Source organism: Ensifer sp. R-19, from assembly GCF_049905105.1.
Taxonomy (GTDB): domain Bacteria; phylum Pseudomonadota; class Alphaproteobacteria; order Rhizobiales; family Rhizobiaceae; genus Ensifer.
The window spans coordinates 1,854,087-2,075,053 of record NZ_CP184569.1 but is presented as its reverse complement, the minus strand read 5'-3'; the positions used below and the strand labels follow the sequence as shown (position 1 = coordinate 2,075,053).

Genomic DNA, 220,967 nt, shown 5'->3' with positions numbered 1-220,967 from the left:
ATATCTCTCGCCAAAGGTCCGTGCCTTCGTCGACTTCATGGCCGCGAACCTGTTTGCCGAGTAACGGCCGGGCCGTACGGCAGGCGCCTTGTATTATTCCAGCCGTTGCTAAAGCGCGACAAATGGCAGAAGCTCCGTCTACGCCACTTTGGCCATGTGAGCCGGAGACGCAGACCATGACCGAAGCCTCTACCATGCAGCCGGCCAATCGCGGCGACGCCAGGATCTGCCGCGGATGCTGGGACCAGATGCACATGCCGATCCCCATTCGCGGGCCGCTGGCGCTGCCGTTTCGTGCCTTCGGCATCACCCGCAGCAAGATGAACCCCAACATCTGCACGATCTGCGAGCGCTCCTTCCGTTACGTCAAGAAGCAGAGTCACGTTGCGGCAAGCGCGACCATTCTTTTTGCCGACATCCGCGGCTTCACCCATTTGTCCGAGCGCATCGAGCGTGTCCGGCTCAGCGAAATCGTCAGCCTGTTTCAGGACCGCTGCGCCCAGGCGATCTGGGCGCATGACGGCATCGTCAACAAGCAGATGGGCGACGGGCTGATGGCGATCTTCAATTTTCCCATTATCAGGAAAGATCACGCGGAAGCCGCGATCCTGGCCGGGAGGGACATCCAGCGGCTCTGCGCGGCGGCACTTGGCAGCCTGCAGTTCGACGACCTCAAGGGAGAGACGCTCGGCGTCGGTGTCGGCATTCACTCGGGCGAGGTCGAGATCGGCGAGTTCTCGAGCTTCCGCAGCGATTTCACCGCGATCGGCGGCACGGTCAACCTGGCCTCAAGGCTCGAATCCCAGGCTGAGGCGGGCGAGATCCTGATCTCACCCGAGACCGCCGCTGAGGCGGCAGCGCTCACGACGGGCGCCGGAACCCGGCTGCTTGTCCTGAAGGGCATCGACCAACCGGTAGAGGCGAGGGTGCTGGCTGTGCACTGATCCGGCGCACCGTTGCAACTGGAGGGAGCCCACTCGCCGAAATGGTGTATAGAGGGAGATTGCACTGAGGCGATAGGGGTAGGCCCGGAGCAAGCTGCCAGCAGTTGGCGCGGATTTGCGCGACAACGTCCTTTGCACGGCTGCCGCTGCGCCCTTGGGTGTCTCGTCGGGAAGGGAGCGCCTCGATGACCATCGCGCACGATCAAAGCCGGGAACAGATGAAGGCCGAGCTGGAAGACAGCGAGCGGCTGCAGGCCATCAGCCTCGAACTGATCAAGGACGGGCGACCGCAGGCCGTCTACGAGACCATTTTGGATGGTGCGGCCGCCATCATGCGCTCGCAATTCGCCAGCCTGCAGATGCTGGATGCCGACCGGGGCGCCGCTGGAGAGCTACGCCTGCTTTCCCATCGCGGCTTCAGCGACGAGGCCGCGCAATTCTGGCATTGGGTCAGCATGGACCGGGCTTCCACCTGCGCGCTCGCCCTGCGCACCGGGCGGCGCGTCGTCGTTTCGGATGTCGAAACCGCTGCGTTCATGCAGGGGACGGCGGATCTGGCCCATTACCGGCAGAGCGGGATCCGCGCCGTGCAGACCACGCCGCTCCATTCCCGCGTCGGAACGCTCATCGGGATGTTGTCGACCCATTGGGCGCATGTGCACCGACCGAAGGAGCGGGAACTGCGTCTCCTCGACGTGCTGGCACGACAGGCGGCCGACCTGATCGAGCGCGAGAAGACGGAGACGGCGCTTCGGGCGAGCGAGGAACGGTTGCGGACGGCGGTGGAGGTCGGCGGTCTGGGGCTCTGGGACTGGAATGTCCTAACCGGAGAGGTGCATTGGAGCGACGAGTATTTTCGCATGCTGGGTTACGGGGTGGACGAGGTGACGCCCAGCTATGAAAACTGGTCCGCGCGCATCCACCCGGATGACCGGGCGGAGACCGAGGCCTTGCTGCAGCACGCGCGGGAGGCCCGCACAGAGTTCGTCACGGAGTTTCGCACCCTGCATCCGAATGGCGCCGTTCGCTGGCTGCACGGCCGCGGCCGTTTCTTCTACGATCAAGGCGGGCAGGCGATCCGCATGGTGGGCGCGATGACCGACACCACCGAGCGGCGGCAATGGGAAGACCGCCAGAAGGCGCTGGTTGCCGAGCTGCAGCATCGCACCCGAAACCTCATGGCGGTTGTCCGGGCCGTTGCCGAAACCACCGCCCGCAGAGCCAAGGACCTGCCGGATTTCAGCGCGCATTTTCGCAGCCGCCTGTCGGCGCTGGCCAGGGTCCAGGGCCTGTTGTCGCGCCTGGCCAACCAGCAGCGGGTCACCTTCGATGAGCTGCTCCGGGCAGAACTGGCGGCGGTGGATGCGGATATGGGGCGTGTGCGGCTGGACGGTCCCAGCGGCGTGAAGCTGCGTTCGTCGACGGTGCAAACGCTGACCATGGCCCTTCATGAACTGGCCAACAATGCCGTCAAGTACGGTGCCTTGGGTCAGGCCGGTGCAGCACTTTCCGTTCGCTGGCATGTCGAGGCCGGGCAGGATCAAAAGCTCTGGCTTCACATCGACTGGCACGAAAGCGGCGTGCGCATGCCGCCGGCAACCGGTGCCGGCGAGGGCATCGGGCACGGGCGCGAACTGATCGAGCGGGCGCTGCCCTACCAGCTTGAGGCGAGAACGAGCTTCGCCCTTGGGCCGGATGGCCTGCGCTGCACCATCTCCATGCCGGTCTCCGAGCTCAACATGGCTCGATGAGGCAGGCTTCGACACTGTTCTGCAACCTTGCTCTGCCACTGCGAAGACACATCGCGAGGGGGGACGCGACTACCCGGCCAGAGGGGCTTCCATGAAGATGAGATGGTTGCGCAGTTCGGGAGGTGCTTTGTAGTAGGGTGCGATCTCCTGGAATCCCAGGGAGCGGTAGAGGCTCAACGCCTCATCGTGGTTGCGGCCGGTATCCAGCCGCATGGCGGCATAGCCCCGCTCGGCAGCCACGCGCACGAGGGCCTCGGCGAGACGGCGGCCCAGCCCCAAGCCTCGGCCCTCCGGGCTGATGAACATTCGCTTCATCTCGCATGTACGTTCGTCGATCCGCTGCATCATCACACAGCCGACCACCTTTCCGTTCAGGCGGGCAACAAGAATCTCCCCATCTGGAGCCGAATGGATTTTCGGCAGGCTGTCCAGGAGTGCGGCCCATTGTTCCGGCGTGTAGTACCGGTCGACGAACCAGGCGTTTTCGCCATAGCGCGATCGGCACCAGTCGAGGAAGCCGTTGCACAAGGATCGAATGGCAGGAAAGTCGTCAGCTTCGGCCGGGCCGATCTCGGAGTTCTGTTCCATCGCTGCGCTCCACTCACGAATTCTGCATCGGAAAGCGGGCGCTCCGTCCCGAGTTCCGCGGCCACCGAAAGGGAGGCCACAGTCGGGCCGGGCTCAAGGACTTGTCCGCTCTGACGAATGTCGTGGTTTCTGCCGCAACTGTAGTCGAAAAAGGCCCTGTTGACCATTTGCCGGTGCTGAGCGCGGCGCGCTTCTGCTTCCGCAAAAACGTGGGGCTTGCCGCGTCCCGCCATCCGGTGTTAATTGCATGCCATCGCGAAAAGCGACTGCTTCCCTTGATCCGCTCAGTGGCGGAGTAAACAGGTGGACGAATCCACGTCCAGGCAGTCAAGCACACGCCATCCCTGCCGTTTGAGCACGGATCGGCCAGCGTTTCCCAAAACCTATCGCCTGCATCGTCAGGTCACCCAATCGCAAGGCATCGGCGCCTCTTGGCGTGGGCGTGCTTGCGTTGATCGGAACGCATCATGAAGAAATCCCTCATCGTCATTTTTACTGCCATTGTGCTCGATGCCGTGGGCATCGGCCTCATCTTTCCCATCCTGCCTTGGCTGCTGAAGGACGTGATCCATGCCGACAACGTGGCGCCCTATATCGGCACGATGACCGCGCTCTATGCGGTCATGCAGTTCATCTGCGCGCCGGTGCTGGGTGCGCTCAGCGATCGGCTGGGCCGCCGGCCCGTGCTCTTGATCTCGCTCGCGGGTGCTGCGGTCAACTATCTGTTCCTCGCCTTTGCGCCCAATCTCTGGATGCTCTTTGCGGGCCGTGCGATCGCCGGGCTGACGAGCGCCAACATGTCGGTCGCAACCGCCTACCTCACCGACATCACGCCCGAGGACAAGCGTGCGCAGCGCTTCGGCCTGTTCAACGCCATGTTCGGCATCGGCTTCATCATCGGCCCGGTTCTCGGCGGGGTGCTCGGCGACCACTGGCTGCGTTTGCCCTTCGTCGCCGCGGCGGTCCTGAACGGCTGCAATTTGGCTCTGGCGTACTTCGTGCTGCCGGAGTCGCGCGCACCGAGCCGCGAGAGGATCGACCTTGCCGCGCTCAACCCGCTTCGGCCGCTGCGCTGGGTGTTCTCGGTGAAGAGCGTGCTGCCGATCGTCTTTCTCTTCCTGATCTTCAGCGCCACGGGCGAGGCCTATGGCACCTGCTGGGCGCTCTGGGGCAGCGAGACGTTCCAGTGGAACGGGTTCTGGATCGGCCTGTCGCTCGGCGCCTTTGGCGTCTGCCAGACGTTTGCGCAGGCGTTTCTCCCGGGACCGGCGGTAAAACTCTTCGGCGATCGCGGCGCCATTCTGGTGGGCGTCGCCGGCGTCTGCCTTGCCCTGACCGTCATGGCCTTCGCGACCGAGGGCTGGATGATCTTCGCGATCATGCCGGTCTTTGCGCTCGGCGGCATCGGCGTGCCGGCGCTGCAATCGCTCGCGACCCGGCAGGTCGATGAGAGCCAGCAGGGCCAGTTCCAGGGCGTGCTGGCCTCGGCCGTGAGCCTGGCATCGATCATCAGTCCGCTCGCGTTCTCGAGCATCTACTTCGTCGTTCGCGCGCAATGGCCGGGCGCGATCTGGCTTTCGGTCGTCGTCGTTTATGCGCTGGGCGGGCTGCTGGTTCTCGGCCTGCGCCTGACGAAACCGGTGGCGGCCTCAGTCGCGTCATAACGCCCCGCGGGGCATGTGGATGGGATCGCAATGATCCCATCCGCTGCCGAGCGGGACGATGCTCCGAGGGGCTATTTCGATGGGCGATCCAGCCGCATCACCTTCTCCTCGCCGAGCATCATGCCGGTCTCGCGGAAACCGAAGCGGTGATAAAGGGCGTGGGCGCGGGTGTTTTCCGGGTAGACGCCGAGATAGATGTCGCCGCATTCGGGGATGCCGGCCATATGTTCCAGCAGGGCGGCAAGCGCCTTGGCACCGTAGCCCTTGCCCTGGTGGCGGGCGTCGATCATCAGACGATAGATCCAGTGATTGCCGTCATCCGGATCGAGCGCATACATGGCGAAGCCGACGGGCGCGCCTTCGACCATCACGGCAAAGCCCACGCATTCGGGGCGTTCGGCGAGTTCTTCCAGCGACTCCGCGTTGCTGGCGATGAAATCCATCTGGTTTTCATGCACGTCCAATTTTCGGATGGTGTCGGGATCGACGGCATCGACTGGCAAAAGTGTGATCGTCATTCGTTTCCTCGTGTTTGACGCTCGGTGCCGGTATCCGGCGCGGCGCTTGCAGCACACCCCTCATCCGCACGGTGAGGATTGCTCCTCATCCGCCTGCCGGCAGCTTCTCCCTACGGGTGGGGAGAAGGGACGCTGTGGCGCCTGCCTGTGTCCATCTCTAGCGATTGCAGGTCGGGCCAATCCGGTCTGGTCGCAGCCTTCAACGGGCTACGGCGAGGCGGGACGCTTACCGTTTTCCCTCTCCCCGCCTGCGGGGAGAGGGGGAGGGTGAGGGGCAGTTCTTGACGGATGCGTGGCGCGTGTTCCGCCGGGCAAAGGCGTCAATAACAATTTGATTTATAAGTTGTTTCTGTTCAGGCCGAATCCGGCCCCGGCAAGTCTAGCGCCGGAATCCGGAAAGGCGAGTCCTTGTCGTTAGGCTGCATTGCGGGAACATTGCGGGGCCGCTCTCGGCACTTCCGCCGGCTCCTGAGGATCAGTCTTCGTCCAGGATGCGCGGCTCGGGCGCGCCCGACCATTGAAAGGTGATGGTGCGGCCCTGGCGGATGTTCTGGATGACGGCGGGGCGGAAGACGGCGAGGCATTCGCCCTCGGGGTCGCGGGCGGAAGGGTAGATCAGGCCGTTGCCGCCTTCCGCGAGGATGGTGGCGGCGAGCGCCTGGCCGGCGGGGTAGGCGACCGTGGTATCGGGATCGAGATAGGCGGCTCCCTTTTCTGCGCGCGCATCATGAAAGCGGCAGGTGAAGCCGGCGATCAGCTCGCGGTAGCGGCCGATGTCGTGAAAGCTGCCGGCTTCGCTGAGCGCCCGGGTGCGGTGATAGACGATTTCCGCCTGACAGGTTTGAAGCGCGCGCGGGCCGAAGGCGCAATACCAGGCGCCGCGCTCCTCGCCGTTGAAGCGGTTGCCCGGCGGGCGCGCATGGCAGAAGGCGGCATTGATCAGCGACCAGCCGTAGCCGAAGGTCTCGTTCAGCAGTTCGGCCGGATCGACGCCGACAGGCAGGGCGAGGGGGCTGAGGCGCGCCGAGGTGATCGCCTCCAGCCGGTTGAGGATATCGATCTCGTCGTCATCGTCGGCCAGCGGCTTGACGGCGGGCTCGTCAATATAGGCGGTCGAGATCAGCCGGACGGTCGCCGGCTCGTTGAAGTCGATCTCTGATATCATAGGCCGCCGCGCAGGCCATCGAGATAGCGTCGCACCTTCAGCATCACCGGAATGCCGCCCTCGATCATGAGATCGACGGGCGAGTGGCCATTGAACAGCGGACCGGTATTGACCGCCTTCGGCCATTGATAGGTGAGCGGGCCGTTGAAGAAGAGCCGCAGCCCCTTGAAGATGCCGACGATCAGGCTCGCGCGCATGCGCTTGTCCTGGTCGAGCCTGCCCTTGAAGTCACCGGCCTTCATGCGGTTCCAGGTGGCGATCGGCACGTCGAAGAGCTGGGCGGCCTCCCTGTTGGTGAGGTTCCAGAAGTCGCAGGCTTTGACCACGGCCTTGACGATAACCGCCTCTTCCTGCCGGGCCGCTTGCCGATCGGGGGCGAAAGCCGGTTGAGCGCTGGCCATTTTTGTCTCCTATGCCGCGACTTCGTGTATCATATGATATGAAATGGCGATGCTGGGCGAGAAGTCAAGGGGCGATGGCGACGTTTGCTGTGCGGGGTGCTGCCGGAGAGACATCACCGCCGTGGCTCCGGCTGGATCGGAATTTTCCTGCGTGCGTGCCTCTGATGGGGAGCGATCGGTTCTCGAGGTCGATCCAACCCGTCAATTCAGGCCGGCACGGGCAAGTCCCTCGATGAGACGCGCCCGATCCTCGGCGCGAACGAAAGAAGATGTTGCTGCGACGGCGTCCCGTGAGATGTCAGGGACTAGCGACTTGAGCCGTCCGAGCAAGTCCGTGGCAGCCTCCTGGTTGTCCAGAAGTCCGGCACAGGCCGTGCCGATGATCAGCGGAACCGCGTGGCCGGACCGCAAGCGATGCGCCTCCCGTGCGTAACTCAATCCAAGTTCGTAATTCGCGCCCTGGAAATAAGCCATGGCGTAGTAAAACTGAAAGTCGCCGAGAAAAGCCTCGCGGGGGCTCAGTCTGAGGGCGTAGTCGATGCAAGGAATGGCGTCCGCCGCGCGGCCCCCGTTGGCATGCGCAAGCCCCAACTGGCCGTGCGCAAACGCGGAGTTGGGGTTGATCGCGACAGCCTGGCTGATCGCTGCCATCGCCAGGACATTGTCACGCGTCGCAAAGGCTATCATCGCCTGCGCAAGGTAAGTCCACTGTTCCTTATCGTCCGCGGCAATGGCTTGTTGGACGAAATCCCTGGCAAGGGCCAGGGCGTGTCCCATGTCCTCCCACCCCTGGAACGCGCGCCACACGGTAATCCAACCTTTCATCGCGAGCGCCTGGGCATAACCGGGAGCCAGTCCGATTGCCCGATCGAGCAGGGGGAGCATCTTGCCGCTGCTCTCCTCAGACAACTGGGAACACAGGAACACCGCCCGCACGACACATTCCCAAGCATCAAGGCCATGATGCGGCTTGGGGCTTTCGCGGGCATGCTCTGCCGCCAGGAGTTCCGGCCCGATGCGGCCGACGACGCTTGCAGTGATTTCGTCCTGAATGACGAAGATGTCGCCGAGGTCGCCGTCGTACCTCTCGGCCCAGAGTTGGACTTCGGAGGCCGCATCGATGAGCTGCGCGGTCACCCTTACCCGGTTGCCGGACTTGCGCACACTCCCCTCGAGAATATAGCGGATCCCGAGTTCGCGCCCGATGGCGCGCACATCCACGGGCTTTCCCTTGTAGGTGAACATCGTGTTGCGGGCGATCACGAAGAAGCCCTTGAGCTTGGATAGCGCGGTGGTGATGTCCTCGGTGAGTCCATCGCTGAAGAAGTCCTGCTCCGGGTCGGCGCTCATGACGTTGAACGGCAGCACGGCAATGGATGGTCGATCCGGAAGTGCGGGCCTGGGCGATACCGTTCCTGCGGTCGTCCTTTCCAGAAGGGGGCGGTACAGTCGCACCGGCCGCTCCATGTTCTTGAGCGCGCGTTCGCCGAGGTACTCATAGCCGCAGTCAAGCTTGCCCGGGAGGTGATCGTACGCCGTGCCGGAAATGCAAATGCCGCCTGGATCCGCCAAGGTCTGGAGGCGGGCCGCGATGTTGACGCCATCGCCGTAGAGATCCCCATCAACCTCATGGATCACATCACCGAGATTGACGCCGATCCGGAAGATGATGCGTCGCTCCGTCGGGATATCGGCCTGGTTCTCGGCAACCCCCTTCTGGATGGCGACCGCGCACGCGACGGCATCGACGACCGAGCCGAACTCCACGAGCGCACCGTCGCCCATCAGCTTGACAATACGGCCCTGATGGTCGGCCAGCAGCGGATCGATCACCTCCCGGCGCAGAACCTTGAGGGCCGACACCGTCCCAGCCTCGTCATGTTCGACGAGGTGGGAATAGCCGACGACATCAGCGGCCAGGATCGCGGCCAGCCGCCGCTCTGCTCTTGCAGTTGCCATGGCTGTCTCCCCCTCAGGAGATCCGCCGGATGAAGCCAGGCAATTGACGCGACATGCACCATCCGGCTGCCCGACACCGCGACCGTGCTGGTTCATGATACCACTGAGACGGTCGTATAGCGACGCTTCACGAGAGTACCGCCTTCAACAGGAACAGGATCCGCGAAGCGGTCACTGCAAAGGTCTGTTGCGGTCCAATGGAGAAGGGAGGTCGGTTTTCCTCACGAGATCGCGTCGGCCTTCATCGGAATCTTGTGGCACTTGCTCCATGATGCTGAAGAGGCGTTGGCGAGCCGGATAGGGCACCTTCCTCTACAAATGCGGCCCCAGCAGCGACAGATCCGCTTCGCCGAGCCGGTCCTTAGCGCTCCGGAGCTGGTGCCAGTAGGGGTAGATCACCGGCGGCAGGCTGACGGCGTCGAGCAGTTCCTTTTCCTCGTCGGAAAGCTTCAGGCCGGCGGCGGCGAGGTTGTCGCTGAACTGTGCTTCCGTGCGGCCGCCGATGATGACGGACGTGACGCCCTTGCGGCCGATCAGCCAGGCGAGCGCCACCTGCGCCGGGGAGACGCCGCGCTCGCCTGATATCGCCACCAGCATGTCGACGATCTTCCACAGCCGCGCCTCGTCGCGGATCGGCGGCTCGTTCCAGCCGGCGAGCTGGCGCGTTCCCTCTGATGTCTCGCCCGGCCGATGCTTGCCCGAGAGCAGGCCGCCTGCAAGCGGGCTCCAGACGAGCACGCCGAGCCCCTGATCGATCGAGATCGGCATCAGTTCGTATTCGGCCTCGCGGGCTTCCAGCGTATAGTGGATCTGCTGGCTGACGAAGCGCTGCCGGCCCTCGAGCGCGCTGATGCCGAGCGCCTTCATGATGTGCCAGCCGGAATAGTTGGAGCAGCCGATGTAGCGGACCTTGCCGCTTCGGACGAGGCTGTCGAGCGCTTCCATCGTTTCTTCGAGCGGCGTCTGGCCATCCCATTCATGCACCTGGTAGAGATCGATGACGTCGGTCTTCAGCCGCTTCAGGCTCGCCTCGCAGGCGGCGATCAGATGGTGGCGCGAGAGCCCGCCGTCGTTCGGTCCGGGCCCCATGGAGAAGCGTGCCTTGGTGGCGACCAGCACGCCGTTCTTGCGCTTGCCGCCAAGCACCTCGCCGATGATCTGCTCTGAGTAGCCGGTCGAATAGATATCGGCGGTGTCGATCAGGTTGACGCCGGCGTCGAGGCAGAGATCGACGTAGCGGCGGGCGTCCTTGAGGCCGACATTGCCGACCTCGGCGAACTTGCCGCGGCCGCCAATCGTCATCGTGCCCATGGTGATAACAGAGATTTTCAGGCCGGAGCGGCCGAGCAGCCGGTATTCCATGGTCTCGGATCCTTTGCTGATGCGCTGGGAAAGCAACGAAAACGCAAGCCTCCGTTGTGGAACAAACCGAAGGCGACAGGCGGTAAGGTAGCGGCCTGTGCCGGGCGGGCAAGATGTGTATGCCTGCACCGTCCTGCAATCGGATGTTGCGGTTCTTGAGGCTCCTGTTTCTTAGGGCTGGCTTGAAGATGGCGGAATGCTATCGTCTCTGCCGAGAGATGAGGGGGGTCACTCGATGAGCGTTGCCAAGAGTTTGCTGTCCGCATAGGCAATCGCTGCCGGCCTGTGTTGCGTGGTCGCGCCTTCGACGGCGAACGCGGCTGAAAACGGTGCCGGCTTCTATCTGCTCGGTGCCCGTGGCCCGATGGCCGGCCTTCTCGCACCGCCCGGAACCTACTTTCAGAACGACACCTATTTCTATGTCGGTGAGCTCAAGGGCAACAAGCAGCTTCCGCTCGGCGGCCAGATCGTCGGCGAAGTCGACGCGACCCTGATCGGCGTCTTCGGCACCGGCCTCTGGGTCATGCCCGAGGAGGTGCAAGGCGGCAATCTCGGCTTTACCGCGATCGTGCCTTTCGGCGGCCCCGACATCGATGCAACGCTGTCAGCGCCGAGGGCCGGCCGTTCGGCCTCCGCAAGCGACTCGATCTTCACCATCGGCGACCCGGTGGTTGGCGTCGTGCTCGGCTGGCACGAAGGCGATTTCCACTGGACGGCGAACGCCAGCCTCAACGTGCCGATCGGCGACTACCAGAAAGGCGAGCTCGCCAATCTCTCCTTCAATCGCTGGGCAGGCGACTTCACCCTTGCCGGCACCTGGTTCAACCCGGAACCCGGTTTCGACCTTTCGGGTGCCGCGGGCTTCGCCTTCAACGGCGAGAACCCGGCGACGGACTATCGCACGGGTACGGAATTCCACGCGGAATGGGCGGTTACCAGGCACTTCGGCCAGGAATTCTCCGCCGGCGTGGCGGGCTACTTCTACCAGCAGGTGACGGGCGACAGCGGTCCCGGTGCAAGCCTCGGCGACTTCAAGGGCCGTATCGCCGCAATCGGCGGCACCATGGGCTACAATTTCAAGATGGCCGAGACGCCGGTCTCTCTGACGCTGAAGATTTTCCAGGAATTCGGCGCCAAGAACCGGCCGGAGGGTTCCGCCGGCTTCGTCACCATCGCCTTCCCCATCGGCACGCCGCCGGCGCAGGTGAAGTAGCATCGACTATAGAGGGAAGCCCCTCATCCGCCTGCCGGCACCTTCTCCCCGCGGGCGGGGAGAAGGGACATGTGGCAACCGCTCGTCTCAACAGCAAGCATCTTCGATTTTTCTCTGACGGCGGCTCCGCTCGACAACGCTGCGAAGGGGCACGTTCCCTCCCCCCGCAGACGGGGAGAGGGTTAGTCCTCGGGTTAACCCCGAGGAGAGGGGCAAGCTTCGCTCATGCTGGCGCTTTCAGGAGCGGACGGGGCGGTGGAAGGCGTCACCGCGTCTTTCCCATATCGATTCACGAAGGCGCTCTATCTCCCTGTATCCCCTTGTGTTTCTAGCGCTTGGCTCACATCTCGAAAAACCGCTCGGGCATCAGGTTCCGGTAGGGAAACATATGGAAATAAGGCCGCGCTTCGGTGAGCACGCGGCGCACGGAGGCGCGCTCAAGCAGGCGCTCGAAATAGGCTGCGAGATGCGGGTATTTCTCATCGAAGGGCTCGACGATGCCGCCATAGAAGAGCGCAGGCGTGGCCGCGCAATCGGCAAGGCTGAAGGCATCGCCGGCGGCGAAGGTGTTCTCAGTGAAATGCTTGTCGGCCATGCCATAGGCAACGGCAAGGGAAGCGCGGGCGTCGGTGACGCCGCGATGGTCGTTTTCGCCTGATGCACGCAGCGTATCGGTGACGATCTTCTGCATCGGCACATGGATGTAGAGATCGAAGAAGCGATCCCAGAGGCGCGCCTTGAGGGCCGTATCCTGATCGTCGGGGATCAGCCGCTGGCGGCCGGGATAGTGGCGGTCGAGATATTCGATGATGATGGAGGTTTCGGGCATCACGACATTACGGGCGCTGTCGGTCAGAACCGGCATCTTGCCGACCGGCCAGAGTGCTGCAAAGCGGGCCGCTTCCTCAGGATCGAGCAGATCGACAAGGCTGCTCTTGAAGGGGGTATCGTTCTCGTAAAGCGCGATCAGCACCTTATGGCAGAAGGACGCAAGCGGATGCTGGTAAAGCGTGAGGGACATGCGGACGGTCTCCGGCTCGGACGGTTCCAATGAATGGATGGCGCTTCGATAGAACTAGCGCCGCGCTTTCGATTGTCGATCTCGACAATGATATAATTTCACAACCGGTTTAAATTGACAATCAGATTATGGGCATCCGGCGACGCCGATTGTCGACGCAGCGGGCACCGGATCTGTGCCGAATTTGCGCATAGCCATTGAAAGCGCAAAAGCTGCCCTAGAATTAATAGAGTAAGGGCGTCGCAACGCTCGGCGCCTTCTGGCAATCGCGACAGGGGAGGATCGCCGATGCGCTGCTTCACGGTACTTGGGCCCTCACAGACCGGAAAAACCACGCTGGCAGAAAAGCTGGCCGGTCTGGAGGGGGCCTCCAGAAAAGCTGTTTCGCCCTATGGACTGAACCTCACGGAATTCGAGTTTGGCGGCGAACCCTGGTGCGCGCTCGATGCGCCCGGCGGAACCGAGGCGCTCGGTCACGCGCAGCATGCGCTGATCGCCAGCGATGCCTGCGTGCTCTGCGTCTCGCCGGCGCCGGAGGAGGCGGTGCTGGCCGCGCCCTATCTCAAGGTGATCGAGGCCTCGGGCACGCCCTGCATTCTCTTCATCAACCGCATGGACGAGCCGCGGGCGCGGCTGCGCGACGTGATCGCCGCCCTCCAGGACTATTCCGGCCACACGCTGCTCTTGCGCCAGGTGCCGATCCGCGAAGGCGACAAGATCGTCGGCACCTGCGACCTGATCTCCGAGCGCGCCTGGCGCTACCGCGAAGGCCAGACCTCGGCGCTGATCGAGATCCCCGATACGGTGATGGAGCGCGAGAAGGAGGCGCGCACCGAACTGCTGGAACATTTCTCCGAGTTCGACGACTGGCTGCTCGAGGAGCTGATCGAAGATCGGGCGCCGGCAAGCGACACGATCTACGCGATCTCCACGCGGCTCTTGAAGGAAAACCGGATCATCCCGGTGCTGGTCGGCTCGGCAAGCCATGCCAATGGCATCATGCGGCTGATGAAGGCGCTGCGCCATGAGGCGCCCGCTGTGGATGCGCTTCGAAACCGTCTGGCGGCGGCCGGCTCGATTGCCGAAACCGCCCTTTCGGCTGTCAGCTTCCATGCCTACCACCGCGCCAATGTCGGCAAGACCGTGCTGGTGCGGGCGCTGACATCGGGGATCAAGCAGGGCGCAACGCTCGGCGGCGGCAGCCTCGGCTCGCTGCAGGACCCGGCGACCGGAAAACCGCTGCCAAACGCCACGCCGGAGGCGGGCGCGATCATCGCGGCGGTCAAATCCGAGCATCTGCCGGTGCCGGCGCTGCTTGCCGGCAATAGCACGGCCGAGGCGCCGGACTGGACGGTGCCGCCGACGCCGATGCTGGAGCGCATCCTGGTGCCGGACAGCGAGCGCGACGAGACCAAGCTTTCCGGCACGCTCGCCAAACTCGCCGAGACCGACCGCGGGCTTGCGGTCATGCAGGAGGAGGGAACCGGCGCCCAGCTCGTCTGCGTGCAAGGGCCGATGCACCTGCGCGATCTCTGCAAGACGCTCGCCGACGTCTTCCACGTCGGCGTCACCGACAAGCCACCGAGCCCGACCTATCGCGAGACGGTGCTGAAACCCTCCGACGTGCATTATCGCCACCGCAAGCAGACGGGTGGCGCCGGGCAATTTGCCGACGTCAAGCTCAGCGTGCACCCGAACGAGCGCGGCACCGGCTTCTCCTTTGCCGAGACGGTGAAGGGCGGGGCGGTGCCGCGCAACTTCATCCCGGCGATCGAGGCCGGGGCGCGGGAGGCGATGGAGAAAGGCCCGCTCGGCTTTCAGGTGATCGATGTCGGCGTGACCTTGACCGACGGCCAGCACCATTCGGTCGACAGCAACGACTTCGCCTTTCGGGCGGCGGCCAAGATGGGCGTGCGCCAGGCGCTGTCGCAGGCCTCCGCCGTGCTGATGCAGCCGGTTATCCGCATCGAGATCCACATCCCCTCGATCTATTCCGGCAGCCTGGTGCCGATTGTCTCCACCTACAAGGGCCAGGTGCTCGGCTTCGACCGCGACGAGACCGCCAAGGGCTGGGACATCTTTCGCGCACTGGTGCCCGGATCGGCGCTCGACGATCTCGCCCGGGCACTGCGGGCGGCCACGCAGGGGATCGGCTACTTTTCCAAGAGCTTCGACCATTTCGAGGAGCTCTACGGCAAGGAGGCCGATGCGGTGATCCACGCGCATGGGGCGCAGCAGGCGGGGTGAGGCGAGCGGCCCTTCGGGCAGATGTCGGTGTTCATGGGGTGGTGCGGACGGCTCAACTCGATTGCCGGGCTCTAGGGCGCCGCGCGTCTTATCAGACGCGCAAAGGTCGCTGTAGAACTTTGCTTGGCTGCATGTCGCGCAAGAGCGCCGCGCTTCAGGCTGCCAGGCTGGCGATCCTGGGAATGAACCAGAGCATCGCGCTGGTGCCGATGCCGTAGGCGATTGCCCGGCGCGCGAAGGCGGCGTGGTAACCAACCACCGCGGGCCCCGCCCAGGCAACCGCCAGAGCCGCGGCAACGAAGATGATCTGTCCCGCCTCGACGCCGAGGTTGAAGGTCAAGAGGCTCAGCGGCACATCCGATTGCGGTAATCCGATCTCCTTCAGCGCGCCGGAGAAGCCGAAACCGTGCAGCAGGCCGAAGGCGAAGGCGACGACCCAGGGATAGGTTTCCGACAGGCGCGCTTCGTTCGGTCTGGCCTTGAGCAGTTCGCTCGCGACGAAGGCAATGCTGAGGGCGATCGTTGCTTCGACCGGCTTCTGGGGAAGGCTGAAATAGCCGAGCGACGCTCCGGCAAGCGTGATGCTGTGGGCGACGGTGAAGGCCGTGATCGTCTTGAACAGCATCCAGCGGTCATGGATCAGCAACATGAGCGCGAGCACGAAGATCAGATGATCGAAACCCAGGAGTATGTGCTCGACGCCGAGCAGGAAATAGGTCCGGGCCACTTCAAGACTGGGCTGGGTGCCGGCCGCAGTGAAGGTGGGCGCCTCGGGCATGAGGCGCCCAACCTCGGTGCCGCCATTCTCGTATTCGATGCGCACCAGTGCTTCGGTCAGCGTGGCCTTGAGCCCGTCGATGACGATCGTGCCATTCCGCAATCCCCCCGCGCAGTCGACGGTCCACCGCTCCAGATAGGCGCTGCCTTCGAACCACCGGATCGGCGTGGCCCTTTCGATGCACTGTTTTGGCAGATGCGCGTCGAGCGCCAGCCGCATCCTGCCCTGCGCCGGCACCTTCCAGAGAACGGCGAAGGTGTCGTGCGCGGTTTCGCGTATGTCGAGATAGGCCGGCCGAACCTCATGAGCGATAGCGGAAGCGCCGAGCAGCAGGAGGATCGGCAAGGCGAGAAGGGCACAAGGCGGTCTCATCTGCCGTCCCCCGCGGCAGTGGGGGCTTCGACGCTGACCTGGTAGCGAGCGAGCAATTCGCCGAAGCGTTGCTGCTCAAGTTCGGCACGCTTGGCGTTTTCCCACTCCCTTGCCACGTCGTCGCGGACGTCCTTGAGTTTTGGCACCTGGCCTGGCGCATGCTCCGACACCCGGACCAGATGGAGACCGAAGCTGCTGGCGATCGGTCCCGTCCACTGACCGAGCGGAGCCTTTTCGAGCGCGTCCGCAAGGTCTCCGCCGAAGGTCTGGTCGATCGCCGCCTTGCTTGTGTGCAGAACTGCCGCGGGAAGCAGGGAGACATCGCCAAGCGAAGCGGGGTCGGCCGTGTCGTTGCTGCGGAGCTCCGCGAGCAAGGCGGCGGCGTCCTCAGCAATCGTGTCGCCGTGCCGGGCGGGATTGAGAAACACCTGCTCGAATGCCAGCTTCGCATCGGTGGCGAAGGTTGCCGGATTGGCCTCGAGATAGGCTTCCAGTTCCGGATCGGTGACCGTCACGGGGACGGCGTCGGCGGCGTTCAGGAACTCCATTTTCTGCCGCAGGCGGCGGCGCACGACCGTGTCGTCCCGGTCGAGCCCGAGTTCCAGCGCCTGGCGGACCAGAATTTCTTCCTTCACATAGTCGTCGATCATGCCTTTCAGCTCGTCCGCCGTCGGCGAGCGCTGCCAGGTCTTGGTGAAGACCTTTGCCATCTGCTCGATCTTCGACGCACTGACGACGATTTTTTCCGGCGCATCGGCGCCGGTGCGCAGAAGGCCGTGCGCGGCGAAAATCAAAAGTGCGAGTGCCAGGAAATGGACCAGCGGCTCTCGTAAGATGCGTTTCAGCATGGCCGTGCTCGCTCGCTTGACGAAGGGCGGCGGGCGCATGGTCTTCGTGCGTCCGCCCGCATGCGGTCATCCATCTCCCGGATTATGGCGTGTACCAGATCGGAGAGGTGTAGGCGCGCTCGGTCACGGTCATGCGCGTGCCTTCCAGCGGCTTCGTCCCGAAACGCTTGGCGTCATAGGCCGTCCACCGGGGCGTCGGGATCTCGATGACGCGGCCGTAGTAGAAGGCCTTCTGCTTCGGGTCGAACTCCGGGTCCTTCCAGACCGCGATCAGCTCGGGCGCGCCGATGGTGTTGGTCCATGTGGCGTTCTCGATGTCGACCGTATCGCCGACAGACGGCACTTTGCCGTCCGGGCCCGGCTTGCGGTCTCCGCCCCAGGCGACATCGTAGACCTGTTCGTGCGTCTCGCCCTTGTCGTCAAGCCAGCCCTTGACGACCTGGTAACGATCGAGATTGGCGCCGATCGGGTCCCTGAGCGCGGCAACGAGAAATGTCGGTGCCTTGCCCTCAGGCGCCGCCGTCAGATCGCCACCCATGGGCACGCCCTTGGCATAGCCGATGGCGCCGGGATTGCGGCCTTCGGCATCGGCCGGTTCGAAGTCCCAGCCGCCGAAGAAGCGCACGAGCATGCGCGGCCCTGTTGTCGCATAGGTCTCCTTGCGCTGCATGGCGTCCCAGATTGACTCGCGGGTGTTTTCCACCGCCCAGACGGCTGCGTAGCCAGACGCCCCGACCTCCCAGTCCATCACCGTTATGTTGGTCTTAGGGTTCTTGACGAAGGTTGCAGTCAGTCGTTCCGGGCTCGGTTCCTGGGGGGTCGTCTTGCCGAAGAAGTTCTCTTCCTCCATGGCCGACAGACCGGTATGCGAGTCCGAGCTGCCCACCAGCCCGAACTTGTAGGGATTGGTGCCGAGTTGAGCCTCGAGCTTGAGGCCGTTCTTGAACGCCGAGCGCGCATATTCGAATTCGAGCATGTCCGGCGTCTTGCGCTCGCTGGCATCGAGGTTGCCGAAGTCCCAGATCTCGAAGTTTGCGAACTCGTCATTGGGCGCGAGCGCCGGGTGCGCCTCGCCGGTGCCCTTGGTCTGGGTTGTCTCATAGAGCCGTTCCCAGCGGGCGCGTTGCTCGACATAGTCCTTGTCCACCGGCTTGCCGGTGAAGGATTCGATCATCGGGAACATGCGCCCGTTGGACAGGTTGCCGTTGTGGGCGATCGCCAGCACACTGCCACCGGTCTTGTCCTCGTAGGCCTGCATCCACTTCCACAGGTCGCGCGGATTGTCGCTGCCGAGCGGCTTCAGCGTCGTGTAGGGCAAGACCTCGTTCGCCTTGTCGGCATTGTCGCGGAAGATGACGTTGCGGTGCAGGTTGTTGCCCGCTGTGTTCGATGTCCATTCGTAGCCGATGAAGGCGGTGAAGCGGCCGGGCTCGTTATATTCCTCGGCCGCCTTGATCGTGTCCTGCCAGGCGTTCTTGTAGGGGCGGGTGTCGGGCCCGTAGATCATCGACTGCGGCAGGGTGCCCTCGCTGAACCCGACGATGATTTCCATCGCCGCCTTGCCGCCCTGGCCCGACTTGATCATGTCGTACCAGGTCTTGGCCTGCGGATCGGAGATAACCTCCGGCTTGCCGGCGAAGAGGTCCGGAAACATGCCCATGTTGTCGGAGTGGTCGGAGACCACCAGGAAGTCGAGCGGGCGCGACAGCTTGGCGGGCTGGCCGCTCGACGCCATGACCTCTTCGCCGCGGGCGAAGCGATAGGCGTCGCGCGGCGTCAGCCGCGCCCCGAACGCGCCGGCGTCGAATGAGGCTCCGGTGTGAAGATGCGTGTCGCCGAACAGGGGGCGGGTCGGAAAATTGCGGCCCGCATAGGGTGAATAGAGCGGCTTGGCGGCAAAAGCCATTTCGGCCTTGGCCGTGTCCAGCGTGCCGGTGTCGTTATGTTCCTGCGCGGCTGCCGGGAGCGCCGGACCAAAGCTCAGAATGCTTGCGAGGATCAATTTAGCAGACTTGTTTCTCATCGCTTTCCCCTCCGTGCGGCACGGCCGCTTCGCGAAAGACTGAGCTACTGCGCAGAAACAATCGCACGGCGCAGTCGGGATTTCCTTGACTTTGATCAAGACCGCCAGGGCGATGAGGGTAGCCTGTCCCAAATCCGGTCAGAGACAAGCGGGCAAAAGCTCGCCCGCCGCCATCCGACGCCAGCTAACGGTCAGTCGGCAAACTCGGCGTTGCGACTTTCCCGTTCCTCTGACTGCAGGCGATCGCCTCCGGGCAGGCGCGCGTCTCCGGCACGGCGGTGGCGCCGGAGGCGGTATCGGCCGCACCCTTCATCGTGCGGATCAGGCTGGATGACGAGGCCTTCGCCGCAAGGCTGCCCGCGGGCGCGGCAGGGGTTGCCGCTGTATTCACCGACCGGGTAAAGGCGGCGCATGTGATCCGCCGGGTGCTTTTGCGCCAGATCGCGATCACCAACTATATCAACCCGTTCTGATGGAGCAACGGAAGCCTGATCTGGCAGCGGAAGCAAAGGTGGCGATCAACTGCGCGCCCGCCGTTGTTAAGCCGCCTGTTGCGACGTAGCATGGCCACCCCATGCCGAGGTCCAGGTCGCAGCAGGTCATGACACTTTCTTCCATTCAACCATCGCCACAGATCCTGCTCACCAGTGCCGGGCGGGCATGGAACGTGCTTTCGGCCGACTTCATCCATATTCCGCGCGGCCGGGTGCATGTGCCGGGCAGTGACACCCATAGGCTCGGCATGCATTTCGGCCCGCCGGTTAACGCCGATTGCCAATGCGGTGGCCGGCGCATGCGGCGGGTGCAGAAGCCGGGCGATATCGACATCATCCCGGCCGGGGTCGAGGGTTCCTGGGAGGATGATGCCGACTGCCGGATCCTGCGGCTCAGTTTCTCGCGATCGCTGCTCGACCGGGTCGCGGCCGACCTCGGGCGGCATGGCGACAGGGTGGAGTTGCTGCCGCAATTGCAGCTGCGCGACATCAGGCTCGAAGCGATCGGTTGGGCGATCAAGGCGGATCTGGAGGCCGACACGCCATCCGATCCACTTTATATCGACCTGCTTGCCAATGCGCTTGCGGTGCGGCTGATCGAGACGGCGACCGGCGGGCCGCAACGGCCGGAAGGGCGGAGCGAACCGAAACTCTCGGCGCGGCAATTGCGGGTTCTGACCGAGTTCATCGAGACCCATCTGGACAAGCGGCTTCATCTTGTCGACCTCGCCGCGGTCGCGGGTTTGAGCGCCACGCGGTTGAAGACCCTGTTTCGCAACAGCACCGGCCTGCCGGTGCACCAATATGTGATCCGCCGCCGCGTCGAGCATGCCCGTGCGCTGATGACCACGACGATGATGCCGGCGAGCGAGATTGCGGTCGCCGCCGGCTTCGCCCATCAAAGCCATATGGCTTCGACGATGCGCCGGCTTCTGGGCGAGACGCCTGGCGAGATCATGCGGCGCGCGGCGGAAATCTGACCGAAGCTGCAAAATCCTGACCGAATCTGTGCGACGCTGGCCCTCGCGGTCCCTAGTCCTTGCCTGTCTTCAGCAAGGAAAGAGGTCATGTTTGTTATCCTCGGAGCCGCCGGAAAGGTGGGGTTCTCAACGGCAACGGCACTGCGCGAGGCGGGCCTGCCGGTCAGGGCGGTGCTGCGCGACGCGGCCAAGGCGGAGAAGTTGCGGGCGATCGGTTGCGACATCGCGCTCGCCGATCTGCAGGACCCGGCGGCACTCCGTCAGGCATTCGCGGGTGCGCAAGCCGTGCAGATCATCCTGCCGCCGCCGTTGCGCGCCGAGGACGCGAAGGGAGAGATGCGCCAGATGACGGCGAACATGGCCGAGGCGATTGCGCGCGCAGGGCCGGAACGCGTGCTGGCGATCTCCGACTATGGCGCCCATGTCGACGAAGATATCGGCATGCCCACCGTGTTCCGTCACTTCGAGGAACGCCTTCGCGCGCTCGCCATGCCCAAGGTGTTCCTGCGCTCGGCGGAGCATATGGAGGGCTGGGCCCGCAGTATCCCCACCGCGATTGCGACGGGCATTCTGCCGAGCCTGCACCACCCGGTCGAGCGGGTGTTTGCTGCGGTTTCGACGGGGGATGTGGGGCGCATCGCCGCCGATTTCCTGCGCCGACCGAGCGCGGCAGACGTCGAGCGCATCGTCCACGCCGAAGGACCGCGCCGCTATAGCGCTGCGGATGTCGCCAGCGCCCTGAGCCAGTTGCTGGGCCGCACGATCACCGCTCAGGCCGTGCCGCGCGAACATTGGCAGGAGGCGCTTGAGCGGGCTGTGAGCGCGAGCACTGCCGGGCTCCTGGTCGATCTCTACGATGCGCACAACAAGGGCGGGTTGATCGACATCGAACCGCAGGGCGAGGTTTGCTACGGCACCACCGAACTGGTCGAGGCTCTCCGGCCGTTCGTGCCGGCATGACGGGGCAGGGGCGACAGGTCGAGGCTTCCGCGATAGCCTGACGGCGGGTTTTCGAATTCGAACCGGGTGGCGTCATGGATAACCGCGCAGGCGAGATGATGGTCTTTGTCCAGGTGGTCGAGGCCGGCAGTTTTTCCGAGGCGGCGCGGCAGCTCATGATGACGCCGTCGACCGTATCCAAGCTCATTCAACGGCTGGAAGCTCGGCTCGGCATCCGCCTGGTCGAGCGTTCGACGCGGCGGCTGCTTTTGACGGATGAAGGCGCGTTCTATTACGAGCGGAGCCAGAGGCTGCTTGCCGATCTCGACGAGACCGAGCAGCAGATCGCCCAAGGAGGTGCAGCACCCGAGGGGCTGATCCGGGTGAGTTCGTCCGTCAGCTTCGGCACGGCGGCGCTGGAGCCGATCCTGCCCGCTTTCTTTGAAGCCTATCCGAAGATCGTCATCGACCTCTCGCTGTCCGACGAGGTGGTCGACCTCTATCTCGAACGGACCGATGTCGCGATCCGGGTCGGGCGCCTGCCGGATTCCAATCTGGTGGCGCGCAAGATCGGCACGACAAAAAGGCGCATCGTCGCTTCACCCGCCTATCTCGCCAGGTGGGGCGTGCCGAAAACGCCGGAGGATCTGCTGAGGCATAATTGCCTGGGGTTCAATTTTCGCCGGGCAAACCCCGTCTGGCCGATGCGCGAGGGCGGGCGGATCGTCGAGCGGATGCTGAGCGGCTCGCTTCTGACCAATAACGGCGAAACCATCCGCCGCATGGCGATGGCAGGCGTCGGGATCGGGCGGATCGCCGACTATCACGTCCGCGGCCCGATCGCCCGCGGAGAGCTCGTCGAGGTGCTTGCCGACAGCGCCATTGCCGAGGCTGATGAAATTCATGCGCTCTATCGCGGTGCCCAGCATCTGCCGGCGCGCGTGCCCGCGTTCCTCGATTTTGCCGTGCCGCGCCTGCAGCGCTTTCTGGCGGAGGATCCGGTAGCGGCTGCCCCGCCCGCAAGATAGCGGGCGGGCACAGTTCACGCTCTCGCTCAGGCTATCGGCAGGGGAGCGGCGGGATTGACCAGGCCGGCTGCCCTGAGTTCGCGCCAGAAATCGGCGGGAATGACCTCGTTCAGCGCCGCGCGGTCTTCCGCAATGCGGCTCGGCTGGCTGGCGCCGGGGATGACGGCGGCGACCGCCGGGTTGGCGAGCGCGAATTGCAGACCCGCGGCCTTCATGCTGATGCCGTGGCGGTCGGCGATCGCCTTGATGCGCGCGACCTTTGCAAGGATTGCGGGCGTGGCCGGGGCATATTCGAAGTTCGGTCCGCCAACCAGGGCACCCGAGCTATAGGGGCCGCCGACGATGATGCCGAGGCCGCGTTCGGCGACAACAGGCATGACGCGCTGCAGGGCGCGGTCGTGATCGAGCAGGGTATAGCGGCCGGCAAGCAGGAAGCCGTCGGGGCGGGGGCCTTCGAGCGCGAGCAGCAGTTCGATCGGCTCGACACGGTTGACGCCGAGGCCCCAGGCCTTGATCACGCCCTCGTCGCGCAGCCGGTCAAGCGCCTTGAACGCCCCCTTGCGGGCGGTCTCGAACACATCCAGCCATTCGTCGCCGTAGAAATCCTGGGCGACGTCGTGGACGAAGGCGATCTCGATCCGGTCGGTCTTCAGGCGCTTCAGGCTGTCTTCGATCGAGCGCAGCGTCGCGTCATAGGAATAGTCGTTGACGATCTTGTTGGGCCGGCCATAGCGGAAGACGTCGCCCTTTTCCCCGAGATCGCGGGCGCTGACATCCTCGATCTCGTCGAGGATGACCCGGCCGACCTTGGTGCTGATGACGTATTCGTCACGCGGACGGCCGGCCAGCGATTCGCCCATGCGGATTTCGGCGAGGCCGGCGCCATAGAAGGGGGCGTTGTCGAAATAGCGGATGCCGTCGTCCCAGGCGGCCTCCACGGTGCCGAGCGCCTCCTGTTCCGGGATATCGCGGAACATGTTGCCGAGCGGTGCGGCGCCGAAGCCGAGCGTGCCGGGAAGAATGTCCTTGAGTGCCATTTCACTGTCCTTTGCTGATCAATGGGGCAGGCCCTGCCTGCGTCGAGGGTGGACAGAGAAATAGGTCAGCCCGTGGATCGCCGGTAGGCAGACCGGGTTCGCAGGTATTAGGAAGCAAATTCACAGATGCCGAGACGGTCGATCTGTTGGGGGCGGCATGGCGCTCGCAATCTTGCGCCGCAGGGTCGATGCCGAATGGGACCGCCCGGCCAACGCTCCAGGCGCAGGGTGGGGGCGATCCGTTTGGCCGCGCAGGGTGCGCTCTCTCGTCAGCCTGATGCAGCGCGCCATCTCCATGAGACGAACGGCTGTAAGCCGGCCGGGCAAAGCTCCGGCGGGAAATAGGGCAAAAAAACTGCTTGGGAGGTTCACAGGGGGAGAGGCCGAAACCTCGTGAGGGAGCACAGACCTTCACGCTGTCACGGTGCTTGAAAAGCGCCAGTATCGTCCGTCCATGAACGCCTGACGAGGTTCACCGTCCGGGCCGGCCCCCCGTTCTCAGCCGGGGGCGGGGCCTGAGATAGCGGGCCGCCGGGGTGGGGGCGAAGATCGCCCCAACCGTCGACGGAAAGCCCCGCAATGCATTTTACCAGTTGTTGTAGCCGCGAACCGGGCAGTTGGGCTGAAGGCCGAAGACGATCGTGCGACGGTGCGACCCTCTAATTTCGATCCACTGATTGGTGGTTCGACCGACTCTGGCGCCCTGCAAGCCCTCGGCCCGCGCTATCGCCAAAGCGCGTTGCGGGGTACAAATGCGGCGCTGGGCGCGGCGATCGCGATACTGGCGGTCGCGATAGTAGCGGTCGCGATAATAGTCGTCGCCGTAGTCCTCGTCGTCGTAATAGCGTCGGCCATCGTCATATCTTGGCCCACCGCCATCGAGATAGAGCTCTACGCCTTGGGCCAGTGCTGTGCCCGGCGTCAGTGCTGCGCCCGGTATCAGCGACGCGAGCAGCAGGCTGATTGAAATGATCTTCTTCATGTATGTTACCTCCTAAACGTCGGTCCCATTTAGCGCTCGTAATTATGAACGCAGCCAGAACGGAATTGTTCAGGCAACGAAAGACGCGACGCCCGCGTCGATCGCTGGGATGCTTGCATCGCTATACGTGAGTCCCGCTCAAACGAGCATGTTTTTGCGTGATTCATGTTTGCCTGTGGCGGCATCAGCCGCCTTGGGACATTGAACCTAACGCGCGCGAGTTTTACGACCGGTCTTTTACCTTTCCCACACGCAGTGATATGCGTATATTAGACCGTTCTAATTCGGAGAGAATTCAACGATCTGCAGTAGAGGTGTTCGCCATGACCATTGGCCAGAGCATGCTTGCGGGTGCAGCCTTCTTCGCGCTTGGTTTTACGTCCGCATGGGCACAGCAGGTTTCAGGGACGCTCGGCGCACCCGGAGCGACCACGACAATTACGGGTAAGCAGCTTCCGTCGCCAAGTCCGGCTTTTGGCGGCGTGATCAAGGAAAAAGCCTCGGAATCGACGCCCTGGTGGACGCCGCGTGTCGTGCCTCCGAAAGGCGCTCCCAATGTGCTGCTCATCATGACGGACGACCAAGGCTTCGGCGCGCCGAGCACCTTCGGCGGGGTCATTCCGACACCGGCGATGGACCGCATCGCCAAAGAGGGGTTGCGCTTCACGAACTTCCACTCGACATCGCTTTGCTCGCCGTCCCGTGCGGCGCTGATCACCGGGCGCAATCACCATTCCGTCGGTTTCGGCGTGGTCGGCGAAATCGCTACCGGGTATCCCGGTTACGATTCGATCATTCCCATCGAGAAAGGAACGATCGGCACGATCCTCAAGGAAAATGGCTACGCCACCGCGTGGTTCGGCAAGAACCACAACACGCCGTCCTATCAATCGAGCCAGGCGGGGCCCTTCAACCAGTGGCCGACGGGCATGGGCTTCGACTATTTCTACGGCTTCGTCGGCGGCGATGCCAGCCAGTGGCAACCGAACCTGTTCCGCAACACGACTGCCATCTATCCGTTTGAAGGCAATCCCAAATGGAACCTGGAAACGGCCATGGCCGACGACGCGATCCAGCACATCAAGCAACTGAGCGAGATCGCCCCCGGCAAGCCCTGGCTCGTATATTACGTGCCTGGCGCCACCCATGCGCCGCACCACCCGACGCCCGAATGGATCAAGAAGATCAGCGACATGCACCTCTTCGACGAGGGCTGGAACAAGGTTCGCGAGACGATCTTCGCCAATCAGAAGCGGCTCGGCATCATGCCTGAGAACGCGAAGCTCACGCCTTGGCCCGACAGTTTACCGCAATGGGATTCGCTCAGTTTCGAGCAGAAGAAACTGTTCATCAGGCAGGCCGATGTGTACGGCGCCTACCTTGCCTATGCTGACAACGAGATCGGGCGGGTCATCCAGGCGGTGGAAGACCTCGGAGAGCTCGACAACACCCTGATCATCTACATCGGCGGCGACAACGGAGCGAGCGCCGAGGGCATGCTCAACGGCACACCGAATGAGTTCACCACATTCAACGGTGTCGAAGTTCCGGTTAAGGACCAGTTTCTCTGGTATCCATTCTGGGGTTCGGAGCGGACATTCCCGCATTTCGCAGCCGGCTGGGCCTGGGCAATGGGGACACCGTTCAAGTGGGTAAAGCAGGTGCCGTCGCATTTCGGCGGGACGGCGCAGGGCATGGTCATGTCCTGGCCCGGCCATATCAACGACGCGGGCGGCATCCGCGCGCAGTTCCACCATTTCATCGACATCGTGCCGACGATCCTGGAGGCGGCCGGCATCCCGCAACCGGAGACGATCAACGGCATCAAGCAGGAGCCGATCGAAGGCGTCAGCTTGGCCTACACATGGGACAAGGCGAATGCCACTGCCCCGACGCAACACCAGACGCAGTACTTCGAGATGCTTGGAAACCGCGCGATCTACCACGAGGGATGGGTCGCCGCGACGACGCCCGCAACACTGCCGTGGGAACTCAGCACCAAGACGCCTCCCGACGTGATCACCGGCTACAATTGGGAACTCTACAACGTCGACGAAGACCCGACGCAGTTCACCGATCTTGCCGCCAAAATGCCTGACAAGCTCAAGGAATTGCAGGACCTCTTCTATGCCGAAGCGAAGAAGTACAACGTGCTGCCGCTCGACAATTCGACGCTCGCACGCTGGAACGCCCCTCGACCCAACCTGACGGCCGGACGGACGGAATTCACCTATCAGGGAGAATTGAGCGGTGTGCCGGGCAGTGCTGCGCCCAGCACCTTGAACAAGTCCTATACGATTACTGCCGACGTCGAGATACCGGACGGCGGTGCGCAAGGCATGATCGTCACCGAAGGCGGCCGCTTTGGCGGTTACGGCCTCTTCCTCAGCCAGGGAGACTTCGGTGTCGGCAGTGGGAAGGTCGTGTTCCTCTACAATCTCCTCGACCTCAAGCGCACCATGTGGGAGGGACCGGAACTCGAACCCGGCAAACACACGATCGTCTTCGACTTCAAGTCGGATGGAAAGGGACTTGGCGCCGGCGGCACGGGCGTTCTGTCGGTCGACGGCCAGGAGGTCGCCACGAACAGCATCGACCACGGCATCCCGGTTACCTTCCCCGAGGATGAGACCTTTGACGTCGGTCTCGACACACGCACCGGCGTCGCCTTGCTGGAATACCGCTACGACACGCCCTTCCGCTTCACGGGCAAGATCGACAAGCTGACTTTTGAGCTGAAGCCAAACGCAACGCCCTAGAGCGCCGTGCGTTCAAGCGAACGCACAAAGGACGCTCTAGTACTTTGAATCTAGGCCATCTTTCCGCTTCCAGTGATTCCACTTGAGAGCGGGATGCTCTAGCGCCGGTGCATCGCAAGGCTTGGACATAAACGGCTAGCAGAGGTGCGTTCCTATGATACGCGTGCTTGATCTCGCCGCCTTCGCGGAGATGGCAACAGGCCTCGCGCTGGTGGTGGTGCCTTCGTTCGTGGGGCAGGTATTGCTTGGCGAGGCACTGACCGGGCCCGCTATCCCGACGGCCCGGGTGGCCGGTATTGCCCTGATCGCACTCGGCGTTGCCTGCTGGAGGAACTCAGGTCTCCTCGGCATGCTGATCTACAGTGCGGCAGTCACACTCTATCTGGCCTATTTCGGACTAACTGGCTCCGCGGGCGTCCTTCTGTGGCCCGCGGTCGCAGTTCATGCGGTGCTGTCGGTCTTGCTCTGGCGCAGTCGCAACTAACCCAACGTCACCTAGAGTGCCGTGCGTTCGACTGAACGCACAAAGGACGCCCTAGCACTTTGATTCTAGAGCATCTTTCGCCTCCAGTGCTTCCACTTGAGAGCGGGATGCGCTAGGCCGTGAACCCATAAATCAGCCGGGCGGACGACTTGCCGGTGTCCGCTATTCACCGAAAGCGACCAACGTTTGCAGCGCAGCTAAAAGAAGCAATGGGCCACAAGTAGAAGTTAACTCAACTTGCTCGTAAGGGGCGCACATACTGCTCCGGCAGCCCCGCCTTCCGCAGGGCATCAATCAAGTGTTGCTGAGCTTCAGGGCGTGCGTAGTGCAGTACCTGGATCACATTTCGAAGCGATAAATCCGGTTTCACCAGCTTCACCTTGGCGATCACCTCACTTGCACCAGTTAAGTCGCCTAATTGCGCGCGCGCGGCGGCTAGGTACAAGAGGCCACTGGAGCGTTGTACAGGGACACTCTCGAGCGCTTCGACTGCGTCAGCATATCGAGCGAGGTCAAAGAGCGTCAGGCCGCGAACCGCTGCAAACCAATCGGGCACGAAGGGACCCAAGCCTATGGCGGCATCGATTGTGGCCAACGCATCGGCCGGCCTGCCACTGGCGCGCTGCCAGTTCGCGTAGTCGCCCTTAATCTGTATATCGGCCGGATTGAGTGTCAGCGCCCTGTCAAAATGGAAGCGTGAACGGTCATGGTCTCCTGTCCAAAGGTAGTAGAGCGCTCTTGCCCAATGAGACGTGGCGTCGTTGGCATCTAGTTCCAGCGCTTGTTTCGAAGCGCTCTCGGCCTTGGCCATCTGATCGTCATCGAGCACAATGATATTGCTGATGGTAAGAGCTATCGCCAGCCAGGCATGCGCAAGTGCAAAATGCGGATCGACGGCAATTGCCCGCTCAAGTAGGGGTACGGCTTCGGCATCACGCTGATGGTCACATAGATTGCGGCCTTGTAACAGACAGTCATAAGCCGACCAGCTAGTAGTTGGTTTTGCACGGGCTTTTGCTGCTTCTGCAGCGTACATGCGGCCCTCCAGCATTGTTACTATTGCGGCCACAACAAGGTCCTGGACAGCGAAGATATCCTGCGCATCGCGATCGTAGCGGTCGGCCCAGACGTGAGTGCCGGTTATGGCATCGACCAACTGGGCTGTGATGCGTATTCGGTCGCCCAATTTGCGTAGACTACCCTCAACTACATAGGCAACGCCCAGTTCCCGCGCTACTTCGCTATGACTTTTTCCTTTGTTGGCAAAATGAAACGATGCGTGGCGAGCTACTACGGATAGGCCGTGAAAGCGGGCGAGTTCGGTAATGATATCCTCGGTGATCCCATCGGAAATGTACTGTTGCCCGGGATCACCACTCATGTTGGTAAATGGCAGTACTGCTATGGACGGTTTGATTCGTTCTACCGCTGTTGGTCGCACCGATGTTCCTGAGGGAGCTCCCAGACTATAGACCCGGACCGGCTGGGCGATATTCTTGAGTTGCTGCTCACCCATGTCTTCAAACGAGAGATCAAGGCGACTTCCTACGTTGTCGTGAACCATGCCGGTGACTGCATGCCGCCCGCCGGGGCAAGTCCCTCGATCCGCGCAGCGACGTTCACGCCTTCACCGAAAACATCGCCATCCTCAGCAATCACATCCCCCAAGTTGACGCCAATGCGGAGTTGGATGGCTCGGTCCTCTGACAGCTCTGCGTTCCGTGCTGCCATATCCTTCTGTAATGCGACTGCGCAGGCCACGGCCTTCACGACGCTGGGGAATTCCGCGAGAAAGCCATCCCCCATAGACTTAAACAGCCGACCTTGGTGCTCGGCGATCCTGGTTTCGATCACTTCGGCGCGGAGGTTCCGCACGACCGCCAAGGTGCCGTCCTCGTCCACGCCCATGAGGCGACTGTAACCGACTACATCGGCGGCAAGGATGGCAGCCAGACGGCGCTGAACGGACTTGTCCACCACTCGATAGTGTCCCTGTTGGTCACCTGGGCTCCCTTGCAGAGCCTGGTTGATGACAGGATAGCATACATAGCCGCGCCTGGCCGCAACCAGTTGTCCCAGAGCGAAGTCAGGCTGCTACGCGTCAGGTCTGCTAGGAGTCATTCGCGACGAAGCGGCGGTCGATTTTTCTTTCGTACCTGTCGGCGCGCGGCGCCTTCGTTCGTCTTCATGACGTGCACCAACGGAGAGCCACCGCATGAAGCTCTACTTCAGCCGCAATCCTAATCCTCGCCTGGCGGTTGCCGTCGCGCGGTATCTGCAGGCCGGGGTCGCGTTCGAATTTGCCGAACCCATGGCGCCGGGCCAGGCCGAACGTTTCCGGTCACTCAATCCGAACCTGCTGCTGCCGATCCTGGAGCGCACCGGCCGGTCGCTCTGGGAGGCGGATGCGATCGCCTGCTATCTTTCCCGCCAGACCGGTTCCAATTTCTGGCGGACGGATGACGACGAGCCGGAGATGATCCGCTGGATCAGCTGGGGGAAGGAGAACTTCGTGAAAGCCTGCGACATGGTGCATTGGGAGCGCGGCACCAAGCTGCGCTACGGCATCGGCCCCTGCGAGGAAGCGATGGTGGAGGAGGGGCTGCGGGAGTTTCATAGGGCGGCGAGGATACTCGAGGCTGAGCTCTCCGGTCGCGCGTGGCTGGTCGGCGACACGGTGTCCTTCGCCGATTTCCGCATGGCGACATTCCTGCCCTTTAACGACGCGGCGCGGCTACCGATCGGTGATTATCCGGCGCTCATGCGCTGGTCGCGGCGGCTTGAAGAGATCGAGACGTGGCGTGATCCTTTCCATGGTCTGGTCGCGCCTGAACTGCCGCCGCTGCCGGGGTGAAGGGTACAGATTTTGCCTTTGGTTCGGACGGCGCTGGCAGCGGCCCGCGTGGTGATGCCGGCGGTCGCCGCTGCCGAGCTTCATACCCTCGGCGCCTATTCGACAGGTGTCGCTTTGTGGACGACAACGCCCGCGACCAGTCCTGCGGTTTCTTCGCGCCACTGTTTGATCGAGGGGCCGTCGAGATGCAGGTCGAAAGCGGCTGCATCCTGATAGACCTCGTGGATGTGGATTTTCGCCTCGTCATCGTTCGACGTCATGATGTCGAAGCGGAGCGTTCCTTTCTCATCACGCAGGCAGCGAGCCCGATGGGCTTGCAACAGGGGGATGAGCTGTTCTCGATGGCCGGCAACGGCTTCGATTGTTCCAAGTACTACGAATTTTGACATGGTCATTTCCCTGGTCACTGGGGACGGCGCGACAAACCGGCGTGCCGTCCGTGTCTCTTCGTTTCAGAGCAGCGGGCCCGAGGCTCTCGCCGGCGCCTTTCGTCACGAAGCCGGCAGGGCCTCGAGCAGTTCGCCCGTTGTCAGGATCGCGTGCGCGAAAGTGGGGCCGTTCAGATCGTGGGCGGCATGCATCATTTCATGCGTGAAGGCGGCCGTCGCATCGCGCACAAGGGTCACGTGATAACCGAGCTCCATGCCGTAGCGGGCCGTGGATTCGATGCAGGTATTGGCGAGCAGGCCGACGATGATGAGATGCGTGATGCCGCGTTGCCGCAGCTGCTGGTCCAGGTCGGTATTGGCAAAGCCGCTCTGGCCCCAATGCTCCTTGGCCACCACGTCCCCGGCTTCGGCGCAAAATCCGGATGCCATTCCCCGCCCCATTCGCCGCGGGCGAACGAGTGGCGGTGCATGATGGCCTGCTGGGTCGGACTGGGATGCGCCCAGTCTTCGTAGTCGCCCGGTTCCCAGCGGCGATGCGGGGCGATGAAGACGCGTATTCCGGCGGCGCGGATTGCGGCATCGATCGACTTCAGGTTCTCGATCAGCCCGACGTCCTCGGCGATCGGCTTGATCCGGTCCCAGATCTTGCCGCCTTCCGAAAGGAAGTCGTTATAGGGGTCGACAAAGAGCAGGGCTGTCGTCTCTTTGCTGTAATTCGGCTTTGACATGGTCGTCTCCATTTTTATTGGTTCATAGAGACCTAGTTTCGAAGCGCCGCACGCTCGATGCTGGCAGCAAACAGCGGTGTCTCGCCCTTGTTGTGCGCAATCGACATCGGCTGTCGCTGCGCGCGGAACACGTCGAAGGGGATGCCTTGCCGGTCGAGCGAGGCCTTGAATTCCTCCGTCGCCCTGGAGCGAACGTGGTTGGTGAATTCGCACGTGTGCTCGTCAATGCGCCTGACGCTCAGTTCCCAAAGCACATGGATCGTGGTCCGGCCCGAAGGCGGGAAGAGATCCGAGACCGACTCCAGCACCAGGTGATGCTTCTCGCTCAGCGTCTCCACATAGTGCTGCACCATCAGGGTGCCGCCAATCGTTTCGACGTTGATCGACATGCGTCTGCCGTCGGGCGCTGTGGTAACGCCGGCGGCAATATGGGCCGGGGAGCAAAGCCGGTATTCCTCCTCGGCAAGCGTAAAGCACCAGCTCGGTATGTCGACCTTCTCGAAGGGGGCGTTGATGATGGCGCTGAAGCTGGAATCGACGATCTCGAGATCGCCGGTCTCGTGGCTGTTCATGGCAGACTCCTTTTCATGTCTGGCCTTTTCATGCTTGGCCTTTGAATGCCTGGCCGCATCGCGGGGGCCCTCATGGCCCGTTGCATTCCGTGCGACATCGCTTATATTAGATATGAAAATCATAGTGACAAGTGCCTATGAAAAAGAAAGTGACAAAGTGGAAAAGAATTCTGCCGAACGCACCTTGTGCCCGGTGGCGCGCTCCGAGGCCGTCGTGGGGGACCGCTGGACCGTGCTGATCCTGCGCGAGCTGTTCATGCGCGGACATCGCTTCGAGGAGATCCAGGCGCAGACGGGGGGCACGCCTCAGATGATCACCGCGCGCCTGAAGGCGCTGGAAACGGAAGGCATGGTGGAACGCCGCCAGTACAACCAGCGCCCGCCGCGCTTTGAGTATCACCTGACGGAAAAGGGAAACGCCTTCTACCCGGTCATCCTGGCGCTGCGCGCCTGGGGCGAAGCCTGGGTGAAGGCACCCGAAGAGGGGCGGGCGGTCAACTACACCCATCTGACCTGCGGCAAACCGGCAGGGCTGGGTCCGCTCTGCGAGAGCTGCGGCGAGCCCTTGAAGCGGGCGGATCTCAGCGCCGAGCTCAATCCGGCCTATGCCCAGGAAAGGGAAGAGCGGTGGGAACGGTTCAAGGAGAGCCGGTAGTCCGCATTCCGCTGCCGGGCGGGCGGCACGCCTGAGACACCACTGCCAGGCCATTGCGGAATGCGATCATCTCTGCTCTCCTCTGGACGTGCCGGGTGACGGCGCCAGACCGCCCGGGCGGTCGGACGCTTGCGGCTGCAATCGCCGGAAATGGCCGAGAAGCGGCCTGTCTCGCCGACTTTCCCGCCCAACCATTCCCGCCCAAAATCCGAAAGGTGTTTCGCGTTTTTTAGGCAAGCGCGATTTGCCCTCCTTCAGTAGCCTTTGCCTTGTCCCGCTGGAGACGGGACGCGTCGCAAAGGGATGGAGGAGAGACCCTTGGCAAGCATTTCAGAGGACACTACGCGTACCCAGAATCTGGCCCAGAATCCGGCCCAGAATCCCGAAGACGAACGGCTGAGCATCGGCGCCAACCTCGCCTATGGTCTGCAGCACGTTTTGACCATGTATGGCGGCATCGTTGCCGTCCCCTTGATCCTTGGCCAGGCGGCGGGCTTGAATTCCGCCGATGTCGGCCTGCTCGTCACCGCATCGCTCTTTGCTGGCGGTCTCGCAACTATCCTGCAGACGATCGGCTTGCCTTTCTTCGGCAGCCGCCTGCCGTTGGTGCAGGGCGTTTCGTTCTCGGGCGTCGCGACGATGATCGCGATTTCAGGCAATGGCGGCATTCCGGCCATTCTCGGCGCCGTCATCGCGGCCTCGCTGATCGGTCTTCTGATCACGCCGATATTCTCGCGCGTCACGCGCTTCTTTCCGCCGCTCGTTACCGGCATCGTCATCACCACCATCGGCCTTACGCTGATGCCGGTGGCAGCGTTCTGGGCCATGGGCGGCAACAAGGCGGCGCCGGACTTTGGCAGCACCGCCAACATTCAGCTTGCGGCGGTGACGCTCGTCATCGTCTTGCTGCTCAGCAAGCTCGGCAGTGCTTCGATTTCCAGGCTTTCGATCCTGCTTTCGATCGTGATCGGCACGGGCATCGCCTACGTCGCCGGCATGACCGACTTTTCGCAGGTGGCAAACGGCCCGGTCTTCGCGCTGCCGAAGATTTTCCACTTCGGTTATCCGACCTTCGAACTGGCGGCGATCATCTCCATGCTGATCGTCATCATCGTGACGCTGGTCGAAACTTCGGCGGATATTCTCGCCGTCGGCGAGATCGTCGAGACCAAGGTGGATTCGCGCCGGCTCGGCGACGGCCTGCGCGCCGACATGCTGTCGAGCATCCTGGCACCTGTCGTCGGCTCCTTCACCCAGAGCGCTTTTGCCCAGAATGTCGGCCTCGTGGCGGTCACCGGCGTCAAGAGCCGCTATGTGGTGGCAACGGGCGGAATGTTCCTGGTGACGCTCGGCCTTTTGCCGATCATGGGGCGCGTCGTTGCTTCCGTCCCGACCTCCGTTCTCGGCGGCGCCGGCCTCGTGCTCTTCGGCACGGTCGCGGCTAGCGGCATCCGTACGCTGTCCAAGGTCGAGTACAACAACAACATGAACCTGGTGATCGTCGCCACCTCGATCGGCTTCGGCATGATCCCGATTGCGGCCCCCGGCTTCTACGAGCATTTCCCGGCCTGGGTCGCGACGATCTTCCATTCGGGCATCTCGTCGGCCGCCGTGATGGCGATCCTGCTCAACCTCTTGTTCAACCACTTCACGGCAGGCAATTCCGATCAGCAGTCGGTCTTCGCCGCGGCAACGGAGCGCACGATCCGCTACCAGGACATCGCCCGTCTGCATGACGGCGACTACTTCCTCAACGGCAAGCTCTACGATGCCAAGGGCGCGGAAGTGCCGCTGATTGCGGCGGAGGCGCACTGAGCCGGCCCGATCTTTGGAACACGCAATCCCGGGCGGAAGTCGCTTCAGACTTTTCCTGGGATTGTTTTGAAACACGCAATCCCGGACGGAAAACCGCTTCGCACTTTTCCTGGGATTGCTCTGAAATACGCAACTCCGGACGAAAAACCGCTTCGCACTTTTTCTGAAGTTGCTCTGAGACCCGCAATCCCGGACGGAAAACCGCTTCGCACTTTTCTTGGGATTGCTCGGAAATACGCAACTCCGGACGAAAAACCGCTTCGCACTTTTTCTGGAGTTGCTTTGAAACCCGCCATTCCGGGCAGGAAGCCGTTTCCTGTTTTTCCTGGCGTTGCTCTCAAAACCCAACAAAAGGACACTGGGAATGACACAGCAGACCGATAACTACCAACTCCTCGATGCACTGCTTGGCACGATGGAGCGCGGCATCATCCCGGCAACGGAAGCCGGTGTTGCTGCCGGCAACAAGATCTTCGGCGCGGCACTGATGCGCAAGTCCGATCTTTCGACCGTGCTCGTCGAGACCAACAACGAAACGGAAAACCCGCTCTGGCACGGCGAAGTGCACACGCTGAAGCGCTTCTACGAGATCGAGGGTACTGAGCGCCCGGACTCCCGCGATCTCATCTTCCTCTCCACGCATGAGCCCTGCTCGATGTGTCTGTCGGCGATCACCTGGGCGGGCTTCGACAATTTCTACTACTTCTTCAGCCACGAGGATTCCCGGGACAGCTTCTCCATTCCGCACGACCTGAAAATCCTGAAGGAGGTCTTCACGCTGGAGCCCGGCGGCTACAACCGCACGAACGCGTTTTGGAAGGGCCAGTCGATCCACGCGCTGATCGACGGCCTGCCCGAGCCGCAGCGCAAGGATTTGAAGGCTCGCGCAGACGCGATCCGCGCGAAGTACGACGAACTCTCCTCCACCTACCAGGACAGCAAGGACGGCAACGCCATCCCGCTGAACTGAGGCCTGAAAGACGGCCTGCGCATCGGACCATTTCATTGTCTCCTGCAGCGCCGCGCGTCCTATCAGACGCGCGGCGCTGTAGCGCTTTGAAGTGCTGCATGTTTGTGTCCTTCAATCGGCTACGATCGAAGGAAACATGCAGTTGATTCAATGAAATGGTCTATTTGTTTGAAAGATTGCGCATTCCTGCCGGCCCGAGCAGGTGATAGTTTCGCCGAAATAAAGTCACGTTTCGGGGGAGTTGCGTGAACTGGTCCAGGCCTCTCAGGGTGCACCTCAGCGTTCTGGTCGTCGCCTTGCTCATCTGCACGGCGACGCCGATCATCTGGATGGCGTTCAGCCAGGGCAGGGCGGCGGCCGTTCTCGGCGGCGCCAAGCACATGCGCGAGATGAGCTTTCGGCTGATCGAAGGCTACAGGAATGCGTTGGAAGGCGGACATGAGGCCGTCGGACTGGCGTCCGCGGTACCTCAACTCATACCCACGCCGCCTGCGGAACTTGAGGCAAAACAGCAGTTCTTCCTGGAGGTGCTTCGAAGCGTGTCCAACGCGACGAGCATCTATGCCGGTTATCCTGACGGTTCCTACGTGCAGGTGATCAACACCGAGAGGGACTATGTCCGCCAGAGCCTTTCGGCGCCGGCGGAGGCGAACTTCGCCATCCGGACGATCACGCCCAGGCAGGGTTCGCAGGCTCAGTCGACCCTTCAGTTTCTCGACCGCGAGACAAGGCCGATCGGAGAGCCGAGGTTTGAGCCGACATCCTTCGATCCACGGCAACGTCCGTGGTATCAGGCCGCCGTTTCAAGCGGTGCGCCGGTGTCCGTCGGGCCCTTCGTCGCGGGAACGCTCCGGGTTCCGACGCTCGCTTTGGCCGCGCCGATGAAGGGCGACCACCGGGTCGTGGTTGGCGTCAACATTCACCTGCAGACCGTCAGCCGGCTGCTCGATCCGCGGGAGATTTCGCCGCGCGCCCGGTCCTTCATCATCGGCGACGGCGACACGATCGTCGCCCATTCCGACCCGGCGATCATGGGCAGGATCTTGGGAACCTGGTCGGGCGGGCGCGCCGTCGACATGGGCAGCCTCGACATGAGCGTGGAGGCCGTGGCGCGACTGCGCAAGGATCCGCGCTATGCCAATGGTGGCCTTGCCGAGATTGATCTTGAGGGCGAAAGCTATCTGGCGCAGGTCGCGCCGGTCAGCGTTGACGGCCTGTTCAAGGGGAGCTCGGTCGCAATCGTCGTGCCGCTCGACGATCTCGTGGCGCAGGCCAACCGGTTGCTGGTGCGCAACCTGTTGATTGCCGCCGGCCTTCTGGTGGCCGGCGTGTTCGGATCGCTGATGCTGTCGCGGGTGATCAGCCAGAAGCTTTACCGGCTTGCCGACGAGGCGCGCCGGATCGGCGATCTGAATTTCACCGGCAAGGGCGTGGCGCATTCGTGGATCACCGAGATCAACACGCTCGGGGGCGCGCTTGCTGCCAGCCGCCGTGCCATCGTGCAATTTGCGCTCTACGTGCCGCGCGAGGTGGTGCGGCGGATCATAGACCCTCAGGGCGGGGCGGTGGTCAAGGGCAGGCGGCAGGAGGTGACGGCACTCTTCACCGACATTCGCGACTTCACCACCATTTCCGAGCAGCATTCGCCGGAGGATGTGGTCGACATTCTCTCTGCCTATTTCGAGCTCCTGAACGGCATCGCCGAAGAGCATGGCGGGACCGTGGTGCAATATCTCGGCGATTCCATCTTCGTCGTGTGGAATGCGCCCGTCGAGGATATCAGGCACGCCGAACACGGCTGTCGTTGCGCGCTGGCGATGAAGGCGGCGGTCGAGGGCCTGAATGCTGCCAACCGCCAGGCGGGCCGGCCCGAATTGTTCACACGCTTCGGTCTGCACACCGGTCCGGCCGTCGTCGGCAGCATCGGGGCGGCCTCGCGCCAGCAATACACGGCCATGGGCGACACCATCAACGTCGCCTCCAGGCTCGAAGGGTTGAACAAGGAGTTCAATACGTCGATCCTGGTGAGCGTCGCCGTGCACGACGCGGTCGCCCGCAGCTTTGTTTTCCGCGAAATCGGGCTAGTGCAGGTCAAGGGACGCGCTGCGAAGATCGACCTTTGGGAACTGGTGGGGGAACGCGGCGGGTAGGGCCGGCGGATCGCGCCGCCTGCCTCATCGATCCGCCAGAAAGCCCGAGACCAGTGCGCGGAAAGCATCAATCGCCTTCGGCAGCACGGCCTGCGGATCATCACTGGCGGCGACCCATAGGGCGGCGTTGAGCGCGGCACCGCTCAAGAGCCTTGCGGCGGCTTCCGGATCAACCGGCTTCAGCACGCCTTTCTCCAGCAGCTGCTCCACCGACCGCTTCGTCGCCACCAGGCAGCTGTTCTGGCTCGGCCATTTCGAGGGGTCGCCGAGCACGGCGGGGCCGTCGAGCAGCACGATGCGCTGGACCTCCGGGTCGAGCGCCATCTCGATATAGGCGGCACCTTCCGCAAGCATGGACTGCCAGGCGTCGTCGTTTGCGCCGCCGATCTCCTTGGCGCGCGCGGCCATTTCGCCGTCGATCTCATTGACGACGGCGGCGAGCAGCCCGCGTTTGTCGCCGAAATTATGGTAGAGCGCGCCGCGCGTCAGGCCGACATCGGCGGTGAGCTCATCCATGGAAGCGGCGGCGTAACCCTTTTCGGCGAAGGCCTTTCGGCCCGCCGCTATCAGCTTCACGCGGTTTTCTTCCATCGTTTCCTGGCGCGTTCTGGCCATGTTGTCCTCAAATTCATATACGATGCGTATATGAATTTGACATACGCGCCGTATTTGGTTAGTTCATATACGTGGCGTATATCAAATGAAGCAGGTTTTGTGAAGTTCTGCCGGATCGGGCAGCGCTCGCCCGTTTCTGCGCCCTGGATTTAGCAAAGGACCAGACAGATGACTTCACGCGACGCAATCTTTCCCGCAAACAGGCACGCGCTTTACGAGGCCCACGGCTATTCGGCCGCGATCCGCTCTCAGGATCTGCTGTTCGTGTCCGGGCAGGTGGGGAGCCGCGAGGACGGCTCGCCCGAACCGGATTTCGCCCGCCAGGTCGAGCGCGCCTTCGACAATCTCAAGGCAACGCTCGCCGCGGCCGGCTGCAGCTTTGACGACATCGTCGATGTCACCACCTTCCACACCGACCCGGAAAACCAGTTCGAGACGATCATGACAATCAAGAACCGGATCTTCCCGGAAAAGCCCTATCCGAATTGGACCGCCATCGGCGTCAACTGGCTTGCCGGCTTTGATTTCGAGATCAAGGTGATTGCGCGGATTCCGGAGAGTGCTGGAGTTGGGCGCGAGCGGGCGGCCTGACACCGCCGGTAGACCGCTGACAAAGCCGAAATGCTTTTTGGCGAGGGTTGTCCCATTCTCCCTCATCCTCGCCCCTGTTGTTCAGTCCGGGGAGATACCTGACAGGTGTTCGGGGAGATAGCTGACACATCATCGGCTGGATTTGGTCTTGAGGAGATCGGTCCATGCCCTGGCGAGAGGTGTCGGCGATGGAAGAACGTCGCGAGTTCGTTCGTCTGGCGATGATGGAAGGAGCGAACCGGCGGGAGCTTTGCCGTCAGTTCGGCATCAGCGCGGATGTTGGCTACAAGTGGCTGGCGCGATGGGCGGCAGGCGATGGCGATCTGGGGACCGGTCGCGTCGTCCTCATGCCAGTCCCGGCCGCTGCAGCGAGAGGATCGAAGCTGCGGCGCTTTCGGTGCGCGACGCTCATCCGGCCCGGGGCGCCCGCAAGATCGCCGCCTGCCTGCGGCGCGACGGGCTGGAGCCGCCGGCGGTCTCGACCGTCCACGCGATATTGCGCCGTCACGGCCGGATCGATGGCTTCCCGACTTGTCCCGGCAAGGCCTGGCAACGCTTCGAAAAAGCCGAACCCAATCAGCTCTGGCAGATGGACTTCAAGGGCTGGGTCAAGCTGACGGGAGGCGAGCGTTGCCATCCCCTGACCATCGTCGACGATCATTCCCGCTTCTCGCCCTGCCTGAGGGCGTGTGCCGACCAGCAGGGCGTGACGGTCAAGGCTGAGCTGACGCGGACCTTCCGGCGCTATGGCCTGCCCCAGGCCTTCTTCGTCGATAACGGCCAGCCCTGGGGCGAACCGGGCGGCGAGCGGTGGACCCGCCTGTGCGTCTGGCTGCTCAAGCTCGGCGTCGAGGTGTGGCACAGCCGGCCCTACCATCCCCAGAGCCGCGGCAAGATCGAACGCTTCCACCGAACTCTGGAGGCCGAAGTCCTCGATCTGCGCGGCTTCAGCGATCTGGGCCAGGCCCAGATCGCCTTCGATCGCTGGCGTGAGATCTACAATCACCAACGGCCCCACGAAGCCCTGGGCCAGAACCCGCCAGCCAGCCGTTACCGACCGAGCGCACGGGCCATGCCCGGCTGCCTCCTCGACCCGCATTACGACAGCGGCGAGATCGTCCGCGTCGTCTCCACCACCAAGGCCTATGTCAGCTTCAAGGGCAGGCTATGGCGTGTGCCAAGAGCCTTCTGCGGAGAACGCCTCGCTATCCGCCCCCTGACCCGGGACGGCACCTATGGCGTCTTCTTCGCCTCACACAAGGTCGCAACCATCGACTTGACCAAACCCAAAACTGTCAGTCATCTCTCCGAACAGGTGTCCGCTATCTCCCCGGACTGAACACTTGTGGCGGGGATCCAGCGGCCCGGCGTCTGCCGGGTCAAAAGTCCTTTCAGCCCAAGGACTTGGGCTGGTCCGCAGTTCCATTGGAACTGCTAGAGATTCCTGTGACGAGCACAGGAATGACGGAGATTTTGGCTGACGCACCGGCTTCTCCCGCAAGCTTACAATGATCAAACATAGTTTTGTCAGCAGTCTGTCGGGTGGCTTAGTGCCGCCCGGAACAGTAACGCCGGATAATGCCCACGCCTAATGCAGATGCACCAGCTTGTCCGGGTTGCGCACCACATAGATCGCCACCACCTTGCCGTCCTCGATCTCAAGCGCGGTCGTCTGCAACTCGCCGTCGGCTTCCCTCGTTACGAAGCCGGGGAGACCGTTGATGAAGCCGGTGCGCACCAGGGTTGAGCCGTGTTTGGCAAAGAGGGCGGCCAGTTGCTGGTGCACCTTCATGACGGCATCGAAGCCGAGGATTGGCCGCATCGCCGCCGGGCGTTTGCCGCCGCCGTCGGAATGGACGCTGACATCGGCCGCCAGCATCGCGCCGAGCGTCTTCATGTCGCCGTTTCTGGAGGCCGCGAAGAAGGCATTGGCCAGTTCGAGCCCACGCTGTTGTTCGATCTGGAAGCGCGGTCGTTCCTCGCGCACATGGGTACGGGCACGGGCCGCGAGCTGGCGGCAGGCGGCGGCATCGCGGTCGATCGTCGTTGCGACTTCGTCGAAACTCAGGCCGAAGACGTCGTGCAACAGGAAGGCGGCGCGCTCCAGCGGGGAGAGCCGTTCAAGCGCAAGCATCAGGGGCAGGGTGACGTCATCCTCCGGCTCCTCCTCGACCACGGGGTCGGGCAGCCAGGGGCCGACATAGGTTTCGCGCTTGAGCCGCGCGGATTTCAATTGGTCGAGGCAGAGCCTGGTCACGGTACGGCGCAGGAAGGCTTCGGGTTCGCGCACAGCCGCACGGTCGGCCCCCATCCAGCGGATGAAGGCCTCCTGAACCATGTCCTCGGCATCGGCGACCGAGCCGAGCATGCGGTAGGCGACGCGGATCAGCTTCGGACGCAGCGGGTCGAAAACCGCCGCTGCGTCCTCTTGGGGGGTGCCCGTCATCAGGCGGCCTTCTCGGCTGCGGCCTTTGCCTCTGCCGGATCGACCCAGAGGCCAAAGCCGACGGCCAGGCGGTTCCAGCCATTGATGACGTTGATCATCAGCGTGAGCTTCACCTGTTCCTCCTCGGTGAAATGGTCCTTCAGCGCTTCGTAGGCCTGTTCATGGGTGTGGCCTTCCGAAAGCCGCGTCAGCGCTTCGGTCCAGCCTAGCGCGGCGCGCTCGCGATCGGAATAGCACGGCGCCTCGCGCCAGGCCGAAAGCAGGTAGATGCGCTGCTCGGTCTCGCCCTTGGCGCGCGCTTCCTGGGTGTGCATGTTGATGCAGTTGGCGCAGCCATTGATCTGCGAGGCGCGGATCTTGACGAGTTCGATGATGGTCGGGTCCAGGCTCGCGGCAACGGCGACGGAGGTGCCCATCCAGTTTTTCATCAGCTGGGGGGCGGCAGCGAAAAGGTCGATCTTGGCAGTCATGGTTCCGTTTCCTTTCGTTGGTTCCGATACCATGACGAGCGAGCTACGGCCGGTGTGACATCGGCGCGAAATTTTTTACGGAATCTTTTGCGGCGGGCTCGTCGGTAGCTTGGTTGATGCAACATTTGAAGGCGCATCTGGCGGCATCCTTCCCCGTCCGATCACGCCCTTTCCACCCGCGATCCACACGGTCGGCAGCGCCTATTCGGCGGAAGGTTGGCTGCGGCGTTCCAATATGGACTGAAACAGATCGGCCTGGCGCTCGGCGGCGAGGCGAATTTTCTTGAGCTGTCCGAGCAACGAGCCGAAGGCCGCAAGCGCGATGCCTGCGCCGACGGTCGGCAATGCCGACTGCACGGCAAGAATAATGCCCAGCCAGCCGAAAGACGGCACGATTGCGTGCAGCGCATCCGCCAGCGATACGACGATAAGCACCGCTCCGGCAATTTTCAGAAAAGTGTCCATGGCAGTTTCTCCACTCGCATTCCGTGCAAACTTTCTCCGTCTGCACGTCTTGTCAAGGGAGCGTGCGTTCTCTCGCTAAGGGAGCGCGACAGGGGGCTTGCGGTTCTGGTCTGTCATACCCCTGTAAAACGTCCTCTCTATCCCTCGGCGCCAGTTTCAACACGAGGGTATATCCATGAAATCCTTTGTTTCCGTCCTTGCCGGCGCTCTCGTCGCGGGCCTGCTTTCGACCGCGGCCTACGCCGAAAGCCTGGTGCTCTATACCAGCCAGCCGAACGAGGACGCGCAGGCGACCGTCGATGCGTTCCAGGCGGCCAATCCGGGCATCGAGGTCGAATGGGTGCGCGAGGGCACGACGAAGATCATGGCGAAGCTGATGGCCGAGATCGAAGCCGGCAATCCGGTCGCCGACGTGCTCTTGATCGCCGACACCGTGACGATGCAGCGGCTGAAGGAAGCCGGGCATCTGGCCGACTACAAGTCGCCGGAAGCGGGCAACTACGATGCTTCGCTCTATGATGCCGACGGCGCCTATTACTCCACCAAGATGATCACGACCGGCATCGTCTACAACACCGCGGCCGCGATGAAGCCTGCCGGCTGGCAGGATCTCACAAAGCCGGAAGCCAAGGGCCTCGTGACCATGCCGAGCCCGCTGACCTCGGGCGCGGCGCTGATCCATGCGCAGACGCTGACCAACATCGATGGTCTCGGCTGGGACTATTACAAGGCGCTCGCGGCAAATGGTGCCACGGCCGCTGGCGGCAACGGCGGCGTGCTGAAGGCGGTTGCGACCGGCGAGAAGGCCTATGGCATGCTCGTCGATTTCATGGCGATCCGCGAAAAGGCCAAGGGCGCGCCGGTGGAATTCGTCTTCCCGGCCGAGGGCGTTTCGGCTGTGACCGAACCAGTCGGCATCCTGAAGACTGCCAAGAACGTCGACGCCGCCAAGAAGTTCGTCGACTTCCTGCTTTCCGAGGAGGGCCAGAAGACGGCGGTGAAGATGGGCTACATCCCGGCCCGCAACGGCGTGGCGCTGCCCGAGGGCTATCCGGCCCGCGAGACGATCAAGGTGTTGCCGGTCAACGCCGCCGACGCGGTGAAGAACTCCGACGCCGACCTCAAGACTTTCTCCGGCATCTTCGGCACGAACTGATATCGGGAATGCTTGAACGCAATGACCTGCGCAGCCGGCCCCGCTGGCTGCGCTTTCCCTTTCAAAGCCGGACGCAGGACGTGCCGCAGGCGAGGGTGGGTGCCAGACCCGCCGCCGAGCCGCGCTGGCTGGTGCCCTTCGTTTTCGCCTGCCTGTTTCTGCTGTGCCTGCTGCCGCTCATCAGCCTGGCCAAGGCCGGCTTTGCCGGGCTCGTCTCCGGGCAGTCGATCGGCGTGCTCACCGAACCCGCGACCTTTGCAGCGATCCGCAACACGCTGATAACGGCGACCGGCGGCATGATCGTCTCCGTCGTTATCGGCGCTATCTTCGCCTTCGCCGTGGCGCTGACGGATGTGCGCGGCAAGCAGAGCTTAAGCTTCGCCTTCATGCTGCCGATGATGATCCCGCCGCAGGTGACCGCACTCGCCTGGGTGGAGATGACCGGGCCGGCGAGCCCGCTTCTGAAGACGCTGGGGATCGCGCCGCCGCTCGGCAGCCCGCAGCCGCTCTATTCGCTCGCGGGCATCTCGCTGCTTCTCGGCGTACAGCACGCACCACTGGTCTTCTTGGCGCTGAAAGCCGGGCTTTCAGCTTCCCCGCGGGATGGAGTGGAGGCGGCACGGCTTGCCGGTGCCACGCCGTTCCGCGTTTTCCGCGATATCGTCGCGCCGCTGTCGCTGCCGGGGCTGATTGCCGGGGCGGCGATCGCCTTCGTTTCGGGTGTGGGCAATTTCGGCATTCCGGCGATCCTCGGCATTCCCGCTGGGATCGAGGTGCTGCCGACCTTGATCTACACGAGGCTGGCAAGCTTCGGTGCCGGCACCTTCGGCGAGATCGCGCTGCTTTCGAGCCTCATCGCCGTGATCGCCGCGGCCGGGCTGATCCTGCAGCAGCGGGCGCTCTCAGGGAAGGACTACCGCATCATCGGCCTCTCCGGCGCCAATGCCGCTTTCGCGCTCGGGCGTTATCGCCTGGTCGTGGAGATGGCGCTGGTCGCGATCCTGTTCTTCGTGCTGGTGGCGCCGCTGGCTGCGCTTGTCGCAAGCTCGATGGTGCCGGCCTATGGCGTGCCGCTCAACCTTCAGACCGTGTCATTGCGCGCTTACGAAGAAATCCTCTTTCGCCAGTCGATGACGCTGAAGGCGCTTGGCAATTCGACGTTCCTTGCGACCACCGCAGCACTTGGCCTGCTCGCGGTCTCCGTACCCGCGGCCTACCTGATGACCCGGCGCAAGGGCTTGCTTGCCAATACGCTCGGCATCCTTATCGAGATCCCCTATGCGCTGCCCGGCATCGTGCTGGCTGTCGCCTTCATTCTCACCTTTGCGGCTCCGTTGCCTCTCCTCAGCGTCTCGCTCTACGGCACCATCTGGATCATCCTGATCGCCTATTTCTCCTCGTTCCTGGCCGTCAGCCTGAAACCCGTCATGAGCGCCTTTCTGCAGATGGATCCGTCGCTCGAGGAGGCCGCGCGTCTCTCGGGTGCCGGCTTCCTCAGGCGCATGCGTGACGTGATCCTGCCGCTGGTGGCGCCCGCCGCCGGGGCTGCGATCATCCTCGTCTTCCTCATCGCTGCCAACGAACTGACGGTCTCCGCACTGCTCTGGTCGGCCGGCACCCAGACGCTCGGTGTCGCCATCTTCAATCTCGACGACAGCGGTTCGTCCGATCTTGCCGCAGCGCTCTCGGTGCTTGTCGTGGTGATGGTCGTGCTGTTGATGGCGGCGCTCGAGGCGCTTGCGAAATATCTTCCCGAGGGCGTGCTGCCGTGGCGCAACTGATCCTCAATCACCTCACGAAACATTTCGGCGGCGGGCGGCCGGCGGTATCGGATGTTTCGCTGACCGTGCGGGAAGGCGGCTTCCTGGCGCTGCTCGGTCCCTCGGGCTGCGGCAAGACCACGGTGCTGCGCATGATCGCCGGCTTCGAGCAACCAACCGACGGCTCGATCGATTTCGGCGAAAGGCGGCTTTCCGACGCATCGCGGGCGCTGCCGCCGGAACGGCGCAACATGGCGATGGTGTTTCAGTCCTATGCGCTGTGGCCGCATATGACGGTGGCCGAGAATGTCGGCTATCCGCTGAAGGTGCGCGGCATTTCCGGTGAAGCCTGGCGACGAAGTGTCGGCGAGGCGCTGGCGCTGGTGAAGCTCACCGATTATGCTGATCGCCGGCCCGCGGCCCTCTCCGGCGGCCAGCGCCAGCGCGTGGCGCTTGCCCGCTGCCTGGTGACCTCGCCGGATGTGGTGCTGCTCGACGAGCCGCTCGCCAATCTCGACCAGCATCTGCGCAAGTCGATGGAGGAGACCTTCCGCATCTTCCACGAGCGCTCGGGCGCGACGATGATCTACGTGACCCACGACCAGGCCGAGGCGATGGCGCTCGCGACCGATGTCGCCGTCATGTCCGAGGGGCGGCTGATGCAGATGGCGTCGCCGGCGGAGATTTACGCGAGGCCTGAGGGTGCCGTCGTCGGCGGTCTGATTGGCCGCGGCTCGGTGCTCAGGCTGCCGCTGTCCGAGGGGGCGCCCAGGGCGCTGGAGTGGCCGGCGCTGCGGACCGCACTTGGCGGCATGCGCGAGGCGGGTGCGAGCAATGGGGCGATCCGTGACGTGCCAATGCGCGATGTGCTTGTGCGGCCGGAGCATGTGCGCCGCGACGGCGAGGGGGTGGCGCTTCGGGTCATCGCCTGCTCCTTCGAGGGCGAGCGTTTTGCGCTGACGCTTTCGCTGCCCGACGGGCAGGCGTTGAAGGCCTATGGCGACCAGGCGATGAAGCCCGGAGAGACCGGGCGCTTCGTTGTTGGCAGGGGCTGGCGGCTTTAGGGAAGGAGGTTGCGCCTTCTTGGGAACGCCACTTCCAAATGCTATATCGTAGCTATGGTCAAGAATGTCAGGAAGACAACGGGAAGAGTTGCGGATGCCGCGATAAGGCGTGAGCTTTACCGCGACAAGGACGGCATTTTTCACGAACGGCTGAAGTACAATAGCGAAGTTATTTCTCAATCCGTAGTCGGATCTTCGCGGTCCACTTCGAACCTACGACCGCAGACGGTTGTCGTCAAACAGGAGCAAGCGCCTGCGGCAGACAGTAGCGACGAAACCTACGACATCTCAAAGGAGGCGGCAGAAGACGTGTTCGCCCGCTTTGATTGGACGCTCTCCGAACTCGCCAAATGAAGCCAATATCCTTCGACGCCTTGGTGCAGGCCCATGACCTGACCATCAAGCGGCACGGCGGTGTTTCGGGCATCCGGGATGAAGGGGCCATTCGAGGCGCGATCGCGCGTCCCGTCAACATTGCGCTCTATGAAGGTGAGGTCACCGTCGGGAGGCTGGCGGCGGCCGTATGCGTTGGTATCGCCAAGGCGCACGGCTTTACCGACGGCAACAAGCGTGCAGCGCTATTCGCACTCGCCATGCAATTGCTCATCCTCGGCTACCGGCTTGACGCCACCCAGAAGGATATGCGCGATGTCATCTGGTCTGTCGCCGATGCCGATTGCCCGCTTTTTAGAGTGCTGTTCAATCACAATCCGGCTTGTCGAGCCGGACCTCGAATTGGCGCGGGCCGACCAGTCCGGGTTTCGACGGCAGGCCGATGATCCTTGCGATGACGGTGCATTTGCCCGCAATCACCGCAAAGCGGTCGCGGCCCTGGCTGATGATCTTGTCGATCGGATATCTGGGAACCGCGGCGGCAACCGCGTCGATGACGGCGGTGAGTTCGCGGGCGCGCTGATAGTTCGGCGCAAGGGCTGCAGCCGCCTGACTGGCGGCAAGAAGGAGGGCGAGGCAGCAGACGGTCGATCGGGCGAACATGGCAAGGCTCCTGTTTGGGAGAGGCAAGCAAGATGGCTGAGCAAGTTCAAGCATATCCGGTTGATCGGCACGCCGAGGGACGCGATCCGTTGACAGTTGCTACAGCGCCGCGCGTCTTATCAGACGCGCAAAGGTCGCTGTAGCACTTTGAATTGCTGCATGTTTTTTGTCCTTTAATCGGGTACGATTAAAGGAAACATGCAGTAGCCTGAAGCCGATCCTCGGCCCGACTTCGTCTCCAGCCTCCCGAACGGTCCGATGACATCCGAAACCTCGGCACAAGAAACGCCGCTTGCCGGCGGCAACGTCAACGCAAGCGTCGTGCGTGTGAGCGATACGGTGCGTCGCGCAACCGCGCCGCAGAGCGCAAGCGTCCACCGGCTGCTCCTTCATCTGGAGGCAAGGGGCTTTCAGGCGTCGCCGCGCTTCCTGGGCCTCGATGATCGTGGGCGCGAGGTCCTGAGCTTCCTTGATGGCGAGGCCGGCGTGTCTTCCGAGATCTGGCTTTCCGAGCGTGCCTTGACCGCCGCTGCCGCGCTGCTCAGGGCCTATCATGACGCGACTGCCGATTTCGAATTCACGGCGGCCGATCTCTGGGCCTTCCGGGATCCGGATCAAAGCCGCTCGGAGGTCGTCTGCCACAATGATTTTGCGCCGTACAATCTCATTTTCCGCGGCGGCGAACCGGCGGGGATCATCGACTTCGATCTCGCTGGGCCCGGGCCTCGCCTGCGCGATCTGGCCTATCTCGCCTACTGGATGGTGCCGCTTTCCTTCCATGCCGAGGAATTGAAGGCGGCGGCGCTCGCGGATCTCGGCGACGGCAGCCGGCGGCTGAAGCGCCTGTGTGCGGTCTATGGTCGTGCCTGCGACGACGCGCTGCTCACAATGGTGGTCGAGGTGCTTCGACATATGGGCGACGAGGCGGCAATGCTGGCGATGATCGGCGCGGCCGCGACCGAGCGCCTGAAGCGGGACGGGCATCTCGATCACTGGCAGCGGGAACGGGAAGCCTTCGAGCGCCATAGGGCATTGCTGTCGCTAAACATTGCGTAGCGGCCTTTGACGCACCGAGGACAGGCCGATGGCTCAGTGAAAAGATTTGCTGTCCTTTGAAATAAACCATTGAGTTAAATGAAACCGGTTGCTATATACAACCAGTATCCCGCGTAGATGCGTTGGGGAAACGAGGCGGGTGGCCTCATCGACAGGAGGATAAGATGAAGCTTTATCAGGGCATGGGGCCGAATTCGTATCGCGTACGCATCTTCATGGCGGAGAAGGAGATTTCGGTGCCGATGGTGGATGTCGATTTCGCCAAGGGCGAACACCGGGCGCCGGAGTTCCTGGCGGTCAATTCGCTCGGGCAGATCCCAGTGCTGGAGCTCGACGACGGAACCATCATCACCGAGAGCGTTGCGATCTGCCGCTATCTCGAGGAGACGAATCCCGAGCACCCGCTCTTCGGCCGCGATGCCGTCAGCCGTGCCAAGGTGGAGATGTGGAACCGTCGCGCCGAACTGGTGATCCTCGGCACCGTCGGCAATGTGGCGCTGCATTCGGACGCCTTCTTCGCCGAACGGCTGACGCAGTTTCCGGCTTTTGCCGAGACCGAGCGGGAGGCGGTGCCGAAGAAATGGGGCTGGCTCGACGACGAACTTTCGGATGGCCGGCCGTTCCTCGCCGGTGATGAGTTCTCGATCGCCGACATCACTGCAGGTGTGACGGCCTGGCTCTGCGATGTCTTCGGCATGGAGATCCCGGCTTCGGCCCGTCATGTTCAAAGCTGGCTGGAGCGGGTGCGCTCGCGGCCGAGTTTTGAGGCTTAGGGCTCAACAAAGGGCAGGGCGGTTGCCTGTACTGCGGATCTGCCCCTCATCCGGCCTGCCGGCCACCTTCTCCCCGCCACGCGGGGAGAAGGAGACTCGCGGCGGCCGCTCGTTCCATCTCGGCCAGTCTCCGTTGCCGCTTCTTGCACGGACAATGTCAGATCGTGAGGCGGCGTTGGTTCTCGTCCCCTCTCCCCGCAGGCGGGGAGAGGGGTAGGGTGAGGGGCAATTGCCTAGGCCCGGGCCTAGGCAAGATACTGATCCGAATATCATTTTTTGGTCTGGCGCGGCGCGGGGCAGTGCGCCAAGTTGCCACCGAAAGGACCCGCTAAAATTCATATGTGGATAGGCGTTCTGTCCTTTTTCCTTGCCTTCTCCATGGCTTTTTTCAATTCCTAAAATAACAGCTGCCCGATTCGCCCGCCGTCGGCGCCTGCAGGGCGTCGGCTCTAGGAGACAAGCCATGAACGATTTCAAGAAGCCCACGATCACCGAAATGCGCCCGAAGATCACCGTCATCGGGGTCGGCGGCGGTGGCGGCAACGCCATCAACAACATGATCAACGAAGGGCTGCAGGGCGTGGAATTCGTGGTGGCGAATACGGACGCGCAGGCGCTCGCCATGTCGAAGTCGTCGCGCATCATCCAGCTCGGCGCTGCCGTGACCGAGGGCCTCGGCGCCGGCTCGCTGCCGGATGTCGGCCGGGCGGCGGCGGAAGAATCGATCGACGAGATCATGGATCACCTCGGCGGCACGCATATGTGCTTCGTCACCGCCGGCATGGGCGGCGGCACGGGCACGGGGGCGGCACCGGTCATTGCGGCTGCGGCGCGCAAGGCCGGTATCCTCACGGTCGGCGTCGTCACCAAGCCCTTCAGCTTCGAGGGCAAGCGCCGCATGGAGACGGCGGAGCAGGGTATCGAGCGGCTGCGCGAGGCTGCTGACACCGTGATCGTCATCCCCAACCAGAACCTCTTCCGCATCGCTGACGCCAAGACCACCTTTGCCGATGCCTTCGTGATCGCCGACCGGGTGCTTTATTCCGGCGTTGGCTGCATCACCGACCTGATCGTCAAGGAAGGTCTGATCAACCTCGACTTCGCCGACGTAAAGTCGGTCATGAAGGGCATGGGCCGGGCGATGATGGGCACCGGCGAGGCAACCGGCGAGGGCCGGGCGCTGAAGGCTGCCGAAGCGGCGATCGCCAACCCGCTGCTCGACGAAGTGTCGATGCGCGGCGCCAGGGGCGTGCTGATCTCGATCTCCGGCGGCATGGACATGACGCTGTTCGAAGTGGACGAAGCCGCGACCCGCATCCGCGAAGAGGTCTATGACGAGGCCGATATCGTCGTCGGCTCGATCTTCGACCGCACGCTCGACGGCACCTTCCGCGTCTCCGTCGTCGCGACCGGCCTCGATTCCGCGCGTTCGGCCAACAATGCCGCCGGCGCTGCCGCTGGCCAGCCCGCACCGGCCCCGACCCGCACGCTGCAGTAGGGCTCACACGCCCCAAGCGGGCGCTGCTTCAAGACAACAGGACGCCATGCGCTCATCCGGGTGCATGGCGTTTCCTGTATGAGCCCCTCATCCGCCTGCCGGCACCTTCTCCCCGCAGGCGGGGAGAAGGGACGTTGCGGCATGCTCACCGTTTCCTCTGCTCGCTTGCAGCCGCAGGATACCTTGAGGGAGCACAGCCGGCTTCTTGTTTCCGTATGCCAGAGGTGGCGGAAAGGAGACGTGGGAGCTGCGCGCGGTTCCCTCTCCCCGCAGGCGGGGAGAGGGTCAGGGTGAGGGGCGGGGCCAACCGGAAAGGCTTCGTCACGGCTTTATGAAAACCCATGTCGCGCGCCCATGAGAGCCGCAAACGCGCCGCGACGGGTGAAGCCGAGCGGTTCAATTCGAAGCCGCCGCATCCGCCCGAGGCGCCAGCCGGTAGATCAGCATCGTATCGTCGTCGACGACGCGCTCGGCTGTCCGGTCGAGATGCGCGATCAGGCCCTTATTGTATTCGAGGAGCTTGCGCCGCTGCATGTCGCGGGCGTTCTTGGTGATGCCGAACCAGGTGGCGTTCCGGGCGCGCAGCTCCTCCAGCGCCTCGATCGCATCGTTGTCCTCCATCAGCATCGACCATTCGGTTTCGCCGCCGCCGGGCGGGAAGACCCAGCCGCGGCGGCGGCTGTAATAGATCGCCACGGGATCGCCGATCGTCGGCGTTGCGGTGATGACGAGATCGCCGGGCTGGCTGAGTTCGCTCAGCTTCGTGCCGAGCTTTTCACCATGATCGGCATAGGGCGCCTTCATCAGCGAGAGGCCGGGGATGCTGCCGCCGATGACGACGACGGCGGCGATCGCCGCGAGGCGCAGAGCGCGCGTGCGAAATCCCTGTTCGCGGCCGATGCCGACCAGCAGGATCAGGCCGCGCCCGGCAAGTGCCGCCATCGGCACATTGAAGATATGGAAGTTCCAGGGGTTGGTCTTGATCTCGCGCGCGGCAAAGACATAGACGATCGCCGCCCCCAGGAACCAGACATGGAAGAACCAGGGCGCGCCGGCGGGGGAAGCGTCGTCTGGCGCCGCTTCGTTTGCCGCCGGCGGCGCGGTCAGGAGCGCGATGCCGGTGAGGATCACCACCGGCAGGGTGAAAAGCCAGCTGCTGGCGATCCTCCACGTGGCGGGAATGTAGAAGGCTTCGTCGAGGAACCGGGAAAGCCCGTCGCTCCAGAGATAGCCGCTGCCGGCGACATGGTATGGCGGATAGTTGGCGCCGAGATAATGCGCCCACCAGTAATAGCCGAGAATGAGCGCACCGGCGGCGAGTGCGACGGGCAGGATTGCCAAGAGCCGGCCGACGCTGAGCCTGCCGCGCTGGTGCAGAACGACGAAGGTCGCGTAGGTCATCGGCACGACCACGGCGATGCCCGGGAGCTTGGCAAGCACGCCTGTCGTGGTGAGGAGGCCGGCCGCGATGAGAACGGGCAGGCGATCGTTCTGCAGATAGGCGACATAGGTCCAGGCGCCCGTCGTCACCAGCGCCAGCATGGCCGGATCCGGCAGAAACGAGCGGTCGATCATGACAGCGCCCGGCATGATCGCCAGCAGGAAGGCGCCGGCATGGGCGTGGGCCTCGTCCCAGAGCCGCGCAATCAGCCGATGCAGCGCGAAGACGCCAAGGACGCCGAAGGCGATGGCGACGAGCCGGCCCCAGGTGTCGTCCCAGCCGAAGACGGCATAGAGAAGGGCGGTGATGTAGGAGACGACCTGCAGTTCGCGGCCCTGATAGGAGGGGTCGGGACCGGTCCAGCTCACCTCTGGAAAGAAGATGTTCCAGCTGCGCAGGAAGAAATTGTCGGCCATCATCGCCGTGCTCGCCTCGCGCCAGCTGAAGGCATCGACCAACGGCTGCTGAACGTCATGCAGGCGGAACAGGGCGGCGAGCACCAGGATCGCGGCGAGTATCGCGCCATTCATGTGCCTGTGATCGAACCCCGACATATGCCTCCCCAGGCGCGCCGAACGACCCTGACGACGACCGCGAGCGAGATGGGTGCCCTGCGGTAGGCTTCCGCCCGCCGTCGCCTGTATCCCTTAGTCTAGGACGAATATAATTAAGTAATCGCTGATTGTCTTGGCGGGAAAAGCTGGAAAACGGCCCCGTTTTCGGGCCTCGATGCGTCGCCAAGACTAATCCCTGGCGTGTGCCGTAGCCCAAAGGGACAGCTTGTCCAGAAACGCGCCCGGTCCTATAAAATTAGTACAAGCAAACTGTTGAGCACGACGCTCGCAGTTGCGCGTTGCTTTCGACCTTGACCACGGATGTACTGGCACGCGTTTTGAGAGCGAAAGAACAGAAGGGCCGGAGCCGCGCGCTCCGGCCTTTTTTTGTTGGGACGGGCCGATCGCCCTCCTGAAGTCCGCCGGCTCGGGTAACAGCGCGACGGCCAGGCCGCCGGCAACAAAACGAAGGTTCAAGATGGTGATCGGTTAAGTTGTCTCTTGTGATCTTCTATCGCAACTTTGCCGTTTGGCAAGGCGCCTGAGGATCGTGACACCAAGTGGAGGCGTGAACGCCGAACGGCCGACGCGCAAGTCTCGCGCGGTCGCTTTCACGAATTGTTCCTCACCCAATTGGGGGAAATGGTTAGAGCGAGACCGCTTTCGTGCTTGGAGCGTTCTCTCATCGTTCGTCGCGTATTAGTCATTGCGCAATTGGGCGCGACCAATTTCCGGGTGGCGGAACGATAGACAGGCCGCGGCTGGGGCAGGCGCGGCCACCCTGTGACGGCCGCCCGCGTCGCGGGCAAGGGGAAAGGTTTACAGGCCCAGCAACCAGAACAGCGCGCCGAACACGAGGATGAAGGCGACGACGGCGCCGATGAATCGCAGCATGCCGGTGTTGGTGTCGCCCGTGCCGACAAGACAGTACCAAAGATTGTCATTGTTCATGTTGCAGCGCTCCGTTTTGCACGTTCCGGTCTTACCAGAACCACCCGGGGATGCTCTTACCAGAACACCCCGGGGATATTCCTACTAGAATACCCCGGGGATGGAAGCGCAAGCCGGGCGCGCGGCAGTCGGGGTGCGCCCCGGCTGGCCATGTTTGCGGGATCCAGGGAGAGTTCCCGCCGGCGGCACGAAACCGCGCGCCCAGGGGCGCGGTCGTCTGCCGCGGTCGCGGCTATGCGGACGGAGCCTCCTTCACCTTCGGCAGTGCGCAGAGGATGGCGACCGAAAGCAGGTGAATTGCGCTAACGACGAGGGCGAGGGCCGGCAGTCCTTTGGTGATGACAGGCGCTGCCGCCATCGTGCCCAATGTGGTCGTCATGAAGATGAAAAAGACGATCAGCGCCGAGCCGCGAGCATCATTGCCGCCGGAAGCGACGATGCCGCGGTAGAAGCCGATGGGGCCACGCAGGCCGAGGCCAATGCCCATGGGCAGGAAGAGAACGGGCACGAGCAACGGATTGATTCCGCCTGAGAGGCCATAGGCGAGGAGAGCGAACGCGCTTGCGGCGGCCATCGCGCTGCCGGCCATGATGACTTCTTCCGTGCCGAAGCGCTCGGCGATCTTCGCGGTCAGATTGGCGGCGACGATGAAGCCCGCGACGCTGACGATCTGCACGATGATGAAATCGTTGAGCGTGCCGCCCATCGTCTCGACGATCACCATGGGAATGCCGAACACGAAGGTCAAAACGCCACCGAGCGTCATGGCCTGGCTCAGTGCGTAGCGCATGAAGACGGGATCCGTCAGCAGCTGCAGATAGGTTCCTTGGGTGCCGCTTCTTCGTTGTTCGCGCGGAAGGCCGATCGCCAGCATCAGGACGAAGACGATCGCTCCGGCGGCGTCGAGAAGCTCGAACGACGATTGCCAGCCGAAATGCGCAAGAAGTGCCACGCCGGCGATGGGCACAAGCGCCGGAACCAGCGACTCGACGCTTCCGAGAAAGCCGATGGCGCGCACGGCCGTCTTCTCGCTGAACAATTGCCGGATGACGCCCGGCGCAAACACGGGCGCAGCGCTGGCGGCGATACCCTGCAGGAAGCGCAGGCCGATGAGGACGGCGATATCAGGCGCAAAGGCGCCGGCAAGGGAGGTGGCGGCAAAGGCGGCAAGGGCTGCGACCATCAGCGTCTTGCGATCGAAGTGATCGGCGAGGTGGCCGAAGAGCAGGAGGCCGAGTGCACTGCCGCCGACATAGGCGGCAAGCACCATCTGCGCGGTCGCTTCGCTGGCGGAAAACACGCCCGGCAGGATCAGGTCGGTGCCGGCAAGGGAAAGCGCGGTGCAGTATGAGCAGGATGAAGGTGAAGGAAGCGCTGGATGATCCTGTCATAGCAGGATCACCAGGCTGCGGGAGAGCGCATGTCGCATCGTCAACGTCTCGATATCAGTTGGAAGGATCGGCCTGATCTCCCGCCCCTAGAGCGAGAAGGTCGGCCAATCCGTTCCCGCTGCTATCCAGAGACGCACATAGGGAGTGGGGCCGCCGGGGCGGTCAGACGTTTGGCAGCAATGATGAGCCGATACGATCGCATGCGATGAGGATTGCAGAAGACGGAGATCGCTGCAAGACGGAATGAAACCTATGCGGGAGGGGCTGAACGACTTCTGCGAGCATCGCCCGAGCCGGTCCGGTGGTCAGGACCCGCTGGGAGCGGGAGGGGGCGACCGGTCTATTTGCAAAGACCGCTCAGAGGGCGGCAAGTTCCTCGGCCGTCGCAACGATGTGCGTGTTGCCGATGGAATGATCGGCATATTTGAACGCCAGAATGCTCATGACTGACGCGACGAGGGCTACCAGGATGATACGCATTGGGGCGCTCCGAGCTCTTGCTGCCTGACCATGATCTTTCGTTGGGCCAGGCGTTGACCGAACCGGAACCGATGCCCCGATTGAAAGGCCACCGGCCTTTGTGCATTTGTTTTAGCAACGGAACCGGGTGGGTGTTGTTCCCGCGGGGACAGGGGGCAAGGGACCGCGACGGCGGCCACGCCTTGCCGCCGGATGCGCCTGTGATCTGCCGTGATGGAGCGAGGAGGACTGGTCGCGCCTCACCCCAAGGGGCGCGTGAGAACTCAGGGCGGCCAGGCAACGCCAGCCTGGAAGCGTGGTTACGGTGTCTGGTAGCGCAACAGCAGAGTGCCGAGCCGCGGGTACCTGCGCAGCACCAACTCGATTGCGCCGCCGCCATAGTCGCGCCCCTCGAAGATGTCGACTTTCTCGCAGGTGCCGCAATATGTTCGGCGTTCGCCATAGCCAAGCGAGCATTCACGCTCGGGGCAGGTGATCTCAATTTCGTTTTGCCGCCTGCTCAACTTGAAGGTCATCTTGCTGGCGGGGGACGGCGTGAACTCGCACGGTTCCCCGACGACACAGGCGACCTCGCCTGCCACGGGCTCCTCACCGTCCAGCATCAGCGCATAGTGCATCGCGTAGGTGGGCGGTTCGGCGTGGACGGTGGCCACGGGCAGAAGCGAAAGGACAAGGGCAGACAGGGCTAGAGCAGACGGGGCGAGGCGCATGGATCGCATCAGGCAACATCCTCGGTGGCAGCGGCAACATGGCAGCGTCGGCAGGGTGCTGCAGCGCCTAAGCCTCGTCTGTGCGTTTGAGGTAATGCAACAATGATGTCAAAACTGTAGCGGGTGTTGGCCGTCGGTCGCGCTTTTTAATTGCGCGGTCTTGCTTGGCCTGATCGGGCCTACTTGGTTGGCCCTACTTGGTTGGCTTGACGAGCGAGATGAACCGCGGCTTTGCGGGGGCGTCCAGCCAGTCGATCCATTTGTCGCGTTCCATCGGCAGCAAGCCGGATGACCTGGCCGGTGCCGTAGGTTCCATCGGGATCGTCGACCGTGAAAATGCATGCCGGTCAAGCTGTCGAAGGCTTTGTCGTTGATAGGGTTCAGGCGTTGCCCGATGGCAAGGCCATGCTGACACCAGCCGCGACGAACGCAGGAAGTCTGTCGCCGCGTCGCGCCGGATTGACCGTTACCCTTCCGCGTCTGCTGCTTCCGGTGCCACCGGCTTCTTCGCCAGCGCCAGGTTTGCCGCCGCAGCCTCCGCTTCCGCCGCACCGGCCGCGCCGGAGCGTACGGTGACGGCGTTGGAGGCGAGGTCGAGGCCGGCTTCGCGCAGCGCCGGAAGCAGGCGCTTCATCGCCTCGCGCTGGAGGATGCTGGGGTTGCCGGGGCGGGCGGTGAACTTAAGGCGGACGACGAGGGAGTTTTCGGTGACGTCCTGGATGCCCTGCATCTTCAAGGGCACCAGGAATTCGCTGCCGATCTCCGGGTCCTCCAGCATGGCGAGGCCAACCTTCTTGATGGCCTTGCGGATCTTTTCAGGATCGGCGTCGCGCTCGAATTTCAGCTCGAACTTCACCGTGCTCCAGTCGCGGCTGAAATTGGTCACCGCCTGAAGCTGGCCGTAAGGGACGGTGTGGATCTGGCCGTTCTGGTGACGCAGCCTCAGCGAGCGCAGCGAGATGCGCTCGACCGCGCCCTTGAGCTTGCCGGTATCGACATATTCGCCGACGCGGAAGGCGTCGTCGGCGATGAAGAAGATGCCGGAGACGACATCCTTCACCAGCGTCTGCGAGCCGAAGGAAAGCGCCAGACCCAGCACGCCGAAGCCCGCCAGCAGCGGCGCGATGTTGATGCCGAGTGCTGAGAGGACGACGAGGCTGGTGACAGCGAAGATGGCGCCGAAGATGAGGTTGCGGACGAGCGGAAGGATGGTCGACAGCCGGCTTGTCTGATGAACCATCGTCTCGTCCTCGCTGTCGCCGGGCATGGCGACGCGGGCAGACGGCGAGAAGGCTTCGAAGCTCCGCCAGAGGAAGCTGCAGATCACCCAGGCGGCCACGACCGCAAGGCTGATGCGCTCGAGAACGACGATCCAGCCGACGGCGGCGGCGGTGTCGTCCTGGACCATGATCGGGCGCCAGAGCTCGATGATGATGTGCAGGCCGATCAGCCAGGTGGCGCCGGCAAGCGCCGTCTGGATGCTGCCTGATATCGCCGCATGCAGGGCGTGCGAGGCCGGCGTGCGCCGACGCGCGGCGGCCGCACCGGCCAGCGAATGGATGCCGAAGGCAAGGATCGGCAGCGCAAGCAGGATGATCTGCGTGGTGCCGCCGGCAAAGCTCCAGGCCGCGCTATTAGGGCTGCCGGCAACGATGACGCTCATCAGCCAGAGCACGATGGCGCTCAGTGCGTAGAACTCCGGCACGCCGAAGGCGATGGCGCGGCGCACGGGGCCGGGGTTCTCGCCGGTAAAGAGCGCGCGGATATCACCCGCGCCACCGATGAACCAGTGGAGCTTCACCACCGTGAGGATGCTGACGCCGATCAGCAGCCAGCCATCGGTGGCGGAAAGGTCCAGCCCGCGCTGATGGGCGAAACGCATGCTGGCGCCGACGACGGCGCTGGCCGCGCCATAGGTGGCAAGCATGTTGGCGTGGAAGCGCGGATGGGCGATATCGAGCAGGCGGATTTCGGGTCGCGTCGGCGCGAAGAGGAAGCGGGCGCCGACGCCATAGAAGGCGGCGACGACGGCGATGGTGATCAGGGCATGGGCAAGCTCGGCCGAGCCCGTGCCGCGCGTCAGGAGCAGCTGGGCGATCGTGTGGGCGACGGCGGCGAAGATCACCAGATAGGCGATGTCGAAGCCGAGCCGGATCACCGAGGCGCGCACGCGGTGCAAGAGGTCGACCACCTCGAAGGAAGCGCCGAAGAGCCGATGAATAAGGGAGCGACTGGCGAAGGCGGCGGCGAGCCCCGCGGCAATGGCCAGCACGGAAATGGCGGCAACCGAGACGACCGACCAGCCTTCGGCGCGGATGCCTGCCGCGACGTCAGCCATCACCCCGGCGATGCCGGAGATGCCCGCAAAGCCCATCTGCAAGCCATTGAGAAAACGGGCGGAAAGGGTGTCGAAGGAATCCTCGGGGTCAGCGACCGGAGCGGCTTGCTGTGGCGTACCCGCCGGGTTCGCGGCGACGGCTGGTGTGGCGGCGTGGGCGTTGTCAGGTGTCGCCGCGCTGGCCGGCGCTGCGGCCTGATTTGCCGCGTCGCGCCATTCGACCGTGACCGGCCCGCCTGCCTTCGCCGCGGCGCGCAAGGTTTCCTCGATCTCGGCAGGGCTTTGGCCGGGCGTGAGAATGACGGTGATCGGCGCTGGTGCCGTCTGGGCAAGGGCGGGCAGGGCGAGCGCGAGAAGCAGCGCCAGGCTCGCCAGTAGGTGACGGCAGAAAAAGCAGTTATATGCCATGAATTTCACTCATCGAGCCCCGTCGCGCGCCATGCGCTCATCCGCATCACATTACACAACGTCCTAAAATTCCAATCCTATTTTGAATGGAAGGGGCGTCAGCAGCACGCACGCTCTGCCCGATCGCTTCGGGTTGGAAGCGAGCTCGGCCGGAATGCCCGATGGGTAAAGCCGACCAAGAGGTGGGTCGCCTGGCCGAGCCGCGCAATTCCCCACAAGCATATGTGCATGAGCACTTTAACGGACCCGGCTGCTCCAGCCTTCCGCGCACCCCATCAACCAAGCAACTTCCTTGCCCAGTCCGAAACATCATCGCCGCTGCTGACGTCCGGTTGCACGATTCCGTCGATCATGAAGGTCGGGGAGACGTGGATGCCGTTCTGTCGCGCATATTTGCAATGCCACTTGATTTCCCGGTCGAGATCCGGGATCGCGAATGCGGCCTTGAGCTTGACGCCGCTATAGCCTTCCAAGCGCTCGATGATCTGGTTGGGTGTAGCGATGGACGAATTCGAACTCTTCCCGATGCGCAGCGACTGCAGCGATGACTTTCTTCGCGGTATTCTTGCCGCCCTCAAGTGTCGAGGCCGCGATGATGCAGCGAACGATGACACCGGAATACATATGCCAGGGCTGCGACTGCAGGCGGATCTTAATGGTGACGTTGTCTTCGCCGGCCTGGTCGAGCAGGGCGTCGAGCTTGCTAAATGCCTTGGCGGAGTAGGGATCGGTCGGCTCCAGAAAGACCTCGAAGAGATGTGGACCGGTGCCCCAGGTGAGTGGATCGGCGTGCCAAGCTGAGTTGGTCATGGGACTTCCTCTCTTTTCAAGGTCGACGGGTTGGGATCGTTGAACTTTCAGAGTTTTCCAGTTTCGATTGTCGCTGAACCGTCCATGGGCCGAGCATGCATCAGGCTTGTGTGCCAGGCTAGGTGATATCATTGGGGCGGGGCATCCCTGACAGCCGCTGCCCCTCTCCTCGGGTTTAACCCGAGGACTAGCCCTCTCCCCACAGGCGGGGAGAGGGGACGGCGCCGCGTGTGCTGCACTCTCGTCTTCTTGCCTTGGCCGCGAATACAGCCACACGCGGACGTCCTGGTTCCCGCGGTATGCCGTGGCACGACGCCTCGCGGTGCGCCGAAGTAGAGCGCGGAGAGAGCCACGTGTCCCTTCTCCCCGTGATTACGGGGAGAAGGTGCCGGCAGGCGGATGAGGGGCGTTTCACTCACCGCGCGGATGAGGGGCCAGTCACTTACTTCGTCGTGTAGCCGCCATTGACCAGGATCGTCTGGCCGGTCATCCACCAGCCGTCGGAGACGAGGAAGCGGATATAGGGGACGATGTCCTCGATGTCGGTAAGGCCGGTCTTCGAAAAGCCCGAGAGGGCGGAAGCGGTCTTGTGGTAGGCGACGGCGTCGGCTCCCTCGGCCGGGTAGAAGAAGGGCGTATCCATCGGGCCGGGGCCGATGGCGGTAACCGAGATGCCGCGTGCGCCGAACTCCTTGGCGGCTGCGCGGGTGAAATGCTCGACCGGGGCCTTGGTGCCGGCGTAGGCGGCGTAGAAGGGCGTGAAGGCGCCAAGCAGCGAGGTGACGAGCGTGCAGACCTTGCCGTTGTCGTTCACATGTTTGCCCGCTTCGCGCAGGAAGAAGAAGGCGGACTTGGCGTTGACCGCGCTCATCTCGTCATATTCGGCCTCGGTGATCTCGACGAAGGGCTTCTTCAGCACCTTGCCGACGGTGTTGACGGCGATATCGATGCCGCCGAGCGCCGCCTTGGCATCGGCGAAGAGCTTTTCGACATTGGCCGCGCTGGTGAGATCGCCGGCATAGGCGTGGGCTGCAGCACCGGCTGCCTTGATTGCCGCCACGGTTTCTTCGGCTGCCGCCCTGGTGGCGGCGCTGTTGTAGTGGATCGCGACGCCGCGGGCGCCATGTTCGGCGAGATCGCGCGCCAACAGGCCGCCGAGGTTCTTTGCGCCGCCGGCGATGAGAACGGATTTACCATTGATGCTGTGGTCTGCCATGGGTTTCTCCTGTTATCGGCCGCTTGCTGCGGCCGGTTTGCGGCGAGCGGGAACGCCGGCGCGAAAGGTGCGCAGGTCCCCGGTCTGCTCTGGCGCTGACGGCCTGTCCCGAACACGTTGTCTGTCCTGAACGCCGCACGCCGCGTTTCAAATAGCGCGGGCCTTGCCGCCGCCAACGCGAGAGGTCAGCGGTGCGACAGGCATCGCAGGGTTGAGAATACCGTCCGCGCCGCTGGTATAAAGCGCCAGTTCGTGACATGACTTGTCAGAATTGACGAACAATTGGCGTGGCCCGGCATGGACAGGATCGAGCTTTTCCGCATCTTCACGCGCGTCGTCGAAAGCGCGAGTTTTACCCGCGCGGCCGACACATTGGGGCTGCCGCGCTCTTCCGTTTCGGCCGCGGTGCAGACGCTCGAAACCCGGCTCGGCACACGGCTGCTGCACCGCACGACCCGTAAGGTGGCGCCGACGCAGGACGGGGCCGCCTTCTACGAGCGCTGCCTGCGGCTGATTGAGGACATGGACGAGGCGGAGAACCTGTTCCGCCGCAGCGCTTCCGACCCGACCGGGCGGCTGCGCGTCGACCTGCCGAGCCGCATCGGCCGGCTGATCGTGGCGCCGGCGCTGCCGGAGTTCCTGACGCGCTACCCCGGCATCGACATCGATCTCGGCATGACCGACCGGGCGGTGCACCTGATAGAGGAAAGCGTCGACTGTGCGCTGCGGGTCGGGCCGCTCAGCGATTCCGGCCTGATCGCCCGGCCGTTCGGCACGCTTCGCCTGATCAATGTCGCAAGCCCCGACTATCTCGAGCGGTATGGTATTCCGCTAATGCCCAGCGATCTCGCCAGTCATTTCGCCGTCAACTATGCCTCGCCCTCAAGCGGCCGGGTGGAGGACTGGGAGTGGATCGAAGGCGGCGAGGCGCGCACGGTTGCCGTTCCCGGCCGCATCAGCGTCAACAGCGCCGAGGGCAGCATCGCCTGCTGCCTCGCCGGCCTCGGCCTCATCCAGATCCCGGCCTTCGACGTGGTCGACCATCTGAAAGAGGGGCGCCTGGTGGAGGTCATGCCAGGCCATTCAGCCGCACCCATGCCGATGGCGCTGCTCTACCCGCACCGCCAGCACCTGTCGCGCCGATTGCAGGTGTTTGCCAATTGGCTGGAAGGGCTGATGCGGGAGGTGATTGCGGCGTGAGGGAGCGGATATGGATGCGGCCGTCAAGCGTGCCGCATCCTGTGGCTCAACTTCGCCTGCGCATTCTAGACCGCCATGCGTTCAGGTGAATGCATAAGGGACGCTAGCTGATCGTCTGATAACACCGCCGGCCGTTCCACGGCAGGAAGTCCGATCCGCCGGCGTTCCATTTGCCTTCGAACTCGGAGAAGTCCGGCGTGAAGGTCACGACCAGCTGGCCGTAGCCGTATTTGTCGCGCCACATGAAGGTACGGGTCAGATCGCTGCCGTCGCCATCGTCACCGGTTTCGGCAAGCTCTCCGTGAACGGGCTGGCCCTGATCGGAGAACATATATTTCCCAATGATCGTGCCGCTCGCATCGGTCTCGAAGTGCGTTTGCGCATCCGACAGGACGCCGGCGGAAGAGAGCTGGCCGCAATAGGTTCCCGAGGGGGCTCTCTCGCCGGCCATCGCGGCAAATGCGACCGAGGCCGCGAGCAGGCTTGCAGCCGTCCATGAAATGCTTGCTGTCAACGCGGCACCTTTGGCGTGTCAGGCGTGTTGCGATTTCTTCCTGCCGTGAGGCGGCAACGAGTCGCGACGGCTGTTGCCATGGGCGATGATTGCGGACGCAAAATCAAGAGCCTCAGCCGTCCATTGCCGGCGCGCTCCTCACGCCGTCGGCGAAGGGTGACCTTTCTTGGCGACGGGGTAACGGGCGAACACGCAAGCGCCGAAGAGGCGGAGGTTCACGTTGAAGAGTTCCTAGCGATGCGCGCTCGCGGCAATTGGCGGGGTTCGGCTTTGCGCTGAGTTCATCCTCATCGTCCAGGCGTGGTGCCTGCCCCTAGTTTTCCTGAACCGAAATGCCGTCCTGGCCGATCTTGATCTCGACGCCCGGCTTCGTCTCTTCCTGGTAGATATAGAGGCCCAGGCCGACGACGGCGACGGCGAGCAAGGCGATGACGAGATAGAGGCCGTTTCGGTTCATGCCGAGCTCCTTTATGCGGTTTCGACAGGGAAGTAGGCGCTTCTGCAAGAAAGACAACAGGATAGCGGCGGAACCCACGCAGGGACGCCAGTCCAGCCGATCTTTGCGGCTGCGTCGAAGTGCATGGCGTGGCACGTCACTGGTGTTGACGAACTATTGGCCTCAAGCTTTGCAACCGCCGGCGGACATCGGCAGGCGCGAAATCGAAACCGATTGCCGTGGCGCTGCTCCAATTTATGCCGACCACCAAATTGTCCTTCTCAAGGCCCGGTAGCCAGCGATCGACAAAGACGTCCAGTTCTGGAGAGCGACGACCAGAACGGCATCGCGGTTTCATTCGACTGGTTCGTCGAGGTCGGGAAACCTGTTGCGTCACGAATCGTCCAGACGAAGCCGGCCTCCAGGACTTCTTCGAAGAAAGCATGTGTGTGGAGGGGCGCGACGCTCATCGCGCGACGTAAGCAGTGATATCAGGTGTTTGCAACCCTGTGAGGGTCACGGATCAGAGCGGGATGTCTCTCCTCATCCCGCTCCGACGCGTTGCCGCAACGTCATGTGACGCCGCGGCAAGGCCGTCCGATGGCGTCCGGTCGTCTCAGCGTCCGGGATGGCGAGCGCAGCGGCCGGGCGCCGGGTTGCTTTAGAGAAAATGCAAGTTCCCGAATCGGCAAGGGTGACGTAACCTGCGGCCATTCGGTCGAGGCGTGGTCCGGTGCAACTGAGACTGGCGACGCCGCCGCGGAAGCTGCAAGGGGGAATTGCGCGTGGGGCAGATAGGAGCCAGGCTTTGGGCGGCGATGCTTGTCGCCGCCGCCATGCAGGGGCAGCAGGCGCTGGCCCAGGATGCGGACGATCTCGCAAAGAAGCTCTCGAACCCGGTCGCCGACCTGATCAGCGTGCCGTTCCAGAGCAATTTCGAATTTCGCGCCGGCGCCGAGGAGGATGGCTTCTCCTATACGCTCAACGTCCAGCCGGTCATTCCCATCACGCTGAACGCGGACTGGAACCTGATCTCGCGCACGATCCTGCCGATCGCCTATCGCGACTACCTGCCGCCGCCCGACGGCAATACGTTCGGGCTCGGTGACATCACCCAGAGCCTCTTCCTGTCGCCGGCCAATCCCGGCCCTTCGGGCATCGTTTGGGGTGTCGGTCCGGCCTTTTTGATCCCGACCGCCACCGACGATTTCCTCGGCACCGGCAAGTTCGGCATCGGCCCGACGGCGGTCGTGCTGAAGCAGGAGGGACCGTGGACCGTCGGCGCGCTAGGAAACCACATCTGGAGCGTTGCCGGCGAGGGTGACCGGGCGGATGTGAGCCAGACCTTCCTGCAACCCTTTCTGTCCTACGGCCTCGGCCATGGTGCGACCCTGACACTCAACACGGAGTCGACCTACGACTGGGAGGCCGATCAATGGACCGTGCCGATCAACCTCAGCGTTTCGCAGGTCTTCAAGGTGGGCGACCAGATGCTTCAGGCCCAGATCGGTGGGAAATATTATGCCGAGGCGCCGCAGGGCGCGCCGAGCTGGGGCGTGCGCGCGACGCTGACCTTCCTGTTTCCGAAGTAAGTCGTTCGCGCCGACGCTATGTTTCAGCGGCGCCGCGGCTTTTGCCGCCGCGCCGCTCTCCGGCGTCTTCCGCCCTCACACCGAGCGCGTCAGGCCGCCGTCCACCTTCAGGTTCTGGCCGGTGATGTAGCCCGCACCTTCAGAGGCGAGGAAGGCGACGGTTGCGGCAATTTCGGCGCTGGTGCCGTAGCGCTTCATTGGCACGGCGTCGCGGCGCTCTTCGGTCGCCGGCAGGCTGTCGATCCAGCCGGGCAGCACGTTGTTCATGCGCACATTGTCGCCCGCATAGGTGTCGGCGAAGATCTTGGTGTAGGAGGCAAGGCCGGCGCGGAAGACGGCGGAGGTCGGGAACATCGGCGAGGGCTCGAAGGCCCAGGCAGTGGAGATGTTGACGATCGAGCCGGACTTCTGCTTCTGCATGATCGGGGCGACGAGGCGGACCGGGCGGATGACGTTCATCAGGTAGACGTCGAGGCCGGTGTGCCACTGTTCGTCCGTGATTTCGAGGATCTGGGCGCGCGGGCCGTGGCCGGCGCTGTTGACCAGCACGTCGATCCGGCCCCACTTCTCCACGGTCAGGTCGACCAGGCGCTTGAGGTCGTCATTCGACTGGTTGGAGCCGGTGACGCCGATGCCGCCGAGCTCAGCGGCCAATGCCTCGCCCTTGCCGGAGGAGGAGAGGATCGCGACCTTGAAGCCGTCGGCGGCAAGACGCTTCGCGCTCTCGGCGCCCATGCCGCTGCCGCCGGCGGTGATAACGGCTACTTTTTCTACTGCCATGTGTCCATTCTCCTCGTCGCATTCAGGATGAAGCCGGATTTTGCGGCTCTCGCGATTGAAATACCATCTCCTTCATGCGACGACGAGAAAGTTTCGCTTTCAAATGGCAGTAGAAAAACTATTCAATGAGTGACGCACCGGGAAAGCTTCCTTCGCTGAATGGGCTGAAAGTGTTCGAGGTGGCGGCGCGGCATCTGAACTTTCGGCTGGCCGCCGAGGAGCTTGGCGTCACGCAAGGGGCGGTCGCCCAGCAGATCCGCGGGCTGGAGGCCGAGCTCGGGGTGAAACTCTTCGAGCGGCTGCCGCGCATGCTGGCGCTGACCGGCGAGGGGCGGGCCTATATCGCCGATGTCAGGCGCGCGCTCGACATCATCGCCCGGGCGACGGATGAGCTGAAGCCGCAGCCGGTGCGGCTGACGATCAGCACCACGCCATCCTTCGCCTCGAAATGGCTGATCCCGCGCCTGCCGGATTTCACCGCGCGCCATCCGGACCTCGACCTGCATATTCTCGCGACCGATCGCATGTCGAATTTCCAGGCCGATGGCGTGGACCTGGCGGTGCGCTACGGGCGGCCGCCCTTCGGGCCGGGGCTGGCGGTCGAGCTGCTGTTCGAGCAGGAGATCGTCGCTGTCTGCAGCCAGATGCTGATGGCCGGCCGACGCGTGCCTGAGACTGCGGACGCGCTTGCCGGCTATACGCTGCTGCACGATGCGCATAATTTCTGGCCGGAGTTCATCGAACGGCATTTCGGCGGGAGCCGGCAGGCCTCGTTCAAGGGCATCAGCTTCAACCAGACCTCGCACGCAATCGAGGCGGCGATCGCCGGCCAGGGCATCGTGCTCGCCAATGGCGATTTCGTGGCGCAGGATATAGCCGAAGGTCGGCTGATCCGCATTTTCGCGGGGTCGATGTCCGGACCTTCGGATTTCTACCTCGTCTGGCCGCGCTATCGCAAATCACCGGCGCTGCAGACGGTGATCGCCTGGATCGGCGAGGAGGCGGGCAAGGCACGGGAGCGCGCCCTGGCGTGATCTGCGCTTGGCCGCGGGCGCCGTCAGAGGCGCAGAGCGGTATCGAGCCGGTAGAGCAGGGCGTGAAACGCGCCCTTGCTGGGCTTGCGCTCCGGCATCTTCGCGACAATGCGCCGGATCTCTTCCGATGCGGAGGCGATCACCCAGCGCAGTTCGGTTTCCATGGTGCCGGCTTCGTCGTCCGCACCGAACGAGAGCGCCTGGACGGCATAGGCGGCAGGCCCGAGGATATGATTGATCTGATGCGGCGTTTCGATCGGGTGGGTGTAGGGCGCACCGGCTGCGGCAATGGCTGCGCGGGCGGCAGCCTTGGCCGAGGGATCGTCGACCGCGCGCGCCGCCGCTTGAGCGCCCCACGCGGTCTTGCGCAGATGCGCGGTGCGCGGCCCCCCTTGCGCAAAGGCGCGGGCCGCCGCGATCGCCTCGCGCGGGCGGTCGTCGCCCGGCATGGCCGCCTCGAAGACCGGGAGCGCCCGCTCGGCTGTGAGCACCGCCCATCCGGTAATGTGGCGTAGGTCGTCTTCGGTGAGGAGCGGTGGCAGTGGGTCGTTGGTCATTGGAGGCGACATCGGTGTTTTGAGCGAGCCTGCGGCGGCAGATCCAGCGGAAAGCCGGCGGCTTTGTTGACGGGCTTCAGGGATCCGAAGCGGAGAGGACTAGCGCTCCCAGCCGGGCGTGAAGGGGAAGCGTTCGGCCCACAGGGTCGCCAGCCGGGGATCGGCGTCGACGCGGCGCACGGTTTCCGCGAGCCCCGCTGCAACCTCGTAGAAGCGCCGCCGACCGGGAGACCAGCGCGACGCCGTTGCCACATAGAGGTCGAGCACCGACACGTCGTCGCCGAGAAGGTATCTGCCCGGGCGCAGCTCCGCTCCCATCCGCGCCCAGCAATGGGCGATGCGCTCGAACAGGCGCGCCTTGACGGCAGCGTGGTCCTCTTCCCGTTCGACGATGCGGGATGGGTCGTCGGCAATCCAGTAGAGGGCGTAGATGGCCGCGGATACGAAGGTCATCCATCGCAGGAAGGCCGGTCGTGCCGGGTCAGTCACTCCCGGCGCAAGCCGCCCATCGGGGTAGGCATCGGCCAGCCAGATCAGGATCGCGGCGCTTTCGGTCATCAGTTCGCCCGTCGGCAGCGCGAGGGCCGGAACCTGGCGTAGCGGATTGATGCGCGCGAGCCTGTTTGCTTCCTGCTTGCCCTCCCAGGGCGCGTGTTCCTCGACGCGATAGGGCAGGTTGAGAAGGGTCAGCGTTGCCTCGATCGGAACGGATCCCGAGGCTGACGCGCCATAGACGATAAACGGTTCGGCCAACGATCTTTCTCCTTCGCATGACGCAGCAGGGCTTCGGGCTCAAGCCTGCCCAGGTCCGTTCGAGACCCACCTGCACGTTCCCTCAAACGCTATGCGATTCAAGGGAAAACATGCAGTAATACCAAAGCGGTGCGGCGGTATTCGCGCCGCTGACACGTCGCGCGGGCGAAGCTCTCCATCGCATCGCTGTCGCATAGATCCCGGCTTTCGCGATACAATCAAGGCCTTGAGGTGCAAAGGCATGATCGCTTGCAAACCCCGGTTGCGAAAGGGCGCGCGCCGGGTCCTGTCCACGGGCTGCCAGCCTGGTCGCCTGTCGAGGCCGCGCCGGGCGAGGCGAGCGCTCGTGCGGCCGCGCCGCAGAAGCAAGACACGAGGACCAATTCGATGCCACCAGTGACCGCATCTGCCACCCTCGATCCCGATCTTTTGCTCAGGCAATCGCAGGCGCGTCTTTTGCGCGCGGAATGGTCGAGGGAGCGATTACTGGCCTTTCAGCGCAGCGAGTTGCAGTCCGCCTTGCGGCACGCTGTCGGGGCATCGACCTATTACCGCGAGAGCATTGGCGAGCTGGTGGCTAGCGGTGCGCCGTTTCATGCCTTTCCGGTGCTGACGAAGCGGGCGCTGATGGAGAATTTCGACCGGGTCGTCACCGATCCGAGGCTGAGTCGCGGCCTGATCGAGCAGCACCTGGATGGAGACGATCCCGGGTCGCTTCTTCTCGGACAATACCGTGTGGTGGCAACCGGCGGCACGACGGGCGAGCGGGGTATCGCAGCCTTCGACGATGCCGCCTGGCTTGCGGCAATCGCCAACATGGTGCGCTTCCAGGCGATCGTCGGCATTGACGACACCACGCGCAGCGTTGCCATCTTTGCCTCGTCGCCGGTGCATATTTCCTACCATATCGGCGTGGAGCTTCGCGCGATCCGGCCGGCTGCGCCACGCTTCAACGTGCTCATGCCGATCGAGGAGATCGTCGAGGGCCTCAACCTGCACCAGCCGGAGGTGATTTCGACCTATCCTTCCTTCGTGCGGGTGCTGGCGACGGAGCAGCAGGCCGGTCGCCTGCGGATCAGGCCCCGGCTGTTTCGCACCAGCGCCGAAACGCTGACGCCGGAGGTGCGCGACCTCGCCGCCGAGACGTGGCAGGCGGCTATCGCCAACAGCTATGTGTGCACCGAGGCGGGGCCCATGGGCCACGAGTGCATCTTTGGCGATGGGCTGCATCTGGCCGAGGATTCCTTCGTCTTCGAGGTGGTGGACGAGAATGATCGCCCGGTGCCGGATGGGACCGAGGGCGCAAAGCTTCTGGTGACGACGCTCACCAATCGCGTGCTGCCGCTGGTGCGCTACGAAATCTCCGACATCGTTGCGATGGCGACGGAACCCTGTCCGTGCGGCCTGCCGTTCTGGCGGATCGGATCGATCGCCGGACGCAGGGAAGAGACACTGCATCTGCCCGGGCGAGGCGGCGGCGTCGTGCGCGTGCACGCGCACCGGCTGCGCTCGCCCCTGACCGGCACCGCCGGGGTGCGACAATTCCAGTTCGTGCAATTGCCCGATGGGCTGGAGATCACCATCGCCGTGTTTGGAGGCGTGGATGCTGCCGCCGTCAGCGCTAAGGTCGATGAGGCCGCCAAGGCGGCGCTCGATGCGGTGGGCGCCGAGGCGGGCGGCGTGCGGGTGAGGGTGGTGGATGCCATCGAGCGCTCGGGGTCCGGCGCCAAGCAGAAACTGGTTGTCGCCTCGCCAGCCATCGAGTAGCCAGGACCGGTGACGGGAGCGTGAGAGGCGGCGACGGTCGGCTTTCTCGAAGACTTGCAGAATGGACATTTGCACCGCGGGACGCATCCTGAGGCGTTTCGCCCATGGCTGCGGCCGGAGACCCTTCGATGGTGGGGCAAGGTCGATGAATTCTGGGCGAGTGGAAAGCCGATCGTCTGAGATCCTTCGCGAGGCGGCGCCGTTGTTCTTCCACCCAGCGACCGCAAGTGCGTATAGTGTTGATTGGCAGGCAGCCGGCCGATAAGGACGCTGCGTGCCATACTGCCACACGGAGTTCTGAAGATTGAGCGTTGCCTTCACCAAGGAAGAAAGTGCCGAAACCGCCGCCGAGACGCTGTTGCCGGATCGTCCGATTTCGCCGCATCCGAACCTGGTGACGGAAGCCGGGTTGAAGGCGCTGGAGGCGCAGGTGCAGGAGGCGCGTGCGGCCTATGAGGCGGCGGCCGCAGTCGACGACGTGAACGAAAAGCGCCGCCAGCAGGCGGGGCCCTTGCGCGACCTGCGCTATCTCGCCGAGCGGTTGCGCACGGCGCAACTGATGCCGGAGCCAGCGTCCAACGATACCGTCGCCTTCGGCAGCACGGTCACTTTCAGCCGCGACGACGGGCGGGTGCAGACCTACCGGATCGTCGGCGAGGACGAGGCCGATCCCAAGGTAGGATCGATCTCCTATGTCTCGCCGGTGGCGCGGATGCTCCTGGGCAAGGTGGTCGGCGACGTCATGAGCGTCGGCGACCAGGAGCTGGAAATCACCGCGATCGCGTGAGCGCGCTCTTGCAACTATCGGGCGGAACCTCAGCCCCGCGGCAATCCCTCAGGATACCCACGCTTTGGTATAGCTATCTTCGCCGTGATTATTATCGTATGCGATTAAATCGCATTGTATTGACATTATGACACGCTTCAGTATTTATATCGCATCCGATTTAATGTGAGGCGGCAAGCCCATGGATGCCGGTGCGCCTCAAAGCGCTCGGGCATTCCCTGGAAAATCCCCGTCCACAGCGATCAGTCCGTCGACTGGAGGAAGCTGATGCAGTTTGAGCCCCAACGCGTGCAGGCCTATAGCGAGTTTTCGCTGGTGCTGGACCCAAATGCCTATGAGCCATTGCCCGACGACTGGCTGGTGGGGATCACCGATGTCGTCGATTCGACCGGGGCGATCAGGTCCGGGCGCTACGAGGACGTCAACTACACGGGCGCCTCGGCCATCGCCGCGATCGGCAATGCCTGGGGCAATTTCGATTTCCCCTTCGTCTTTCGCGGCGATGGCGCCGCCTTTGCGCTTCCGCCGGAAGGGGAAATGACGGCGACCGCGGCGCTCAGGCAGATCGCGGCCTTCGTGAAGGATCGATTTCGCCTCGACCTGCGCGTCGGCCTGCTGAGCGTCAGGGAAATCCGCGCCAACGGGCAGGACGTGACGATCGCGCGCTACGCCGCTTCGAAAGACGCCACTTACGCAATGTTTGCCGGCGGCGGGCTCAAATGGGCGGAGCAGCAGCTGAAGAGGGGGCGCTACCAGCTTGAGCCGGACAAGGATGGCACCGAACCTGATCTGACGGGGCTTGCCTGCGAGTGGCGACCGTTTCCGAGCCGGCGCGGGCAGATTCTTTCGCTGCTGGTCGAGCCGACGGACGATGTGGCGCCGGCGCGTTTCGCGGCGCTCGCCAGAGACGTGATTGCCGTCTTCGACGAGGCGGCGCGGCAGTCGCATCCGTTGCCCGCGGAAATGGGCGTGCCGAAGGATGAGCGGGTCTATATCGCGCCAGAGCGCTGGCTGGGCGTTGCCGCCAATTCGGACTTTCGCAAATACGACGATGGTCTTCGCCTGACGGTGGACGCCGCAGTCGGGCAGATCGATCGGGTCGAAGCGATCCTCCTTGCGGCAAGGGCAAGGGGTGAGGTCAAATTCGGGCTGCACCGGCAATCACATGCGCTGATGACCTGCCTGGTACCGTCAGCCCGGCCGGATGCGCATCTGCATTTTCTCGACGGCATGGATGGCGGCTACGCGCGAGCGGCCGAAATGATGGAGTCGCGCAGGCGCGTCGAGGCGTAAGTGCGATCGAAACGGGCCGCTTCAAAGCAGCCCCGAGCCGGCGACACGACAAAGGGCGGCCAGCGGCCGCCCTCAGACTGCTGACAAGGACATCTCTGATCATCCCAGGCATGCTGAAAAAGCCCGTCGCCAGCCAGCGGCGCCGCGTCGGTGGCGCGGGAAATCATCCTGATGTCGAGCGTCGGCATTCCGGCTCTGCATCTCCTGCCGTGCCGACGCACGGCTGCTGGATCTCTGTGACAAGCACAGAGATGAGGGTGGAGAGGACGGGCGGTCTCATGCCGCCCGTCGTCGTTGGTTGCCGGCCATAGGGATCGAAGCGACGGCTATTCCTTCTGGGATCCGCGTTGTATCGAGTGCAGCAGGTTGTCGCGCAGGCTTGCCACCGATTGCTGCACGACCGGAAAGTCGTCGCCGAGGCCGGTGGCTTCGAGGAGCGCCGAACCCGGCTCCGCGTCCACCAGTTCGCGACCGGCCGGCGTCAAGGTGAGGCGCACCTGCCGCTCGTCCGAAGGGTCGCGACGGCGCTGCAGATAGCCGTCTGCTTCGAGCTTCTTGAGGATCGGCGTTAGCGTGTTCGATTCCAGGAAGAGCTTTTCGCCAAGCATGCTGACGGTCTGGTTGTCTTCCTCCGATAGCGCCACCAGGGTCACGTATTGGGTGTAGGTCAGGCCCAGCTTGTCGAGCAGGGGTTTATAGGCGCGGCCAAAGGCGAGGTTTGCGGAATAGATTGCAAAGCAAAGGAAGTTGGAGAGTTTCTTGCCGCCCTTTGCAGGCGTGGTCTCAGGGCTCGCTGTTTTGGAGGCGGGCATGGGGGTGTCCTTTTTTCTCTTTCCGTATCTGCACTTAATATAAATCGTATCCGATTAAATCGCAATGGTGTTGACGTCGCCTTCAGCTTCATCTATATAAATCGCATCCGATTGAAGCGGATACGCTTAATAAATCAAACAGAGAGGAAATGACATGACCACGAAGCTCGTATTCACTGGCAAGACCCACAACACCGGCGGCCGCAACGGCGGCACCCGCAGCCAAGACGGCATGCTGGAACTGAAGCTGTCGCAGCCGCATCCGGCCGCGGAAAACCTGTTCGGTGCCGCCTGGTCGGCCTGTTACATCGGCGCGATCGAGCTTGCTGCGCAACAGCGCAAGGTGAAGCTGCCGGCCGGCCCCGAGGTTGAGACCGACATCAATCTCAACGTCGACGACGGTTCATACTTCCTCAGCGCTCGGCTGAATGTCAGCCTGCCGGGCCTCGATCGCGACCTCGCCCATGAAATTATTCACGCCGCCCACGAGATCTGCCCGTACTCCAAGGCGACCCGTGGCAACATCGAAGTCGAGACCAATCTCGTCTGATCTCGCCCTCCGAAAATCCTATTGATATCATCGGGATGTGCCGGACCTGGATCTCCAGCCGCGGCGCATCCCGATACCGTTTCAGGGGCTTCGTCCTTGCGCGCCGATCGCGGGCGGAGGCGGTCTTCCGGTCCGACCTCAGGGGAATGTAATTGGGCTGATCGGCAGAACTCCCGTTGTATGGAACGTGTCGCCTCCCGGGCCGATGCCCTCCGTCGCCGCTTGACAAAGATGGAGGACTGTTCGAGTTTCGCCTCATGATCTGCCGTCTCGCCAAACTGACGACCTCGAAAAAAGCCCCGTACCCGGGGCTGTCGGTCGTTGCGCGCAGAGCATAGCAAGCACAAGGATCAGATCGACCCCGCCGGTTCGGACGGGGTTTTCGCTTGCGCTCCGTCTCCGGTTTCTTGAAGGAGATGGAATTTCATGGAAACCACATATTCAATGCCGAGCGGCCTCTGGCTGCCGCTGATCACGCCGTTTCGTGATGGCGAACTCGATGAGCGCTCGCTGCGTCGGCTGGTGACGCACTATGCCGCAGAGCCGATCGACGGCTTCATCCTGGGTGCTACCACCGGGGAGGGCATGGCGCTCGGCGAGGCGGAAGGCGAGCGGCTGGTTGGGATCACCAACGAGACCCTGGCTGCGGCGGGCAAGTCCATACCGGTCTATTTCGGCCTTTCGGGCAGCGACACGCTGAAGACGGTAAAGGCGCTGGAGCGGACGGCGCCTTGGGATATCACCGGCTATCTGATCGCCTGCCCCTATTACACAAGGCCGTCGCAACGCGGGCTCTTCGCCCATTTCTCGGCACTTGCCGATGCCACCGCACGGCCGATCCTGATCTACAACATTCCCTACAGAACCGGGGTGAACCTCGGCAACGAGACGATGTTGCAACTGGCGGAGCGGGAAAACATCGTCGGCGTCAAGGATTGTTCGGCGGATGCGACGCAATCCTTCGATCTGCTGCGCCACAAGCCCCAAGGTTTTTCGGTGCTGACCGGCGAAGACCCGCTGTTCTACACGGCGCTGACTCAAGGGGCGGAAGGCGGGATCACGGCTTCGGCGCATGTTCAAACGGCAGCCTTCGCCGCCATTCGCAACAGGCTGATATCCGGCGATCAACCGGGGGCTTTGGCCGACTGGCAGCGTCTTGCCGATCTGCCGAGGCTGCTGTTTGCCGAGCCGAGCCCGGCTCCGATCAAGCACTGGCTCTGGCGCTCAGGGCTCATCGACAGCCCGGAAATGCGCCTGCCGATGGTGCCGGTCAGCCACGAGCTGGCAGCACGGATCGACCGGGCGATCGCCAGCCAGGACCGCGAAGGCTGACGGGCTTGCTGGAGCCCGGCCATTGTCGCTCGGCTAGAGCATCCGCTCTCAAGTGGAATCACTGGAGGCGGATAGATGCTCTAGAATCAAAGTGCTACAGCGACCTTTGCGCGCCTGATAAGGCGCGCGGCGCTGTAGTGCGTCTTTCCGCTTCAAGCGATTACGCTAGAAAGCGGGATGTTCTAGCCAGGGCCTTCAGCGCGCTGCAGTCACGAACGCCGCTTTGGTAGATCGCAACAAGCCGCTTTGCGATCCGCTCTGCGGCTTCGCAGCGTCGCGTCAGCCCGCGATCACGCAGGATGTCGTCGAAGATGCGCTCGATCTCCTGCATGTCATGGGGGTGTATCGCCTGTTGGCGGGTCGTGGAATGCATCGCGCGACCTCCAGAACTGGGGCGAAAGCGCGAATGAACTTTCAGCCGTTGGAGCCCGTATAAACAGTCCAACGATGGGCGTGAGTATGCGCCGTTTCCCGGCGAATACAATGAAGCCTTGCGGTTGTGTGCGATGGCCGGGTCGGCGCGACCGTGGCTCAGCGCCAGAAGCGCTTGGCGTCGATCACGTCGTCAAGTGCGCTCTGCGCGTGGTCGATCAGCTTGTCCTTGTCGGCGTGCACAACGAGCGTTTCGGCGTCCGGATGATCCTCAAGGCCGATCTCGCCGAGCACGAGGGGACCGGACACGAGATCGTTCAGCGTGCCGAGCCTGTCTTGCAGTCCGGCCATCGCATCGATGAACCGCTTATGGCGCCGCGTGCCCCGCTTGTCGTCAAACAGCGCGGCAAAGAACTCGGCGGCATAACGCAGCTTCTTGGCATCCTTGCGGGCCTCGTGCCGCTCCTCGTCGCTGACCTTGGCGAGTGCGCGGCCATGTTTCTTGAGCTTGCGGCGCGCGCGGTCGAGAACGGCTTCGGCGAAATCGGCCACCGGCCGGTCGCGAAGCTCGGCGGGCGGCGTCGACAGATAGTCGCCGCAGTGCAGCCATTGCTGGATATCGAGAAGAAGGGCGCGGCCGCGTGCGCCGTCGAGGGCCTCGAAGACTTCGACGTAGCGGGCGGCGCGCGCCGTCTTCAGGCGGTCGCGCAACTCCGGCTCCGGATCACGCGTCAGGAGAACGTCAACATCGCGGGCCTTGCCGAAAACACCGGCCAGCCATTTCAGCTCGCCGTTGAGGCGCGCGCTCTCCTCATCGCCAAGCACATCCTTGTAGAGCGAGATGGCCGAGCGCAGTCGGCGAAGGGCGACGCGGACCTGGTGGAGCGCCTCCGGGTTCTTTCGTTCACGCAGCACGTCCTCGTTCAGGCGGTAGTGCCTGAGACAGGCAAGCGCGATGGTGCGGAAACTCTTCGTCACCCGCATCTCGCGGTCGAGCACGACCGGCTCCGCCTTGAAGACGATCGGCCTGGCGTCGATCAGACGGAAGCCGCGCTCGGCCTTGGAAAGAACGCCCAAGCGGAAGGGAACGATCGCCTCGATGCGGCGGGCGAGGGTGAAAAGCGCCTTCGGGTCGCCATCCTTGAGCTCGAGTTCGATTTCGCCGACGGCGGTCTGGCGATTGCCTGAGGCGATCATTCCACGGTCGAGGGCCACTTCGATCTGCGTGCCGTCCTGGTCAACCTCCCAGGTCCTGCGCTCGACCTCGACGGTAAAGTGCGGCTCCAGATCGTCGGGCTCAAGGTCAAACGCGGCGGCAAGCGGGGTGGTGTGATCGACGACCGGCTCATCGGCGGAAAGCGGCTGCTCCCATTCCGGACGGGCAAAGACCGATGCGCCGGGGCCGGTCGCCTTGATCGTCTGGGTGCGTGCCGCGCCGACCGTGCGGATGCGCAGCGTGAAGCCTGACTGATAGAGATCACGGCCGCGCGTATCGAAATAGACGGACCGTTGCTGCTCCGTGCGCGCCGGCTCACCAAGGAGGCCGGATGCGGCAAAGCGGTCAAGATCTTCGGGAGAGAGCTCGAGCTTGAGTTCGATTTCGGTGTTCAAACCATCCTCCATGAGCGCGAGGTCATACACTAACGCCATTTGAGCACATTGGTTCGCGTTCTGGATGACATGGATCATATTGCGGGCGCAGAGACGGAAAGCCGATCGGCCGGGAAGTCGCGCTCGCCGAGACGTGACTGGCCGACAAGGAAATCAGGCTCGACATTTGCCGCTCGATGCCTGGATCATTTGCGCAATTCCGGACGGAAAACCGCTTCGCACTTTTCCTGGAATTGCTCTTTGTATTGGACGCAATTCCAGGCGGAAAACCGCTTCACACTTTTCCTGGAATTGCTTTAAGCTCCCGGCATTTCATGCCACGGAATTGATAAATGTCGCTTCGCCTTGCCACCTTCAATATCGAGAACCTTTTGAGCCGCTTCGATTTTTCCGGCTTTCGCAACCAACTCAAGCAGGACCGGGTCCTCAGGCTCTTCGACGTGAAGACGGAAGCCGAATACCAGCGGCTGGAGGAGGCGCGCACCATCGCGCACACCGATGATACGCGGCAGATGTCGGCGCTCGCGATCGCCGATTGCGATGCGGATATCCTTTGCCTGCAGGAGGCCGACAACATGGCCTCGCTGCAGGCCTTCGAATACAACTATCTCTTCCGCATGGTGGGTAACGGCTATCGCCAGAAATACCTGATCGAGGGCAATGATTCGCGTGGGATCGACGTGGCCGTGCTGATGCGCGAGGAGACGCGCGACGGACAGCCGATCGAGTGCCTGGATGTGAAGAGCCATGCGGGGCTGACCTTTGAAGATCTCGACCTCTTCAACGACCAGCTCGCGCTCACCAACCGGCCGGCCGACCGGATCTTCAAGCGCGATTGCCTGGAGCTCGACCTGCGCATCGGCGGGCGGCCGCTGACGCTTTATGTCGTGCACTTCAAGTCGATGGGGCCGGCGCGCGAAGGGCTCGACGGCCGGCAGGCGACGATGCCGCTGCGCGTGGCGGAGGCGAGCGCCGTGCGCCATATCATCGAGAGCCGCTTCGGCCGCGGGAAGACCGCCGACAAGATGTTTGCGATCTGCGGCGACATGAACGACTACCAGGAGAAGGTGAACATCCTCGGCGACCGGCGCAACGGCTACCAGTTCGTGCCGCACGAGGAGGAAACGAGCTCGCTCGACGTGTTCAGCCATGACGGCTTCGTGGAAAACCCGATGCTGCGCCGGCCGGTGATGGACCGCTGGACGCTGTTTCACAGCCGCGGACCGCAGGAGCGGCACCTCTGCCAGCTCGACTATATCTGGCTGTCGCCGGCGCTTGCCAAGCGCAACCACTCCCAGGTGCCCGAGGTCATCCGCGGCGGCCAGCCGTTCCGCACGATTTTTCCGCCGGGGCTCGACGTGGAGCGCTACCCGCGCACCGGCTGGGACCGGCCGAAGGCGTCGGACCATTGCCCCGTGGCCATAACGCTGGATGTGTGACCATGGGCGCTCTTGAAAGCAATAGGGCAGCGTGGCCGGCCGAAGGCGTCATCATCCCGATCGACGACGTCGATATCCGCGTCAACGGCGCGGCGCATCCGTTTCACCTCGGCGAGGTCGAGCGGGCGCAGGAGAACTGGCACCGCGAAATCGCGGCCAACCCGCATCTCTTCGATGGCCGGATGGTGCTGCAGCGCGCGCTTCGCATCGAGGACGGGCGGATTCGGGGCGAGGGGCATGTCGTGCCCTATTCGACCTTTCTCTGGTGGCGGAAGACGCGGGCCGAAGGCGCCTTTCATCTCTTCGCCATGCCGGCGATCCTGTCCTCCGACGGCGCGTTGATCCTGGTGCGCATGGGGTCGCACACCGCCAATCCGGCCCGCGTCTACAGCCCCTCCGGCTCGCTGGAGCCAGAGGATATCGTCGACGGCCGCTGCGACATCGCCGGCAACATTCGCCGCGAGGCGCTGGAAGAAACCGGCATCGATCTCGCGCTTGCGACGGCCGAGCCCGGCTATCACCTCCTGCATATGGACCGCGCCGTGACCGTGCTTCGCGTCTACCGCTATCCGGAAACGGCGGCGGCGCTGGTTGCCCGCGTGGCGGCGCATGTCGCTGGTGATCCCGAGCCGGAGATCGACGAGGCGATTGCCGTTTTCGGGCCGGATCCGGACGCGAACAACTATCCGCCCTTCATCCTGCCTATCCTGAAGTGGCTGTTTCGGTAACATCCGCTCGCCACGGCCTTGAATCAATAAATCGCGCTATCTTTTTGTATTTGTAGTGCTTATGCCGCGCGCGTCTGCTTGCGCCTTAGGCCCTGTTGATGCGCAGGAAGAACTGCCACGCCTTCACACATGCCCGCGCCCCTCGGTCCTCACATCCCAACAATCAGGAAGGACCGCGCAGGGTGGAAAGCGGACTTCCGCCGGACCAGCCACCGACACTGCAGTCTCACAACGTGAAAGCAATATCGTCGGCAGATAAGTCCGCAAGCGAAACGCCTTCGATGAGGATACCTTCGGTTTCACCATGAAAGGCTACATAGAGACCCTCCTCTGTGTCATGCGAGGCAGCCACAAAGGAATCGAAATTATAGATGTTGGTGTCGCCAGGATAGAAGCCCCCCAACTCGATCACGTCGCCACTTTGGGTGTCAAAATCGACGATATGGTCGATGCTGCTATGGCGAACCTCAAATCCACTCCAGTGGAATGTGTCAGCGCCCTCACCGCCGATCAGACGATCCGCACCGTCGCCTCCAGAGAGGTGGTCATCGCCTTCACCCCCACTAAGTGAGTCGACTCCGGCACCGCCTTCAAGGCGGTCATCATCGCCTTCGCCATAGAGATAGTCATTATTTTCGCCGCCAAACAGGCGGTCGGCCCCATTGCCGCCGAAGAGGTTGTCGCGACTGAGGCCACCGAGCAAAGTATCATTGCCGCTGCCGGTATGTGCGTAAACCCGCTCAAAATTGTGAAAGGCCGTACCGGTCGATGTAACGCCATTGACCACATCGACCGTGACATCATCGGTCCGATCCGCATCCTCGAACCGTAACGTGTCGTCACCGTCGCCGCCGTCGAGTTCGGCAGATGAAAGTGTCGTTGTGATGCTGTCGTCGCCACTGCCGCCAGAAAGATGATTGGCCCCGAACCGATCGATTATCGTGTCGTTGCCCGCACCGGCGTCGATAACATCAGCACCCAGGGAACTCATTTGATTATGGGTGTTCGGCAATGACTGGCCGCCGATGATGTCCGCGCCGTCTCCGGTCGAGATCACGTCGTCACCCGTGCCACCCTCAACAATGTCCTTGCCGCTACCGGTCGTCAGCTCCAGCCGCTCAATACCGCGGTAGAAGATGTGATTGTCGGTCTCAGCCGGGTCACCGAAGGTTACGTGGCGGTTCATGCCGTTAAACGTGACTCGGTTGCCCGTCCCTGAAAGATTGATGACCAGCGTATCGATGCCGGCACCTCCCCGCGCCACGCCGCCCGTTCCGTTGAGTTCCAGCCGGTCATCGCCATCGCCGCCATCGAGCTCGTCATAGCCGCTGAAACTCACCAAGCCGTCGTTACCGGCCCCGCCATAGAGAAAATCGTTCCCAAGCCCGCCGTCCAGCGTGTCATTGGCGCCGAGACCCCAGATATTGTCGTTTTCGTCTGTCCCGAACAGGGTGTCGTTCGCATCAGTGCCGACTATCTTTGCCATTGTTTTCATCCTCCTGAAAGCAATCTATAAGCAAACAACAATTGCAAACAAGTATTATATTTATCAAGTGCAGTCATTTATTGTACTTCAATTATAATTCAAAACTTAAATTAATATCCATCACTGTCATTCAAATAACTGAAAGCCGGCGCGATCCTGGAACAACTGGCGTTGAGATCGATTACGCTTGCCCGAAGCGCCCGAGCCAGGCGCGGGACGGCTGGCAAGACTCGGATCTACGATTGTTAGTAGTTGCTGATGTTTCCTTCAAGTTTTGCTACTGATCTCGAGATGATGGAAGGTAGCGCGGTAACTGTGTGCCGCAGGCTGTTGAGCAAGATGGGAGAGCGCTCATGGCAACGGGGACAGGTTTCATGCCCGGGGAATGGGGGCAGGTACACTGCGTCCAAAACGTGGGTTGGTACCGTTTCCGACTGGGGGTATTCGAGGGGATGGTTATATCCATCACAGCTACGAGGGCTTCTACCCAGATGCTGATCCGGCCGAAATCGCCCGCCTGAAATCCGTCCATCGGTTGCCCATCGACCACATTCCAATGGATATCAACCCAGTCGTGATGAACACGGGCGACAGATTGTTTCTCATCGATGCGGGCGCGGGGCGGACACTTACATGGCGTGGCGACATGGGTCGTCTGATAGACAATCTCGGCGCGGCCGGTACTGATCCGAAAGACATCGACGCGGTCCTGATGACCCACCTGCATCCGGATCACGCCTTTGGCCTCATCCATCCCGACGGTAGCGCGACCTTCCCCAACGCGAAGCTTTTCTGCACCGATCGGGAATGGGCTGAATGGACCGATCCGGAAAACTTGAATCGGAATGACTTCCGATCGGAGTGGACGGGAGGAGCACTTGAAGCAGTGGCTCCTTATCGCGACAGGCTGAGGCTTTTCTCAGTCGGCGAGACCCTGTTCCCGGGAGTGTCCACGTTTTCCGTCGCGGGTCATACCGCCGGGATGTGCGCCTACATCTTCGAGAGCGAAGGGCAAAAAATTGTCTTCACCGGTGACGTCTGCCACCATCAGGTATACGACCCGGCTCATCCGGAATGGTATTTCCATATGGACTACGATACCAACCCGCAGCAGGCCGCGGATGCGAAGACCGCGATTTTCGCCAAGGTCGTGACCGAGGGTATTCGCTATCATGGCTACCATTTCCCTTTCCCGGGAATTGGGGACGTCGTGCCATTGGGCGACGGCACGTATCACTTTCATCCGGAGGCTGTTGCACCGCGCCATTAAGAGCCAAGTTCAGCCGTCGGTGGCTCGCAACCGGCGAACGATTGGTATTGGATTTTCCCGAGGAAGTCCGACGAGGGCTTACGCGGAAGACAGCAAATAAGCTCGGTCAATGTCTGCAGGTATTGCGACATAATCCCGGAAGTTTGGACGGCTCTCGTGAGCCTTTAATAGAGGTGCGTAGCGCTACGAACCCATGACACCTGCTCCGAGTTGTGCACGGGTGCTTTTTAACACTTGCCGCCCGCGCCCCGACGCTGCAAAGTTCGGGGCATCTTCGCAAGGGGACATGAATGGCGCTGAGTTACGCGATCTACGACGTCTTTACCGACAGGCAACTCGAAGGCAATCCACTGGCTGTGGTCTTCGGCGCCGACCGGCTGGACGACGAGACGATGCAGGCGATCGCGCAGGAATTCAACCTGTCGGAGACGGTGTTCATCCGCAGGCCCGGGGGTGCTGCGCATACGGCGAAGCTCCGGATCTTCACCCCCAGCCAGGAACTGCCCTTTGCCGGACATCCGACCGTTGGCGCGGCGATCGCTATCGCCGAGGCGCAGCATGGCGCGATCGAGGAGGGGATCGACCTTGTGCAGGTGCTGGAGGAGAAGGTGGGTCCGGTGCGCTGCGCCGTCCGCCTCAAGTCGAGGGCTGCGAGCTTTGCCGAGTTCGACCTGCCGCGCAAATCGGTACGGCTCGATGCCCGCTTCGACCGGCAGGCGATCGCCGATGCGTTGAGCCTGAAACAATCACAGATCGGCTTCGAGAACCACGTGCCTTCGTTCTGGAGTGCCGGCGCGCCCTTCGTCATGGTGCCGGTGCACGATATTGCGGCGGTTTCTTCGATCGAGTTCGATTCGCAACGCTGGGAGCAACTGACGCCGATGGCCGAGGGGCGGCTGGCCCCGGCCTATGTCTATTGCCGCGGCGGCGTGAACCACACGGCGCGCTTCCACGCGCGCAAGTTCGGCCCCGGTGCCGGCAACCTCGAGGACCCGGCGACCGGCTCGGCCGTGGCCGCTCTCTCCGGTGCCATCCATTTTTTCGACCAGTTCGTCGACGGTCATCACCCGGTGCTGGTCGAGCAGGGGGTGGAAATGGGACGGCCGTCCTTCATCCACCTGCATCTGGATATCGCCGGCGGCGAGATCAGCAATGCCCGCATCGGCGGCCACGCGGTGAAGATCGGCGCAGGCGAACTTTTCGTCTGAAGCGGGAGCCAAGCGTTTTGGAAAAGAGAAATTCAATCAGCGTTTTAGGAGAATTTGGTGGGTGATCACGGGCTCGAACCGTGGACCCGCTGATTAAGAGTCAGCTGCTCTACCAACTGAGCTAATCACCCATCCGCGACCGCGTCGGTCAAGTCCCGTCGCTGTCGTGAGGGGGCGTATAAAGGCGTTCGATTGGCTTGTCCAGCGCCTTTGTGAAAATCTTTTGAAAAACTTCATGGGGCCAAGGCGCGCCCTGTGGAGAACGCCCCGCACACCGCCGTGGTTGTAGGGAACACGGGAGTCACGACGAAAGACGCGTTTGACAACTGCCGCTTTGACCTGGGCGGCCGCTTCATCGGCGTGCGCTGATGGCGCGGCCAGGCGAGAGCAAACGCAATCAACTCGGAGCCGGATGGAAACGCTGTGGGTTTATCGTCGCGTGACGCAAATACCCTCTTGAGTGTCATCGGCCCGTGCGCTAAAGCGACGCCACGGATGGGTGATTAGCTCAGTTGGTAGAGCAGCTGACTCTTAATCAGCGGGTCCACGGTTCGAGCCCGTGATCACCCACCAAAACTTCTCCTAAGACGCTGATTAAATTCCAATTTTTCCGGCAGGCATATTGGTGCGCTTTCCAGGTTCTGGGAGGTATCCACGGCCCGTTCCTAAGCATCCGGCGTGACCGCGTGCCGTCCTGTCCGCCGACACTTGTTGCGATGGCCTACGAGGCGCATCAGCGGCGCCATAATCCCGACCGGCGATATGTGCAGCGCTCGACCAGCGCGATTGGTCGCCTGGTCGAGCCGGTCGCGGGCGACGCCAACGGCACCGACCACGCCCTCATCAAACGGTGCGCCGAACATTCATAACGGCGTGACCAATATCGTCGTCAGACGCTGCTGCCGTTCATTTGGCGGGAAAGTATCGGAGCGTTCCGGCGAGCCGCGGGCCGGTCGATCCCTGGGCGTCCATCGGGTGATTGATGCCGTCGTTCACGGGCAATTCTTCAAAATCAAAGGGGCTCACGCCTTCGAGACACGCTGCATTGACGCCGTAGAAATCGGGGTTCGCGCGCGGCCTGTGGAAGGTGTAGATGCCGCATTTTGAGCAAAAGAAATGCTCGGCCGCCTTTGTGTTGAACTGATACCTGGTCAGCGCCTCACCGCCTGAAAGCACAGTGACGCCGTCCTTTGCGGCGGAGACGGCAACCGCGCCCTTCAACTGGCAGTAAGAGCAGGTGCAGCGGCGGGCCGTATGAAGACCGTTCTTCAATCGAACATTGAAACGAACTGTTTTGCAGTGACAGGCGCCGTTGAGGTCCTGAACGTCGAGATTCATGGAAGCATCCATCTGATTTTGAAGCGCAATTGACGTCCTTTTCTTAGGGGCTGGATTGCGGATGCTCAAGTGCGGGCAAAGCGAATGGCATGCCGGGCGGAAGGTGAGGACAGCCGTGACGACCCTTGGAGGCCTCTCCGCCTCATCGCGGCAGCGCCTCGACGTCGTGGCGTGAGGGGCGTGGCTCTGTGGTCGCGATGTCAACGATGCTGCCGATGCAGATCAGTGCGAAGAAGACGGAGAACGAGACAATGACAATCAATCGCTCCGTTTTGAACTCTTCGCCGCGGTGGAAAAGCCGCGTCTGTTGGCGATAAAGGCCGGATCGACCCCTGCGGCACGCTCGCACCCGTCACCTGTTGCTCCCGTGCAACAGGCACTTCGTCATTCCGACAGTTTGCGATTGTGCTCTTGCCGCAGAAGTAAACTCGTGTAATTTTCACCAAATCGGAGCTCAAACTAGAGGAGGCATACGATGAATCATAATTTTGTTCAGATGCTCGCCTCTGGTGGAATGGCTTGCTCGTCACGACGAGTGTGCCACAATTCTGTGAATTACTTCGGCGCATAAACGCGACCCGAGTTCCGCCTTTTCGTATTTTCCATTTTGACTTGATGTGTTCGGTTCCCGGAACGCGTTTCCGTGTCCGCGCGCATCCATAATCTAGAGGACCCGGCCGCTCGCGGCGGCGGGAATAATCATGCGCGAATTACAACTCACCTCCGCCGGCACCCTGCCGGCGATCATGGACGACCTGTTTCGAACGTTCGGCTTCCGGCAGACCGTCGGTGCCTTCCTTGTTGCTGCCTGGAGGCGTCGTCGGACGCTCAACCAGCTCAGCCATCTCTCCGATCACTTGCTCCGCGATATCGGCGCGGAGGAAGGCGTGAAGAAGCCCGAGATAGCCGACATATCCCTCTGGCAAATGCCGGTCGGCTATCCGGTTACGAGACACAACTGAGGCCCGCGTCAGCGGGCCTCAGGCTGCTGGCAAACCTAAAGATGGCTTTCTGCCGCGAAGGGTGTCCCATTCTCCGTCATCCTCGCCCTTGTGGCGGGGATGTGAGCGACCCGACGTCCGTCGGGTCGAAAGACCTTTCAGCTCAAGGACTTGGGCTGGTCTCGCAGTTCCAGCGCGCAATTCGGTGGCGGCGCCGGTTGTGTGTGGACGCGGCTGATCCTGCAACGCCGCGCATCAACTCAGGCGCGCAAAGGTCGCCGTAGCACTTTGAATTGCTGCATGTTTTTGCCCTTTAACCGGCTACGAACAAAGGAAACATGCAGTCGGCAAGTCATCTCTCGTCACCAGCGTGTTGCAGTCGGATCGGAGATCAGGGTGCCAGCGCGGTCGCCGCTGCGGCGCAGTCGTGTTTTATCATCGCCGCTGCGAGGTTCGCTCGCCCGGTACCGGTGGCCTTCGCCTTTGCTGCCGCCATGTCCCTGCACCAGTTTGCGTCGAGAACCTCTTCCGGGATGTGCGGCATGCAGGACGAGAGAAGCAGCAGCAAACATAGCAACGCGACGCGCATTCAAGGCTCCTTTGCGGGTGCCGGATTCTTATCATCAGCGAACCGAAAGGAAACACGTGCTTGTGCTTGGGTGGCTGCCTGATAGCCCTTGTTTCATGCGACCACCCGCTGGCCGGCGGTGCGGCAGGGGTGGTCGCGTTTCGTGGCCGTTACGGTGTCGTTGCCGGCTGCGTCGTTGACGGTTCGGTCGTGGACGGCTGAGTGGTCGAGGGCTGCGTCGTCGACTGGTCAGTCGTTGCCGGCTGCTGCGTCGTTGCTGGCTTCTGCTCGGTCGTCGCGGGCTCCGTCGTCGTCGTCGCCGGTGCCGTCTCGGTGGCTTGCTTGGCCCCCGGTTTCAGGTACACGACGCCAAGAATGATGAGCACGATCACAACCACGATGCCGATGACTGTGTTTCGATTCATGCAGGCTTCTCCTCAGGTTAAGTGCCTCAGAGGTGTAAATGGAGCGGTCGGTCGAATAATCAACGGCCAAACTCGCGGATCGGTTGAAAAACGATCCATCCGGTCGCGCAGCGACCGGCCGTGCCGTTGATCTTCGGCCTGGAGACATAGCCGGGAGCGGCGCGGTGATGAGTTCTCGAGCGTGCCTGTGCCGGGAGAGCCGGTGCTTTTCCGGTGTGTGAAGGCTGACTGGTAAGGGCCGCGGACCGCGAGCCTAGCGCTCGCCGCCGGCGGTGGATTTGGGCACGGGGGTGATGAAGCCGAGCCGCAGCAATTGCTTCGAACCGCCGAATTTCACCGAGGGATGGGAAAAGAGCTGCAGCGCGCCGGTGCCGGCGAGGGCTTCCGTCATCTTCGCATAGGCCGCCGAACCGTCGAAGTATTGGCCGTCGGCGACGGCATCCTCGATGACCTTTTCGTAGTCGGCGAAGAACTTGAAATGCAGCAGCGCGCCGAGCACCGAGGAGAAGTTGCGTTGATAGGGCAGCGGCTGATGGATGCTGGCGCCGAAGCGACAGTCCTCGTCCCAGAAGATCAACGGATACTTGATCAGTTCCAGGTCGGATTCAAACTCGCGGTGGCGCGCGCCGCCCTTGACCGTGATCGCGCGCGCGGTCGTTGCCAGCGAATAGCCACGGCTATCGAAATGATCGGCGACCTCCCACGGGGCTCGGGTTTTCAGCTGATTGACGTCTGCCGTGCGCAGATTGACCGGATACATATCCAGCATCGGTGCGGGCAGCCGTGAAATCTTCAGATTCTCGAGCGTATGGATCACCGACCACAGCGTGCGGTTCTCGCAATCGTCGTAGATCAGGAACTCATCGGAATCGACGTTGACGTACCAGCGGTCGCCGCCATAGCGCGCAAACAGCGCCTCCCTCCAGAGGCGGCCGCGCCGGGCTTCCGCGTAGCGAAGCGCAGACGCCCACAGGTCGACATCGGGCTGGCCCAGCAGATATTCACGCGTCCCATCGGTCGAGGCATCATCCACACAGATGAAACGGGTAACGCCCAACGACCGGTAATGCGCCAGAAAGCCGGGCATCAGCTTCGCGTCATTGCGGCTGAGGAAAACCAGCGGGAGATCATCAGGGTAGAGCGACGTTTGCCCCTGCGGGCTGACGCAGCGCAGGTCGACTTCGCGGCCCTCCGTCCGTTCGCGACGCTCGACCTTGGCGGATTCGTACCAGGTGATGAGGCGATCGAAGAGGTTTCGGTCCGAGATCATCTCGGCGTCGGATTGATCCCTGAAGGGATAGGTAATGTCTTTCATTCCCATTCCGATATGTATTCTTCATACATAATATGGGGCGACTTAGATCAAAAACACCGGTGAGGCAATTGCCTGATGGCATCGACCCGGCGATGCCGCGAGTGGCGCATTGCCTGTCTCTGGAGCGCGAAATCGCACTAACTGGCGGGGAAAAGATCCTTGAGGCAAGGCATGAAGCGTCTTCTTCGTTCGATCCGAAAGAGAATTCGCTACTTCACCAATGCGCGCACGGTGACGATCGACGGCATCCGGCTGGTGTCCGACGCGGCGCGCGTTCCGGCCGTCGTGCGCGACCTGATGTATCGCGAAGTCTACGAGGATACGGAGCGCAACATCCTGCTTCGGCTGCTGAAGCCCGGCTCGAAGGTGCTGGAAGTCGGCACCGGCGTCGGCTTCATCGCGCTGCTTGCGGCAAGGATCTGCGGCGCTTCGAACGTGCTGACCTATGAGGCCAATGCGTCGCTGGAGCCGCTGATCCGCGAGAACTTCCGGCTGAACGGCATCGAGCCCGCCTTGCGGCTCAGAGCGATGACGGCCGAAGGGCGCAGGATCTCCTTCTTCCGGAGCGACAACATCATTTCGTCGAGCGCCTACGACCGTCAGCTGCCGGGCGCGAAAGTGGAGCGACGTCTTCTCCGAGGTACTCCAGACCTATCGCCCCGATGTGCTGATCATGGATGTGGAAGGCAGCGAGGATGAATTGCTGCGCGTTGCCGATTTCGGCTCGTTCAGGGATATCCTGGTGGAACTGCACCCGCATGTCATCGGCGAGGCGAAGGTCGAGGAATTGAAGGCGATCCTGGCGGACAAGGGGTTCCGGCAAGGCGAGACCGACCGCAAGACCTTCCATTTCCACCGGAACCGCGCTTGAACGCAGCCGATTTCGCTCGCCATGACGCGACCATCGCAACTTTTTGGCGGGTCGTTGGTTACTCCTGCATTCACGTTCACTGGGCTAGCCTTGAGGTCCTCTCAATGGGTAGCGGGTGGAGGAGACTGATATGACACACAAGATGAGCAAACTTCTGGCCGTGCTCCTGGTCGCCGCAGGCGCCGTAGGCGCCGTCACGGCGCTGCCTTCGGTATCTCCGGCGCAGTCCCTTGATCTCTACATCGGACCTCGCGGCGACGATGGCGACTGGGATCGGGACTATCGGCGCGAACGCCGCTATGACGACGATTACTACAGCCCGCGGCGCGGCTGCAGCGCCCGCCAGGCCATTCGCCGCGCCTATGGCTATGGCATGCGTGATCCCGAGATCGCCGGAATGAGCCGCAACCGAATCGTCGTCGAGGGCATCGGACGGCGTGGACAATACGCCAGGATCTATCTCGCCAACCGCAGCGGTTGCCCGCGCATCCGCTAGATCACTTCATTGTTTCATCGAAACACTGAAGTGATCTAAGTCTTTGAAATTACGCAATTCTGGACGGAAAACCGTTTCGCACTTTTCCTGGAATTGCTCTAACGTGTCTCCCTGTCTCGACCGCGCGCTTGGTGCGGTCAGGGGGCGCGGTCGAGGGCGCAGTCGGGAATTGCCTGCGCCGCGCAAAGGACACGCGGCAAATGCTCCTCGTTCCGTATTCCGCAGTGCGAGGCGGCGGCGTGATGCTCGTGCCTGGCTCGCCGCAATGGGGTGAACGCCGCTGGTCCGTTCCCTTGAGGAAGGGCAATGTGATATAGCGTCCGCCGATGATCATTCCGACCTCTTCGACATCCACACCGCTCGGCGAGCGTGCCTGCGGCACCTGCACCCTTTGCTGCCGGCTGCCGGATATCGACGCGTTGGAAAAACCGGCAAACGACTGGTGCCGGCATTGCATCGACGGTGAGGGGTGCCGGATCTATGAGCAGCGGCCGCAGCTCTGTCGCGACTTCCTCTGTCTTTGGCGCACGGATGAGGGCCTGGACGACACCTGGGATCCGGCGCGCTCGCGCATGATGATTTATCGGCAGGGGCCGCAGGTCACCGTTCTCGTCGATCCCGATTATCCGGAAATCTGGAAGCAGACGCCCTATGCCGAGACGCTGCAGCGCTGGGCGCGCGCGGGCGAAGGCGGGCAATATGTGATCGTCTTTGTCGGCGACGCCGTATTCAAGGTCGTCTGACGCGCGCGACAAAGCGCGAAAAAGAAAGAGCCCCGCACGAGGGCGGGGCAAGCGAGCACCCAAAATGGCTCGGGGTGCGGGGAAGCGCAGTCAGAAAGAACGTACTGCGCGGTACGGAAGCTAACGCGCATCCGCCAGCCGGGGGAAGGCCTGATTCGGCGATTCCGGTACGCTCGCCAAAATAAATCCTGAGAAGAGCCGAGCGGCGGGCCATGGCCGCCGCGCCCGTCTTTCGCGGTCCCGGTCTTGAGCAGCGCCGATTGACTTTGCCGCGTTCCGCCTCATTTCCGAAAGGAGAAACTGACGGAGACGATGATGTCAAAGACGATGCTCATGGTCCTCTGCCTACTGCATGTGTCCTTTAATCGTACCCGATTAAAGGACAAGAACATGCAGCAATTCAAAGTGCTACAGCGACCTTTGCGCGTCTGATAAGACGCGCGGCGCTGTAGCGCTTCTTGCCCTTTCGGCCTGTGGCAACACGGCGCGCGGCTTTCGGCAGGATGGAGCCGAGACCGGCCACGCACTCGACGACGCGACGCACCGGGTACTGAAGTCGACCTCGAAATAGAGCAAATCCAGGAAAAGTGCGAAACGGTTTTCCGTTCGGAATTGCGTAATTTCAAAGACTTAGATCACTTCAGTGTTTCGATGAAACAATGAAATGATCTAGGGCGCAAGAACCCGATGCAGGAAAGGCACTTCGGCCTTTCCTGTGTTCGCGCTCGATGGTGGTGCGGTCGGTGCCCGGACGAGCGTTATCGCGGCCGCAAGGCGTTCGGCTGAGCGACCGTTTCGCTGCTCGAAAAGATGACGACTGCAAACAGCAGCACGCCGACGAAGGCGACGATCGAGGCCGCGGCGACGATGGGCTCGATCTCGGGCCTGCCGGTGACCATCAGATAGAGCGACGGCACCAGCACGGCGACGCCTGAGGTGTAGACGTAATATTGGATCATGGCGAGCCGGCGCTCGGCCTTGGCGGGATTGAGCGCATAATAGATGCCGAAGATTGCCATCGTGACCCAGCCGAGCAGGTTTGTATGGGCATGCGCCGGCGTGGCGGCATGATCCTGACTGATAGCCATGTGCAGGCCGATACAGAGGCCGATGATCAGGAATATGATTGCGGTCTTGAAATACAATTGAGCAAGGCGCGGCATCGATTCTCTCCTCTTGATGCTCCCCGCTTACTTTATTAGCATTTTTGCAAATTAATAATGATTGCCAATATTGGGCACTTTGCGCCGTCGTCATGCCCGCGAGCGGATCCATGCGACCGGGCGGTTGCCGCGGCCAATGCGGCGCGCTTGCGCGTGGCCATGTCGTTGAAAGCGGTGAGGTTCTGGCGCTGCAGATAGGCGGATATCGCGGCTTCCACGCCGCGCTCATTGCCGCCTTCGGCTTCCCAGAAGGCTTCCATGGCGGCGAAGAGGGCGGACTTGTCGAGCGTCATGGTCATCTGAGATCGGCACCGAACTGCTGGCGGTGGTTGAGGGTGCCGTGGACGGCCTGGCTGTAGGGGGAGCGTTCCGCGTCGAAATCCGCGCACCAGCGCTCCCAGGCGTCGGAGGTGCGGACAAAGGCCGGCAGCTTGTGCTCCTCTTGCGGGCTCTGGTCGTAGCCTTCGAGCCAGGCGTCGGCGACCGTCTCGGTCACGTCTTCGCCGTGGAGGACGTCGAGATCGAAGCGGATCAGCTTTGCGACATGCTCGCCATCGTGGACCCGAAGCCAATCGGCAGCGGTGCGGTAGGTGGTGCCGACCGTGTCTGTCTCCTCGCAAAAATAGCCGGTGCCGAGCGTCATGACGGCGAGAATGACCTCGCGCCCGTGAAGGAACGGGGCGGGGCCTGTCACAGCATCCGCGATCAACACGTCGGGCATCGTTCACCTCGGCCTGTTCGAGGTGCGCGCTGGCGCGCCCTTGCGGGTGCCATCGGTCCCTCCGGTTTCGTTCTGTGGCAATATAGGAAAATTCCTATTTATACTTCAATAGGAAAGGCACTGCCGGCAGGAATTTTCTTCGCGCGGCCGCTTTGAGTTGTCGATAGGCGATTATTTGTTCTTGTTTTGTTCGATCGATTGCGCCACCTTGGAGCCGCCATTCCAGGTGGCGGAAAAGGAGCATGGGATGATCACCTATTTCGTGGTTCAGAGCTTCACGCTGGGGAGCCGCGGGGCGCTGCTTGCCGACAATCCGGTGCAGGCGACCGGGGCCGAACATGCGGTGCGGCTGGCCGAAAGGCTGGCAGCGACCAAGGTGGGCGTCGTGGCCTTCAGCCGCTCAGGCGATCTCGCGACCGGGGAGTTCGAGGACGCCACGCTGCTCTTCATGTCGGGCGACCTGCCGATGGAGATCGAGGAGGGGATGGCGGCCTGAGTGTCAAGTGGCAGGAGGCAGCGGACCGAACGCTTTGTGACGGCATGCGGAACGGCGGCGATTGCATGGCGAAGTGTTGAGGACTGCCCCGAGGCGATGCCTTGCCCGCGGCATCCTCGCCTGGCGGTGAGGGGCGAACCAGCCAGTGCCTGTGGCGTGCGGGATTTGTCCCTGGATCGGCTGGCACTTGGTGCAGAATTGACGTGCCTGTGGTCGGGACTCGCTACCCCACTGCCAGTCGTCGAGACAAGCTGGCGCCCATCGCGGCCCTGTTCAGGGGGTGAGCAGCTATGTGGTCGGCATGCTGCTTTGAATCAGGTAAGCGATATAGCACGTTGAATATGCAAGGATATCGTCGCTTGGCCCTGCAGGCTCTAGCGGGCGCTGTATTTGCCGACCACCCGGTGGCAGAAGGACCACTCGACCCGGCTCTCGGTGAATTCCAGGAAAGGGTTGTACTGCCGGAGCGTCCATTCGCGGTCGTTGAAGGAGACCAGCCGCTTGATGATCGCTTCGGCGTCGTTGGCGGGCGGCACGTGATAGAGCACCACGTCCTTGTCGCGCGCCGGCGGCAGATGCGGGTGGACGAGCGCCATGTCGCCGGGCTCGTATGCCGGGATCATCGAGCTGCCGGTGAGGTAGATGCCGTAGGCGCCCTTGACGCCCTCAAGCACCGAGGGGCGCTTGACATATTCGACCGCATCGAAGGTGACGATCACGTGGCCGTCGCCGCCTTGCGCGGCGGCGAAGATCGGTAGGTCGCGATGGCCGACGAGCTGTTCGCCGGGCACGATCTGCGGTGCGAAGCCGGGCGCACGTCTCGGTGCCGCTTCGGCGGCGGGGGCGCCCTGAATCAGATCGACGATCGTGCGCGCGTCGCGCTCGCGCAGTTCCCGCGGTGTCTCGCGCTCGACGAATTGCTGGATATAGGCGTGGTTCTTCGCGATCGCGATCGACAGATCCTTGTAGGTCGTCTTCTTCGCGTCGACTGCTTCCCGGATAAGGCGGCGCAATTCGTCCATGGCACTGGCATCCCAGATTCCGTTTCTTACGTCCAATAGGAAATTTCCTCTTGATGAGTGTAGGAAATCCTACTATGAATAGGATGTCAACGGAAATGAGCGGTGCAAATCGCCTGAGTTTCCGGCGGCGGCCGGCATCGCCAGCGTTTTTAAAAGACGCGCGGCGCTGTCAATGGCCCCACAGATCGGTCTCCGCAGCAATTGCGGTGAGCATTTTGAGAAAAGCTGCTGTCTTCCCGATCGGCAACGATTTCGGGGTGCGCAGCGGGCGAGAGGTTCCGCTTCCTCCCCGGAGCCTCTCGCTCTTCGATTACGATGATCTTGGGTCGGCTCGGCCCGGCAACATGAGCGCGATCGAAATTGGCGCGAGCGGAACGCGGGCGGGAAACCGTCAGCACTTTTCCTCCTCTCGCTGCGATTCGTCGCCGGCAAGCCGTCACCGGCGCATGCCTCCGGAACTGGCAATGGTTGCGGCTGGCGGCGTGCGCGGTCCGGGCGCCGGGAGCAGGCGGCTGCGCTCCTTGGGGGTGCGGTGCCGGCTCACGAGCCCGAAGTGGCGCCCGTCGTCCCGCCTGCATTCCTTTGGGATGCGCGGCGCAAGGGACCGAAGGGCCTGACCGGTCCGCCCATCAGGGGCGGATGCTGGAAGCGGCTTGTCGGCGGGGTGGGGAGACAATCGGATTTGGCGCGCGATGAGCGCGATGGAATGGCCGTGCCAGACGGGGCGGCCAAAGGCGAAGGCATGGGAAAAGGCATGGCGCAGGACAGTCTGACAGGAAGGCCTGGAGCCTCCCGCTTTCAAGTGGAAACGCTGGAGGCGGAAAGATGCTCTGGAATCAAAGTGCTGGAGCGTCCTTTGTGCGTTCGGTCGAACGCACGGCGCTCTAGAGGACAGGCGGAAAGCAAGGGCGCGGGCGTCCTGCCGCCTTTGGTACGCGTCTGCGGCAGCGCTGTTGCCGCGGCGCCCGGCAAGGCCAGGGCCGGGGCCGCATCCCGGCCGAGCGGGGAGTAGCGGCCATGCGCATCACCGCGATCGTCGAGGCGCTGGTTCAATCCGGTGCGTCGCCGGAGATGATCCTTTGCGCCGTGCGCGCCGCCGAAGCCGGGCAGCAGTCGGAGATCGAGCGGCGCCGGGCAGGCGATCGCGAACGGCAGCAGCGTCACAGGGCGCGCGTGACGTCACGCGATGTCACGGCGACAGCGGCGGGTGTCCTCTAACTCTCCCGACACGACTCCGGCCGGGAGCGGCCCTCAGCTCGATCTCCACCTGGGGGCGGAAAATGCAGCGCGGTCGGGGCGCGGCCGCAGGGCCAGCCGGCTGCCCGCGACCTTCGAGCCCGACTGGGCGTTTGCCGCCGGGCTCGGCTTCGGGCCGGCCGAGGCAACAATCGAATTCGACAAGTTTCGCGACTACTGGACCGCCAAATCCGGCCGCAATGCCACCAAGCTCGACTGGGCGGCCACCTGGCGGAACTGGATGCGCAATGCCGGCCGACCAGCCAGGGCTGGCGGCCCCCAAGTCGCGAGCCGATCAACCGCGGCGGGCCGGGCCGGAGACGCCGGACCACCGCGACGCGGACATCGCCAGCAGGCGCCGCCGCACGAGACCGCCTTTGCCCGCCACCAGCGGGAATGCAGGCAAGCGATTGAAAGCGAAATCAAAGGAAACCGAAACAATGACCCTCTTGGAAATGATGAGTTTGCCGGCGCAGGCCCGGCTTTCGACCTTGAGCCGGGAGATTACCGCGCTCACTGAACGGCTGGCGCCGGCCAGCGAGGCGGCGGTGCTGCGCAGCCTCGACGCGATGCAGACGGCCGGCATGACGATGCCGCAGGGGATCGAGCCGAAAAAGATCCTCGCCGTCTACCACTATGCGCTCTCCGGCGTGCCGGGCTGTGGGCTAACGGCGGCGACGCAGAAGCTGATCCGCGGCGACTATGCGGCCAACGCCAATGTGCTGCTGGGCACGATCCCGAAGCCGCCGGTGCTGGCGGCACTGGCAAAGGCAGAGGCGCTGAGCATGCGGGCGGAGCTTGCCCGCAAGCGTGAGACGATCGCCGCCCTCAAGCCCCGGGATACCGGCCGTTCCGAAGCCAGTCGTGCCCGCGTTCGCGCCAGGCTCGAAGCGTTTCGGCGGACACACGCAGCGGCCAAGGCGGCCGCCCAGAACGTAAGCGCGCTTGCAACCCGGGAGATCCACCATGCAGCCTGAGGCAACGGAATTCATGACAGGGCAGACAGCTGCAGGCGGCAGGACAAGCGCCGTTGCGGCGCGGGCGAGGGCCGTGCCCGGGGCTGGCGGTGACGACGATACGGGAAAGCGCCACCGTGGACAGGCGCGCGCGGAAAGCGGCGCAGAGGCTATGGCAATGCGGATGACGGCAGGCGACGAGGTGAGGCAGAAGGCGGCCGCGCGTGGTCACGCGCAAGCCGAAGGTTCCGTGGGGATGGCCGCGGCTGACCGCGAGGCGGCGCCCGCCGCGACGCTGGAGGATCTGGCGGGCATGGTCGCGGTTCAGGTGCGCACGCAAACGCGGCGGATCGCGGAGCTGGAACTGGCGCTCGCCGATGCGGAGGCGCGGCTTCTGTCGCAGGCGCGGATGATTTGCGGCGCGGCGGATGCGGCAGGCGGCGATCTCTTCAGCCGGCGGCCGGTGCGCGAGATCATCGACGACGTGCTTGGCGCCTATCCCGGCATCACCTGGGAGGAGATCATCGGCGTTGGCCGCGAGCGCCGCCTGGTCGAGCCGCGCCATCGCTGCATGGCGGCAGTCTACGAGGAGCGCAAGGATCTGTCGCTGCCGGCGCTCGGCCGCATCTTCCACCGCGACCATACGTCGGTGCTGCATGCGGTGAACAGGCGCGGCGCCAGCCGATGACGGCAGCCTTTTGATTTTTGGATTGATTTTGCGTCAGCGCGAAGCCGGGGCCGGCGGTACGGCCAAGCAGCGATGACGAATGAATGAAACGAGGAAACGATACGATGACATCCAAGGCAGAACGCATCCGCATCAAGCGCGCCAACCGGGCCGGCCGGCCGCGCAAGGCCGACGTGGCACGCTATCCCGGTGGGCAGATCAAGCACGGCGAGACCGAACGGGAGGTGCGCTCCGTGGCGCTCGACGCGCGCAAGCGCATGCATTTTTCCGGCAAGCGCGACGTCGATGTTGCGAGCCCCTTTGCCGGCTACACACTCGGCCGCATGTTCCTCGACGGCAAGCTGACGGCGCATGAGCGCGAGGCGGGCGACGAGTACGCCCGGCAGATGGCGCGCTATTACAGCCTCACCGGCATTCCCTTTCCGAGTGTCAGGGCGCAGTCGCTCTTCAGCGTCAAGGGTTTTGCCGGCGAGACCTCCGCCGAGCGTGCCCGGAGCGCCCGCCAGGCGGCGAACCGGATGATGGAACTGGAAGGCGTGCTCCTGAAACTGCAGGACGGACCGCAGGTGAAGACGACGGTCTTCAACGTCTGCATCATGGATTACGAGATGCTGCGCACCATGCCGGAACGGCAGCTCGCCTGGCTGAAACGCGGGCTGACCGAGCTGCACTGGCACTTGGGGCTGTCGCGGGAGAAGGAGGGGTGAGGTAGATGGCGCCCATCTTCTGGACCGCTCGTCCGGCCTGCCGGCCACCGTCTCGCCGCAGGCGGGGAGAAGGGACATATGGCGACGCCCCACCTAAATCGCTTCGTCACACCCGGCCGCGGGATACTTTTGCAGTCTAACTCCATCGGGCGCGCCGCATCAGCGGCGCCAGAAGGTCCGGTGGGGGCTGAGTAGTTCGTCCTCGATCTCGGGGAAGGGGCCAAAAACCTCGATCGGCTTCTGGCCGGAGGCAAGCACCGTGCGCGAGGCGAGGTTCATGGTCGGGTTTTCGGGGTGGTCGCTGGTTTCGGCAAGGAGCTTTTCCTCCTCGAAGCCGTAGACCAGGCGACCGATATTCGCCCAATAGAGCGTGCCGGTGCACATGGCGCAGGGCTCGCCGGTTGAAACCAGCGTGCAGGACCATAGGAATTTCGCCGGATAGGCGGTCGCGGCACGCCGGCTAAGCTCGGTCTCGGCGTGGCGTACGGTGTCGATATTGCCCTGGCGCATCAGGATGCTGTCGTCGGGGCCGACCAGGACCGCGCCGAAAGGATGATGGCCGTGCGCGGCGGCCTCGCGCGCGACTTCGTCGGCGGCGCGAAGGTGGGCGAGCATCTGATCGCGGGTCATGGTCTGTCGCTCCCCAACGTCGTGGACGCCACCGATTGGACGGTGCCGTTCGGACGATCGTAGCTCGAAAATCGAATGTCCGATATCGCCGCTGCCCGCAATTTCGCAAGACATCCGCCATGCCAGCGGGTGCTGCGCTTGCAAAGGGGAGTGTGTCTCCGTTCTCCTTGCGACAGGTGAGGCGGTCGCATTGCCCGGTCTTTCCCCAACCGCCGCAGCCTGCGCTGGCGGCGGGTCAATCTTGATCCGACCAGTCGGCAAGCAGGGTGATGCCGAACTTCGGCGCGGCCCTCCGAAGCCGATCAAGCTCTTCCGATGTCGGTGGCTTGACCGCTTCGCCCGGCCCAAGTTCACGGCCGGCTTCCTCCAGAAACCGGTCGAAGATGGCTGGCGTGCCGATCAGGATGTAGCGCGCCGGCCGGCGGCTGACGTTGAGGAGCTGGTGGGGTACGCGGCGCGGGAGAAAGATGCTCTGGCCCACGGTCAACCGGTGCGCGGTCCCGCCGATTACCGCAGTCAGTTCGCCCTCGAGGATGTAGACGGTTTCGTCGTCGCTGGCGTGGACGTGAATTGGCGTCCTGGTGTCGCCGCCGCTGACGTTTTCGAAGAGGCAGAACTGGCCGTCGGTCTGGCTGCCGGACAACAGACGCTTCATGACGACGCCGGCGAGGGCGAATGCTTTCGGTTCTGTGCTGCTCATCGCAAATACCCCATCGAATTTCGCAGGAGCGGTCCTGTCCGCTGCGCTCCCGAGGAAGCGCGGCGGCATGGTTGCATGCGTCGGCGGCGACATCAGGACGAAGGGTGAGGTGCGGCACGGTCCGATCCGGCGCCGATGGAGCCGGGGCGGCGCCCTGTCTGGCCGGCTTACCGAGAGGATGGCGAAATATCCACCGCGCGCGAATGGCGATCGGTTCCGCATGCCGGGGATCGGTCTCGAACCCGGTAAACCGATCGACGCGGCAGTTTGCCAGCACCGATGTCTCGGCTTGCCCAGCCTGTGGTAGAGTTCGCCCGTTCAGCTGGCTGGAGTGTGCTGTGATGGCTGCATCGACGTTCAATGCCAACACTGGCGACGGATATGAGTTGCAGATGGGGCGCTGGAGCCGAAGGCTGGCCGTGCCCTTCCTGGCATTTGCCGGAGCCGCGGCGGGCGAACGGGTGCTGGATGTCGGCTGCGGCACCGGCAGCCTGACATTCCTGTTGGCCGCGCGGCCCGACCTTTCCGCCGTCTGCGGGGTGGATTGCGCAGCGCCCTACATCGAACACGCCAGCCGCAGCAATCCGGATCCGCGCGTCTCCTTCCAGATTGGCGACGCATGCGCTCTGCCCTTTGAGGATGCGGCGTTCGATCGGGTCCTGTCGCTGCTGATGCTGCATTTCGTTTCTGAGCCGGAACGGGCCGTGGCGGAGATGCGCCGCGTTGCGCGGCCTGGCGCAACGGTCGCTGCCACCGTGTGGGACGGTCGCGGCGGTTTCGTTGCCAGCCGCCTGTTCCTCGATACGGCGGCAGCCCTTGATCCCGCCGCCCGCCGGCTTCGCGAGCGCGCCTTCACCCGCCCGATGACCCGGCCTGGCGAACTGGAGGCGGCCTGGCATAGGGCCGGCCTTGTCGAGGTCGAGACGGCTGAGCTTGCGATCCGCATGGAGTACGCTTCCTTCGACGACTACTGGACGCCCTATCTCGGCAAGGATGGCCCAGGGGCCGAATATATCGCGACACTCAATGAGCCGGCGCGCACGCGGCTTCGCGATGCGGTCCGTTCTGCCTATCTCGATGGCGAGGTCGATGGTCCACGGTCCTATGTCGCGGTCGCCTGGGCCGTCAAAGGTGTGGTGCCAGGTTGAATTCAGGGCGGCGGCTCATACCCCTGGGATCGCTGGAGACTTGAAGAAAGAGGTCAACCGGGTGATGCGGCTCTGTCAGAGTGACGCAACTCGGTTGCCGCTTCCGGGTTAGCCTGCCGATGCGGAGGTGAAAACCGCCAACTGGGCCTCGAAGGCGCGCTTGTAGGCCGGCCGTGCTTCGCCGCGAGCGACATAGGCAGCAAGGTTCGGGTATTCCTCAAGAATCCCTGATCCATGCAGCCGGCGCAGCACCGTCACCATCAGGAGGTCGCCGGCGCTGAAGGCGCCATCGAGCCAGTCGGCATCGCCAAGGTGATTGGAAAGGCCGCCAAGCCGTCTGCGGATGGTTTCGTCGAGCGCACGCAGGCGGTGCTCGTACCAGGGCTCGTTGCGTTCGAGGATCTGGACGAGATTACGGTCGAAGACCGGCGGCTCGATGGTGTTGAGCGCGGCAAACATCCAGGCGATCGCGCGCGCCCGGGCATTGGCTTCGTCTGGCAACAGGCCGGCATGGCGCTCGGCGATATGGAGCACGATCGCTCCGGACTCGAAGAGGGCGAGATCGCCTTCCTCATAGGTCGGGATCTGGCCGAAGGGCTGAAGGGAGAGATGCGGCGGCTGCTTCATCGCCTTGAACGACAGAAGGCGAACCTCGTAGGGCAGGCCTACTTCCTCGAGCGCCCAGCGGACACGCATGTCGCGCGCGAGCCCCTTGCCGCGATCCGGTGACCGTTCGAAAGCGGTAATGGTGATCGTCATCGTTGTCCTCCATCGCTTGGTCTCCCTTGAAGACGGATGGCAGCCCGCGATCCCGACACGTCGTCGCGAAAGTCGCGCCTGGACGGGCCGCTCAGGCCGCTCCCGTCACCGTTCCCTGGTGGAACAGCATCTGCCACCTGGTTCCGTTTCGCTTCCAGACAGAGCTTCTGAGTGCGTGCCGCTCCGATCCATCGCTTTCTCTGCGATGGGTTCTGTAGGTCAAGAGCAATGCTTCCGGCGAAATGGCGGTCAGGCGGTAATCGCTCGCGCGCAGTTCGCCATCGTCTTGCTCTGGCTCCTGCACAAGCAGATCGATGATTTCCGCACGATGATAGATCGTACCGGAAGCCCCGAACTCGACGAAGCCTTCGGCGAGCAGCGCCTCGACGGCTGAACGCGACCGGCGAACCTCCGGGCGGTGCAGTGCTTCTTCAAGCGCACGGATTTCATCGAGAGGGGGCAGAGCGTGCATCATGATTGTTCCGCTGTGGGCGAGGGCTGCCGGTACACTACTGCATGTCTCCTTAATCGACCTCGATTTAAGGACAAAGGCATGCAGAAAATCAAAGTGCTACAGCGACCTTTGCGCGTCTGATAAGACGCGCGGCGCTGTAATCTGCTGAGACCTCGGACGGCAACTGCCAGAGCGCCGTGCGTTCAGATGAACGCAAAGGACGCTGTAGCCGTGGCGCACCAGTTCATCCGGGGCGGCGCGAGCCAGCCGTTCAAAGAGGAAGCGGCCGGTTCTGGAAGATGCTCTTCATCACAAGGGTAGAGGTCAGGCGCAGCACGCTCGGCAGCGCAAGCAGGCTCTCGTCATAGAGCGCCTGGAAAGCCTTCAGGTCCTCAGTCACCACGTGCAGCATGTAGTCGGGATCGCCAAACAGACGCTCGGCTTGCGTGATTTCCGGTATCGCCCAAAGAGCCTTTTCGAAGGCATGCACGTTCTCGCGGCTGCCTTCCCTGAGCGTCGCAAAGACGATCGCCGAGAAATTGAGGCCGACCTTGGCGGCATCGATATTGGCGCGATAGTCGCTGATCACGCCGGATTGCTCGAGCGCCCTGACCCGGCGATGGCAGGGGGAAAGGCTGAGCCCGATGCGGTCGCCGAGCTCGGTAACCGACAGTCTCCCGTCCTTCTGAAGCTCAGCAAGAATCTTGCGGTCCGTATCATCCATGAGGGAGATATTACCTCAAGATGCCACATCTCGGCAAGAGATAGGGAGCTAATCCCCGTGATGCAACGCTATTCTTCCTTTGATGGCGCGGGTATCCGAAGGAAGGTGGCGCGAGATGGAAATGGGTCTGTTGACGGCGTTTTGGGCGATATCGTTTTCGCTGGTGCTGACACCCGGCGCAGACTGGGCCTATGCGATCTCGGCGGGATTGCGAGACAGGGCGATCATGCCGGCCGTTTCCGGCATGCTGCTTGGCTATCTTGCGATCACTCTGGTGGTCGCGGCCGGCGTCGGCGCGCTCGTCGCCGGCGTTCCGGCGGTTCTGACGGTGCTTACCGTGCTGGGAGCGGGCTATCTCCTTTGGCTCGGCGTCGGGGTTCTGGCCCATCCGCCTGTTCCGGTGGCCGATGAAGATCAGGCGGCCAGGAGCTGGACCGGGTGGATCGTCCGCGGTTTCGCGGTGAGCGGCATCAACCCGAAGGCGCTACTTCTTTTCCTGGCGCTGCTGCCGCAGTTTACCAGCCGCGACGGGAGCTGGACGATCCCGAGCCAGATCGCGGCGCTCGGGGCCGTGCATATGCTCAACTGTGCGCTGATCTACTCGCTTGTCGGCACGGGTTCGAGCATGGTCCTCAGGACGCGCCCGCGCGTGGCCCGTCTGGTGAGCCAGTTCTCAGGCGCGGCGATGATTGCGATCGCGCTGTTCCTGCTCGCCGAGCAGCTTGTCATGGTCCGATGAGGCGTGGCGGCCGCCTCAGGACGCTTTAGCCAGCTTTTCTTCGCGACCGATGCGGGCGTCGAGGTCGCGCAGGCGAAGCGTGACGGCGGGGTGGCCGGGCAGGAGCGACAGGGCATTCGTCAGCATGTCGCGCGCCGTGACGAGGTTGCCGTCGCGGATATGGCGATTGGCGCGGTGGAAGAGGAAGTTGACCTGCTCTGTAGGGGCAAAGCGATCGCCGAAGCGGGCGTGCAGGCGATCGGCCCAGGCCGGGTGGCGGGCCATGGCGGCGACGGCGTTCTGGTAAGGCCGCATCGGCGCGTCGATCCGCGCGGAGCGGGCAAGGGCGCGCAGGGCAGCAAGGTCATTGGCGCGGCAGGCATCGATCAGCGAAAGCGCGCGCTGCGTTCCGGTGAAGACCCTGACCGTGCCATGACCGGTCATGTGTACGGGCACGAGATGCGTTTCCGCCTGCAGTTCCGCTATGCGCTCGGCATGCCTGCGATCGATCGCGTGGAACGGGTCGTAGAAGAGATAGGCGCGGCCGGCGGCATGGTCGGGGGCGATACTCATATTGGCGTGCAGGTCGGGCGAGAAATGCCTGAGAAAGCGATTGTCGTAGGGAACGGCTTTGGGATTGATCGAGATTTGCGGGCAGAAGGCGATGGCTGTCGTGGCGTTGAAACGCCGGCGGTAGCGAAGCGCTGCATAACCGCCCTGAGAATGGCCGTAGAGGATGCGCTCGGGTGCTGCCTTCAGGATCGGCGCCGCAGCCTCGACCGCCTTGACCACGCTTTCGGCCGGAAACCAGTTGGGACGCTTGCTGATGAAGCCGAGGGCGGCGATATCCGCCTTCTCGCAAAAGCGCTGGCCCCAGTAGCGGCTCCCGTTTGCCTGGATTTCCATCTCGTTGAAGGTGATGAGGAGGTAAGCCGAGGCGCCCGGGCGATGGATGACCTCAAGGTTTTCGTCCGAGTAGATAAGCACGGTTACTCCGAAGTATTTCAAGGTTTGCAGTAGTATATTTCCAATTTCCGAAGCTTGTTCGGCGACGTTATATTAGTGCGAATTCGCCTGGGATTTCCAGTGCCTAGGACTTTCTGCAAGAGGATTTCAATATTCATTTCGGCTGACGGCTTCAGCGGTCGTTCGTTTCGGCAGCTTTCGGCTCAAACCGGACATAGAGGTTCGCATCGCGGACGGCTGCTTTGCGCCCCCATTTGAGCCGTTCAGCGCGCCGATCGCCGAGCCCAGAAGCTGCCATTCATTCACGTGGAGCGGCGCTGAGCGGCAACGGCCTCAATGGGACTCTGCTGCCGTCCTCGGATGATACGGCGAACGGCAGCTTCCAGCGAGAGCGAACGTTCCGGCGTTTATGCAGATCATCGCCCGTGGCATGCGCTGAGACATCAGGGTTTCGTATCCTCCTTGAAACGCGATACTGGTTGACTACATGTTGTAGATGCATCATCGAGAGACTATGAACCTGCGTTCCCTACCCGACGATAGACGAGCAATGCTGCGGGAACTGGAAGATGCCTGCGTAATTTCGCGGGCGCGCCTTATCTCACGCGTTATGACCAACATCTTCGACGAGGAACTGCGGCCGTTCGGCCTAGTGTCGTCGCAACACACCTTACTCGGTTCAATCATGCGGATGGGCGTCGCGACGCGTGCCGAAATCGGCCGAGCCAACTGCCTCGATCGCTCCACCTTGACGAGAAACCTCAAGCTGATGCTGGACGCGGGATGGATCGAAGAGGTCCCCGACAAGGTTCAAGGTCGTCAGCGCCCCCTTCGGCTGAGCAAAGCTGGCGAAGACCTGCTGTTTTCATCCATGCCGGCCTGGCGGGCGGGGCAGGAACGAGCGTCCAAGCTGCTTGGGCAAGCAGGCTTGAGCGCAATCAAGACCGTCGCGGACGACATTCCGCGCGATTAGCCGGAATCTGAAATTATGGTATTGCATATACAACACTGCTTCCTATGTGTTGTATATGCAGCATTAGGACGCCGCGGAGCGCCTGATGCCATTATCGAAAGGAGAAATGCGATGACAACGATTCTGGTGACCGGTGCAACCGGAGATACGGGGCGTCCGACCGTGAAGGAACTGCTGAAGAAAGGCCTAAAGGTCCGCGCCCTCGCTCGTCGGGAGGACGCTCGCTCGCAGGAGCTGGCCAGTCTGGGTGCCGAGATCGTTTATGGGGACATCACCAGCCTGCGCGATATGCGGCTGGCTTTCGACGGCGTCGACCGCGCTTACTTCTGCTATCCCATTGCCGACGGTCTCGTGGAGGCGGCAGTCATCTTCGCACAGGTGGCGAGAGAGCAGGGCGTCGAGCACATCGTCAACCTGTCCCACAAGCAATCCAGGCCCGACGCGCGCAGCAAGGTGACCCAGAACCATTGGCTTTCGGAGCAGGTGTTCAAGTGGTCAGGCATCCCGACGACGAACTTGCGCATCACCTTCTTCGCCGAGTGGCTCCTCTACATCTCGACATTCATCCAGCGCGGCCGCTACGTCATGCCATTCAACAAGGATGGCCGCTTTGCTCCGCTGGCCGCGGCCGATACGGCGAAGATCATCGCCAACATCCTGGAGAAACCGGAAGGCCACGGCGGCCAAGCCTACCAGCTGCACGGCCCGAAGGAGTATAGTCACGAGGAGCTCGCAGCAGAGGTTGGTCGGGTCCTCGGAGTCGATCTGCCCTTCGAGCAGCTTACCGTATCGGCCTTTCTGGAGCTCGCGGGGCTCGAGGATGACACCGTCTTGCGGCGGCACTTCGAAGCTGCGGAGCTGGACCAGCAAGAGGGTCTCCTCGCCGGTCTCGATGACATCGGCACGAAGTTTATTGGTGGCCCGCTGATGACCGTAGAAGCTTTCGTCAACGCGAACCGGGCGCGCTTCGTCCGTGAAACGCAAACGTCAGTCGACCGAAATTAGAATCCTGTGCGTTTTGGGGCGGATATATCAGGGTGACTAATCCAGGTCGCTAACCGGGGCGATCCGGAACGCATGTTTCGGAGCTGCATCGTCCACCTCGAAAATGCCATGGCTTTGCGATTAATTCACCGGCCACTGAGCTGAATCCTCGAGTGCGTAGCGACTGGCAGCTGCGCACTCGATGGACGATAGCTTTTGGCCGAAGCAGATGCTCACATCCAGGTCAAGGTACGACCTAGAGGGGTCGACAGCAGTCAATGGCCGACCTGCTGATTTAAGCCGATAGCGAATGTCCGCTTTATCAATGCTGCTGCCCTGAACCTGCCGTCCCGCTCTCGGCCCCATATCGGCCACGGCGCCGCGGTCGGCGAATGTCTACTGTTGGCGGATACCGTTGAAAAACTCGGCATTGCGGGCACTTGGGACGCGTGATTCAATCCTCTGAGTGATTTGGCAGGGGATCAGGCGAATGATGGGAACGCAGGCGGCTCCGGCGCAGCTCTTTTACGATTTCAGTCTCGATGAGCACGTGCCAGCCGACCATCTTCTCCGCCGGATCGACAACCACCTGGACCTCGATGGCGTCCGCGCGCAGTTGAAGCCCTATTACAGCAGCACCGGCCGTCCGTCGATCGATCCGGAACTGATGATGCGGATGCTGATCATTGGCTACAGCATGGGCATCCGGTCGGAGCGCCGGCTGTGCGAGGAGGTTCATCTCAATCTCGCCTATCGTCTGTTTTGCCGGCTTGGACTGGACGGCAAGGTGCCGGATCATTCCAGCTTCTCGAAGAACCGCCACGGACGTTTCCGGCAAAGCGATATCCTTCGGCATCTGTTCGAGACGGTGGTTGAGCGCTGCCTGGTACAGGGTCTTGTCGGTGCTGAAGGCTTTGCCGTCGATGCCAGCTTGATCGCCGCGGATGCCAACAAACAGCGCTCGGTATCTAGTGCAGAATGGAGCGCGCAAGAAGCGAAGGAGAATGCAGGCCGCTCCGTTCAGGAATATCTGGCGGTGCTTGATGACGCTGCTTTTGGTGCGGCTTCGCCGGTAACGCCGAAGTTTATTTCCCCGTCAGACCCGGCAGCCCAGTGGACGGGTGCCCATAAAGGCCATGCCTTCTTCGCCTACGCCACCAACTATCTGATCGACACCGACCATGGCGTCATTCTCGATGTTGAGGCCACCCGTGCCATTCGACAGGCTGAGGTTGGCGCTTCGCGCACCATGATCGACAGAACAGAGAACCGCTTTGGCCTGAAGCCAGGCTATCTGGTCGCCGACAGTGCCTATGGCTCCGCTGACAATCTGGCCTGGCTTGTGAAGGAAAAGGAGATTGCTCCGCACATTCCTGTGTTCGACAAGTCCAACCGGACAGACGGGACTTTCTCGCGTGCCGACTTCAATTGGGATGGCGAGGCAGATCGCTACATCTGCCCGGCGGGCAAGGAGCTGGTTCAGTTCCGTCGCACCTACGCGACGCCCCGATCGGGCATCACCAGTGAGGGCACCCGGCTCTATCGGGCCAGCAAGAAGGACTGTGATGTGTGCGACCTGAAACAGCGCTGCTGCCCGAATGCAGTTGCTCGCAAAGTCCCTCGTGATCTCAATGAGGATGCCCGTGACGTCGCCAGAGCCATTGCCGGCACGCCCGATTACGAGCGTTCACGGCATCGTCGCAAGAAGGTCGAGATGCTCTTCGCTCACCTCAAGCGCATCCTGCGGATGGCCAGGTTGAGACTGCGTGGTCCGTGTGGTGCTCGCGATGAATTCCTGCTCGCAGCAACGGCACAAAACCTCAGAAGGCTGGCAAAGCTTAGACCTTCTCGCCTCCCATCCGCCGTTATGGTGGCATAACGGCCGGTTGCCTGGAGCCATCCCACCGCATCACAACGAGAGACACCTTGCCAACTCTTCGAAAAACCGCGTGGAGAGCGTCGCGGATGCTCAAACTACGAGTTTTTCAACGATATCGGCGCAAAGCGGCCAAGGCCACCATGACCGATTGGTGGGATTGCTGAGCAACTCCGAGCTTTTCCTACAATAGGGCAGCCTCAGACCCGCCTGAGAAAAGCAAGCACCCGATCCGTCAGCAGCGCCGTTGCCGTCGCGTCGTAGGACGGCAGCGAGCTGTCGGCGAAATAGTGCTGGTCGCCCGGATAGAGGAAGAGCTCGGCATCGTCGGCCTTCTCGACGAGTTCGCGGGCAGCGTCGATGTCGCCTTCGCCGACGAAGATCGGGTCGTTGTCCATGCCGTGGATCTGGACGGGCACGCCATCCGGCCAGGGGCCGAAGGACCACTGACCGCTGATCGGGATGCAGGAGTAGAAGAGCAGGGCGCCGCGGGCGCCGGGCCGGGTCTGGGCGAGCTTCTGTGCCGGCAGGACGCCGAAGGAGAAGCCGGCATAGACGAGGCCCTGGGGAAGAGCGTCGGCGAGGCGAACGCCGCGCTCGCGCATCTCGTCGAAGCCGACCTCGCCGATATAGGCAAGGCCTTCTTCGATGCTGTTGAAGGTGCGCCCCTCGAAGAGATCGGGCAGGTGCACGGTATGCCCGGCGGCCCGGAGGTCCTCGGCGAAAGCGTGCATCCCCGGGGTCAGCCCCTGGGCGTGATGGAACAGCAGGACCTCGGCCATGGACGACTTCTCCTTCAAATTATCCTTCGCGTTCCAATTGTGTCTCGCCGCCTGAAGGGTCAAGCGGTGTTGCGGTCGATTGAGAAAATTTTCCTGTCGCAGCGATAGCACGTTTCCTTGACGTCTTGTTGCCATCTTCGACCGCTTCCTTGCGGATCAGCATTGGTCACGATTCTGAAGGAAAGACGTCATGACAGGGAAGTTGCGCATTGCCGTGTTGTTTGGTGGGCGTTCGGCGGAGCATGAGGTTTCGCTGATGTCGGCGCGCAATGTCGTCGCCGCGCTTGACAGAGCACGCTACGAGATCGTGCCGATCGGCATTGCCAAAGATGGGCGTTGGCTGTTGCTCGAGCTTGAAAACGGCGAGCTGCCCCGGACCATTCCGGCGGCAGGAACGCAAGTTGCGCTGATCCCGGGCGGCAAGGGCCGGGCGGTCACCATTGCCGCCGACGGAACGCAAGGGCTGCTGCCGGCCGTCGACCTCATCTTTCCGGTGCTGCACGGGCCGTTCGGCGAGGACGGGACGGTGCAGGGTTACGCCGAGACGGCCGATGTCGCCTATGTCGGCTGCGGCGTTGCGGCTTCGGCGGCCGCCATGGACAAGGTGCTCGCCAAGCGCCTGCTTGCGGCTGAGGGGCTGCCGGTCGCGCGTGCCATCGCGCTGCATCAGGAGGACGCCTATTCCGGCGAAACCATCCTGGAAACACTGGGATTGCCGGTTTTCGTTAAGCCGGCGCGGCAGGGCTCATCCGTCGGCGTCAGCCGTGTCAATAGCCTCGACGGGCTTGCGGCTGCGCTGGAAGAGGCGTTTCGCCACGACGACAAGGTGCTGATCGAAGAGTTCGTGCAGGCCCGCGAGATCGAGTGCTCGGTGCTGGAAGACGCCAAGGGCAGGCTCACCGTGTCGCGGCCGGGAGAGATCATCCCCGCCGAAAGCCACGGTTTCTACAGCTACGACGCCAAATATGTCGACGCTGGCGGCGCGATCGTGAATGCGCCGGCGGACCTTGCCGAAGAGGTGGGCGCGCGGGCGCAGGAGATGGCCGAGCGGGCCTTCCGGGCACTGGCCTGCGCCGGCATGGCGCGCGTCGATTTCTTCCTGCGGCCAGATGGAAGCCTCGTCATCAACGAGATCAACACCATTCCCGGCTTCACCAATATCAGCATGTATGCCAAGGCGCTTGCGGCAGACGGAATCTCCTATGTCGCGGCGGTGGAAACGCTGATTGCGCATGCGCTCGCGTTGCGTGGGGATGGGGCCGCGCGCGCATGAAACACTGGCCGCGGATGCCGCCTTTGGGTTGTATTACATATTAGATGTATCGCATTCATTGTGGGTTCACGTCATTCCGCGAAACTGCCGCCTGTTTCCAAACGGACAGGTGATGAGATGAAGAAGATTGCCATCGTCATAATGGCGGCGGTTACGGCTCTTTCGGGCATCACGCCGGCGAATGCCGTGCCGGCGGTTGCCATCGAGCGGGTGCAGAAGAGCGACGTCGAGTTGGTGCAGCACCGGGAATGGAACGGCGGCCATTATCGCCGGCGTCCGCCCGGTTGGCATGGCGGCTATCGCCCGCGCCCCGGTTGGGACGGCGGCTACCGCCCGCGGCCAGGCTGGCATGGCGGCTATCGTCCGCGCCCGGGCTGGGATGGCGGCTACCGCTATGGACACTATAACGGCTACCGCGGCTATCGCTACGAGCGCTACGGCTATCGTCGCCACAATGACGGCTGGTGGTATCCGCTGGCGGCCTTCGGCACCGGCATCATCATCGGCGGCGCGATTGCCGCTCCGCCGCGCAGGGCGGATGCCGGGGTGAACCCGCGGCACGTGGACTGGTGCTATGCCCGCTACCGCTCGTACCGCGCTTGGGACAATAGCTTTCAGCCCTATGGCGGCCCGCGCCAGCAGTGCTATTCGCCCTACTTCTGAGCGAAGCGCGTTCCAAAAAAAAGGCCCGTCGGTTGTGGTGACCGGCGGGCTTTTCTGTTCATGCTTGCAAGTCAGTTAGCCGCATGTCGTTTATCGCAAAACCGCTGCCCACTTTTGCGCGACATGCCTATCGGCTGCTCTTCGGAAGCCCCTCGTCGAAGCGGGTCTTTTCGCGCGCCGGGTCGTCGTCGAGGATTTTCTCCTCGCCGTCTTCGGGCAGGGCGTCGTCCGGGTTCACATTGGCCTCATCGCGGCTCGGAACCGGCGGCACGCGGCCCTGGTCACCCGGCGGAATGTCATCGCCCTCAGGAACCAGATCGACCGGCAACGGCGGGATCCTGCCGATCGGCACGACGGTCGGTTCTGCGGGTTGCGACAGGTCTTCGGGTGTCTGCCTGAGATCACGTGATTTCGGGTTCGCCTTGCTCATCCTCGCATCTCCTCGGTTGGTCATGTCGAAGGAGTAAGGCGAGGAGGCGGGAAAGGTTCCCGGCTGCCGGGCAGGGGAACGTCTGTGAGAGGAAGGGAGCCAAAGTGCTCGCTGTCGCCAGTCGACGCTGTCCGCGCTCAAGATGGTGCGGCCCGGCGAACGAGTGGCGCTGCGAAGCGGGCGCTTGCGCGCTTAGCACGTTTCATGGAAGAGCCAGCGGCTCTAAAGCGTCGCGATCTTTCAGATTCGCTCCTTGCGCTTTAAGTTCTTGATATTTCGCATGTCGTTGTCGCAAAACCGCTGCGCACTTTTGCGCGACAGGCTTTAGAACTTCAACCGGGCGTCGTCATGCTCGGGAGGACGGTGTGCGTCCTTGCGGCGCATTCCGTAGGCAAGCGCAAGCCCCAGGATGGCGGAGCCGACGACGATGGCGGCGAGTGCGAAGAAATTCTCCATGGCATTTTCCTCCCAAGGGGAAGCTTAACACAGAATGCGCGCAAACAAATGGCGTGGCACCGAGATTGCGCGTCATGGTTACTCAACGCGTTTCGGCGCCGGAGGTTCAATCAGCAAGCGCCGAAGCGAGGCGAACGGTGCCGGCAGGCTCCGTGCATGGCGGTGCTGTCATACGCGGACTGGACAGGCAGCCTGCGGTCGGCGACGCTCGTCACAGGGCCGTTCAGTTTTGGGTTGTCGCAGCAAAACCGCTGCGCACATTTGCGCGACGTGCTTTATTGGTTTGTCGCGTGTCGTTATCGCAAAACCGCTACGCACTTTTGCGCGACATGCTTTAGTAGCCGGAGCTTCCGCCGCCCTGGCTCATGCCTTGGCCGCCTTGCGTGCCCTGGTTTCCCTGGCTTGGGGCAGGGGCGGTGCTGCGGCTGGCCTGGTCGGTGGTGCAGCCGGCAAGCGCGACAAGCGCCGCGATAACAGCGGCAAGCAGATATCGTGGGGTCATGGGATCCTCCCGTCGTCGTGGGAACGGCCTTCGACCGCCTCGCCATCGAACCGGACATGGCACGCCTGGTCCTGGCCGGCGGCCCATCGCCGCGGGGCAAAGGCAGTGTCGCGTGCCGGGCGTAACTATATCACCAAACGATGGGAGCGGGCGGGCGAGACGGCAGGTGGGCGTGAGGCGAGCGACGCAGGCGGCTCGCGAAAAAAAAGAACAAAACAGAAACAAATTTAGGTGGCGGGGCTTGCCAAGCGCCCGGAAGCGGGCTAAGGATATTACAGGCTGGCCGTTTCGTCATTGAAGCGGCCTTTTTGATTCCGGGTCAGCTAAGGCGAGCGGCCTACAGCGCCGCGCGTCTTATCGGACGCGCAAAGGTCGCCTGACCGTTGCGGATCGTTACGGTGCTTCGCGAAGGCCGGTTGGCGCTTGCTATGCTTCCTGTTTGGCGATCTTGCCGGAAACGGCGCGGGCGGGCTCAATTCGCGCGCGCGGTTGCCCAATGTTGCGAAGCCAGCGCGAGGCCTCTTTCGGATCGCGCTCGACGCCGAGCCCCCTTTGATAGATGGTGACGAGACGGGCCTGCGCGGCGGGATGACCCTGGCGGGCGGCCTGCCGGTTCCAGTGAAGCGAGGCGGCGTAGTGTTCCTCGCCGCCGTCGTTGAAATAGATTTCGGCCAGTTTTGCCTGGGCGTCGACGTTCCCCGAGGTGGCCAGTTCAAGCAACCTGGGCGAGATATTCGTTGCGGAGGGCCGCGGGGTGAAAATGGTCTTCAACTTACTGAACGCGTTGCGGATCATCTGACACCTGTTGCATCCATCGCACGGTTCCCGCAGCGGGCCTGCTAGGCTGATAAATTACTCAAAATCTTGAACTACTTTGGCTTTTCCCTGGCTAGCAGGGCGCTTGCGATGCATTCCGCCAAGAGGACCCGAAACGGGGCAACCCGGTGGGCCGCATTGATGACCGGATACAACCTGAAGTCAAGGTTGCAAGCGTGACATCCGGCGTGACACCCGCAATTTTCTGTGATCGGCTGTCACGCTCGGCGCGCGTTGCGCTGTCCGCGGTGACGGCGCTCGACGATTGGCAGGTGCGCCGAGCCATTCGAGCAAAGACGAGGTGACGGACCGAAGTCGAGGCCGAGTGCCTTTTCTGTCAAAGCCGCGGCTGCCAGCAGGCTCAGCGGCTCAGCCTGCCCGGAGTAATTTCCATGACAAGCAAACCAGCCAAGGACCCGAAAACCGGGCGTTTTTTGCCGCGCGCCGACCGGGCAGGTGCGGTCATCCGGCCGCGCGCCCGCAAGGCGGTACGCACCAAACTCGGCGAGCTTTTCCTCGAAGACATGCTTTCGGCCTGGGAAAGCCGCGGGGCAGCGGCGATCCACGCGCTGATCGAGAAGAACCCGCATGATTTCCTGAAGGCCGTCGCGGCGCTGATGCCGAAGGACGTGACCATCAATGCCAACCAGATCGGCGAGATGACGGATGAACAACTCCTTCAGCGGATCCGCAAGCTCGACCAAACCATCCGGCCTTTCCTTGCTGCTCAAGGAGCGGATGGAGCTGGCGATGGAGATCGGGCGCCGGCAGAACACGAATAGGCTGCTCTATTACCGGCCCTATGCGAGGCAGACGGCATTCCATGAAGCAGGGGCCACGTTCCGCGAGCGGCTGTTCATGGCCGGCAATCAGCTCCGCAAGACGCTGGCCGGTGCTGCGCAAGCGGCGATGCATCTGACAGGCGACTATCCCTCTTGGTGGGCGGGCCGACGGTTCGAGCGGCCGATCACGATGATCGGCGGCTCGGAATCGCACGAGCTGACACGCGATGGCGTGCAGCGGCTGCTCGTCGGCCCGCAGATGAGCGAGGAGGATTGGGGCACCGGCTATATCCCGAAATCGAATATTTCAGGCTGGACCCGGCGTTCCAGCGCTTCCGGCGCGCTCGACAGCGTGACGGTGCGCCATGCTTCGGGCGGCACCTCGACGCTGCTTCTCAAAGCCTATGAGCAGGGCCGGGCGAAAATGGCAGGCAAACACGGTGGACTATGTCTGGTTCGACGAGGAGCCGCCGGAGGATGTCTATTTCGAGGGCATCACCCGCACCAATGCGACGGGCGGCTCGGTCGCCGTGACCTTTACGCCGCTGAAAGGCATGAGCTCGGTCGTCAGCCGCTACCTGCTGGAACCCTCCGAAGACCGGACCGTGGTGACGATGACGATTGACGATGCCGAGCACTACACGCCGCAGGAGCGCGCGAAGATCGTTGCGAGCTACCCGGCGCATGAGAAGGAAGCGCGCACCAAGGGTGTGCCGACACTCGGCTCCGGCCGGATTTTCCCGGTGACCGAGGAACAGATCCGCGTCGAGCCGTTCGAGATACCCAGGCATTGGGTGCAGATCGGCGGGCTCGACTTCGGCTGGGACCACCCCTTTGCCGCAGCGCTTTGCGCCTGGGACCGGGAGGCCGATGTCTTCTATGTGACCCGGGTCTACCGCGAGCGCGAGGCGACGCCGATCATCCATGCGGCGGCGCTCAAACCTTGGGGGCCCTGGCTGCCGTGGGCGTGGCCGCATGACGGGCTGCAGCACGACAAGGGCTCGGGCGAGCAGCTGGCGGCGCAATATCGCGGGCAGGGGCTGGCGATGCTTTTGGAGCGTGCGACCTTCGACGACGGCACCAACGGCGTCGAGGCGGGGATCTCCGACATGCTGCAGCGCATGCAGACCGGGCGCTTCAAGGTGTTTTCCACTGCGAGCGAATGGTTCGAGGAGTTCAGGCTCTACCACCGCAAGGATGGCCGGATCGTGAAAGAGCGCGACGACGTGATTTCGGCCTCTCGTTATGCGCTGATGATGAAACGCTTTGCCCGGGTGAAGGCGGACGCCGCCGCCTGGGCCTTTACCGATCGGAAGGTTCTCTGATGGCAGAGAACACCCTTGCCGGAAGCGAACTTTTAACGCGGGCTCGCTACCAGTGCGGGTATGTATTTTTTCTGGGGAAGCAAACGAAGGCTGATTTGGGCGCTGCTTGGCGTGCTGTTGGCGATTTCGATTTCAGCCGACCTACTGCACCAGAGCGGCATCGTAACGGCCAGGAGCGCCACGCTCTCGGTCTATGCCTGGACAATACTGTCTTTCACCTTCATTGCCGCGTTGATACTGTGGCGCGAGCCCGACTACGTTTCCAGGTTCTTCGACGTTATTCCGGTGGCAGAGATGAAGCGAGCCTACCTGGGGCTCGGAGGCTTAGTGACGTTCGCTGCCCTGTCGAGTGGCATGGCGCGGCAAGAGGGGTTCATGCCCATCGCTCAGTTCGTCGCGTCGGCCAGTGGCATATTCGTTCTCCCAGACTGGTTGGCCGCGGTCAGGTCTCATCGAAGGTCTCGCCGCAAGGGGTGATGCAATCGATCGACGGCTGCCCTCCGTTGCCGACCTGTCCAACATTCTGCAACAACAAGCGGTGAGCTGGCGACCTAAGGTTTCTCACCCCGGTGTTCGCCGTCACCAATCCCTCACGACAAACGATGTTCATGCGACATCTTTCCGCTGCCGATCAACCCCAGGGCGCGGCCGCACCGTTCGGGCCGCGCGTGACAACGGCAGCATCTCAACCATATTCCTCCCTGAAAGGTTCTCTGATGGCAGCGATGACGAAACCGGAACTGACGGAGCTCGTGAGCCAGCTCGTCAGGGATTGCGAGGACTATCGCGACCAGCTTTCGGCCACGCGTGTGCGGGCAATGGAATACTACGACGGCGTGATGGCCGACGTGCCGGCGGAAGCGAACCGCTCGAAGGTGGTTTCGCGCGACGTGCGGGCGGCGGTGAAGAAGGTGCTGCCTTCGCTCATCCGCACCGTGCTTGGCAATGACAAGGTGGTGGAATACCAGCCGGTCAACCAGGGCGACGAGGCAGGCGCCGAGCAGGCGACCGACTACATCAACTACATCGTCTTTCCCGAAAGCGACGGCTATGACGCGGTGCAGAATGCAGCGCATGACGCGCTGAAGCTCGGCAACGGCGTGATCCGCTGGTGGTACGAGAAGAAGAAAAGCGTCGAGGTTTCGACCCATAGCGGGCTCGACGAGGCCGCCCTGGTGCAACTGATCGCCGACGACACGGTGGAGGTGCTGGAACAGGCGCAATCGGTCGAACGGATCGAGCTGCCCACCGGGCCGGTGGAGCAGCCGGTCTTCACCGTCAAGATCCGCCGTACGGCCGAGCGTGGGGCGACAAGGCTTGCCGCCGTGCCGCTCGAGGAATTCCTCGTTCATCCAGATGCGATCTCGATCGACGACAGCCCGATTGCCGGCATCAAGCGGCGGATGCGCCGCTCGGATCTGATCGCCATGGGCTACGACCGTGATCTCGTCGAAGGTTTTGCCATTGCCGGTAATGCCGATGGCGAGGACGAAGAATTTGCCCGCAGGCGCGGCATCTTCGGCGACGGCGAGGAGACCGCGACGGCGCTGCAGGAGGTGGACTACTACGAGCTCTATGTGAAGGTGGATGCGGACGACGACGGCATTGCCGAGCTTCGGCGCCTGGTCTTTGCCGGCGGCACCGGGGCCGACAACCTGCTCGAGGATGCGGAATGGGACGAGGTGCCCTTTGCCGATCTCATAACCGAGCGGCGGCCGCACCAGCGCGAGGGCAATGCGATCACCGACGACATGGCGGAGATCCAGCGGGTGAAGACCGTGCTTCTGCGCCAGACGCTCGACAATCTCTACTGGCAGAACAACCAGCAGCCGATCGTGCAGGAAGGGGTGATCCAAAACCCGGAATCGGTGCTGAACCCGAAGTTCGGCCAGCCGATCCGCGTCGGCCAGGGCGTCGATGTGCGCGGCGCCGTTGGCTACACGGCGGTGCCGTTCGTGGCGCGGGAATCCTTCTCGATGCTCGGCTATCTCGACCAGGAGGCGACCGATCGCACCGGCATTTCCGATGCCTCGAGCGGCATGGCGCCGGATGCGCTGCAGAACATGACGGCGAAGGCGACCGCGCTCGTCGAACAGGCGGGCATCGGCCAGACGGAGCTGATGGTGCGCACCTTCGCGCAAGGGCTGAGGCGGGTGTTCAAGGGGCTGCTTGGGCTGACCATCAAGCACCAGGACCGGCCGCGGGCGGTGCGTCTGCGCGGCAAATGGGTGACCTTCGACCCGCGCCACTGGAACGCCGGCATGGATGCGACCGTCAACACCGGGCTTGGTGCGGGTACCCGCGAGCGCGACATGCTGATGATCCAGATGATCCAGCAATTGCAGGAAAAGCTCTTGACGACGCTCGGGCCGGACAATCCTTACGTCTCTCCCGACAATCTCTACAACGGCATCGCCAAGACCGTGGAGGCGGCCGGGCTGAAATCGCCCGACCTCTACTTCACCAAGCCGACGCCCGAGGACAGAGCCGCGCTCGCGAAAAGCGCTTTGATTACGATTCCTGCCTTGATGCAGGCGGGTTGTGGAACTTCGCAACCGGCCAGTGTTCCGGGTCTGCGGGGCGTCGTCGGAACTGATCTCGTCGGCGCGCGCGGCGCGACTGCTGCCGATCAACGCCGGATTGATCGCACGGCCGTTGGCCTCTGTGCTGCGGAAATCTGGACACGGGCGGAATGCGCCAGGCATGGGGGGCGCGCCGATGTCGGCAGTTGAAATCGATGTTGCCGTTCACCGCCAGCTCGGCGAATTGGTTGCGGGCATGCGCGGCTTGCAAGAATCCATCCGCCGGATCGAGGAGGGCAGCCGCCGTGCCGAGGACAAGTACGCCGCCATTCATGGCAGCGTACATCTACGCATGGAGCAGCTGGTCGATCGCGTGGGTGAGATCGAGGCGTCTGTCTCGGCGATCGGTGCGGACGTCGCGGAGATGAAGCCGGTGACCGACGACGTCAGGCGCTGGAAGCTGATGGGGATCGGCGCATTGGGCGTCACCGGCATCGCGGCGATGGCGCTGGGCGTCAGCTTCGCCGAGGCGATCCGCCGCGTCGTCTTTGTCATCATGGGCAAGGGCTGACGGGGCCGTCTGAGATCGGAGGCGCCGCGAAGGCCTAAGCTGGGTCGACGAGATTTGCCGGCCGAGTTCCGAGACAAGTCAGATCTGGATTGACCGCTCGTCCAAGGAAGATCGTTCCAAACCACTATATTCAATGCACGCCGCGCGCCCCAACGGGCGCGCGGCGGTTTTTGCGTTTTCTATCCCTTCGGGGTCACCAAGACTGCGTTGCCGTCGCCCATGATCGGCTTGTTGTCCTTTATCGGGGGAGCGCCAGGTGGGGAGAACCTACCAGGAGATGCGCTGTGGGCTGTCACTTTGGTCGGGTCTTGAGCGGATGCAGCTTGCTGGCGCGCTCAATCGACGGAGCGCCCTAGGTCACAAAGCCGGCACCGCATTCGGCGCTCCTGCGGCCATTCGCCGGGCACCATCCGATACCGAGAAGCGGAGGCGATATTCCTTTGGCGAGAGACCGAGGATCTTGCGGAAGATCTTGCGGTAGGCGTTGGTGTCGTCATAGCCGCTCTGCCAGGCGACCTGCTCGATCGACAGATGCGAGCGCTCCAGCAGATCGCGTGACTTGGCGATCCGCAGCCGCTGGCAATACTCCGTCGGGTTGAAGCCGGTCGCCTTCTGGAAGCGGCGCAGGAACGTGCGGTCGCCGAGCCCGGCGCGCTCGGCCATCATCTGCAGCGTCACGCCCTTGGTGCTGGTGCCATGCAGCCAGTGCTGGATCTTGAGGATGACGTTGTCGCCGTGATCGAGCTTCGGCGCGAAGACGCTGTAGTAGCTCTGCTCGCGCGCGCCGGGATCGATAATCATATACCGCGCCGTTGCCAGCATGACGTCGGTTCCGAGGAAGCGGTCGACGAGTTTCAGCCCGAGATCGATCCAGGCCATCATGCCGCCGGCGGTGATGATGTCGCCCTCGTCGATCAGCAGCCTGTCGGTGTCGACGCGGACGTTGCCGTAGCGGTCGGCGATCAGGCCCTGGTGCGACCAGTGCGTGGTGATGGTGCGGCCAGCAGCGAGGCCGGATTCTGCGAGCAGATAGGCGCCGCCGCAGACGGAGCAGATGGTCGTGCCGCGTTGATGCTGCTCGCGCACGAAGGCGGGCAGGCCGCCGATCCTTTCGCCGACGGGCAGATCGGCGAGCGTCGGCGGCAGGATCAGCGCCACCAGGCCCGAGGAGGGACCCTGGTGGGTGTCGCGTGATTTCGCCACCGAGCCGTCTTCCTGCAGCTTCCAGTGGCTGATGCGGATCTGCGGAGCGTCTACCCCGCTCTGTTCGACCGATTGCATGCTCGCCACCTGGAACATGTCGGTCAGCCCGTGGATCGCCGACATCAGGGCGCGCGGGTAGACGACGATGCCGATCTCCGCCGGTTCGCTTTCCGCTCGTTTTGTCACTTCTGCCCCCATCGTTGTCAGCTTTGCCGGTCGAGAGGTTAGGCCCGCCGTTTTATCAATTCAACCATCGCTTCCACGGGATGGAAGCCGGGCAACAGAGATCGAAAAGGTGAGGACAATGACACAGGCAAAAGCAGTTTCCGCAAGCGTTTCCAATGGCGTTTCTCGCCGCACGGTTCTTTCAGCCGCCTTTGGTGCGGCGACGACCGCAGCCGCGGTCAACGCCATGAACAATCCGGCCAAGGCCGCATCCACAACCGCATCAACCGCCGGCGCGTCCGGCACCGAGGGAGCAAATACCATGGGCAGCCGTATCACCACCCGCGATGGCGTCGAGATCTACTACAAGGACTGGGGTCCAAAGGATGGCCCGGTCGTCGTGCTCAGCCACGGCTGGCCGCTGTCATCGGACAGCTGGGAAGCGCAGGCCTTCCACCTCGCCGCCAATGGCTTTCCGCGTCATCACCCATGACCGCCGCGGCCACGGCCGCTCGTCGCAGCCCTGGGACGGCAACGACATGGATCACTATGCCGACGACCTGGCCGACCTCATCAATGCGCTCGATCTGAAGGCCATCTTCCTTGCCGGCTTCTCCACCGGCGGCGGCGAGATCAGCCGCTATATCGGCCGCCACGGCACGGGCCGGATCGCCAAGGCCGGGTTGATCTCGGCAGTGCCGCCGCTGATGGTCAAGACCGACAAGAACCCCGGCGGCCTGCCGAAGGAGGTGTTCGACGGGCTGCAGGCGGGAAGCCTCAAGGATCGCTCGAAGCTCTACCGCGATATCGCCTCGGGTCCGTTCTTCGGCTTCAACCGGCCGGGTGCGGTTGCTTCCCAAGGCATGATCGACAGCTTCTGGCTGCAGGGTATGATGGGCGGCCACAAGAACACCTACGACTCGATCGTCGCCTTCTCGCAGACCGACTTTACCGAGGACCTGAAGAGGTTCGATGTGCCGACCCTGATCATCCATGGCGACGACGACCAGATCGTGCCGATCGATGCCGCCGCACGGGCCTCGAAGAAGCTCGTCCCGCATGCCGAACTCAAGGTCTATGCCGGCGCGCCGCACGGCATCACCGACACGCACAAGGACCAGCTCAACGCCGATCTGCTCGCCTTTGCCAAGGCCTGATGCTTGCTCGCCGGTGGCGCCCAAGGGCGCACCGGCACCTTTCCTCAGATGTTTCAGCCAAGGACCAGAGCCATGACCTCTTCCCGCAATTCCACCGACGCATCCGGTCCCGACCGTCGTGAATTCCTTGCCGGTTCCAGCGCGATTGCTGCTTCCGCCCTCCTGCCGAAAGGTGCCTACGCCGCTGACGTCCATCGTTTTCAGCACGGCAGTTTCGATATTTCCGTCGTCAGCGACGGCTTCATCATGCTGCCGGTGAGCATCGTGCTGCCGGATGCGACGGCGGAGGAGCGGCCGGACATCATGCATCGCCTCGGCGGCACGCCCGAACGCGCGCCGTTTCATACCAATATCCCTGTTATCCGCACCGGCGGTGATGTCATCGTGGTCGACGACGGTTCGGGCAACCACTTCCAGGAAAGCGCCGGCAAGCTGCGCGCCAATCTGCTGGCTGCCGGCATCGATCCGGGTGAGGTCACGAAGGTGGTGCTGACCCACGCGCATCCCGATCATGCCGGAGGGACCCTTGGTGCCGATGGCAAATTGACCTTTCCGAACGCGCAGTATTTCGTATCGGAGGCCGAGTGGCAGTTCTGGACCGATCCGAACTTCGAAAAGACCATGCCGCAGGCGTTGCATGGCTTTGCCAAGGGCGCGCAGCGCGATCTTTTCGCGGTGCAAGATCGTCTGACCCTGGTCAAGCCCGGCGACGAGATCGTCAGCGGCATGCAGGTGCTCGATACGCGCGGCCATACGCCCGGCCACATCTCGCTTCAGCTTGCCGGTGGCGACGGCGCCGGGCATGAGGGCATGGTGATAACGGGCGATGCGGTGACCAGCAATGCCGTCTTTTTCGAACATCCCGACTGGCATTTCGGCTTCGACACGGATGCGGAACTGGCCTTGAAGAACCGCAAGGCCCTGATCGACAGGGCGGCATCGGAGCGGCTGGCGTTGCTTGGCTATCACTGGGCCTATCCGGGGATCGGGCGCGCCGAGCGGAACGGCTCAGCCTATCGTTTCGTCGCGGCCTCGTAACCGCGGAGAGCAGTCTTCAACGAGCGCGAGCGACGCAACCGACGGGCGCCTTCTCAAGCGCCCGTCGGTCCTTTCTTTCTCAGAGAGCGAGTTCGCTGGCCTTGATGTCGCTGATCGGCGCGAGGAACGGCAGGTCGAACGGGCGAAGATCGTTGCGTTCGACTGTCAGCCGCGGCCAGTCGGGATTGACAAGCGCGCCGCGGCCAAGCGCGATCATGTCGGCTCCGGCTTCCATCACCTCCTCTGCGCGTGCGAGATCGTGCAGACTGCCATTGGCGATGAGGAACAGGCGCGGCGCGTGGCGATGGGCAAGCGCCACGAGTGAGGCGTCGCCGCCGTCGAAGGCCGGCTTCCAAGCTTCGAACTCGGTCACGTGAACGAAATCGGCCGGACTTTCGGCCAGCGTCTTGAACACGCGCGCTGCACCCGGTTCGCGTTCGGCCCATTTGTGCCTGAAGTCGTTGACCTTGCCCTGGGAGAGGCGCAGTCCGAGCGGGACGTTGGGGCCTATCGCCGCGCGCACAGCCTTCAGCACCTCGAGCGACAGACCGAGCCGCTGCACGATATCGCCGCCCCAGCGGTCTGTCCGCCGGTTCGAGAAATCGGTGAAGAACTGATCGAGCAGGTAGCCGTTGGCGCCGTGGATCTCGATGCCGTCGAAGCCGGCGACCTCGATGGCCAAGCGAGCGGCATTAGCGAAGCCCTCGATCGCTTCGGCAATCTCGACCTCGCTGATCTCGCGCGGCAAAGGATAGGGGCCGTCGCCATGGTAGCCGGTCATCTGGGTGCCCTTCGGACGTATGGCCGAGGGGCCTACCGTATCCGGGCGGTAGGGGTTGCCCTGTGCCAATGCGCCGCCATGCATGAGCTGCGCGAAGATGCGGCCACCAGCGGCGTGGACTGTATCGACGACGCGGCGCCAGGCAGCCGCCTGTTCCCTGTCGGTCAGGCCGGGCTGGTCCCTGTAGGTCTGGGAATAGGCATTGTCGGTGTAGATGCCTTCGGTCGTGATCAGGCTGAAGCCGCCGCGGGCGAAGCGTTCGTAGTAGTGCTGCATGCGTTCGCCTGGAACGCCTGCAGCCGAAGCGCTGATGCGGGTCATCGGCGCGACCGACAGGCGGTTGGTGAAATCGAGCCCCTTGAGGGTGATGCCAGTGAAAACGGGAGATGGAAGGATCTGTGGCGCGTTCATCTCAGCGGTCTCCGTCAAGCGCGATCGCTTCCATCTCGATCAGTACATCGGGTGAATAGAGAGAAGAAACCTCGATCATGCTTTCAGCCGGGTAGGGTGCCGAAAGCCACTTGCGGCGAAGGTCGACCATCTTTCCCGCGTTCTCGGTGGAACGCAGGAAGATCGTGGTCTTGACGACCTTGTCGAGCCCGGAGCCGGCCGACTTCAAGGCGCGGTCGAGATTGCGAAAAGCCTGGTTGGCCTGGCGGTCGAAATCGCCAATGCCGACGATTTCGCCGTCGTCACCGATTGCCGCCTGGCCGGAGACAAAGACGAAGCCATTGGCCCCGATTGCCTGGGAGAGCAGGAACGGCGCGTAGGGATCCGGCGTGGTGACGACCTGTTCAAGATGCATGGAATGTCCTTTCGATGCCGGAACGATTTCCGGCGCTCATCTCAACGGCCTGCGTCGAGCGCGATCGCCTCGATCTCGATCAGCGCGTCAGGCGAGTAGAGCGAGGAGACCTCGATGATGCTGTCGGCGGGGTAGGGTGCCGAAAACCATTTGCGACGGAGTTCGATGATCTTCCCGAAATTCTCCATGGAGCGCAGGAAGATCGTAACCTTGACGATCTTGTCGAGGCCGGAACCGGCGGCCTTCAGGGCCCGGTCGAGGTTGCGGAAGGCCTGTTCGGCCTGGCGGTCGAAATCGCCTTCGCCGACGAGCTCGCCGTCATCGCCGATCGCCGCCTGCCCTGAGACGAAGACGAAGCCGTTGGCCTTGATCGCCTGGGAAAGCAGGAAGGGCGCGTAAGGATCCGGCTTGGTGATGACCTGTTCGAGAGACATGCTTTGTCCTTTCATGCTTGAGTTTTTCTCAGCTTGGCGCTGTTGCCTTGGCTGTTGAACTCAATATGCTGAGGAGATAGCAGGCTGACAAAGAGTGATTTCTCAGCTGATAGATGAGATGAATTCTTCCATGAGGATGCGATGAGGAAGCTGCCGCCGCTCGGCGCCTTGCGGGTCTTCGAAGCGGCCGCCCGCCGACTGAGCTTCAAGCATGCGGCGGAAGAGCTGAACGTTTCGGCGACCGCCGTCAGCCACCAGATCCGGCAGCTGGAGGAGATGCTGGAGGTCAAGCTCTTCGAGCGCGAGACGCGACAGGTGCATCTGACGGCTGCCGGCAAGGCGCTGTTTCCGGTGCTGCGCGATGGTCTCGATCGCTTCGAGCAGGCGATTGCCGACGTGCGCCGCCAGCAGGGGAGCAAGGTCGCGCGGCTGACCTCCACCGTCGCCTTCGTCGCCAAGCGTCTGGCGCCGCTCGCCGGCTCGTTTCGCGAAGCCTATCCGGACTGGACGCTGAGGCTCGACGCTTCCAACCGGACGATCGACCTGGAGGCGGACGCGGACGCCGCAATCCGTCTCGGTGGCGGACACTACCCGGGTCTCATAACCGAGCCGCTCTTTGCCGATCGTTTCGCCCCGGTCTGCGCGCCGCGACTGGTGCCGGCAAGTGCTGCGGATCTCAAACGCTCAACGCTCATTCATTTCGATTGGGGTGTGGCGCGCCGAGACGAGCCGCGTGCGCCGGTCTGGCGGCAATGGCTGGAGCGGGCTGGCATCGCAGATGTCGATGCGAACGCGGGTCTTTCGTTTACCGATGAAATCCATGCCGTTCAGGCCGCCGTAGCCGGGCAGGGCATCGGCCTTTTGAGCCTGACGCTGGTCGCCGAGGAACTCGCCTCGGGCATTCTCGTCCAGCCTTTTCCTGTGACGCTCGAAAGCGACCGCTACGATCTCGTCTATAGCCCACGGATGGCAGATCGACCGGCGACGCAGTTGTTGCGCGATTGGGTGATCGCGCAATTCGGCAGCGGCGACTGCCGCTCGCTCCCATAGTCGCCCCACGAAATGCGTCAGTCAAAATCGAAAATATCATCCGGCTGCCAGCGCCGGCTGGTGAGGCGCAACGACCGGTCCGGCTCGATGATATAGGTTTCGTAGACCTTGCGGCCGTACTGGTCGATGAACTGGTGCGGCACGATGCTGCCGACAGGCGACTTCGTGAGCTTGGTGCGCGGCTGGCCGCCATAGGTGATGCTGCCGGGGATCGGCTCGAGGTTCGACGAATAGCCGTAATAGCTTGAGCCGCCGCTTGCGGTACAGCCGCTCAGAAGCAGAACGACGGAGAGGGCGGCAAGGGCGTTTTTCATGTCGGCGATCCTCGGTTACGGGTGCGCTTGGTAGGGGAGGCGCAGTCAGGTTCCTCGCCTTCAAATGGACTACGGAACGCGCTGCAACACTTTGATCTATTGTACAATTTCCTGATGCAAATCCAAGGGCTCGCAATTATCTAGGCAAGCCTAGCGCCTGCTTCGAGCAAGCCTGGGGCGACGCGGTGGAGGAAGCGGATGGTCCGCTGGCACCGGCGGCAAAAGCGGCGGCCAAGGCGCTCCAACACCCTTTGCTAAAGTGTAGGGCGGCAACGGTGTTTTCCAAGTCGGCAACGTCGCGTGAATGCCTTGCGGTCGCTGGAGAATTTCGCCTTCGTACCCAGATTTGTCGCTGAGCCGGATTCCGGTGCGGAGAAAGATGCGTTACTTCTCTCGTGAACGTTCCGGCGGATCGCGCGTTTCGGCCTTGCGCCAACTGCACGTTCCGTCCCGCCCAGTCCTTTCGCCGAACCCGGGTATTGCATGACCGCCGAACAGTCTCTCGCGTTTATCGTCATCGGCGCCATGATGGTCTTCTTCATCTGGGGGCGGTTTCGATACGACGTGATCGCCTGTTCTGCGCTGATGCTGGCGGTGGCCGTCGGCATCGTGCCTTACGATCATGCCTTCGACGGTTTCAGCGACGACATCGTCATCATCGTCGGCAGTGCCTTGATCGTCAGCGCCGGCGTGGCGCGCTCAGGCGTGGTGGATGCGGCGATCCAGCGCTTCCTGCCCAATATCTCGTCGGTCCGGGCCCAGCTTGCGCTGCTGGTCATCACGGTGACGGTGCTTTCCGCCTTCATCAAGAATATCGGGGCGCTGGCGATCATGCTGCCGGTCGCCTTCCAGTTCGCCCGGCGGTCGAATGTCCAGCCTTCGGTCTTCCTGATGCCGATGGCCTTCGGTTCGCTGATTGGCGGGCTGATGACGCAGGTCGGCACCTCGCCGAATATCGTCGTGTCGCGCGTGCGTCAGGAACTGACCGGCGAGAGTTTTACGATGTTCGACTTCACGCCCGTCGGCGCGACCTTGGCGCTGGTCGGCTGCATCTTCCTGCTCTTTGCCTACAAGCTCGTGCCGCAACGGACCAGCAGCCAAGTTTCGGTTCATTCGGCGATCGAGATTACCGACTATACGTCGGAGGCCGTCGTTGCTGCCGGATCTCCCGCGATTGGCAAGTCACTCAGCGCTCTGGTCAAGCTCGGCGATGGCGGTGCCGTCGTCATCGCCATTTTTCGCCGCGGCCTGCATCTGGCGCCGCTGCCCGACATCACGCTTGAAGCCGACGACATCCTGCTGCTTGAAGGCGGGCCGGGGGCGCTCGATCGGATTGTCTCGCAGGCCAAGCTGAAGATCGCCGGAGACCGCTCGCCGGGTAGCCGCGAGAAGGCAGGGTCCGAAATCGAGGCGGTGGAGGCGGTCGTCGGCAGCGGTTCGCCGATCGAAGGCATGTCGGCGCAGCGCCTGGCGCTGTTCAACACCCACAATATCAACCTGCTCGCCGTCAGCCGCCAGGGCGAAAGGCTGAAGCAGCGGCTCGGCAGCATTCGTCTGAGAGCCGGCGACGTCATTGTGTTGCAAGGCGCGCGGCGCGAATTGACGTCTTTTCTGCAGGACTTCGGCTGCCTGCCGCTCGCGCAGCGCGAGATCCTGCTCGGCACCACGCGCAAAGCGCCGTTGCCGCTTCTGGTCCTGGCCGCCGCCATGGGCTCGACGGCAGTCGGCCTCGTGCCGGTGCCGATCGCCTTTTTCGCAGCGGCCCTTGCCATGGTCATCTTCCGCATTATTCCGTTGCGCGACGTCTACCGTTCCGTCGACGGGCCGATCCTCGTGATGCTGGCGGCGCTGATCCCGGTCAGTGATTCCCTGCGCACGACCGGGGGGACGGAAGTCATTGCAGGGTGGCTCGGTACGGTTGCCGCCGGCTTGCCGCCGGCAGGCGCGCTGACCATCATCCTGATTGCGGCAATGGCGGTCACACCGTTCCTCAACAACGCCGCGACCGTGCTGGTCATGGCGCCGATCGCCGCGAGCTTTGCCGGTGCGCTCGGCTATCGGCCGGAAGCCTTCCTGATGGCGACCGCCATCGGCGCCGGCTGCGATTTCCTGACGCCGATCGGCCACCAGTGCAACACGCTGGTCATGGGTCCGGGCGGCTACCGGTTCAGCGACTATCCGCGCCTCGGCCTGCCGCTCTCGCTCGTGATTGTCATCGTCAGCATACCGACGCTGATGGTGGTCTGGCCGCTGCGGTAGTTTCCTGACCTAAAGTCAGGCCGCTCCGTGCATGACGCAGCAATCGGCCGGCACGGCATGCTGACGTCGGCGGTTTAGACGCTACCCAAGAACCGTGACAAGCACAGCCCCCCAGAGCGCCAGGAGCACGTTGCCGATCGCATAGCCAAGGCCGTAGCCGAGGGTTGGCACTGGGCTGCCGGCAGCCTCCTGCACGGCGGCGAGCGCCGGCGCCGAGGTTCCAGCGCCGCAGCAGGTGCCGGCGAGCACGCCTTCGTTCATGCGGAAGACCCAACGGCCAAGCGCAAGTGCTGCGAGGTGCGAAATCAGGCAGATCAGCAGACTGGCGATCACGAGCGCCGGACCGGACTGAACGAGGCCCGTGACGAAGCTCGGGCCGGCCGAGATGCCGACGCAGGCGATGAAGGGGCAGAGCCCGACGCTGTCGAAGAACCAGAGGGTTGACTCCGGCACGAAGCCGAAGGTGCGCCGGACCGAGCGCAGCCAGCCGGCGACGAGACCCGCGATCAGGACGCCGACCGCAACGCCGAGGCCGATTTCAAGGGCTCCGAGTTTCAGCGCGGGTATGCCGATGAGGCCGCCGAGGAAAATGAAGACGCCGACATAGACCATGTCGGTCGCCGTCGTCTTGCGATCCGCATAGCCGAGCCGGGCAGCGACATCCTCCACATGGCGCCTGGCACCGGCGATCGACATCACGTCACCCCGGCGGATTGTCAGCCCGGGGAAAATCGGGATCGGCTGGCCGGCACGCAGGATGCCGCGCAGGAAGACCGAGCGCGCCTCGGGCTGCTGCTTGAGCTGCCAAAGGCGTTTGCCGGCGACGTCCTTGTTGGTCACCACCACGTCGAGAATTTCGACCGGAATGTCGAGAAGCTCGCGGTCATCGATCTCGGTGCCGATCCGGCTGGCATATTCCACCAGGAAACCGCGAAGCCCGGCGACCGCAATAATGTCCCCGGCCTGCAGTCGCTCTTGCGGGGCGGGGGAGATGATCTCATTGCCCCTGCGAATCTGCTCGATATAGGCCTTCTGATGCTCCGGGACTCGCGCCTCCGCTTCCGCCACGGTCAGGCCGACCAGATTATCGGCGATCTCGAAGGCGCGCGCTTCGATCTCGCGGCGGGCGGTATCGCCGCTGTTCTCCGGGGCGATGTTGAGTTCGGCTTCGAGCTCGGCGCAGGCTTCCTTCAGGCTGCGGCCGAACATGCGCGGTGCGAGCTGCGACTGGACGAGGATCGCGGTGACGACGCCGACGAGATAGGCGACCGCAAAGCCGGTGGCCACGGCGGATTCGAATTGGGTGACGGCTTCGGGTGTTGGCGCCGTCTTGCGGAAGGTGTCGATGGCGACGCCGACGGTCGCCGATTCCGTTGCCCCGCCCGCAAGGACGCCTGCGGCCGTGCCGAGATCGAAACCGCAGGATCGAAAGAAGGATCGCCGCCGCGAGCGCCGCGACGCAGAGCGTCACCGTGACGGCGATCTGGGGCAGGGCATCGGCATTGAGGCTCTGGAAGAATTGCGGGCCGGTGCGGTAGCCGATGGCGAAGAGGAACAGCAGGAAGAACGCCTGCTTCACGTCGTTCGACAACACGGCGCCCGTCTGTCCGATCAGCACGCCCGCCAGCAGGCAGCCGGTAACGGCGCCGATGGTCACGCCGAAGATGGTGATCTTGCCGACGGCGTAGCCGATGCCGAGCGCGAGGAAGAGGGCGAGCTCCGGATGCGCTCTGAGGATGCCGAACAGGTGATCGATCACGCCGCTTTACTCCCAACTCCATGCCGAAGGGGCGCCTTCAGCCTGATGATGCGCTGCTCACTTGCCGGCAGGACCCTGCCGGAAAATCCGGGGTGGCTGGGTAACAGGGCGTCTGCTCACGCCCTTCTGCATGTGTCCTTCAATCGTCGCCGCTTGAAGGACAAAACATGCAGCATTCGAAAATGCTACAGCGACCGTTGCGCGTCTAATTGGACGCGCGGCGCTGCAGGGGGAGGCGGCCGACGGGTTTGCCGGCCGCTTTGCTCGGCTAGCTGATCTTCAGGCCCTTGGCCGCCTGGTAGGTCTGCACGTAGCCACGCGCCACGGAGCGCACGGCACGGCCGATCTGCGAATAGGCGTCGTCATTGAGGTTGGCGAAGGAAACGCGCGCCGACCAGTTTGGCGCGTCGAAGCCGGAGCCGTTCAAGAGAACGATGCCGTGATCCTCGGCCAGTCGGAAGGGAATGTCGAGCGGATGGATGTTGTCCTTCACCCATTCGACGACATCCTGCCCGACATATTTGCGCAGCCAGAACTCGAAATCGATGATGCCGTAATAGTGGTCGAAATAGATGCCCGGGTTGGACTCGACGCCCATGCCGTTTACGAGGTTCCAGAACCGCTTCGTGCAGATGGCGATGCAGGCCTTCTGGTAGGCCTTCTCGACATCCATCAGCTCGACCAGGCTGAAGAGCGACATCATCACCTGCTGGGGAAGCGACAGGCCGGCGGTGTGGTTCAGCGCCACGTCGCGGCTGTCGGCGACGATGCGGTCGATGAACTTCACCTCGCGCGGCTTCGGCGTCATCGCCTTGTAGCGCTTTTCCAGAAGCTTTTGGATCGGCTCGGGATGCGCCTTGATCCTCTCGTCGAAGATATTGTCCTGGGCAACGGCCACCACGCCGAGGCGCCAGCCGGTGCAGCCGAAGTACTTCGAATAGGAATAGACGCCGATGGTGTTGCGCGGCAGATGGCCGAGCAATGACTGGAACCCCGGGACGAAGGTGCCGTAGACGTCATCGGTAAGGATGATCAGATCGGGACGCTTGTTGTTGACGAGATCGACAAGGCGCTTGATCGAATCCGGATCCATCGCGACGGCGGACGGGTTGCCGGGGTTGACCAGGAACAGCGCCTTCACCTCGGGGTTTTCCAGCGCCTTGATGTCATCGTCGGTGAACTGGAAGCGGTCTTCCTGCTCGGCGCTGACATTGATGGTCTTCAGCGTGTAATCCTCGAGCTGCGGCATCTCGAGATAGGGCGTGAAGATCGGCGTTCCGAGCGCGATCGTGTCGCCGGCGTTGAGGATGCGGGCGTTCTTCAAGGCCTTGAAGATGTAGCACATGGCGGCGGTGCCGCCTTCGACCGGGTAGAGGTCGAATTTCACGCTTGGCCGGTGGCCGGCGCACATCGCCCACATCAGATATTCGTGGGTGATGATCTCGTTGTGATGCAGCGCCCGATCGGGGACCGGATAGTTGTCGCCGATGATCGAGTCGGTCAGCTCATGCACGAATCCATCCGGGTCGAAGCCGAAGGTGTTGATGGCATAGGCGACGGCGTCACCGAGGGTTTTGGCGGCCGGGACGCCTTCGTCTTCCTCGTCCACGGTTTCCGTGCTTTGAAGCTGTTTCTTGATCCACTTCTGGAACCGCGCATGCGCTCCGTCCTGGGGCGGCATGCCGGCGACACCCGCCTTCGGATCGTAGTAGGCGCGTTTCGCCTCCGTCAGGGCGAACTGGCCGAGCAGGAAGAAGGCTTCGCGGGCCCGCGTTGCCGTCCAGTTCGGGTTGCCGCGGCCGGCATTGAGGAAGGCCTTGGCGGATTTCTGCGAGCTCGTCTTGGCGAGCTTGATCAGTTCGTCCTTGATCTCGAACGGGCTGAGATCGGAAATGCTGTCGTAGAATTTTCTGTCCAACATGATCCACACTCCCTGTGATCTATGAAATTGGAACAATGGTCTCGGTTCTGCCTGCCCGCCTCAGGCAAGCATGATGACGATGACGAGGCCGAAGATGGTGAGCAGCGTGTTGCCGATGGCGTAGGGCATGCCGTAGCCGAGTGCCGGCACCTTGCTCTTGGCCGCCTCCTGGATCATGCCGAGTGCGGCCGTCGTGGTTCTGACGCCGGCGCAGGCGCCAAACAGGATCGCCGGGTGGAACTTGAAGACATAGTGGCCGATGAGCACCGAGGCGATCATCGGGATGGAGGTTGCAACGACTCCCCAGATGAACAGCGAAATGCCAACCTCCTGGAGGCCTGCGACGAAGCCCGGTCCGGCGCCGATACCGACCACGGCGATGAAGATGTTGAGGCCGAGCGTGTTCAACAGCCACAGCGCCGGCGACGGGATGCGGCCGAAGGCGGGGTAGGTGGTGCGCAGCCAGCCGAGCACGAGACCGGCAAGCAGGGCGCCGCCTGACGTGGATAGCCCGATCGGAATACCGCCGATCGTTATCGTCAGCGCCCCGATCATCGCGCCGATGAACAGACCCCAGCCGAGGAAGGCGATGTCGGTGGTTTCGACCGGGCGATCGGCAAAGCCGAGAGCCTTGATCGCCGCTTCGACGTGCCTCCTGGCGCCGCCGATGGTGACGATGTCGCCACGCTCGACGGTCGTGCCGGGAAGGACCGGGATCTCGACCAGCGAGCGCACGATCTTGCGGGCATAGACGCCGCGCGCCCAATCCATCGTGCTGACTTCGGCGAGTGTCTTTCCGGCCAGCGCCTTGCTGGTCACGTAGACGTCGACGATCTCGGCCTCCGCGTTCAGAAGCTCCTTGTCCTCGACCTCCGTCAGCTTGCTGTCCAGGTTTTCGACGAGCAGGGCGCGCCTGCCCGAGAAGGCGACGACGTCGCCCGGCTGCAGCACGGTGTTGCCATCCGCTTCGATGATCCGATCGCCTCTTCGCAGGCGCTCGACGAAGACGCGAATGCCGGGAAGCAGGTTCTTGACCGGCGTTCCGGTTAGCCCGCTTGCTTCGTCGATCCGATAGGCCCGAAGGCCGAAATCATGATAGGCGCGGGTGATGCCGGGTTCGCTGCTCTCGGTGCCGCCGCCGAGCTTGGCCTCATACTCCTTGCAGGCCGCCGGAAGATCGATGCCGAGAAGTTTTGGGCCAAGCTGGGCGAGGATGATGGCAGAGCCGATCGTGCCCCAGATGTAGGTGACCGCATAGGCAATCGGAATCTGGTCGGCAAAGGTCTTGGCCTGCTCCGGCGTCAGCCCGAGCGAATTGATCTGGTCCGTGGCAACGCCGATCGCAGCCGAGATCGTCTGCGACCCGGCATACATGCCGGCGCCGTAGCCAAGCGGAAGCCCGGCGATCAGCGCGCAGAGATAGGGAACGATGAGGCACAGCACCAGGACAGACAGCGCAAAGGCAATCTGCTTCGGCCCATCGGTGCTCAAGCCGCGCACGAATTGCGGGCCGACACCGTAGCCGACGGCGAACAGGAAGATCAGGAACAAGGTGGACTTCAGATCACCGGAAACCTGGATGCCCAGCTGCCCGATGAGGACGCCCGCCAGGAGCGTGGCGGTGACGTTTCCGAGATTGAACCCCGCGACCTTGATGGGTCCGATCAGGAAACCGATGCCGAGGGCGAGGAAGACAGCGACCGGAGGATAGGTCCGAAGCGTCTCGACGAAGAAGTCAATTGGATTCACTGCCATCCCCTTTAGAAAGTTGCGTTGCCATCACTTCATTTCGGGACCTGCGCGGCTAAGTTGATTTTATCGGTGGCTTGTCGATGCCCAATCCTAGCTTTGGCAATTGTCGCTTCGGCTGCTGATTTTCTCAACGGCCTTGGGGTTACGTGAGCGTAACGTACGTTAAATTTCCGGCTTTTGCGCGCAGTGGGGGCTGATGAGCGCTGCGCGGCACCGGTCCGAAAGCGTCGGGCCGGGCGGTCGTGCGAAGGCAAGTTCGAGAGGGTGGCGGCGCGCCGGTCGCGATGAAGGTACACGGTCCCACCACGGCGGATTTCGCCGGCTATTCAACTCTGACGTTGTATTTTTATGTTATCGCATAACGGATGGACATGACGAAACGCCGCATGTCGATGGACCCGGAGCACATGCCCCGCAGTTGCTTCATCCGCGCGCCGCGAAGCTTGAAGTGACGGGGGCGCTCATCCGTTCGTTTCACGAGCAAGGCCGGCAATTGCGGCCAGTCTTGCGCTCCGCTTCAGATGGCGACGCCTTCGAGTGCTATGATCCGTGTCCTGGCACAGCGCTCACGGATCGTCTTCAGGCGCTGATACTCCGGCGATTGGTACCAGGAGAGCAAGGCTTGCATGTCCGGGAACTCGAGGATGACGAGCCGGTGCGGTTCCCAGTCGCCTTCAAGCACCCGGGTTGCGCCACCGCGGCCGAGATAGCGCCCGCCATAGCGGGCCTCCGTCGCCGGCACCTCTCTTTTGTATTCCTCGAAGGTCGCTGCATCGGTGATATCGACATCGGCGATCAAATAGGCAGCCATGGCAGAGCTCCTTTCCCGACAAGCCAAGGAGCAAGGATACGCCGGTCGTCGCCGTCAGGCGAGACTCTCGCCCGCGGCGGCCGGCAGGGTGACTTAGGATCATTACCTTGTTGGTTGTTGTTATGTTATGTTATAACAGTCAGTACATGACGAAACGCCGCATGTTGATAGATCCCGGCCGCCCGACCCCATCGGTTGTATCCGCTGCCGATTCATGCGAGGAAGAGCGCGATGGTGCTGCGTCCGCGACAATGCGGAGGCGGCTGAAAAGGGAACACGGAACGGACGACCCTGACGGGACCGAAACCGTGGCTGCCCCCGCAACTGTGAGCGGACAGCGCATTCACACCATGTCACTGGCCAATGGCCGGGAAGACGTGGATGCGCCGCGACCCGCGAGCCAGGAGACCTGCCATCGAACCGATCAACCACAACGGACGGGGTGTTCCGATGGAAAAGAACTGGCTTTCGCGCGACGGTCATCCGTCATCCTGCCGCTTCGCCATCTCTTGCCGTCAGTCCGGCGGAGAGAGAAAATGGCTGAGCCGACTTCCCGACAGCATAAGATAACGGTCTGCACCGATTGCCGTTTTACCGGCGGCCCCTGCATGCCGGGCGCCGAGCTGATAAAGCGTCTTAACCGCAGCATTGCCGCCCTCGGCGCGCCGCTCGATCGTGATTTCTCGATTGCCGGCACGGTCTGCATGGCGGCATGCACGCGCCCCTGCACCATCGCCTTCCAGGCGACGGGCAAGGCGACCTATCTCTTTGGCGACATTTCGCCGGAAGAGGACATCGACGATCTCGTCCGCTTTGCCGCCACCTATGTGGAGCGCGGCGACGGCATGACGCGGGCTGCCGAACGGCCGCGCGGGCTGAAGGGCAAGACGCTCGCCCGCATCCCGGCGGCCATGCTCGTCTCCGAAGACGTTGCGGGCCATTTCCAATGAGCGCGACACGCATGCGCTCAAGCGCGTTTGGTGCGTCGGGGATGGACGCGTGGCGCTGCCGGGGTGGGATCAGACCATGACCTGCACCGCAACAGGAGCCGCCCTTCGCGTTAAGGGGCTTTGCTGGGGGCCGCGCCCGGGGCTGACCCTGGTCGACGACATGGACTTCGCGATCGAGGCGGGCAGCCGGCTTGCGATCCTCGGGCCGAACGGGGCCGGCAAGACCTCGCTCTTACGCTGCCTTTACCGGGCGGTGCAGCCGAATGCGGGCCGCATCGAGGTCGACGGCGTCGACCTGTGGTCGATTTCGGCGCGCGAAGCGGCGAAAACGATCGCCGTCGTGCTTCAGGAAATGCCCGGCGATTTTCCCTTCAGCGTGCGCGACGTGGTGATGATGGGCCGCATCCCGCGGCGGGAGGGGCTCAACGGCTGGACGGACACCGACCGCGAGCGGGTGCAGCATGCACTCTCCCATCTCGATCTCGCCCATCTGGCCGGCCGCCAGTTCTCGACGCTCTCGGGCGGCGAGAAACAGCGGGTGCTGATTGCCCGGGCGCTTGCCCAGGAGCCGCGCATCATCATCCTCGATGAGCCGACCAACCATCTCGACATCCGCCACCAGCTCGAAATCCTCGAGCTGTTGCAGACGTTGAAGCTGACGATCGTATCGACGCTGCACGACATCAATCTCGCCGCCGAATTCGCGACTGACGTGGCGATCGTGACGGCGGGGCGGCTCATCGCCTTTGGCACACCCGACGCGGTGCTGAGCCCGCGGGCGCTGTCCTCCGCCTTCGGTGTCACCGCCACCGCCCACAGCACCGCCGTTGCCGGCACCGCCCGTTTCTCCTTTTCACTTCCTCGACAGGGATCCATTTCATGAAGATCAACATTGCCTCCTCTGCCTTCCTGTTTCTCATCGCCCCTGCTGTGCCGGCGCTCGCCTATCCGGTTACCGTCAAGAGCTGCAACCGCGAGGTGACCTTCGATGCTGCGCCGAAGCGGGCGATCGCCAACGACGTCAATCTGATCGAGATGATGCTGGCGCTGAAGCTGCAGGACCACATGGTCGGCTACACCGGCGTTTCCGGCTGGAAGACGCTGGATGAAAAGCTGCGCGAAGGTGTGAAGGAACTGCCGGAGCTTGCGGAGAAATATCCGACCAAGGAAGTGCTCCTCAACGCCGACGCCGATTTCTTCTTCGCCGGCTGGAACTACGGCATGAAGGTCGGCGGCGAGGTGACGCCCGAGACCTTGGCGCCGTTCAAGATCGGCGTCTACGAACTGACCGAATCCTGCATCCATGTCATGGCCAGGGAAAAGCCTACGATGGACGACATGTTCGTCGATCTCCTCAACCTCGGCCGCATCTTCGGGGTCGAGGATCGCGCCGAGGCGCTGGTCGACGGCTACCGCCGCCAACTGGCCGCGATCACCGAGGCAAATGCCGGCCGTGAAAAGCCGACGCGCGTCTTCGTCTATGATTCCGGCGAGGAAAAGCCCTTCACATCAGGCCGCTTCGGCATCCCGACGGCGATGATCGAGGCGGCCGGTGGCGCCAACATCATGGACGACGTCGACAAGAGCTGGGTGGAGGTCTCCTGGGAGCCGGTGATCGATCGCAATCCGGAGGTCGTGGTGATCGTCAACTACGGCGAGGTGAAAGCCGAGGACAAGATCGCCTTCATGAAGAACAATCCGGCCTTCGCCACTATCGATGCGGTGAAAAACGACCGCTTCGTGGTGCTCGATTATGTCGAGGCGACGCCGGGGCCGCGCAACATCGACGCCATCGCCCGGCTCGCCAAGGTCTTTCACGGCGAGGGCCTGTAACCGATGCTGGCTGAGGATACGTCGCCTGGTCCCGCTGCCGTTTCGCGGGTTGTTCCCGTTCGGGTGATCCGCGGCGGGGTCGGGGTGTTTGCGGCGTTGCTGCTGCTTCTCCTGACCGTGACCGCGGGCGTGTCGCTCGGCTCGGCGCCGATCCCGGTCACCACCGTCTGGTCGATCGTCGCAAGCAAGCTCGCGCCCGGCAGCGTCGAGGCCTTCTGGTCGGCGGGGCGCGAAAGCATCGTCTGGGACGTGCGCCTGCCGCGGGTCATGCTGGCGGGGCTTGTCGGCGCCGGATTGGCGCTGACAGGCGCCGTGCTGCAATCGGTCACGCGCAATCCGCTTGCCGATCCGCATCTGCTCGGCGTCTCCTCGGGCGGCGCGCTCGGGGCGATCGTCGCACTGCTCCACACCGGAATGATCCTCGGTCTTCTCACGGTGCCGCTCTTTGCCTTTGGCGGCGCGCTGCTGGCAACCGTGCTGGTCGCTTTCGTTTCCCGCGCTCTAGGCACCAGTGCCGATCGCCTGGTGCTTGCCGGCGTCGCCGTCGCCTTCGTGCTGACGTCGATCGGCAATCTCATGATCTTCCTGGGGGATCCGCGGGCGACGCACACGGTGATCTTCTGGATGCTCGGCGGCCTGGGTCTCGCGCAATGGCCGCATCTCATCTATCCGGCGCTCGTGCTGTCAGTCTCGCTCGGCTGGCTGGTCGTCCGATCGCGGGAAATCAACGCGCTTGCCATGGGCGACGAGACGGCGATGACGCTCGGCATTCCCGTGCGCCGCTTCCGTCTGACGCTCTTCGTCGTCACCGCGCTCCTGACCGGGGTCATGGTGGCCTTTTCCGGAGCGATCGGCTTCGTCGGGCTGATGGTGCCGCATTTCGTGCGGCTCTTTGCCGGCAGCGACAATGTCCGGGTCATCCCGTTTTCGGCCTTCTTTGGCGCCTTGACGCTGATCATGGCCGACCTCGTGGCCCGCGTCATCATGGCGCCGGAGGACATGCCGATCGGCGTCGTTACCGGCATTGTCGGCGGCATCGCCTTTGTTGCCATCCTCACGCGGCGCGCGTAAGGCGTGCATCGACATTGGGCATGCATGGAAATGGGCCGGTCCGCGCCTATGTCTTAGCGCATGTCTCCTTGAATCGAACTCGATTTAAGGACAAAGACATGCAGAAAATCAAAGTGCTACAGCGACCATTGCGCGTCTGATAAGACGCGCGGCGCTGTAGCGCATGCATGGCTGCCCGATCAGGCCTCGAAAGGGGCAGGACCGGCAGAAGAGCGGTGCGAGGGAGCAAATGACGAACGAAGTTGAAATCTGCACGCCGGATGACGTTTTGAGCTTCTGGTTCGGCGAGCTCACCTATGACGACTGGTTCACGATGAGCGGCGAACTGGATAAGGCCTGCATTCGTCGTTTCCAGGCATCGCACCTGGCGCTTGCCCGCGGGGTCAGCGAGATCTGGCGCGCAACGCCGGAGAACCGGCTGGCGGCGATCATCCTGCTCGACCAGATGCCGCGCAACATGTATCGCGGCACGCCGCTTGCCTTCGCGACCGATTGCCTGGCACTGCACGAGGCGAAGCTTGCCGTCGGCATCGGTGCCGACATGGCGATCAAGCCGGAAGCGCGCGCCTTCGTCTATCTGCCGTTCGAGCATTCGGAAAACCTGACCGACCAGACCATGTCGGTGAAGCTTTTCACCGAACTCGGCGATGCCGACTATCTCGACTATGCCATCCGCCACCGCGAGGTGATCGAACAATTCGGCCGCTTCCCGCACCGAAATGCGCTCCTGGCCCGCGTCTCGACAGACGCCGAGCTTGCCTATCTGGCACAGCCCGGCGCCGGCTTCTGACGAAAAATCCGGCGCTGGAGCGCAATTGGCGGCGTCTTTTGCATCTTTCCGCCGTCTTTCGTATTCACACCGCATTGTGACGACCACTGACGCGATTCCGCACCATGGTCTCAACCTGCAAGGATCATGAAATTGCGTTCTGTCGGAAAATTGCCTGCCATTCTCGTCTGCCTGCTGGCGCTTGCCGCCGCCGGCCCGGTCATGGCGCAAGGCACGACGCAACCGGCACAAGGTACGACCCAGAGCGCAACTCAGCCAGAGCAGAAGGCGACGCCGGCTCAGCCGGCCCAGACCGCAACGCAACCAGCCGGCAAGGCGGCGGCACCCGCGCAGGATGGTGCGCAGCCCGCTGACAAAGGCGCGGCACCCGGCGGCGCGACACCCGGCGCTGCCACCCAGCCGGCCGCGACGGCGGTTCAGCCGGCGCAGACGGCAACCCCGCCGGCCGGCGAGGCGGTTCCGGAGGATGCCACGCCGCCGGCCCAGAGCCAGGCGGCCGATCAGCTTTCCAAGGCCGCCGAGGATCTCAAGCGGCTGACGGACCTCGTCGACAAGGCCAAGGACGACGACATCGTGCTTGCCGACCTCAAGGTTCAGGTCGACGCGCTCGCCAAGCAAATCATCGGCGTGTCGGTCTCGACCCGGCCGCGCCTCGACGAAATCAAGGGGCGGCTCACCGAACTCGGCGATCCGCCGGCCGAGGGACAGCCGCCCGAAGCCGACATCGTGACCGCAGAGCGCAAACGGCTGATGGCCGAGCGCGGCGCCATCAACGCGCTCACCGGCGAGGCCGAGGGTCTTTCGATCCAGGCGACGAAGCTTTCCAACACCATTACCGCGACAAGGCGGGCGCTGTTTTCCAACACGCTGCTGAAGAACACCGAAGTCTCGACCGGCATGTTCGACGACGCTCTGACGGCGACGGCGGACGAAACCCGCGTGCTCTCGCGCAGTGTCGGGAGCTGGCTGAGTTTTGCCTGGAACTACAAGCGCGTGCCGCTTTTGACGGCGCTGTTCCTGTCGCTGCTGGCGGCGCTCGTGTTCCTTGCCGGCAGCCGCAGGCTCTTTCGCCCGCTGATCCAGCATGACATTACCGATGAGGAACCGAGCTACTTCCGCCGCCTGTCGGTCGCCTTCTGGTCCACGCTGATCCCGACGATCGCCTCGGCCGCCTTCGCGATTTCAAGCTTCCTGTTCCTGCGCGGCTTCAACGTGCTGCGCTCCGACATCGCACCGATCATTGCCATTACGCTGGGGGTGGCGGTGGTGGTGTTCTTCGTGACAAGGCTCGCCCAGGCGGTGTTGTCGCCGCGCGATGCGCGCTGGCGGCTCGTCAGGGTTTCCGATCGCGGCGCCAGGATGCTGATGATCGCGATCTTCGCCATGGCGCTGGTCAACGGTCTTGATTACCTGTTCGGCGGCGTCAGCGAGGCGCTCGGCTCGCCGGTGGTGCTGACCGTCGTCAAGAGCTACATCGCCTCCATCGTCATCGGGCTCATCATCATGGCGTCGGCCTGGATCAAGCCGACGCTCAGAAAGGACGAGTCCTTCGATGCTCATGGCCGCGCCTGGCCGCGGCTGGTGTCGTTCGCGCTGCTTGCGACCGGGGCCTTGCTGATCATTGCGGCCGTCTCCGGCTATGTCGGTCTCGCCCGCTTCATCGCCACGCAGATCATCATCACCGGCGCGATCCTGGTGACGATGTATATCGGCATTCTCACCGGCCGGGCCGTGGCCAAGCAGGGTGCGTTTGCCGAGACGGCGGCCGGGCGCTATCTCGAGCGCCGCTACAATCTGGAACAGGTGGCGCTCGACCAGATCGGTCTTGCCGCGGGCCTCAGCATCTATGCCCTGGTCGTGATGGTCTTCATCCCGCTGATCCTCTTGCAGTGGGGCTTCCAGGTCGCCGACATCGAGTCCTGGGCCTACCGGATGGTGACCGAGATCAGGATCGGCTCGATCACCATCTCGCTGGTCGGCATCCTCGCGGGCGTCCTGTTCTTCGCGCTCGGTTTTGCGGTCACCCGCTTCGTGCAGCGCTGGATCGACGGCAACATCATGGCGAGAAGCCGGGTCGATGCCGGCGTGCGCAACTCGATCCGCACCGGCATCGGCTATACCGGCGTCGGCCTTGCGTGCCTCATCGGCCTCTCGGCAGCGGGCATCGATCTCTCGAACCTCGCGCTCGTCGCCGGTGCTCTCTCGCTCGGCGTCGGTTTCGGTCTGCAGAACATCGTTTCGAATTTCGTGTCGGGTCTGATCCTGCTCGTCGAGCGGCCGTTCAAGGTGGGCGACTGGATCGTCAGTGGTACGACGGAAGGCTTCGTCAAGCGCATCTCGGTACGCGCGACCGAGATCGAGACCTTCCAGCATCAGTCGATCATGATGCCGAACTCGCTGCTGATCAACGCCTCGGTCGGCAACTGGACGCACCGCAACAAGCTCGGCCGCTCCGAGATCGCCGTCACCGTCACCTATGCCAGCGATCCGCGCCGGATCATGGAACTGCTGTCCGAGATCGCCGCCGCCCATCCGATGGTCTTGAAAAACCCTTCGCCGACCGTCGGTTTTACCGCCTTTGGCGACGAGCGCATGACCTTCGAGCTCCGGATTTACGTCGCCGACGTCTTGACCGGCGGCGGCGTGCGCAACGACCTGCGCGTGTCGATCTACGAGCGTTTCCGCGACGAGCGGATCGGCGAGCCGTTCCCGGTCAAGATCGAGGACGTGCCGGTCGAGGACCAGACCGGCATCGAAAGCCACCACCCGGAAGAGGTGGGCGAACCGAAGGGCGCCACCTCCGCCGAGGCAAGAGCGTCGGCCAAGGCGACGGCTTCAGGCAAACCGGCTGCTTCCGCAGCGCCGCTCAACGAGGAACGCGAGGCAGAAGAAACGGGCAGTCGCCGAACCGCCAGCCGCCGCGCAAACCCGAACCGCTGATAAACGGAGCGTTCAGCCGCTATTCAGCCGGCGTGCCATAAAAAGCATGCAATTCTTCTGGTGACCGATTACGTTGTCATCGGCTGAAGAGGTGGCCGGCGCAGCGTCGCGAAACCGACGGGGCGGCCGGCTCGGCGAGAGGGCGGCGCTTCGCGCGCCGATGGGCAATGAAGAAATCTGTGATTGCTTTGCTTTCCGGCGTACTGGTGGCCTACGTGCCTATGGCAGGCGCGGCCAGTGCCGCGACGGTCACGAACAAGGACAGCGAGACCGCCGTCCTGGTCGTCGTCGAGGGCGAAAGCCGCATGGAAGTGGCGATCGCCGCAGGCGCCACGGAGATGATCTGCCCGAGCGGCTGTTTCGTGACGGCGCCGAGCGGCGACCGCATCGGCCTGCAGGGCGACGAGAATGTCGAGATCGTCAACGGCAATGTCGTGGTGAAGTAACCGGAAACCAGCCACTGAAGGGCGCGGACTCTTCCGCGCCCCTAGAGCGCCGTGCGTTCAGACGAACGCGCAAAGGACGCTCTAGTACTTTGATCGTAGAGCATCTTTTCGCTTCAAGTGATTCCACTCGGACGCTCTATAGCGCAGCAGTTTCAGACGAACGCACAAAGACGCTCTGGCTCTTGAAGTCGAGAGCAGTTTTCCGCTCTCAATGTTTCCACTTGAGAGCGGAATGCATTGGCGCCCACAGCTAATCACGGCGCGCCAATCCCATTGGATGGCGAATGAACCGGCACTCCCGCCCGTCAATACGACGAGAGACGGGGTGGCCCCGGCGAATGCCTTTGCCATCCCATCGAAGCGCATTGACACGACCCATGCCCGGTAGCACGCTCGGCTGTTCGGCCGACGTTGCTCGCCACGGTCGTTCGCGCATTGCGGGAGGGGAACCATGCCATTCCTTCGCATCGCCTTGGCCGTCCTATTGGTGTTTTGCGCCACGCAAGCGTTTGCCGAGAAGCGCGTGGCGCTGGTCATCGGCAATTCCGCCTATCAGCATGTGGCGGCGTTGCCCAATCCCGGCAATGACGCTGCCGACATGGCGGCCAAGCTCGAAGGGCTCGGCTTCGAGGTGGTGACCGGTGTGGATCTCGACCTCTCGGGCGTGCGGCGCGTATTGCGCGATTTCGTCGACCGTCTCGATGGCGCCGATCTGGCGCTTTTCTACTATGCCGGCCATGGTCTTCAGGTGGACGGCGAAAATTATCTTGCCCCTGTCGACGCCAAGCTCGCCTCCCATGTCGATCTCGATTTCGAGGCGGTGCCGATGAACCTGATCCTGTCGGCGATGGAGCGCAGCACCAGGGTCAATGTCGTGCTGCTTGATGCCTGTCGCGACAATCCGCTCGCGGTCAATCTCGCCCGCTCCATGGGCACCCGATCGGCCTCGGTCGGCCGCGGACTTGCCAAGGTCGGCACCGGCATCGGCACGCTGATCGCCTTTGCCACCCAGCCCGGCAATGTCGCGCTCGACGGCAGCGGGCGAAACTCGCCCTTTACATCGGCGCTGCTCAAGCATCTCGGCCAGCCGGGACGCGACATCACCCGCGAGCTGATCGAGGTGCGCCGCGACGTTCTTGCGGCAACCGGCGGCAAGCAGGTGCCCTGGGACAATTCCTCGCTGACCGGCGAGGTGGTGCTGAAGCCTGCCGATGGCGGCCAACCGGCGTCGGTCAGGGAGCCGGCGACGGACCAGACTGCTGAGCTTGCCTATTGGGAAACGATCAAGGATGGGACGGAGCGCGATCTGTTCGACGCCTATCTGCAGCAATATCCCGATGGTGCTTTCGCATCCCTGGCGAAGGCCAAGATCCGCATCATCGAGCGGGTCTCCGCCCCGGCAACGGAGGGCGTTACCGACGTGCCCGCCGGCCAGGCCGTGGCGGCCGTTGATCCGGCCGCAGCCGCAGCGGGTACCGACGATCGCGCCTTGACCCGATCGATCCAGCAGCAGCTGAACCGGCTCGGCTGTCGGGCCGGCAGCGAGGATGGGCTGTGGGGCGCCGGCAGCCGCAAGGCGCTGGAGGCATTTGCCAGGCACAGCAAGGCTGAACTCGCAACGCTCGAACCTTCCAGCGACGTGCTCGAGCGCCTGAAGGCCGAGAAGGCGCGGATCTGCCCGCTTGCCTGCGCGCGAAACCAGGAGGCAAAAGACGGCCGTTGCGTGACGATCCGGCGCGAGGCCAAACTGCCCGAGCCGAGCGCGACCCAGGGCACCGCCAAGACACCGGCGAAGAGCACCGGCACGCGAGCGATCAGCCCGCCGGCCGAGCTGAAAAAGAAGAGCTTTGCCGGCTGCCCCGACAATGCGGACGTCGCCTTCCGGCAGATGTTTTCCCGCGGCTCTGGCCGCGGCAGGACGACGATAGCCGCCACGCACTCCTGCGGTCGTGCCTTCGCCTGTTACCGGGCGGCAAGGGGCCAGCCGTGGGATTGCGGCTGGCGGTGAGGCTGCGTGTGGCAAGCGGCGATCCGGGCGCTGCGGCGTTAGCTGGAGCGTCTCAGGTCCGCCGGCCGAAAGCCGTCGCGCGCCTTTTGGCGGCGTGGCAGAGGGCAAATTTCGGCTCTTGATTTTACCGCCGCCTCAGCAAGGATCACGGCGACATCCGTCACCGCTTTCCGGCAAGGGAGGACTCCCCATGAAACTCCAGCTTATCCGCAACGCCACGCTCAAGCTCGACTATGCCGGCCATACCGTGCTCATCGATCCCTTTCTCGGGCCGAAAGACAGCCTGCCGTCCTTTGCCGGGCGCTCGCCCAATCCGACGGTCGAGCTGCCGGTCGATATCGACACCATCCTGGCCGGTGTCGAACTCGTCATCATCTCGCATCTGCATGAGGATCACTTCGACGACACCGCCAAGGAGCGGGTGCCGAAGGGGCTGCCGATCCTCTGCCAGCCGGGCGACGAGGAGGCGATCCGCGCCGCCGGCTTTCGCGACGTGACGCCGCTTTCCGACAAGGCCAGCTGGCAGGGGCTGACGCTGACCCGGCGTGACGGCAGCCATGGGCTCGGTCCGGTCGTCCAGGACATGGGGCCTGTCATCGGCTTCAGCCTTGAGGCGAAGGGCGAGCCGACGGTCTACTGGGCCGGCGACACGGTCTTCTATCCAGCAATCGAGAAGACGATCCGCGAAACGAAGCCTGACATCATCGTCACCCATTCCTGCGGAGCGAAGTGGAATGGCGATCTCATCGTCATGGATGCCGAGCAGACGATCAAGGTCTGCGAGATGGCGAAAAACAGCACCGTCATTGCAACGCATATGGAGGCGCTGGATCACGCGACGGTCAGCCGAAGGGAGCTCAGGGCAGCCACCGATGCCCATGGCATCCCCTTGACGAAGCTGGTGATCCCTGATGACGGCGACGTGCTGACGCTGATACCGCCGGTGGTCTGATTTCTTCAGATGGCGCAAGCCCGGAAGAGAGGCGTTTTGTACCTTGGCTGCGGGTCGGTCCGCGGAGGCGCCGGGCGAGCTTACGGGATCGAGAAGATGCTGATCTCGTTGGTGATGCCGCGCAGAGCCACATTGTGCGACTGCGGATTGAGGCCGCGGTCTTTGAGCAGGCTGCCACGCCGCTGCGTCGTTGACGCTTCGCCCTCCGGCTCAATGCTCGAGCGTCGCCAGACATTTCTCCAGCCACAATCGCTCGGCCGACGGCGGGGCGAGCGCGAGCAGGCGCCGATAGGCATCGCGCGCCTCCACCTTCCTTCCCACCTTAGTAAGGAGCGCGGCACGGACGGCGTGGTAGGGGCGAAAGGCTGCGAGTCCAGCGCCGTTTAGCGCTTCGATCTCGGCAAGCGCCGCAGCCGCGCCCATGACCTCGTTGAGGGCCACTGCCCGGTTGAGCCGCACCACGGGATCGTCGCCAAGCGTCAGCAGCGCGTCGTAGAGGCGCAACACGGCCGGCCAGGGCGCCGGTTCTTCCAGGCTGCACCTCGCGCACCAGGCGCTGTGGATGGCGGCATGAAGTGCGCGTGGGCCGGCCGGGTTCAAGCGGGCGGCCTGATGCAGGTAAGCTTCCGCCTCGGCAATCCGCGCCCGGTCAAAGAAGCGCGGATCCTGTTCGGCAAGCGGCACCATCACGCCGCCGTCGTCAAGCCGTGCCGGCCGGCGCGCTTCGGCATAGCGGACCGTTGCGGCGAGCGCGAGCACTTCCGGCTCGCGCGGCAGCAGTTCGGCCAGCACCCGTGTCGCGCCCAGCATCTCCTCGGCATAGGCGGCATGTGGGCCAGCGCCGGCGGCATCCTCATGGGCTTTGGAGTAGGCGATTTCAATTGTCGACAGGACCGCTTCGAGACGCTCAGGCCAGGCATCCGGGCCCGGAATTTCGAAGGGCACTCCGGCTTCGGCGATCTTGCGTTTGGCGCGCACGAGCCGCTGGGCGAGCGTTGCTTCCGTCAGCAGGAACGCCTCGGCGATCTCCAGGGTCGAAAGCCCGCAGACAAGCCGCAGCGTCAACGCGGCGCGCGCCTCGGGCGCCACGGCCGGGTGACAGCAGACGAAGATGAGCCGCAGGCGCTCGTCGGGAATGAGGCTGGCATCGTCCGACATCTCGTCCTCCACGGTCGGCGTCGGTGGCGGCGGGTCCGGCCGCAACCGTTGCCGTACCTGCCGGCGTCGCAGCCAGTCGAGCGCACAGCGCTCTGCGGTCCGGTAGAGCCAGGCGGCGGCATCGCGGGGCGGTTCCTCGCGGCTCCAGGCCCCTGCGGCACGCGCGCAGGCTTCGGCGAAGGCCTCCTCGGCGAGATCGAGATCGCGATAGCGGGCGGCGAGCGCGGCGACGATGCGCCCGCCTGCCTGCCTGACCGCCGCCGCCAGCAGGTCCGCGCTCACGCGCCGCCCAGCAGCGGGCCGATCTCGATCGCGCCGTCCTGCAGCACGGGAACCTTTCGGGCAATGGCGATCGCCGCATCGAGGTCCGGTGCCTCGATCAAGTAGAACCCGCCCAGTTGCTCCTTCGCCTCGGCATAGGGTCCGTCATGGACGCTCTTTGCGCCGTTCTTCGTGCGAATGGTCGTCGCGCTCACCGTGCCCTTCAATCCGGCGCCGCCGATGCGGGCCGAACCGAGTTCCCTGTTGAACGCCATATGGCAACTGACGATCTCCTCCATGGCCGGCCCTGCCTTGTCAGGGCCATAGATTGCTTCGTCTTCATAGATCAGCAACGCATATTGCATCGTCATGCCTCCCGGGAATGATGGCCACGCCCATCGCAGCCATCCGACCACATAGACGCTTGAGCCTCTGCGGAATCGACCATGGCGGAAAAATTACTTCTCGCCGGTATTCGCCCGGCCACGATATCATCAGCGCTCCCCGCGTTTCGAGCGCGAAAAGCAGCAGGTCGTCACTGCTGCATGTGTCCTCAAAAACGGGGTGGAATTGCGCGGTCGCTGGGAAGCGGTGCGGATGGACGCCGCCGGCGGGCGACGGCTGCATGCCGCAAGCAGGTCATGACCGTTCACGGGATCGAGAAGATACTGATCTCGTTGGTGATGCCGCGAAGAGCGACATTGTGCGACTGCGGATTGAGGCCGCGGTCGCTGAGCAGGCCGGAGGTGCGCGGGTCGTCGAGCACGGAGCTGGTGGCGAAGATCTCGCGCGAACTCGCGAGATGCTGGACGCGCGAAGCGATGTTGACCGTCTGGCCGAAATAATCCTGGCGCTCGTTGAGGTTGACGGCGATGCACGGCCCCTCGTGGATGCCGATTTTCAACAGCAGATCCTCGGAGCCCCGGTCCTCGTTGAGCTGTCGCATCGCCTCGCGCATGCGCATGGCCGCCGCAACCGCTCGGTCTGGCGTCGGGAAGGTTGCCATGACCGCGTCGCCGATCGTCTTGACCACGGCGCCCGCCTCGGCGGCAACGATCTCGTTGACTGCGCTGAAATGGGTCTTCACCAGATCGAAGGCTGCGAGATCGCCGACCCGCTCGTAAAGTTCGGTGGAGCCGCGCAGATCCGAGAAGAGGAAGGTGAGGCTGGTGATCTTCAGCCGCTGGTCTACGTCGATCGTGTCGGTGCGGTAGATATCGCGGAAGGTCTGGTTGGAAAGCAGCCGCTTGGCGGTGAGGAACGGACGCCGGCGGCCGAGGATATCGTGCAGGGTGTCATTGGCGATACAGACCGAGGGCAGGGTGCGCACATCCGTATGGTTTTCCACCTGGATGCGCAGCGGACCCGGCTGCATGGTCAACGCCTCGTCGTGCCGGTGGCCGCGATCGAAGACGAGCGACAGCGTCCGCCGCTCCTTGGTCGGCTCGCCCTTGACGTCGATGAATTGCGCGGCATGGGTCACCGGCTCGAAGACGATGATGAATTCCGCCGGCATCTGCAGCGAGATGACCGCCTTTTCGCCGGGCGGCAGTTCGAGCGCCTCGATCATGAAATCGTCGACCTGGGCCTCGTAGTCGTCCTCGGGCAAATCTATGCCGGAGCCCCAGTAGACCTGGCGGAAATATTCGAGCGGCGGCAGCTCGTGCGGGTTGTGGGCCTCGATGTGGCGTACCCGCGGGTTGACGGTGAAGGTCACTTCCACCATCTCGTCGAGCGTCGGCTCATAGCCGGCGGCGCAGAGCGAGCAGGTATAGGTGTCGCTCTGCACGGTCTTCAGCGAGGTATTGCTGTCAAGCACACCGCCGCACCCGGGGCAGAGCACATTCCACGACAGCTCGAAGAGCCCGAGGCGTGAGGCATGCAGGAAGGCGGCGATGACCTTTTCTTCGTCGAGCCGATGCTCGGCGGCAAAGGCGAGCGCATTGACGCGGCAGAGCTTGCGGTCCGGCGCTTCCCGGACAAATCGCTCCAATACGCCGGCGATGTCAGGCTGCACGTTTTGGCGCAGCATGTCGAAGAGAGGCTGAGCGTCACTCATGATTGCATCCTACACCGAAAAGAACCGGCGGGGCAGCCAGTTTGTCGGTGTGGGTTCGCGTGCCGGAGATTGGCCCTAGCCGGCTTTCCCGCCACTTTAATCCGCCTTGGCGACGAGGCTGAAATAGCCTCGCCGCACATGGGTCGATCGCGTGCTCTACGCCGCCTTGCGGTCGCGGCCGAAGGGATCGCCGAGCACCGATTCCGTGTGCAAGGAGGCCAGCCATCCACCGTCCTTGCGGATCCAGGTGGTGGCGTCGGCCGCCTTTATCGTCAAAGGCTCTCCCTCGACTTCCATCTCTTCCGTCACCGTGTAGGCGATGACGGCGACGTCCTCGCGCGGAAAGATGACGCTGACGTCGTCGAGGCGAAACGCGTTGAGCTTCCAGGAACCTTCGGCCTGGTCGGCCATCCTGCGATAGTCATCGCGGGTAAGAATGGCCGCCCCTTGCGCCCCCACGACGATCGACCGTTCGGGCAGCATGGCCACGGACGCCTCGGTATCCTTCTCCAGGATGGTTCGCCAGAATTCCTGTTCGAGATCGATGATCTCCTGTTCGTCGGCATGTGCCATGGTTTGATTCCTCCGTTTACAATTTGCAGAAGCCATGGGACGGACAAAGGTTCCGACCAAAAAGACCTCGCCGCATAGCGCGCATTTTTTGCGCGACCGCGTGAGATCGAAGCCGAACCGCCCCGCGGGAACCCAACACCCGCCTCTGTCGTTTTCCGGATCCAGCAGTTGCGAAGCAGGATGAGACACATGAGGATCTTCTCGGGAAAATGCCTCTGCGGCCAGGTGCAAGTATCGCTTCGTGGCGAACCTCTGCGCGTCGGTATCTGCCACTGCATGGATTGCCGGAAGGAAAGCGGTTCGGCCTTCACCTTCTATGGCATCTGGCCCGCGGATCAATTTGAACGTACCGGCGACACGTCGGAGTTTCAGGGACGGTGTTTCTGTCCCGGTTGCGGGTCGCGGGTTTTTTCGGTCGATGCGCGTGAGGCGGAGGTCAAGCTCGGTATCCTGTCCGACGCGCCGACCTCGCTTAAGCCGAGCTACGAGCTCTGGATCAAGCGGCGCGAGCCATGGCTAAGGCCGGTCGAGGGGGCCGAACAGTACCAGGAGGATCGCGAACGGGCAGCCGACGAAGGGCCGGTCGACACGCGCTACTAGAGCGCGCGTCACTGTCAATCTACCATCCCTTAATTAAGCGTCGATTCATCGATGGAATTGTGCTTAAGATCAAAGCGTTACTGCGCTGCTGGCATGTCGGGCCGAGGTATCGCCTGAGAGCGCGGGTCGCTGGGGGAGTGAATGTCGGCACGGCCTTTCCTGAAAATCTCCGCGCCGCTCAACGGGCTGTTGGCGGCGGCGGGGCTTATTACGGTCGCGGCGCTGACGGCGCGGGATATTGGCCTGACGGCCAAGCTGTCGCTGGAGCTTGTGCTTGCCGGTATCTGGGCCATCTATGTTCTGCAACTGGCCGATACGGTGATCCGGCAGCGGGCGAAGGACGATCGCGGGCGGACGCCCGAACTCATCATCGATCTGCTTGCCGTCGTGGTTCCGCTTGCCGGATTTCTTCTCGCTGGCCCGCGTGACCAGAGCCTTTATTGCGGTATCTGGCTGTTGAAGCCGCTGCGTCATTTCACCTTCTTCCGGCTGCTTGGCCGGGTGGTGGCGCGGGCGGCACCCAATCTCGTCGGTGTCACCTCGGTCTTCGGCATCGTTCTCTTCGGCGCATCGCTTTTTGCCTATCTCATCGAGCGCGATATCCAGCCGGACAAGTTCGGCAGCATTCCCCAGGCCATGTGGTGGGCGGTGGTGACACTTTCGACCACGGGCTATGGCGACGAGATTCCGATGAGCTTTGCCGGTCGGGTGCTGGCGGGCCTCGTCATGATGTGCGGCATTGGCATCTTCGCGCTGTGGGCCGGCATTCTTGCCACCGGCTTCTTCGAGGAGGTGCGCCGCCAGGATTTTGTGCGCAACTGGCAGCTGGTTGCGGCCGTGCCGTTGTTCCAGAAGCTCGGCTCGGCCGCCTTCGTCGAGATCGTGCGGGCACTGCGCCCGCGGGTGGTTCCGGCGGGTGCCATCATCTGCCGCAAGGGCGAGGCGGGCGACCAGATGTTCTTCATCGTCGAGGGCCGCGTCAGCATTACGACCCCTTCGCCGACACCCATCGAACTCGGCCCCGGCAGCTTCTTCGGCGAAATGGCGCTGATCACGGGCGAGCCGCGCTCGGCGACCGTCAGCGCAGCCACGGAGGTCTCGCTGCTGTCGCTCTATGCGGAGGACTTCCAGATGCTGTCGAGCAGCAATCCGGAGATCGCCGAAGTCATCCGCAAGACGGCGGAGGCGCGGCGTGGCGGGACGTCCAGGGATTGACGGGATGGTGGCATCCGGCGGCAAGACGCGCCATGCTGGCACACGACCTCGTTATTTCGCCGGTCGCTCATTAACACCAGAGAAAGCCTTTCTCCTCTAGCATGGCGGCTGCAAGTTACAGTGACTTTGCGGGCACGAAGAACGCTTGGGCGCTGTAGGGGAACACTCTTTCACATAGGCGTTCAATGTCGTTTTTTGGCATTTCCGGAATGTATTATTCCGGCGAATCCCTTGCCCAGCACCGTATCGTGCTCGCCGAGGACTCCAACCTCTTCTCGTCGATGGTTTCGAAGCGGCTGAAAGAGCTGTTCGACATCGATGTCATCGTCTGCCGCGACTATGACGATTTGCAGTTCGCGGTCGAAAACGCGACTTTTCCGGCGTCGCTCGCCATCTCCAACATCAACCTGCCGGGGGCGGAGAACGGCGAGGCGCTCAACTATCTGATCGACATGAGCGTGCCGACCGTCGTCTTTACCGGCTCGTTCCAGGAGTCGACGCGCGAAAAGATCCTCGCCAAGGAGATCGTCGACTACGTTATCAAGGATAGCGTCTTCGCCGTCGACATGTTGGCGGAATCGGTCTGCCGCTTCCTCACCAACCACAAGCACCACGTGCTGATCGTCGACGACAGCCCGACGGCGCGCGCACTTCTGACGACACAGCTGAAGCGCTACAATTTCCGCACCAGCTCGGCCGACAGCGGCGCAGCCGCGCTCGAACTTCTCAAGAGCAATCCCGATATCGGCCTCGTCATCACCGACTACAACATGCCCGATATCGACGGATTCGAGCTGACGCGGCGCATCCGCGGTTCCTACGGGCCGCATCAGCTGCGCATCATCGGCGTCTCGTCCTCCACCAACCGGCTTTTGTCGGCGCGTTTCCTGAAAGCGGGCGGCAACGACTTCATCGTCCGCCCCTTCGTCAATGAGGAATTCTACTGCCGCGTCAACCAGAACCTGGACACACTGACGAAGATCCGCACCCTCAGCGAAAAGGTTAGGGTTCCGGCGCAAGCTTCGGCCTGATACGAGAAATAATCCCCAAAATTTTGTGGCAATCTGCGCGAAATCCCGCGCGCAGGTTGCTCCATTAACGAAATTGCAATCCGATCGGTCTTCAATCCGCCCCAGCAGGAGCGGGGAGCCCGGTCACACCAGACCACGCCGGCCAGTGGGTCGGTGCGGTCAGTGGCAGGTCTATTCATATATTCGGAGCCAGCGTCACCCCCTTCAAGGGAAGCACGCCTGCGGCTCGAGAGGGGTTGCAGGGACGTGAGATTGCGCCGCACGCCAGGCCGGCTGAATTCTGTGCAAAAGCACAGCGACAAGCGCATGCTCCTTGTCGAAGATTCCCGGATGTTCGCGACGGCGCTGAAATACGGGCTCGAGTCCGTCCACGGCATCCGCGTCACCCATTGCAGCTCGCTTGCGGCGCTCAGGGAAACGCTGGAGCAGGCGCCGGAAAGCTTCTCGCTCGCCGTGCTCGACCTCAACCTGCCGGACGCGCCCAATTGCGAGGCGCTCGAATTCGTTCTTGCCCATCAGGTGCCGGCCGTCGTCTTCACCGCAGCCTTCAACGACCAAACGCGCGAAGAGATCCTCGGGCGCGGCGTGCTCGATTGCGTCATCAAGCATCAGCCTGAATCGATCAACCTCCTGATCGGCGCCGTCGACCGTGCGCTGACCAATGGCAAGACGACGGTGCTGCTTGCCGATTCCGATGCCGCCTCGCGCAGCGAGCTTGCCGGCATTCTGAGAAAGCAGCGGATTTCCGTCTGCGAGGTCGCGTCCGCTGCCGATGCGCTGCAGGTGCTCGACAGCGGCGAGGCGGTCGATCTGGTCGTCACCGATCTCGATCTCGCCGACATGACCGGGGCAGCACTTCTTGCCGAAGTGGAACGCCGGCAGGGCGATGGCGCGCTGCCGGTGATCGGGCTTTCCGACAGCGGCGACCGAAGGGCGGGCGCCCGCTTTCTCGAAGCAGGCGGTACCGACTTCATCCAGAAACCGTTCCTCGAAGCGGAGTTCAACGGCCGCATCGCGCAAGCCGCCAGCATCCAGAAGCGCCTGCAGACGCTGCAGCGGCAGGCGGCCAGCGACTATCTCACCGATCTCTACAACCGCCGCCATTTCTTTCTTGCAGGCCCGCGCCTGGTGGAGCAGTGCCTGAGGCGCGGCGAGCCGACGGCGATCGCCATACTCGATATCGACCATTTCAAGCGGCTCAACGACACCTACGGCCACGAGATCGGCGATATCGTGCTGAGACACGTGGCCAAGCGCCTGGCGGTGCTGGTGGGCGAGGAGCACCTGCTTGCCCGCCTGGGCGGCGAGGAGTTCGGCATCCTCTTCAACGGCTGCGATGTGCGCCGCGCCTTCGCCTTCTGCGATGCGCTCAGGCTGGAGCTGGCGAAATCGCGGATCGTCGCCGACGACGAGGAACTAACGATCACCGTGTCGATCGGCCTTGCCACCATCGAGACGTCGGAAGCTTTCGAAAACTACCTGCACGCTGCCGACCAGTTTCTCTATATGGCCAAGCACGCTGGCCGGAACCGGGTGATCTCGGAACTGGCACTGCTCGACGCGCTGGCGTCGTAAGCTCCCGGCCCGAGCCGCAGGCCTGCCTTCAGAAAAAAGATGCGCCACGTGTCGGCTTGGAACGAAGTCGAACGTCCTTTGGTTACCCGCACATGATCAAGCGGTACGAAGAGGAGCCTACAGATGACGAATGTTGTTTCAAATCTCTGGTTTGCGAAGGAAGCGCGCGAGGCGGTCGACTTCTATATTTCCCTCGTTCCCAACTCGGCGATCACGCGCATCACCACCTTGCCGGCGGAAAGCCCGAGCGGACCGCCCGGCAGCGTTCAGGTCATCGAGTTCATGCTTGGCAATCAGCAGTTCATGGCCCTCGAAGCCGGGCCGCTCGACCCGTTCAACCATGCCTTCTCGATCATGATCCAGTGCGACAGCCAGGAGGAAATCGACCGGCTGTGGAGCGGGATCCTCGATAACGGCGGAGAGCCCGAGCAATGCGGCTGGATCCGGGATCGCTGGGGCCTCTGCTGGCAGATCGCGCCACGGGTGCTTGGCGACATGGTCGCCCATTCGGACCGCGAGCGCGCCAAGCGGGCGACGGAGGCGATGCTGGGCATGATCAAACTCGACATCGCCGAACTGGAGCGCGCCTTCCACGGTTAGGGTCGCACTCGTTTGTGGGGCTGGTCCTTGAGCGGAGGGAGCGGAGAGCGAGGCGCTTCCAACGGCTCCGGAGGGCAGCTCCGAGGCGACTTGTTTACGCAACCATGAAGCGCTTTCTGTCGCCATGACATCTACGCGTTTATTAGCGAATCTTCTATATGAGGGGAAGGGCAGGCCAGCGCGGAGGCGCGCCTGGATGCGGAGAAGCCGATGGGGAGGGGACGACGTGAATTCGCAGACTTTTACGAGTTTTGATGGTCGTATCGGACGCCAGACCTGGTGGTTGGCGCAGATCGTTGTCTGGATTGCGACGGTGGCGGCAATGTTCGCCGGAGCGGCGCTGTTGGCGCTTTCGGGCGTCGATAACTATGCGGCGGGCTTCAGCCTCATGCATTCGCTTGTCTTCATTATCCTCATCGCAAACCTCTATTTCAGCTTCACCGTCAACACCAAGCGCTGGCACGACCACGGTCGCTCCGGATGGTGGAACCTTGCGCTGTTTGTCCCGGTCGTCGGGCCGCTCCTGGGCCTTGTGATGCTGGGCTTCCTTGCGGGAGAAGAGGGCGACAACCGCTTCGGTCCGCCGGCCGTCACAGGCGCCGAAGAGCCGAGCCAGCGGTTCGGGCGCGCTTAGCCATAGCGTGAAGTTGGCAGGCGCGGCTGCGGCGTTCTATTTCAGCTTCTGCGGATAGATCGTCTCGCCGCGCTTCAGCATCTCGACGAAGGCCTCGATCTTCTTTTTGCGACCGGCCTCGGTCTTCATGTTGTGGGTGCGGAAGGCGAGCGCGAAGCGGTTCTGGGCGCTGAGCTTGGCGAGCATTTCTTTCGCCTTGGGCTCGGCATCGATCGCCGCCTGCAGGTCGTCGGGGATTTGCATGTCCTTGCCGCTGGCATAGGCCCGATCCCAGCGGCCATCAGCCTTGGCTGCTTCCACCTGGCGCAGGCCAAACTCGGTCATACGGCCTTCTTCGATCAGCCGGGCGACATTGTCGACGTTGATCTTGCTCCAGATGCTCTTCTTGCCGCGCGGCGAATAGCGCTGCAGGAAGCTCTTGTCGTCCAGCCCCTTGCGCACGCCATCGATCCAGCCCCAGCAAAGCACCACATCGATCGCTTCCTTGGGCGTGATCGAGGCTAGCCCGGAGTTCACCTTGTGCGTCTTGATCCAGACCTCGTCCTCGCTCTGATGATGGGCGCCGAGCCAGTCGTAGAAGCACTGCAAATCCCTGAATTCGTGGACTTTGGCAGGATTGATTTCGACGGGTGCCATAGGAAGCATTGCCTCTTGTTCTGAAACGCCAGCCATTCAACCCAAAAAGAAGGAGCGTGCAAGCGGCGCGACGACGCAAGCCAAACGTGTCACAGGCAAAACGAAAAAGGGCGGATCGCTCCGCCCTTCGACTGGTCTTTATGTCGGTCTTTACCGCGCCATCTGCAGCGTCAGCTTGCGGTCGGCGCGCTCCTGCTGCGGCGAGCGGTTGTAGAGTTCGCGATAACACTTCGAGAAATGCGAGGCGGAGACGAAGCCGCAGGCAACCGCCACTTCGACGACCGGCATCGACGACTGGATGAGCAGGTGCCGGGCGCGGTCGAGGCGGATCTCCAGGTAGTAGCGGGCCGGCGACCGGCCCATTTCCTGGCGGAAAAGCCGTTCGATCTGGCGGCGCGAGAGATCGGCGCCCTCGGCGATTTCGAGCAGCGACAGCGGCTCGGCGAGATTTGCCTCCATGAGCTCGATGATCGACAGCACCTTGGCGTTCTGCACGCCGAGGCGGGCGCGCAGCGGCAGGCGCTGGCGGTCATGGGGCCCGCGCACGCGGTCGGTCAGCGCCTGTTCGCAGACGCGGTTGACGAGGTTCTCGCCGAAATCCTGGTCGATCAGGTTCAGCATCATGTCGAGCGAGGCGGTGCCGCCGGCGCAGGTGTAGATGTTGCTGTCGATCTCGTAGAGGTCGGCATAGACGTCGACCTGCGGGAAGCTTTCGGAAAAGCCCGGAAGGTTTTCCCAGTGGATGGCGCAGCGCTTGCCCGTCAAAAGGCCGGCAGACGCCAGCACATGGGCGCCGGTACAGAGGCTGCCGACGGCGACGCCGCGGTTATAGACCTCGCGCAGCCAGGCATTGACCGACTTGTTGTTGAAATCCTCGACATAGATGCCGGAACAGACCAGCACCATCGACGGGCGGTTCTCGCCGCCGAGGAACTTGCGCTCGTCGGCGAGCGACGAGTTGACCTCGAGCGCGATCCCGCTCGACGACAGGACCTTTTCGCCGTCGGACGAAGCGAGGCGCCAGGTATAGGCCTCGTAGCCGAGCATGCGGTTGGCGATGCGGAGCGTTTCGATCGCCGCCGAAAAGGGCAGCATGGAAAAGTTCGGCACCAGGAAGAAGACGAGAGAACGCTTTTTGGTCAGTGGCTTGTTCATGAGGCTTCCCATGCTTGGCGATGGCGTATATTCGTCGCTTGGAAGATACTCTTCGGCTTGTCTGTTTGCGACATTGGCATGGAAAGCAGCGACCGCAAAGAGATTTCGCATTGCGACATCGGGCGGCAAAAGGCGGTTCCGCCGGTCTTTCAGGTTTTTGTAAGGAAAGCGACGGTTTTTCCAGCACAGTTGACGTTATCTGACAAGAACTGCCAGAGATACGCAACAATCACAAAGCGCGCTCCAGGGTTGTGTTTGCCGATTGCGACTCTTTCGGCACGGAGGCGGGTGTCGGTATAAGACAAGTCTCGCTCAGCTGGCGATGTATTGGACGTGTCGCAACGACAACCCTAGTCCCGCGCAGGAGAATCCGCCGACAGCACTCTCAGCCTGTTGCCGGTCTCCGGAGAGCGGATCAAATCAAATCGCTGACTTGAAATCCTCCGCGATTCAATCAGATCGGGTTCTGTGTGGAGGCAGCAGGCAGCGATTGTATTAGTAAGTGTTAAATGGTAGTGATCCTCATTGGGCACAATCACCGATGGCGCCAGACCGTTTCACAGCTTGGCAATGCATCGCGCTTTGCCAGGAGGGGCTCTGTACGCATGTGGCTCGAATTGCAGGAGGCTATGCCGCTATGCCGCAATCGGAAAACGTACGGGTCTGGGCCAGCCGCGCCTTCATGGACTCATCACGGATCAAGGGGTTTACGGCTGATCCATTGCCGACGGGGATGGGCCTCGGCCAGATGGCCGAATTGAATGAAGCCGGCGAACGGATGTCTGCGGAGCATTTCCCGAAGGAGATCTTTGCCGAATATCCGGACAAGAAGGAAAAGAAGCAGGCGGATCTCGTGCTTGCCGCAGGAGTGGTGGTGGTTTCGGCGGCCTGCGCCGAGGTGCTGCGGCAATTCGATCTCGGCCATTCCTCGCTCTATCCGATCAAGCTTTTCCAGCATGACCGCACGACGCTGGTGGAGGGAGAGTACTTTTGTCTGAACATCGGCGAGCGCAAGGATACGTTCCTGCGTAGTCAATCGCAAAAGGTCATCGAATTCGACAATGGCCTTTTGACAATGAGGCCGCATCTTCTCGATGGCGATGTGGCCGTCAGTCCACTTGAGGGCTCTGATCTGTGGGTGAGCCCACCCTTGATCCGCCTATTCTTTCTCAGTGACCGGCTTACCCAGGCTCTGCGCGCGGCAAAGATGGGCCGGGTCTTTGGCTTCCGCACCTGCCGCATTGTCGAAGCCGTTTAAACCATCGGCGGGGCAGCTCTCGCTCAAGAAAGATGGGGTGGGCGCAAAGAAAAAGGGCACCGCCTTCTCGGCAATGCCCTTCATCGTATCCGGCTGCTTCGACCGGCCCGGGGCCGGTCAAGCCGTCATTCATTGTTCGGTCTTATGCACCGCATCGTCCACCGACGGGAAGCCGATGTCCTTCAGCGTGTCATAGGACAGGTTTTCCAGTGCGCGTTCCTGGCGATGACGCTTCCACGCTGCCCAGGCACGGACGCGCAGGTTGAAGAGACCCGGAAGGGACGAGTGGGAGGATGCCCGTTCCGAGGCCGATGAAAACTGAATGTTGGACATTTCATGGCTCCTTCTGAGTGTCTCAGCAGGTCGCGACCATAATCGTATATATGGCGCAACCCGATCTATCATTCCAACGAATATGTTTGATGCTTTCCATCAAACTTGGTGATTGATTAGCGGGTCCGCAAACATCACGTCGTCGCGGACTCTCTTCGGCAGTTTTGCCAGTTCGCGCCGGGCTTCCACCCGATTTCGTGCGATCTGCTTTTCGCGTCTCTGCCGGACAACGCCGTCGAGTACGGCGATCACTTGGGTAAGGGTGTTGAGGACCATGTCGTTGCTCCTTCGATCCTGAATCTGTACCACTACCTGCGACGCGGGGCTGTTACACAGGGAACTCTTCGAAGCGGCGATAACAAGCGCGGCGGCGGACATGGGCTTCTCCTTCCTTCGTCGTCCTTGAGCTTGACTATCGGTCATTGCTGATGTTCAATCAAACGAAATGAAGTGAACTTATCTTTCAGTTTTTCTGATCGAGGATGCCGCCATGAACATGATGATGCGCCACGCGCTTCCGCTTCTTGAAATGGACGTGCTGAAGACCTTTGTCGCCATCGCCGAGACCGGCAATTTCACCACCGCGGCCGAAACCGTCTATCGCACGCCGTCTGCGGTCTCGATGCAGATCAAGAAGCTCGAGGAAATGCTCGGCAGCACGCTCTTCCTACGTGACGCGCGCTCGGTGACGCTGACGCCGAAAGGGGAAATGCTGCTCGGCTTTGCCCGCCGGCTGCTGTCGCTCAACAATGAAACGGTGTCGCGCTTCCTGCTGCCGGACATGAATGGCGTCGTGCGTGTCGGTGCGCCCGAGGATGTCGGCGAACGCATCCTGCCTGAAGTGCTGAAGCGTTTTGCGGAGTCCTATCCGAACGTGACGATCGACGTGTCGATCGGCATGAGCAATGCCATGCGCAAGAAGGTCGACGAGCACCGGCTCGACATTGCCATCTTCAACAGCCTCACCGAGGGAACGCCGAGAAACGGCGAAATCCTGATGCAGGAGAAGCTGGTCTGGGCCGGCGCCAAGTGCGGCAACGCGCATCTGAAGGATCCGCTGCCGGTATCGATGTGGGAGGATGGCTGTGTCTGGCGGGCCGATGCGGTGGAGAAGCTGTCGCGCGCGGGCCGCAAGTTCCGCATCGCTTTCTTGAGCGCCTATACTACCGGCCAGCGCGCCGCCGTTCTCGCCGGCCTCGCGATCGCGCCGCTGCCGCGCTACCTCGTTCAGGGCGAAATGGTGCAGCTCGGCGAGCGCGACGGCCTGCCGGATCTCGGCCACTACAATATCGGCCTGCAGGTGATTACTGACGCGCCGGCACCGGTACTGGCCGTTGCCGATCATGTGCGTGACGCTTTCGCCGACCTGCAGATGCAATAGGGAGGTCGCATGCGGTTCGCCGCCTTCCGCCCCCTGTCTTCCACCCTTCGGTTCTTCTCGCGGGGCGAACAACCTTGAGCGACCATCCACGCCCCGTTCTCGATCCAATCGATCGCCTCTCGGAAATCATCTTCGGGCTGCTGATGGCGCTTTCCTTCACGGGAACGATGAGCACGGTCACGGGCAGCGAGGGTGGGGTCAATGCCGTGCTCGTCGCCGCCCTCGGCTGCAACATCGCCTGGGGTATCGTCGATGGCGTCATGTATGTGCTGACGACGGCTGTCGAGCGGGTGCGCCGCCGCGGCTTCCTTGACGCCCTCCGGCGCGAGCCGCTTGCCCGCGCCCGCGAAATGTTCCTGGAAAGCCTGCCGGACGACGTTCGCCGCGTGTCCTCACCAAAGGAGACCGAGGCGCTGCTGCTCCGGGTGAGGGCGCTTTCCTCCGATCCCAGGCACAGGGCGGTGACGGGGCATGACCTGAAAGCGGCTTTCGCCATCTTCCTGCTCGTCGTCACCTCGACGCTGCCGCCCAGCATTCCCTTCCTGTTGATCGACGATGTCGCGCTGGCGATGCGCGTTTCGAACGGTATTGCGCTCGTCATGCTCTTCGTCGTCGGCGCGCGGCTCGGGCAATATATGGGGCGCAGCCCCTGGCCGATGGCCTTTGCGATGACGACGATCGGCGCGGTGCTGGTGGCGGTGACGATCCTGTTTGGCGGTTAGCTTTCGCCGCGCTCCGGTCAATCGCAACCGGCGTTCCAATTCATGGAGTCCTATACTCCGTGGGTGTGCGTGCCCAGCGTGCCCAAGGACCACAGTCGGCCGACCGCAGCCCCTTCTGCTTTCCCGACCAATCTGTACGATTGCCTCCTCACCAGGATAGCCGCATGAAGCTCGCACACATCAACTTGGTCGCCCGCGACGCGGATGCGCTCGCCGCGTTTTACATGAACGTCTTGAAATGCGAGCCCCTTCGCGAACCCAGGATGTTGTCCGGAGAAAAAGTGTCGAGAGGCAATGGGATTGAGAACTCCGAGATCTACTCGATCTGGCTCAAATTCCCCGCACTCGACCGCCCTTTCCTGGAAATTCATGAGCACAAGGTCATGCATGATCGGGGCCAGCCAAGGGTGAACGAGCCTGGCCTTGGGCACCTGTCATTCCAGATGGGCGATATTCGCGCCGTACATTCAGGCAGGTGGAAGCCAGATTGGCGACATCACGGACTTTGGGATGAAGGATAAGCCGTATCTCATCGTCTATGCACGCGATCCCGAGGGGAACATTCTTGAGCTTGAGCAGGCCTGAAACGGGCCGAGCAGATCGCCATCTCTGGCGAGAAGCGGCCGTGCCGTCTCGATCGAAGGGAGCTACTGCATGTTTCCTTTAATCGTAGCCGGTTAAAGGACAAAAACATGCAGCACTTCAAAGTGCTACAGCGACCTTTGCGCGTCTGATAAGACGCGCGGCGCTGTAGTTCCTGGTCTGCTTCCGGTGCCGCATTATCGAAAGCGGACGCGATGCTCCAATCCATCGTCACCCATTGACGTGGGCATTTTTCTTCACAATAGGGTCAAGCCGACGAATGTGGCTACCGCCAGCCACGCAGCAACAGGAGTATAATAGTGAGCGAACCGACCGTAGCAGATGCAACAAACCGCATTTATGAATCGCTCCAGGCGGACAATGCCGACATTGACATGCATATTGCGACCCTCAAGGCAGCGTTGGCGCGGGAGGGTTTGAAAGAAGCCGTATTCGACCCGGCCAGGCTCGTGCAGAACAATCGTTCCGGCAGGAAGCTGATGCAGGCATACTTTCGGCAGCGCGGAGTGACGGTGAAATTCGCGGCTTCGTGAAGCCTTCGCATGACGTCAAACGGGGCCAGTATGACGGCTGACCTGATCACCCTCGCTGCCCCGCGCCCGCGAGAGGTTTCTCGATAACCTACCGGACGACGCGCCGCGTATCCTCACCCAAGGAAACCGAGGTGCTGCTTTTGAGGGTGAGGGCGCTTAGCCACGATCCCAGGCACAAGGCCGTCACGGGCTGCGACCTGAAGGCGGCTTTCGCCATGTCCGCGATCGGCGCGGTACTGGTGGCGGTTACGATCAGGATCGTGAAAACAGCAGTCTTTTTATCTCTTGATAGAAAATAATGTTGAGCAGGAGGATTATGCTGTACTGGCTGACGTCCTTGATCGAGCCACCTTGTGCCTCCCTCTCCATGAAGAAAATGCCGAGAAAACTGATGGCGGTCAGCACCCAGGATAATGTTCTTACCGCGACGCGGAATCCCTTATCGTTAAGCCTCCCAAAGTGTAATGAAAATTTTTTGTCGTCAGCAAACATCGCGCATCCGAGGTAACTGAATAGAAATATACAGTACTGCGATAAATATGAATGGTAGTTTTTGTAATAATTTATTAAGTAAATATTTATTGCTGAGGCTAATGTATAAAGCGCAATTATCGACATAAGCGTTTTGCTTTTGCTGCCGTTGATAATTTACATTTTCTATCCTGCTTGGTTCGCAATAGGTAAGTACACATCGTCAAGTGCCGAGCTGAGGCTCACGCCCTGATCGGCGCCTGGCGGATGTGGATCTCGATCAGCCGCTTCAATTCGGCAAGATCGCGGGCTTCGAGCGCATCGACCATCAAATGATGTTCGCGCGCCGATTGTTCGATGCGCGCCCGCGTGCGCCATTGCGAGACGGGGGCCGATACGGTTCGCTGGCGGATTTCGGCGACGACGTCGACGAGCTCGGAATTGCCGGCAAGAAGCAGAAGCGCGCGGTGAAAGGCGAGGTTGGCGTCGTAATGCTCCATGATGGAGCCGCGGAACGACATTTCGTCGAACTGCCGGGCGAGCCCGCGCAACTCGGCAATGGCCGCCGGCGTGACATTGGCGATCATCCGGTCGGCGACGCCGGTCTCGAGGATCACGCGGATATCGCTGATCTCCCGCGTGCGCTGGTCGTCAAGTTCGTAGACCTGGTAGCCGCGGTTGGGATTGTGCTGCACCAGCCGGCGCTGCGATAGCCGGTCGAGCGCCCGGCGCACCTCCGGCCGCGTACAATCGTAGCGGCGTTCCAGGTCGATCTGCTTGAGCCAGGTGCCCGCCGGCAATGTCCCGGTCAGGATGTCGTGCAGCAACAGGTCGGTGACATCCTTCTTCTCCTCGGGCCTTTCCTCGGGCGCCAGCATTTCCGTCAGATCGTCGCTCATTCCTGCCTTACACTCTCTCTCTTGCTGCGTGGCGTCTGCCTCGTGCCGGACGTCGCCCGCGTGTGGCTCACGTCGCCAGCGAGTCTCGCACGTCGCCTGCTGCGGCGAAATTGGCTCCATTTTTGGAGAAACTATGATGCTGTCCTAGATAATTCAATGCGCCAGAACGGCTTTCCTTGCCCGCCTCTCGCTGTTGGGCACATCGGTGGAAATGTTTCAGGACCCTCTTGTGTATCCAAAAATGTTATCATAAATTGGTGCCAATTCTGGTTACTATTGTTGCGGAAGTTAGTAAACGATGAAAAATGCCGATGCCGTCTGGGATCTCCTCGAAGCCAAGCGCGAGCGGTTTTTCGTGCTCAGCGATCGGGTCTGGGATACGCCCGAAACCAACTACGAGGAGTTTCGCTCGTCGGCCGAGCATGCGCGTCTTCTGGAGGCTGAGGGCTTCCGCGTGTCGCGTGGCATTGCCGGCATGCCGACGGCGGTCATGGGCGAGGCGGGCGAGGGCGGACCGGTCATTGCCATCCTCGGCGAGTTCGATGCGCTGCCGGGGCTGAGCCAGGAGGCAGGTGTTGCCGAGGAGCGGCCGCTTACCGAGGGCGGCAACGGCCACGGCTGCGGCCACAACCTGCTCGGCGCCGGTTCGATGATGGCGGCCACCGCCGTCAAGGATTATCTTGCTGCCAACGGTATCAAGGGGCGGGTGCGCTATTACGGCTGTCCGGCGGAAGAGGGCGGCTCGTCCAAGGGCTTCATGGTGCGCGCCGGCGTGTTCGACGATGTCGATATCGCGATTTCCTGGCATCCGGCACCCTTTGCCGGTGTCAACAACCCGATTTCGCTGGCCTGCAACGAGCTCGACTTCCGCTTCAGCGGCCGGGCGTCGCATGCATCCGCAGCACCCCATCTCGGCCGCAGTGCGCTCGATGCGCTTGAGCTGATGAATGTCGGGGTCAACTATCTGCGTGAACACATGCCGTCTTCGGCGCGGATCCACTATGCGGTGACGGATACCGGCGGCAATGCGCCGAACGTGGTGCAGGCACGGGCGAAGGCGCGTTACCTCGTTCGCGCCCGCAGCCTGCCGGAACTGCTTGATCTCGTCGAACGGGTCCGCAGCGTGGCCAAGGGTGCGGCGCTGATGACGGGAACCACGGTCACGGACGAGATCGTCAGCGGTGACGCCAACCTGATCGGCAACACGCCGCTCGAGGCGCTGATGCATCGCCAACTCGAGCATCTGGGACCGCCTCAGTTCGATGAGGACGACCGCAGGATGGCGGCAAAATTCCAGGAGACTTTCACCCGCGAGGACATCGCCTCCGCCTTCGAGCGCTTCGGGCTGAAACTGCGGCGCGGCATTTCCCTCTGCGACACGATCTTCCCACCGGAAAACGGCGCCGGCACGCTCGTCGGCTCCACCGATGTCGGAACGGTCAGCTGGGTGGTGCCAACCGTGCAACTGCGCGGCGCAACTTACGCGATCGGCACGCCGGGCCATTCCTGGCAACTGGTCGCGCAAGGCAAACTGCCGGCCGCCCACAAGGGCATGGAGCATGCGGCCAAGGTGATGGCGAGCACGGCGATCGAGCTGATCCTCGATCCGGCGCTGATCGCAGCCGCCAAGGCCGACCACGCGGCGCGGCTGAAGGGCACGCCCTTCGTCAATCCCATTCCAGACGATGTCGACCCGCCGATCCCCGGGGGCGGTCATGGTTAAGTCATCGGTCGACAAGCGAAGGGAGGCGCTGCGATGACTGGGCCCGGTTTCCTTGACATCATTAGCTTCGGGCCTGACGGCTGGGGGCCGGCGCTTGCCGCCGGCGCGTGGATGACGATCCTGATCGCGATCGCAGGTTTTGCGATCGGCGGCGTCATAGGCACCTTCGGTGCCTGGGCGAAAATTTCAGGTGGTCCGCTGCTTTGCTCACTTGCCGAAGCCTACACAACCATCCTGCGCGGCATTCCCGACCTGCTGGTCATCTATCTCTTCTATTTCGGCGGCAGTGCCGTGGTGACGGCCGTTGGCCAATTGTTCGGCGCGGAGGGCTTCGTCAGCTTCCCGGGTTTCCTCGCCGGCGCACTTGCGGTCGGCATCACCTCGGGCGCCCAGCAGACCGAGGTCTATCGTGGCGCCTTTCGCGCCGTCCATCCGGGTGAAGTGGAGGCCGCGACCGCCTGCGGCATGGGGCGGCTGCTCAAGTTCCGTCGCATCACCGCGCCTCTGACGCTGCGTTACGCGCTGCCCGGCCTCGGCAATGTCTGGCAGGTGGTGCTGAAGGAATCGGCGCTGGTCTCGGTCACGGGCGTCGTCGAACTGCTGCGCCAGGCGCAGATCGGCGCCGGATCGACCAGCCGCCCGTTCGACTTCTTCTTCATCGCGGCGATGATCTATCTCGCGATTTCCACGGTCTCGGGCCTCGTTCTTCAGGTCACCGAACGCCGGTTCTCGCGCGGCGTCAGGAGGGGCTGATGGATATCAAATTTGCCCTCGAAACCTTCTGGAGCTTGGCGGCGGCCCTGCCGCTGACGCTTGAGCTTGCCGCCACGTCGATCGTGCTCGGCTCGGTGCTGGCCCTGGGGCTGGCGCTCGCGCGTCTGTCAGGCATTCTCGCGCTCGATCTCTTTGCCCGCGTCTATGTGTTCCTGTTTCGCGGAACGCCGCTGCTCGTGCAGATCTTCCTGATCTATTACGGTCTCAGCCAGTTTCCGGCCGTGCGCCACAGCATTTTCTGGCCGATCCTCCGTGAACCCTACTGGTGCGCGGTGCTGGCGCTGATGCTGAACACGGCCGCCTATGCCAGCGAGATCATCCGCGGCGGGCTGCTTTCGGTCCCGCACGGCCAGGTCGAGGCGGCGCGGGCCTGTGGCATGGGGCGCTTCATGATCTTCCGCCGCATCGTCATGCCGCAAGCGCTTCGCCAGGCGCTGCCCGGCTACGGCAACGAGATGATCTCCATGGTCAAGGCGACCTCGCTCGCCTCGATCATCACGCTGATGGAAATCACTGGCGTCGCCGCCAAGCTCATTTCGGAGAGCTACCGGGTGATCGAGGTCTTCGTCGTCGCGGGGGTCATCTATCTCGCCATCAATTTCGCGCTGACCCGGCTCGTCGCTTTCGCCGAGCACCGGCTGAACCCACAACTGCGCGCGCCGTTGGCGATCTCTGCCGAACTCAAGGGAGAAGCCCATTGAACATGTCCGCCGCCGTCACCGCACCGGTCGCCATCCGCGTGCACGATCTTCACAAGAGCTTCGGCCCGCTCGAGGTCCTGAAAGGCGTGTCGCTCGATGCACGCGAGGGCGAAGTGATTTCCATTCTCGGATCGTCCGGCTCCGGCAAGTCGACGCTGCTTCGTTGCATCAACATGCTGGAGGTGCCGAATTCGGGCACGATCGAGGTCGCCGGCGAGGCGATCCGGCTGAAGACGCTGAGCGACGGGCGCAGCCGTCCGGCCGATCAGAAGCAGGTGGACCGCATCCGCTCCGAACTCGGCATGGTGTTCCAGAGCTTCAATCTCTGGTCCCACAAGACCGTGCTCGAAAACGTCATCGAGGCGCCGGTGCATGTGCTGAAGCGTCCGCGCGCCGAGGCGGTGGAAGAGGCCGAGGCGCTGCTTGCCAAGGTCGGCATCGCCGACAAGCGCAACCACTATCCCTCGCATCTCTCCGGCGGCCAGCAGCAGCGCGCGGCGATTGCCCGCGCGCTTGCCATGCGCCCGAAGGCGATGCTGTTCGACGAACCCACCTCGGCGCTCGACCCGGAACTGGTGGGCGAGGTGCTGCGCGTCATGCGGGGGCTCGCCGAGGAAGGGCGGACCATGCTGGTCGTGACCCACGAGATGGGCTTTGCCCGCGACGTCTCGAGCCGCGTCGTGTTCGTGCACAAGGGAACGATCGAGGAGGAGGGGCCGCCGCACGAGGTCTTCACCCGTTCGAAGTCGGAGCGCTTCCGCCAGTTCATCAAGAGTTGAGATCTGCCGCGAGCGGATGAGGAAAGGTGCATGCGGTTTTTCGCCCGCATCCGCTCCAATCATCATGATCCTCGGCAGGCCGCGCACTAACCACCAAACCAATCAACATCCACAAAAAGGGGAATGCTGTAATGAAAAAGATGACCGCAATCATGGCTTCGGCGCTTGCCGTTGCCGCGGGGCTGATGTCCATGCCGGCTCAGGCCGAAGACAAGAAGTGGACCAAGATCACGATCGCCACCGAAGGCGCCTTTCCGCCCTATAACCTGACCAAGGCGGACGGCACGCTCGACGGTTACGAGATCGAGCTCAGCAAATATCTCTGCGACCATATGAAGGTCGAATGCACTATCATCGCCCAATCCTTCGACGGCCTGATCCCGGCGCTCAACGCCGGCAAGTTCGACGCGATCATGGCCGGCATGTCGGCGACCGAGAAGCGCAAGGAAGTCATCGACTTCTCGATGTCCTATGGCAGCACCGGCCAGGCCTTTGCCACGCTGAAGGGTGGCGATCTCGAAACGCTGCCGATGAAGGGCGAACTGTTCTCGCTCGCCTCCAACGAGGCAGGCGCGCGCAAGGCGGTCGATGAATTGAAGCCGCTGGTCGAAGGCAAGACCGTCGGCGTCCAGACCGCCTCGATCGCCGCGCGCTTCATCGACGAATACCTCAAGGACGTCGTCGAGGTGCGCGAGTACAAGACGACCGAGCAGCACGACCTCGATCTCGTCGCCGGCCGCGTCGACCTCGTCATGGCATCGATGGGCTATCTGAAGACCGCGGTCGAAAAGCCCGCAAATAGCGACATGGTCATCGTCGGCCCCCGTTTCCAGGGCGGCTTCCTCGGCGCCGGCAGCTCCGTCGGCTTGCGCAAGAGCGATACCGAGCTGAAGGCGCTGTTTGACGACGCCATCGCCGCAGCCAAGGCCGACGGCACCATCAAGCGCCTGTCGGAAAAGTGGTTCGGCTTCGACCTGACACCGCAATAATTCGCGGTCCGCCACCGCTCTCAACCCAAGCGCCGCGTGTTCCGCCGAACGCGCGGCGCTTTTGCGTGGCGGCGCCAGCGGTTGACTCTCATAAGCAGTGCCTTATGATAAGTCATGGCTTATGAAGGAAAAGTGCTCACAGCGCTCGCGGACCCGACACGCCGGGCGATCTTCGAGAAGCTTGCCAAAGGACGTTCCTCGGTTGCTGATGTCGCCCGGTCCTTGCCGGTCTCGCAGCCGGCGATCTCGCAGCATCTGAAGGTGCTGAAGGAGGCGGGGCTGGTCACCGACGAGCCTCAGGGCCAGAGGCGCATCTATTCGATCGATCCGGCGGGCCTCGGGCCGCTCAGGCAATGGCTGGACCGCTTCTGGGAGGATCAGCTGGCCGCCTTTAAGGCGCTGGCCGACAGCGACGAGGCTTCGGGAACTGAGCCGAGGGAACCGGAGCGATAGGGGGCGGAAGCCCTACGGTCGACACGCCTCCGCCGCGACCATGTCAGCAATGGGAGGAAAGGATATGCATATGATCGAGCCGGCGCCGGTGCGCAAATCCGTAACCGTCAGCGCTCCTCCGGAGCGCGCCTTCGAGATCTTCGTCGCGCGCATGGGCGACTGGTGGCTGAAGACCCACAGCCTGACGGCGAGCGGCCAGAGGGCTGTTATCGTCGAGCCCGCCGCCGGCGGCCGTTGGTATGAGGTGGGCACCTCGGGCGAGGAAAAGGACTGGGGCCGGGTGCTCGCTTACGAGCCGCCGAAGCGGATCCTCTTCGCCTGGCAGCTCAATGCCGAATGGACCTTCGATGCCGATTTCGAGACCGAGGTGGAGGTGACCTTCGAACCGACGCCGGAAGGCGGCACCACCGTGCGGCTCGAACATCGCGACCTCGCCAACTACGGCGCGAAGGCGGAGGTAGCCCGTGCCTCGCTTGATTCCGACGGTGGCTGGGCAGGGCTGCTCGCAGCGTTTGCGGCGAAGGTGGGGTGAAGCGTCGAGCCCGGTTGGTTTGGCGTCGCATCGAAGGCGGCGCGCTTCCAACCTTGTTTCGAACACAATCGCCCCGTATACACCCGGCCATCGGCATTGCTTATGAGCGCTGAAAATTCTCGCCGCTCGCAATCGCCGCGTCGCATTAGACTTTTGACCACGGATGTACTGGCACTGGTGTAAGAGCGATGATGAGGAAGGTCGGTGCGGTTTCGCCCCGGCCTTTTTTGTTGGCCCCACTACGGAATGATGATCTTCATCTGGTCATGGGCTCCCGCTGCTTTGAGGTTCGACGCTGCGCCAAGCTGCGCACGTTCATCTGAGGTTCATGACGGGTGCCGGAAAATGACCCGACGAACAACAGTTGGACGATGCCATGAAAAGAATAGGTGCAGTACTCGTAGCCGCGGCTACGGCACTGTCGGCGGTCTCGGCGCAGGCCGTGCCCATGTCTCCCGTTTCGGTGGGGCAGTCAGTTTCCCAGCCTGTCGAGTTGATCCACCACAAGCCAGGTCATTACGGCGGACCGCCGCACAAACGCGGGTATAACGGCTACCGTTACGGCGGCAACCGTTACAATGCGGCTCCACGATACGGCTATTACAATGGCTACGAGGGCTACCGCTACCGTCGCGACGGTTACCGTCGGCACAGTGACGGATGGTGGTATCCTCTGGCGGCATTCGGGGCAGGAGTGGTTATCGGTGGCGCGATCGCGCAGCCACCTCGCAGGGTCTATTCCAACGCGCCGTCTGCGCATGTCGAATGGTGCTATGACCGCTACCGCTCGTACAACGCCTACGACAACACTTTCCAGCCCTATTACGGGCCGCGCCAGGAATGCGTGTCGCCGTATTACTGATCAGCACGCCTGCTTGACGGTGGCCATGGGTTCGAAGCCTTGATGGCCATCGATGCCCCGTGGCCGCCTTCGTCCGCCGCCAGTTTGCCCTTTGGCAATGACGGCGGCCGAAAGCTTCGGGACGGCCGTCGTCTCCACCTTCCGACCAGTCTGGTGGGTTGCCCGATTTAGCGCGAGGAGCGGCAGGGTTGGCGGCCGAGAGCGTTGCGGCGAACCTTTATTTTGTTGGTGTCGGCCGCACCAGCGTGACGACGCGTGGCTTTGATGGCGCATCCAGCCATTCGATCCACTTGTCCCGTTCCTCGATCGTGTCGAAGAACCGCCAGAGCTTGTAATCTTCTTCGGTCGTCTGCAGCATCTCGCCGAGCGAGACGAGCTCCATCGGCAGCTCCACCTCGTTGCCGTCGTAGCGAATGAAATAGATGCCTTCGGCGGCGAGACGGACCACCTGGCCGGTGCCATAGGTGCCATCGGGATCGTCGACGGTGAAGTACATGCCGGTCAGGGTATCGAGAATCTTGTCGTTCATGGGTTTTGGATGCCAGTTCAAAGAATACGATTCATCAGACCGTCGCCCGCCGCCGGAATTAAGGCAAGCCGAAATATCGAGTGTCCACGTCTGGTGAAGAGGTCAGGCAGCGTTCCAGACGGTGCGAGACGGCAGAAGAGTTGACAAAGTGGCGGCTGACCGGAACCATCTCGTCGTCAACAGAAACAGTGCCCACAATCAAATCATGCAGATATCGATACCGCAGGAGGCTTTTCCCGCGTTGGGAACTGTCGCAAATCCCGCTGTGCTCTACGATGGGCTCAGCGCTTTTGTCTGTTATGAAGCTGCTCCGAGCGCTGGCGGCGGTAATGTCGTTCTCAAGTTCGGCGACGTTATCGATTTCCGGATTACGCCGATGAATGTCGATGGCCTGCCGGAGTGCAGGTACCCAATCCGTCCATGGGCGTTCAATGAAGTCGTGGACGGTGACGAAGCGGCCAAATGGAAAGTCCTCAATCCGCGTTTCTGGCTCATATCCTTTAACGACGTAACGATCGAGGTTCTGTTCGAGACGGTCTCGCTCGAGCTTCATGACGAGCGAGGCGGGCCGCTGCCCAGGACGCTGATGAGCGCCTTGAGATGACGGTCTGAAGACGGCAGCTTAGCCGACTCACTCTACTCCCGGCTTCTTCTCCGCCGACGACCGCCACCCTCGCCATCATCGCCCGTCACCTTGCGCTCCGGCAAAGTCACGACTGCAGAAAGCTTCGGGAAGGCGTCGACCTTGTTCGGCATCGCCATGGCGTTGACGAAGTGCTCCTGAAACTTTGATTCAAGCGCCGTCTCTATCTTCTCGATTTTGCTGACGGTTTGCTCGATCTCGCGACGGTGGCCGCGGTTAAGCAGCGCCATCAGCGCGCCGGTGCCGGCGGCGTTGCCGACGGCCTTGACCTCGTCGAGGTCGCAGTCCGGAATGAGGCCCAGGACCATCGCGTATTTCGGGTCGATGAAGGAGCCGAAGGCGCCGGCAAAGCGGATGGTGTCGACATGCTCGATATCGAGCTTCTCCATCAACAGCTTGATGCCGGCATAGAGGGCAGCTTTCGCAAGCTGGATGGCGCGGATGTCGTTCTGCGTCACGGTAATGCGCTGTTCGCCCTCGTGCAGCAGATAGGAGAAGGTGCGGCCGTTGGGGATGATGCGCGGGCTTTTCGCCGCCATCGCGCCATCGACGACGCCATCCTGCGAGATGATGCCGGAAAGGTACATCTCGGCGACGATCTCGATGATCGCCGAGCCGCAGATGCCTGTCACGCCGACGGAGGCGGCCGCCTCGGCAAAACCTTCCTCGTCCGACCACTTGTCGACGCCGATCACCCGGAAGCGCGGTTCCAGCGTTTCGGGGTCGATACGCACGCGCTCGATGGCGCCGGGGGCGGCGCGCTGGCCCGAGGAGATTTCAGCACCCTCGAAGGCTGGGCCTGTCGGTGACGAGGCGGCGACGACGCGGTCCTTGTTGCCGAGCACGATCTCGGCATTGGTGCCGACATCGACGAGCAGCATCATCTTGTCCTGGCGATAGGGACCTTCGGCGAGCGTGGCACCCGCCGCATCGGCGCCGACGTGGCCGGCGATGCAGGGCAGCATATAGAGCCGCGCGCCGCGGTTGACGTCGATGTCGATCTCGTGCGCCCAATATTGCAGCGCGCCGGAGACGGCGAGCGCAAACGGCGCCTGGCCGAGTTCCGTCGGGTCGATGCCGAGGAACAGGTGGTGCATGATCGGGTTGCCAACGAAGACCATGTCGAGAATGTCGTGGCGGTCGACTTCGCCCTCGGCGCAGACCTTGCCGATCAGGCCGTTGACCGCCTCGCGCACCGCCTTGGTCATGGCTTCCCGGCCGTCCGGGTTCATCATCACGTAGGAAACGCGGCTCATCAGGTCTTCGCCGAAGCGGATCTGCGGGTTGGAGGCGCCCGAGGAGCCGACGATGCGGCCGGAAAGCAGCGACACCAGATGCATGGCGATGGTGGTCGAACCGATGTCGCAGGCAACGCCATAGGCCTCGTTCTTCAGACCCGGCCACAGGCCGACGATGAAGGGGCGGGATGAATCCATGTCGCGGTGGATGGCGGCGGTGACGGCCCAGTTGCCCTTGCGCAGAATGGTCTGCACCTGCGGGATCAGGTGCGGCGCAATCAGGAGATCCTTCCAGCCCCAGTCCTTCTCCAGCATCACCTTCAGCCGGTCGAGGTCGCCGAGCGGCTTGTGCATGTCGGGCTCGTCCACCTCGACATAGCAGAGCTGGACGGCGGCATTGCGCTCGATCACCCGATCGGTCGCGGCCTTGCGCACCACCTGCGCGTTGATGACGGTATCCTGCGGCACGTCGATGACGAGATCACCGAGGATCTGGGCGGAACAGGAGAGGCGTCGGCCATCGGGCAGGCCGCGGATCTTTTCGTAGCGATCTTCCTTGGCGCCCTTTTCCGAGATGTGCTCGTTGGAGGAAACGATCTTGTGCTTGGCGAAGTTACCTTCCTGCACCACGATCTGACAGCGCCCGCAGGTGGCGCGGCCGCCGCACACACTTTCGACATAGACGCCGAGCTTGCGGGCGGCATCGAGAACCGGGGTGCCGACCGGGAAGCGGCCGCGTTTGCCCGAAGGCATGAACAGCACCAGAGGTTCCTTTTGCGCGGCTTCGGTCATGTTGATCTCGATCTCGGAAGTGCCTTCGATGCGCATGCTCTAGTCTTTCGTCAGGTCCGCTTCAACAGGTGAGCGAAGCACGGCTAAACGGTTTCAGACTGCACCGGAACGCCGCCCGATAGTTGTCCAATCCCGACATGGAAGCATCTGTTTCAAACAGTTAAGGCGTGAGGCTTGGCGGCCGGTCAGGTTACTTGCGCGACAGACGCCGGGCGTTGCTGCGCACCCGCTTGCCATAGGGCCTGAGCGCTGCGGACGCAATCGCCGTTCCGTGGCCGGAGGCCGTGCCGCCGGCCATCAGCCGCAGCGTGTTGTCGAAGGCAGCTTTCCAAAGGGCCATGTTCACGGCCATGACGCTTTCCGCTGAGGCCGCGATCTTCTCGGAGATCATGCGGTGAAGCTCGGTTACGTCGTGGGACTTGCCCGTTAGCGCCGCCATCTGCATTTCCTGCAGCCGGACGGCGATGACGAAGGGCGCTTCAAACCAGAGGGTCGCGGCATCGAGGCGAAGGCGGCGTGTCATGGTGATCTCCACTTTGCGTTGGCGGATGGATGAACCGACGTGCGTTGCTACGGCGCCCCGGCAAGTTTTACGACTGCGAGTGCATACACAAGAGCCGCTCCGAGCACGGCCGAACTGCCCCAGAGGCGGGCCTTGATGACCCGTTCCTCCGGACCGAGATAGACCTTCTTTGTGACGGTGGCGATCATTATTGCTCCAAGCACGACAGCCGTCACGATGATCACAGGCACAACATAGGTCCGGAGTACTGCGTAAAACCGCTGAAACTCCGCCGCATCGTCAAACAACGTGTACCGGGCGATAACGACCAAAGGGAGAACGACGGCGAGGAGGCGCAGTTGGCTTCCGATCGTCTTTCTCCCTTCGATTGCTTCAGGGTCGAACCAAGAACTATTCGCTCGCAGCCGCACCGCCGGTGCGGGCCGCGCGACCGCCGCGGCGTCCACCGCTGGCGGCTGCCGGTGCGGCCGCAACGACGTGACCGCCTTCGGCCGGCTTGTGGTCGCGATAGGTCTTGATCCAGTGGGTGCAGTTCGGATCGGTGCCGTTCAGAACGTTGGCGGCGCGCACGGCTTCCATTTCCTGCGGGCGGCAGGGGTTCATGATCGCCGACGTCATGCCGGCGCCGATGACCATCGGGATGAAGCCGGCATTGATGCCGTGGCGGTGCGGCAGGCCGAAGGAGATGTTGGAGAGGCCGCAGGTGGTGTTGACCTTGAGCTCCTCGCGGAGCCGCCGCAGGAGCGCGAAGACCTGCCGGCCAGCGTCGCCCAGGGCTCCGATCGGCATGACCAGCGGATCGACAACGATGTCGTGTGGCTTGATGCCGTGATCCAGGGCGCGCTCGACGATCTTCTTGGCGACGGCGAAGCGCACGTCCGGGTCCATCGAGATTCCGGTTTCATCGTTGGAGATAGCCACCACCGGTACGTCGTATTTCTTGACGAGCGGCAGAATCGCTTCGAGCTTCTCCTCTTCGCCGGTGACGGAATTGACCAGCGGGCGGCCCTTGGCAACGCGCAGTGCCGCCTCGATCGCGGCGGTGACGGAACTGTCGATCGCCAGCGGTACATCGACGAGGCCCTGGACGATTTCGAGCGTCTTGACGAGCAGCGGCGGCTCGGTCTCGTTCGGGTTGACGGCGGTGACGCCGGCGTTAACGTCGAGCATCGTCGCGCCCGCTGCCACCTGCTCCAGCGCATCCTTGATCACCGTGTCGAAGTTGCCCTCGATCATTTCGGCGGCGAGTTTCTTGCGGCCGGTCGGGTTGATGCGTTCGCCGATGACGCAGAACGGCTGGTCGAAGCCGATGATGATCTCGCGGGTGGCGGAAGCGACGATGGTCCGGGTCATGCAGGGTCCTTTGTCAATTGGCGTCGGGCTATGTAATCACGCCCAGGAAGTCGATGATAGGCGCCTTCTGATAGGCGCCGGTTTTGTCTGCGGTCTGGTCAGTGCGGATGATGGGCTGCGGCTTCGGCCATCTCCTGCTGGTTTTCTTCCTTGCCTTCGCGAATATGCTCCAGCCGCTCGGCAACGAGCGCATCCTCAGGCAGCGTCTCGTGCTTCCAGGGCCGGCGGCCCTTCAGCACGCCCGATTCATGCACGATCTCTGCGACATATTCTTCCTGGCGATAGGCCATCACGTGGATGCCGGAGACACCTTCGATCTCCTTCACCTCGTTGATGATGTCGATACAGAGCTGCTTGCCTTCCTTCTTCTGGTCCTGCGCGCCTTCCAGGCGGGTAATGACGCTGTCGGGGATATGGATGCCCGGAACGTTGGAGCGGATCCAGCGGGCGGTCTTGGCCGATGCCATCGGCCCGACGCCGACGAGGATATAGCACTTCTCGTGCAAGCCGAGGTCGCGCACCTTCTTCATGTATTCGCGGAACATCGGCACGTCGAAGCAGTACTGGCTCTGCACGAACTGCGCGCCGGCCTCGATCTTCTTGGCCAGCCGGTAGGGGCGGAAATCGTAAGGCGGGGCAAAGGGGTTGATGGCAGCACCCAGGAACACCTGCGGCGGCGTCGTCAGCTTGCGGCCGGAAAGGAACTTCGAGTTGTCGCGCATGATGCGCACGGTTTCGAGCAGCGACATGCAGTCGAGGTCGAAGACCGGCTTTGCGCCCGGCTGGTCGCCGGCCTGCACGCCGTCGCCGGTCAGGCACATGATGTTCTGCACGCCCATGGCCGAAGCGCCGAGCACGTCGCCCTGGATGGCGATGCGATTCTTGTCGCGGCAGGCGATCTGCATGATCGGCGCATAGCCCATGCGGGTCAAAAGCGCGCAGATGCCGACCGAGGACATGTGGCAGTTGGCGCCGGATGCATCCACCGCGTTGATGCCGTCGACCCAGCCGTCGAAGACCGCAGCGCGTTCGTAGACGTCCTGCGGGTTGGCGCTGTCGGGCGGGTTGAGCTCGGCGGTGACGGCAAATTCGCCGCGACGCAGAACACGCTCCAGACGGCCGCGGGAGGAATGGCCGGGCAGGGGCTCAAGCGGCGCGCCGGGATCGAAGGGATTGATATCGGGGCTCATGCCTGGCCTTCCTTGGATGCCGCTTCACGCTGCGCTGCGGCTTCCGCCGTAACGCGCAGCCAGGACGAAGTTTCGCGCAGCGACTGGTTGACCGGCTTCTGCACGTTCATGATCGCATTGCCCTTCTCCATGTTCTGCGAGCCCTTCCAGGCCTGCACCCAGACGCAGGGCATATCCGGCTCGACCTCGCAATTGCCGTTGGCGCGCACGCCGCCGCAGGGGCCATTGCGCAGCTGCTTCGGACAGTTCATCGGGCAGGACATGCCGGTTGAAGACAGCGCGCACTGGCCGCACATGCGACAGTCGAACAGGAAGCCCTTGACGTGACGCTCGACGAAGGTCACCGGCCGCTCGACCCGTCCGTAGCCGATCGCGTTCCACAGCGGATGCAAGAGCAGGAATACATCGGCGAAGCGGTTGTAGAACCACTCGAGGAAACGGGAGTTGCGCACGGCCCAGAGGCGAACCGTATATTTGTGGCGCGACCGGCGGCTCGGAGAAACCCCGGTCGGGGTATAGGCGCCGGTCGCAGCCTTTGCCCCAGGTGCTGCGTTGCCCTTCATGATCTTCTGTTCGCCTGCAGGTTTGGCATCAGCCATTGTCGCGGCCTCCGGCCTTGACCAGTGCGACGAGCCGCTCGCGGTCATAGGCGGCTTCGAGTTCGGCGGCAGCGCTGTCGGCTTCCGCTTCCAGATCGTCCGACACCGGCACCGGATCGGCCTTGCGCCATTCTGCGAGATAGTCGTCGGTTTCGGCGGCACCGGTGCGCATCGCGCACATGTCGATCGCCTCGGTGAAACGCAGCGACAGCTCGCGCTTCGCCGTCGTGCGGCCCTTCTTGATGATGATCTGGGCCGGAATGTCGCGCCAGTAGACGATAATGCGATCTGCCATCGGGTGTCGTTCTCCTCCCCTGCATGTTTCCTTTAATCGGAGCCGATTAAGGATCAAAAACATGCAGCACTCTAAAGCGCTACAGCGACCTTTGCGCGCCTGATACGACGCGCGGCGCTGTAGGTGCGACAATGCGCATGTACAGGCGTCCGGGCTCATCTCGCCACGACGTCGGATATGTCCAAAAACGACGCTGGGCGACGAGCCGCCGCGGGCGCGCTTCAGGAGACGCGCGAGCGTCGGCCGGGTGGTCCGGCGCGTCAATGCCGTTCGGAGCGGATTGCCCACAGTTTCAGGCTTTTAGCGCGCATGCGACAGGACCGATAACCCTTTGCACCGCCTACCAGATACGACGTGTGAGCCCGTTCCACACCCAGGTCCAGATCGGGGGGTGGTACCATTGCCGTGACGGGCCTGCGACATCGGTGGGTCGTAAGTTTCCCTCAAGCGCGTCCTCGACGGCAGCGATCGCGATTTCAGTGGAAGCAGCCGTCTGCAGCAGCGGATAGGTGTGCATCGTGTCGCTTTGGCTCGGCCTTTGGCGTGACTGGTAGAGCACACCGCCGGTGTCGACGCCGGCATCGACCAGATGCACGGTCGCGCCGAAATTCTCCGCATCGTCGCTGACCAGCGCCCAGTAGCCGCCCATCAGGCCGCGATAGGTGGGGTTGATACCGGCATGGAAATTGAGGACCGGGCAGGGGATCGCGGCAAGGGTTCCGGCCTTCAGCATGCGGCAACTGATGAGGAAGACGACGCCCGGGTCCAGCGCGCGGATGTGCACCAGAGTTTCGGCGTCGTTGATCGAGGCGACCGGTTTGATGGTAATTGATGGATCGGGCGTGCCCGAAACCTTGTAGGTCTTCAGAATTTCTTTGGCGCGGCTACGGGTAAAGCGCTTGCCGAAGCGCGAGGCGATCATGGTGGCAAGCTGCCCCAGCGCCGTCGGCCAGCCGAGCTTGCGGGCGCGGCGGCGCAGGAACACAGCTTTCGATTCCGGCTGTTCCTCGATGACGGTGATGTCGGAAAAGCGCGCGGCGAGCGCATTGATCATGATCCACGGGTTCTCACCGCCCGCCGTGACCACGACGATACGGCCCGGGCGCTTGCCTGCGGCTTGATTCGGACTGGCGATGTCGGTCATGGCGGCCCCGCGGATGAACAGGGCCGAGTTATGAAGGCTTGCCCGTTACCGGCGGCTTAACTTGTTCCAGTACCATTCGGCCACGCCGCCGCCGAGCACGACCAATGCCACGGACTCGAGCATCGCTACGTCTTCCGTCAGGTTGCAGACCGCACCGATCAGCAGAGCCAGAAGCAGGCCGGCCGCACATCCAAGCGCATAGGGCAGGTATTCGAGGAATTTCACTGCTGTCTCCTCCGACAGGCGTGGCGATCTTCTTCAATATGGCCTCACGGCAAGGGCGCCGCGCTGCTGATGGTTCGCCGCATGGTTGCCGATGGCTATGAGATCACCTTGACTCCCTCCATCGCCTTGTCAAGCTGAGCTTGGCAGGAAAGCCTGAATTCGTTCCGCCGGCAACGCACCCAGCCATCCGGGAAGATGAAGCAATGGGCGACATTCAAGCCAGACGCATGATCCTCGACTTCTTGAGGCAGCACACCTTGGCCGTGATCGCGACCTGCGGCCGGGATGGCAGGCCTGAAGCGGCGGCTATCGATTTCTCGGTGCGAGACGACCTGGAAATCGTGTTCGACACGTTCGAACATACCCGCAAGTTCGTCAATCTCTCCGAGCAGAGCCGTGTCGCGCTCGTCATCGGCTGGGACAACAACATCACCGTTCAATATGAAGGCGACGCGACGAAGGTCTCCGCCGATGATCTCGAGCGATACCAGGAAGCGCATGTGAAAAGCGTTCCGGCCGAAAGAGAGTTTGTCGAGAAGGGTGCCGTGGTGTTCCGGGTCGAACCGCGCTGGATTCGCTACTCCGATTACAGCAAGACTCCTCCCGACGTGATCGAGCTTCGCTTCTGAGGTTGTACCGTGGCCAACGCTATGAAGCCGCGGTGATGCGGCGGTGAATACCGCCGAGACTTTCCTTGAACCGCTCGAACGTCCCGTGCTCCGTCAGCTCTCGCAGCACCTGTTCGTTGATTCCGCCGCGGGTCGCATAGTCCTGAGCCAGATGCGCGAAGCTGGCATTCGGCGTCGTTGCCGGTGCCTGTCCCAACGCGGCAAACAGCGAGGCCACATAGTCACGCCCCTTGGCGTCCTCCACGCCGTTGTCTTTCAGCCAGCCATGGATCGTTTCGAGATATTTGAAGTAGCTGGCATAGGTGGCAGTCGCCACGCTCAGCACATCGAACTCGCTCTCGCTTTCAACCTCGATCGCCTTGCCGAGCCTGCCGAAAAACGCTGCCATTTCCGGATCCGGCGGGAAAATGATCGTCGGCCCCTGGCGGATCGCGATCATCGGCATCGGCAATGCCTTGGTCACCCGCTTCACCGGGCCGACCATGGCGGCGATCTCATTGCAGGAGAAGGTCGCGATCAGGCTGACCACGTGATGGTCTGGCCGGAAGCGTAACAGCGGCAGCACTTCGCGGGCGATCTGTGGCCGGACGGCAAGCATGACCGTGTCGCAATCGTCCAGGACCGCCTGATTGTCGGCCGCCACCCGCACATCGGGAAACCGCGCGGCAAGGCCCGCCGCGATCTCTTCGTTGCGTGGCGACAGCACGACCGGCGTGGTTTCGCCCGGAAGCGATTTGAGCCCGGTGACGATCGCAGACGAGAGTGCGCCGGTGCCGATGAAGCCGAGTTTCATGAGAAGTCCTGTCGCTTGGTGATTTCAGCAGATCCGTGAAACTGCCGGGTGCCGCATGCACGGGTCCTGGTTTGTGGTTCGCGGAACAATAATACCAAAGGCGCTGGCGACAAGCGGTCGCGACAGCGTCGCCCACAGGGTAGCGGGACGCATTTCAACAACGGAGTTGAGGTTGCCACACCCTGTCGCCGCCTGCGGGGAGAGGGGACGTGGACAGTGAAGTCGCCGAACAGGGCGGCGATCCTGTGAGACCAAGGGGTGTTGGGCGCGAGCGGGTGCCGCGGGTTTCCTTCCGAGATCTAGCGGCCGAGATCTAGCGGAAGTCCGCGGCTGTGAGGATATAGATTGTCCGGCGCCCGTTGGCATAGGCTGCCCTTGCGACTTCGTAGATCGAGTTGCGTGCGGCGTCGAATGCCTGGAGGCAGGCCGCCTCGGTCGTCCGGGTGGGCGCGCCACGGGCCAGAGCCGCCGCCTCGACATAGAAGGGCACTTCGAACATGCCGTCGTGGCCAAGGAAGCGAACGGCGTTCCTCGCACCATCGAAGCTTCGGGATTGGTTTGGGAAGCTCAGTGGCATGGTGTGATCCTTTTAGCGGTAAGCCAAGTTGGCCAGCGGTGGGTCGGCCGGGTGGACGCGTGAAGACGTGCATTCATCTTCGCGCCGCGCCATCACAAGATCCGCCCGAAGAGGATTGTGGTAACGACGACGGCGATCGCGAGCGAAAGGGCAATCCAGGCAAGCAGACCGCGATAGTCGAAGAGATAGATCTGAGCCGGTATGTGGTACTTCATGATCGCCTCCTGTGGCTGATCTGTTCGGACCGCTTGGCTTGGTGTTTACAAGATGTGTGCAGTTCTGAACGCCCGTTCGGCCCGTGCGATCGCGTCGTTGCCGGCATTGACGAGTTCGAGATTGCCTTCATCGGTTACCCGCTCATGGCATTCGCCGTTGCTGCGTATGCGGTACTGGAGCGCATTGTCGCGGATCGGCAGCGTCGCGGTAATGCGATATGTTTCTCCGACAATTGACTCCCTCGTCAGCGCCCCTCTGGAGCGAACGAGCTGGCCAACGTGAAAACGGTGGACAGGCGACTGGTCGCGCGGACTGCGGATGATGCGTTTGGTGAACGTTAGCGTGTTCATGATGGTCTCAGTCCTCTAAAAATGTGCTTGGGCACGGTCGGCCGGACAGCTGCTCAAAGATGGCTTGGCTCGGGCGAACAGATGTCCCGAAGCGAGATGTGCTTCGAGACGAAGCGTTGGCCCAAGCACTGGAACCGAAGCTTGCGTATCTGTCGAAAATTTAGGAGATCGGGGCGGTTCGAAGTTCTGATACCGCGAAAGCCACATCGGCCAAATCTACTTGGCTTAATATAGCGCGTCGATTGAGTTTCAATTGAGGCGGTTGTGTCTGCTGGTGGGGATGCGCGCTCCTGTTGGCGGGCTTGCCGGTGGTTCTCCGGATGTCGGGGCTCATCAACCGTCACTCCATCACGGTTTTCCGTTGTCCGCTCGATAAAGCCCCGCGTCAATTGCGGATGTGGTAAGCTCATCGTTTGGAACTGGAGACTGCGATCGAAGGGGCCTTGAACCGAACGGCTGCCGACACCTTGCAAAAGGCGCTTGCACGTTTCCTTACTCAAGCCTGATGACGCCCGGCCGCGATGATCTCATTCGAAGAAGGAGAGGCGCAATGTCCTCCCGTTTGGTCTTCTGCCTGCTTCTGGTTGCCCTGTCGGTTGTCCTTGTCTGGGCCTTCAGACCGCCTCAGGGCAACGCCGATGGTCGCTCAGCCATGCCGCATCTGGCGGATCAGGGCCAGGTCGTGAACCCCGATTGTGGACTGGGCTGAACCATGGCAACGCTACGGTACGGTCTCAAGGTCGAAGCCAACAATGTCTGGGCGGTGGTCGATGTCTTCACCGGGCAGCCGGTCGTTCTTCACGGCTCTCTGCTGTCGAACTTGCCGCGCGATGAAGCGGATGATCTTCTGGATATTCTCAATCTCAAAGACGGCATACGCAGGGGCACGATAAAGGTTCCGCCCCGCGCGCCGGAAGATGAGAGCTAGTTCCGCCGCACCAAGGCAGCCGCCACGGCGGTTGACGTTGTCGGTCAAGGTTCCGCTCTTGTCCGAGCCGATAGACGCCTCCAACTTCGCGCGTTCATGGAACCGCAATCGAAGCGACACGTTTGCATGTGTTAGACTTCGGGGCACTACTGGCATTCCGCCGGCATCCCCGATGGGAAAAATCATGAAAACCTTTCTGATCGCATTGGGCGTGGCTGCCGCTACGTCATGGACGGCCTTTGCCGCAGAACCAGGCAAGATGGTCGACACGAAGATGGGCAAGGTCATGGCGACGGATACGGGCATGACCCTCTACACGTTCGACAAGGACACCAAGGGCAAGTCGAACTGCGACGCCGATTGCCTGAAGAAATGGCCGGCCTTCCACGCCGCAGCGAATGCAAAGGCAGATGGCGAATGGTCGTTGGTCAAGGACACCGCCGGCAAGCAGATGTGGGCCTACGACGGAAAGCCGCTTTACACCTATGCCGAAGACACGAAGGCTGGCGACGTCAAGGGTGACGGCGTCAACGGCGTCTGGCACCGCGCCAAATAACACCCCAAACGACGGCGGGCGGCCCGCCCGCCTCTGGGCGCCGGAACGAAGGCTCATCTGGCGCGTTACATCCTACGTTGGAGTACAGCAAAAAATAGCATCGTCCATCATCTTGATCGACGATAACCAGGGTACTCCCAGGAGACCCAAATGGATATCACCACACTACTCATCATCGTTCTCATCGTTCTCTTGCTCGGCGGCGGCGGCTGGTACGGTCGCGGTCGCTGGTATTGAGCCATTCGTCTACGGACGGACACGTAGGCCCTTTCTGAATGGATCGGGTTGTCCGAGGGAGACCTAGCAAGGCGGGCAATCGCCCGACATTGCGTCGTATGAGTTCGTGAGCGAGCCACGTTGCGGTCACTCAAATCTCTAGCCTCGTCGGACCTGCGCCGGCAGTCCATCGGATGCCGGCCTAGGCTCGTCGTCTGCTCGATCCGGCGAGTGTGTCGTCTGTGAAAAGGTGCCCCTGGAGGAGGCGGATCGGGCAATGTCAGATTCTCGCAGATGGATAGGGCCTGTTCTCGGTACGGGCGCGCTTGCCCTGCTGGTGATCGGTTGCGCCCTGGTCCTCTGGCCCTTCCTGTCGGCTTTGTTGTGGGCTGCGGTGATCTGTTTCTCGACCTGGCCGCTCTACCGCCAATGCGAACGTGCCGTCGGAGGATATCGCCCAGCTGCCGCGGCGATAATGACGATGCTGGTCGTCTTTGTCTTGGCAGCACCCCTGGCGTTCCTTGTGACCGCGCTCGTGGACGATATAAAGACTGTTGCCGAAGCGATTGCGCACGTCCTGGAAGAGGGGCCGTCGGTGCCGCCCAACTGGGTCAAGGGCCTGCCGATCATTGGCGAAGGCGTTGCGGCCTACTGGGAGAACCTCGCTCATGACGCCCCAGCGTTCATAGCTGAACTTAAGAAACTGACGGGACCCGTCACCGATATGGCGCTTGCAGGCGGAGCGGCCCTCGGGGCCGTCCTGCTTGAGCTCGCACTCAGCATCTTCATCACCTTCTTTTTGTTCCTGCATGGTCGCCGCATGATCGGCTTCATGCGCCAGATCAGCGAGCGCGTTGCCGGTCCCCGCGCTAAGAGATTGCTGATGGTCATCGGTATGACCGTGAAGGGTGTCGTCTACGGCATGATCGGAACTGCCCTTGCACAGGGCTTGCTGGCCGGCACCGGTTTCTGGATCGCCGGTGTGCCCCAACCGATATTGTTGGGCGGCCTGACCTTTGCGCTGTCATTCGTGCCGGGAGGCCCGCCGTTTCTCTGGGTACCGGTGGCGCTTTGGTTGCTGTTGCAAGGTTCCATGGGCTGGGCGATCTTCGTCGCCGTCTGGGGGCTCCTGCTCGTCAGCAGCATTGACAACTTTCTTCGGCCGTATCTGCTCAACCAAAACAGCAACCTGCCGGTGTTGCTCGGCTTGTTTGGACTCGTCGGCGGAGTGCTTGCCTTTGGGCTGATCGGGCTCTTTCTCGGACCCACCCTGTTGGCGGTCGCTTACAACTTGTTTCTCGAGTGGGTCGCAGCCGAGCTCGAAGAACGGGCGCAAACAGCGTCCCCTTCCGGCGTGCCCGAGGATACGAGAACCACGGCAAGGAACTGAGCTCCGATCAATGGAACGTTCCAGGTGTTGCGGCGCGATCAAACGCCATGCCGCCACCCTGATTTTCCCCATCGGTCCAATTCTTCAGACGAAAAAGGCGAGGTGAGCATTTGCGGTCTGATTGACGACCTTGGTGGCGATGGCGATCGCGGTCAGGGCAATGTCCGTCGCCTGCTCTTCGTCGAGCGTCGCGTCTGAAGCAGCTTGGCGGGGGATGCCGCTGATTCCGGCGGCGGAGGCGGTGTGCTTTCCGCCCGGCCTATTTCATATAGGCGCGCACCACGTCGACCAGTTCGGCCGCCGCTTCATCCCGATCCTTTTGCGACAGGTCGGCCGCGGCCAGATGCATGTGGATGTGGTCCTCGACAACCTCCGCCATCAGGCCGTTGACCGCGCCGCGGATGCCGGCGATCACCTGCATGACCTCGGCGCAGCCCTTTTCCTCCTCAAGCATCCGTTCGACCGCCTCCATCTGGCCCCGGAGCCGCCGGACCCGGTTGATGAGCTTCTGTTTTTCACGGATGGTATGGGTCATCGGTCACTCCGGTTTCGGGCGCCGTCACTATGCGGCCCGTGCTTCCACCTCCACGGTGACATGCGACAAATCGTGAATGGCGGCAAGCTTCTCACGATAATAGGACGGTGCCCGCGGGTTGTCGGCGACAATCGAGACGATCGCGCCGTGGTGACCCGGTCCGAGCTGCCAGACGTGCAGATCGACAATCTCGGCATCTTCCTTGGCGACGATCTCGCCGATTTCTTCGGGCAGGTCTTCGCCTTCGGGAAGGTAATCCAGCAAGGTTGCGCCGGTGTCGCGGATGAGACCGAAGGACCAGCGCGCAATGACGATTGCGCCGACGATACCCATGGCGGGATCGAGCCACAGCCAGCCATAGATCGCGCCCAGACCGAGCGCGACAATTGCGAGAACCGAGGTCAGCGCATCGGCGAGGACGTGCAGATAGGCGGCGCGCAGGTTTCGATCCTGCCCGCCATGGTGTCCATGATGCGACCCGTGGTGATCATGATGGTGATGGGCGTGGTCGTCCTTCAGCAGCCAGGCGCACACGAGGTTGACGATGAGGCCGGCGACGGCGACGAGAATCGCCTCGCTAAAATCGATCGCCACCGGAGCGTTGAGGCGGCGCAGGCTTTCCCAGCCGATCAGCAGAGCGATGAGCGCCAGCACGATGGCGCTGGAAAAACCGGCCAGGTCGCCAAGCTTTCCGGTGCCGAAGGTGAAACGGCGATTGTTCGAATGCTTGCGCGCATAGAGATAGGCAAGCGCGGCGATCAGCATCGCGGCCGCATGGGTCGACATGTGCCAACCATCGGCAACGAGCGCCATCGACCCGAAGACCTGCCCGGCCACGATCTCGATCACCATCATCGTTGCGGTGATCGCGATGACGATCCAGGTCCGCCGCTCGTTGCGCTCGTGATTGCCGCCAAGGAAGACGTGATCGTGGCGCGCCGCGAGCACGCGTCCTTCGCCATGCGAATGCCCGTGGTGACTGTGGTGGTGATGATGGTCGTGTTGGTGATTGCTCATGCCGCTGGCTCCAATATTATATAGGGGGGTACCCTATATAAGGCTCGCCGTAAAGTGCTCGGTTCCTGCTTCCGCCGCCGTCAGACAATGTCGTTGCCGGCGGCAATGGGCGCTGGCGGCATCAGCCTCCGTGATCGGCTCTAGCCGGCTCGACCGAGGGCGATGGCCGAGCCCGTGAACGGCAGCACCCGCTTGTAGCCCACCGGCGTCGGCTCGATCTGCGTGGTGGCGGACGTGCCGAATTGCGTGATGCCCGCGCCGAGATAGTGTGCCACATCATGGCGGAGACCGCCGAAATCAAACGGTGCGCTTGCAATCAGGCGGGCCGAAAACACATTGGTGCCGAACAGCACGGCCGTCGTCCCAGCGATGGTGTCGGAGACCGTCGTCCCCACCACCAGGCTGGTCCGCCGGAACGTGGCGATGCATTCTCCCTTGGCGAAGGAGGTGGGGTCATCGAAGGTTCCAGCCGGCTTGCGCTGAAGATAAAGCGAAAATTCGCCGACCGGGTCGAGGCCGAGGGACAGGACACCGTTTGCTGCCGCTTGCGCCTTGAAAGGCTTGGCGGCGAAGGTGAAATGGGCAGTCGTTTCGCCCGGTTCTCCATCAAACATCTGGGCATCAAGAAAAGGCAGGTGCAGGAAATAGCCGTAGTCGGCCAACGTGCCGTCGTTCGCCTCGTAGAAGCGGCCGGTGGCGTACCAGGCGAGTTCGGCGGAAAGCAGTGCGCTCATGACGGGCAATCCTGTGGTCAGCGGTGGAGTTGCAGCCAGCAGGTTGTGCAGCGTTCTGTCCTATGCGGGAAGGCCCATCGTGGCGCGTGTGCCGGTCGGAGCGCCCAATCAGCCGATAGAGTAAATGCGCGCTAGCAGGGCCAGCGTGTGATGCCCCAACCTGCGACACCGCGCGCCATGCGCGACAAGTCGCATACTCACGCCCTGATCAGCGAGGTCGCGAGATCGCCATAGCCGGTGAAGCGGTACTCGTATTCAAGCCCGAGATAGTCCGCCGCCTTCTTCGCCTTTTCCTGCAGGGCCAGATCCTCCTGCTGCGAGAGATAGACCAGCTTGCGGTAATGGCCGAAATACATGTCCCTCAGCTCCGGATGCCGGTCCAGGCCGAGCGGTTCGATGACGAAGGTTTCGAACTGGCGGGCGAGGAAATCGGTGAGGAAAAAGGCGGTGATGTCGTCGTCCCGGCGGCGGGCGAAATCCCTGTTGCGGGCGAAGAAGGAATAACGGTGCGGGCCGGGGATGCGCTCGACCTCTTCAATTCGCAGAGAGGGTCGAGATGGCCGCCGGAACCGCAGCCTTTGCCCGGCTCGATAAAGGATCAAGCCGGGCTGGTGCTTGTGTCAGGCCGCTTTTTCGGCGGACTGATTGACGACCTTGGTGGCGATCGCGGTCAGGGCAATGTCCGTCGCCTGCTCTTCGTCGAGCGTCGTCTGAAGCAGCTTGGCGGCGTCTTTCATGCCCAGTTCCAGCGCCCAGGTCCTCAGCGTGCCATAGCGTGACATTTCGTAGTGTTCGACAGCCTGTGCGGCTGCAAGCAGTCCGGCGTCGAGCGCGGGCGAGCCTTGATACGCTTCCATGATCGAGGCGCCTTCCTTGGTGATGCCCATGATCGCGTCACAGGTCTTCTTCTCAGGCTTCTTGCCGATGATCTTGAACACTTCGTCCAACCGCTCGACATGGACCTTTGTCTCTGCGAGATGCTTGATAAACGCGTCCTTGAGCGGCTTGCTCTTGGCGGCATCGCGCATCTTCGGCAGTGTGTCGACGATCTTGTTCTCGGCGAAGTAAACGTCCTTCAACGTATCGTGAAAAAGCACGTCCAGTGTCTTGATGTCCTTGGCCATGATGGCTCCTGTTGTTCGAGGGCTCACTGTCATGTTCCAGGCGACGCGCCTGGCCGTGCTGGCTGCCCGTGAGCGGCGGCCAGATAGCAGAAATCGGACGGTTGGAACGGCGGTTACAGTTCGACGGGTAGAGCGACGACTGAGCGTCTCGACCGCAAATCTGTTGCCTGTGTTCAGCCGAGATCGTGGTTCTCTCGGGGCAATGCTGTTCGCATGTCAACGATCGAGTCGCGCTTCGCCTCGGGCAAGATGCCCCGTGTTTCATGCCATAGGGCACATTCAAGGAGCGAAGCCTCGTCGGTATTGCCGAACCGAAACTCATCCATAATGAATCTGGCCAGGCGGTCGGCATGGTCGCCGGGACGCTGAATACATATTTTCGAGTAGGTCGCTTCAAAAACCCTCCGGACCACCACGATGTCGTGGGGGCTGAGATTATGGCCCGTCAGGTTGGGCAGCGTGTACATCGAATTCTCCCTTCCGGCGCCGGAATAGCGCACGCGATCAATCGGTTAGCCGCAAGCGGCGGTCAGGCCGCAGGCTTGGCGACGACATCCGAAACGGCGCCGCCCTCGTCATCCCATCGGTCAATCGCCTCGGCTTTTAACTGTGCCGGCGTCTGATGTTCGCCGTTTGAGGCATCCGCACGCTCTACAAGTGCTGCGGCGAGCGTCGCACTGGTGTCGATGCCGCTTTCGAGAGCAGTCATCAGGAAGCGTGCCGCGGCAAGCCGTCCGGCCGGATCTGCCGTCGCTGTCGTTCCGTAGAAACCGGCAACGGTAAGCACCTCGACCAACAGGCTGAGGTCGTCTGAATCAAGATAGTGTTCTGGATTGCTGGAAGACATTACGTCCTCCTTTGGTTGGGGCGCAGGCACGGAAAGGCCTGTTTGCGACAGCGCCCGCTTCAATCGCTGTCGATGGAGCACCCTGCACGCGTTGTCGCGCCAGCGCAAAGAACTTCACTCAAGCACCTTGAGTGTGTTTCGACTGGTCCCGGGGCGCCATTATGTCTCGTGCGTCCATCGCATTTGCCAGATCGAGCCGGCGGGGGCCGGCCTTTGCGAAGATTTCGCGCGCGGCAAGCGGTGGCAGGCGATAGGCCACAATGAACTCTTCGAGATCGTAGACTGCGTCCCAGCCACGAAGCAGGGCCTCTTTGTCATACTTGAAATGCCTGGTCACTGGAGACGCTCCCGCGTGTTGGATCGGTGCTTGGCGCAAAGACGGCCAATTGTCAGGCGGCAGAGGAAGCGTCAGGGGTGGAGATATGATCTGGTAGCTAAACGAGGTGGAGCGCACATGGTTCCAAAATAAATTCTGAAGTCGACGAGATTTAAATTGAATAGTTACAGATCGTGAGGCCTGGTTTTTCTCGAGATATGTTTTCGAGTGTTTCTTCTCTTGAAGATTGTTTCGGTTTGTCTTGCGCATGTCATTGTATATGCGCGTGGATCCAATTTTTTGTGTGTTTGTCTATTTGTGTAGGTCGAGCGATCGTGCCTATATGCTTGGATCGAGGAATTTTCCCAGGCCTTAGCCATGACCCTTGCTGTTATCTCCACATATGCTCTGGCACTGTTCCTGGCCGCGGTCACTCCGGGGCCTGCCATGTTCGCGGTCATTTCCACCAGCATCAGCCGCGGTGTTGGCCCGGCGCTGGCCTGTGGCTTCGGTATCGCGCTCAGCGATATGGTGCTCGTAAGCGTCGCACTTGCTGGCGGTCATTGCACAGACGTTCGGCTGGCTGTTTCTTGCCATCAAATATGCTGGCGCCGGCTATCTGATTTTCCTCGGATATCGGATGTGGCGCGCGGCTGCGACGGTTGAGGCGGAGGTGGCATCGGGCGAGCGCAGATGGATGCGCTCGCTGGCGCTTGGCGCTGCCATCGGCTTCGGCAATCCGAAGGCGATCCTCTTTCATGCCAGCCTGATGCCGCTGATCCTCGACCTCGAAAGCCTTGATCGCTTCGGGATCGGGACGGTGCTTGCCGTCGTTTTCGCGGTCAATGTTGTCACGATGGGTGGCTATGCGCTCTTGTCTGCGGCATCGTCACGGTGGTTCCGCACCACCCGGGCGGTCCGGGCGCTGAACCGGGTGGCCGGCAGCGCCATGATTGCCACCGGCCTCGCGATCGCCGCGCGCAGCTAGATCTGCCGCGGCCACTTCGGCCGCCGTTCCATCACGCCCTGATCAGCGACGTCGCCAGATCGCCGTAACCGGTGAAGCGATATTCGTATTCCAATCCGAGCGTTTCGGCTGCCTTCTTCGCTTTTTCCTGCAGGGCTTTGTCCTCCTGCTGCGAGAGATAGACCAGCTTGCGGTAATGGCCGAAATACATGTCGCGCAGCTCCGGATGCCGGTCCAGGCCGAGCGGTTCGATGACGAAGGCTTCGAACTGGCGGGCGAGGAAATCGGTGAGGAAAAAGGCGGTGATGTCGTCGTCCCAGCGGCGGGCGAAATCCGCGTTGCCGGCAAAGAAGGAATAACAGTGCGGGCCGGGGATGCGATCGACCTTTTCCTCCTCGCATAGCCGGTCGAGATGGCCGCCGGTGCCGCAATCAGCATAGGCGACGAAAATGCGCTCGAAGCCTTCGGCGCGCGCCTTGGCGATCGCGTCACGAATGCCCGGCGTGATCTTTTCAGGCGTGTTGTGCCAGATGGCGGGCAGACAGTTGAGGTCGATATGGGCGAGCCCGTTTGCCTCGCAGATCGCCAGGATTTCGCGCGCGATGGCGCCACAACCGATCACGTGAACTTTTTTCGGTTGTGCACGTTCTATTGCCGACGATATTTTTTCCATCTTGATTCCATGTGGCTATAAGCGGGAAGGAACCTGACCATGACAGTAAAGACCCTTGCAACCGTCGGCGCCGTTCTCGTCGCCCTGTCAACGCTCACCGCCTGCGGCAACACCATCCGCGGCATCGGGCAGGATACTGCAAACACGGTCAACGCGACACAGTCGGCCGGCAAGAAGGTGGCACACTCCGTCAACTAAGCCTGACGGCGAACGACTGGGCACGGCCTCCGTCACCCACGCCGAACCAGCCAGACATAAGAAAGCCCGCCGCGGATTTCACCCCTGCGGCCGGCTTCGTCATTTCATGGCCTTCGGAGCTTAGCCAGCTGCCAGGCGGTTGTGCTTGCGCTTCATGAAGTCCTTGGCGGTTTCGACGGCGATCGCCGCGTCGCGGCAATAGGCGTCGGCGCCGACGGCCTTGCCGAATTCCTCGTTCAGCGGCGCACCGCCGACGAGAACGACGTAGTCGTCGCGCAGTCCCTTTTCCTTCAGCGTGTCGATCACGACCTTCATATAGGGCATGGTGGTGGTCAAAAGCGCCGACATGCCGAGAATGTCCGGCTGCTCGCGCTCGATCGCTTCGAGGTAGTTCTCGACCGGGTTGTTGATGCCGAGGTCGACGACGTCGAAGCCGGCACCTTCCATCATCATGCCGACGAGGTTCTTGCCGATGTCGTGAATGTCGCCCTTAACGGTGCCGATCACCATCTTGCCGAGCTTCGGCGCGCCGGTTTCGGCGAGAAGCGGGCGCAGGATCGTCATGCCGGCCTTCATGGCGTTTGCCGACAAAAGCACTTCCGGCACGAACAGGATGCCGTCGCGGAAGTCGATGCCGACGATGCGCATGCCTTCGACCAGCGCCTGGGTCAGGACATCGTAGGGCGTCCAGCCGCGCTTGAGCAGGATGTGGGTCCCGTCCTCGATTTCTTCCTTCAGACCGTCATAGAGGTCGTCGTGCATCTGCTGCACAAGTTCTTCGTCGGAAAGGTCCTCGAGAATGATTTCATCGTCTGCCATATTGGGGTTCCTCGGTTCCTGGCACGGCCGCGCAAATATTCCGGGCGCGTCCATCAATCCATAGCGTTCGATTTCTAAAAATCTGTTTTCGAAAGCGACGTCGCATATGACAAAAAGCGACGGGAGGCAGCTTCTTTTGACGCCTGCATATTCTTAACAAAAACAATATATTCGCGCCACGCGGTTTTTGGCGTCCTGTGGTCGCTTCTCGGTAGTGTTCGAGTTGCGCCACTCCTTGGCGCATTGAGACCCGCAAGGCCCCCTATGCTTGGTAGCATTAGGACCAATTGATGCTTGAAGGCGCAAAAAGTGATGCGCGGGAGAGGAAAAGCGAATGAGCGACGTGACAGATCAGGGCGCGGGTGAAGGCGGCGGTCGCCGCTCGCGTGGCGAGGGACGGGGAGCGGCAGCACGGCGTGCGTCGCGCACCGGGGGCGGTCCGGGACCGTCTCTGCCCTATATCCAGCGCAAGATTCGCGAATATGAGGTCCTCGACGAGGAAGGCCTGCAGCTCATCGAGCGCAATGCCGACACGATCCTTGAGGAAATCGGCATCGAATTCCGCGACGACGCCGAGGCGCTCGAACTCTGGAAAGAGGCCGGTGCCGACGTGCGCGGCCAGCGCGTGCATTTTCCCAAGGGGCTCTGCCGCGAACTCCTGAAGACGGCGCCTTCAGAATTCACCTGGCATGCCCGCAATCCGGAGCGTAGCGCCCAGGTCGGCGGCAAGGCGACGATCTTCGCGCCGGTTTACGGCCCGCCCTTCGTGCGCGATCTCGAGGGCAACCGCCGCTATGCGACGATCGAGGATTTCCGCAATTTCGTGAAGCTCGCCTATATGGCGCCGTCGATACATTCGTCGGGCGGCACGGTCTGCGAGCCGGTCGATATCCCGGTCAACAAGCGCCATCTCGATATGGTCTACAGCCATATCAAATATTCCGACAAACCCTTCATGGGCTCGGTCACGGCGCCGGAGCGCGCGGAAGACACGATCGCCATGGCGAAGATCGTCTTCGGCGATGAGTTCGTCGAAAACAATTGCGTCACGCTGAACCTGATCAACGCCAACTCGCCGATGGTCTTCGACGAGACCATGGTCGGCGCGCTGAAGGTCTATGCCCGCCACAACCAGGCCTGCGTCCTTTCGCCGTTCATCCTGTCGGGCGCCATGAGCCCGGTGACGGTTGCCGGCACGCTGACGCAGATCCTTGCCGAAGTTCTCGCCGGCGCCTCGTTCACCCAGCTGATCCGCAAGGGCGCGCCGGTTCTGTTCGGCACCTTCGCCGCCTCGATCTCGATGCAGTCGGGCGCACCGACCTTCGGCACGCCGGAGCCGTCGCTGGTTTCCTATGGCGCGGCCCAGCTCGCGCGTCGCCTGAAGCTGCCGTTCCGTACCGGCGGCTCGCTCTGCGGATCCAAGGTTCCGGATGCGCAGGCCGCGCACGAATCGGCGAGCACCCTGAACATGACGCTGCTTGCCGGCACCAACTTCGTGCTGCATGCGGCCGGCTGGCTCGAAGGCGGTCTCGTCTCGTCCTATGAGAAATTCATGATCGACCAGGACCAGCTCGGCATGATGCAGAAGATGGCCGAGGGCATCGATCTCTCCGAAGAAGCCCAGGCGCTCGACGCAATCCGCGAAGTAGGCCCCGGCAGCCATTATCTCGGCTGCGCCCATACCCAGGCCAACTTCCAGACCGCGTTCTATCGCTCGCCGCTCGCCGACAACAATTCCTACGAACAGTGGGAAGTGGAAGGCGAAAAGCGCATCGAGCAGCGCGCCAATGCGCTCGCCCGCACGTGGCTGGAACACTACGAGGCGCCTTATCTCGATCCCGCGATCGACGAGGCGCTCAAGGACTACATTGCCAAGCGCAAGGACTCGATGCCGGACGCTTTCACCTGAAAGGGTCCCGAGCGAGCCAGGGAGCAAGGCGGCGCGGCGCAGGTGGCCGACATGATCCAGAAGGAGGTCTGGCGCCCGCATTACGAACACCAGGGGCCGAAACCGAAATGACGGCGCCTTCCGCGACAGCGGACAAGATTGTCGAGATGGTCCGTGCGGCGCTGGCGCCGCACGGACTTTTTTTGCGCGGAACGGTGAACGTCTCTTCCGCAGAGGCGGCACCGCTGCTGACCGATGGGCGACCGGCGGCAAGCGTGCTGCTGATCGGCAATATCGGCGGCTCGCTCTGGCAGGCCTTCAGTGCCTGGCGGGAGGGCCTGCCGGATCGTGGCGGCACTGATCCGCTCGACACCTGGTCGAAGGTGGTGATCGGGCCGGTTGCCGCAGCCTGCGGGGCGACCGCCTATTTCCCATCCGATCCGCCCTGGCAGCCTTTCCAGCAATGGGGGATGCGGGCCGAGGACCTCAAGGCTTCGCCGCTCGGCATCCTCATCCATCCGCGTTACGGGCTCTGGCACGGTTATCGTGGCGCCCTTGCTTTCGACAGGCCGCTTCCCGAAACCGGCGAGCGGGCGGCGCAGCACCCTTGCGATCGTTGTGCCGCAAAGCCCTGCATGTCAGCCTGTCCAGCAAATGCGCTTGTCGAAGAGCGCTTCGATGTCGGCCTCTGCCGCGGGCATCTGCGCAGCGAAGCGGCCAGGGGTTGCCTGTCGGCAGGCTGTCTTTCGCGCGATGCCTGTCCTGTCGGGAGTGACTATCGCTATCGTCAGGAACAGCTTCGCTTCCATATGGCAGCGCTTAGCCTCTAAAGCTTGATCCCGGTGGGTCCGCAGTTTTCCTCTGCATCACGCTCTAACTTACGAGAATCGATCACCTTTATGACTGGGGTCGGCGCCCCAAAATCGCTGTGGTCTCGGCCGCCCGGCTGACCTCCTTGTCTGCAAAGATGGTGCAAATCTCCAAAATGACTAAAATTGGAGATGTCTTGGAAAGATAATATTATCGAATTTACACCGATCTGGACGGCGTGGCGTTGGAGTCCATCGTATGAGAGGTAGCCCAGTCGTATCCGTGAGTAACTATCCTCCGCACCTTTCGCGTGAGGAGGTGGAAGCGCAGATCTCTCGCCTTAACAGCATCCACGCCGCAAACAGCCAGGTCCTCGATGAAGCCTTCAAGCGCCTGCTGGCGATCGGCGCCGGCCATGCCGCCGTCATTGCCGCCTGCATCACCGGCTTCGATGCGCTGGTGGACCGTTCGGTGTTTTCGGGCGGTTTCCTTCCCGATGCCATCGACCTGCTCCGGAAATTCGCACTGACCGTCAGCGCCCTTGGCCTGTTCCTGACCTTCCTGGCGATCGGCAACAATTTCGGCGAGGTGCAGAAGGAAGCGAAGCGCCATGCGGTGAAGCTCGCAACAACGCTCAGGGAAAAGCGCCTGCTGCTTTCGCTGTCGCAGGATGTGCTGAACCGCGATCCCAAATCCTATTTGCTCGCAGGCGTCGGCGGCTTTGCCTGCCTCTGCGTGATCTTCGGGCTGGCGGCCGCGGCCGGGTGCTACGGGCTTGTGATTGCTATGGGTTTTCTGGTCAGCAGCTGACGGCATACGGTGATTGCCTTAGTCAAGTCGCATCAATCGTTCTGATCTGACCGCTGACGGTAGTTTCTATAGGAAAGCGAAAGGACCGAAGTTTGCGAGTAAACCGGAGGACAGCGGTTACTGTTGTTGTGTGTATCGCATTCGCAGCCTTCCTTGTTTGGCTCGAGCGCACGCGAAGAACTGCTTTCCTTTCCCTCATTTGCTGCGCGGGCGAAAGTGAATTCAGTCGGAGATTTTGTCGAAAGAGCGGATTGGGTGGTAATTGTACGGAAGCCGCAGTCGAGGCTGGAGGCTGATTCTGAATACGACATGGTCAAGTATGAAGCGATTGCAAACTTAAACGAAAGAAAATTCACTGTTCTCTATGGTTCATGCCGAAATGTTATTAATGTTGGTGACGAAACACTTTGATTTGTCCGTGGACATTTTCTGAATATTTATCCTGAAGGCAGCGATAGCTGCTGCCTCCGTACATCGTTTCCGACCCCGCGCCAGAACCGCCGCAATCTCCGTCATGCTTGGTGGCTGATTCGATTGGACCTTTCGCCATGCCGCTTTTTCCAAAACCTTTTCTCGTAGGTGCCGTTCTTTCCGCTGGTCTTGCCGGTCCGGCGGCTGGCGCCTGCCGTGACGTCAGCCATCTCGGGCAGGACTATGTCGCCTGCAGCTTCGATCCGGCGACAAGCGATATTCGCCTCTACAATAAAGACCAGGCGGGCGTGCCCTTTCGCTCCTTCCGGGCGCTGTCACTCGAACTGCGCCACCGTGAGGAGTACATGGCCTTCGCCATGAACGGCGGCATGTATCACGACGACCTGTCGCCCGTCGGCCTGCACATCGAGGAGGGGCGCGAGCAGGCGCCGCTCAACACCAATACCGGCTGGGGCAATTTCCATCTGCTGCCGAATGGGGTGTTCTACATCGACGACGGCAAGGCGGGGGTGATGGCGGCGGAAGCCTATCGTGATGCCGGGATCACACCGCGCTTCGCCACGCAATCCGGGCCGATGCTGGTGATCGACGGAAAGCTGCATCCGCGCTTGCTGCCCGATAGCACCAGTTTCAAGACCCGCAACGGCGTCGGCGTGACGGACAAGGGCGAGGTGGTCTTCGTCATCTCGAAACGCCCGGTGCGTTTCCACGATTTCGCGACGCTCTTTCGTGACACGCTTGATTGCCCCAATGCGCTTTTCCTCGACGGCACGATTTCCAGCGTCTACGCGCCCGAGATCAATCGTCACGACCGGCTGTTTCCGATGGGGCCGATGATCGCCGTCGTCGGGAAGTTTCCCCGCTGATTTTCTCTGGACGCGGGATGCGGGCGGAAAACCGCACGCACTTTTCCTCATCCCGCTCGAAAAAAATATGTCTTCCACCCAAGGATCGGGCAGCCTGCAACGTCTAAGGTTCAAATGAGGTGAGGGCGGGCACGGATTTGGACGCTGAACTCGTCGAAAAGGCGGTAAGTGGAGACCGGCAGGCTTTTGGCCAGCTGGTCGAGCGACACTATGATTTTGTCCATGCGGTCGCCTGGCGCTGGTCCGGCAATGTGTCGGATGCCGAGGATATCGCCCAGGATGTCTGCCTGCGCTTAGGGGGCGCGATCCGTGGTTTTCGCGGCACCAGCCGGTTTCGCACCTGGCTCTATACGCTGACTTTGAATGCCGCCCGCGATCACAAGAGACGGCAGGCGCGCGATGACCGGCGCATGCAGGCCTATGCCAGCGAACAGGCGACGATCGCTCCGCCCGAGGATCCCGATGAGGAGCAGCGCGAGGCGCTGTGGGCGGCGGTGCGGGACCTGCCGGAAAAGCAGTGCGATGCGGTGCTGCTCGTTTACGCCGAGGGGCTGAGCCATGCGGCTGCCGCCGACGTGCTCGGATGCTCGGAAGCAACCATATCCTGGCATGTGCACGAGGCGCGCAAGCGACTGAAGACATTGCTCGGCAAGGAGGCCGTGTGACGATGAGCGACGATTTCGAAAAGCTCTCCGGGCTCACCCCGCCGAAGGCTTCCGCGGAAGCGCGCGCCCGCGCGCTCACTGCCGCCATGCAGGCCTTCGACGAGCGGCAAGAAAATTCGACTGCCACCCAAGGATCGGTCCAGCCGGTTCGTCAAAGCTCCATCTTCAACCGGATATGGAGCCCTATCATGAACCGGAAACTGCTTGCCGGATCGGCACTCGCCACCCTGCTCGTCGTGCCCGCCGCAGCCTTTCTGACGCTCGAACTGACGCGCAACGGTGCGCCCTTCGGCGAGAGCGCGCAGGAGATCGCGCTGAAGGACGAGGCGAAGAAGGAAGTGCAAAGGCAAAGGCCCGAGCCGCAGATGGCGGCCAAAAAGGCGGCCACAGATGAACTCGCGCGCCAGCGGGAGGCAAAAACCCTGGAGGCGCCCGCCAGCGCAGCGGTGGAGAGCGAGGCCGCAGCGCCCGCTGCGGATGCAATGGCCAACGGCGTTGCGCGCGACAGCGCCGCCCCGCTGTCGGCCGTCGGTGGCATGCAGCCGCAGATGACTTATCAGCCTGCGCCGATCGCCCAGGAGAAGAGCCTGATCGCACCGCCGGAAAACCGCGAGCGCTTCGGCAAGGCCGACAGCAATCCGGTGAAAAGTGTTGTGACTGACCCGGTCTCGACCTTCTCGGTCGATGTCGACACGGCAGCCTACGCCTTCGTGCGCCGCTCGCTGATGGAAGGGCAGATGCCGGAGCGTGACGCCGTGCGCGTCGAGGAGATGCTCAATTACTTCCCCTATGATTGGCCGCGCCCGGAAACCGCCGCCGAGCCGTTCAAGGCGACGGTGACGGTGACGCCGACGCCTTGGAACGGCGGCACGCGGCTGATGCATGTGGCGATCAAGGGCTACGACGTCGTGCCAGCGCAAGCGCCGAAGGCAAACCTCGTTTTCCTGATCGACGTCTCCGGCTCCATGGACGAGCCGGACAAGCTGCCATTGTTGAAGAGCGCCTTCCGGCTGCTCGTCGAGAGATTGAAGCCTGAAGATACGGTTTCGATCGTCACCTATGCCGGCAATGCCGGAACGGTGCTGGAGCCGACAGCGGTGAAGGACAAGGCGAAGATCCTTTCGGCGATCGATACCTTGCAGCCGGGCGGTTCGACCGCCGGCGCCGAAGGTATCGATGCGGCCTATGCGCTCGCCGAGAAAGCCTTCGTCAAGGGCGGGGTCAACCGCGTCATGCTGGCGACGGATGGCGACTTCAATGTCGGTCCGTCGAGCGACGACGACCTGAAGCGGCTGATCGAAGACAAGCGCCAGAGCGGCATCTTCCTGTCGGTGCTCGGCTTCGGCCGCGGCAACTACAACGACGCGCTGATGCAGACGATCGCCCAGAACGGCAACGGCACGGCGGCCTATATCGACACGCTCGCCGAGGCACAGAAGACGCTGGTGGAGGAGGCGGGCTCGTCGCTCTTCCCGATCGCCAAGGACGTCAAGCTGCAGGTGGAGTTCAACCCGGCGGCGATCGCCGAATACCGGCTGATCGGCTACGAGACGCGCGCCTTGAAGCGTGAAGACTTCAACAACGACAAGGTGGACGCCGGCGATATCGGCTCCGGCCATAGCGTCACGGCGATCTACGAGGTGACGCCGACGGGCAGCCCCGCGGTGCTGAACGACGACCTGCGCTATGCGGAGGCACAGAAGCCGGCGGCAGAGGCAAGCCCGCATGGCGGCGAGCTCGCCTTCCTGAAGATCCGCTACAAGAAGCCTGACGGCGACAGGAGCGAGCTGATCACCACGCCGGTGACCGAGGCCAATGCAGTGCCGGCGCTCGCTGAGGCGCCCAACGATGTCCGCTTCTCCGTCGCGGTTGCGGCCTTCGGGCAGAAGCTCTCGGGCGTAACGGCCCTCAACGACTATGCCTATGACGCCGTCATCGACCTCGCATCGGCTGCCAAGGGCGCCGATCCGTTCGGCTACCGCGCCGAGTTCGTCAATCTGGTGAGGTTGGCGAAGGGGCTCGGCGGTTCCCGCAACTGAGTGGCAGTCCGCTTATCTCCGCGCTCAGGGAAGCCCCTCATCCGCCTGCCGGCACTTCTCCCCGTCATTACGGGGAGAAGGGACGAGCGGTGACGGTTTTGCCCATCGCGAGGCGGAGATTGAACGACGAAACGTTTGAGGTCTGGCACTGGAGCGGGCGCCTAGCTGTTCTCTCCCCGCCTGCGGGGAGAGATGTCCGTCAGGATAGTGAGGGGCAATCATTAGAGGCAGGCGCCGCGCTGCACCAATTGCCTGCCGCGCTCGATATCTCTCCCTGCTTGCGGGGTGAGAGGCAGCGCCGCGTGCTCACGCCTTCGGAAAAGCGCGGTCCAGGCCGCCGGCCTTCGAAAGCCCGGCCTTGAACGCCTGGTAGGCGGCGTGCTGGCTGGAGCGGCCGGCTTCCATCAGGCGCATCTGCAGGCGGGCGGGTGCGGTGTTGCCCAGCCACTCGCCGAGCTTTTCCAGTTTCAGCGAGTTCAGGAACTTGGCCTCCGAGGCGAGGTCGAGGTGGCGATAGAGGCCGTCCATCAGACGCTCGTCCTGCTCGGGGTTTCCCATCAGCAGGCGCAGGAAGGACTGGTCGGCTTCGGCGAAAGCCCCAAGCTTCTCGGCGACCGTATCCCGGTCGGGAAAGGAGGCTGGGCCGGCGTTCATGTAAGTCTCCCGTCTGCGTTTCCGACCGCGCGGCGCGTCTTGTGAGGCGCGCATGGGGTCGCTGTAGCACGTTGAATTGCTGCATGTTTTCGTCCGTTTCCGGTACGAACAGGCGAGCAGCGAATCTTCCTGTCATCGGGGATAGGCCAGCGGCTATCGGTACGCAAGCTGCAGCGCATATGTCATTCCTGAGCAAATCGTCCAATATTGACAATAAATCCAAATTCAGAAATAAGCGGGCATGACCATTGCACCCGCCTTCGCCTCCATCCTCGCCACGCATGCGCCGACGGCCGCTGCGATCAGCGCCTTGCTCTATCCGCATGGAGAGGTCGTGCTGCATGACCTCAGGACGGGTACGATCGCGGGGATCTGGAACTGTTTCTCCGGTCGCGCAGTCGGCGAAGATTCGCTGATTGAAGACGAATTCGCCGCGGTCGGCAGCGCCGACGCCGTGCTCGGTCCTTATGAAAAAACCGGCACGGATGGCCGCCGCTTCAAGTCGATCTCCGCCGTGCTGCGTGACGGGGCGGGCGAAGCGGTCGGCCTGCTTTGCATCAATCTCGACATGTCGATGATCGATACGGCGGTGAAGCTGCTTTCGGCTTTCGCCGGCGCCGAGCAGCCGAGGCCACAGGCGCTCTTTGCGCGCGATTGGCGCGAGGAGATCAATGCGACGCTGCATGGCTGGCTGAAAGAGCGGGGGCTGGCACTTTCGGCGTTGAAGCGGAGCGATCGCGTGGCGCTGGTCGCCGCGCTCGACGCGCGCGGGCTGTTCCAGACGCGCAATGCCGTCGATCACCTGGCAAGCCTCATCGGCGCCTCGCGTGCCTCGATCTACAATTATCTTGCTGCGGCACGCGGCGAGGCACCCTGATTTGAAACACGCGCAATTCCGGACGGAGACCGCTTCGCGTCTCTCGGCAGTTGCCTGATCTGCAACCGTTTCGCGCGCCACCAGGCGCCGAGAGGAGGAGACTTCCATGACGACCTTGCCCGATTTCCGGCTTGAAACCCATTTCTCTCGCTGGGAGTTCAATGCCCGCCACCATATGACGGCGAGCGACAGCCAGACGATAAGCATGAGCGATCTGCTCGCACTTGCCGACGACGGGGACCGCGCCGCCTGGGACAGCGTGACGCTCGGCTACACCGAGACCTATGGCGCGCCGGCGTTGAGAGCGGCGATCGCTGCCACCTATGAAGGGCTTTCGGCCGCAGACATCCTCTGCTTCGCCGGCGCGGAGGAGGGGCTCTATTGCGCCATGCTGGCGCTGCTCGGGCCGGGTGACCACGCTATCGTGACAGTGCCGAACTACCAGTCGATGGAAACTTTGCCGGTAACGATCGCCGGTGCCGTCACCGGCGTGCCGCTCCGGCCGGAAAACAACTGGCGGCTCGATATCGCCGATGTCAGGGCGGCGTTGCGCCCGAACACCCGGCTGATCTGCATCAACTTCCCCAACAACCCGACCGGTGCCATCGCCGACCAGGCAACGTTCCGGGCTCTGGTGGCGCTCTGCGCCGAGCGCGGCATCCATCTCTTCAGCGACGAGGTCTATCGCGGCCTGGAACGCGATCCCTCGCTTCGGCTGCCGCAGGCGGCCGAGTGCTTCGAGCGCGGCATCTCGCTGAACGTCATGTCCAAGGCATACGGGCTTCCGGGCCTCAGGATCGGCTGGATCGCCTGTCGCGACCACGCGCTGCTCGAGCGCATGGAGAAGATGAAGCACTACCTGTCGATCTGCAATTCGCGACCGTCGGAAGTGCTGGCGACGATCGCGCTCAAGGCCCGCGCTGTTATCCTCGATCGCAACCGGGCGCTGGTCGCTGCCAATCTCGAAAAGCTCGGTACCTTCTTCGCCGAGTTTCCCGATCTCTACGAATGGCGGGCACCTGACGGAGGCTGCGTCGGATTTGCCCGCTATCTCGGCGCCGACGGTGTCGAGACCCATTGCCGGCGTCTCGTGGAGGAGTCGGGCGTCTTGCTCCTTCCTTCGAGCCTCTTCGTTTCGGATCTTCTTCCGGTCGCAACCGATCGCTTCCGTGTCGGTTTCGGCCGCAAGGATATCGAGACCGGGCTCGATGCCTGGCGCCGGCATCTCACAGGGCTTCGTGCATCGGTCTGACACCCGCGAGCCGAAGGATATCTCGTGTGCTCCCGCGGCGGCCTTCGGTCGCCGCGGCGCCGGTTGGCGGCCTGTGCCCAGAAATCGCGCGAATGTGGATATAGACCGGGCAGCAATGGTCCTGTCGTTAGGGCCGTGTTAACCAGCGGCCCCTGCCACCGAGTGTTCCCCCTGCTGATGCATTACAGACCCGAAATCGATGGACTGCGCGCGCTTGCCGTGGTGCCAGTCCTCCTGTTCCATGCCGGTTTCGGCCTTGTTGCCGGCGGTTTTGCCGGCGTCGACGTCTTCTTCGTCATTAGCGGCTTTCTGATCACCTCGATCATTCATCGCGAAATCCGCGACGGAAGCTTCAGCATTGTCCGCTTTTACGAGCGGCGGGCCCGCCGAATTGCACCTGCGCTCCTGCTGGTTTGTGCCGTTTCGATCCCTTTCGCGCTTCTGTGGATGTTGCCGCAGGAGCTCAACACTTTTGGCAAGAGCCTCTATGCCGTGAATTTCTTCGCCTCGAATTTCCTGTTCTGGGATCAGACGGGATATTTCGAGCCGAGCACCGATCTGATGCCGCTGCTGCACACCTGGTCGCTGGCGGTCGAGGAGCAGTTCTATCTCGTCTTTCCGCTGCTCCTGCTTGTGCTGCGCCGTGTGTCTGCGGCAACTACGCTGAAGGTCGTGCTGGCACTCGTCGCCTTGAGTTTTGCGATGACGCAGCTCCTGGCGCGGGTCGATCCGGCCGCGAATTTCTATCTTCTGCCCAGCCGTTTCTGGGAGCTTGGCATCGGTGCGGCCCTGGCGCTTATGGGCGCCGCGAGGCTCGATCTGGCAAAAGGCCGCCGCGAACTGCTCTCGGGCCTCGGCCTGGCCGCGATCATCGCGAGCTACCTCTTCGTGCCGGAATCGGCCTTCTATCCCGGCTTTACGACGGTGCCCGTGGTGCTCGGAACGGCGCTGGTTCTTGCCTTTGCGCACGGCGACACCGCCGTCGGCCGGCTGCTGTCGCTGAAGCCGCTGGTCGCGATCGGCCTCATCAGCTACAGCCTTTACCTCTGGCACCAGCCGGTGTTCGCTTTCGCGCGGCTGAGGGCGATCGATGGGATCCCGGCCGAGGGCTATGCGCTCTTGATCGCGCTGTGTTTCGCGCTCGCCTATCTCAGCTGGCGTTTTGTCGAGCAGCCCTTCCGCAATCCCAAGCGCTTCGGGCGCGGCGCGGTCTTCGGCGCAACGCTTGCCGCCGGATCGGCGGCGATCGCACTCGGCTTCGGCTTTGATGGTTCGGACGGACTGGTTGCCCGGAACCGCGAGCTCGCGCAGTTGACACAGCCGAGCGTCGGTCTCGGCAAGAAATGCGACGCCGTCGCCGATCTCGCATGCGCCACCAGCCCGAAGCCGGAAGTTGCGGTCTGGGGCGATTCCTTTGCCCGCCATCTCGTCGATGGCGTCATCGCCTCGAAGCCGGACGTGCGGCTGGTGCAGCTTGCCAAGAACAATTGCGGGCCGTTCCTGAACCTGGCGCCCGTCGTTCCCCGGCTCGGTCGCAACTGGCCGCAGGACTGCGCGCGTTACAACGACGACGTCCGCCGCTTTCTGCTCGCCAACCGGTCGATCCGCTACGTCGTTCTGTCCTCGCAGCTCAGCCAGTATCTGCAGCAGGAGACGGTGCTCGTCGACGGCCGCAAGGAAATGCGGTCGGAAGTGAGCCTTCTCAGTGATGGCCTGCGGACGACGCTCGCCTGGCTGAAGGCCAACGGCTTCGAAGCCGTCTTCGTGGCGCCGACGCCGCATGACGGCCGCGACACGGGGCTCTGCGTGGCCAGGGCACGGTTGCTCGGCGAACCGGATCAGCGCTGCGAGCCGGCGCTGAAGGACGTGCGCAAATATGATCAGGACGTGCTCAAGGTGGTCGCCGATATCGCCGACGAATATCCGGTCGTCAGCTTCATGAACTATCTCTGCGATGCGGATAGCTGCAAGGTCGAGGACAAGGGTGTCTCGCTCTTCGAGGACTTCGGGCATTTCTCCGAGCAAGGATCTCGCCAGATGGGCCGAGCCTTCGACTTCTACCGCTCCTTCATCCAGGCGGCGGAGCGCGATGCTCTTTCCTGGCGTGAGCCGGGCACTCTGCCGCTCTTCGGGAGCGCCGATCTTTAACGGCGTGTGCCACCACCGGGCGCTGTTCATCAATCTCCAAAAGCAAACGCCCCGGATCGTGCGATGCCGGGGCGTTTGCTTTTGATTTGGCTTGTCGCTCAGATCAGGCGCGGCGGCTGCGACGCTCGCGGGCCGGCGCGGCTGCCGTTTCGTTGGCGGTCTTGTTGCGCAAGGGGCCGATCCTTTCGATGATCAGATCAAGCGTCGGGCGCTCGCGGCGCACGTGCTCGTCGAGTGCCACGCGCATGGCGGCGAGGTGGTCGCAGGTGGTGCCGCAGCAGCCGCCGATGATCTTGGCGCCGGCATCGGCCGCAAGCCGCACATATTCGGCCATCAGCGGCGGCGTGCCGGAATAGTGGATCTCGGAGCCGCGGAATTCCGGAATGCCGCAATTGCCCTTGACGATCACGGTCGCCTCAGGGGCGGCTTCGGTCATGTCGAGCAGCGAGGAAAGGATGTCCGAAGCGCCGACGCCGCAATTGGCGCCAACGGCCACGGGCCCGTTGCCGAGATCGCTGACGACACCGTGGATATCCTTCGGATGCAGGCCCATCATCGTCTTGCCGGCGGTGTCGAAGGAGCCGGTATAGACGTAGGGCAGGCCCACCTTGGCAGCTGCTTCGGCGGCGGCGCGGATTTCGTCCGGCGAGGACATGGTTTCGATCCAGGCGACTTCGGCGCCTCCGGCCTTCAGGCCTTCGATCTGCTCGATGAAGGCGACAACCGCGTCCTCATAGGAAAGCGCGCCGAGCGGAATCAGCAGTTCGCCGGTCGGGCCGACGGAGCCGGCCGTGATGACCTTGCGCGGTGCCTTGTCGGCAACGGCGCGGGCGATCTCGGCGGCGCGCTTGTTCAGCGCATGCACGCGGTCGTCCGCCTGGTGCAGCTTCAGGCGATGGCGGGTGCCGCCGAAGGTGTTGGTGAGGATGATGTCGGCGCCGGCGTCGACGAAATCCTGGTGCAGCTTGGTGATGTTCTCCGGCTTGCTCTCATTCCAGAGTTCCGGCGCTTCGCCGGCCTCGAGCCCCATGGCGAAGAGCGACGTGCCGGTGGCGCCGTCTGCGAGAAGAATGCCTTTTTCGGCAATGAGGGCGGAGAGGACATTGGATGCTGCGGTCATCGGTTTTTCCCGGCTAGAAGAGATTGCAACAAGATATAAAGATATCTTTATGTCTTGGCAAGCGTTCAGCGTCGGGAGGCTGGCGCTTCCGCGCGCATGCTCATGCGGCCGGCAAGCCCGAGCCCGAAGACGGCAAGCGCGGTCAGCAGCCACATCGGGTCGGCACGATTGAGGAAGAAGCTTTCGAGCATGGCGTTATAGGTCATGAAGATGACCACCATAACGCAGAAGTCGGCGAAGATGCGCGCCTGCGGGCGACGATAGGCGCGGATGTAATCGAAGAGCGGTTTGACGAAGAGGAGGGCCGTCATCAGAATGCCGCCCGGCGCGCCGAACATCAGCACCGCGTCGAGATAGCTGTTGTGACCGGTAACGATGCCGCGCACGTCCCAGCTCGCCTCGAAATTCGCTTCCATTCCCATGATCACGGGCGATAGCCAGAAACTCGCATAGCCCTGGCCGAGCCACGGGCGCTCGGCGATGCTGGCACTGGCGAATTTCCAGATGTCGTCGCGGCCGGTAAATGTCGGATCGTCGATCAGGGCCTTGGTGATCGAAAGCAGCGTGTCGGAATAGATGGTGCCGAGGGTCAGGCCGAAGATCAGAGCCGACATGGCGAGGTGGGCGAGGATCATCAGGCTGGGGCTGCGCACGGCGCGCCCGGCAAAGACGAGGCCGATCGCGATCGGCAGGAAGCCGATCGTTGTCTTCGACCCGGTATGAAGCACGAAATTGGCCGCAAGAAGCGTGATTGCCCAGCCGCGCAGCGGCGCACCGGCACGCAGGCAATAGATGCCGAACATGCAGAGGATGGAAAAGACCGGGGCCGAGACGTTCTTGTGCAGCAGATGGCCGCGCCAGAAGCCCGCATGCCAGGGTTCGTCGCCGAGGGCCGAATGGATGGCGCGGTCTGGCGCCACGAAGAGCGCGGCATAGTCGATCAGGATCAGAAGCAGGATGGCGTTGGCGCCGGCATTGACGAAATCTCGCTCGCTCCTCGGCAGCACCAGCACGCCCGCCACCATGATCATCGCAATGAGGCTCAGCGTCAGGCCGCGGGCGGAAGCCGCAGGGTCATAGGACTGCAGGCAGGAGAGATAGGCGATCGCGAAGATCGCGATCCAGCTCGGCGAGACCAGGCGGGCCAATATCCGCCTGTCGACCGTAAGCAGCATGGCGAACAAATAGACCGCGCCGAGCACCAGGTAGCCGACCTGGTTGATGATATTGCCTTCGTTGGCGGCGTTGGGGTCCGTGGTTACCGCACCCTCAAACGGGATCAGCGTGAAGACGATGAGGAACAGGCCAAGGCCCGAGAGCAGCGCGGCAAGACCGTGGACGAGCTCCGCCAGGCCGGCATCGAAGGCAGCCGGCACCCGCTGACGTTCGGTGGATAGGTTTGCCGTGGCTGAGTTCGGGTGCATGGCCTGCCGAAACGGGTGGAAGTTTGCCGCGCCGCGGGCGACGCCTTCGTTTGTGAACCCACGCCGGTGTCGCCGTTGAGGCTGGCCGGGCAGGGGAGACGGTCACCTTGGCGCAATCAGGTTAAACCTCGGTGAAGCGCGAGATGGTCCTGCCCGCGGCGACGGCTTGGTGCCTCGGTCGCCGGGAATGTGATATTTGCAGACGGATTGCCGCAGGTGCTTGCCGCGCCGGCCTCCTACCCGTAAAAAGGCGGGGATGTCTCGGCCGTGGAAAACGCGGCCGCTGCCGTTTTCAGCGGCATGTCTTCCATAATTCGATCACGATTTTCGTCCCGAGGTCGTTCGATAGCGTCGAAACGAGAAAACACGATATGCAGTCCCTTATCCGTATGGGCGCGTCCGCCGCGGTCTCCGTGAGCCTGCTCATTGGCAGCGCCTCCTTTGCCGCTGCCGGGCAGGCGCATTTTGTCGTCAACGCCGAGACCGGCTCGATTCTCGAAGCCGACAATGCGGACGAGCTGAACTTTCCGGCCTCGCTGACGAAGATGATGACGATCTATCTCGCCTTCGAAGCGCTGAAGAACGGCACCCTGCAATGGGACCAGAAGTTGACCGTTTCCGAACACGCCAACGGCCTTGAGCCGTTCAAGCTTGCCGTCGGCGCTGGCCGCCAGATCACCGTGCGCGAAGCGGTCATGGGCATGGTCGTGCTTTCGGCCAACGACGCAGCCGTCGTGATCGGCGAGACGCTTGCCGGCAACGAGCCCGCCTTCGGCGAGATGATGACCCGCAAGGCCAAGGCTCTCGGCATGAGCCACACCGTGTTCAAGAACGCCAACGGTCTGCCGGATCCGGCCCAGGTGACGACCGCGCGCGACATGGCGACGCTTGGTCTCGCGCTGATGCGCGACTTTCCGACCGAGTTCCAGCTCTTCGCCAACAAGACGATCGAGTTTCGCGGCATGAAGCTGCGCGGCCATAACGGCGTGATGAAGCGCTACGAAGGCGTCGACGGCATCAAGACCGGCTATACGGACGCGTCCGGCTACAACCTCGTCACCTCCGCCAAGCGTGGCGGCACCCGGCTCGTCGCCGTCGTCATGGGCGGCAAGACTGCACAGGCGCGCGACGACGACATGATCGCTCTGCTCGACAAGTTCCTGCCGCCGAAGGAAGACGCGAGTGCTGCCAGCGTTGCCGAGCCGGCTGCAGCGGCAACGGCAGCGACCACGACGAACTAACACGCGTTTCGATTTCGATTGTCGGGGGGCAGACTCGCCTTCCGATACAGGTTCAATCCGCCTCTAAGCCGAATCTTCGGTTCTTGTGATTGATCATCGGCGAGAAAGTCTGCCCCTCACCCTAACCCTCTCCCCGCAGGCGGAGCGAGGGGACGTGCCCGGTCGCCAACCGCCAGCCATTGGCTGGGGAGCTGGATGATCTTGTCAGGTTAGGGAATGCGGCCTTGCCGCGAGTCCCTTCTCCCCGTCAGAACGGGGAGAAGGTGCCGGCAGGCGGATGAGGGGCGCCTCGTCAGTTGGCGCGGCTGACCCCGATCATCCCGTTTCAAGCCGCCGCGCGATCCTCGTGGCTCGTTGGCGTGACCATGGCGGAGATGACGGTGGAAAGGTCGAGTGCACCGATCGGGCGGCCGTTGACGTCGACCACATGGGCGCTTGTGACTCGGGCAGCGGTCATCATGCGGGCGGCCGATTCCAGCACGGTGCCGGTCACGAGCGGTACGCCTTCGGCATTGCCCGAGAGCGGGCGCATGATCGTTTCGACATTGATCACCCGCCCACGGTTCACTTCCTTGACGAAAGCGGTGATGTAGTCGTCGGCCGGCGAAAGCACGATCTCCTGGCCGGTGCCCTGCTGCACCACGCGTCCGTCGCGCAGGATGGCGATCTTGTCGCCGAGGCGCAGCGCCTCGTCGAGGTCGTGGGTGATGAAGACGACGGTCTTCTTCAGTTCCTTCTGCAGGTCGAGAAGCACGGTCTGCATGTCGACGCGGATCAGCGGATCGAGCGCCGAATAGGCTTCGTCCATCAAGAGGATATCGGCATCGTTGGTGAGCGCGCGGGCAAGGCCGACGCGCTGCTGCATGCCGCCCGAAAGCTGGTTCGGATAGTGGTTCTCGAAGCCCTTGAGGCCGACGCGCTCGATCCAGCCGCGCGCACGCTTCTCGCTCTCCTTGCGCTCGATGCCCTGGATTTCGAGGCCGTAGACGGTGTTGTCGAGCACGGTACGGTGTGGCAGCAACGCGAATTTCTGGAACACCATCGCCGTCTTGTGGCGGCGGAATTCCCGGAGAGCGTCGTCGTTCATCTTGCAGACATCGACACCGTCATAAAGCACTTCGCCCGAGGTCGGGTCGATCAGCCGGTTGATGTGGCGGATCAGCGTCGACTTGCCGGAGCCGGAGAGACCCATGACCACCATGACGCCGCCGGCGGGCATGGAGATGTTGATGTCCTGCAGGCCGAGCACGTGGCCGTGCTTCTCGTTGAGCTCGGCCTTGCCCAAGCCTTTCTTGACGGCGTCGACAAAGTCGCCGCCGCGGGGTCCGAAGATCTTGTAGAGGTTCTTCACCTCGATCGCGTGACTAGCCATGGATAACCTCCGAGTGCTTTTGCAGCCGCTTGCCGAAGGCCTGGCTGGTACGGTCGAAAATGATGGCTATGCCGACAAGGGCAAAGCCGTTGAGGAAGCCGACGGTGAAGAACTGGTTGGCGATCGCCTGCAGCACGTTCTTGCCGAGGCCGCCGACGCCGATCATCGAAGCGACGACAACCATCGCCAGCGACATCATGATCGTCTGGTTGATGCCGGCCATGATGGTCGGCAAGGCGAGCGGCATCTGCACATTCTTCAGTTTCTGCCAGGACGACGAGCCGAAGGCGTCGGCCGCTTCCATCACTTCCTTGTCGACGAGACGAATGCCGAGATTGGTCAGCCGGATCATCGGCGGCACGGCGTAGATGACGACCGCGATGAGGCCCGGCACCTTGCCGAGGCCGAAGACCATGACGACAGGGATCAGGTAGACGAAACTCGGCATCGTCTGCATGACGTCGAGGATCGGGTTGATAAAGGCCTGCACCCGGTCCGAGCGCGCCATCAGAATGCCGATCGGAATGCCGATGACGATCGAGATGAGCGTGCAGACGGTGACCATCGCAAGCGTGACCATCGTGTCGTTCCAAAGCCCGACAAGGCCGATGGCGATCATCGACAGCGCCGTCCCGATGGTGACGTTGATGTTGCGGCTGCCGAAATAGACGACCGCCACCATGAGCACCAGGACCAGGATCCAGGGCGAGCCGACGAACAGGCTTTCGAGGTAGTTCAGGAACCATTGAAGCGGCTCGACCATCCTGTCGATGATGTCGCCATAGGACCGCACGAATCCCTTGAAGCCGTCATCGACGGTCTTGCGAGCGAGCCGGATCGTGCCTTCGTCAATGGCAGGGAACTTGCAGAGCAAAGCTGGCAAGACACTGCAGATGGATGCCATATGTATCCCCTTCTTGGCCGGAAGTCTTTTATCTCGCCGGTTGCGTCTCGGCATCGATTTGCGTCGATGCCTGCGCACACTGCTGGTGGCCTCTTTGGGCCCGGCTCTTGAACTGTGTCAGCGAAATGTGGCGTCCGCTTTACTGTTTGCGACGCGGACGGCCTCGCTCCGCCGCCTCTGGAACGACGCGCGCTCGAACGGAACCCGTGAGAGCGCTGCATTGTCCCCGTTCCGGCATCACAACCGGAACGGACAGGCGGCCGTCAGGGACGGCGCGCCTGCCCTTGTGTCGTGTCAGAGTGCCGCCTTGACCTTTTCGGCCACTTCCGGGCTCACCCACTGGGTCCACATGTCCGGGAACTCGGCGAGGAAGTGCTTGGCGCCATCCTCGTTGGTACCCTGGTTCTGGTCCATCCAGGCGAGAACCTTGTTGACGGTGCCGTTGTCCCACTTGCGCGCCTTGACGTAATCCATGGCGACGCCGGCCTTCTCGGAGAAGGACTTGGTCACGACCGTGTAGACGTCGGAAACCGGGTAGGAGTTGACCTTCGGTGTCGGGCAGTCCGGCACGGCGGTGCAGGCGTCCCAGTCGGCCTTGTCGTGGTCGACGCCGAAGGAGAGGCGGGTCATTTCGTACTTGCCGAGAATGGCGGTCGGCGCCCAGTAGTAGCCGAGCCAGCCGGTTTTCTTTTCGAAGGCGTTGGCGATCGAGCCGTCAAGGCCGGCGGCCGAACCGGTATCGACCAGCAGGAAGCCGGCCTTTTCCGCGTCCAGCGCCCGATAGAGATTGGCGGTCGAGACCTGGCAGTTCCAGCCCGACGGGCAATTGTGAACGGCGGCCTTCGACGAATCTTCCGGCGACGGGAAGAGTTCCGGATGCTTCAGGGCGTCCTGCACCGTCTTGATGTCAGGATGCGCGTCTGCGAGGAATTTCGGGATCCACCAGCCCTCGATGCCGCCTTCGCTCAAGATCTTGGCCGCTTCGATCAGCCGGCCTTCCTTGATCGCAGCGTCGAGCGGCGTGCGCACGGCGTTGACCCAGAGTTCCGGCGCCATGTCGGGTTGCGACTTTTCGTTCATGGAAGCGAAGGTCGGCATGGTGTCGCCGGTGACCAGCGTCACGGTGCAGCCGTAACCGTTTTCGAGAATGAACTTGTCCACCTGGGCGGCGACGCCGGCGGAAGCCCAGTTCATTTCGGCAATGCTGACTTCACCGCATTCCGCAGCCTGTGCGGAACCCGCCAGAGCGTAGAGGCCCGCGGCGAGAATGGTGGAAGCGAGGAGTTTCTTCATGTTGCAAGACCTCCCAGTCTTTATTTGCAGCCAATATCCAAACGGGAACCTACGGCGGATGCCGAGCATCCTCCGTCACCCGGAGCAATCATGCAGCCTGGGGTTCGGCATCAAATCAAGCCAAGGTTCACCCTTGCTGCGGACGGTGCGGGAGTTCGTTTTCAGCCCTGGCCGCGGAACCCTGTCGCCAGCCAATCTCCTCTTATACCGCCAGCCAAGCCTAAGTATTCTCGTTGAGAAATCAACCTCTTCAATCGGAACGTCGGGTTGCCGCCGCTCTTTGCGCGTTCTGTCTGCGACATCGCTGGCGGGCGCTTTTTGAGCATGAGAAAGGCCGAATTTAAGCAATACCGACAATTCCTGCCGCAAAAAATGGCGCTATGCGCCACATCGTTCGAATCCCTGTCGAGATCCTGACGTTTCCTGTCGTGATTGCGTCACGGCGATTGTCGCGCATGTCGCGAAAAAAATTCAAAAAAAGCCGGAATTCATCTTTGGTTAAATCCTCAATAACCATCCGGTAACGATGTCCAGCTAATTGTTCTTCTCGCGGCGGGGGACTGCCGCGGGTCCGGATCAGGTAGTGCGTCCCGGATTTCAAGCGAACCTTCGGTGCGTTACCCCGAAGTGACCAGGCGTTTTTTGGGCGGCCGCATCCCTCTTCTCGAGGTTGATGCGGCCTTCGCATTTCAGCACCAGCGTCGGACATAAAAAAACCGCCCCGGATGGGGCGGTGGAGGAGGCTCTGGGAGGAGAGCTCGAAGGGGCATCTGCGCCCCGATCGCGGACCTAGCCGACGTTCGACGTACGGATGAAGCCGAGCGGACCGAAGGGCGCGTCGACAACGAGGTTGCGCACGCGTGACTGGCTGGTCGGAACCTTGGAGTTCCAGGCGATCTGGACGAAGTTGGGCTTGCTGAAGATGTACAGCATGGACGTAAACCTTGAGAGGCCGGAGGCCTATCCCCCGGAGCGTGTTGCTATGCCGCTGATATAGGTGTGCGCTGCAATGGAATGAATGCCAAACTCGCCATGCGATGTCGCAATTTGGCTACCGGCTGCGGCATTTTCGACAAGCCTTGCGAAAGGCCGAAACAATGCGTGAGAAGCCTCGCTCGATTGCGGCGAAATCGTGTCGAAACAGACCTTTGCCGCTGACCGTTTCAGTGTTACCGATGGCCGCATGACACGCAGGATCATGTTGCAGGGAACCGGCTCGGATGTCGGAAAATCGGTACTGGTGGCGGGGCTCTGTCGGCTCGCCGCCAATCGGGGCTTAAAGGTCCGGCCGTTCAAGCCGCAGAACATGTCGAACAACGCCGCCGTTTCCGACGACGGCGGCGAGATCGGCCGGGCGCAATGGCTGCAGGCGCTGGCCGCGCGCGTGCCGTCGTCCGTGCACATGAATCCCGTGCTTTTGAAGCCGCAGTCCGACGTCGGCAGCCAGATCGTCGTGCAGGGCAAGGTGACGGGGCAGGCCAAGGGCCGGGAGTACCAGGCGCTGAAACCGAAGCTGCTTGGCGCCGTGCTGGAAAGCTTCGAACAGATCTCGGTCGGCGCCGATCTCGTGGTCGTGGAGGGCGCAGGCTCGCCGGCCGAGATCAACCTGCGCGCCGGCGACATCGCCAATATGGGCTTTGCGACACGCGCCGACGTGCCGGTCGTGCTCGTGGGCGATATCGACCGCGGCGGGGTGATCGCCTCGCTCGTCGGCACCCATGCGATCCTTTCGGATGAGGACCGGCGCATGGTGACCGGCTACCTCATCAACAAGTTTCGCGGCGACGTCACGCTGTTTGACGACGGCATCGCTGCGGTGAACCGCTTCACCGGCTGGCCTTGTTTTGGCGTCGTGCCATGGCTGAAGGCAGCAGCCAGGCTGCCGGCAGAAGATTCGGTCGTGCTGGAGAAACTAGCGCGCGGCGAGGGACGGGCGCTGAAGGTTGCCGTGCCGGTGCTGTCGCGAATCGCCAATTTCGATGACCTCGATCCGCTGGCCGCCGAGCCGGAGGTCGATCTCGTCTTCGTCCGGCCGGGCAACCCGATCCCCGCCGATGCCGGCCTCGTCGTCATCCCCGGGTCGAAATCGACCATCGGCGACCTCATCGATTTTCAGGTGCAAGGCTGGGATCGCGATCTCGAGCGCCATGTGCGCCGCGGCGGCCGTGTCATCGGCATTTGCGGCGGCTACCAGATGCTCGGCCGGCGCGTGACCGATCCTCTCGGTATCGAAGGCGGCGAGCGCGCCGTCGAGGGCCTCGGGCTTCTCGACGTCGAGACCGAGATGGCGCCGGAAAAGACGGTGCGCAACAGCCGCGCCTGGTCGCTGGAGCATGACGTGGCGCTTGAGGGCTACGAGATCCACCTGGGCAAGACGCAAGGGGCCGATTGCGACCGGCCTTCGGTGCGCATCGACAACCGTGCGGATGGCGCGCTTTCTGCCGACGGCCGGGTGATGGGCACCTATCTGCACGGGCTGTTCACGAGCGACGCCTATCGCACAGCACTTTTGCAGAGTTTCGGCATCGAAGGCGGGGCGAGCAACTACCGCCAGTCGGTGGACGCGGCGCTTGACGATGTCGCCGGCGAGCTGGAGGCGGTACTCGACCGGCGCTGGCTGGACGGGCTGCTTGGCAGATAGCCGAAGAAGGGGGCGTCAGCGGAGATCGTCGGGATCCGGGCGACAGAAGGGACCAGCCTCAAACCCCAGCATCTTCCACCGTTCCGCTGTAGAATTCACTGGGAAGAAAGGAGCGCTCAACTACGGCCGCGCGCTCGGAGACAGGTGTTGCAATGCAGGACGAAACCAGACGAGCCCATTGGGACAAAGCCTATCAATCGAAAGGCGAAGCGGGGGTCAGCTGGTTCGAAGATGCGCCCGCCGTTTCGCTCGATCTCATCCGCAGGCACGTGACGATCGCCACCGCGTCGCTGATCGATGTCGGCGGCGGCGCCTCGCGGCTGGTGGATGCGCTGCTCGACGAGGGCATGAAATCAGTTACGGTGCTCGATCTGTCGCCGGCGGCGCTCGATGCCGCCAGGGCAAGGCTCGGGCTGCGGGCCGACGCGGTCCACTGGGTTGCGGCCGATGTGACCGCGTGGCGGCCGGATCGGACCTACGACATCTGGCACGACCGCGCCGCCTTTCATTTCCTGACCAATCCGGACGACCGGGCGGCCTATATCGAACGCCTGACGGCGGCCGTCGTTCCGGGCGGACACGCCGTTATCGCCACCTTCGCGCCCGATGGTCCGGAGCGCTGCAGCGGTCTGCCCGTGGCGCGTTACGACCCGGCGGCGCTGGCCGAAGTGATCGGACCGTCCTTCCGGCTTGTCGAGCATATCATGCACCAGCACACGACGCCGTGGAACTCGACGCAGGCCTTCCAGTTCAGCGTGCTGGAGCGGGTGACGCACTAGGGCCGCAACCGGTTTGGCGCCTGCGTCGCTTCTGCCGTGGCTAGCGCACCTGCGAGAAGGTGAAGGCTCTGTCGCCGTGGTACCAGATGAACTCGTTTTCTCGGGCGCTCAGTCCTCCGGGGTTCCGCGAGACCATCCCACAAAGGTTCGTCGTTTTCAGCCACAGGAAACAAACCTCGTCCTTCTCGAACCGGACCTCGACGTTGCTCATCCTGCCGGCGCCGAGCGAAGCCCAGTCTCCCGTCAAGGTGGCGATGCCCTCGGGCGAAACGACAGCTTCATGTTCCTCGCCCGAATCCAGCATGCGTCCACGCAACCGGTGCCCGAAGAACAACGAACGGAGCTCATCGGCTGGCAGCCTGTCGCGAATGCTGACGTCGGTGTTCATCAGGGTCTCAGGCACGCCCGCCAGGCGCAGTCCCTGATAGAGCTTCTCGCTGGCATGCGGCTGCGCCAGGTCCAGCGGCGGGCGCTCTGAAATGCAGACGGGCGTTCCGCCACGGCTGATGCGAAGCGCGTCGTAGCGGGCGACTGCCGCCTCAGCCTCCGCGCGGTGACCGAGATGTCCGGCGGCAGAGGCAAGGAGAAGGAAAGGACCGTCATCCTGGGGGTTGAGTGCGATACTGCTTTTCGCCGCTGCCGCTGCCGCTTCGAAATCCTCCAGGCTGAACTGCGTCAGGCCGAGGACGTACAGGAAGAAGGACGGGGAGTGCGGATCGAGGCGGATCGCCGTGCGGATATAGGGCAGAGCCTCCGCCGGCCGGCCGGCGGATGTCAGGACGAAGGCCGTCAATGCGTAGCTCCAGGAGTCGCCGGGTTCCAGCGCGATCGCTTCCTTGAGGTCTGCGAGCGCGTCGGCATGCCGCCAGTCCACTTCGGCAAGGAGGGCCGCTGCCTGATAGGCGAGTGCCGTCTTATGTTTCTGCGCCATCCGCAGAAACTGCCGCGCCTTGGCTCGCGCCTCGAAGCGCGTGATGCCCAGCTGATAGTGCCAGCGCCACAGGTAAATGCGCGCATAGGCCATGGCTGCGGCGGCATAGGCACGTCCATAGGCGGGATCGAGCGCAATCGCCTGGTCGAAGTAGGGCAGGGCCTTCGCGAAGTCTTCGGGCGTGGTGCGCCGGTGATGCTCCCAGCCGCGCAGGAACGCATCGAAGGCCGCTGGCACGGCCGTTTCCTTGCGCCCGAAGGCCATCTGCTGGTCAGGGTCCAGCCGCAACGCAAGCGCTTCGGCAATGCCGCGCATCACTTCGTCCTGCAGCGCAAAGGCATCGGTGAGCGATCCGTCGAACTTTCCGGCCCAGACGTGCCCGCCATCAAGGGAATCTATGAGCTGCGCATTGATGCGAAGCTGCTCTCCGGCACGCTGGACGCTGCCTTCAAGCACATATCGGACACCGAGCTCTTCCGACACCTGCCTGGCTGTCACCGATCTCCCCTTGTAGGTGAAGGTCGAGTTGCGCGCGATGACGAACAGGCCGGAGATCTGGGCCAGTTCGGTGACAAGGCCGTCGGTCATGCCATTGGCGAAGAATTCCTGCTTGGGGTCATCGCTGACATTGGCAAAGGGAAGCACGGCGATCGAGGGCTTGTCTGCCTGGCTGAAGTCCACGGCCTGAGCCGGACGGATGTCGGCAGGCGGCTGCCACGGGCGCCACCAGGCGGCACCGACGGCGGCTGCGAATGCAAGGGCAGATGCCGCGGCCAGCGCGGCCCAGCGTCTCCCGCGGTGCGCTTTGGCCTTCGGCTTGCGGGCGTGGGCTTCGTCCAGCCAGAGACGGTAGGTCCGAACCGGTTTTTCGACGTGTTTCAGACGCTGCTCGCCGAGAAAGACGAAACCGACATCGAGGTGCTTCTCGACCTGGTCGTAGGCGGTGCCCGAGATGACGATGCCGCCCGGTTCGGCCAGGCCCTGCAGGCGCTCGGCGATGATGACGCCATCGCCGTGGATGTCGTCGCCCTCGACGATCACGTCGCCAAGATTGATGCCGATGCGGAATTGCAGCCGCCCCGCGTCCACACCGCGACTATCAGATTTGGCGCGCTGCACCTCGACCGCACATCGGACTGCCTCGACGACGCTGTGGAACTCGACCAGCAGGCCGTCGCCCATGGTCTTGATCAGCCGGCCGCGATGCGTCTCGATGCTTTGTTCGAATAGTTCGTGCAGGTCGGCCTGAAAGCGGGCGCAGGTACCCTCCTCGTCGGCCTGGGTAAGCAGCCCATAGCCGCAAACGTCGGCAATCATCACGGCGGCGAGCCTGCGTTCCATGTGCCTACCGGATAAACGAAGCCCCTCGGGTCGGTTGCAGGATGTTTCAGCGACCTTTGCACGTCCATAGGACGCGCGGCGCTGCAGTTTAACGCAACATCTGTAATTGCTAAAATATGTTCGTTCGCGATCTGCCATTCGCCTCATGTCCGGTGCGGCTTCGCGCTCGACAAATCGTCGCGCGACGCAAGTCGGCCGGGGAGGTGTCGCAAGCGTCGATTGACTTTGCGGCGCCCGCTTCCTAATCATCGGATGTTGGATGGTTCCCCCTTGTCGTGGCGATTGGGGGGAATAATTGGGAATGTGACGGATGGACCCAAACCGGGCATCCTTATCGCAGCCGACCCCGCGACTGTAGAACGGTCAGGGTTCGCCATCGGGCTCAAATTCAGAGCTGCCAGCCGGTTGCATGGGGCAATCGAGGCAGTGCGGAATCGAGCCGGAAAAGCCACTGGCGTGGCATCGTGATCAGCCGGGTTGGACGCCTCTTCTTCTACGAATCGTCCGCCTTTCATGATGTCGCCCACAGCACCCATGCGTCGGAGACGACGCGCAAAGGTTCGCTGTGGCACTGGAAAGCGCCGGGAAGGTGAGGCGGGCCGCTCGGGTCCTCACATCGGAACCTCGTCCATTCGGGGCGAGGCGATGTGGGGCCCGTGACGCCGTGAGCCAGGAGACCTGCCACCCGACATGGGCATTCCGCCCGAGGAGACGTGTCGTCTCCAACGCCATCACGGAGGTTGTTTTGGCTCTCAGATACTTTCCCGAACGCGCCGCCGGCGCGTCGCACGGCTGTTGCCATCTGCCGCTGACCTTGGCGCGGTCACGATGAGCAATCCCAGCGCCGGACCGGTCCTGGTCCTCGGCGGCGCCCGTTCCGGCAAGTCCAGCTTTTCCGAGAAGCTCGTCGGAACGTCCGGCCTTACCAAACATTATGTCGCCACCGGCCGCGCCTGGGACGACGAAATGCGTGCGCGCATCGATCATCACAGGACGCGCCGTGGCGAAGGCTGGACGACGCATGAGGAGCCGGTCGATCTCGTCGGCATTCTGCGGCGCATCGACGACCCCACCCATGTCGTTTTGATCGACTGCCTGACGCTGTGGGTCACCAATCTCATGCTCGAAGAGCGCGACATCGAGGCGGAGTTCGCCTCGCTTGTTGCCTACCTGCCGCAGGCGCAGGCGCGCCTCGTGTTCGTTTCCAACGAAGTCGGCCTCGGCATTGTGCCCGAGAACCGCATGGCCCGCGAGTTTCGCGACCATGCCGGCCGGCTTCACCAGATCGTTGCGGAGAAATCCGCTGAAGTTTACTTTGTCGCGGCCGGTTTGCCGCTGAAAATGAAGGGTTGAATAATGACCACTGCGAGAACCAGCCACGGCAAGATCCCGGCGACCGTCATCACCGGCTTCCTCGGCGCCGGCAAGACGACGATGATCCGCAATCTGCTGCAGAACGCCGACGGCAAACGCATCGCGCTGATCATCAACGAGTTCGGCGATCTCGGCGTCGACGGCGACGTCTTGAAGGGCTGCGGTGCGGAGGCCTGCAGCGAGGACGACATCATCGAACTTACCAATGGCTGCATCTGCTGCACCGTGGCCGATGATTTCATCCCGACCATGACCAAGCTGCTCGAGCGCGAAAACCGCCCGGACCATATCATCATCGAGACCTCGGGCCTGGCTTTGCCGCAGCCGCTGATCGCCGCCTTCAACTGGCCGGATATCCGCAGTGAAGTCACCGTCGATGGCGTCGTCACCGTGGTCGACAGCGCTGCCGTTGCCGCCGGCCGCTTTGCCGACGACCATGACAAGGTCGATGCGCTGCGCGTCGAGGACGACAATCTCGACCATGAAAGCCCGATCGAGGAACTGTTCGAGGATCAGCTGACCGCTGCCGACCTGATCGTGCTCAACAAGACCGATCTGATCGACGCGTCCGGCCTCAAGGCGGTACGCGACGAGGTTTCCTCGCGCACCAGCCGCAAGCCGACCATGATCGAGGCGAAGAACGGCGAGGTGGCCGCCGCCATCCTGCTCGGCCTCGGCGTCGGCACCGAAAGCGATATCGCCAACCGCAAGTCGCACCACGAGATGGAGCATGAAGCGGGCGAGGAGCACGACCATGACGAGTTCGACAGCTTCGTCGTCGAGCTCGGCGCCATCGCCGATCCGGCCGCCTTCATCGATCGCCTCAAGGGCGTCATCGCCGAGCACGACGTGCTGCGCCTCAAGGGTTTTGCCGATGTGCCCGGCAAGCCGATGCGCCTGCTGATCCAGGCCGTCGGTGCCCGCATCGACCAGTATTACGACCGGGCCTGGGCGGCCGGCGAAAAGCGCGGCACGCGCCTCGTCGTCATCGGCCTGCACGACATGGACGAGGCGGCGGTGCGCGCTGCGATTGCTGCGCTCGTCTGATCGTTCATTGAATGAAATGATCTAACGCATTGAAATAACGCAATTCCGGACGGAAGCCGCTTCACGCGTTTCCGTTCGGAATTGCCCGAACGGACAAGATCATGCATCTGCTTCTCGCCCAGAAAGGAACGATCGCCGACGGCAACGAGGCGATCGACCTTGGGCAAACGCCGGCCGACATCCTGTTCCTGTCTGCCGCCGACACCGAGCTCTCCTCGATCGCCGCCGCCCACGGCCGGCGTGACGGTGGCCTGAGCCTGCGCATTGCGAGCCTCATGAACCTGATGCACCCGATGTCGGTCGATACCTATGTCGAGCGCACGGCACGTCATGCGAAGCTGATCGTCGTCCGGCCGCTCGGTGGCGCCAGCTATTTCCGCTATCTGCTCGAAGCCTTGCATGCGGCGGCCGTCGCTCACCGTTTCCAGATCGCGGTGCTGCCGGGCGACGACAAGCCGGACCCGGGCCTTGAACCGTTTTCTACGGTTGAGGCCGATGACCGCCAGCGGCTCTGGGCCTATTTCAACGAGGGCGGCGCCGACAATGCCGGCCTGTTCCTCGACTATGCCGAGGCGCTGGTTTCAGGCGCCGAGAAACCGCAGCCGGCCAAGCCTTTGCTGAAAGCCGGCATCTGGTGGCCGGGGCGGGGCGTGATCGGGGTTTCGGATTGGTTGAGTGTTGTGGGGGCTGGAGCCCCCGCATGCGCAAATCCCACCATCGCCATCTGCTTCTACCGCGCCCTCGTCCAGAGCGGCGAGACGCGGCCGGTCGAAGCGCTGATCGATGCGCTGAAGGTGCAAGGGGTTCGGGCACTGCCGGTCTTCGTCTCCAGCCTCAAGGATGCGGTCTCCGTCGGCACGCTGCAATCGATCTTTTCCGAAGCCCCACCCGACGTGGTGATGAATGCCACCGGCTTTGCCGTTTCTTCGCCCGGCGCCGATCGTCAGCCGACGGTGCTGGAATCAACCGGCGCGCCGGTGCTGCAGGTGATCTTCTCCGGCTCATCACGGCAGCAATGGGAGACATCGCCGCAGGGGCTGATGGCGCGCGATCTGGCGATGAACGTGGCGCTACCGGAGGTCGATGGCCGCATCCTTGCGCGCGCCGTCTCGTTCAAGGCGGCGTCGATCTACGATGCGAAAGTCGAGGCTAACATTGTCGGGCATGAGCCGCTCGAAGATCGGGTGCGTTTTGCCGCCAGCCTTGCCGTCAACTGGGCGAAGTTGCGTCGCACCGAACCCGCCGACCGGCGGATCGCCATCGTCATGGCCAATTATCCGAACCGCGACGGGCGCCTCGGCAATGGCGTCGGTCTCGACACACCGGCCGGCACCGTCGAAGTGCTGCGTGCCATGACGGCAGAAGGCTATGCGGTGGGCGACGTCCCGGAGGATGGCGACGCGCTGATGCGTTACCTGATGGCCGGGCCGACCAATGCGGCAGGCCGTGATCGTGAAATTAGAGAAACAATTTCGCTCAGCGATTACAACGCCTTCTTTGATTCGCTTCCGAAACAGATTCAGGATGAAGTTGGCGGCCGTTGGGGCGCGCCCGAGGCCGATCCGTTCTTCCAAGACGGCGGCTTCGCGCTGCCGCTCGCCCGCTTCGGCGATGTCATCGTCGGCATCCAGCCGGCGCGCGGCTACAACATCGATCCGAAGGAAAGCTACCACTCGCCGGACCTGGTGCCGCCGCATGGCTATCTCGCCTTCTATGCCTTCCTGCGCCATCAGTTCGGCGCGCAGGCCATCGTGCATATGGGCAAGCACGGCAATCTCGAATGGCTGCCGGGCAAGGCCTTGGCGCTGTCCGAGACCTGTTATCCCGAGGCGATCTTCGGGCCGCTGCCGCATATCTATCCCTTCATCGTCAACGATCCGGGTGAAGGCACGCAGGCCAAGCGCCGCACCAGCGCCGTCATCATCGACCATCTGACGCCGCCCTTGACGCGCGCTGAATCCTACGGGCCGCTCAAGGACCTGGAAGCGCTGGTCGATGAATATTACGACGCCGCCGGCGGCGATCCGCGACGGCTCCGGCTCTTGAGCCGCCAGATCCTCGATCTCGTGCGCGACATCGGCCTCGACAGCGATGCCGGTATCGACAAGGGCGACAGCGACGACAAGGCGCTGGAAAAGCTCGATGCCTATCTCTGCGACCTCAAGGAAATGCAGATCCGCGACGGCCTGCATATCTTCGGCGTGGCGCCGGACGGGCGCTTGCTGACGGACTTGACCGTGGCTCTGGCGCGCGTCCCACGCGGGCTTGGCGAAGGCGGCGACCAAAGCCTGCAGCGGGCGATCGCGGCGGATGCGGGACTCGCCTTCGATCCGCTCGATTGCGTGATGTCGGACGTGTGGACAGGCCCGAAACCGGCTATCCTCGCCGACATCTCCGACGCCCCCTGGCGCACTGCCGGCGACACGGTCGAACGCATCGAGCTGCTGGCGGCAAGCCTCGTCTCGGGTGAGCAGCCTTGCCCGGCGGACTGGACGAACACGCAAGCCGTACTCGACGAGATCGAAACCCGCCTCAAGCCCTCGATCACGGGCTCTGGTGCTGCGGAAATGGCCGGCTTTCTCACCGGCCTCGATGGCCGCTTCGTCGCCCCCGGTCCCTCTGGAGCGCCGACACGAGGCCGGCCGGACGTGCTGCCGACCGGCCGCAACTTCTATTCCGTCGACAGCCGCTCGGTGCCGACGCCGGCCGCCTACGAGCTCGGCAAGAAGTCCGCCGAACTGCTGATCCGCCGCTATCTGCAGGATCACGGCGAATGGCCGTCGTCCTTTGGGCTCACGGCCTGGGGCACGGCAAACATGCGCACCGGCGGCGACGATATCGCCCAGGCCTTGGCGCTGATCGGCGCCAAGCCCGTCTGGGACGTGGTCTCGCGGCGGGTGACGGGCTACGAGATCGTGCCGCTCGCGGTGCTCGGCCGGCCGCGCGTCGACGTGACGCTGCGCATCTCCGGCTTCTTCCGCGATGCCTTCCCGGACCAGATCGCGCTGTTCGACAAGGCGATCCGCGCCGTCGGCGCACTCGAGGAAGACGATGCCGACAACATGATCGCCGCGCGCATGCGCGCCGAGACCCGGCGGCTGGAGGCGGAAGGCGTTGACGCCACCGAGGCCGCGCGCCGCGCCTCCTATCGCATCTTCGGCGCCAAGCCCGGAGCGTACGGCGCCGGCTTGCAGGCGCTGATCGATGAGAAAGGCTGGGACAGCAGAGCCGATCTCGCCGAGGCCTATCTCACCTGGGGCGCCTATGCCTATGGCGCCGGCGAGGAGGGCAAGGCCGAGCGCGATCTCTTCGAGGAGCGCCTGCGCTCGATCGAGGCGGTGGTGCAGAACCAGGACAACCGCGAGCATGACCTGCTCGACAGCGACGACTATTACCAGTTCGAAGGCGGCATGAGCGCTGCCGCCGAGCATCTCGGTGGCACCAGGCCGGCGATCTACCACAACGACCATTCCCGGCCGGAAAAGCCGGTCATCCGCTCGCTGGAAGAAGAGATCGGCCGCGTCGTGCGGGCGCGCGTCGTCAATCCCAAGTGGATCGATGGCGTCATGCGCCACGGCTATAAGGGCGCCTTCGAGATCGCCGCCACCGTCGACTACATGTTCGCCTTTGCCGCGACCACGGGTGCGGTGCGCGACCATCACTTCGAGGCCGCCTATCAGGCCTTCGTCGTCGACGAGCGGGTGGCGGAGTTTCTGCGCGACAAGAACCCCGCCGCCTTTGCCGAGCTTGCCGAGCGGCTGCTGGAAGCGATCGACCGCAATCTCTGGACCCCGCGCTCGAACTCGGCGCGGTTTGAACTTGGTGGCATCAGCGGCGCCGCCACCCGGCTTCGCGCCGGCAACGAATAGAGCAGCTCCGGGCACGGTTTTCCGTCCGGAATTGCCTGGAAGCAAAGACTTGGGTTCCGTTTCGCGTTCAGTGAAATACGGAAAAGGAACAGATGCGGGATCAGAGCTGCGGTTCTGCATCCATCCCGCCAACCGGAAATCGAGGGAGTTATCATGAGCGACGAGACGACAAACAGCGGAGAACCTGTTGCCGAGAAGGACGATGCCCGCCACGCCATGAAGATGGCGAAGAAGAAGGCCGCCCGCGAAAAGATCATGGCGACGAAGACCGACGAGAAGGGCCTGATCATCGTCAATACCGGCAAGGGCAAGGGCAAGTCGACCGCCGGTTTCGGCATGATCTTCCGCCATATCGCCCACGGCATGCCCTGCGCCGTCGTGCAGTTCATCAAGGGCGCCATGGCGACGGGCGAGCGCGAACTGATCGAAAAGCATTTCGGCGACGTCTGCCAGTTCTACACGCTCGGCGAGGGCTTCACCTGGGAAACGCAGGACCGCGCCCGCGATGTGGCGATGGCGGAAAAGGCCTGGGAAAAGGCGAAGGAACTGATCCGCGACGAACGCAACTCGATGGTGCTGCTCGACGAGATCAACATCGCGCTGCGCTATGATTATATCGACGTCGCAGAAGTCGTTCGCTTCCTGAAGGAAGAGAAGCCGCATATGACCCACGTGGTCCTGACCG

The 220,967-nt window shown here is 62.9% G+C and carries 223 protein-coding genes, 2 tRNA genes, 13 pseudogenes and 2 riboswitches (2 of these 240 cut by a window edge); of the genes and pseudogenes, 121 read left to right on the top strand and 117 right to left on the bottom strand.

What is annotated here, in order from left to right:
• The 3 genes from ACN9MO_RS10195 to ACN9MO_RS10185 form a co-directional block, all read left to right on the top strand.
• Positions 1-64, top strand: partial view of a LysR family transcriptional regulator gene (locus ACN9MO_RS10195; RefSeq protein WP_058327125.1) — the end only. 824 nt of this gene lie to the left of the window's left edge; 64 of the gene's 888 nt are visible here — the last part of the coding sequence; its start codon lies beyond the left edge, outside the window; its stop codon occupies positions 62-64.
• Positions 65-176: 112 nt separating this feature from the next.
• Entirely contained in the window at positions 177-944 is a 768-nt protein-coding gene (locus tag ACN9MO_RS10190) for an adenylate/guanylate cyclase domain-containing protein (RefSeq protein WP_113133437.1), read from the top strand.
• A gap of 185 nt (positions 945-1,129) precedes the next feature.
• Complete coding sequence (locus tag ACN9MO_RS10185; RefSeq protein ID WP_113133438.1) at positions 1,130-2,695, top strand: PAS domain-containing protein; 1,566 nt, start codon at positions 1,130-1,132, stop codon at positions 2,693-2,695.
• Between the two features lie 69 nt (positions 2,696-2,764).
• Here the strand turns inward: ACN9MO_RS10185 and ACN9MO_RS10180 are convergent, their stop codons facing one another.
• Entirely contained in the window at positions 2,765-3,283 is a 519-nt protein-coding gene (locus ACN9MO_RS10180; RefSeq protein WP_057253840.1) for a GNAT family N-acetyltransferase, read from the bottom strand.
• A 467-nt stretch (positions 3,284-3,750) separates the two neighbouring features.
• On the opposite strand from ACN9MO_RS10180, the gene ACN9MO_RS10175 reads away from it, so the two are divergent.
• A complete protein-coding gene (locus ACN9MO_RS10175; RefSeq protein WP_113133439.1) occupies positions 3,751-4,947 on the top strand; it encodes a TCR/Tet family MFS transporter in 1,197 nt (398 codons plus the stop codon).
• A 71-nt stretch (positions 4,948-5,018) separates the two neighbouring features.
• On the opposite strand, the gene ACN9MO_RS10170 is transcribed toward ACN9MO_RS10175, so the two are convergent.
• The 5 genes from ACN9MO_RS10170 to ACN9MO_RS10150 all read right to left on the bottom strand — a co-directional run bounded on the left by ACN9MO_RS10170 (position 5,019) and on the right by ACN9MO_RS10150 (position 10,352).
• Positions 5,019-5,465: a GNAT family N-acetyltransferase gene (locus ACN9MO_RS10170; RefSeq protein WP_113133440.1), complete on the bottom strand. Its 447-nt coding sequence runs from the start codon at positions 5,463-5,465 to the stop codon at positions 5,019-5,021.
• A gap of 475 nt (positions 5,466-5,940) precedes the next feature.
• On the bottom strand, positions 5,941-6,630 hold the full coding sequence (locus tag ACN9MO_RS10165) for an RES family NAD+ phosphorylase (RefSeq protein ID WP_113133441.1): 690 nt from the start codon (positions 6,628-6,630) through the stop codon (positions 5,941-5,943).
• Entirely contained in the window at positions 6,627-7,031 is a 405-nt protein-coding gene (locus ACN9MO_RS10160; protein WP_057253848.1) for an antitoxin Xre-like helix-turn-helix domain-containing protein, read from the bottom strand. Before ACN9MO_RS10160 ends, ACN9MO_RS10165 begins: the two co-directional genes overlap by 4 nt.
• Positions 7,032-7,232: 201 nt before the next feature.
• Positions 7,233-8,990 carry an adenylate/guanylate cyclase domain-containing protein gene (locus ACN9MO_RS10155; protein WP_057253850.1) on the bottom strand — a complete coding sequence of 586 codons (1,758 nt, stop codon included), beginning with the start codon at positions 8,988-8,990 and terminating at the stop codon, positions 7,233-7,235.
• Positions 8,991-9,302: 312 nt separating this feature from the next.
• Positions 9,303-10,352, bottom strand: coding sequence for an aldo/keto reductase (locus tag ACN9MO_RS10150; protein ID WP_057254418.1), 1,050 nt, complete (start codon positions 10,350-10,352; stop codon positions 9,303-9,305).
• A gap of 292 nt (positions 10,353-10,644) precedes the next feature.
• On the opposite strand from ACN9MO_RS10150, the gene ACN9MO_RS10145 reads away from it, so the two are divergent.
• Positions 10,645-11,565 carry a SphA family protein gene (locus ACN9MO_RS10145; RefSeq protein ID WP_425984725.1) on the top strand — a complete coding sequence of 307 codons (921 nt, stop codon included), beginning with the start codon at positions 10,645-10,647 and terminating at the stop codon, positions 11,563-11,565.
• A gap of 340 nt (positions 11,566-11,905) precedes the next feature.
• On the opposite strand, the gene ACN9MO_RS10140 is transcribed toward ACN9MO_RS10145, so the two are convergent.
• The gene (locus tag ACN9MO_RS10140) at positions 11,906-12,586 is read right to left on the bottom strand and encodes a glutathione S-transferase family protein (protein WP_057253852.1); all 681 of its coding nucleotides are present in this window, start codon (positions 12,584-12,586) and stop codon (positions 11,906-11,908) included.
• Positions 12,587-12,874: 288 nt separating this feature from the next.
• Between ACN9MO_RS10140 and ACN9MO_RS10135 the strand changes: the two genes are divergently transcribed.
• Positions 12,875-14,833: an elongation factor G gene (locus ACN9MO_RS10135; RefSeq protein WP_113132227.1), complete on the top strand. Its 1,959-nt coding sequence runs from the start codon at positions 12,875-12,877 to the stop codon at positions 14,831-14,833.
• Between the two features lie 154 nt (positions 14,834-14,987).
• On the opposite strand, the gene ACN9MO_RS10130 is transcribed toward ACN9MO_RS10135, so the two are convergent.
• The 3 genes from ACN9MO_RS10130 to ACN9MO_RS10120 form a co-directional block, all read right to left on the bottom strand.
• Positions 14,988-15,983 carry a HupE/UreJ family protein gene (locus ACN9MO_RS10130; protein ID WP_113132228.1) on the bottom strand — a complete coding sequence of 332 codons (996 nt, stop codon included), beginning with the start codon at positions 15,981-15,983 and terminating at the stop codon, positions 14,988-14,990.
• Complete coding sequence (locus ACN9MO_RS10125; RefSeq protein WP_113132237.1) at positions 15,980-16,831, bottom strand: peptidyl-prolyl cis-trans isomerase; 852 nt, start codon at positions 16,829-16,831, stop codon at positions 15,980-15,982. Before ACN9MO_RS10125 ends, ACN9MO_RS10130 begins: the two co-directional genes overlap by 4 nt.
• Positions 16,832-16,913: 82 nt before the next feature.
• Positions 16,914-18,854 carry a DUF3604 domain-containing protein gene (locus ACN9MO_RS10120; RefSeq protein ID WP_113132229.1) on the bottom strand — a complete coding sequence of 647 codons (1,941 nt, stop codon included), beginning with the start codon at positions 18,852-18,854 and terminating at the stop codon, positions 16,914-16,916.
• Positions 18,855-19,087: 233 nt separating this feature from the next.
• Between ACN9MO_RS10120 and ACN9MO_RS10115 the strand changes: the two are divergent.
• From ACN9MO_RS10115 to ACN9MO_RS10100, 4 genes and pseudogenes are all read left to right on the top strand, one after another.
• Positions 19,088-19,327: pseudogene (locus ACN9MO_RS10115) on the top strand (efflux transporter periplasmic adaptor subunit); the annotation flags it as partial.
• Positions 19,328-19,455: 128 nt separating this feature from the next.
• Positions 19,456-20,328, top strand: coding sequence for a helix-turn-helix domain-containing protein (locus tag ACN9MO_RS10110; protein ID WP_113132230.1), 873 nt, complete (start codon positions 19,456-19,458; stop codon positions 20,326-20,328).
• An 87-nt stretch (positions 20,329-20,415) separates the two neighbouring features.
• Positions 20,416-21,288: an NAD(P)H-binding protein gene (locus ACN9MO_RS10105; RefSeq protein ID WP_113132231.1), complete on the top strand. Its 873-nt coding sequence runs from the start codon at positions 20,416-20,418 to the stop codon at positions 21,286-21,288.
• A 74-nt stretch (positions 21,289-21,362) separates the two neighbouring features.
• Positions 21,363-22,295, top strand: a complete 933-nt coding sequence (locus ACN9MO_RS10100) for a LysR family transcriptional regulator (RefSeq protein ID WP_113132232.1) — start codon at positions 21,363-21,365, stop codon at positions 22,293-22,295.
• A 26-nt stretch (positions 22,296-22,321) separates the two neighbouring features.
• On the opposite strand, the gene ACN9MO_RS10095 is transcribed toward ACN9MO_RS10100, so the two are convergent.
• Both ACN9MO_RS10095 and ACN9MO_RS10090 read right to left on the bottom strand, forming a co-directional pair.
• The gene (locus tag ACN9MO_RS10095) at positions 22,322-23,332 is read right to left on the bottom strand and encodes an aldo/keto reductase (protein ID WP_058324842.1); all 1,011 of its coding nucleotides are present in this window, start codon (positions 23,330-23,332) and stop codon (positions 22,322-22,324) included.
• 586 nt (positions 23,333-23,918) lie between these two features.
• A complete protein-coding gene (locus ACN9MO_RS10090; RefSeq protein ID WP_057253870.1) occupies positions 23,919-24,314 on the bottom strand; it encodes a hypothetical protein in 396 nt (131 codons plus the stop codon).
• Positions 24,315-24,637: 323 nt separating this feature from the next.
• Here ACN9MO_RS10090 and ACN9MO_RS10085 point away from each other — a divergent pair, with 323 nt between their 5' ends.
• Positions 24,638-27,073 carry an arylsulfatase gene (locus ACN9MO_RS10085; RefSeq protein WP_113132233.1) on the top strand — a complete coding sequence of 812 codons (2,436 nt, stop codon included), beginning with the start codon at positions 24,638-24,640 and terminating at the stop codon, positions 27,071-27,073.
• 154 nt (positions 27,074-27,227) lie between these two features.
• Positions 27,228-27,557, top strand: coding sequence for a hypothetical protein (locus tag ACN9MO_RS10080; RefSeq protein WP_113132234.1), 330 nt, complete (start codon positions 27,228-27,230; stop codon positions 27,555-27,557).
• Between the two features lie 232 nt (positions 27,558-27,789).
• On the opposite strand, the gene ACN9MO_RS10075 is transcribed toward ACN9MO_RS10080, so the two are convergent.
• Complete coding sequence (locus ACN9MO_RS10075) at positions 27,790-29,121, bottom strand: adenylate/guanylate cyclase domain-containing protein (protein WP_162733576.1); 1,332 nt, start codon at positions 29,119-29,121, stop codon at positions 27,790-27,792.
• Positions 29,103-29,537 carry an adenylate/guanylate cyclase domain-containing protein gene (locus ACN9MO_RS10070; protein ID WP_113132236.1) on the bottom strand — a complete coding sequence of 145 codons (435 nt, stop codon included), beginning with the start codon at positions 29,535-29,537 and terminating at the stop codon, positions 29,103-29,105. Before ACN9MO_RS10070 ends, ACN9MO_RS10075 begins: the two co-directional genes overlap by 19 nt.
• A 235-nt stretch (positions 29,538-29,772) precedes the next feature.
• Between ACN9MO_RS10070 and ACN9MO_RS10065 the strand changes: the two genes are divergently transcribed.
• Positions 29,773-30,411 carry a glutathione S-transferase family protein gene (locus ACN9MO_RS10065; protein ID WP_057253876.1) on the top strand — a complete coding sequence of 213 codons (639 nt, stop codon included), beginning with the start codon at positions 29,773-29,775 and terminating at the stop codon, positions 30,409-30,411.
• A gap of 95 nt (positions 30,412-30,506) precedes the next feature.
• Here the strand turns inward: ACN9MO_RS10065 and ACN9MO_RS10060 are convergent, their stop codons facing one another.
• The 3 genes from ACN9MO_RS10060 to ACN9MO_RS10050 all read right to left on the bottom strand — a co-directional run bounded on the left by ACN9MO_RS10060 (position 30,507) and on the right by ACN9MO_RS10050 (position 32,100).
• Complete coding sequence (locus ACN9MO_RS10060) at positions 30,507-30,800, bottom strand: putative quinol monooxygenase (protein ID WP_057253878.1); 294 nt, start codon at positions 30,798-30,800, stop codon at positions 30,507-30,509.
• A gap of 102 nt (positions 30,801-30,902) precedes the next feature.
• A complete protein-coding gene (locus ACN9MO_RS10055; protein WP_425984712.1) occupies positions 30,903-31,229 on the bottom strand; it encodes an isochorismatase family cysteine hydrolase in 327 nt (108 codons plus the stop codon).
• A 331-nt stretch (positions 31,230-31,560) separates the two neighbouring features.
• Positions 31,561-32,100: a hypothetical protein gene (locus ACN9MO_RS10050; protein WP_057253882.1), complete on the bottom strand. Its 540-nt coding sequence runs from the start codon at positions 32,098-32,100 to the stop codon at positions 31,561-31,563.
• Between the two features lie 157 nt (positions 32,101-32,257).
• Between ACN9MO_RS10050 and ACN9MO_RS10045 the strand changes: the two genes are divergently transcribed.
• The 4 genes from ACN9MO_RS10045 (at position 32,258) to ACN9MO_RS10030 (ending at position 37,690) form a co-directional block, all read left to right on the top strand.
• Positions 32,258-32,755, top strand: a complete 498-nt coding sequence (locus ACN9MO_RS10045) for a winged helix-turn-helix transcriptional regulator (protein ID WP_057254424.1) — start codon at positions 32,258-32,260, stop codon at positions 32,753-32,755.
• A gap of 303 nt (positions 32,756-33,058) precedes the next feature.
• On the top strand, positions 33,059-34,570 hold the full coding sequence (locus ACN9MO_RS10040; RefSeq protein ID WP_113133629.1) for a nucleobase:cation symporter-2 family protein: 1,512 nt from the start codon (positions 33,059-33,061) through the stop codon (positions 34,568-34,570).
• A 364-nt stretch (positions 34,571-34,934) separates the two neighbouring features.
• Entirely contained in the window at positions 34,935-35,540 is a 606-nt protein-coding gene (locus ACN9MO_RS10035; RefSeq protein WP_057253886.1) for a deaminase, read from the top strand.
• 245 nt (positions 35,541-35,785) lie between these two features.
• On the top strand, positions 35,786-37,690 hold the full coding sequence (locus tag ACN9MO_RS10030; RefSeq protein WP_057253888.1) for an adenylate/guanylate cyclase domain-containing protein: 1,905 nt from the start codon (positions 35,786-35,788) through the stop codon (positions 37,688-37,690).
• A gap of 24 nt (positions 37,691-37,714) precedes the next feature.
• On the opposite strand, the gene ACN9MO_RS10025 is transcribed toward ACN9MO_RS10030, so the two are convergent.
• A complete protein-coding gene (locus ACN9MO_RS10025) occupies positions 37,715-38,305 on the bottom strand; it encodes a TetR/AcrR family transcriptional regulator (protein ID WP_057253890.1) in 591 nt (196 codons plus the stop codon).
• Positions 38,306-38,473: 168 nt separating this feature from the next.
• Here ACN9MO_RS10025 and ACN9MO_RS10020 point away from each other — a divergent pair, with 168 nt between their 5' ends.
• Together ACN9MO_RS10020 and ACN9MO_RS10015 are read left to right on the top strand one after the other, a co-directional pair.
• Positions 38,474-38,896 carry a RidA family protein gene (locus ACN9MO_RS10020; RefSeq protein WP_057253892.1) on the top strand — a complete coding sequence of 141 codons (423 nt, stop codon included), beginning with the start codon at positions 38,474-38,476 and terminating at the stop codon, positions 38,894-38,896.
• A 164-nt stretch (positions 38,897-39,060) separates the two neighbouring features.
• Positions 39,061-40,235, top strand: a pseudogene (locus tag ACN9MO_RS10015) (IS481 family transposase).
• Positions 40,236-40,484: 249 nt separating this feature from the next.
• Here ACN9MO_RS10015 and ACN9MO_RS10010 read toward each other — a convergent pair.
• The 3 genes from ACN9MO_RS10010 to ACN9MO_RS10000 form a co-directional block, all read right to left on the bottom strand.
• Entirely contained in the window at positions 40,485-41,342 is an 858-nt protein-coding gene (locus tag ACN9MO_RS10010) for a sigma-70 family RNA polymerase sigma factor (RefSeq protein ID WP_057253896.1), read from the bottom strand.
• Positions 41,342-41,812 carry a carboxymuconolactone decarboxylase family protein gene (locus ACN9MO_RS10005; RefSeq protein WP_112994444.1) on the bottom strand — a complete coding sequence of 157 codons (471 nt, stop codon included), beginning with the start codon at positions 41,810-41,812 and terminating at the stop codon, positions 41,342-41,344. The genes ACN9MO_RS10010 and ACN9MO_RS10005 overlap by 1 nt, the downstream gene beginning before the upstream one ends.
• 201 nt (positions 41,813-42,013) lie before the next feature.
• Positions 42,014-42,277, bottom strand: coding sequence for a hypothetical protein (locus ACN9MO_RS10000; protein WP_057253900.1), 264 nt, complete (start codon positions 42,275-42,277; stop codon positions 42,014-42,016).
• Between the two features lie 175 nt (positions 42,278-42,452).
• On the opposite strand from ACN9MO_RS10000, the gene ACN9MO_RS09995 reads away from it, so the two are divergent.
• Genes ACN9MO_RS09995 through ACN9MO_RS09975 form a run of 5 tightly spaced genes read left to right on the top strand, consistent with a single transcriptional unit; the run spans position 42,453 to position 47,036 of the window.
• A complete protein-coding gene (locus ACN9MO_RS09995) occupies positions 42,453-43,433 on the top strand; it encodes an ABC transporter substrate-binding protein (RefSeq protein ID WP_057253902.1) in 981 nt (326 codons plus the stop codon).
• 8 nt (positions 43,434-43,441) lie between these two features.
• Complete coding sequence (locus tag ACN9MO_RS09990) at positions 43,442-45,214, top strand: ABC transporter permease (protein WP_082616050.1); 1,773 nt, start codon at positions 43,442-43,444, stop codon at positions 45,212-45,214.
• Positions 45,202-46,257, top strand: coding sequence for an ABC transporter ATP-binding protein (locus ACN9MO_RS09985; protein ID WP_113133971.1), 1,056 nt, complete (start codon positions 45,202-45,204; stop codon positions 46,255-46,257). Before ACN9MO_RS09990 ends, ACN9MO_RS09985 begins: the two co-directional genes overlap by 13 nt.
• A gap of 54 nt (positions 46,258-46,311) precedes the next feature.
• On the top strand, positions 46,312-46,611 hold the full coding sequence (locus ACN9MO_RS09980; protein ID WP_113133970.1) for a hypothetical protein: 300 nt from the start codon (positions 46,312-46,314) through the stop codon (positions 46,609-46,611).
• Entirely contained in the window at positions 46,608-47,036 is a 429-nt protein-coding gene (locus tag ACN9MO_RS09975) for a type II toxin-antitoxin system death-on-curing family toxin (protein WP_113133969.1), read from the top strand. The genes ACN9MO_RS09980 and ACN9MO_RS09975 overlap by 4 nt, the downstream gene beginning before the upstream one ends.
• Here the strand turns inward: ACN9MO_RS09975 and ACN9MO_RS09970 are convergent.
• Positions 46,957-47,253: a hypothetical protein gene (locus tag ACN9MO_RS09970; RefSeq protein WP_112994439.1), complete on the bottom strand. Its 297-nt coding sequence runs from the start codon at positions 47,251-47,253 to the stop codon at positions 46,957-46,959. The genes ACN9MO_RS09975 and ACN9MO_RS09970 overlap by 80 nt on opposite strands.
• Positions 47,254-47,511: 258 nt before the next feature.
• Between ACN9MO_RS09970 and ACN9MO_RS09965 the strand changes: the two genes are divergently transcribed.
• From ACN9MO_RS09965 to ftsZ, 3 genes are all read left to right on the top strand, one after another.
• Positions 47,512-48,309 carry an aminoglycoside phosphotransferase family protein gene (locus tag ACN9MO_RS09965; RefSeq protein ID WP_112994438.1) on the top strand — a complete coding sequence of 266 codons (798 nt, stop codon included), beginning with the start codon at positions 47,512-47,514 and terminating at the stop codon, positions 48,307-48,309.
• Between the two features lie 164 nt (positions 48,310-48,473).
• A complete protein-coding gene (locus ACN9MO_RS09960) occupies positions 48,474-49,082 on the top strand; it encodes a glutathione S-transferase family protein (RefSeq protein WP_058327097.1) in 609 nt (202 codons plus the stop codon).
• Positions 49,083-49,545: 463 nt separating this feature from the next.
• Complete coding sequence (ftsZ, locus tag ACN9MO_RS09955) at positions 49,546-50,580, top strand: cell division protein FtsZ (RefSeq protein ID WP_093234707.1); 1,035 nt, start codon at positions 49,546-49,548, stop codon at positions 50,578-50,580.
• A gap of 396 nt (positions 50,581-50,976) precedes the next feature.
• On the opposite strand, the gene ACN9MO_RS09950 is transcribed toward ftsZ, so the two are convergent.
• From ACN9MO_RS09950 to ACN9MO_RS09910, 9 genes and pseudogenes are all read right to left on the bottom strand, one after another.
• On the bottom strand, positions 50,977-52,575 hold the full coding sequence (locus tag ACN9MO_RS09950; protein WP_113133741.1) for a glycosyltransferase family 39 protein: 1,599 nt from the start codon (positions 52,573-52,575) through the stop codon (positions 50,977-50,979).
• 819 nt (positions 52,576-53,394) lie between these two features.
• Positions 53,395-53,526, bottom strand: coding sequence for a hypothetical protein (locus tag ACN9MO_RS09945; RefSeq protein WP_255571017.1), 132 nt, complete (start codon positions 53,524-53,526; stop codon positions 53,395-53,397).
• 232 nt (positions 53,527-53,758) lie between these two features.
• Entirely contained in the window at positions 53,759-54,826 is a 1,068-nt protein-coding gene (locus ACN9MO_RS09940; protein ID WP_162733739.1) for an MFS transporter, read from the bottom strand.
• A 448-nt stretch (positions 54,827-55,274) separates the two neighbouring features.
• Positions 55,275-55,397, bottom strand: coding sequence for a hypothetical protein (locus ACN9MO_RS09935; protein WP_255571016.1), 123 nt, complete (start codon positions 55,395-55,397; stop codon positions 55,275-55,277).
• Positions 55,398-55,696: 299 nt separating this feature from the next.
• A complete protein-coding gene (locus tag ACN9MO_RS09930; RefSeq protein WP_113133743.1) occupies positions 55,697-56,116 on the bottom strand; it encodes a hypothetical protein in 420 nt (139 codons plus the stop codon).
• Between the two features lie 184 nt (positions 56,117-56,300).
• Positions 56,301-56,482: pseudogene (locus ACN9MO_RS09925) on the bottom strand (hypothetical protein).
• Positions 56,483-56,573: 91 nt separating this feature from the next.
• On the bottom strand, positions 56,574-58,853 hold the full coding sequence (locus ACN9MO_RS09920; protein WP_113480235.1) for a mechanosensitive ion channel family protein: 2,280 nt from the start codon (positions 58,851-58,853) through the stop codon (positions 56,574-56,576).
• 275 nt (positions 58,854-59,128) lie between these two features.
• Positions 59,129-59,663: pseudogene (locus tag ACN9MO_RS09915) on the bottom strand (DsbA family protein).
• Positions 59,664-60,105: 442 nt separating this feature from the next.
• Entirely contained in the window at positions 60,106-60,879 is a 774-nt protein-coding gene (locus ACN9MO_RS09910) for an SDR family oxidoreductase (RefSeq protein WP_057253927.1), read from the bottom strand.
• A 297-nt stretch (positions 60,880-61,176) separates the two neighbouring features.
• On the opposite strand from ACN9MO_RS09910, the gene ACN9MO_RS09905 reads away from it, so the two are divergent.
• Positions 61,177-62,079, top strand: coding sequence for a LysR family transcriptional regulator (locus ACN9MO_RS09905; protein ID WP_113133746.1), 903 nt, complete (start codon positions 61,177-61,179; stop codon positions 62,077-62,079).
• Between the two features lie 103 nt (positions 62,080-62,182).
• On the opposite strand, the gene ACN9MO_RS09900 is transcribed toward ACN9MO_RS09905, so the two are convergent.
• From ACN9MO_RS09900 to ACN9MO_RS09890, 3 genes and pseudogenes are all read right to left on the bottom strand, one after another.
• Positions 62,183-62,593 (bottom strand): hypothetical protein, encoded by a 411-nt coding sequence (locus ACN9MO_RS09900; RefSeq protein WP_425984689.1) that lies wholly within the window; start codon positions 62,591-62,593, stop codon positions 62,183-62,185.
• 313 nt (positions 62,594-62,906) lie between these two features.
• The gene (locus tag ACN9MO_RS09895) at positions 62,907-63,050 is read right to left on the bottom strand and encodes a hypothetical protein (protein WP_200964201.1); all 144 of its coding nucleotides are present in this window, start codon (positions 63,048-63,050) and stop codon (positions 62,907-62,909) included.
• 136 nt (positions 63,051-63,186) lie between these two features.
• Positions 63,187-63,499 (bottom strand): annotated as a pseudogene (locus ACN9MO_RS09890) (DUF2750 domain-containing protein).
• A gap of 348 nt (positions 63,500-63,847) precedes the next feature.
• On the opposite strand from ACN9MO_RS09890, the gene ACN9MO_RS09885 reads away from it, so the two are divergent.
• Entirely contained in the window at positions 63,848-64,621 is a 774-nt protein-coding gene (locus tag ACN9MO_RS09885; RefSeq protein WP_057253933.1) for a hypothetical protein, read from the top strand.
• Positions 64,622-64,696: 75 nt separating this feature from the next.
• Here ACN9MO_RS09885 and ACN9MO_RS09880 read toward each other — a convergent pair whose 3' ends face one another.
• Complete coding sequence (locus ACN9MO_RS09880) at positions 64,697-65,401, bottom strand: SDR family oxidoreductase (protein WP_112997053.1); 705 nt, start codon at positions 65,399-65,401, stop codon at positions 64,697-64,699.
• A gap of 125 nt (positions 65,402-65,526) precedes the next feature.
• Here ACN9MO_RS09880 and gcvA point away from each other — a divergent pair, with 125 nt between their 5' ends.
• Positions 65,527-66,435 carry a transcriptional regulator GcvA gene (gcvA, locus tag ACN9MO_RS09875; RefSeq protein WP_057253937.1) on the top strand — a complete coding sequence of 303 codons (909 nt, stop codon included), beginning with the start codon at positions 65,527-65,529 and terminating at the stop codon, positions 66,433-66,435.
• Between the two features lie 23 nt (positions 66,436-66,458).
• Here gcvA and ACN9MO_RS09870 read toward each other — a convergent pair whose 3' ends face one another.
• Positions 66,459-66,992 carry a putative immunity protein gene (locus ACN9MO_RS09870; protein WP_057253939.1) on the bottom strand — a complete coding sequence of 178 codons (534 nt, stop codon included), beginning with the start codon at positions 66,990-66,992 and terminating at the stop codon, positions 66,459-66,461.
• Between the two features lie 99 nt (positions 66,993-67,091).
• Positions 67,092-67,745, bottom strand: coding sequence for a glutathione S-transferase family protein (locus ACN9MO_RS09865; RefSeq protein WP_058327084.1), 654 nt, complete (start codon positions 67,743-67,745; stop codon positions 67,092-67,094).
• Between the two features lie 387 nt (positions 67,746-68,132).
• Here ACN9MO_RS09865 and ACN9MO_RS09860 point away from each other — a divergent pair, with 387 nt between their 5' ends.
• The 4 genes from ACN9MO_RS09860 to ACN9MO_RS09845 all read left to right on the top strand — a co-directional run bounded on the left by ACN9MO_RS09860 (position 68,133) and on the right by ACN9MO_RS09845 (position 71,592).
• Entirely contained in the window at positions 68,133-69,512 is a 1,380-nt protein-coding gene (locus ACN9MO_RS09860; protein WP_113133747.1) for a phenylacetate--CoA ligase family protein, read from the top strand.
• Between the two features lie 54 nt (positions 69,513-69,566).
• Positions 69,567-69,692, top strand: a complete 126-nt coding sequence (locus ACN9MO_RS09855) for a hypothetical protein (protein WP_425987112.1) — start codon at positions 69,567-69,569, stop codon at positions 69,690-69,692.
• A gap of 124 nt (positions 69,693-69,816) precedes the next feature.
• Complete coding sequence (greA, locus tag ACN9MO_RS09850; protein WP_057253943.1) at positions 69,817-70,299, top strand: transcription elongation factor GreA; 483 nt, start codon at positions 69,817-69,819, stop codon at positions 70,297-70,299.
• Between the two features lie 267 nt (positions 70,300-70,566).
• Complete coding sequence (locus ACN9MO_RS09845; protein ID WP_057253945.1) at positions 70,567-71,592, top strand: DUF3095 family protein; 1,026 nt, start codon at positions 70,567-70,569, stop codon at positions 71,590-71,592.
• A 326-nt stretch (positions 71,593-71,918) separates the two neighbouring features.
• Here ACN9MO_RS09845 and ACN9MO_RS09840 read toward each other — a convergent pair whose 3' ends face one another.
• A complete protein-coding gene (locus tag ACN9MO_RS09840) occupies positions 71,919-72,404 on the bottom strand; it encodes a MarR family winged helix-turn-helix transcriptional regulator (protein ID WP_057253947.1) in 486 nt (161 codons plus the stop codon).
• A gap of 154 nt (positions 72,405-72,558) precedes the next feature.
• Here ACN9MO_RS09840 and ACN9MO_RS09835 point away from each other — a divergent pair, with 154 nt between their 5' ends.
• On the top strand, positions 72,559-72,954 hold the full coding sequence (locus ACN9MO_RS09835; RefSeq protein WP_057253948.1) for an Ohr family peroxiredoxin: 396 nt from the start codon (positions 72,559-72,561) through the stop codon (positions 72,952-72,954).
• 426 nt (positions 72,955-73,380) lie between these two features.
• Positions 73,381-74,286 carry a 4-hydroxy-tetrahydrodipicolinate synthase gene (dapA, locus tag ACN9MO_RS09830; RefSeq protein WP_057253949.1) on the top strand — a complete coding sequence of 302 codons (906 nt, stop codon included), beginning with the start codon at positions 73,381-73,383 and terminating at the stop codon, positions 74,284-74,286.
• Between the two features lie 160 nt (positions 74,287-74,446).
• On the opposite strand, the gene ACN9MO_RS09825 is transcribed toward dapA, so the two are convergent.
• Together ACN9MO_RS09825 and ACN9MO_RS09820 are read right to left on the bottom strand one after the other, a co-directional pair.
• The gene (locus tag ACN9MO_RS09825) at positions 74,447-74,659 is read right to left on the bottom strand and encodes a hypothetical protein (protein WP_057253950.1); all 213 of its coding nucleotides are present in this window, start codon (positions 74,657-74,659) and stop codon (positions 74,447-74,449) included.
• A 158-nt stretch (positions 74,660-74,817) separates the two neighbouring features.
• The gene (locus ACN9MO_RS09820) at positions 74,818-76,269 is read right to left on the bottom strand and encodes a CHAD domain-containing protein (RefSeq protein ID WP_057253958.1); all 1,452 of its coding nucleotides are present in this window, start codon (positions 76,267-76,269) and stop codon (positions 74,818-74,820) included.
• A gap of 332 nt (positions 76,270-76,601) precedes the next feature.
• Here ACN9MO_RS09820 and ACN9MO_RS09815 point away from each other — a divergent pair, with 332 nt between their 5' ends.
• The gene (locus tag ACN9MO_RS09815) at positions 76,602-77,708 is read left to right on the top strand and encodes an endonuclease/exonuclease/phosphatase family protein (RefSeq protein ID WP_057253959.1); all 1,107 of its coding nucleotides are present in this window, start codon (positions 76,602-76,604) and stop codon (positions 77,706-77,708) included.
• 2 nt (positions 77,709-77,710) lie between these two features.
• Entirely contained in the window at positions 77,711-78,436 is a 726-nt protein-coding gene (locus ACN9MO_RS09810; protein WP_112997055.1) for an NUDIX hydrolase, read from the top strand.
• 226 nt (positions 78,437-78,662) lie between these two features.
• Here the strand turns inward: ACN9MO_RS09810 and ACN9MO_RS09805 are convergent, their stop codons facing one another.
• A complete protein-coding gene (locus ACN9MO_RS09805) occupies positions 78,663-79,922 on the bottom strand; it encodes a calcium-binding protein (RefSeq protein ID WP_110878568.1) in 1,260 nt (419 codons plus the stop codon).
• Positions 79,923-80,340: 418 nt separating this feature from the next.
• Between ACN9MO_RS09805 and ACN9MO_RS09800 the strand changes: the two genes are divergently transcribed.
• A complete protein-coding gene (locus tag ACN9MO_RS09800) occupies positions 80,341-81,192 on the top strand; it encodes an MBL fold metallo-hydrolase (RefSeq protein ID WP_210185156.1) in 852 nt (283 codons plus the stop codon).
• Positions 81,193-81,482: 290 nt separating this feature from the next.
• Positions 81,483-82,400: a PhzF family phenazine biosynthesis protein gene (locus ACN9MO_RS09795; protein WP_113133748.1), complete on the top strand. Its 918-nt coding sequence runs from the start codon at positions 81,483-81,485 to the stop codon at positions 82,398-82,400.
• 55 nt (positions 82,401-82,455) lie between these two features.
• Here the strand turns inward: ACN9MO_RS09795 and ACN9MO_RS09790 are convergent.
• A tRNA-Lys gene (locus ACN9MO_RS09790) sits at positions 82,456-82,531 on the bottom strand.
• A gap of 366 nt (positions 82,532-82,897) precedes the next feature.
• On the opposite strand from ACN9MO_RS09790, the gene ACN9MO_RS09785 reads away from it, so the two are divergent.
• Positions 82,898-82,973: transfer RNA gene (locus ACN9MO_RS09785), tRNA-Lys, on the top strand.
• Between the two features lie 143 nt (positions 82,974-83,116).
• Positions 83,117-83,269 (top strand): hypothetical protein, encoded by a 153-nt coding sequence (locus tag ACN9MO_RS09780; RefSeq protein ID WP_156414716.1) that lies wholly within the window; start codon positions 83,117-83,119, stop codon positions 83,267-83,269.
• Positions 83,270-83,306: 37 nt separating this feature from the next.
• Here ACN9MO_RS09780 and ACN9MO_RS09775 read toward each other — a convergent pair whose 3' ends face one another.
• Entirely contained in the window at positions 83,307-83,738 is a 432-nt protein-coding gene (locus tag ACN9MO_RS09775; protein WP_113132960.1) for a GFA family protein, read from the bottom strand.
• A gap of 701 nt (positions 83,739-84,439) precedes the next feature.
• Here ACN9MO_RS09775 and ACN9MO_RS09770 point away from each other — a divergent pair.
• The gene (locus ACN9MO_RS09770; protein ID WP_082616056.1) at positions 84,440-84,700 is read left to right on the top strand and encodes a DUF1127 domain-containing protein; all 261 of its coding nucleotides are present in this window, start codon (positions 84,440-84,442) and stop codon (positions 84,698-84,700) included.
• Between the two features lie 370 nt (positions 84,701-85,070).
• Here ACN9MO_RS09770 and ACN9MO_RS09765 read toward each other — a convergent pair whose 3' ends face one another.
• The 3 genes from ACN9MO_RS09765 to ACN9MO_RS09755 all read right to left on the bottom strand — a co-directional run bounded on the left by ACN9MO_RS09765 (position 85,071) and on the right by ACN9MO_RS09755 (position 86,942).
• Positions 85,071-85,268 carry a hypothetical protein gene (locus ACN9MO_RS09765; protein WP_113132956.1) on the bottom strand — a complete coding sequence of 66 codons (198 nt, stop codon included), beginning with the start codon at positions 85,266-85,268 and terminating at the stop codon, positions 85,071-85,073.
• Between the two features lie 149 nt (positions 85,269-85,417).
• Complete coding sequence (locus ACN9MO_RS09760) at positions 85,418-85,672, bottom strand: hypothetical protein (protein ID WP_113132957.1); 255 nt, start codon at positions 85,670-85,672, stop codon at positions 85,418-85,420.
• A 253-nt stretch (positions 85,673-85,925) separates the two neighbouring features.
• Positions 85,926-86,942 carry a glycosyltransferase family 2 protein gene (locus tag ACN9MO_RS09755; RefSeq protein ID WP_425987120.1) on the bottom strand — a complete coding sequence of 339 codons (1,017 nt, stop codon included), beginning with the start codon at positions 86,940-86,942 and terminating at the stop codon, positions 85,926-85,928.
• A 216-nt stretch (positions 86,943-87,158) separates the two neighbouring features.
• On the opposite strand from ACN9MO_RS09755, the gene ACN9MO_RS09750 reads away from it, so the two are divergent.
• The 5 genes and pseudogenes from ACN9MO_RS09750 to ACN9MO_RS09730 form a co-directional block, all read left to right on the top strand.
• Positions 87,159-87,686: a 50S ribosomal protein L11 methyltransferase gene (locus ACN9MO_RS09750; RefSeq protein ID WP_244495695.1), complete on the top strand. Its 528-nt coding sequence runs from the start codon at positions 87,159-87,161 to the stop codon at positions 87,684-87,686.
• On the top strand, positions 87,661-87,858 hold the full coding sequence (locus ACN9MO_RS09745; protein ID WP_244495696.1) for a hypothetical protein: 198 nt from the start codon (positions 87,661-87,663) through the stop codon (positions 87,856-87,858). Before ACN9MO_RS09750 ends, ACN9MO_RS09745 begins: the two co-directional genes overlap by 26 nt.
• 130 nt (positions 87,859-87,988) lie before the next feature.
• Positions 87,989-88,354, top strand: a complete 366-nt coding sequence (locus ACN9MO_RS09740) for a hypothetical protein (protein WP_057253970.1) — start codon at positions 87,989-87,991, stop codon at positions 88,352-88,354.
• Between the two features lie 326 nt (positions 88,355-88,680).
• Complete coding sequence (locus ACN9MO_RS09735; RefSeq protein WP_057253972.1) at positions 88,681-89,097, top strand: hypothetical protein; 417 nt, start codon at positions 88,681-88,683, stop codon at positions 89,095-89,097.
• Positions 89,098-89,545: 448 nt separating this feature from the next.
• A pseudogene (locus ACN9MO_RS09730) lies at positions 89,546-89,668 on the top strand (entericidin); the annotation flags it as partial.
• 187 nt (positions 89,669-89,855) lie between these two features.
• Here the strand turns inward: ACN9MO_RS09730 and ACN9MO_RS09725 are convergent.
• The 3 genes from ACN9MO_RS09725 to ACN9MO_RS09715 are packed head-to-tail and all read right to left on the bottom strand — an operon-like array spanning position 89,856 to position 90,981.
• Positions 89,856-90,260: a hypothetical protein gene (locus tag ACN9MO_RS09725; RefSeq protein ID WP_057253974.1), complete on the bottom strand. Its 405-nt coding sequence runs from the start codon at positions 90,258-90,260 to the stop codon at positions 89,856-89,858.
• Between the two features lie 35 nt (positions 90,261-90,295).
• On the bottom strand, positions 90,296-90,559 hold the full coding sequence (locus tag ACN9MO_RS09720; protein ID WP_110881668.1) for a hypothetical protein: 264 nt from the start codon (positions 90,557-90,559) through the stop codon (positions 90,296-90,298).
• Positions 90,556-90,981 carry a hypothetical protein gene (locus tag ACN9MO_RS09715; protein WP_112995530.1) on the bottom strand — a complete coding sequence of 142 codons (426 nt, stop codon included), beginning with the start codon at positions 90,979-90,981 and terminating at the stop codon, positions 90,556-90,558. Before ACN9MO_RS09715 ends, ACN9MO_RS09720 begins: the two co-directional genes overlap by 4 nt.
• A gap of 247 nt (positions 90,982-91,228) precedes the next feature.
• On the opposite strand from ACN9MO_RS09715, the gene ACN9MO_RS09710 reads away from it, so the two are divergent.
• Positions 91,229-91,477 carry a hypothetical protein gene (locus tag ACN9MO_RS09710; RefSeq protein WP_057253978.1) on the top strand — a complete coding sequence of 83 codons (249 nt, stop codon included), beginning with the start codon at positions 91,229-91,231 and terminating at the stop codon, positions 91,475-91,477.
• 374 nt (positions 91,478-91,851) lie between these two features.
• Here ACN9MO_RS09710 and ACN9MO_RS09705 read toward each other — a convergent pair whose 3' ends face one another.
• The gene (locus tag ACN9MO_RS09705; protein WP_057253980.1) at positions 91,852-92,499 is read right to left on the bottom strand and encodes a S24 family peptidase; all 648 of its coding nucleotides are present in this window, start codon (positions 92,497-92,499) and stop codon (positions 91,852-91,854) included.
• 1,017 nt (positions 92,500-93,516) lie between these two features.
• Between ACN9MO_RS09705 and ACN9MO_RS09700 the strand changes: the two genes are divergently transcribed.
• The 4 genes from ACN9MO_RS09700 to ACN9MO_RS09685 all read left to right on the top strand — a co-directional run bounded on the left by ACN9MO_RS09700 (position 93,517) and on the right by ACN9MO_RS09685 (position 96,086).
• A complete protein-coding gene (locus ACN9MO_RS09700) occupies positions 93,517-93,717 on the top strand; it encodes a hypothetical protein (RefSeq protein ID WP_057253982.1) in 201 nt (66 codons plus the stop codon).
• 458 nt (positions 93,718-94,175) lie between these two features.
• Positions 94,176-94,712, top strand: a complete 537-nt coding sequence (locus tag ACN9MO_RS09695) for a hypothetical protein (protein WP_143032972.1) — start codon at positions 94,176-94,178, stop codon at positions 94,710-94,712.
• Positions 94,702-95,379, top strand: coding sequence for a helix-turn-helix domain-containing protein (locus ACN9MO_RS09690; protein ID WP_244495697.1), 678 nt, complete (start codon positions 94,702-94,704; stop codon positions 95,377-95,379). Before ACN9MO_RS09695 ends, ACN9MO_RS09690 begins: the two co-directional genes overlap by 11 nt.
• Before the next feature lie 104 nt (positions 95,380-95,483).
• On the top strand, positions 95,484-96,086 hold the full coding sequence (locus ACN9MO_RS09685) for a hypothetical protein (protein ID WP_113132959.1): 603 nt from the start codon (positions 95,484-95,486) through the stop codon (positions 96,084-96,086).
• A gap of 159 nt (positions 96,087-96,245) precedes the next feature.
• Here ACN9MO_RS09685 and ACN9MO_RS09680 read toward each other — a convergent pair whose 3' ends face one another.
• Both ACN9MO_RS09680 and ACN9MO_RS09675 read right to left on the bottom strand, forming a co-directional pair.
• A complete protein-coding gene (locus ACN9MO_RS09680) occupies positions 96,246-96,716 on the bottom strand; it encodes a nucleoside deaminase (protein ID WP_057254438.1) in 471 nt (156 codons plus the stop codon).
• A 235-nt stretch (positions 96,717-96,951) separates the two neighbouring features.
• Complete coding sequence (locus ACN9MO_RS09675; RefSeq protein WP_057254440.1) at positions 96,952-97,416, bottom strand: cupin domain-containing protein; 465 nt, start codon at positions 97,414-97,416, stop codon at positions 96,952-96,954.
• A 341-nt stretch (positions 97,417-97,757) separates the two neighbouring features.
• Between ACN9MO_RS09675 and ACN9MO_RS09670 the strand changes: the two genes are divergently transcribed.
• The gene (locus ACN9MO_RS09670; protein WP_057253990.1) at positions 97,758-98,564 is read left to right on the top strand and encodes a class I SAM-dependent methyltransferase; all 807 of its coding nucleotides are present in this window, start codon (positions 97,758-97,760) and stop codon (positions 98,562-98,564) included.
• Between the two features lie 108 nt (positions 98,565-98,672).
• Here ACN9MO_RS09670 and ACN9MO_RS09665 read toward each other — a convergent pair whose 3' ends face one another.
• From ACN9MO_RS09665 to ACN9MO_RS09655, 3 genes are all read right to left on the bottom strand, one after another.
• Entirely contained in the window at positions 98,673-99,323 is a 651-nt protein-coding gene (locus ACN9MO_RS09665) for a glutathione S-transferase family protein (protein ID WP_057253992.1), read from the bottom strand.
• A gap of 91 nt (positions 99,324-99,414) precedes the next feature.
• Positions 99,415-99,798 (bottom strand): DUF4440 domain-containing protein, encoded by a 384-nt coding sequence (locus tag ACN9MO_RS09660; protein WP_112995609.1) that lies wholly within the window; start codon positions 99,796-99,798, stop codon positions 99,415-99,417.
• A gap of 250 nt (positions 99,799-100,048) precedes the next feature.
• A complete protein-coding gene (locus ACN9MO_RS09655) occupies positions 100,049-100,501 on the bottom strand; it encodes an Lrp/AsnC family transcriptional regulator (RefSeq protein WP_057253994.1) in 453 nt (150 codons plus the stop codon).
• 115 nt (positions 100,502-100,616) lie between these two features.
• Between ACN9MO_RS09655 and ACN9MO_RS09650 the strand changes: the two genes are divergently transcribed.
• Positions 100,617-101,240, top strand: coding sequence for a LysE family translocator (locus ACN9MO_RS09650; protein ID WP_093234675.1), 624 nt, complete (start codon positions 100,617-100,619; stop codon positions 101,238-101,240).
• 15 nt (positions 101,241-101,255) lie between these two features.
• Here the strand turns inward: ACN9MO_RS09650 and ACN9MO_RS09645 are convergent, their stop codons facing one another.
• On the bottom strand, positions 101,256-102,206 hold the full coding sequence (locus ACN9MO_RS09645; RefSeq protein ID WP_057254444.1) for a hypothetical protein: 951 nt from the start codon (positions 102,204-102,206) through the stop codon (positions 101,256-101,258).
• Between the two features lie 529 nt (positions 102,207-102,735).
• Between ACN9MO_RS09645 and ACN9MO_RS09640 the strand changes: the two genes are divergently transcribed.
• The 3 genes from ACN9MO_RS09640 to ACN9MO_RS09630 all read left to right on the top strand — a co-directional run bounded on the left by ACN9MO_RS09640 (position 102,736) and on the right by ACN9MO_RS09630 (position 106,021).
• Entirely contained in the window at positions 102,736-103,158 is a 423-nt protein-coding gene (locus tag ACN9MO_RS09640; protein WP_057253998.1) for a MarR family winged helix-turn-helix transcriptional regulator, read from the top strand.
• 162 nt (positions 103,159-103,320) lie between these two features.
• Positions 103,321-104,163: an NmrA family NAD(P)-binding protein gene (locus ACN9MO_RS09635; RefSeq protein ID WP_425987111.1), complete on the top strand. Its 843-nt coding sequence runs from the start codon at positions 103,321-103,323 to the stop codon at positions 104,161-104,163.
• 469 nt (positions 104,164-104,632) lie between these two features.
• Complete coding sequence (locus tag ACN9MO_RS09630; RefSeq protein ID WP_425985914.1) at positions 104,633-106,021, top strand: transposase; 1,389 nt, start codon at positions 104,633-104,635, stop codon at positions 106,019-106,021.
• 197 nt (positions 106,022-106,218) lie between these two features.
• Here ACN9MO_RS09630 and ACN9MO_RS09625 read toward each other — a convergent pair whose 3' ends face one another.
• Both ACN9MO_RS09625 and ACN9MO_RS09620 read right to left on the bottom strand, forming a co-directional pair.
• Complete coding sequence (locus ACN9MO_RS09625) at positions 106,219-106,800, bottom strand: dienelactone hydrolase family protein (protein WP_058327060.1); 582 nt, start codon at positions 106,798-106,800, stop codon at positions 106,219-106,221.
• A gap of 19 nt (positions 106,801-106,819) precedes the next feature.
• A complete protein-coding gene (locus ACN9MO_RS09620; protein WP_156414718.1) occupies positions 106,820-106,963 on the bottom strand; it encodes a hypothetical protein in 144 nt (47 codons plus the stop codon).
• Positions 106,964-106,990: 27 nt separating this feature from the next.
• Here ACN9MO_RS09620 and ACN9MO_RS09615 point away from each other — a divergent pair, with 27 nt between their 5' ends.
• A complete protein-coding gene (locus ACN9MO_RS09615; RefSeq protein ID WP_057254003.1) occupies positions 106,991-108,073 on the top strand; it encodes a D-alanine--D-alanine ligase family protein in 1,083 nt (360 codons plus the stop codon).
• Positions 108,074-108,190: 117 nt separating this feature from the next.
• Complete coding sequence (locus ACN9MO_RS09610) at positions 108,191-108,736, top strand: BA14K family protein (protein ID WP_057254004.1); 546 nt, start codon at positions 108,191-108,193, stop codon at positions 108,734-108,736.
• Between the two features lie 127 nt (positions 108,737-108,863).
• Here ACN9MO_RS09610 and ACN9MO_RS09605 read toward each other — a convergent pair whose 3' ends face one another.
• The 4 genes from ACN9MO_RS09605 to ACN9MO_RS09590 all read right to left on the bottom strand — a co-directional run bounded on the left by ACN9MO_RS09605 (position 108,864) and on the right by ACN9MO_RS09590 (position 110,919).
• Positions 108,864-109,166 carry a hypothetical protein gene (locus ACN9MO_RS09605; RefSeq protein ID WP_113133113.1) on the bottom strand — a complete coding sequence of 101 codons (303 nt, stop codon included), beginning with the start codon at positions 109,164-109,166 and terminating at the stop codon, positions 108,864-108,866.
• A 324-nt stretch (positions 109,167-109,490) separates the two neighbouring features.
• Positions 109,491-109,622 carry a hypothetical protein gene (locus ACN9MO_RS09600; protein ID WP_280137725.1) on the bottom strand — a complete coding sequence of 44 codons (132 nt, stop codon included), beginning with the start codon at positions 109,620-109,622 and terminating at the stop codon, positions 109,491-109,493.
• 334 nt (positions 109,623-109,956) lie between these two features.
• On the bottom strand, positions 109,957-110,124 hold the full coding sequence (locus tag ACN9MO_RS09595; protein WP_176907390.1) for a hypothetical protein: 168 nt from the start codon (positions 110,122-110,124) through the stop codon (positions 109,957-109,959).
• Positions 110,125-110,550: 426 nt separating this feature from the next.
• A complete protein-coding gene (locus ACN9MO_RS09590; RefSeq protein ID WP_057254007.1) occupies positions 110,551-110,919 on the bottom strand; it encodes a tetratricopeptide repeat protein in 369 nt (122 codons plus the stop codon).
• Between the two features lie 413 nt (positions 110,920-111,332).
• Between ACN9MO_RS09590 and ACN9MO_RS09585 the strand changes: the two genes are divergently transcribed.
• From ACN9MO_RS09585 to ACN9MO_RS09560, 6 genes and pseudogenes are all read left to right on the top strand, one after another.
• The gene (locus ACN9MO_RS09585) at positions 111,333-111,722 is read left to right on the top strand and encodes a hypothetical protein (protein ID WP_113133112.1); all 390 of its coding nucleotides are present in this window, start codon (positions 111,333-111,335) and stop codon (positions 111,720-111,722) included.
• A pseudogene (locus tag ACN9MO_RS09580) lies at positions 111,607-113,047 on the top strand (terminase large subunit domain-containing protein). Before ACN9MO_RS09585 ends, ACN9MO_RS09580 begins: the two are co-directional and overlap by 116 nt.
• 60 nt (positions 113,048-113,107) lie before the next feature.
• Positions 113,108-113,524 carry a hypothetical protein gene (locus tag ACN9MO_RS09575; RefSeq protein ID WP_057254011.1) on the top strand — a complete coding sequence of 139 codons (417 nt, stop codon included), beginning with the start codon at positions 113,108-113,110 and terminating at the stop codon, positions 113,522-113,524.
• Between the two features lie 125 nt (positions 113,525-113,649).
• Positions 113,650-115,467, top strand: a pseudogene (locus ACN9MO_RS09570) (portal protein); the annotation flags it as partial.
• Positions 115,468-115,575: 108 nt separating this feature from the next.
• On the top strand, positions 115,576-115,779 hold the full coding sequence (locus ACN9MO_RS09565) for a hypothetical protein (protein WP_082616116.1): 204 nt from the start codon (positions 115,576-115,578) through the stop codon (positions 115,777-115,779).
• A complete protein-coding gene (locus tag ACN9MO_RS09560; protein ID WP_057254447.1) occupies positions 115,766-116,140 on the top strand; it encodes a DUF1515 family protein in 375 nt (124 codons plus the stop codon). The genes ACN9MO_RS09565 and ACN9MO_RS09560 overlap by 14 nt, the downstream gene beginning before the upstream one ends.
• Before the next feature lie 357 nt (positions 116,141-116,497).
• Here ACN9MO_RS09560 and ACN9MO_RS09555 read toward each other — a convergent pair whose 3' ends face one another.
• Entirely contained in the window at positions 116,498-117,529 is a 1,032-nt protein-coding gene (locus tag ACN9MO_RS09555; RefSeq protein ID WP_244495699.1) for a GlxA family transcriptional regulator, read from the bottom strand.
• Positions 117,530-117,647: 118 nt separating this feature from the next.
• On the opposite strand from ACN9MO_RS09555, the pseudogene ACN9MO_RS09550 reads away from it, so the two are divergent.
• Together ACN9MO_RS09550 and ACN9MO_RS09545 are read left to right on the top strand one after the other, a co-directional pair.
• Positions 117,648-118,665 (top strand): annotated as a pseudogene (locus ACN9MO_RS09550) (alpha/beta fold hydrolase).
• A gap of 72 nt (positions 118,666-118,737) precedes the next feature.
• The gene (locus tag ACN9MO_RS09545; protein ID WP_057254016.1) at positions 118,738-119,703 is read left to right on the top strand and encodes an MBL fold metallo-hydrolase; all 966 of its coding nucleotides are present in this window, start codon (positions 118,738-118,740) and stop codon (positions 119,701-119,703) included.
• A gap of 79 nt (positions 119,704-119,782) precedes the next feature.
• Here the strand turns inward: ACN9MO_RS09545 and ACN9MO_RS09540 are convergent, their stop codons facing one another.
• The 3 genes from ACN9MO_RS09540 to ACN9MO_RS09530 are packed head-to-tail and all read right to left on the bottom strand — an operon-like array spanning position 119,783 to position 121,723.
• Positions 119,783-120,895, bottom strand: a complete 1,113-nt coding sequence (locus ACN9MO_RS09540) for an NADH:flavin oxidoreductase (RefSeq protein ID WP_057254018.1) — start codon at positions 120,893-120,895, stop codon at positions 119,783-119,785.
• A gap of 1 nt (position 120,896) precedes the next feature.
• Positions 120,897-121,289, bottom strand: coding sequence for a RidA family protein (locus ACN9MO_RS09535; RefSeq protein WP_113133111.1), 393 nt, complete (start codon positions 121,287-121,289; stop codon positions 120,897-120,899).
• A gap of 41 nt (positions 121,290-121,330) precedes the next feature.
• The gene (locus ACN9MO_RS09530; protein WP_057254022.1) at positions 121,331-121,723 is read right to left on the bottom strand and encodes a RidA family protein; all 393 of its coding nucleotides are present in this window, start codon (positions 121,721-121,723) and stop codon (positions 121,331-121,333) included.
• Positions 121,724-121,864: 141 nt separating this feature from the next.
• Here ACN9MO_RS09530 and ACN9MO_RS09525 point away from each other — a divergent pair, with 141 nt between their 5' ends.
• Positions 121,865-122,773 carry a LysR substrate-binding domain-containing protein gene (locus tag ACN9MO_RS09525; protein ID WP_057254024.1) on the top strand — a complete coding sequence of 303 codons (909 nt, stop codon included), beginning with the start codon at positions 121,865-121,867 and terminating at the stop codon, positions 122,771-122,773.
• 17 nt (positions 122,774-122,790) lie between these two features.
• On the opposite strand, the gene ACN9MO_RS09520 is transcribed toward ACN9MO_RS09525, so the two are convergent.
• A complete protein-coding gene (locus tag ACN9MO_RS09520; RefSeq protein WP_057254026.1) occupies positions 122,791-123,087 on the bottom strand; it encodes a hypothetical protein in 297 nt (98 codons plus the stop codon).
• 483 nt (positions 123,088-123,570) lie between these two features.
• Here ACN9MO_RS09520 and ACN9MO_RS09515 point away from each other — a divergent pair, with 483 nt between their 5' ends.
• Positions 123,571-125,346 (top strand): SLC13 family permease, encoded by a 1,776-nt coding sequence (locus tag ACN9MO_RS09515; RefSeq protein WP_057254028.1) that lies wholly within the window; start codon positions 123,571-123,573, stop codon positions 125,344-125,346.
• A gap of 81 nt (positions 125,347-125,427) precedes the next feature.
• On the opposite strand, the gene ACN9MO_RS09510 is transcribed toward ACN9MO_RS09515, so the two are convergent.
• The 6 genes and pseudogenes from ACN9MO_RS09510 to ACN9MO_RS09485 form a co-directional block, all read right to left on the bottom strand.
• The gene (locus ACN9MO_RS09510; RefSeq protein ID WP_425987119.1) at positions 125,428-126,555 is read right to left on the bottom strand and encodes a TrkA C-terminal domain-containing protein; all 1,128 of its coding nucleotides are present in this window, start codon (positions 126,553-126,555) and stop codon (positions 125,428-125,430) included.
• Positions 126,556-126,630: 75 nt separating this feature from the next.
• A pseudogene (locus ACN9MO_RS09505) lies at positions 126,631-126,708 on the bottom strand (hypothetical protein); the annotation flags it as partial.
• A gap of 121 nt (positions 126,709-126,829) precedes the next feature.
• A pseudogene (locus ACN9MO_RS09500) lies at positions 126,830-127,003 on the bottom strand (aspartate-alanine antiporter); the annotation flags it as partial.
• Positions 127,004-127,373: 370 nt separating this feature from the next.
• Complete coding sequence (locus ACN9MO_RS09495) at positions 127,374-129,026, bottom strand: bifunctional aspartate transaminase/aspartate 4-decarboxylase (RefSeq protein WP_057254032.1); 1,653 nt, start codon at positions 129,024-129,026, stop codon at positions 127,374-127,376.
• 60 nt (positions 129,027-129,086) lie between these two features.
• A complete protein-coding gene (gene aspT, locus ACN9MO_RS09490; RefSeq protein WP_244495700.1) occupies positions 129,087-130,775 on the bottom strand; it encodes an aspartate-alanine antiporter in 1,689 nt (562 codons plus the stop codon).
• Between the two features lie 520 nt (positions 130,776-131,295).
• Positions 131,296-131,589 (bottom strand): DUF1330 domain-containing protein, encoded by a 294-nt coding sequence (locus ACN9MO_RS09485; protein WP_057254033.1) that lies wholly within the window; start codon positions 131,587-131,589, stop codon positions 131,296-131,298.
• A gap of 215 nt (positions 131,590-131,804) precedes the next feature.
• Positions 131,805-132,020, top strand: a riboswitch (cobalamin riboswitch).
• Positions 132,021-132,125: 105 nt separating this feature from the next.
• On the opposite strand from ACN9MO_RS09485, the gene ACN9MO_RS09480 reads away from it, so the two are divergent.
• The 9 genes from ACN9MO_RS09480 (at position 132,126) to ACN9MO_RS09440 (ending at position 142,579) form a co-directional block, all read left to right on the top strand.
• Positions 132,126-132,539 carry a DUF1636 family protein gene (locus ACN9MO_RS09480; protein ID WP_057254035.1) on the top strand — a complete coding sequence of 138 codons (414 nt, stop codon included), beginning with the start codon at positions 132,126-132,128 and terminating at the stop codon, positions 132,537-132,539.
• A gap of 76 nt (positions 132,540-132,615) precedes the next feature.
• On the top strand, positions 132,616-133,422 hold the full coding sequence (locus ACN9MO_RS09475; protein ID WP_057254451.1) for an ABC transporter ATP-binding protein: 807 nt from the start codon (positions 132,616-132,618) through the stop codon (positions 133,420-133,422).
• Positions 133,419-134,372, top strand: a complete 954-nt coding sequence (locus ACN9MO_RS09470; RefSeq protein WP_057254037.1) for an ABC transporter substrate-binding protein — start codon at positions 133,419-133,421, stop codon at positions 134,370-134,372. Before ACN9MO_RS09475 ends, ACN9MO_RS09470 begins: the two co-directional genes overlap by 4 nt.
• Before the next feature lie 3 nt (positions 134,373-134,375).
• Complete coding sequence (locus ACN9MO_RS09465) at positions 134,376-135,443, top strand: FecCD family ABC transporter permease (protein ID WP_082616066.1); 1,068 nt, start codon at positions 134,376-134,378, stop codon at positions 135,441-135,443.
• 229 nt (positions 135,444-135,672) lie between these two features.
• Positions 135,673-136,233: a DUF924 family protein gene (locus tag ACN9MO_RS09460; RefSeq protein WP_057254039.1), complete on the top strand. Its 561-nt coding sequence runs from the start codon at positions 135,673-135,675 to the stop codon at positions 136,231-136,233.
• A gap of 126 nt (positions 136,234-136,359) precedes the next feature.
• Positions 136,360-139,173 (top strand): mechanosensitive ion channel domain-containing protein, encoded by a 2,814-nt coding sequence (locus tag ACN9MO_RS09455; protein WP_425987110.1) that lies wholly within the window; start codon positions 136,360-136,362, stop codon positions 139,171-139,173.
• 167 nt (positions 139,174-139,340) lie between these two features.
• On the top strand, positions 139,341-139,619 hold the full coding sequence (locus tag ACN9MO_RS09450; protein WP_057254041.1) for a hypothetical protein: 279 nt from the start codon (positions 139,341-139,343) through the stop codon (positions 139,617-139,619).
• Positions 139,620-140,070: 451 nt separating this feature from the next.
• The gene (locus tag ACN9MO_RS09445) at positions 140,071-141,627 is read left to right on the top strand and encodes a caspase family protein (RefSeq protein WP_057254043.1); all 1,557 of its coding nucleotides are present in this window, start codon (positions 140,071-140,073) and stop codon (positions 141,625-141,627) included.
• 190 nt (positions 141,628-141,817) lie between these two features.
• Complete coding sequence (locus tag ACN9MO_RS09440; protein WP_057254045.1) at positions 141,818-142,579, top strand: MBL fold metallo-hydrolase; 762 nt, start codon at positions 141,818-141,820, stop codon at positions 142,577-142,579.
• Between the two features lie 210 nt (positions 142,580-142,789).
• Here ACN9MO_RS09440 and ACN9MO_RS09435 read toward each other — a convergent pair whose 3' ends face one another.
• The 4 genes from ACN9MO_RS09435 to ACN9MO_RS09420 all read right to left on the bottom strand — a co-directional run bounded on the left by ACN9MO_RS09435 (position 142,790) and on the right by ACN9MO_RS09420 (position 146,630).
• Positions 142,790-144,019: an RNA polymerase sigma factor gene (locus ACN9MO_RS09435; protein WP_082616068.1), complete on the bottom strand. Its 1,230-nt coding sequence runs from the start codon at positions 144,017-144,019 to the stop codon at positions 142,790-142,792.
• Positions 144,016-144,369: a YciI family protein gene (locus ACN9MO_RS09430; RefSeq protein WP_425987109.1), complete on the bottom strand. Its 354-nt coding sequence runs from the start codon at positions 144,367-144,369 to the stop codon at positions 144,016-144,018. Before ACN9MO_RS09430 ends, ACN9MO_RS09435 begins: the two co-directional genes overlap by 4 nt.
• A gap of 278 nt (positions 144,370-144,647) precedes the next feature.
• Entirely contained in the window at positions 144,648-146,057 is a 1,410-nt protein-coding gene (locus ACN9MO_RS09425) for an adenylate/guanylate cyclase domain-containing protein (RefSeq protein ID WP_057254049.1), read from the bottom strand.
• Between the two features lie 156 nt (positions 146,058-146,213).
• Positions 146,214-146,630: a nuclear transport factor 2 family protein gene (locus ACN9MO_RS09420; RefSeq protein ID WP_057254051.1), complete on the bottom strand. Its 417-nt coding sequence runs from the start codon at positions 146,628-146,630 to the stop codon at positions 146,214-146,216.
• A gap of 189 nt (positions 146,631-146,819) precedes the next feature.
• On the opposite strand from ACN9MO_RS09420, the gene ACN9MO_RS09415 reads away from it, so the two are divergent.
• The 6 genes from ACN9MO_RS09415 (at position 146,820) to ACN9MO_RS09390 (ending at position 152,285) form a co-directional block, all read left to right on the top strand.
• Positions 146,820-147,230, top strand: coding sequence for a GFA family protein (locus tag ACN9MO_RS09415; protein WP_057254052.1), 411 nt, complete (start codon positions 146,820-146,822; stop codon positions 147,228-147,230).
• Between the two features lie 141 nt (positions 147,231-147,371).
• Positions 147,372-148,445: a cyclic nucleotide-gated ion channel gene (locus ACN9MO_RS09410; RefSeq protein WP_057254054.1), complete on the top strand. Its 1,074-nt coding sequence runs from the start codon at positions 147,372-147,374 to the stop codon at positions 148,443-148,445.
• Between the two features lie 185 nt (positions 148,446-148,630).
• Complete coding sequence (locus ACN9MO_RS09405; RefSeq protein ID WP_057254056.1) at positions 148,631-149,476, top strand: response regulator; 846 nt, start codon at positions 148,631-148,633, stop codon at positions 149,474-149,476.
• A 306-nt stretch (positions 149,477-149,782) separates the two neighbouring features.
• Positions 149,783-151,051 (top strand): diguanylate cyclase, encoded by a 1,269-nt coding sequence (locus ACN9MO_RS09400; protein ID WP_093234663.1) that lies wholly within the window; start codon positions 149,783-149,785, stop codon positions 151,049-151,051.
• Positions 151,052-151,174: 123 nt separating this feature from the next.
• Positions 151,175-151,651 (top strand): VOC family protein, encoded by a 477-nt coding sequence (locus tag ACN9MO_RS09395; RefSeq protein WP_057254061.1) that lies wholly within the window; start codon positions 151,175-151,177, stop codon positions 151,649-151,651.
• A 226-nt stretch (positions 151,652-151,877) separates the two neighbouring features.
• Complete coding sequence (locus ACN9MO_RS09390) at positions 151,878-152,285, top strand: DUF805 domain-containing protein (RefSeq protein ID WP_057254064.1); 408 nt, start codon at positions 151,878-151,880, stop codon at positions 152,283-152,285.
• 36 nt (positions 152,286-152,321) lie between these two features.
• Here ACN9MO_RS09390 and ACN9MO_RS09385 read toward each other — a convergent pair whose 3' ends face one another.
• Entirely contained in the window at positions 152,322-152,921 is a 600-nt protein-coding gene (locus ACN9MO_RS09385; protein ID WP_057254066.1) for a YdeI/OmpD-associated family protein, read from the bottom strand.
• A gap of 150 nt (positions 152,922-153,071) precedes the next feature.
• Entirely contained in the window at positions 153,072-154,076 is a 1,005-nt protein-coding gene (locus ACN9MO_RS09380) for a GlxA family transcriptional regulator (RefSeq protein ID WP_057254457.1), read from the bottom strand.
• A 502-nt stretch (positions 154,077-154,578) separates the two neighbouring features.
• On the opposite strand from ACN9MO_RS09380, the gene ACN9MO_RS09375 reads away from it, so the two are divergent.
• Positions 154,579-155,334, top strand: a complete 756-nt coding sequence (locus ACN9MO_RS09375) for a hypothetical protein (protein WP_156414720.1) — start codon at positions 154,579-154,581, stop codon at positions 155,332-155,334.
• Between the two features lie 129 nt (positions 155,335-155,463).
• Here the strand turns inward: ACN9MO_RS09375 and ACN9MO_RS09370 are convergent, their stop codons facing one another.
• Positions 155,464-155,667 (bottom strand): hypothetical protein, encoded by a 204-nt coding sequence (locus ACN9MO_RS09370; protein WP_057254070.1) that lies wholly within the window; start codon positions 155,665-155,667, stop codon positions 155,464-155,466.
• A 99-nt stretch (positions 155,668-155,766) separates the two neighbouring features.
• On the bottom strand, positions 155,767-156,045 hold the full coding sequence (locus tag ACN9MO_RS09365) for a hypothetical protein (protein WP_057254072.1): 279 nt from the start codon (positions 156,043-156,045) through the stop codon (positions 155,767-155,769).
• 112 nt (positions 156,046-156,157) lie between these two features.
• Here ACN9MO_RS09365 and ACN9MO_RS09360 point away from each other — a divergent pair, with 112 nt between their 5' ends.
• From ACN9MO_RS09360 to ACN9MO_RS09345, 4 genes are all read left to right on the top strand, one after another.
• On the top strand, positions 156,158-157,048 hold the full coding sequence (locus ACN9MO_RS09360) for a LysR substrate-binding domain-containing protein (protein WP_057254074.1): 891 nt from the start codon (positions 156,158-156,160) through the stop codon (positions 157,046-157,048).
• Between the two features lie 74 nt (positions 157,049-157,122).
• Positions 157,123-157,770: a VIT1/CCC1 transporter family protein gene (locus ACN9MO_RS09355; RefSeq protein ID WP_057254076.1), complete on the top strand. Its 648-nt coding sequence runs from the start codon at positions 157,123-157,125 to the stop codon at positions 157,768-157,770.
• A 164-nt stretch (positions 157,771-157,934) separates the two neighbouring features.
• The gene (locus tag ACN9MO_RS09350) at positions 157,935-158,291 is read left to right on the top strand and encodes a VOC family protein (protein ID WP_244495701.1); all 357 of its coding nucleotides are present in this window, start codon (positions 157,935-157,937) and stop codon (positions 158,289-158,291) included.
• 378 nt (positions 158,292-158,669) lie between these two features.
• Positions 158,670-158,906 carry a hypothetical protein gene (locus ACN9MO_RS09345; protein ID WP_082616074.1) on the top strand — a complete coding sequence of 79 codons (237 nt, stop codon included), beginning with the start codon at positions 158,670-158,672 and terminating at the stop codon, positions 158,904-158,906.
• A 252-nt stretch (positions 158,907-159,158) separates the two neighbouring features.
• On the opposite strand, the gene ACN9MO_RS09340 is transcribed toward ACN9MO_RS09345, so the two are convergent.
• Both ACN9MO_RS09340 and ACN9MO_RS09335 read right to left on the bottom strand, forming a co-directional pair.
• Complete coding sequence (locus ACN9MO_RS09340; protein WP_156414721.1) at positions 159,159-159,398, bottom strand: hypothetical protein; 240 nt, start codon at positions 159,396-159,398, stop codon at positions 159,159-159,161.
• 221 nt (positions 159,399-159,619) lie between these two features.
• On the bottom strand, positions 159,620-160,276 hold the full coding sequence (locus tag ACN9MO_RS09335) for a GntR family transcriptional regulator (protein WP_057254082.1): 657 nt from the start codon (positions 160,274-160,276) through the stop codon (positions 159,620-159,622).
• A gap of 298 nt (positions 160,277-160,574) precedes the next feature.
• On the opposite strand from ACN9MO_RS09335, the gene ACN9MO_RS09330 reads away from it, so the two are divergent.
• The 8 genes from ACN9MO_RS09330 to ACN9MO_RS09295 all read left to right on the top strand — a co-directional run bounded on the left by ACN9MO_RS09330 (position 160,575) and on the right by ACN9MO_RS09295 (position 167,089).
• The gene (locus ACN9MO_RS09330; protein ID WP_057254084.1) at positions 160,575-161,999 is read left to right on the top strand and encodes a M20 family metallopeptidase; all 1,425 of its coding nucleotides are present in this window, start codon (positions 160,575-160,577) and stop codon (positions 161,997-161,999) included.
• Between the two features lie 33 nt (positions 162,000-162,032).
• Positions 162,033-162,752, top strand: a complete 720-nt coding sequence (locus tag ACN9MO_RS09325) for an ABC transporter permease (protein WP_057254087.1) — start codon at positions 162,033-162,035, stop codon at positions 162,750-162,752.
• Positions 162,752-163,474 carry an ABC transporter permease gene (locus tag ACN9MO_RS09320; protein WP_057254089.1) on the top strand — a complete coding sequence of 241 codons (723 nt, stop codon included), beginning with the start codon at positions 162,752-162,754 and terminating at the stop codon, positions 163,472-163,474. The genes ACN9MO_RS09325 and ACN9MO_RS09320 overlap by 1 nt, the downstream gene beginning before the upstream one ends.
• 2 nt (positions 163,475-163,476) lie before the next feature.
• A complete protein-coding gene (locus ACN9MO_RS09315; protein WP_057254091.1) occupies positions 163,477-164,253 on the top strand; it encodes an ABC transporter ATP-binding protein in 777 nt (258 codons plus the stop codon).
• A gap of 131 nt (positions 164,254-164,384) precedes the next feature.
• Positions 164,385-165,242: a transporter substrate-binding domain-containing protein gene (locus ACN9MO_RS09310; protein WP_057254093.1), complete on the top strand. Its 858-nt coding sequence runs from the start codon at positions 164,385-164,387 to the stop codon at positions 165,240-165,242.
• A 114-nt stretch (positions 165,243-165,356) separates the two neighbouring features.
• Positions 165,357-165,695 (top strand): ArsR/SmtB family transcription factor, encoded by a 339-nt coding sequence (locus ACN9MO_RS09305; protein WP_057254095.1) that lies wholly within the window; start codon positions 165,357-165,359, stop codon positions 165,693-165,695.
• Between the two features lie 64 nt (positions 165,696-165,759).
• Positions 165,760-166,227, top strand: a complete 468-nt coding sequence (locus ACN9MO_RS09300; protein WP_057254097.1) for an SRPBCC family protein — start codon at positions 165,760-165,762, stop codon at positions 166,225-166,227.
• 376 nt (positions 166,228-166,603) lie between these two features.
• Positions 166,604-167,089, top strand: coding sequence for a BA14K family protein (locus tag ACN9MO_RS09295; protein WP_082616076.1), 486 nt, complete (start codon positions 166,604-166,606; stop codon positions 167,087-167,089).
• Between the two features lie 217 nt (positions 167,090-167,306).
• Here the strand turns inward: ACN9MO_RS09295 and ACN9MO_RS09290 are convergent, their stop codons facing one another.
• Positions 167,307-167,618 carry a hypothetical protein gene (locus tag ACN9MO_RS09290; RefSeq protein WP_057254099.1) on the bottom strand — a complete coding sequence of 104 codons (312 nt, stop codon included), beginning with the start codon at positions 167,616-167,618 and terminating at the stop codon, positions 167,307-167,309.
• Between the two features lie 148 nt (positions 167,619-167,766).
• Between ACN9MO_RS09290 and ACN9MO_RS09285 the strand changes: the two genes are divergently transcribed.
• A complete protein-coding gene (locus tag ACN9MO_RS09285) occupies positions 167,767-168,222 on the top strand; it encodes a hypothetical protein (RefSeq protein WP_245299211.1) in 456 nt (151 codons plus the stop codon).
• A gap of 32 nt (positions 168,223-168,254) precedes the next feature.
• Here the strand turns inward: ACN9MO_RS09285 and ACN9MO_RS09280 are convergent, their stop codons facing one another.
• From ACN9MO_RS09280 to ACN9MO_RS09240, 9 genes are all read right to left on the bottom strand, one after another.
• Positions 168,255-170,327, bottom strand: coding sequence for an ASKHA domain-containing protein (locus ACN9MO_RS09280; protein WP_057254101.1), 2,073 nt, complete (start codon positions 170,325-170,327; stop codon positions 168,255-168,257).
• 154 nt (positions 170,328-170,481) lie between these two features.
• A complete protein-coding gene (locus ACN9MO_RS09275) occupies positions 170,482-170,814 on the bottom strand; it encodes a hypothetical protein (protein ID WP_057254103.1) in 333 nt (110 codons plus the stop codon).
• A gap of 47 nt (positions 170,815-170,861) precedes the next feature.
• Positions 170,862-171,044 (bottom strand): hypothetical protein, encoded by a 183-nt coding sequence (locus tag ACN9MO_RS09270; RefSeq protein ID WP_425987108.1) that lies wholly within the window; start codon positions 171,042-171,044, stop codon positions 170,862-170,864.
• Positions 171,045-171,204: 160 nt separating this feature from the next.
• Positions 171,205-172,167 carry a methyltetrahydrofolate cobalamin methyltransferase gene (locus ACN9MO_RS09265; protein ID WP_057254106.1) on the bottom strand — a complete coding sequence of 321 codons (963 nt, stop codon included), beginning with the start codon at positions 172,165-172,167 and terminating at the stop codon, positions 171,205-171,207.
• Between the two features lie 98 nt (positions 172,168-172,265).
• The gene (locus tag ACN9MO_RS09260) at positions 172,266-173,357 is read right to left on the bottom strand and encodes a methylenetetrahydrofolate reductase (protein WP_057254108.1); all 1,092 of its coding nucleotides are present in this window, start codon (positions 173,355-173,357) and stop codon (positions 172,266-172,268) included.
• The gene (locus tag ACN9MO_RS09255; RefSeq protein WP_057254110.1) at positions 173,354-173,956 is read right to left on the bottom strand and encodes a methylenetetrahydrofolate reductase C-terminal domain-containing protein; all 603 of its coding nucleotides are present in this window, start codon (positions 173,954-173,956) and stop codon (positions 173,354-173,356) included. The genes ACN9MO_RS09260 and ACN9MO_RS09255 overlap by 4 nt, the downstream gene beginning before the upstream one ends.
• Positions 173,949-174,251, bottom strand: coding sequence for a virulence factor (locus ACN9MO_RS09250; RefSeq protein WP_057254112.1), 303 nt, complete (start codon positions 174,249-174,251; stop codon positions 173,949-173,951). Before ACN9MO_RS09250 ends, ACN9MO_RS09255 begins: the two co-directional genes overlap by 8 nt.
• Positions 174,252-174,591: 340 nt before the next feature.
• Positions 174,592-175,395 (bottom strand): formyl transferase, encoded by an 804-nt coding sequence (locus tag ACN9MO_RS09245; protein ID WP_057254113.1) that lies wholly within the window; start codon positions 175,393-175,395, stop codon positions 174,592-174,594.
• Between the two features lie 45 nt (positions 175,396-175,440).
• Positions 175,441-175,620: a hypothetical protein gene (locus ACN9MO_RS09240; protein ID WP_057254115.1), complete on the bottom strand. Its 180-nt coding sequence runs from the start codon at positions 175,618-175,620 to the stop codon at positions 175,441-175,443.
• A 203-nt stretch (positions 175,621-175,823) separates the two neighbouring features.
• Between ACN9MO_RS09240 and ACN9MO_RS09235 the strand changes: the two genes are divergently transcribed.
• Positions 175,824-176,249, top strand: a complete 426-nt coding sequence (locus tag ACN9MO_RS09235) for a pyridoxamine 5'-phosphate oxidase family protein (RefSeq protein WP_057254117.1) — start codon at positions 175,824-175,826, stop codon at positions 176,247-176,249.
• Between the two features lie 19 nt (positions 176,250-176,268).
• Here ACN9MO_RS09235 and ACN9MO_RS09230 read toward each other — a convergent pair whose 3' ends face one another.
• From ACN9MO_RS09230 to ACN9MO_RS09215, 4 genes are all read right to left on the bottom strand, one after another.
• Entirely contained in the window at positions 176,269-177,042 is a 774-nt protein-coding gene (locus ACN9MO_RS09230; protein WP_057254119.1) for a pyrroline-5-carboxylate reductase, read from the bottom strand.
• A gap of 313 nt (positions 177,043-177,355) precedes the next feature.
• Positions 177,356-177,619, bottom strand: coding sequence for a DUF1488 domain-containing protein (locus ACN9MO_RS09225; protein ID WP_057254121.1), 264 nt, complete (start codon positions 177,617-177,619; stop codon positions 177,356-177,358).
• Between the two features lie 92 nt (positions 177,620-177,711).
• Positions 177,712-177,834, bottom strand: coding sequence for a hypothetical protein (locus ACN9MO_RS09220; RefSeq protein WP_093234627.1), 123 nt, complete (start codon positions 177,832-177,834; stop codon positions 177,712-177,714).
• A gap of 45 nt (positions 177,835-177,879) precedes the next feature.
• The gene (locus ACN9MO_RS09215; protein WP_058323487.1) at positions 177,880-178,185 is read right to left on the bottom strand and encodes a hypothetical protein; all 306 of its coding nucleotides are present in this window, start codon (positions 178,183-178,185) and stop codon (positions 177,880-177,882) included.
• Positions 178,186-178,735: 550 nt separating this feature from the next.
• On the opposite strand from ACN9MO_RS09215, the gene ACN9MO_RS09210 reads away from it, so the two are divergent.
• On the top strand, positions 178,736-178,894 hold the full coding sequence (locus tag ACN9MO_RS09210) for a hypothetical protein (protein ID WP_156414722.1): 159 nt from the start codon (positions 178,736-178,738) through the stop codon (positions 178,892-178,894).
• A 12-nt stretch (positions 178,895-178,906) separates the two neighbouring features.
• On the opposite strand, the gene ACN9MO_RS09205 is transcribed toward ACN9MO_RS09210, so the two are convergent.
• The gene (locus tag ACN9MO_RS09205) at positions 178,907-179,161 is read right to left on the bottom strand and encodes a hypothetical protein (protein WP_143032969.1); all 255 of its coding nucleotides are present in this window, start codon (positions 179,159-179,161) and stop codon (positions 178,907-178,909) included.
• Positions 179,162-179,297: 136 nt separating this feature from the next.
• Between ACN9MO_RS09205 and ACN9MO_RS09200 the strand changes: the two genes are divergently transcribed.
• Together ACN9MO_RS09200 and ACN9MO_RS09195 are read left to right on the top strand one after the other, a co-directional pair.
• Complete coding sequence (locus ACN9MO_RS09200) at positions 179,298-179,669, top strand: COG4315 family predicted lipoprotein (protein WP_057254125.1); 372 nt, start codon at positions 179,298-179,300, stop codon at positions 179,667-179,669.
• A 493-nt stretch (positions 179,670-180,162) separates the two neighbouring features.
• Positions 180,163-181,275 carry an AI-2E family transporter gene (locus ACN9MO_RS09195; RefSeq protein ID WP_057254127.1) on the top strand — a complete coding sequence of 371 codons (1,113 nt, stop codon included), beginning with the start codon at positions 180,163-180,165 and terminating at the stop codon, positions 181,273-181,275.
• Positions 181,276-181,534: 259 nt separating this feature from the next.
• Here ACN9MO_RS09195 and ACN9MO_RS09190 read toward each other — a convergent pair whose 3' ends face one another.
• The 8 genes and pseudogenes from ACN9MO_RS09190 to ACN9MO_RS09155 all read right to left on the bottom strand — a co-directional run bounded on the left by ACN9MO_RS09190 (position 181,535) and on the right by ACN9MO_RS09155 (position 185,869).
• Positions 181,535-181,810, bottom strand: a complete 276-nt coding sequence (locus ACN9MO_RS09190) for a metal/formaldehyde-sensitive transcriptional repressor (RefSeq protein ID WP_043619696.1) — start codon at positions 181,808-181,810, stop codon at positions 181,535-181,537.
• Positions 181,811-181,837: 27 nt separating this feature from the next.
• The gene (dmeF, locus tag ACN9MO_RS09185; protein ID WP_082616080.1) at positions 181,838-182,827 is read right to left on the bottom strand and encodes a CDF family Co(II)/Ni(II) efflux transporter DmeF; all 990 of its coding nucleotides are present in this window, start codon (positions 182,825-182,827) and stop codon (positions 181,838-181,840) included.
• A gap of 140 nt (positions 182,828-182,967) precedes the next feature.
• Positions 182,968-183,561, bottom strand: a complete 594-nt coding sequence (locus ACN9MO_RS09180) for a hypothetical protein (protein ID WP_113133106.1) — start codon at positions 183,559-183,561, stop codon at positions 182,968-182,970.
• Between the two features lie 197 nt (positions 183,562-183,758).
• Positions 183,759-184,135: pseudogene (locus ACN9MO_RS09175) on the bottom strand (DUF1638 domain-containing protein); the annotation flags it as partial.
• Positions 184,136-184,181: 46 nt separating this feature from the next.
• Complete coding sequence (locus ACN9MO_RS09170) at positions 184,182-184,685, bottom strand: ferritin-like domain-containing protein (protein WP_057254133.1); 504 nt, start codon at positions 184,683-184,685, stop codon at positions 184,182-184,184.
• A gap of 173 nt (positions 184,686-184,858) precedes the next feature.
• Positions 184,859-185,152: a hypothetical protein gene (locus ACN9MO_RS09165; protein WP_057254136.1), complete on the bottom strand. Its 294-nt coding sequence runs from the start codon at positions 185,150-185,152 to the stop codon at positions 184,859-184,861.
• A gap of 62 nt (positions 185,153-185,214) precedes the next feature.
• Positions 185,215-185,532: a hypothetical protein gene (locus ACN9MO_RS09160; protein WP_057254138.1), complete on the bottom strand. Its 318-nt coding sequence runs from the start codon at positions 185,530-185,532 to the stop codon at positions 185,215-185,217.
• A gap of 118 nt (positions 185,533-185,650) precedes the next feature.
• The gene (locus ACN9MO_RS09155; RefSeq protein WP_057254139.1) at positions 185,651-185,869 is read right to left on the bottom strand and encodes a hypothetical protein; all 219 of its coding nucleotides are present in this window, start codon (positions 185,867-185,869) and stop codon (positions 185,651-185,653) included.
• A 357-nt stretch (positions 185,870-186,226) separates the two neighbouring features.
• Between ACN9MO_RS09155 and ACN9MO_RS09150 the strand changes: the two are divergent.
• Positions 186,227-186,836, top strand: a pseudogene (locus tag ACN9MO_RS09150) (LysE family translocator).
• Between the two features lie 31 nt (positions 186,837-186,867).
• Here ACN9MO_RS09150 and ACN9MO_RS09145 read toward each other — a convergent pair.
• Positions 186,868-187,488, bottom strand: a complete 621-nt coding sequence (locus ACN9MO_RS09145; RefSeq protein ID WP_113133105.1) for a DUF1638 domain-containing protein — start codon at positions 187,486-187,488, stop codon at positions 186,868-186,870.
• Between the two features lie 39 nt (positions 187,489-187,527).
• Between ACN9MO_RS09145 and ACN9MO_RS09140 the strand changes: the two genes are divergently transcribed.
• Entirely contained in the window at positions 187,528-187,686 is a 159-nt protein-coding gene (locus ACN9MO_RS09140; protein ID WP_057254143.1) for a hypothetical protein, read from the top strand.
• Between the two features lie 120 nt (positions 187,687-187,806).
• Here the strand turns inward: ACN9MO_RS09140 and ACN9MO_RS09135 are convergent, their stop codons facing one another.
• Complete coding sequence (locus tag ACN9MO_RS09135; RefSeq protein ID WP_057254147.1) at positions 187,807-188,505, bottom strand: corrinoid protein; 699 nt, start codon at positions 188,503-188,505, stop codon at positions 187,807-187,809.
• 334 nt (positions 188,506-188,839) lie between these two features.
• Between ACN9MO_RS09135 and ACN9MO_RS09130 the strand changes: the two genes are divergently transcribed.
• The 6 genes from ACN9MO_RS09130 to ACN9MO_RS09105 all read left to right on the top strand — a co-directional run bounded on the left by ACN9MO_RS09130 (position 188,840) and on the right by ACN9MO_RS09105 (position 196,015).
• A complete protein-coding gene (locus ACN9MO_RS09130) occupies positions 188,840-190,414 on the top strand; it encodes a trimethylamine methyltransferase family protein (protein ID WP_057254149.1) in 1,575 nt (524 codons plus the stop codon).
• A gap of 107 nt (positions 190,415-190,521) precedes the next feature.
• Entirely contained in the window at positions 190,522-191,223 is a 702-nt protein-coding gene (locus ACN9MO_RS09125) for a 4Fe-4S dicluster domain-containing protein (protein ID WP_057254151.1), read from the top strand.
• 262 nt (positions 191,224-191,485) lie between these two features.
• Positions 191,486-192,013 (top strand): hypothetical protein, encoded by a 528-nt coding sequence (locus ACN9MO_RS09120; protein ID WP_162733656.1) that lies wholly within the window; start codon positions 191,486-191,488, stop codon positions 192,011-192,013.
• A 548-nt stretch (positions 192,014-192,561) separates the two neighbouring features.
• Complete coding sequence (locus tag ACN9MO_RS09115; RefSeq protein ID WP_057254462.1) at positions 192,562-193,311, top strand: phosphodiester glycosidase family protein; 750 nt, start codon at positions 192,562-192,564, stop codon at positions 193,309-193,311.
• A gap of 137 nt (positions 193,312-193,448) precedes the next feature.
• The gene (locus ACN9MO_RS09110; RefSeq protein WP_057254155.1) at positions 193,449-193,976 is read left to right on the top strand and encodes an RNA polymerase sigma factor; all 528 of its coding nucleotides are present in this window, start codon (positions 193,449-193,451) and stop codon (positions 193,974-193,976) included.
• Positions 193,973-196,015, top strand: a complete 2,043-nt coding sequence (locus tag ACN9MO_RS09105) for a vWA domain-containing protein (RefSeq protein ID WP_057254157.1) — start codon at positions 193,973-193,975, stop codon at positions 196,013-196,015. The genes ACN9MO_RS09110 and ACN9MO_RS09105 overlap by 4 nt, the downstream gene beginning before the upstream one ends.
• 306 nt (positions 196,016-196,321) lie before the next feature.
• Here ACN9MO_RS09105 and ACN9MO_RS09100 read toward each other — a convergent pair whose 3' ends face one another.
• Positions 196,322-196,669, bottom strand: coding sequence for a hypothetical protein (locus tag ACN9MO_RS09100; RefSeq protein ID WP_113133103.1), 348 nt, complete (start codon positions 196,667-196,669; stop codon positions 196,322-196,324).
• A gap of 241 nt (positions 196,670-196,910) precedes the next feature.
• On the opposite strand from ACN9MO_RS09100, the gene ACN9MO_RS09095 reads away from it, so the two are divergent.
• The 3 genes from ACN9MO_RS09095 to ACN9MO_RS09085 all read left to right on the top strand — a co-directional run bounded on the left by ACN9MO_RS09095 (position 196,911) and on the right by ACN9MO_RS09085 (position 200,946).
• On the top strand, positions 196,911-197,546 hold the full coding sequence (locus ACN9MO_RS09095) for a PAS domain-containing protein (protein ID WP_112995569.1): 636 nt from the start codon (positions 196,911-196,913) through the stop codon (positions 197,544-197,546).
• A gap of 106 nt (positions 197,547-197,652) precedes the next feature.
• On the top strand, positions 197,653-198,798 hold the full coding sequence (locus ACN9MO_RS09090; RefSeq protein ID WP_057254163.1) for an aminotransferase class I/II-fold pyridoxal phosphate-dependent enzyme: 1,146 nt from the start codon (positions 197,653-197,655) through the stop codon (positions 198,796-198,798).
• A gap of 177 nt (positions 198,799-198,975) precedes the next feature.
• Complete coding sequence (locus ACN9MO_RS09085; RefSeq protein ID WP_113133102.1) at positions 198,976-200,946, top strand: acyltransferase family protein; 1,971 nt, start codon at positions 198,976-198,978, stop codon at positions 200,944-200,946.
• Positions 200,947-201,049: 103 nt separating this feature from the next.
• On the opposite strand, the gene bmt is transcribed toward ACN9MO_RS09085, so the two are convergent.
• Both bmt and ACN9MO_RS09075 read right to left on the bottom strand, forming a co-directional pair.
• The gene (bmt, locus tag ACN9MO_RS09080; RefSeq protein ID WP_113133101.1) at positions 201,050-202,066 is read right to left on the bottom strand and encodes a betaine--homocysteine S-methyltransferase; all 1,017 of its coding nucleotides are present in this window, start codon (positions 202,064-202,066) and stop codon (positions 201,050-201,052) included.
• 65 nt (positions 202,067-202,131) lie between these two features.
• Positions 202,132-203,490: an O-antigen ligase family protein gene (locus ACN9MO_RS09075; RefSeq protein ID WP_113133100.1), complete on the bottom strand. Its 1,359-nt coding sequence runs from the start codon at positions 203,488-203,490 to the stop codon at positions 202,132-202,134.
• A gap of 371 nt (positions 203,491-203,861) precedes the next feature.
• Here ACN9MO_RS09075 and ACN9MO_RS09070 point away from each other — a divergent pair, with 371 nt between their 5' ends.
• Positions 203,862-204,731, top strand: a complete 870-nt coding sequence (locus tag ACN9MO_RS09070) for a D-alanyl-D-alanine carboxypeptidase family protein (RefSeq protein WP_113133099.1) — start codon at positions 203,862-203,864, stop codon at positions 204,729-204,731.
• Positions 204,732-205,056: 325 nt separating this feature from the next.
• Here the strand turns inward: ACN9MO_RS09070 and ACN9MO_RS09065 are convergent, their stop codons facing one another.
• From ACN9MO_RS09065 to ACN9MO_RS09045, 5 genes are all read right to left on the bottom strand, one after another.
• Positions 205,057-206,103: a quaternary amine ABC transporter ATP-binding protein gene (locus ACN9MO_RS09065; protein WP_057254173.1), complete on the bottom strand. Its 1,047-nt coding sequence runs from the start codon at positions 206,101-206,103 to the stop codon at positions 205,057-205,059.
• On the bottom strand, positions 206,096-207,007 hold the full coding sequence (locus tag ACN9MO_RS09060; RefSeq protein ID WP_113133098.1) for an ABC transporter permease: 912 nt from the start codon (positions 207,005-207,007) through the stop codon (positions 206,096-206,098). The genes ACN9MO_RS09065 and ACN9MO_RS09060 overlap by 8 nt, the downstream gene beginning before the upstream one ends.
• 294 nt (positions 207,008-207,301) lie before the next feature.
• Positions 207,302-208,300, bottom strand: a complete 999-nt coding sequence (locus ACN9MO_RS09055; protein WP_057254177.1) for an ABC transporter substrate-binding protein — start codon at positions 208,298-208,300, stop codon at positions 207,302-207,304.
• A gap of 340 nt (positions 208,301-208,640) precedes the next feature.
• Positions 208,641-208,901, bottom strand: coding sequence for a hypothetical protein (locus tag ACN9MO_RS09050; RefSeq protein ID WP_143032967.1), 261 nt, complete (start codon positions 208,899-208,901; stop codon positions 208,641-208,643).
• Positions 208,902-209,089: 188 nt separating this feature from the next.
• Complete coding sequence (locus tag ACN9MO_RS09045) at positions 209,090-209,233, bottom strand: hypothetical protein (protein WP_093234608.1); 144 nt, start codon at positions 209,231-209,233, stop codon at positions 209,090-209,092.
• Positions 209,234-209,483: 250 nt separating this feature from the next.
• Between ACN9MO_RS09045 and ACN9MO_RS09040 the strand changes: the two genes are divergently transcribed.
• Complete coding sequence (locus tag ACN9MO_RS09040) at positions 209,484-210,941, top strand: cobyric acid synthase (protein ID WP_113133115.1); 1,458 nt, start codon at positions 209,484-209,486, stop codon at positions 210,939-210,941.
• A 152-nt stretch (positions 210,942-211,093) separates the two neighbouring features.
• Complete coding sequence (locus tag ACN9MO_RS09035) at positions 211,094-211,720, top strand: class I SAM-dependent methyltransferase (RefSeq protein WP_057254179.1); 627 nt, start codon at positions 211,094-211,096, stop codon at positions 211,718-211,720.
• A 40-nt stretch (positions 211,721-211,760) separates the two neighbouring features.
• Here ACN9MO_RS09035 and ACN9MO_RS09030 read toward each other — a convergent pair whose 3' ends face one another.
• Complete coding sequence (locus ACN9MO_RS09030; protein WP_113133097.1) at positions 211,761-213,992, bottom strand: adenylate/guanylate cyclase domain-containing protein; 2,232 nt, start codon at positions 213,990-213,992, stop codon at positions 211,761-211,763.
• A 243-nt stretch (positions 213,993-214,235) separates the two neighbouring features.
• Positions 214,236-214,384, top strand: a riboswitch (cobalamin riboswitch).
• A 436-nt stretch (positions 214,385-214,820) separates the two neighbouring features.
• On the opposite strand from ACN9MO_RS09030, the gene cobU reads away from it, so the two are divergent.
• From cobU to cobO, 4 genes are all read left to right on the top strand, one after another.
• Positions 214,821-215,345 carry a bifunctional adenosylcobinamide kinase/adenosylcobinamide-phosphate guanylyltransferase gene (gene cobU, locus ACN9MO_RS09025; RefSeq protein ID WP_113133096.1) on the top strand — a complete coding sequence of 175 codons (525 nt, stop codon included), beginning with the start codon at positions 214,821-214,823 and terminating at the stop codon, positions 215,343-215,345.
• 3 nt (positions 215,346-215,348) lie between these two features.
• On the top strand, positions 215,349-216,413 hold the full coding sequence (gene cobW / locus ACN9MO_RS09020) for a cobalamin biosynthesis protein CobW (protein WP_113133095.1): 1,065 nt from the start codon (positions 215,349-215,351) through the stop codon (positions 216,411-216,413).
• Positions 216,414-216,514: 101 nt separating this feature from the next.
• Complete coding sequence (gene cobN, locus ACN9MO_RS09015; protein ID WP_113133094.1) at positions 216,515-220,282, top strand: cobaltochelatase subunit CobN; 3,768 nt, start codon at positions 216,515-216,517, stop codon at positions 220,280-220,282.
• Positions 220,283-220,435: 153 nt separating this feature from the next.
• Positions 220,436-220,967 carry the 5' portion of a cob(I)yrinic acid a,c-diamide adenosyltransferase gene (gene cobO, locus ACN9MO_RS09010; RefSeq protein ID WP_057254188.1) on the top strand. The gene runs 113 nt beyond the window's last position, so only the first 532 of its 645 coding nucleotides appear in the window; it begins with the start codon at positions 220,436-220,438; its stop codon lies off the right edge, out of view.

Bases quoted from the DNA above. Each gene is read 5' to 3' on its own strand.
- ACN9MO_RS09350 (WP_244495701.1), top strand. From the start codon at position 157,935: ATGAAGCTCGCACACATCAACTTGGTCGCCCGCGACGCGGATGCGCTC.
- ACN9MO_RS09495 (WP_057254032.1), bottom strand. From the start codon at position 129,026: ATGTTGGACAGAAAATTCTACGACAGCATTTCCGATCTCAGCCCGTTC.
- ACN9MO_RS09880 (WP_112997053.1), bottom strand. From the start codon at position 65,401: ATGGCAGTAGAAAAAGTAGCCGTTATCACCGCCGGCGGCAGCGGCATG.
- ACN9MO_RS09520 (WP_057254026.1), bottom strand. From the start codon at position 123,087: ATGAAAAACGCCCTTGCCGCCCTCTCCGTCGTTCTGCTTCTGAGCGGC.
- ACN9MO_RS09745 (WP_244495696.1), top strand. From the start codon at position 87,661: ATGGATGTGGAAGGCAGCGAGGATGAATTGCTGCGCGTTGCCGATTTC.
- cobU (WP_113133096.1), top strand. From the start codon at position 214,821: ATGAGCAATCCCAGCGCCGGACCGGTCCTGGTCCTCGGCGGCGCCCGT.
- ACN9MO_RS09030 (WP_113133097.1), bottom strand. From the start codon at position 213,992: ATGGAACGCAGGCTCGCCGCCGTGATGATTGCCGACGTTTGCGGCTAT.
- ACN9MO_RS09600 (WP_280137725.1), bottom strand. From the start codon at position 109,622: ATGGAGAATTTCTTCGCACTCGCCGCCATCGTCGTCGGCTCCGCCATC.
- ACN9MO_RS09095 (WP_112995569.1), top strand. From the start codon at position 196,911: ATGACCATTGCACCCGCCTTCGCCTCCATCCTCGCCACGCATGCGCCG.
- ACN9MO_RS09255 (WP_057254110.1), bottom strand. From the start codon at position 173,956: ATGGCTGATGCCAAACCTGCAGGCGAACAGAAGATCATGAAGGGCAAC.
- ACN9MO_RS09075 (WP_113133100.1), bottom strand. From the start codon at position 203,490: ATGCACCCGAACTCAGCCACGGCAAACCTATCCACCGAACGTCAGCGG.
- ACN9MO_RS10090 (WP_057253870.1), bottom strand. From the start codon at position 24,314: ATGAAGAAGATCATTTCAATCAGCCTGCTGCTCGCGTCGCTGATACCG.
- ACN9MO_RS09760 (WP_113132957.1), bottom strand. From the start codon at position 85,672: ATGAATCGAAACACAGTCATCGGCATCGTGGTTGTGATCGTGCTCATC.
- ACN9MO_RS09325 (WP_057254087.1), top strand. From the start codon at position 162,033: ATGACTGGGCCCGGTTTCCTTGACATCATTAGCTTCGGGCCTGACGGC.
- ACN9MO_RS09540 (WP_057254018.1), bottom strand. From the start codon at position 120,895: ATGAACGCGCCACAGATCCTTCCATCTCCCGTTTTCACTGGCATCACC.
- ACN9MO_RS09735 (WP_057253972.1), top strand. From the start codon at position 88,681: ATGATCATTCCGACCTCTTCGACATCCACACCGCTCGGCGAGCGTGCC.
- ACN9MO_RS09530 (WP_057254022.1), bottom strand. From the start codon at position 121,723: ATGTCTCTCGAACAGGTCATCACCAAGCCGGATCCTTACGCGCCCTTC.
- ACN9MO_RS10125 (WP_113132237.1), bottom strand. From the start codon at position 16,831: ATGCTGAAACGCATCTTACGAGAGCCGCTGGTCCATTTCCTGGCACTC.
- ACN9MO_RS09675 (WP_057254440.1), bottom strand. From the start codon at position 97,416: ATGAGCAGCACAGAACCGAAAGCATTCGCCCTCGCCGGCGTCGTCATG.
- ACN9MO_RS09440 (WP_057254045.1), top strand. From the start codon at position 141,818: ATGAAACTCCAGCTTATCCGCAACGCCACGCTCAAGCTCGACTATGCC.
- ACN9MO_RS09180 (WP_113133106.1), bottom strand. From the start codon at position 183,561: ATGAGCGCACTGCTTTCCGCCGAACTCGCCTGGTACGCCACCGGCCGC.
- ACN9MO_RS09210 (WP_156414722.1), top strand. From the start codon at position 178,736: ATGTCCTCCCGTTTGGTCTTCTGCCTGCTTCTGGTTGCCCTGTCGGTT.
- ACN9MO_RS10095 (WP_058324842.1), bottom strand. From the start codon at position 23,332: ATGGCACTCAAGGACATTCTTCCCGGCACGCTCGGCTTCGGCGCCGCA.
- ACN9MO_RS10065 (WP_057253876.1), top strand. From the start codon at position 29,773: ATGAAGCTCTACTTCAGCCGCAATCCTAATCCTCGCCTGGCGGTTGCC.
- ACN9MO_RS09515 (WP_057254028.1), top strand. From the start codon at position 123,571: ATGACCGCCGAACAGTCTCTCGCGTTTATCGTCATCGGCGCCATGATG.
- ACN9MO_RS09060 (WP_113133098.1), bottom strand. From the start codon at position 207,007: ATGGCATCCATCTGCAGTGTCTTGCCAGCTTTGCTCTGCAAGTTCCCT.
- ACN9MO_RS10000 (WP_057253900.1), bottom strand. From the start codon at position 42,277: ATGGACACTTTTCTGAAAATTGCCGGAGCGGTGCTTATCGTCGTATCG.
- ACN9MO_RS10105 (WP_113132231.1), top strand. From the start codon at position 20,416: ATGTTTGTTATCCTCGGAGCCGCCGGAAAGGTGGGGTTCTCAACGGCA.
- ACN9MO_RS09250 (WP_057254112.1), bottom strand. From the start codon at position 174,251: ATGGCAGATCGCATTATCGTCTACTGGCGCGACATTCCGGCCCAGATC.
- ACN9MO_RS09085 (WP_113133102.1), top strand. From the start codon at position 198,976: ATGCATTACAGACCCGAAATCGATGGACTGCGCGCGCTTGCCGTGGTG.
- ACN9MO_RS09485 (WP_057254033.1), bottom strand. From the start codon at position 131,589: ATGGCTGCCTATTTGATCGCCGATGTCGATATCACCGATGCAGCGACC.
- ACN9MO_RS10060 (WP_057253878.1), bottom strand. From the start codon at position 30,800: ATGTCAAAATTCGTAGTACTTGGAACAATCGAAGCCGTTGCCGGCCAT.
- ACN9MO_RS09960 (WP_058327097.1), top strand. From the start codon at position 48,474: ATGAAGCTTTATCAGGGCATGGGGCCGAATTCGTATCGCGTACGCATC.
- ACN9MO_RS09225 (WP_057254121.1), bottom strand. From the start codon at position 177,619: ATGCCACTGAGCTTCCCAAACCAATCCCGAAGCTTCGATGGTGCGAGG.
- ACN9MO_RS09445 (WP_057254043.1), top strand. From the start codon at position 140,071: ATGCCATTCCTTCGCATCGCCTTGGCCGTCCTATTGGTGTTTTGCGCC.
- ACN9MO_RS09300 (WP_057254097.1), top strand. From the start codon at position 165,760: ATGCATATGATCGAGCCGGCGCCGGTGCGCAAATCCGTAACCGTCAGC.
- ACN9MO_RS09135 (WP_057254147.1), bottom strand. From the start codon at position 188,505: ATGGCAGACGATGAAATCATTCTCGAGGACCTTTCCGACGAAGAACTT.
- ACN9MO_RS09315 (WP_057254091.1), top strand. From the start codon at position 163,477: ATGTCCGCCGCCGTCACCGCACCGGTCGCCATCCGCGTGCACGATCTT.
- ACN9MO_RS09125 (WP_057254151.1), top strand. From the start codon at position 190,522: ATGACGGCGCCTTCCGCGACAGCGGACAAGATTGTCGAGATGGTCCGT.
- ACN9MO_RS09860 (WP_113133747.1), top strand. From the start codon at position 68,133: ATGCCACCAGTGACCGCATCTGCCACCCTCGATCCCGATCTTTTGCTC.
- ACN9MO_RS09775 (WP_113132960.1), bottom strand. From the start codon at position 83,738: ATGAATCTCGACGTTCAGGACCTCAACGGCGCCTGTCACTGCAAAACA.
- ACN9MO_RS09395 (WP_057254061.1), top strand. From the start codon at position 151,175: ATGACGAATGTTGTTTCAAATCTCTGGTTTGCGAAGGAAGCGCGCGAG.
- ACN9MO_RS09615 (WP_057254003.1), top strand. From the start codon at position 106,991: ATGACAGGGAAGTTGCGCATTGCCGTGTTGTTTGGTGGGCGTTCGGCG.
- ACN9MO_RS09945 (WP_255571017.1), bottom strand. From the start codon at position 53,526: ATGAACAATGACAATCTTTGGTACTGTCTTGTCGGCACGGGCGACACC.
- gcvA (WP_057253937.1), top strand. From the start codon at position 65,527: ATGAGTGACGCACCGGGAAAGCTTCCTTCGCTGAATGGGCTGAAAGTG.
- ACN9MO_RS09055 (WP_057254177.1), bottom strand. From the start codon at position 208,300: ATGAAGAAACTCCTCGCTTCCACCATTCTCGCCGCGGGCCTCTACGCT.
- ACN9MO_RS09045 (WP_093234608.1), bottom strand. From the start codon at position 209,233: ATGCTGTACATCTTCAGCAAGCCCAACTTCGTCCAGATCGCCTGGAAC.
- ACN9MO_RS09920 (WP_113480235.1), bottom strand. From the start codon at position 58,853: ATGGCATATAACTGCTTTTTCTGCCGTCACCTACTGGCGAGCCTGGCG.
- ACN9MO_RS09755 (WP_425987120.1), bottom strand. From the start codon at position 86,942: ATGATCTCGGACCGAAACCTCTTCGATCGCCTCATCACCTGGTACGAA.
- ACN9MO_RS09770 (WP_082616056.1), top strand. From the start codon at position 84,440: ATGCGCGAATTACAACTCACCTCCGCCGGCACCCTGCCGGCGATCATG.
- ACN9MO_RS10155 (WP_057253850.1), bottom strand. From the start codon at position 8,990: ATGGCAACTGCAAGAGCAGAGCGGCGGCTGGCCGCGATCCTGGCCGCT.
- ACN9MO_RS09360 (WP_057254074.1), top strand. From the start codon at position 156,158: ATGAACATGATGATGCGCCACGCGCTTCCGCTTCTTGAAATGGACGTG.
- ACN9MO_RS09385 (WP_057254066.1), bottom strand. From the start codon at position 152,921: ATGGCACCCGTCGAAATCAATCCTGCCAAAGTCCACGAATTCAGGGAT.
- ACN9MO_RS09670 (WP_057253990.1), top strand. From the start codon at position 97,758: ATGGCTGCATCGACGTTCAATGCCAACACTGGCGACGGATATGAGTTG.
- ACN9MO_RS09700 (WP_057253982.1), top strand. From the start codon at position 93,517: ATGCGCATCACCGCGATCGTCGAGGCGCTGGTTCAATCCGGTGCGTCG.
- ACN9MO_RS09320 (WP_057254089.1), top strand. From the start codon at position 162,752: ATGGATATCAAATTTGCCCTCGAAACCTTCTGGAGCTTGGCGGCGGCC.
- ACN9MO_RS09265 (WP_057254106.1), bottom strand. From the start codon at position 172,167: ATGACCCGGACCATCGTCGCTTCCGCCACCCGCGAGATCATCATCGGC.
- ACN9MO_RS10175 (WP_113133439.1), top strand. From the start codon at position 3,751: ATGAAGAAATCCCTCATCGTCATTTTTACTGCCATTGTGCTCGATGCC.
- ACN9MO_RS09070 (WP_113133099.1), top strand. From the start codon at position 203,862: ATGCAGTCCCTTATCCGTATGGGCGCGTCCGCCGCGGTCTCCGTGAGC.
- ACN9MO_RS09220 (WP_093234627.1), bottom strand. From the start codon at position 177,834: ATGAAGTACCACATACCGGCTCAGATCTATCTCTTCGACTATCGCGGT.
- ACN9MO_RS09810 (WP_112997055.1), top strand. From the start codon at position 77,711: ATGGGCGCTCTTGAAAGCAATAGGGCAGCGTGGCCGGCCGAAGGCGTC.
- cobN (WP_113133094.1), top strand. From the start codon at position 216,515: ATGCATCTGCTTCTCGCCCAGAAAGGAACGATCGCCGACGGCAACGAG.
- ACN9MO_RS09230 (WP_057254119.1), bottom strand. From the start codon at position 177,042: ATGAAACTCGGCTTCATCGGCACCGGCGCACTCTCGTCTGCGATCGTC.
- ACN9MO_RS09245 (WP_057254113.1), bottom strand. From the start codon at position 175,395: ATGACCGACATCGCCAGTCCGAATCAAGCCGCAGGCAAGCGCCCGGGC.
- ACN9MO_RS10005 (WP_112994444.1), bottom strand. From the start codon at position 41,812: ATGACTGCCAAGATCGACCTTTTCGCTGCCGCCCCCCAGCTGATGAAA.
- ACN9MO_RS10160 (WP_057253848.1), bottom strand. From the start codon at position 7,031: ATGGCCAGCGCTCAACCGGCTTTCGCCCCCGATCGGCAAGCGGCCCGG.
- ACN9MO_RS10190 (WP_113133437.1), top strand. From the start codon at position 177: ATGACCGAAGCCTCTACCATGCAGCCGGCCAATCGCGGCGACGCCAGG.
- ACN9MO_RS10035 (WP_057253886.1), top strand. From the start codon at position 34,935: ATGACACAGCAGACCGATAACTACCAACTCCTCGATGCACTGCTTGGC.
- ACN9MO_RS09665 (WP_057253992.1), bottom strand. From the start codon at position 99,323: ATGACGATCACCATTACCGCTTTCGAACGGTCACCGGATCGCGGCAAG.
- ACN9MO_RS09310 (WP_057254093.1), top strand. From the start codon at position 164,385: ATGAAAAAGATGACCGCAATCATGGCTTCGGCGCTTGCCGTTGCCGCG.
- ACN9MO_RS09825 (WP_057253950.1), bottom strand. From the start codon at position 74,659: ATGCATTCCACGACCCGCCAACAGGCGATACACCCCCATGACATGCAG.
- ACN9MO_RS09655 (WP_057253994.1), bottom strand. From the start codon at position 100,501: ATGGATGATACGGACCGCAAGATTCTTGCTGAGCTTCAGAAGGACGGG.
- ACN9MO_RS09260 (WP_057254108.1), bottom strand. From the start codon at position 173,357: ATGAGCCCCGATATCAATCCCTTCGATCCCGGCGCGCCGCTTGAGCCC.
- ACN9MO_RS09685 (WP_113132959.1), top strand. From the start codon at position 95,484: ATGACATCCAAGGCAGAACGCATCCGCATCAAGCGCGCCAACCGGGCC.
- ACN9MO_RS09115 (WP_057254462.1), top strand. From the start codon at position 192,562: ATGCCGCTTTTTCCAAAACCTTTTCTCGTAGGTGCCGTTCTTTCCGCT.
- bmt (WP_113133101.1), bottom strand. From the start codon at position 202,066: ATGACCGCAGCATCCAATGTCCTCTCCGCCCTCATTGCCGAAAAAGGC.
- ACN9MO_RS09935 (WP_255571016.1), bottom strand. From the start codon at position 55,397: ATGCGTATCATCCTGGTAGCCCTCGTCGCGTCAGTCATGAGCATTCTG.
- ACN9MO_RS09380 (WP_057254457.1), bottom strand. From the start codon at position 154,076: ATGAACAAGCCACTGACCAAAAAGCGTTCTCTCGTCTTCTTCCTGGTG.
- ACN9MO_RS09585 (WP_113133112.1), top strand. From the start codon at position 111,333: ATGACAAGCAAACCAGCCAAGGACCCGAAAACCGGGCGTTTTTTGCCG.
- ACN9MO_RS09695 (WP_143032972.1), top strand. From the start codon at position 94,176: ATGACCCTCTTGGAAATGATGAGTTTGCCGGCGCAGGCCCGGCTTTCG.
- ACN9MO_RS09450 (WP_057254041.1), top strand. From the start codon at position 139,341: ATGAAGAAATCTGTGATTGCTTTGCTTTCCGGCGTACTGGTGGCCTAC.
- ACN9MO_RS09340 (WP_156414721.1), bottom strand. From the start codon at position 159,398: ATGTTTGCTGACGACAAAAAATTTTCATTACACTTTGGGAGGCTTAAC.
- ACN9MO_RS10055 (WP_425984712.1), bottom strand. From the start codon at position 31,229: ATGGCATCCGGATTTTGCGCCGAAGCCGGGGACGTGGTGGCCAAGGAG.
- ACN9MO_RS09610 (WP_057254004.1), top strand. From the start codon at position 108,191: ATGAAGAAGATTGCCATCGTCATAATGGCGGCGGTTACGGCTCTTTCG.
- ACN9MO_RS09430 (WP_425987109.1), bottom strand. From the start codon at position 144,369: ATGACGATGCAATATGCGTTGCTGATCTATGAAGACGAAGCAATCTAT.
- ACN9MO_RS09895 (WP_200964201.1), bottom strand. From the start codon at position 63,050: ATGAACCGAAACGGCCTCTATCTCGTCATCGCCTTGCTCGCCGTCGCC.
- ACN9MO_RS10010 (WP_057253896.1), bottom strand. From the start codon at position 41,342: ATGACGGGCACCCCCCAAGAGGACGCAGCGGCGGTTTTCGACCCGCTG.
- ACN9MO_RS09330 (WP_057254084.1), top strand. From the start codon at position 160,575: ATGAAAAATGCCGATGCCGTCTGGGATCTCCTCGAAGCCAAGCGCGAG.
- ACN9MO_RS10110 (WP_113132230.1), top strand. From the start codon at position 19,456: ATGACACTTTCTTCCATTCAACCATCGCCACAGATCCTGCTCACCAGT.
- ACN9MO_RS09035 (WP_057254179.1), top strand. From the start codon at position 211,094: ATGCAGGACGAAACCAGACGAGCCCATTGGGACAAAGCCTATCAATCG.
- ACN9MO_RS09990 (WP_082616050.1), top strand. From the start codon at position 43,442: ATGCTTGAACGCAATGACCTGCGCAGCCGGCCCCGCTGGCTGCGCTTT.
- ACN9MO_RS09140 (WP_057254143.1), top strand. From the start codon at position 187,528: ATGACAGTAAAGACCCTTGCAACCGTCGGCGCCGTTCTCGTCGCCCTG.
- ACN9MO_RS09165 (WP_057254136.1), bottom strand. From the start codon at position 185,152: ATGTACACGCTGCCCAACCTGACGGGCCATAATCTCAGCCCCCACGAC.
- ACN9MO_RS09750 (WP_244495695.1), top strand. From the start codon at position 87,159: ATGAAGCGTCTTCTTCGTTCGATCCGAAAGAGAATTCGCTACTTCACC.
- ACN9MO_RS09295 (WP_082616076.1), top strand. From the start codon at position 166,604: ATGAAAAGAATAGGTGCAGTACTCGTAGCCGCGGCTACGGCACTGTCG.
- ACN9MO_RS09290 (WP_057254099.1), bottom strand. From the start codon at position 167,618: ATGAACGACAAGATTCTCGATACCCTGACCGGCATGTACTTCACCGTC.
- cobW (WP_113133095.1), top strand. From the start codon at position 215,349: ATGACCACTGCGAGAACCAGCCACGGCAAGATCCCGGCGACCGTCATC.
- ftsZ (WP_093234707.1), top strand. From the start codon at position 49,546: ATGAACGATTTCAAGAAGCCCACGATCACCGAAATGCGCCCGAAGATC.
- ACN9MO_RS09190 (WP_043619696.1), bottom strand. From the start codon at position 181,810: ATGACCCATACCATCCGTGAAAAACAGAAGCTCATCAACCGGGTCCGG.
- ACN9MO_RS09905 (WP_113133746.1), top strand. From the start codon at position 61,177: ATGGACAGGATCGAGCTTTTCCGCATCTTCACGCGCGTCGTCGAAAGC.
- ACN9MO_RS09420 (WP_057254051.1), bottom strand. From the start codon at position 146,630: ATGGCACATGCCGACGAACAGGAGATCATCGATCTCGAACAGGAATTC.
- ACN9MO_RS09195 (WP_057254127.1), top strand. From the start codon at position 180,163: ATGTCAGATTCTCGCAGATGGATAGGGCCTGTTCTCGGTACGGGCGCG.
- ACN9MO_RS09975 (WP_113133969.1), top strand. From the start codon at position 46,608: ATGAAGCCAATATCCTTCGACGCCTTGGTGCAGGCCCATGACCTGACC.
- ACN9MO_RS09995 (WP_057253902.1), top strand. From the start codon at position 42,453: ATGAAATCCTTTGTTTCCGTCCTTGCCGGCGCTCTCGTCGCGGGCCTG.
- ACN9MO_RS09235 (WP_057254117.1), top strand. From the start codon at position 175,824: ATGGGCGACATTCAAGCCAGACGCATGATCCTCGACTTCTTGAGGCAG.
- ACN9MO_RS09805 (WP_110878568.1), bottom strand. From the start codon at position 79,922: ATGGCAAAGATAGTCGGCACTGATGCGAACGACACCCTGTTCGGGACA.
- ACN9MO_RS09765 (WP_113132956.1), bottom strand. From the start codon at position 85,268: ATGCGCGTCGCGTTGCTATGTTTGCTGCTGCTTCTCTCGTCCTGCATG.
- ACN9MO_RS09510 (WP_425987119.1), bottom strand. From the start codon at position 126,555: ATGTTCGGCCGCAGCCTGAAGGAAGCCTGCGCCGAGCTCGAAGCCGAA.
- ACN9MO_RS09910 (WP_057253927.1), bottom strand. From the start codon at position 60,879: ATGGCAGACCACAGCATCAATGGTAAATCCGTTCTCATCGCCGGCGGC.
- ACN9MO_RS09795 (WP_113133748.1), top strand. From the start codon at position 81,483: ATGGCGCTGAGTTACGCGATCTACGACGTCTTTACCGACAGGCAACTC.
- ACN9MO_RS09305 (WP_057254095.1), top strand. From the start codon at position 165,357: ATGGCTTATGAAGGAAAAGTGCTCACAGCGCTCGCGGACCCGACACGC.
- ACN9MO_RS09535 (WP_113133111.1), bottom strand. From the start codon at position 121,289: ATGCATCTTGAACAGGTCGTCACCACGCCGGATCCCTACGCGCCGTTC.
- ACN9MO_RS09725 (WP_057253974.1), bottom strand. From the start codon at position 90,260: ATGCCGCGCCTTGCTCAATTGTATTTCAAGACCGCAATCATATTCCTG.
- ACN9MO_RS09710 (WP_057253978.1), top strand. From the start codon at position 91,229: ATGATCACCTATTTCGTGGTTCAGAGCTTCACGCTGGGGAGCCGCGGG.
- ACN9MO_RS09815 (WP_057253959.1), top strand. From the start codon at position 76,602: ATGTCGCTTCGCCTTGCCACCTTCAATATCGAGAACCTTTTGAGCCGC.
- ACN9MO_RS10080 (WP_113132234.1), top strand. From the start codon at position 27,228: ATGATACGCGTGCTTGATCTCGCCGCCTTCGCGGAGATGGCAACAGGC.
- ACN9MO_RS09215 (WP_058323487.1), bottom strand. From the start codon at position 178,185: ATGAACACGCTAACGTTCACCAAACGCATCATCCGCAGTCCGCGCGAC.
- ACN9MO_RS09575 (WP_057254011.1), top strand. From the start codon at position 113,108: ATGTATTTTTTCTGGGGAAGCAAACGAAGGCTGATTTGGGCGCTGCTT.
- ACN9MO_RS09145 (WP_113133105.1), bottom strand. From the start codon at position 187,488: ATGGAAAAAATATCGTCGGCAATAGAACGTGCACAACCGAAAAAAGTT.
- ACN9MO_RS09965 (WP_112994438.1), top strand. From the start codon at position 47,512: ATGACATCCGAAACCTCGGCACAAGAAACGCCGCTTGCCGGCGGCAAC.
- ACN9MO_RS09365 (WP_057254072.1), bottom strand. From the start codon at position 156,045: ATGTCCGCCGCCGCGCTTGTTATCGCCGCTTCGAAGAGTTCCCTGTGT.
- ACN9MO_RS09545 (WP_057254016.1), top strand. From the start codon at position 118,738: ATGACCTCTTCCCGCAATTCCACCGACGCATCCGGTCCCGACCGTCGT.
- ACN9MO_RS09680 (WP_057254438.1), bottom strand. From the start codon at position 96,716: ATGACCCGCGATCAGATGCTCGCCCACCTTCGCGCCGCCGACGAAGTC.
- ACN9MO_RS09980 (WP_113133970.1), top strand. From the start codon at position 46,312: ATGGTCAAGAATGTCAGGAAGACAACGGGAAGAGTTGCGGATGCCGCG.
- ACN9MO_RS10120 (WP_113132229.1), bottom strand. From the start codon at position 18,854: ATGAGAAACAAGTCTGCTAAATTGATCCTCGCAAGCATTCTGAGCTTT.
- ACN9MO_RS10085 (WP_113132233.1), top strand. From the start codon at position 24,638: ATGACCATTGGCCAGAGCATGCTTGCGGGTGCAGCCTTCTTCGCGCTT.
- ACN9MO_RS09425 (WP_057254049.1), bottom strand. From the start codon at position 146,057: ATGAGTGACGCTCAGCCTCTCTTCGACATGCTGCGCCAAAACGTGCAG.
- ACN9MO_RS09370 (WP_057254070.1), bottom strand. From the start codon at position 155,667: ATGTCCAACATTCAGTTTTCATCGGCCTCGGAACGGGCATCCTCCCAC.
- ACN9MO_RS10150 (WP_057254418.1), bottom strand. From the start codon at position 10,352: ATGGAATACCGGCTGCTCGGCCGCTCCGGCCTGAAAATCTCTGTTATC.
- ACN9MO_RS09705 (WP_057253980.1), bottom strand. From the start codon at position 92,499: ATGGACGAATTGCGCCGCCTTATCCGGGAAGCAGTCGACGCGAAGAAG.
- ACN9MO_RS09690 (WP_244495697.1), top strand. From the start codon at position 94,702: ATGCAGCCTGAGGCAACGGAATTCATGACAGGGCAGACAGCTGCAGGC.
- ACN9MO_RS09525 (WP_057254024.1), top strand. From the start codon at position 121,865: ATGAGGAAGCTGCCGCCGCTCGGCGCCTTGCGGGTCTTCGAAGCGGCC.
- ACN9MO_RS09160 (WP_057254138.1), bottom strand. From the start codon at position 185,532: ATGTCTTCCAGCAATCCAGAACACTATCTTGATTCAGACGACCTCAGC.
- ACN9MO_RS09605 (WP_113133113.1), bottom strand. From the start codon at position 109,166: ATGAGCAAGGCGAACCCGAAATCACGTGATCTCAGGCAGACACCCGAA.
- ACN9MO_RS09630 (WP_425985914.1), top strand. From the start codon at position 104,633: ATGATGGGAACGCAGGCGGCTCCGGCGCAGCTCTTTTACGATTTCAGT.
- ACN9MO_RS10025 (WP_057253890.1), bottom strand. From the start codon at position 38,305: ATGGCCAGAACGCGCCAGGAAACGATGGAAGAAAACCGCGTGAAGCTG.
- ACN9MO_RS09415 (WP_057254052.1), top strand. From the start codon at position 146,820: ATGAGGATCTTCTCGGGAAAATGCCTCTGCGGCCAGGTGCAAGTATCG.
- ACN9MO_RS09170 (WP_057254133.1), bottom strand. From the start codon at position 184,685: ATGGCCAAGGACATCAAGACACTGGACGTGCTTTTTCACGATACGTTG.
- ACN9MO_RS09620 (WP_156414718.1), bottom strand. From the start codon at position 106,963: ATGCTGATCCGCAAGGAAGCGGTCGAAGATGGCAACAAGACGTCAAGG.
- ACN9MO_RS09465 (WP_082616066.1), top strand. From the start codon at position 134,376: ATGCTGGCTGAGGATACGTCGCCTGGTCCCGCTGCCGTTTCGCGGGTT.
- ACN9MO_RS09840 (WP_057253947.1), bottom strand. From the start codon at position 72,404: ATGCCCGCCTCCAAAACAGCGAGCCCTGAGACCACGCCTGCAAAGGGC.
- ACN9MO_RS09565 (WP_082616116.1), top strand. From the start codon at position 115,576: ATGCAGGCGGGTTGTGGAACTTCGCAACCGGCCAGTGTTCCGGGTCTG.
- ACN9MO_RS09885 (WP_057253933.1), top strand. From the start codon at position 63,848: ATGCTTGTCGCCGCCGCCATGCAGGGGCAGCAGGCGCTGGCCCAGGAT.
- ACN9MO_RS09405 (WP_057254056.1), top strand. From the start codon at position 148,631: ATGTCGTTTTTTGGCATTTCCGGAATGTATTATTCCGGCGAATCCCTT.
- ACN9MO_RS09590 (WP_057254007.1), bottom strand. From the start codon at position 110,919: ATGATCCGCAACGCGTTCAGTAAGTTGAAGACCATTTTCACCCCGCGG.
- ACN9MO_RS10165 (WP_113133441.1), bottom strand. From the start codon at position 6,630: ATGATATCAGAGATCGACTTCAACGAGCCGGCGACCGTCCGGCTGATC.
- ACN9MO_RS09275 (WP_057254103.1), bottom strand. From the start codon at position 170,814: ATGACACGCCGCCTTCGCCTCGATGCCGCGACCCTCTGGTTTGAAGCG.
- ACN9MO_RS09835 (WP_057253948.1), top strand. From the start codon at position 72,559: ATGACCACGAAGCTCGTATTCACTGGCAAGACCCACAACACCGGCGGC.
- ACN9MO_RS09410 (WP_057254054.1), top strand. From the start codon at position 147,372: ATGTCGGCACGGCCTTTCCTGAAAATCTCCGCGCCGCTCAACGGGCTG.
- ACN9MO_RS09480 (WP_057254035.1), top strand. From the start codon at position 132,126: ATGGCTGAGCCGACTTCCCGACAGCATAAGATAACGGTCTGCACCGAT.
- dapA (WP_057253949.1), top strand. From the start codon at position 73,381: ATGGAAACCACATATTCAATGCCGAGCGGCCTCTGGCTGCCGCTGATC.
- ACN9MO_RS09200 (WP_057254125.1), top strand. From the start codon at position 179,298: ATGAAAACCTTTCTGATCGCATTGGGCGTGGCTGCCGCTACGTCATGG.
- ACN9MO_RS09715 (WP_112995530.1), bottom strand. From the start codon at position 90,981: ATGCCCGACGTGTTGATCGCGGATGCTGTGACAGGCCCCGCCCCGTTC.
- ACN9MO_RS09040 (WP_113133115.1), top strand. From the start codon at position 209,484: ATGACACGCAGGATCATGTTGCAGGGAACCGGCTCGGATGTCGGAAAA.
- ACN9MO_RS09640 (WP_057253998.1), top strand. From the start codon at position 102,736: ATGCTGCGGGAACTGGAAGATGCCTGCGTAATTTCGCGGGCGCGCCTT.
- ACN9MO_RS10185 (WP_113133438.1), top strand. From the start codon at position 1,130: ATGACCATCGCGCACGATCAAAGCCGGGAACAGATGAAGGCCGAGCTG.
- ACN9MO_RS09400 (WP_093234663.1), top strand. From the start codon at position 149,783: ATGCTCCTTGTCGAAGATTCCCGGATGTTCGCGACGGCGCTGAAATAC.
- ACN9MO_RS10050 (WP_057253882.1), bottom strand. From the start codon at position 32,100: ATGAACAGCCACGAGACCGGCGATCTCGAGATCGTCGATTCCAGCTTC.
- ACN9MO_RS10130 (WP_113132228.1), bottom strand. From the start codon at position 15,983: ATGAGACCGCCTTGTGCCCTTCTCGCCTTGCCGATCCTCCTGCTGCTC.
- ACN9MO_RS09660 (WP_112995609.1), bottom strand. From the start codon at position 99,798: ATGATGCACGCTCTGCCCCCTCTCGATGAAATCCGTGCGCTTGAAGAA.
- ACN9MO_RS09130 (WP_057254149.1), top strand. From the start codon at position 188,840: ATGAGCGACGTGACAGATCAGGGCGCGGGTGAAGGCGGCGGTCGCCGC.
- ACN9MO_RS10170 (WP_113133440.1), bottom strand. From the start codon at position 5,465: ATGACGATCACACTTTTGCCAGTCGATGCCGTCGATCCCGACACCATC.
- ACN9MO_RS09065 (WP_057254173.1), bottom strand. From the start codon at position 206,103: ATGGCTAGTCACGCGATCGAGGTGAAGAACCTCTACAAGATCTTCGGA.
- ACN9MO_RS09560 (WP_057254447.1), top strand. From the start codon at position 115,766: ATGTCGGCAGTTGAAATCGATGTTGCCGTTCACCGCCAGCTCGGCGAA.
- ACN9MO_RS10140 (WP_057253852.1), bottom strand. From the start codon at position 12,586: ATGTCCCTCACGCTTTACCAGCATCCGCTTGCGTCCTTCTGCCATAAG.
- ACN9MO_RS10075 (WP_162733576.1), bottom strand. From the start codon at position 29,121: ATGGTTCACGACAACGTAGGAAGTCGCCTTGATCTCTCGTTTGAAGAC.
- ACN9MO_RS10135 (WP_113132227.1), top strand. From the start codon at position 12,875: ATGCGCTGCTTCACGGTACTTGGGCCCTCACAGACCGGAAAAACCACG.
- dmeF (WP_082616080.1), bottom strand. From the start codon at position 182,827: ATGAGCAATCACCAACACGACCATCATCACCACCACAGTCACCACGGG.
- ACN9MO_RS09090 (WP_057254163.1), top strand. From the start codon at position 197,653: ATGACGACCTTGCCCGATTTCCGGCTTGAAACCCATTTCTCTCGCTGG.
- ACN9MO_RS09970 (WP_112994439.1), bottom strand. From the start codon at position 47,253: ATGTTCGCCCGATCGACCGTCTGCTGCCTCGCCCTCCTTCTTGCCGCC.
- ACN9MO_RS09455 (WP_425987110.1), top strand. From the start codon at position 136,360: ATGAAATTGCGTTCTGTCGGAAAATTGCCTGCCATTCTCGTCTGCCTG.
- ACN9MO_RS09280 (WP_057254101.1), bottom strand. From the start codon at position 170,327: ATGCGCATCGAAGGCACTTCCGAGATCGAGATCAACATGACCGAAGCC.
- ACN9MO_RS10180 (WP_057253840.1), bottom strand. From the start codon at position 3,283: ATGGAACAGAACTCCGAGATCGGCCCGGCCGAAGCTGACGACTTTCCT.
- ACN9MO_RS09845 (WP_057253945.1), top strand. From the start codon at position 70,567: ATGCAGTTTGAGCCCCAACGCGTGCAGGCCTATAGCGAGTTTTCGCTG.
- ACN9MO_RS09950 (WP_113133741.1), bottom strand. From the start codon at position 52,575: ATGTCGGGGTTCGATCACAGGCACATGAATGGCGCGATACTCGCCGCG.
- ACN9MO_RS09780 (WP_156414716.1), top strand. From the start codon at position 83,117: ATGGCCTACGAGGCGCATCAGCGGCGCCATAATCCCGACCGGCGATAT.
- ACN9MO_RS09930 (WP_113133743.1), bottom strand. From the start codon at position 56,116: ATGCGATCCATGCGCCTCGCCCCGTCTGCTCTAGCCCTGTCTGCCCTT.
- ACN9MO_RS09650 (WP_093234675.1), top strand. From the start codon at position 100,617: ATGGAAATGGGTCTGTTGACGGCGTTTTGGGCGATATCGTTTTCGCTG.
- ACN9MO_RS09470 (WP_057254037.1), top strand. From the start codon at position 133,419: ATGAAGATCAACATTGCCTCCTCTGCCTTCCTGTTTCTCATCGCCCCT.
- ACN9MO_RS09625 (WP_058327060.1), bottom strand. From the start codon at position 106,800: ATGGCCGAGGTCCTGCTGTTCCATCACGCCCAGGGGCTGACCCCGGGG.
- ACN9MO_RS09870 (WP_057253939.1), bottom strand. From the start codon at position 66,992: ATGACCAACGACCCACTGCCACCGCTCCTCACCGAAGACGACCTACGC.
- ACN9MO_RS09720 (WP_110881668.1), bottom strand. From the start codon at position 90,559: ATGACCATGACGCTCGACAAGTCCGCCCTCTTCGCCGCCATGGAAGCC.
- ACN9MO_RS10100 (WP_113132232.1), top strand. From the start codon at position 21,363: ATGGATAACCGCGCAGGCGAGATGATGGTCTTTGTCCAGGTGGTCGAG.
- ACN9MO_RS09460 (WP_057254039.1), top strand. From the start codon at position 135,673: ATGACGAACGAAGTTGAAATCTGCACGCCGGATGACGTTTTGAGCTTC.
- ACN9MO_RS09475 (WP_057254451.1), top strand. From the start codon at position 132,616: ATGACCTGCACCGCAACAGGAGCCGCCCTTCGCGTTAAGGGGCTTTGC.
- ACN9MO_RS09740 (WP_057253970.1), top strand. From the start codon at position 87,989: ATGACACACAAGATGAGCAAACTTCTGGCCGTGCTCCTGGTCGCCGCA.
- ACN9MO_RS09335 (WP_057254082.1), bottom strand. From the start codon at position 160,276: ATGAGCGACGATCTGACGGAAATGCTGGCGCCCGAGGAAAGGCCCGAG.
- ACN9MO_RS10020 (WP_057253892.1), top strand. From the start codon at position 38,474: ATGACTTCACGCGACGCAATCTTTCCCGCAAACAGGCACGCGCTTTAC.
- ACN9MO_RS09100 (WP_113133103.1), bottom strand. From the start codon at position 196,669: ATGAACGCCGGCCCAGCCTCCTTTCCCGACCGGGATACGGTCGCCGAG.
- ACN9MO_RS10040 (WP_113133629.1), top strand. From the start codon at position 33,059: ATGGAGGAGAGACCCTTGGCAAGCATTTCAGAGGACACTACGCGTACC.
- ACN9MO_RS09595 (WP_176907390.1), bottom strand. From the start codon at position 110,124: ATGACCCCACGATATCTGCTTGCCGCTGTTATCGCGGCGCTTGTCGCG.